The sequence below is a fragment of the Vibrio nigripulchritudo genome (assembly GCF_027924785.1).
Classification (GTDB): domain Bacteria; phylum Pseudomonadota; class Gammaproteobacteria; order Enterobacterales; family Vibrionaceae; genus Vibrio; species Vibrio nigripulchritudo.
In genome coordinates, this window is the sequence record NZ_AP027049.1 from 1 (window position 1) to 230,686 (window position 230,686).

Annotated in this window: 188 protein-coding genes, 20 tRNA genes, 9 rRNA genes, 1 pseudogene and 2 riboswitches (1 of these 220 cut by a window edge); of the genes and pseudogenes, 135 read left to right on the top strand and 83 right to left on the bottom strand. The window is 47.3% G+C overall.

What is annotated here, in order from left to right; translation table 11 throughout:
- From dnaA to QMG91_RS00030, 6 genes are all read left to right on the top strand, one after another.
- Nucleotides 1-1,401, top strand: coding sequence for a chromosomal replication initiator protein DnaA (gene dnaA, locus QMG91_RS00005; RefSeq protein WP_004400204.1), 1,401 nt, complete (start codon nt 1-3; stop codon nt 1,399-1,401).
- Between the two features lie 15 nt (nt 1,402-1,416).
- Entirely contained in the window at nt 1,417-2,517 is a 1,101-nt protein-coding gene (dnaN, locus tag QMG91_RS00010; protein ID WP_022591078.1) for a DNA polymerase III subunit beta, read from the top strand.
- A gap of 12 nt (nt 2,518-2,529) precedes the next feature.
- Nucleotides 2,530-3,609 (top strand): DNA replication/repair protein RecF, encoded by a 1,080-nt coding sequence (gene recF, locus QMG91_RS00015; RefSeq protein ID WP_022549473.1) that lies wholly within the window; start codon nt 2,530-2,532, stop codon nt 3,607-3,609.
- A 14-nt stretch (nt 3,610-3,623) separates the two neighbouring features.
- On the top strand, nt 3,624-6,041 hold the full coding sequence (gyrB, locus tag QMG91_RS00020; protein WP_004400201.1) for a DNA topoisomerase (ATP-hydrolyzing) subunit B: 2,418 nt from the start codon (nt 3,624-3,626) through the stop codon (nt 6,039-6,041).
- 448 nt (nt 6,042-6,489) lie between these two features.
- On the top strand, nt 6,490-6,924 hold the full coding sequence (locus QMG91_RS00025) for an Hsp20 family protein (RefSeq protein WP_281828097.1): 435 nt from the start codon (nt 6,490-6,492) through the stop codon (nt 6,922-6,924).
- A 281-nt stretch (nt 6,925-7,205) separates the two neighbouring features.
- The gene (locus QMG91_RS00030; protein WP_281828098.1) at nt 7,206-8,324 is read left to right on the top strand and encodes an LPS O-antigen chain length determinant protein WzzB; all 1,119 of its coding nucleotides are present in this window, start codon (nt 7,206-7,208) and stop codon (nt 8,322-8,324) included.
- A 76-nt stretch (nt 8,325-8,400) separates the two neighbouring features.
- Here QMG91_RS00030 and QMG91_RS00035 read toward each other — a convergent pair whose 3' ends face one another.
- On the bottom strand, nt 8,401-9,651 hold the full coding sequence (locus QMG91_RS00035; RefSeq protein ID WP_281828099.1) for a valine--pyruvate transaminase: 1,251 nt from the start codon (nt 9,649-9,651) through the stop codon (nt 8,401-8,403).
- Nucleotides 9,652-9,997: 346 nt separating this feature from the next.
- Here QMG91_RS00035 and QMG91_RS00040 point away from each other — a divergent pair, with 346 nt between their 5' ends.
- Together QMG91_RS00040 and QMG91_RS00045 are read left to right on the top strand one after the other, a co-directional pair.
- The gene (locus QMG91_RS00040; protein WP_281828100.1) at nt 9,998-10,360 is read left to right on the top strand and encodes a hypothetical protein; all 363 of its coding nucleotides are present in this window, start codon (nt 9,998-10,000) and stop codon (nt 10,358-10,360) included.
- A gap of 107 nt (nt 10,361-10,467) precedes the next feature.
- A complete protein-coding gene (locus QMG91_RS00045) occupies nt 10,468-10,833 on the top strand; it encodes a hypothetical protein (protein WP_045966220.1) in 366 nt (121 codons plus the stop codon).
- A 61-nt stretch (nt 10,834-10,894) separates the two neighbouring features.
- Here QMG91_RS00045 and glyS read toward each other — a convergent pair whose 3' ends face one another.
- Together glyS and glyQ are read right to left on the bottom strand one after the other, a co-directional pair.
- Nucleotides 10,895-12,961, bottom strand: coding sequence for a glycine--tRNA ligase subunit beta (glyS, locus tag QMG91_RS00050; protein ID WP_281828101.1), 2,067 nt, complete (start codon nt 12,959-12,961; stop codon nt 10,895-10,897).
- A 2-nt stretch (nt 12,962-12,963) separates the two neighbouring features.
- Nucleotides 12,964-13,896 carry a glycine--tRNA ligase subunit alpha gene (glyQ, locus tag QMG91_RS00055; RefSeq protein WP_281828102.1) on the bottom strand — a complete coding sequence of 311 codons (933 nt, stop codon included), beginning with the start codon at nt 13,894-13,896 and terminating at the stop codon, nt 12,964-12,966.
- A 207-nt stretch (nt 13,897-14,103) separates the two neighbouring features.
- A riboswitch (yybP-ykoY riboswitch) is annotated at nt 14,104-14,237 on the top strand.
- A gap of 91 nt (nt 14,238-14,328) precedes the next feature.
- Here glyQ and QMG91_RS00060 point away from each other — a divergent pair.
- The gene (locus QMG91_RS00060; protein WP_038123376.1) at nt 14,329-14,892 is read left to right on the top strand and encodes a TMEM165/GDT1 family protein; all 564 of its coding nucleotides are present in this window, start codon (nt 14,329-14,331) and stop codon (nt 14,890-14,892) included.
- Between the two features lie 87 nt (nt 14,893-14,979).
- Entirely contained in the window at nt 14,980-15,237 is a 258-nt protein-coding gene (locus QMG91_RS00065) for a hypothetical protein (protein WP_281828103.1), read from the top strand.
- 49 nt (nt 15,238-15,286) lie between these two features.
- Here QMG91_RS00065 and tusA read toward each other — a convergent pair whose 3' ends face one another.
- A complete protein-coding gene (gene tusA / locus QMG91_RS00070; protein WP_004400191.1) occupies nt 15,287-15,535 on the bottom strand; it encodes a sulfurtransferase TusA in 249 nt (82 codons plus the stop codon).
- 136 nt (nt 15,536-15,671) lie between these two features.
- Between tusA and QMG91_RS00075 the strand changes: the two genes are divergently transcribed.
- Nucleotides 15,672-15,854 carry a hypothetical protein gene (locus QMG91_RS00075; RefSeq protein WP_079655540.1) on the top strand — a complete coding sequence of 61 codons (183 nt, stop codon included), beginning with the start codon at nt 15,672-15,674 and terminating at the stop codon, nt 15,852-15,854.
- A gap of 186 nt (nt 15,855-16,040) precedes the next feature.
- Nucleotides 16,041-16,994, top strand: coding sequence for a LysR family transcriptional regulator (locus QMG91_RS00080; protein ID WP_281828104.1), 954 nt, complete (start codon nt 16,041-16,043; stop codon nt 16,992-16,994).
- Nucleotides 16,995-17,041: 47 nt separating this feature from the next.
- Here the strand turns inward: QMG91_RS00080 and acuI are convergent, their stop codons facing one another.
- The 17 genes from acuI to fadB form a co-directional block, all read right to left on the bottom strand.
- A complete protein-coding gene (acuI, locus tag QMG91_RS00085) occupies nt 17,042-18,022 on the bottom strand; it encodes an acrylyl-CoA reductase (NADPH) (protein WP_281828105.1) in 981 nt (326 codons plus the stop codon).
- Between the two features lie 129 nt (nt 18,023-18,151).
- Nucleotides 18,152-18,907, bottom strand: a complete 756-nt coding sequence (gene phnP, locus QMG91_RS00090) for a phosphonate metabolism protein PhnP (protein WP_281828106.1) — start codon at nt 18,905-18,907, stop codon at nt 18,152-18,154.
- Nucleotides 18,898-19,473: a ribose 1,5-bisphosphokinase gene (phnN, locus tag QMG91_RS00095; protein WP_004400187.1), complete on the bottom strand. Its 576-nt coding sequence runs from the start codon at nt 19,471-19,473 to the stop codon at nt 18,898-18,900. The genes phnP and phnN overlap by 10 nt, the downstream gene beginning before the upstream one ends.
- A 28-nt stretch (nt 19,474-19,501) precedes the next feature.
- A complete protein-coding gene (gene phnM / locus QMG91_RS00100) occupies nt 19,502-20,638 on the bottom strand; it encodes an alpha-D-ribose 1-methylphosphonate 5-triphosphate diphosphatase (protein WP_281828107.1) in 1,137 nt (378 codons plus the stop codon).
- 28 nt (nt 20,639-20,666) lie between these two features.
- Complete coding sequence (gene phnL, locus QMG91_RS00105; RefSeq protein WP_004400185.1) at nt 20,667-21,383, bottom strand: phosphonate C-P lyase system protein PhnL; 717 nt, start codon at nt 21,381-21,383, stop codon at nt 20,667-20,669.
- Nucleotides 21,384-21,387: 4 nt separating this feature from the next.
- On the bottom strand, nt 21,388-22,212 hold the full coding sequence (gene phnK / locus QMG91_RS00110) for a phosphonate C-P lyase system protein PhnK (protein ID WP_022591064.1): 825 nt from the start codon (nt 22,210-22,212) through the stop codon (nt 21,388-21,390).
- Nucleotides 22,206-23,120, bottom strand: coding sequence for an alpha-D-ribose 1-methylphosphonate 5-phosphate C-P-lyase PhnJ (locus QMG91_RS00115; protein ID WP_281828108.1), 915 nt, complete (start codon nt 23,118-23,120; stop codon nt 22,206-22,208). Before QMG91_RS00115 ends, phnK begins: the two co-directional genes overlap by 7 nt.
- A complete protein-coding gene (locus QMG91_RS00120) occupies nt 23,113-24,207 on the bottom strand; it encodes a carbon-phosphorus lyase complex subunit PhnI (protein WP_281828109.1) in 1,095 nt (364 codons plus the stop codon). Before QMG91_RS00120 ends, QMG91_RS00115 begins: the two co-directional genes overlap by 8 nt.
- Entirely contained in the window at nt 24,198-24,809 is a 612-nt protein-coding gene (gene phnH, locus QMG91_RS00125; RefSeq protein WP_022597413.1) for a phosphonate C-P lyase system protein PhnH, read from the bottom strand. Before phnH ends, QMG91_RS00120 begins: the two co-directional genes overlap by 10 nt.
- The gene (phnG, locus tag QMG91_RS00130) at nt 24,806-25,261 is read right to left on the bottom strand and encodes a phosphonate C-P lyase system protein PhnG (RefSeq protein WP_281828110.1); all 456 of its coding nucleotides are present in this window, start codon (nt 25,259-25,261) and stop codon (nt 24,806-24,808) included. Before phnG ends, phnH begins: the two co-directional genes overlap by 4 nt.
- Before the next feature lie 2 nt (nt 25,262-25,263).
- Nucleotides 25,264-25,959, bottom strand: a complete 696-nt coding sequence (gene phnF / locus QMG91_RS00135) for a phosphonate metabolism transcriptional regulator PhnF (protein ID WP_281828112.1) — start codon at nt 25,957-25,959, stop codon at nt 25,264-25,266.
- Nucleotides 25,960-26,015: 56 nt separating this feature from the next.
- A complete protein-coding gene (gene phnE, locus QMG91_RS00140; RefSeq protein WP_038124668.1) occupies nt 26,016-26,798 on the bottom strand; it encodes a phosphonate ABC transporter, permease protein PhnE in 783 nt (260 codons plus the stop codon).
- 78 nt (nt 26,799-26,876) lie between these two features.
- Nucleotides 26,877-27,872, bottom strand: coding sequence for a phosphonate ABC transporter substrate-binding protein (phnD, locus tag QMG91_RS00145; RefSeq protein WP_004400177.1), 996 nt, complete (start codon nt 27,870-27,872; stop codon nt 26,877-26,879).
- A gap of 2 nt (nt 27,873-27,874) precedes the next feature.
- A complete protein-coding gene (gene phnC, locus QMG91_RS00150) occupies nt 27,875-28,744 on the bottom strand; it encodes a phosphonate ABC transporter ATP-binding protein (protein ID WP_022549492.1) in 870 nt (289 codons plus the stop codon).
- 267 nt (nt 28,745-29,011) lie between these two features.
- Nucleotides 29,012-31,645 carry a leucine-rich repeat domain-containing protein gene (locus QMG91_RS00155; protein ID WP_281828113.1) on the bottom strand — a complete coding sequence of 878 codons (2,634 nt, stop codon included), beginning with the start codon at nt 31,643-31,645 and terminating at the stop codon, nt 29,012-29,014.
- A 346-nt stretch (nt 31,646-31,991) separates the two neighbouring features.
- On the bottom strand, nt 31,992-33,158 hold the full coding sequence (gene fadA / locus QMG91_RS00160) for an acetyl-CoA C-acyltransferase FadA (protein WP_281828114.1): 1,167 nt from the start codon (nt 33,156-33,158) through the stop codon (nt 31,992-31,994).
- 25 nt (nt 33,159-33,183) lie between these two features.
- Entirely contained in the window at nt 33,184-35,355 is a 2,172-nt protein-coding gene (gene fadB, locus QMG91_RS00165) for a fatty acid oxidation complex subunit alpha FadB (protein WP_281828115.1), read from the bottom strand.
- A 207-nt stretch (nt 35,356-35,562) separates the two neighbouring features.
- On the opposite strand from fadB, the gene QMG91_RS00170 reads away from it, so the two are divergent.
- The 11 genes from QMG91_RS00170 to QMG91_RS00220 all read left to right on the top strand — a co-directional run bounded on the left by QMG91_RS00170 (nt 35,563) and on the right by QMG91_RS00220 (nt 44,309).
- Complete coding sequence (locus QMG91_RS00170; RefSeq protein ID WP_045966233.1) at nt 35,563-36,183, top strand: YigZ family protein; 621 nt, start codon at nt 35,563-35,565, stop codon at nt 36,181-36,183.
- 51 nt (nt 36,184-36,234) lie between these two features.
- The gene (locus QMG91_RS00175) at nt 36,235-37,692 is read left to right on the top strand and encodes a TrkH family potassium uptake protein (protein WP_004400170.1); all 1,458 of its coding nucleotides are present in this window, start codon (nt 36,235-36,237) and stop codon (nt 37,690-37,692) included.
- 27 nt (nt 37,693-37,719) lie between these two features.
- Nucleotides 37,720-38,253 (top strand): menaquinone-dependent protoporphyrinogen IX dehydrogenase, encoded by a 534-nt coding sequence (hemG, locus tag QMG91_RS00180; RefSeq protein ID WP_004400169.1) that lies wholly within the window; start codon nt 37,720-37,722, stop codon nt 38,251-38,253.
- Between the two features lie 440 nt (nt 38,254-38,693).
- A 16S ribosomal RNA gene (locus tag QMG91_RS00185) occupies nt 38,694-40,236 on the top strand.
- Nucleotides 40,237-40,324: 88 nt separating this feature from the next.
- Nucleotides 40,325-40,400: transfer RNA gene (locus tag QMG91_RS00190), tRNA-Glu, on the top strand.
- A 2-nt stretch (nt 40,401-40,402) separates the two neighbouring features.
- Nucleotides 40,403-40,478, top strand: a tRNA-Lys gene (locus tag QMG91_RS00195).
- Between the two features lie 30 nt (nt 40,479-40,508).
- Nucleotides 40,509-40,584 (top strand) — tRNA-Val (locus QMG91_RS00200).
- Nucleotides 40,585-40,959: 375 nt separating this feature from the next.
- Nucleotides 40,960-43,841: ribosomal RNA gene (locus QMG91_RS00205) — 23S ribosomal RNA — on the top strand.
- Nucleotides 43,842-43,927: 86 nt separating this feature from the next.
- A 5S ribosomal RNA gene (rrf, locus tag QMG91_RS00210) occupies nt 43,928-44,043 on the top strand.
- The 16S, 23S and 5S rRNA genes sit together here with 5 tRNA genes alongside, the layout of an rRNA operon.
- A gap of 44 nt (nt 44,044-44,087) precedes the next feature.
- A tRNA-Asp gene (locus tag QMG91_RS00215) sits at nt 44,088-44,164 on the top strand.
- A 68-nt stretch (nt 44,165-44,232) separates the two neighbouring features.
- Nucleotides 44,233-44,309, top strand: a tRNA-Trp gene (locus QMG91_RS00220).
- A gap of 164 nt (nt 44,310-44,473) precedes the next feature.
- Here the strand turns inward: QMG91_RS00220 and ilvY are convergent.
- Entirely contained in the window at nt 44,474-45,358 is an 885-nt protein-coding gene (gene ilvY / locus QMG91_RS00225; RefSeq protein WP_022611780.1) for an HTH-type transcriptional activator IlvY, read from the bottom strand.
- Between the two features lie 160 nt (nt 45,359-45,518).
- Here ilvY and ilvC point away from each other — a divergent pair, with 160 nt between their 5' ends.
- Nucleotides 45,519-47,003 (top strand): ketol-acid reductoisomerase, encoded by a 1,485-nt coding sequence (gene ilvC, locus QMG91_RS00230; RefSeq protein ID WP_004399648.1) that lies wholly within the window; start codon nt 45,519-45,521, stop codon nt 47,001-47,003.
- A gap of 222 nt (nt 47,004-47,225) precedes the next feature.
- Here ilvC and ubiK read toward each other — a convergent pair whose 3' ends face one another.
- From ubiK to QMG91_RS00250, 4 genes are all read right to left on the bottom strand, one after another.
- Nucleotides 47,226-47,477 (bottom strand): ubiquinone biosynthesis accessory factor UbiK, encoded by a 252-nt coding sequence (gene ubiK, locus QMG91_RS00235; protein ID WP_004399649.1) that lies wholly within the window; start codon nt 47,475-47,477, stop codon nt 47,226-47,228.
- 116 nt (nt 47,478-47,593) lie between these two features.
- Entirely contained in the window at nt 47,594-50,719 is a 3,126-nt protein-coding gene (locus tag QMG91_RS00240) for a multidrug efflux RND transporter permease subunit (protein WP_281828116.1), read from the bottom strand.
- An 11-nt stretch (nt 50,720-50,730) separates the two neighbouring features.
- Nucleotides 50,731-51,837 (bottom strand): efflux RND transporter periplasmic adaptor subunit, encoded by a 1,107-nt coding sequence (locus QMG91_RS00245; RefSeq protein ID WP_281828117.1) that lies wholly within the window; start codon nt 51,835-51,837, stop codon nt 50,731-50,733.
- A gap of 18 nt (nt 51,838-51,855) precedes the next feature.
- Complete coding sequence (locus QMG91_RS00250; RefSeq protein ID WP_281828118.1) at nt 51,856-52,425, bottom strand: TetR/AcrR family transcriptional regulator; 570 nt, start codon at nt 52,423-52,425, stop codon at nt 51,856-51,858.
- Nucleotides 52,426-52,621: 196 nt separating this feature from the next.
- Between QMG91_RS00250 and rep the strand changes: the two genes are divergently transcribed.
- Nucleotides 52,622-54,637, top strand: a complete 2,016-nt coding sequence (gene rep / locus QMG91_RS00255) for a DNA helicase Rep (protein WP_004399653.1) — start codon at nt 52,622-52,624, stop codon at nt 54,635-54,637.
- A 71-nt stretch (nt 54,638-54,708) separates the two neighbouring features.
- On the opposite strand, the gene QMG91_RS00260 is transcribed toward rep, so the two are convergent.
- A complete protein-coding gene (locus QMG91_RS00260) occupies nt 54,709-55,122 on the bottom strand; it encodes a c-type cytochrome (RefSeq protein WP_004399654.1) in 414 nt (137 codons plus the stop codon).
- Nucleotides 55,123-55,486: 364 nt separating this feature from the next.
- Between QMG91_RS00260 and QMG91_RS00265 the strand changes: the two genes are divergently transcribed.
- From QMG91_RS00265 to QMG91_RS00310, 10 genes are all read left to right on the top strand, one after another.
- A tRNA-Arg gene (locus QMG91_RS00265) sits at nt 55,487-55,563 on the top strand.
- Nucleotides 55,564-55,598: 35 nt separating this feature from the next.
- A tRNA-His gene (locus tag QMG91_RS00270) sits at nt 55,599-55,674 on the top strand.
- Nucleotides 55,675-55,742: 68 nt separating this feature from the next.
- A tRNA-Pro gene (locus QMG91_RS00275) sits at nt 55,743-55,819 on the top strand.
- Between the two features lie 42 nt (nt 55,820-55,861).
- A tRNA-His gene (locus tag QMG91_RS00280) sits at nt 55,862-55,937 on the top strand.
- 47 nt (nt 55,938-55,984) lie between these two features.
- A tRNA-Pro gene (locus tag QMG91_RS00285) sits at nt 55,985-56,061 on the top strand.
- A gap of 1,226 nt (nt 56,062-57,287) precedes the next feature.
- On the top strand, nt 57,288-59,003 hold the full coding sequence (locus QMG91_RS00290) for a dipeptide ABC transporter ATP-binding protein (RefSeq protein ID WP_022591008.1): 1,716 nt from the start codon (nt 57,288-57,290) through the stop codon (nt 59,001-59,003).
- 73 nt (nt 59,004-59,076) lie between these two features.
- Nucleotides 59,077-60,630 (top strand): ABC transporter substrate-binding protein, encoded by a 1,554-nt coding sequence (locus QMG91_RS00295; protein WP_022591007.1) that lies wholly within the window; start codon nt 59,077-59,079, stop codon nt 60,628-60,630.
- A gap of 184 nt (nt 60,631-60,814) precedes the next feature.
- Entirely contained in the window at nt 60,815-61,792 is a 978-nt protein-coding gene (locus QMG91_RS00300) for an ABC transporter permease (RefSeq protein ID WP_004405615.1), read from the top strand.
- A 2-nt stretch (nt 61,793-61,794) separates the two neighbouring features.
- Complete coding sequence (locus QMG91_RS00305) at nt 61,795-62,733, top strand: ABC transporter permease (protein WP_281828119.1); 939 nt, start codon at nt 61,795-61,797, stop codon at nt 62,731-62,733.
- A 111-nt stretch (nt 62,734-62,844) separates the two neighbouring features.
- A complete protein-coding gene (locus QMG91_RS00310; RefSeq protein ID WP_281870115.1) occupies nt 62,845-63,765 on the top strand; it encodes an SPOR domain-containing protein in 921 nt (306 codons plus the stop codon).
- Here the strand turns inward: QMG91_RS00310 and QMG91_RS00315 are convergent.
- Nucleotides 63,762-64,292 (bottom strand): phosphatase PAP2 family protein, encoded by a 531-nt coding sequence (locus QMG91_RS00315; RefSeq protein WP_281828121.1) that lies wholly within the window; start codon nt 64,290-64,292, stop codon nt 63,762-63,764. The two genes, QMG91_RS00310 and QMG91_RS00315, sit on opposite strands and share 4 nt — an antisense overlap.
- A 98-nt stretch (nt 64,293-64,390) precedes the next feature.
- The gene (locus QMG91_RS00320) at nt 64,391-65,305 is read right to left on the bottom strand and encodes a LysR family transcriptional regulator (RefSeq protein WP_281828122.1); all 915 of its coding nucleotides are present in this window, start codon (nt 65,303-65,305) and stop codon (nt 64,391-64,393) included.
- Between the two features lie 142 nt (nt 65,306-65,447).
- Here QMG91_RS00320 and QMG91_RS00325 point away from each other — a divergent pair, with 142 nt between their 5' ends.
- Complete coding sequence (locus QMG91_RS00325; RefSeq protein ID WP_281828123.1) at nt 65,448-66,362, top strand: aldo/keto reductase; 915 nt, start codon at nt 65,448-65,450, stop codon at nt 66,360-66,362.
- Nucleotides 66,363-66,424: 62 nt separating this feature from the next.
- Here the strand turns inward: QMG91_RS00325 and add are convergent, their stop codons facing one another.
- The 6 genes from add to glnA form a co-directional block, all read right to left on the bottom strand.
- A complete protein-coding gene (gene add, locus QMG91_RS00330) occupies nt 66,425-67,426 on the bottom strand; it encodes an adenosine deaminase (RefSeq protein ID WP_281828124.1) in 1,002 nt (333 codons plus the stop codon).
- A gap of 86 nt (nt 67,427-67,512) precedes the next feature.
- On the bottom strand, nt 67,513-70,068 hold the full coding sequence (gepA, locus tag QMG91_RS00335) for a phosphodiesterase GepA (protein WP_022592337.1): 2,556 nt from the start codon (nt 70,066-70,068) through the stop codon (nt 67,513-67,515).
- A gap of 98 nt (nt 70,069-70,166) precedes the next feature.
- The gene (gene glnG, locus QMG91_RS00340; RefSeq protein WP_281828125.1) at nt 70,167-71,579 is read right to left on the bottom strand and encodes a nitrogen regulation protein NR(I); all 1,413 of its coding nucleotides are present in this window, start codon (nt 71,577-71,579) and stop codon (nt 70,167-70,169) included.
- A 30-nt stretch (nt 71,580-71,609) separates the two neighbouring features.
- Nucleotides 71,610-72,665 (bottom strand): nitrogen regulation protein NR(II), encoded by a 1,056-nt coding sequence (gene glnL / locus QMG91_RS00345; protein WP_281828126.1) that lies wholly within the window; start codon nt 72,663-72,665, stop codon nt 71,610-71,612.
- Between the two features lie 106 nt (nt 72,666-72,771).
- Nucleotides 72,772-73,365 (bottom strand): DUF4124 domain-containing protein, encoded by a 594-nt coding sequence (locus QMG91_RS00350; RefSeq protein ID WP_022606035.1) that lies wholly within the window; start codon nt 73,363-73,365, stop codon nt 72,772-72,774.
- 204 nt (nt 73,366-73,569) lie between these two features.
- Entirely contained in the window at nt 73,570-74,979 is a 1,410-nt protein-coding gene (gene glnA / locus QMG91_RS00355) for a glutamate--ammonia ligase (protein ID WP_004405631.1), read from the bottom strand.
- 515 nt (nt 74,980-75,494) lie between these two features.
- Here glnA and typA point away from each other — a divergent pair.
- Nucleotides 75,495-77,324 carry a translational GTPase TypA gene (gene typA / locus QMG91_RS00360; protein WP_281828127.1) on the top strand — a complete coding sequence of 610 codons (1,830 nt, stop codon included), beginning with the start codon at nt 75,495-75,497 and terminating at the stop codon, nt 77,322-77,324.
- Nucleotides 77,325-77,402: 78 nt separating this feature from the next.
- On the opposite strand, the gene QMG91_RS00365 is transcribed toward typA, so the two are convergent.
- Both QMG91_RS00365 and QMG91_RS00370 read right to left on the bottom strand, forming a co-directional pair.
- Nucleotides 77,403-77,882, bottom strand: a complete 480-nt coding sequence (locus QMG91_RS00365; RefSeq protein WP_281828128.1) for a phosphatidylglycerophosphatase A family protein — start codon at nt 77,880-77,882, stop codon at nt 77,403-77,405.
- A complete protein-coding gene (locus QMG91_RS00370) occupies nt 77,879-79,105 on the bottom strand; it encodes a lipopolysaccharide biosynthesis protein (protein ID WP_281828130.1) in 1,227 nt (408 codons plus the stop codon). The genes QMG91_RS00365 and QMG91_RS00370 overlap by 4 nt, the downstream gene beginning before the upstream one ends.
- A 276-nt stretch (nt 79,106-79,381) precedes the next feature.
- Here QMG91_RS00370 and QMG91_RS00375 point away from each other — a divergent pair, with 276 nt between their 5' ends.
- The 9 genes from QMG91_RS00375 to QMG91_RS00415 all read left to right on the top strand — a co-directional run bounded on the left by QMG91_RS00375 (nt 79,382) and on the right by QMG91_RS00415 (nt 89,441).
- Entirely contained in the window at nt 79,382-80,509 is a 1,128-nt protein-coding gene (locus QMG91_RS00375) for an inositol-3-phosphate synthase (RefSeq protein WP_022551895.1), read from the top strand.
- Between the two features lie 18 nt (nt 80,510-80,527).
- The gene (locus QMG91_RS00380; protein WP_281828134.1) at nt 80,528-81,145 is read left to right on the top strand and encodes a CDP-alcohol phosphatidyltransferase family protein; all 618 of its coding nucleotides are present in this window, start codon (nt 80,528-80,530) and stop codon (nt 81,143-81,145) included.
- Nucleotides 81,142-82,425, top strand: a complete 1,284-nt coding sequence (locus QMG91_RS00385; protein WP_281828135.1) for an FAD-binding oxidoreductase — start codon at nt 81,142-81,144, stop codon at nt 82,423-82,425. The genes QMG91_RS00380 and QMG91_RS00385 overlap by 4 nt, the downstream gene beginning before the upstream one ends.
- A gap of 42 nt (nt 82,426-82,467) precedes the next feature.
- The gene (locus QMG91_RS00390) at nt 82,468-82,908 is read left to right on the top strand and encodes an SRPBCC domain-containing protein (RefSeq protein WP_004405644.1); all 441 of its coding nucleotides are present in this window, start codon (nt 82,468-82,470) and stop codon (nt 82,906-82,908) included.
- The gene (locus QMG91_RS00395) at nt 82,905-83,765 is read left to right on the top strand and encodes a sulfotransferase (protein ID WP_281828137.1); all 861 of its coding nucleotides are present in this window, start codon (nt 82,905-82,907) and stop codon (nt 83,763-83,765) included. The genes QMG91_RS00390 and QMG91_RS00395 overlap by 4 nt, the downstream gene beginning before the upstream one ends.
- Nucleotides 83,766-83,778: 13 nt before the next feature.
- Nucleotides 83,779-85,014 carry a DegT/DnrJ/EryC1/StrS family aminotransferase gene (locus tag QMG91_RS00400; RefSeq protein ID WP_281828139.1) on the top strand — a complete coding sequence of 412 codons (1,236 nt, stop codon included), beginning with the start codon at nt 83,779-83,781 and terminating at the stop codon, nt 85,012-85,014.
- A complete protein-coding gene (locus tag QMG91_RS00405; protein ID WP_281828141.1) occupies nt 85,004-87,415 on the top strand; it encodes a phosphotransferase in 2,412 nt (803 codons plus the stop codon). Before QMG91_RS00400 ends, QMG91_RS00405 begins: the two co-directional genes overlap by 11 nt.
- Nucleotides 87,412-88,008 carry a CDP-archaeol synthase gene (locus QMG91_RS00410; RefSeq protein ID WP_281828143.1) on the top strand — a complete coding sequence of 199 codons (597 nt, stop codon included), beginning with the start codon at nt 87,412-87,414 and terminating at the stop codon, nt 88,006-88,008. Before QMG91_RS00405 ends, QMG91_RS00410 begins: the two co-directional genes overlap by 4 nt.
- A gap of 215 nt (nt 88,009-88,223) precedes the next feature.
- A complete protein-coding gene (locus QMG91_RS00415) occupies nt 88,224-89,441 on the top strand; it encodes a M20/M25/M40 family metallo-hydrolase (RefSeq protein WP_004405650.1) in 1,218 nt (405 codons plus the stop codon).
- A 62-nt stretch (nt 89,442-89,503) separates the two neighbouring features.
- Here the strand turns inward: QMG91_RS00415 and QMG91_RS00420 are convergent, their stop codons facing one another.
- The 5 genes from QMG91_RS00420 to QMG91_RS00440 all read right to left on the bottom strand — a co-directional run bounded on the left by QMG91_RS00420 (nt 89,504) and on the right by QMG91_RS00440 (nt 95,449).
- A complete protein-coding gene (locus QMG91_RS00420; protein WP_281828145.1) occupies nt 89,504-90,844 on the bottom strand; it encodes an MATE family efflux transporter in 1,341 nt (446 codons plus the stop codon).
- Nucleotides 90,807-91,514, bottom strand: a complete 708-nt coding sequence (locus tag QMG91_RS00425; RefSeq protein WP_281828147.1) for an acyltransferase — start codon at nt 91,512-91,514, stop codon at nt 90,807-90,809. Before QMG91_RS00425 ends, QMG91_RS00420 begins: the two co-directional genes overlap by 38 nt.
- A gap of 147 nt (nt 91,515-91,661) precedes the next feature.
- Nucleotides 91,662-92,570, bottom strand: a complete 909-nt coding sequence (locus tag QMG91_RS00430) for a glycosyltransferase (protein WP_281828149.1) — start codon at nt 92,568-92,570, stop codon at nt 91,662-91,664.
- A gap of 584 nt (nt 92,571-93,154) precedes the next feature.
- Nucleotides 93,155-94,510 carry a glutathione-disulfide reductase gene (gene gorA, locus QMG91_RS00435; RefSeq protein WP_281828151.1) on the bottom strand — a complete coding sequence of 452 codons (1,356 nt, stop codon included), beginning with the start codon at nt 94,508-94,510 and terminating at the stop codon, nt 93,155-93,157.
- 99 nt (nt 94,511-94,609) lie between these two features.
- Nucleotides 94,610-95,449: a 23S rRNA (adenine(2030)-N(6))-methyltransferase RlmJ gene (locus QMG91_RS00440; protein WP_281828153.1), complete on the bottom strand. Its 840-nt coding sequence runs from the start codon at nt 95,447-95,449 to the stop codon at nt 94,610-94,612.
- Between the two features lie 152 nt (nt 95,450-95,601).
- Here QMG91_RS00440 and prlC point away from each other — a divergent pair.
- Nucleotides 95,602-97,645: pseudogene (gene prlC / locus QMG91_RS00445) on the top strand (oligopeptidase A).
- A 47-nt stretch (nt 97,646-97,692) separates the two neighbouring features.
- On the opposite strand, the gene asnC reads toward prlC, so the two are convergent.
- Nucleotides 97,693-98,157, bottom strand: coding sequence for a transcriptional regulator AsnC (gene asnC / locus QMG91_RS00450; RefSeq protein ID WP_004404906.1), 465 nt, complete (start codon nt 98,155-98,157; stop codon nt 97,693-97,695).
- Nucleotides 98,158-98,312: 155 nt separating this feature from the next.
- Between asnC and QMG91_RS00455 the strand changes: the two genes are divergently transcribed.
- From QMG91_RS00455 to QMG91_RS00465, 3 genes are all read left to right on the top strand, one after another.
- Nucleotides 98,313-101,462, top strand: a complete 3,150-nt coding sequence (locus QMG91_RS00455) for an EAL domain-containing protein (protein WP_281828158.1) — start codon at nt 98,313-98,315, stop codon at nt 101,460-101,462.
- Nucleotides 101,463-101,543: 81 nt separating this feature from the next.
- On the top strand, nt 101,544-102,323 hold the full coding sequence (locus tag QMG91_RS00460) for a class I SAM-dependent methyltransferase (RefSeq protein WP_281828161.1): 780 nt from the start codon (nt 101,544-101,546) through the stop codon (nt 102,321-102,323).
- Between the two features lie 119 nt (nt 102,324-102,442).
- Entirely contained in the window at nt 102,443-102,931 is a 489-nt protein-coding gene (locus QMG91_RS00465) for a hypothetical protein (RefSeq protein ID WP_281828163.1), read from the top strand.
- 80 nt (nt 102,932-103,011) lie between these two features.
- On the opposite strand, the gene QMG91_RS00470 is transcribed toward QMG91_RS00465, so the two are convergent.
- Nucleotides 103,012-103,440, bottom strand: a complete 429-nt coding sequence (locus QMG91_RS00470) for a universal stress protein (protein WP_004404910.1) — start codon at nt 103,438-103,440, stop codon at nt 103,012-103,014.
- A gap of 259 nt (nt 103,441-103,699) precedes the next feature.
- Here QMG91_RS00470 and ftnA point away from each other — a divergent pair, with 259 nt between their 5' ends.
- From ftnA to QMG91_RS00485, 3 genes are all read left to right on the top strand, one after another.
- Entirely contained in the window at nt 103,700-104,230 is a 531-nt protein-coding gene (ftnA, locus tag QMG91_RS00475) for a non-heme ferritin (RefSeq protein ID WP_004404911.1), read from the top strand.
- Nucleotides 104,231-104,298: 68 nt separating this feature from the next.
- Complete coding sequence (uspB, locus tag QMG91_RS00480; RefSeq protein ID WP_004404915.1) at nt 104,299-104,622, top strand: universal stress protein UspB; 324 nt, start codon at nt 104,299-104,301, stop codon at nt 104,620-104,622.
- 148 nt (nt 104,623-104,770) lie between these two features.
- Nucleotides 104,771-105,958, top strand: a complete 1,188-nt coding sequence (locus tag QMG91_RS00485; RefSeq protein ID WP_281828167.1) for a BaiN/RdsA family NAD(P)/FAD-dependent oxidoreductase — start codon at nt 104,771-104,773, stop codon at nt 105,956-105,958.
- Between the two features lie 29 nt (nt 105,959-105,987).
- Here the strand turns inward: QMG91_RS00485 and QMG91_RS00490 are convergent, their stop codons facing one another.
- A complete protein-coding gene (locus QMG91_RS00490; RefSeq protein ID WP_281828169.1) occupies nt 105,988-106,389 on the bottom strand; it encodes an NUDIX hydrolase in 402 nt (133 codons plus the stop codon).
- Nucleotides 106,390-106,572: 183 nt separating this feature from the next.
- Between QMG91_RS00490 and QMG91_RS00495 the strand changes: the two genes are divergently transcribed.
- Nucleotides 106,573-107,583 carry a LacI family DNA-binding transcriptional regulator gene (locus QMG91_RS00495; RefSeq protein ID WP_281828171.1) on the top strand — a complete coding sequence of 337 codons (1,011 nt, stop codon included), beginning with the start codon at nt 106,573-106,575 and terminating at the stop codon, nt 107,581-107,583.
- A 67-nt stretch (nt 107,584-107,650) separates the two neighbouring features.
- On the opposite strand, the gene QMG91_RS00500 is transcribed toward QMG91_RS00495, so the two are convergent.
- Nucleotides 107,651-108,538, bottom strand: coding sequence for a LysR family transcriptional regulator (locus tag QMG91_RS00500; protein ID WP_281828173.1), 888 nt, complete (start codon nt 108,536-108,538; stop codon nt 107,651-107,653).
- Nucleotides 108,539-108,734: 196 nt separating this feature from the next.
- On the opposite strand from QMG91_RS00500, the gene QMG91_RS00505 reads away from it, so the two are divergent.
- Nucleotides 108,735-109,088: a MaoP family protein gene (locus QMG91_RS00505; protein WP_004404924.1), complete on the top strand. Its 354-nt coding sequence runs from the start codon at nt 108,735-108,737 to the stop codon at nt 109,086-109,088.
- 53 nt (nt 109,089-109,141) lie between these two features.
- On the opposite strand, the gene QMG91_RS00510 is transcribed toward QMG91_RS00505, so the two are convergent.
- Complete coding sequence (locus QMG91_RS00510; protein ID WP_281828175.1) at nt 109,142-110,026, bottom strand: DMT family transporter; 885 nt, start codon at nt 110,024-110,026, stop codon at nt 109,142-109,144.
- Nucleotides 110,027-110,167: 141 nt separating this feature from the next.
- Here QMG91_RS00510 and rmuC point away from each other — a divergent pair, with 141 nt between their 5' ends.
- From rmuC to tatC, 7 genes are read left to right on the top strand one after another with little or no spacing between them, the layout of a single operon-like run.
- Nucleotides 110,168-111,670, top strand: coding sequence for a DNA recombination protein RmuC (rmuC, locus tag QMG91_RS00515; RefSeq protein ID WP_281828177.1), 1,503 nt, complete (start codon nt 110,168-110,170; stop codon nt 111,668-111,670).
- A gap of 42 nt (nt 111,671-111,712) precedes the next feature.
- On the top strand, nt 111,713-112,495 hold the full coding sequence (gene ubiE, locus QMG91_RS00520) for a bifunctional demethylmenaquinone methyltransferase/2-methoxy-6-polyprenyl-1,4-benzoquinol methylase UbiE (protein WP_022551858.1): 783 nt from the start codon (nt 111,713-111,715) through the stop codon (nt 112,493-112,495).
- 7 nt (nt 112,496-112,502) lie between these two features.
- Complete coding sequence (locus QMG91_RS00525; protein WP_281828179.1) at nt 112,503-113,108, top strand: ubiquinone biosynthesis accessory factor UbiJ; 606 nt, start codon at nt 112,503-112,505, stop codon at nt 113,106-113,108.
- Nucleotides 113,105-114,739 carry a ubiquinone biosynthesis regulatory protein kinase UbiB gene (gene ubiB / locus QMG91_RS00530; protein ID WP_281828181.1) on the top strand — a complete coding sequence of 545 codons (1,635 nt, stop codon included), beginning with the start codon at nt 113,105-113,107 and terminating at the stop codon, nt 114,737-114,739. Before QMG91_RS00525 ends, ubiB begins: the two co-directional genes overlap by 4 nt.
- Before the next feature lie 58 nt (nt 114,740-114,797).
- Nucleotides 114,798-115,049 (top strand): Sec-independent protein translocase subunit TatA, encoded by a 252-nt coding sequence (tatA, locus tag QMG91_RS00535; protein ID WP_004404930.1) that lies wholly within the window; start codon nt 114,798-114,800, stop codon nt 115,047-115,049.
- A 3-nt stretch (nt 115,050-115,052) separates the two neighbouring features.
- Entirely contained in the window at nt 115,053-115,391 is a 339-nt protein-coding gene (gene tatB / locus QMG91_RS00540; protein WP_004404932.1) for a Sec-independent protein translocase protein TatB, read from the top strand.
- Nucleotides 115,392-115,444: 53 nt separating this feature from the next.
- Nucleotides 115,445-116,197 (top strand): twin-arginine translocase subunit TatC, encoded by a 753-nt coding sequence (gene tatC / locus QMG91_RS00545; RefSeq protein WP_004404935.1) that lies wholly within the window; start codon nt 115,445-115,447, stop codon nt 116,195-116,197.
- A 62-nt stretch (nt 116,198-116,259) separates the two neighbouring features.
- On the opposite strand, the gene QMG91_RS00550 is transcribed toward tatC, so the two are convergent.
- Nucleotides 116,260-117,024: a TatD family hydrolase gene (locus tag QMG91_RS00550; protein WP_022551855.1), complete on the bottom strand. Its 765-nt coding sequence runs from the start codon at nt 117,022-117,024 to the stop codon at nt 116,260-116,262.
- Between the two features lie 185 nt (nt 117,025-117,209).
- Between QMG91_RS00550 and hemB the strand changes: the two genes are divergently transcribed.
- The 4 genes from hemB to QMG91_RS29020 all read left to right on the top strand — a co-directional run bounded on the left by hemB (nt 117,210) and on the right by QMG91_RS29020 (nt 122,452).
- Entirely contained in the window at nt 117,210-118,256 is a 1,047-nt protein-coding gene (hemB, locus tag QMG91_RS00555) for a porphobilinogen synthase (RefSeq protein ID WP_004404944.1), read from the top strand.
- 67 nt (nt 118,257-118,323) lie between these two features.
- Nucleotides 118,324-118,752 (top strand): GNAT family N-acetyltransferase, encoded by a 429-nt coding sequence (locus QMG91_RS00560; RefSeq protein ID WP_281828186.1) that lies wholly within the window; start codon nt 118,324-118,326, stop codon nt 118,750-118,752.
- A 671-nt stretch (nt 118,753-119,423) separates the two neighbouring features.
- Entirely contained in the window at nt 119,424-122,213 is a 2,790-nt protein-coding gene (gene polA / locus QMG91_RS00565; RefSeq protein WP_281828188.1) for a DNA polymerase I, read from the top strand.
- A 191-nt stretch (nt 122,214-122,404) separates the two neighbouring features.
- Nucleotides 122,405-122,452 (top strand): hypothetical protein, encoded by a 48-nt coding sequence (locus QMG91_RS29020; RefSeq protein WP_438356636.1) that lies wholly within the window; start codon nt 122,405-122,407, stop codon nt 122,450-122,452.
- Nucleotides 122,453-122,965: 513 nt separating this feature from the next.
- Here the strand turns inward: QMG91_RS29020 and yihA are convergent.
- Nucleotides 122,966-123,619 carry a ribosome biogenesis GTP-binding protein YihA/YsxC gene (gene yihA, locus QMG91_RS00570; protein WP_004404958.1) on the bottom strand — a complete coding sequence of 218 codons (654 nt, stop codon included), beginning with the start codon at nt 123,617-123,619 and terminating at the stop codon, nt 122,966-122,968.
- Between the two features lie 150 nt (nt 123,620-123,769).
- Between yihA and QMG91_RS00575 the strand changes: the two genes are divergently transcribed.
- From QMG91_RS00575 to hemN, 5 genes are all read left to right on the top strand, one after another.
- Complete coding sequence (locus QMG91_RS00575; RefSeq protein WP_004404960.1) at nt 123,770-124,387, top strand: c-type cytochrome; 618 nt, start codon at nt 123,770-123,772, stop codon at nt 124,385-124,387.
- Nucleotides 124,388-124,602: 215 nt separating this feature from the next.
- A complete protein-coding gene (locus QMG91_RS00580) occupies nt 124,603-125,262 on the top strand; it encodes a class I SAM-dependent methyltransferase (RefSeq protein WP_004404962.1) in 660 nt (219 codons plus the stop codon).
- The gene (gene yihI / locus QMG91_RS00585) at nt 125,240-125,785 is read left to right on the top strand and encodes a Der GTPase-activating protein YihI (protein WP_004404963.1); all 546 of its coding nucleotides are present in this window, start codon (nt 125,240-125,242) and stop codon (nt 125,783-125,785) included. Before QMG91_RS00580 ends, yihI begins: the two co-directional genes overlap by 23 nt.
- Before the next feature lie 11 nt (nt 125,786-125,796).
- Entirely contained in the window at nt 125,797-126,291 is a 495-nt protein-coding gene (locus tag QMG91_RS00590; RefSeq protein WP_281828192.1) for a DUF2489 domain-containing protein, read from the top strand.
- A 193-nt stretch (nt 126,292-126,484) separates the two neighbouring features.
- Nucleotides 126,485-127,858 (top strand): oxygen-independent coproporphyrinogen III oxidase, encoded by a 1,374-nt coding sequence (hemN, locus tag QMG91_RS00595; RefSeq protein ID WP_281828194.1) that lies wholly within the window; start codon nt 126,485-126,487, stop codon nt 127,856-127,858.
- Nucleotides 127,859-127,901: 43 nt separating this feature from the next.
- Here the strand turns inward: hemN and QMG91_RS00600 are convergent, their stop codons facing one another.
- Complete coding sequence (locus QMG91_RS00600) at nt 127,902-128,537, bottom strand: DUF2959 domain-containing protein (RefSeq protein WP_022591514.1); 636 nt, start codon at nt 128,535-128,537, stop codon at nt 127,902-127,904.
- 34 nt (nt 128,538-128,571) lie between these two features.
- Between QMG91_RS00600 and QMG91_RS00605 the strand changes: the two genes are divergently transcribed.
- From QMG91_RS00605 to QMG91_RS00615, 3 genes are all read left to right on the top strand, one after another.
- Nucleotides 128,572-129,456, top strand: coding sequence for a virulence factor BrkB family protein (locus tag QMG91_RS00605; protein WP_045967030.1), 885 nt, complete (start codon nt 128,572-128,574; stop codon nt 129,454-129,456).
- An 11-nt stretch (nt 129,457-129,467) separates the two neighbouring features.
- Nucleotides 129,468-129,902 (top strand): D-aminoacyl-tRNA deacylase, encoded by a 435-nt coding sequence (gene dtd, locus QMG91_RS00610; protein ID WP_004404476.1) that lies wholly within the window; start codon nt 129,468-129,470, stop codon nt 129,900-129,902.
- A 62-nt stretch (nt 129,903-129,964) separates the two neighbouring features.
- A complete protein-coding gene (locus tag QMG91_RS00615) occupies nt 129,965-130,882 on the top strand; it encodes a bifunctional GNAT family N-acetyltransferase/hotdog fold thioesterase (protein ID WP_004404477.1) in 918 nt (305 codons plus the stop codon).
- Here QMG91_RS00615 and QMG91_RS00620 read toward each other — a convergent pair.
- The 4 genes from QMG91_RS00620 to hslR all read right to left on the bottom strand — a co-directional run bounded on the left by QMG91_RS00620 (nt 130,879) and on the right by hslR (nt 136,177).
- Nucleotides 130,879-132,807, bottom strand: a complete 1,929-nt coding sequence (locus QMG91_RS00620; protein WP_022603198.1) for an AsmA family protein — start codon at nt 132,805-132,807, stop codon at nt 130,879-130,881. The two genes, QMG91_RS00615 and QMG91_RS00620, sit on opposite strands and share 4 nt — an antisense overlap.
- Nucleotides 132,808-132,923: 116 nt before the next feature.
- Nucleotides 132,924-134,549 carry a phosphoenolpyruvate carboxykinase (ATP) gene (gene pckA, locus QMG91_RS00625; protein WP_004404482.1) on the bottom strand — a complete coding sequence of 542 codons (1,626 nt, stop codon included), beginning with the start codon at nt 134,547-134,549 and terminating at the stop codon, nt 132,924-132,926.
- 345 nt (nt 134,550-134,894) lie between these two features.
- Nucleotides 134,895-135,770: an Hsp33 family molecular chaperone HslO gene (hslO, locus tag QMG91_RS00630; protein ID WP_004404484.1), complete on the bottom strand. Its 876-nt coding sequence runs from the start codon at nt 135,768-135,770 to the stop codon at nt 134,895-134,897.
- 17 nt (nt 135,771-135,787) lie between these two features.
- On the bottom strand, nt 135,788-136,177 hold the full coding sequence (gene hslR / locus QMG91_RS00635; RefSeq protein ID WP_004404486.1) for a ribosome-associated heat shock protein Hsp15: 390 nt from the start codon (nt 136,175-136,177) through the stop codon (nt 135,788-135,790).
- 259 nt (nt 136,178-136,436) lie between these two features.
- On the opposite strand from hslR, the gene gspC reads away from it, so the two are divergent.
- From gspC to QMG91_RS00710, 15 genes are all read left to right on the top strand, one after another.
- Complete coding sequence (gene gspC / locus QMG91_RS00640) at nt 136,437-137,375, top strand: type II secretion system protein GspC (RefSeq protein WP_281828203.1); 939 nt, start codon at nt 136,437-136,439, stop codon at nt 137,373-137,375.
- Nucleotides 137,376-137,417: 42 nt separating this feature from the next.
- A complete protein-coding gene (gene gspD, locus QMG91_RS00645) occupies nt 137,418-139,451 on the top strand; it encodes a type II secretion system secretin GspD (RefSeq protein ID WP_281828205.1) in 2,034 nt (677 codons plus the stop codon).
- The gene (gene gspE / locus QMG91_RS00650) at nt 139,451-140,956 is read left to right on the top strand and encodes a type II secretion system ATPase GspE (protein ID WP_022551836.1); all 1,506 of its coding nucleotides are present in this window, start codon (nt 139,451-139,453) and stop codon (nt 140,954-140,956) included. The genes gspD and gspE overlap by 1 nt, the downstream gene beginning before the upstream one ends.
- Complete coding sequence (gene gspF, locus QMG91_RS00655; RefSeq protein ID WP_004404497.1) at nt 140,956-142,179, top strand: type II secretion system inner membrane protein GspF; 1,224 nt, start codon at nt 140,956-140,958, stop codon at nt 142,177-142,179. The genes gspE and gspF overlap by 1 nt, the downstream gene beginning before the upstream one ends.
- Before the next feature lie 191 nt (nt 142,180-142,370).
- On the top strand, nt 142,371-142,820 hold the full coding sequence (gspG, locus tag QMG91_RS00660; RefSeq protein WP_022551835.1) for a type II secretion system major pseudopilin GspG: 450 nt from the start codon (nt 142,371-142,373) through the stop codon (nt 142,818-142,820).
- Between the two features lie 33 nt (nt 142,821-142,853).
- A complete protein-coding gene (gspH, locus tag QMG91_RS00665; RefSeq protein ID WP_004404499.1) occupies nt 142,854-143,438 on the top strand; it encodes a type II secretion system minor pseudopilin GspH in 585 nt (194 codons plus the stop codon).
- Nucleotides 143,425-143,802 (top strand): type II secretion system minor pseudopilin GspI, encoded by a 378-nt coding sequence (gspI, locus tag QMG91_RS00670; protein ID WP_004404500.1) that lies wholly within the window; start codon nt 143,425-143,427, stop codon nt 143,800-143,802. The genes gspH and gspI overlap by 14 nt, the downstream gene beginning before the upstream one ends.
- Nucleotides 143,789-144,469, top strand: a complete 681-nt coding sequence (gene gspJ / locus QMG91_RS00675; protein WP_022551832.1) for a type II secretion system minor pseudopilin GspJ — start codon at nt 143,789-143,791, stop codon at nt 144,467-144,469. The genes gspI and gspJ overlap by 14 nt, the downstream gene beginning before the upstream one ends.
- Nucleotides 144,462-145,478 carry a type II secretion system minor pseudopilin GspK gene (gspK, locus tag QMG91_RS00680; RefSeq protein WP_200766488.1) on the top strand — a complete coding sequence of 339 codons (1,017 nt, stop codon included), beginning with the start codon at nt 144,462-144,464 and terminating at the stop codon, nt 145,476-145,478. The genes gspJ and gspK overlap by 8 nt, the downstream gene beginning before the upstream one ends.
- Nucleotides 145,447-146,694, top strand: a complete 1,248-nt coding sequence (gene gspL, locus QMG91_RS00685) for a type II secretion system protein GspL (RefSeq protein ID WP_223095262.1) — start codon at nt 145,447-145,449, stop codon at nt 146,692-146,694. Before gspK ends, gspL begins: the two co-directional genes overlap by 32 nt.
- Entirely contained in the window at nt 146,691-147,179 is a 489-nt protein-coding gene (locus QMG91_RS00690) for a type II secretion system protein M (protein WP_022611993.1), read from the top strand. Before gspL ends, QMG91_RS00690 begins: the two co-directional genes overlap by 4 nt.
- A 1-nt stretch (nt 147,180) precedes the next feature.
- Complete coding sequence (locus QMG91_RS00695) at nt 147,181-147,939, top strand: type II secretion system protein N (RefSeq protein WP_022591508.1); 759 nt, start codon at nt 147,181-147,183, stop codon at nt 147,937-147,939.
- Between the two features lie 159 nt (nt 147,940-148,098).
- Nucleotides 148,099-148,653 carry an ADP compounds hydrolase NudE gene (gene nudE, locus QMG91_RS00700; protein WP_022591507.1) on the top strand — a complete coding sequence of 185 codons (555 nt, stop codon included), beginning with the start codon at nt 148,099-148,101 and terminating at the stop codon, nt 148,651-148,653.
- An 11-nt stretch (nt 148,654-148,664) separates the two neighbouring features.
- On the top strand, nt 148,665-149,483 hold the full coding sequence (gene cysQ / locus QMG91_RS00705) for a 3'(2'),5'-bisphosphate nucleotidase CysQ (protein ID WP_022551827.1): 819 nt from the start codon (nt 148,665-148,667) through the stop codon (nt 149,481-149,483).
- 300 nt (nt 149,484-149,783) lie between these two features.
- Nucleotides 149,784-151,103: a trypsin-like serine protease gene (locus tag QMG91_RS00710; RefSeq protein WP_281828216.1), complete on the top strand. Its 1,320-nt coding sequence runs from the start codon at nt 149,784-149,786 to the stop codon at nt 151,101-151,103.
- Between the two features lie 89 nt (nt 151,104-151,192).
- Here QMG91_RS00710 and nfuA read toward each other — a convergent pair whose 3' ends face one another.
- Both nfuA and QMG91_RS00720 read right to left on the bottom strand, forming a co-directional pair.
- Nucleotides 151,193-151,780, bottom strand: a complete 588-nt coding sequence (gene nfuA, locus QMG91_RS00715; protein ID WP_004404517.1) for a Fe-S biogenesis protein NfuA — start codon at nt 151,778-151,780, stop codon at nt 151,193-151,195.
- A 90-nt stretch (nt 151,781-151,870) separates the two neighbouring features.
- A complete protein-coding gene (locus QMG91_RS00720; RefSeq protein ID WP_281828218.1) occupies nt 151,871-152,581 on the bottom strand; it encodes a ComF family protein in 711 nt (236 codons plus the stop codon).
- A gap of 76 nt (nt 152,582-152,657) precedes the next feature.
- Here QMG91_RS00720 and bioH point away from each other — a divergent pair, with 76 nt between their 5' ends.
- Together bioH and QMG91_RS00730 are read left to right on the top strand one after the other, a co-directional pair.
- The gene (bioH, locus tag QMG91_RS00725; RefSeq protein ID WP_281828220.1) at nt 152,658-153,422 is read left to right on the top strand and encodes a pimeloyl-ACP methyl ester esterase BioH; all 765 of its coding nucleotides are present in this window, start codon (nt 152,658-152,660) and stop codon (nt 153,420-153,422) included.
- Between the two features lie 140 nt (nt 153,423-153,562).
- Complete coding sequence (locus QMG91_RS00730; protein WP_004404522.1) at nt 153,563-154,027, top strand: hypothetical protein; 465 nt, start codon at nt 153,563-153,565, stop codon at nt 154,025-154,027.
- Between the two features lie 57 nt (nt 154,028-154,084).
- Here QMG91_RS00730 and plsB read toward each other — a convergent pair whose 3' ends face one another.
- Nucleotides 154,085-156,508 (bottom strand): glycerol-3-phosphate 1-O-acyltransferase PlsB, encoded by a 2,424-nt coding sequence (gene plsB / locus QMG91_RS00735; RefSeq protein WP_281828223.1) that lies wholly within the window; start codon nt 156,506-156,508, stop codon nt 154,085-154,087.
- A 329-nt stretch (nt 156,509-156,837) separates the two neighbouring features.
- Here plsB and lexA point away from each other — a divergent pair, with 329 nt between their 5' ends.
- The 3 genes from lexA (at nt 156,838) to dinF (ending at nt 159,733) form a co-directional block, all read left to right on the top strand.
- Nucleotides 156,838-157,455, top strand: a complete 618-nt coding sequence (gene lexA / locus QMG91_RS00740) for a transcriptional repressor LexA (RefSeq protein WP_004404532.1) — start codon at nt 156,838-156,840, stop codon at nt 157,453-157,455.
- Between the two features lie 63 nt (nt 157,456-157,518).
- Nucleotides 157,519-158,334 carry a class I SAM-dependent methyltransferase gene (locus QMG91_RS00745; RefSeq protein ID WP_022610870.1) on the top strand — a complete coding sequence of 272 codons (816 nt, stop codon included), beginning with the start codon at nt 157,519-157,521 and terminating at the stop codon, nt 158,332-158,334.
- A gap of 43 nt (nt 158,335-158,377) precedes the next feature.
- On the top strand, nt 158,378-159,733 hold the full coding sequence (gene dinF, locus QMG91_RS00750) for an MATE family efflux transporter DinF (RefSeq protein ID WP_281828227.1): 1,356 nt from the start codon (nt 158,378-158,380) through the stop codon (nt 159,731-159,733).
- A 45-nt stretch (nt 159,734-159,778) separates the two neighbouring features.
- On the opposite strand, the gene sthA is transcribed toward dinF, so the two are convergent.
- Nucleotides 159,779-161,176 (bottom strand): Si-specific NAD(P)(+) transhydrogenase, encoded by a 1,398-nt coding sequence (sthA, locus tag QMG91_RS00755; RefSeq protein WP_004404537.1) that lies wholly within the window; start codon nt 161,174-161,176, stop codon nt 159,779-159,781.
- Nucleotides 161,177-161,474: 298 nt separating this feature from the next.
- Between sthA and fabR the strand changes: the two genes are divergently transcribed.
- Together fabR and QMG91_RS00765 are read left to right on the top strand one after the other, a co-directional pair.
- Nucleotides 161,475-162,101: an HTH-type transcriptional repressor FabR gene (gene fabR, locus QMG91_RS00760; RefSeq protein WP_022551820.1), complete on the top strand. Its 627-nt coding sequence runs from the start codon at nt 161,475-161,477 to the stop codon at nt 162,099-162,101.
- Nucleotides 162,102-162,105: 4 nt separating this feature from the next.
- Complete coding sequence (locus QMG91_RS00765; protein WP_004404541.1) at nt 162,106-162,477, top strand: YijD family membrane protein; 372 nt, start codon at nt 162,106-162,108, stop codon at nt 162,475-162,477.
- Nucleotides 162,478-162,523: 46 nt separating this feature from the next.
- On the opposite strand, the gene trmA is transcribed toward QMG91_RS00765, so the two are convergent.
- On the bottom strand, nt 162,524-163,633 hold the full coding sequence (trmA, locus tag QMG91_RS00770; RefSeq protein WP_004404543.1) for a tRNA (uridine(54)-C5)-methyltransferase TrmA: 1,110 nt from the start codon (nt 163,631-163,633) through the stop codon (nt 162,524-162,526).
- Nucleotides 163,634-163,834: 201 nt separating this feature from the next.
- Nucleotides 163,835-164,041: riboswitch (cobalamin riboswitch) on the top strand.
- Nucleotides 164,042-164,107: 66 nt separating this feature from the next.
- Between trmA and btuB the strand changes: the two genes are divergently transcribed.
- Genes btuB through murI form a run of 3 tightly spaced genes read left to right on the top strand, consistent with a single transcriptional unit; the run spans nt 164,108 to nt 167,506 of the window.
- Nucleotides 164,108-165,946, top strand: coding sequence for a TonB-dependent vitamin B12 receptor (gene btuB, locus QMG91_RS00775; RefSeq protein ID WP_281828231.1), 1,839 nt, complete (start codon nt 164,108-164,110; stop codon nt 165,944-165,946).
- Nucleotides 165,947-165,980: 34 nt separating this feature from the next.
- On the top strand, nt 165,981-166,667 hold the full coding sequence (locus QMG91_RS00780) for an adenine nucleotide alpha hydrolase (protein ID WP_281828232.1): 687 nt from the start codon (nt 165,981-165,983) through the stop codon (nt 166,665-166,667).
- A 41-nt stretch (nt 166,668-166,708) separates the two neighbouring features.
- The gene (gene murI / locus QMG91_RS00785) at nt 166,709-167,506 is read left to right on the top strand and encodes a glutamate racemase (RefSeq protein WP_409351246.1); all 798 of its coding nucleotides are present in this window, start codon (nt 166,709-166,711) and stop codon (nt 167,504-167,506) included.
- On the opposite strand, the gene QMG91_RS00790 is transcribed toward murI, so the two are convergent.
- Nucleotides 167,478-167,921 (bottom strand): RNA recognition motif domain-containing protein, encoded by a 444-nt coding sequence (locus QMG91_RS00790; RefSeq protein WP_004404551.1) that lies wholly within the window; start codon nt 167,919-167,921, stop codon nt 167,478-167,480. The two genes, murI and QMG91_RS00790, sit on opposite strands and share 29 nt — an antisense overlap.
- A 606-nt stretch (nt 167,922-168,527) precedes the next feature.
- On the opposite strand from QMG91_RS00790, the gene QMG91_RS00795 reads away from it, so the two are divergent.
- The 12 genes from QMG91_RS00795 to QMG91_RS00850 all read left to right on the top strand — a co-directional run bounded on the left by QMG91_RS00795 (nt 168,528) and on the right by QMG91_RS00850 (nt 179,557).
- Nucleotides 168,528-170,069 (top strand): 16S ribosomal RNA (locus tag QMG91_RS00795).
- A gap of 88 nt (nt 170,070-170,157) precedes the next feature.
- A tRNA-Glu gene (locus QMG91_RS00800) sits at nt 170,158-170,233 on the top strand.
- Nucleotides 170,234-170,558: 325 nt separating this feature from the next.
- Nucleotides 170,559-173,443 (top strand): 23S ribosomal RNA (locus QMG91_RS00805).
- 91 nt (nt 173,444-173,534) lie between these two features.
- Nucleotides 173,535-173,650, top strand: a 5S ribosomal RNA gene (gene rrf, locus QMG91_RS00810).
- Between the two features lie 314 nt (nt 173,651-173,964).
- A 16S ribosomal RNA gene (locus QMG91_RS00815) occupies nt 173,965-175,513 on the top strand.
- 88 nt (nt 175,514-175,601) lie between these two features.
- A tRNA-Glu gene (locus tag QMG91_RS00820) sits at nt 175,602-175,677 on the top strand.
- Nucleotides 175,678-175,679: 2 nt separating this feature from the next.
- Nucleotides 175,680-175,755, top strand: a tRNA-Lys gene (locus QMG91_RS00825).
- Nucleotides 175,756-175,785: 30 nt separating this feature from the next.
- Nucleotides 175,786-175,861, top strand: a tRNA-Ala gene (locus QMG91_RS00830).
- Between the two features lie 34 nt (nt 175,862-175,895).
- Nucleotides 175,896-175,971 (top strand) — tRNA-Val (locus QMG91_RS00835).
- 326 nt (nt 175,972-176,297) lie between these two features.
- Nucleotides 176,298-179,184: ribosomal RNA gene (locus tag QMG91_RS00840) — 23S ribosomal RNA — on the top strand.
- Nucleotides 179,185-179,276: 92 nt separating this feature from the next.
- Nucleotides 179,277-179,392 (top strand): 5S ribosomal RNA (rrf, locus tag QMG91_RS00845).
- Nucleotides 179,393-179,466: 74 nt separating this feature from the next.
- A tRNA-Ser gene (locus tag QMG91_RS00850) sits at nt 179,467-179,557 on the top strand.
- Nucleotides 179,558-179,717: 160 nt separating this feature from the next.
- On the opposite strand, the gene pssA is transcribed toward QMG91_RS00850, so the two are convergent.
- A complete protein-coding gene (pssA, locus tag QMG91_RS00855) occupies nt 179,718-181,058 on the bottom strand; it encodes a CDP-diacylglycerol--serine O-phosphatidyltransferase (RefSeq protein WP_281828233.1) in 1,341 nt (446 codons plus the stop codon).
- A 101-nt stretch (nt 181,059-181,159) separates the two neighbouring features.
- Nucleotides 181,160-181,585, bottom strand: coding sequence for a GNAT family N-acetyltransferase (locus QMG91_RS00860; protein WP_022592383.1), 426 nt, complete (start codon nt 181,583-181,585; stop codon nt 181,160-181,162).
- A 66-nt stretch (nt 181,586-181,651) separates the two neighbouring features.
- Here QMG91_RS00860 and murB point away from each other — a divergent pair, with 66 nt between their 5' ends.
- Nucleotides 181,652-182,704 carry a UDP-N-acetylmuramate dehydrogenase gene (gene murB, locus QMG91_RS00865; protein WP_281828236.1) on the top strand — a complete coding sequence of 351 codons (1,053 nt, stop codon included), beginning with the start codon at nt 181,652-181,654 and terminating at the stop codon, nt 182,702-182,704.
- Entirely contained in the window at nt 182,694-183,656 is a 963-nt protein-coding gene (birA, locus tag QMG91_RS00870; protein WP_281828238.1) for a bifunctional biotin--[acetyl-CoA-carboxylase] ligase/biotin operon repressor BirA, read from the top strand. Before murB ends, birA begins: the two co-directional genes overlap by 11 nt.
- A gap of 1 nt (nt 183,657) precedes the next feature.
- Here the strand turns inward: birA and coaA are convergent, their stop codons facing one another.
- Entirely contained in the window at nt 183,658-184,581 is a 924-nt protein-coding gene (gene coaA, locus QMG91_RS00875; protein WP_281828239.1) for a type I pantothenate kinase, read from the bottom strand.
- A 211-nt stretch (nt 184,582-184,792) separates the two neighbouring features.
- Between coaA and QMG91_RS00880 the strand changes: the two genes are divergently transcribed.
- From QMG91_RS00880 to rpoC, 13 genes are all read left to right on the top strand, one after another.
- Nucleotides 184,793-184,868 (top strand) — tRNA-Thr (locus QMG91_RS00880).
- 44 nt (nt 184,869-184,912) lie between these two features.
- A tRNA-Tyr gene (locus QMG91_RS00885) sits at nt 184,913-184,997 on the top strand.
- A gap of 35 nt (nt 184,998-185,032) precedes the next feature.
- A tRNA-Gly gene (locus QMG91_RS00890) sits at nt 185,033-185,107 on the top strand.
- 13 nt (nt 185,108-185,120) lie between these two features.
- Nucleotides 185,121-185,196: transfer RNA gene (locus QMG91_RS00895), tRNA-Thr, on the top strand.
- Nucleotides 185,197-185,289: 93 nt separating this feature from the next.
- Nucleotides 185,290-186,474 (top strand): elongation factor Tu, encoded by a 1,185-nt coding sequence (gene tuf, locus QMG91_RS00900; protein ID WP_022551812.1) that lies wholly within the window; start codon nt 185,290-185,292, stop codon nt 186,472-186,474.
- A 224-nt stretch (nt 186,475-186,698) separates the two neighbouring features.
- Entirely contained in the window at nt 186,699-187,100 is a 402-nt protein-coding gene (gene secE / locus QMG91_RS00905; protein WP_004402071.1) for a preprotein translocase subunit SecE, read from the top strand.
- 12 nt (nt 187,101-187,112) lie between these two features.
- Nucleotides 187,113-187,661, top strand: coding sequence for a transcription termination/antitermination protein NusG (nusG, locus tag QMG91_RS00910; protein ID WP_004402070.1), 549 nt, complete (start codon nt 187,113-187,115; stop codon nt 187,659-187,661).
- Nucleotides 187,662-187,804: 143 nt separating this feature from the next.
- Nucleotides 187,805-188,233 (top strand): 50S ribosomal protein L11, encoded by a 429-nt coding sequence (gene rplK / locus QMG91_RS00915; RefSeq protein WP_004402069.1) that lies wholly within the window; start codon nt 187,805-187,807, stop codon nt 188,231-188,233.
- Between the two features lie 4 nt (nt 188,234-188,237).
- Complete coding sequence (gene rplA / locus QMG91_RS00920; RefSeq protein WP_004402068.1) at nt 188,238-188,942, top strand: 50S ribosomal protein L1; 705 nt, start codon at nt 188,238-188,240, stop codon at nt 188,940-188,942.
- Between the two features lie 268 nt (nt 188,943-189,210).
- Nucleotides 189,211-189,702: a 50S ribosomal protein L10 gene (gene rplJ / locus QMG91_RS00925; RefSeq protein ID WP_004402067.1), complete on the top strand. Its 492-nt coding sequence runs from the start codon at nt 189,211-189,213 to the stop codon at nt 189,700-189,702.
- 57 nt (nt 189,703-189,759) lie between these two features.
- A complete protein-coding gene (gene rplL / locus QMG91_RS00930) occupies nt 189,760-190,128 on the top strand; it encodes a 50S ribosomal protein L7/L12 (protein WP_004402066.1) in 369 nt (122 codons plus the stop codon).
- Between the two features lie 249 nt (nt 190,129-190,377).
- Nucleotides 190,378-194,406, top strand: coding sequence for a DNA-directed RNA polymerase subunit beta (gene rpoB, locus QMG91_RS00935; protein WP_004402065.1), 4,029 nt, complete (start codon nt 190,378-190,380; stop codon nt 194,404-194,406).
- Between the two features lie 73 nt (nt 194,407-194,479).
- Nucleotides 194,480-198,676 carry a DNA-directed RNA polymerase subunit beta' gene (gene rpoC, locus QMG91_RS00940; protein WP_022551811.1) on the top strand — a complete coding sequence of 1,399 codons (4,197 nt, stop codon included), beginning with the start codon at nt 194,480-194,482 and terminating at the stop codon, nt 198,674-198,676.
- A gap of 216 nt (nt 198,677-198,892) precedes the next feature.
- On the opposite strand, the gene QMG91_RS00945 is transcribed toward rpoC, so the two are convergent.
- Nucleotides 198,893-199,384, bottom strand: a complete 492-nt coding sequence (locus QMG91_RS00945) for an Rsd/AlgQ family anti-sigma factor (RefSeq protein ID WP_038142123.1) — start codon at nt 199,382-199,384, stop codon at nt 198,893-198,895.
- Nucleotides 199,385-199,566: 182 nt separating this feature from the next.
- Between QMG91_RS00945 and nudC the strand changes: the two genes are divergently transcribed.
- Together nudC and hemE are read left to right on the top strand one after the other, a co-directional pair.
- Complete coding sequence (gene nudC, locus QMG91_RS00950; RefSeq protein WP_281828244.1) at nt 199,567-200,334, top strand: NAD(+) diphosphatase; 768 nt, start codon at nt 199,567-199,569, stop codon at nt 200,332-200,334.
- Between the two features lie 296 nt (nt 200,335-200,630).
- Nucleotides 200,631-201,698 (top strand): uroporphyrinogen decarboxylase, encoded by a 1,068-nt coding sequence (gene hemE, locus QMG91_RS00955; protein WP_281828246.1) that lies wholly within the window; start codon nt 200,631-200,633, stop codon nt 201,696-201,698.
- Between the two features lie 211 nt (nt 201,699-201,909).
- Here the strand turns inward: hemE and QMG91_RS00960 are convergent, their stop codons facing one another.
- Nucleotides 201,910-202,488: a uracil-DNA glycosylase family protein gene (locus QMG91_RS00960; protein ID WP_281828247.1), complete on the bottom strand. Its 579-nt coding sequence runs from the start codon at nt 202,486-202,488 to the stop codon at nt 201,910-201,912.
- Complete coding sequence (locus QMG91_RS00965; RefSeq protein WP_281828249.1) at nt 202,488-203,414, bottom strand: D-2-hydroxyacid dehydrogenase; 927 nt, start codon at nt 203,412-203,414, stop codon at nt 202,488-202,490. The genes QMG91_RS00960 and QMG91_RS00965 overlap by 1 nt, the downstream gene beginning before the upstream one ends.
- 70 nt (nt 203,415-203,484) lie before the next feature.
- Here QMG91_RS00965 and QMG91_RS00970 point away from each other — a divergent pair, with 70 nt between their 5' ends.
- Nucleotides 203,485-204,072, top strand: coding sequence for a YjaG family protein (locus tag QMG91_RS00970; RefSeq protein WP_004402057.1), 588 nt, complete (start codon nt 203,485-203,487; stop codon nt 204,070-204,072).
- 50 nt (nt 204,073-204,122) lie between these two features.
- Here the strand turns inward: QMG91_RS00970 and QMG91_RS00975 are convergent, their stop codons facing one another.
- Nucleotides 204,123-204,449: a hypothetical protein gene (locus QMG91_RS00975; protein WP_004402056.1), complete on the bottom strand. Its 327-nt coding sequence runs from the start codon at nt 204,447-204,449 to the stop codon at nt 204,123-204,125.
- Between the two features lie 127 nt (nt 204,450-204,576).
- On the opposite strand from QMG91_RS00975, the gene QMG91_RS00980 reads away from it, so the two are divergent.
- On the top strand, nt 204,577-205,467 hold the full coding sequence (locus QMG91_RS00980) for a LysR family transcriptional regulator (RefSeq protein WP_281828250.1): 891 nt from the start codon (nt 204,577-204,579) through the stop codon (nt 205,465-205,467).
- Between the two features lie 27 nt (nt 205,468-205,494).
- Here the strand turns inward: QMG91_RS00980 and QMG91_RS00985 are convergent, their stop codons facing one another.
- A complete protein-coding gene (locus tag QMG91_RS00985) occupies nt 205,495-206,586 on the bottom strand; it encodes a CNNM domain-containing protein (RefSeq protein WP_200766511.1) in 1,092 nt (363 codons plus the stop codon).
- 262 nt (nt 206,587-206,848) lie between these two features.
- Between QMG91_RS00985 and hupA the strand changes: the two genes are divergently transcribed.
- Both hupA and QMG91_RS00995 read left to right on the top strand, forming a co-directional pair.
- Complete coding sequence (gene hupA / locus QMG91_RS00990; protein WP_004402053.1) at nt 206,849-207,121, top strand: nucleoid-associated protein HU-alpha; 273 nt, start codon at nt 206,849-206,851, stop codon at nt 207,119-207,121.
- 39 nt (nt 207,122-207,160) lie between these two features.
- Nucleotides 207,161-207,859 (top strand): DUF1481 domain-containing protein, encoded by a 699-nt coding sequence (locus QMG91_RS00995; RefSeq protein WP_281828254.1) that lies wholly within the window; start codon nt 207,161-207,163, stop codon nt 207,857-207,859.
- A 62-nt stretch (nt 207,860-207,921) separates the two neighbouring features.
- On the opposite strand, the gene purD is transcribed toward QMG91_RS00995, so the two are convergent.
- Together purD and purH are read right to left on the bottom strand one after the other, a co-directional pair.
- Complete coding sequence (gene purD, locus QMG91_RS01000; protein ID WP_281828256.1) at nt 207,922-209,211, bottom strand: phosphoribosylamine--glycine ligase; 1,290 nt, start codon at nt 209,209-209,211, stop codon at nt 207,922-207,924.
- A gap of 55 nt (nt 209,212-209,266) precedes the next feature.
- Nucleotides 209,267-210,859 carry a bifunctional phosphoribosylaminoimidazolecarboxamide formyltransferase/IMP cyclohydrolase gene (gene purH / locus QMG91_RS01005; RefSeq protein ID WP_022613912.1) on the bottom strand — a complete coding sequence of 531 codons (1,593 nt, stop codon included), beginning with the start codon at nt 210,857-210,859 and terminating at the stop codon, nt 209,267-209,269.
- A gap of 334 nt (nt 210,860-211,193) precedes the next feature.
- Between purH and zntR the strand changes: the two genes are divergently transcribed.
- The gene (gene zntR, locus QMG91_RS01010) at nt 211,194-211,634 is read left to right on the top strand and encodes a Zn(2+)-responsive transcriptional regulator (RefSeq protein ID WP_004402049.1); all 441 of its coding nucleotides are present in this window, start codon (nt 211,194-211,196) and stop codon (nt 211,632-211,634) included.
- A gap of 72 nt (nt 211,635-211,706) precedes the next feature.
- On the opposite strand, the gene adhP is transcribed toward zntR, so the two are convergent.
- The 12 genes from adhP to QMG91_RS01070 form a co-directional block, all read right to left on the bottom strand.
- Nucleotides 211,707-212,720: an alcohol dehydrogenase AdhP gene (adhP, locus tag QMG91_RS01015; protein ID WP_022551800.1), complete on the bottom strand. Its 1,014-nt coding sequence runs from the start codon at nt 212,718-212,720 to the stop codon at nt 211,707-211,709.
- A 165-nt stretch (nt 212,721-212,885) separates the two neighbouring features.
- The gene (locus QMG91_RS01020; protein WP_281828261.1) at nt 212,886-214,529 is read right to left on the bottom strand and encodes a methyl-accepting chemotaxis protein; all 1,644 of its coding nucleotides are present in this window, start codon (nt 214,527-214,529) and stop codon (nt 212,886-212,888) included.
- Between the two features lie 333 nt (nt 214,530-214,862).
- The gene (gene fis, locus QMG91_RS01025; RefSeq protein ID WP_002542007.1) at nt 214,863-215,159 is read right to left on the bottom strand and encodes a DNA-binding transcriptional regulator Fis; all 297 of its coding nucleotides are present in this window, start codon (nt 215,157-215,159) and stop codon (nt 214,863-214,865) included.
- A gap of 24 nt (nt 215,160-215,183) precedes the next feature.
- A complete protein-coding gene (dusB, locus tag QMG91_RS01030) occupies nt 215,184-216,152 on the bottom strand; it encodes a tRNA dihydrouridine synthase DusB (protein WP_281828265.1) in 969 nt (322 codons plus the stop codon).
- Nucleotides 216,153-216,302: 150 nt separating this feature from the next.
- Nucleotides 216,303-217,190 (bottom strand): 50S ribosomal protein L11 methyltransferase, encoded by an 888-nt coding sequence (gene prmA / locus QMG91_RS01035; RefSeq protein WP_022551797.1) that lies wholly within the window; start codon nt 217,188-217,190, stop codon nt 216,303-216,305.
- A gap of 124 nt (nt 217,191-217,314) precedes the next feature.
- Nucleotides 217,315-218,658: an acetyl-CoA carboxylase biotin carboxylase subunit gene (accC, locus tag QMG91_RS01040; protein WP_281828268.1), complete on the bottom strand. Its 1,344-nt coding sequence runs from the start codon at nt 218,656-218,658 to the stop codon at nt 217,315-217,317.
- A 14-nt stretch (nt 218,659-218,672) separates the two neighbouring features.
- Nucleotides 218,673-219,176 (bottom strand): acetyl-CoA carboxylase biotin carboxyl carrier protein, encoded by a 504-nt coding sequence (gene accB, locus QMG91_RS01045; protein ID WP_281870118.1) that lies wholly within the window; start codon nt 219,174-219,176, stop codon nt 218,673-218,675.
- Nucleotides 219,177-219,229: 53 nt separating this feature from the next.
- On the bottom strand, nt 219,230-219,688 hold the full coding sequence (aroQ, locus tag QMG91_RS01050; RefSeq protein WP_004402015.1) for a type II 3-dehydroquinate dehydratase: 459 nt from the start codon (nt 219,686-219,688) through the stop codon (nt 219,230-219,232).
- 255 nt (nt 219,689-219,943) lie between these two features.
- Complete coding sequence (locus tag QMG91_RS01055) at nt 219,944-220,849, bottom strand: DMT family transporter (protein ID WP_281828273.1); 906 nt, start codon at nt 220,847-220,849, stop codon at nt 219,944-219,946.
- A gap of 209 nt (nt 220,850-221,058) precedes the next feature.
- The gene (acs, locus tag QMG91_RS01060; RefSeq protein ID WP_281828274.1) at nt 221,059-223,008 is read right to left on the bottom strand and encodes an acetate--CoA ligase; all 1,950 of its coding nucleotides are present in this window, start codon (nt 223,006-223,008) and stop codon (nt 221,059-221,061) included.
- A 191-nt stretch (nt 223,009-223,199) separates the two neighbouring features.
- Complete coding sequence (locus QMG91_RS01065; RefSeq protein WP_281828275.1) at nt 223,200-223,835, bottom strand: 3'-5' exonuclease; 636 nt, start codon at nt 223,833-223,835, stop codon at nt 223,200-223,202.
- A gap of 7 nt (nt 223,836-223,842) precedes the next feature.
- Nucleotides 223,843-225,669, bottom strand: a complete 1,827-nt coding sequence (locus tag QMG91_RS01070; protein ID WP_281828277.1) for a DUF294 nucleotidyltransferase-like domain-containing protein — start codon at nt 225,667-225,669, stop codon at nt 223,843-223,845.
- A 256-nt stretch (nt 225,670-225,925) separates the two neighbouring features.
- Between QMG91_RS01070 and QMG91_RS01075 the strand changes: the two genes are divergently transcribed.
- Nucleotides 225,926-227,092, top strand: a complete 1,167-nt coding sequence (locus QMG91_RS01075; RefSeq protein ID WP_281828279.1) for a 3-phenylpropionate MFS transporter — start codon at nt 225,926-225,928, stop codon at nt 227,090-227,092.
- 82 nt (nt 227,093-227,174) lie between these two features.
- Entirely contained in the window at nt 227,175-230,606 is a 3,432-nt protein-coding gene (locus QMG91_RS01080) for a hybrid sensor histidine kinase/response regulator (RefSeq protein ID WP_281828282.1), read from the top strand.
- 33 nt (nt 230,607-230,639) lie between these two features.
- On the opposite strand, the gene QMG91_RS01085 is transcribed toward QMG91_RS01080, so the two are convergent.
- A protein-coding gene (locus QMG91_RS01085) for an outer membrane beta-barrel protein (RefSeq protein ID WP_162179400.1) crosses the window boundary here: on the bottom strand, nt 230,640-230,686 show its 3' portion. The gene runs 553 nt beyond the window's last position; only the last 47 of its 600 coding nucleotides appear in the window; its start codon lies beyond the right edge, outside the window; its stop codon occupies nt 230,640-230,642.

The following is a 230,686-nucleotide window of genomic DNA, read 5'->3' on the forward strand; positions in this document are numbered from 1 at the left end:
GTGTCATCTTCGCTTTGGTTGCAGTGTCTGCAACAGCTACAAGAAGAGCTACCATCGACTGAATTCAGCATGTGGGTAAGACCGCTTCAGGCGGAGCTCAATGACAATACCCTGACTTTATTCGCCCCAAACCGTTTTGTACTCGACTGGGTGCGCGATAAATACTTCGACAACATCAATCGCCTACTTCTGCAATTTTGTGGTAACGATGTACCTAGTCTTCGATTTGAAGTCGGCAGTCGACGTGTTTCCGCACCAGCTCAGGCGACCCGCTCTCAAGCAGATGTAGCCGCAGAAACCTCGGCCCCAGCGCAGCTTCAGGCGCGCAAGCCCGTGCACAAAACCTGGGAAAACGACAGCGAAGTGGTGGACATCAACCATCGCTCAAACGTCAACATTAAACATAAATTCAATAACTTCGTTGAAGGTAAGTCGAACCAGTTAGGTTTGGCAGCAGCCCGTCAGGTTGCTGATAATCCGGGCGCCGCATACAACCCGCTTTTCCTATACGGTGGCACAGGGTTAGGTAAAACCCACCTGTTGCATGCGGTTGGCAATGCCATTGTGGATAACAAGCCCAATGCGAAAGTGGTGTACATGCACTCTGAACGATTCGTTCAGGACATGGTAAAAGCCCTACAAAATAACGCCATTGAAGAGTTCAAACGCTATTACCGCAGCGTGGATGCATTGCTGATTGATGACATCCAATTCTTTGCCAATAAAGAGCGTTCTCAGGAAGAATTTTTCCATACCTTTAACGCATTGCTGGAAGGCAATCAGCAAATCATTCTGACTTCAGACCGCTACCCGAAAGAGATCAACGGCGTAGAAGATCGCCTTAAATCTCGTTTTGGCTGGGGTTTAACCGTTGCGATTGAGCCACCAGAGCTTGAAACTCGCGTGGCTATCTTGATGAAGAAAGCAGAAGATCACCAAATTCATCTTGCCGATGAAGTGGCGTTCTTCATTGCGAAGCGTTTGCGCTCAAATGTTCGAGAATTGGAAGGGGCGCTGAACCGTGTCATTGCCAACGCGAACTTTACCGGTCGCCCGATCACCATTGATTTCGTTCGTGAAGCGCTGCGCGATTTGCTTGCGCTTCAGGAAAAACTGGTCACCATCGACAATATTCAAAAAACTGTTGCCGAGTACTATAAAATTAAAGTGGCAGATCTTCTATCTAAGCGCCGCTCTCGCTCGGTTGCGCGTCCCCGCCAATTGGCTATGGCTTTGTCTAAGGAGCTCACCAACCACAGCTTGCCTGAAATTGGCGATGCATTTGGTGGTCGTGACCACACCACGGTACTGCACGCTTGCCGCAAGATAGAGCAGCTTCGTGAAGAGAGCCATGATATAAAAGAAGATTACTCAAACCTAATTAGAACCTTATCGTCATAAGGCAAAGAGATACCAATGAAATTTACCATCGAACGCAGCCATCTGATCAAACCATTACAACAAGTCTCTGGCGCTCTGGGTGGACGTCCCACGTTACCAATTCTGGGCAACCTTCTGCTGAAAGTAGAAAACGGTCAGCTGGCAATGACGGCGACTGATCTTGAAGTGGAGCTGGTGGCCAATGTCGCGTTGGAAGGGGAATTTGAAGCAGGCAGCACTACAGTGCCTTCCCGTAAATTCTTGGATATCTGCCGTGGTCTGCCAGACGATGCGATCATCACCGTGGTGATGGAAGCTGATCGCGTACAAGTACGCTCAGGTCGCAGCCGTTTCTCACTTTCTACTCTGCCAGCCAGTGATTTTCCAAACATTGAAGACTGGCAAAGCGAAGCGGATATTACGTTGTCGCAGCAAGAACTACGCAGCCTGATCGAGAAAACCCAATTTTCTATGGCGAACCAGGACGTTCGCTATTACCTCAACGGTATGCTGTTTGAAATCGAAGGCACGACACTGCGTTCGGTTGCCACAGACGGGCACCGTATGGCGGTGTCTCAAACCCAGCTTGCTTCGGAGCTGCCAAACCAGCAGATTATCTTGCCACGCAAAGGTGTTCAGGAGCTGGTGAAACTGCTCGATGCGCCCGAAGCGGAAGTGACGCTGCAAATTGGCAGCGCTAACCTGCGTGCCGCTGTGAATAACTTTACCTTCACGTCGAAGCTGGTGGACGGTCGATTCCCTGACTACCGACGTGTGATGCCACAGAGCAGTAACAAAACACTCGAAGCCCCGTGTGAAGAACTGAAAAGTGCCTTCTCACGTGCGGCGATTCTGTCAAATGAGAAATTCCGCGGCGTTCGTGTGAATTTTAATGGCAATGAAATGCGCATTACGGCCAATAACCCTGAGCAGGAAGAAGCGGAGGAGATGTTGGACGTCTCGTTCCAGGGGGATGACTTAGAAATCGGATTTAACGTGAGTTACGTGTTGGACGTATTGAACACATTGCGTTGCGAGCAAGTCCGTATTTCCATGTCTGACGCCAATGCCAGTGCGTTGATTGAGAATGCCGAAGACGACAGTGCCATGTACGTGGTCATGCCAATTCGTCTGTAATGGATTCGGCAAATGCCACTCACCAGACTGATTGTTCAGCAATTTCGTAATATTGAAGCCTGTGATGTCGAACTGTCACCAGGCTTTAATTTTCTTGTGGGACCGAACGGCAGTGGCAAAACCAGTGTGCTGGAAGCCATCTATCTGCTTGGTCATGGTCGTTCATTCAAGAGCTCACTCACGGGTCGAGTTATCCAAAACGAGTGCGATGAACTCTTTGTTCATGGGCGTTTTTTGAACCCGGATCAATTTGAGCTTCCGATTGGGATTAATAAGCAGCGCGATGGCTCTACAGAGGTTAAAATAGGCGGCGAGTCCGGACAAAAACTGGCGCAGCTAGCTCAGGTTTTGCCGTTGCAACTGATACACCCTGAAGGGTTTGAATTGCTCACAGACGGACCCAAGTTTCGACGTGCGTTTATCGACTGGGGCGTGTTTCACACTGAACCCCATTTTTACGATGCATGGGGGCGATTTAAAAGGCTCAACAAGCAGCGTAATGCGCTGTTAAAAACTGCTACACATTATCGGGAGCTCAGCTACTGGGATCAGCAGATGGCAACGTTGGCTGAAAATATCAGTCAGTGGCGCAAAGAATACGTTGAAAACATGGCAAAAGTGGCGGAGGAAATCTGTCGCACATTTTTGCCAGAATTTGATATCCAATTGAAGTATTATCGTGGGTGGGACAAAGATACCCCCTATCAGGATATCCTCGAAAACAACTTCGAACGCGATCAGTCACTCGGGTACACTTTTAGTGGACCCAACAAGGCAGATTTAAGAATCAAAGTGAATGGGACGCCTGTGGAAGACGTTCTGTCACGCGGTCAACTGAAACTCATGGTGTGTGCGCTAAGAGTCGCGCAGGGGCAGCATTTGACTGAAATGACCGGAAAGCAGTGTATCTACCTGATAGATGATTTTGCTTCTGAATTAGATAGCCAACGTCGCCAGCGGTTAGCCGACTGCTTAAAAGCGACGGGGGCACAAGTATTTGTAAGTTCTATTACTGAGAGTCAAATCGTTGATATGCTCGACGAAAATGGCAAAATGTTTCATGTGGAACACGGTACGATAGAGCAAGGATAAAAAGAGAGTAACTCATGTCTGAAAATTACGATTCATCGAGTATTAAGGTACTGAAGGGTCTGGATGCGGTACGTAAGCGTCCGGGTATGTACATCGGCGATACAGACGATGGCACCGGTTTGCACCACATGGTCTTTGAGGTGGTGGACAACTCCATTGATGAAGCGTTGGCGGGTCACTGTAAAGACATCATTGTGACGATTCATGAGGATAACTCGGTATCCGTTAGCGACGATGGTCGTGGTATCCCAACGGAAATGCACCCAGAAGAAAACGTATCCGCGGCTGAAGTGATCATGACGGTTCTTCACGCTGGTGGTAAGTTCGACGACAACTCATACAAAGTATCAGGCGGTCTTCACGGGGTAGGTGTTTCGGTAGTAAACGCCCTGTCTAAGCAGGTGACGCTCACCATTCATCGCGGCGGTCAAATTCATACTCAGACTTACCACCACGGTGAGCCACAAGCGCCATTGTCAGTGATTGGTGATACTGATAAAACCGGTACCCAAATCCGTTTCTGGCCAAGTGAAGACACCTTCTCTAATGTTGAATTCCACTACGACATCCTGGCGAAACGTCTGCGTGAGCTTTCTTTCCTGAACTCGGGTGTTTCCATCAAGCTGGTTGATGAGCGTGAAGAAGATAAAAATGACCACTTCATGTTTGAAGGGGGTATTCAAGCCTTTGTTGAGCATCTAAACACCAACAAAACGCCGATCATCCAAAAGATTTTCCATTTTGACTCTGAGCGCGAAGACGGCATCACCGTTGAAGTTGCGATGCAATGGAACGACGGTTTCCAGGAAAACATCTACTGTTTTACTAACAACATCCCTCAGCGCGATGGCGGTACTCACCTTGCAGGTTTCCGTGCGGCACTGACACGTACGCTAAATAGCTTCATGGATAAAGAAGGGTTCTCGAAGAAAGCCAAAGCAGCGACGTCCGGTGATGACGCTCGTGAAGGTTTGACGGCGGTTATTTCGGTGAAAGTGCCGGATCCTAAGTTCTCAAGCCAGACCAAAGACAAGCTGGTGTCTTCAGAAGTGAAGTCAGCGGTAGAATCTGCAATGGGCGAGAAACTGCAAGAGTTCCTCGTTGAAAACCCGAACGAAGCGAAAACCGTTTGTAGCAAAATTATTGATGCAGCTCGTGCCCGTGAAGCGGCACGTAAAGCACGTGAAATGACCCGTCGTAAAGGCGCACTCGACCTTGCGGGGCTTCCAGGTAAACTGGCGGATTGCCAAGAGAAAGACCCTGCGCTTTCTGAACTCTACATTGTGGAGGGTGACTCTGCGGGCGGTAGTGCCAAGCAGGGTCGTAACCGTAAGAACCAAGCCATCTTGCCACTGAAAGGTAAGATTCTGAACGTTGAAAAAGCGCGTTTCGACAAGATGCTGTCTTCACAAGAAGTCGCAACGCTGATCACCGCTCTAGGTTGTGGTATCGGCCGAGACGAGTACAACCCAGACAAACTGCGCTACCACAACATTATTATCATGACCGATGCCGACGTCGATGGTTCGCACATCCGTACGCTTCTTTTGACGTTCTTCTACCGTCAAATGCCAGAGCTTATTGAGCGTGGCTATGTGTACATTGCTCAGCCACCACTTTACAAAGTGAAGAAAGGCAAGCAAGAGCAGTACATTAAAGACGAAGATGCAATGAGCCAATACCAGGTGTCATTGGCATTGGATAACGCTGCACTACACGTTAATGCTGAAGCGCCAGCTCTGGCGGGCGAAGCACTAGAGAAGCTGGTCCAGCAATACAACGCGGGCATGAAGCTTGTGGAGCGTATGAGCCGCCGTTACCCACATTCGTTGATGCATGAGTTTATTTATGTACCTCGTATCACAGCTGAGCAGTGTCAAGACACCGCCGCGGTTGAAGCTTGGGGCAAACAGCTAGTTGACCAGTTGAATGCCAAAGAAGTAGGGGCAAGCCAGTACAGCCTGGAAATTGAGAAACACGAAGAGTTGGGTGTTAGCTTACCAAAAGTAGTGATCCGTACTCATGGTGTGACTCATGAACACGTATTGAGTGTTGATCTGTTCAACTCAAAAGAATACGGCAAACTAGCGGACCTATCTGAAGCGCTGGACGGTCTGATCGAAGACGGTGCCTACATCAAGCGTGGTGAGCGTACTCAGCCAATTTCGAACTTTGTTGAAGCGCTAGAATGGCTATTCAAAGAGTCTCGTCGTGGTTTGAGCCTACAGCGATACAAAGGTCTGGGAGAAATGAACCCTGATCAGCTTTGGGAAACCACCATGGACCCAGAAACTCGTCGTATGATGCAAGTAACTATTGAAGATGCCGTTGGTGCAGACCAGCTGTTCACCACACTGATGGGTGATCAGGTTGAGCCGCGTCGTAATTTCATTGAAGAGAATGCGCTAAAAGTAGCCAACCTGGACGTTTAGATTTATTTCTCTTCGCTGGATGAACTGATTTCTATGTCGAAGGTGCTCATTTATGTTTATAAACTCCGCACCTTCTCCTCAAACTAAGCTCATCCAGCTTTGATAAATATACGAAATCACTTTAAAGACTGCCTTCTTGGGCGGTCTTTTTGATTTTTAACACTATGAAAAATAATGCTTTTAAAATTATTTTGTCTTTTCTCTTGAAAGGTTAAGCGACTATCCACATATCTTGTTTTGAGAGGACGCCGTAAGGGTCTCTTAAAACGCTTGTCCAGTTTGTGTCTCGCCAAGAAGGCAAAAGAGAACAAACGAATACGGAAAGCACACAATTTAACTTTTGTTAGCGACCATGTCCCAGAGCATCCATTGCCCGTGGAATGGTAAGACTAACTCCTTGGCATCTATGAAAATAGCCAAGGCTATTGCTTATCATGAGGATAGTATTATGCGTAATGTAGATTTCACTCCCCTATATCGTAACGCCATTGGTTTTGATCGTCTGTTAAACCTGATGGAAGCCAACTCAGCGAAAAACTCTTCTGGCGGATACCCTCCGTACAACATCGAGCAAAAAGACGAAAACAACTACCGCATTACTATGGCAGTCGCCGGTTTTGCTGAAGAGCATCTAGAGCTGACTCAAAAAGAGAACATGCTGATTGTTCGTGGTGAAAGACAGGCTGAAGAAGGCAAGAACTACGTATACCAAGGCATTGCCGAGCGCAACTTTGAGCGCAAATTCCAACTTGCCGACTATGTAAAAGTCGTTGGAGCAACCATGGAAAATGGGCTACTGCACGTACACCTAGAGCGTGAGATTCCAGAAGCAATGAAGCCGCGCAAGATAGCTATCAATGGAAAGAACCTTATCGAAAGCTAATCATTGACGAAAGAATAATAAAACGCCCGCTGTTGCGGGCGTTTTTAGCTGCAGGAATAAAGAGTTGATTCAGAAAATACAAAAACACACCTTTTAGAAGGCTTATTCTTAATAAATCGTAAAATATGCACTCAAAATATCAATTGAACAGAGAAATGCATCGATACTTAACAGTATAAGCGTTGAGCAGAATTTTCGATGAGAATTCACTATTAGTGTATGATAAACTCCTGCTCTGACTTTGAACTCGTAGTATCAATATCAAAGTGTAAGGAATGCAAGTGCACAATCATAACAACCAAATAATAAGTGAACAAAATACCCAGATGAATAACAATTACCAACAGAATGACGAGATAGACTTACGCGAGCTATGTCAGTCTATATGGGCTGGGAAATGGGTTGTTTTAATATCAACTGCTTGCGTAGCTGTCGTTGCATTGATGTATGCGTTGTTTGCACAAGAATGGTGGACTTCAAAAGCCAAAGTTGCACTCCCACAGTTGTACAACCTAGCCGAATATGAAAAGCAAGTTAGACAGTTTCAACCTATTTTTGATATCTATCAAGAAGATGGAACTGTTTTGGTGAGTGAAAAACTAGACACTTTGACAGATCCAGAGATCTTGTTTGCACAATTCATACAAGCATTTAACTCTTCTAACAATAAAAAGCTATTTTTATCCTCAAACCCGGAATTTGTTGAGTATCTAAAGCCGTATGATGAAGAAGAAGATAAGGAGTTCCTTGAACGGTTTTATTCTCAATGGTTTGAGAATATATCGGTCGTCAAAGAGAGTAAAAAGGATGATGAATATGTCTATGAGTTGAGCTTTACTGCTAAAACACGGGAAGGTAGTGCGATCAACTTGAGAGATTATGTTCGGTTTATAAAGTCGAAGACACATGAGTCTGCTTTGCGAAATCTTCAGTCAATTGTAGATGCGAAGCAGGATGAACTTGATTTACAAAAAAGAATTTTGGTTGCTCAAGCTGAATCTATCTTAGCGATTGAAATTGAAAGCGCGGAATATGCATTAAGAATGGCAGTTGCTGCGAATGTCACTTCTCCAATTCAAACTAATAGTGATAGAGAGCGTTTCCGTATAGACCTTGGTGTCAAGGCGTTAAAGGAGAAGGTAGAGGTTCTACGTTCGATCAAAAATTTGGGAGTAATAGAACCTAGACTTCAGCAGGTACAAGCGAAGCTTGATTTGCTAGGTAAGCTAAAAATAAATAATGACATTCAGTTTGATAATTTCCGATTACTGGATGACATAACTAAACCTAATTCAAGAGACAAGCCTAAGCGAACTTTAATTGTATTACTTGGTATTATATTAGGTATGTTCTTGGGAATAGGCATTGTGCTAATACGGACAGCATTTAAACAGCCTTAGGTTTTGAATTTTATTATAGTGATCTAAGCCAACAGAACTAAACTGTTGGCTTTTTACGTTTTATCCACGTAGAAGCTTATATATTTGTATAAGCTCTTTTTATTTCTTCTGCGATTACTTTTATCCCTTTTTGCATGGCTTCGTCATCTTGAACATAGTTCATGCGTAAGCACTGATGTGCATGTTCCCATTCGTCTTCCTGACCGATAAAGAAGTATTCGCCTGGAACAATCAGAACACCACGGTCTTTTAAGCGTTGGTATAGCTCCATTGTCGTAATAGGCAGCTCATCAAACCATAGCCATAAGAAAATCGCCCCTTCAGGCTTGTGGATACGAAAGCGTGGATCATCAATCGTTTCTTGAAGAAGTTGAACCGCACGTTGTGATTTCTGCTGATAGAAAGGTTTTATGGTGTTTTGGCTCAGCTTGAGTAAATCACCGGATTCAATCATGTGCTTGCCGAGAGCTGGTCCCAAACTGCCCGGGGCTAAACTGATGATGCCGTTCATGTTGGCAAGCGCTTGGGTGACTTCTTCATTGGCTATTACGATGCCGCAGCGAAGCCCCGGTAAACCGAGTTTAGACATGCTCATACAAAGAATGGTGTTGTCATTCCAAAATGGCGTGACATCTTCAAAGATGATATTTGGGAACGGAGTGCCGTACGCGTTGTCGATGATCAGCGGGATATTATTGTCACGCGCCAGTTTATCCAGTTTACGGACTTCTTCATCCGTCAATACGTTACCTGTTGGGTTGGTTGGGCGGGAAGCACAGATCGCAGCAATGGACTCATCGACTTTTAGTTGTTCAAAGTCGACATGGTATTTGAACATTCGGTTGTCCAGCATTTCGATTTCTGGGTGATAAGACACAAATATGTCGTCATCGATACCAGCATCACCATAGCCAATGTATTCAGGTGCAAGTGGCAAAAGAATCTTTTTATGCGATCCATCTGCCTGCTGACCAGCCAGTAAGTTAAACAGATAGAAAAAGCCACTCTGGCTACCATTGGTCAGGCTGATATTTTTCTCAGATACATCCCATCCGTAAGCCTCTTTTAATAAAGATGCTAATGCCGTAATAAATGCGTTTTTACCTTGAGGACCATCGTAATTTGCCATAGAGGCAACCAGTTCGCCACTTTCCAGCATTTTTGCACTGGCTTGATGAAAATATTCGAGCATCGCAGGTATGGCGGCTGGGTTACCGCCCCCGAGCATGATGGCGCCTGGTGTACGAAGACCATCGTTTAAGTCGTCCATTAGCTGCGTAATACCTGAGTATCGATTGAATTTTTCACCAAATGTAGAGAACTGCATTACTTCTTTTCCTAGTTATATCTTGTTGTATCTGTCATATGTTTTTTTGTATCGAAGCTGCTCAGCTTTGAAGGACCATCCAGCGTTGATACAGATGTTGATAAAATGTTGTGCCAGACTGCTCAACATACCTGATCGAATCATCAAGTGAAAGGGCATAAGAAGCTTTGTTTTTATCTATATCATCACGAGTTCTCGTTCAAATGGTGTTTCCGATATTTCAAATAGATAGAGAGTAACGGGTAAAACTCTTTGTGCTTTACTGCTATTTCATTCAATGAATCTGCAAGAGCGTTCCAACTCGCTGAAATATACTCTCCGTCATTAATCAGCAATTGGAAATATCATGAACCGTCACATTCTTTTAGCGGCATTGACCGCTCTTTCTTTGACTGCGTGCAACATTACTAACTATGACGCCGTAAAGCCCACTGCGAGTAAACAGGATATCGCGGAGGCCAAAAGTAAACTGAGTGGCATAGAAGGTATGAAAGTTACAGACGAAGGCTATATCACTTACTTTGAAATGGTTCCGCATGGCTACATGTGGGATACCCAAGCCATAAAACAAGCCAGCTATGAAGGTGCATGTGAAAATTTATACGACTTCTTGGAGATGGGCTTTGTGGTAAAAATAGGCTTCAAGGGTGAAGGTGGGCGCGAAGAGCATTTTGACAAAGCACGTTGCGACGCTGAAGAGACTAACTAAAACTGTAGCTATTGATAAAAATGTTATAAATGTGTGCTTTACCTCCTTTAATGAATAGAAATTAAAGATAAAATGACGATTCATATAAAAAATTACTATGGATTGTTATGAAGTTTAAGTTAATAGCAGCAGCGTCTATGTTGTCAGTTTTGGCTGGCTGTAACCTCACCAATTATGAGCCAACCCCTCCAAATGTGACTCCTGAAAATATTGAGATAGCAAGGCAAGCATTCTCTGAAGTACCTGAGCTAAAAGTATCAGATGATGGGTATATCAGTTATGTTGCCTCTCTTCCTAGCTCTGGCTATAAGTGGCAGACCACTACGATTAAGAAAATCAGTTACGAATGGTCATGTGATAATTTGTATTCTTTCCTAGAAATGGGATTTGTCACCAAGATATTTTTTAAAGGGAAAGGTGGTCGTGAAGAGTATTTCGACAAAGCACGTTGTGATGCTGAAGAGACTAACTGATTGCTAGCCTGATAAACAAAAGGAAGCCATTTGGCTTCCTTTTACATTTTTATTCAGGCTTTTACTTCTGCAACAAAGAAATATCTGCGATTTGCAGGAACAAGTTACGCAGATTGTTTAGAAGCGTCAGACGGTTCTTCTTCAATGCTTCGTCATCTGCCATCACCATCACGTTGTCAAAGAAGGCGTCGACTGGTTCACGTAAGTCCGCAAGCTTGCTCAGCGCTTCTTGGTAGTTGCCAGTAGCGAATGCAGGTTCTAGTGCTTCGGTCATAACTTCAACGTTTTCAGCCAGCGCTTTTTCGGCATCTTCCTGAAGTAAAGACAGGTCGATGTCTGCTGCTAGCTCACCCTCAAACTTCGCGAGGATGTTACCTACACGCTTGTTGGCGGCAGCCAGTGCTTCAGCGGCTTCTAGGTCACGGAAGTGAGAAACGGCTTTCACGCGTTGGTCGAAATCCGCAGGTTTGGTTGGACGACGTGCCAGTACAGCCTGGATGATATCCACGCTGAAGCCTTCGTCTTTGTACCATGCGTTGAAGCGACCCAGCATAAACTCGATAACGTCTGCTTCCACATTCGCGTTGGTGAGTTTGTCGCCGAACAGAGATTTCGCTTTCGCGATAAGGTCTGTTAGGTCTAGGTTGTAGCCGTTTTCTACGAGGATACGAAGCACACCCAGAGACGCACGGCGAAGTGCGAATGGGTCAGAACCTTTTGGTGCTTGACCAATACCGAAAATACCAACGATGGTGTCCAGTTTGTCTGCCATCGCAACCGAAGAAGAGACGCCTGTGCTTGGCAGGTCATCACCAGCGAAACGAGGCATGTACTGCTCGTTCAGTGCCAGTGCGACTTGCTCGTCTTCACCGTCGTGGCGTGCGTAGTGCATGCCCATCACACCTTGCGTATCCGTAAATTCGAATACCATAGAGGTCATGAGGTCACATTTAGCCAACAGACCTGCACGTTTTGATTTTTCGACGTCTGCATCGATTTGCTCGGCAATGTAGCCAGCAAGTTCGGTGATGCGATCGGTTTTGTCTTTAATCGTTCCCAGCTGTTTTTGGAAGATTGCTTGCTCAAGTTCTGGCAGGCGATCAATCAGAGGACGTTTGCGGTCAGTATTAAAGAAGAATTCTGCATCCGCCAGACGAGGACGAACCACTTTCTCGTTGCCTTCGATAACGTAGCGAGGTTCTTTTGATTCGATATTGGATACAAAGATGAAGTTTGGAAGAAGCTTCTTATTGTCGTCATAGACAGGGAAGTACTTCTGATCGCCTTTCATGGTGTAAACCAAAGCTTCAGACGGTACTTTCAGGAACTCTTCTTCAAATTTCGCAGTCAGAACCACCGGCCACTCAACCAGAGAGGTGACTTCTTCAACCAAGTCGTCTTCCAGGTCGGCAACACCGCCAACCGCGGCAGCGGCCTTTTGAGAGTCGGCAAGGATAATGGCTTTACGTGCTTCGTAATCCGCCATCACTTTACCGCGCTCTTCCAGAATTGCAGGGTACTGATCTGCTGAGTCGATAGTGAATTCTTGCTCACCCATAAAGCGGTGACCGCGAATGGTGCGTGCTGAAGCAACGCCAAGGATTTCGCCTTCGATCAGCTCTTCACCAAGCAGAATGGTCAGTGTTTTTACTGGACGAATGAATTGAGTGTCTTTGTTACCCCAACGCATAGGCTTTGGAATCGGCAGGTTTGCCAACGCTTTAGCTGCGAGGTCTACCACCAACTCCTGAACAGGCTTGCCTTTGACTTCTTGTTTGAACAGTAGCCATTCACCTTTGTCGGTTTTTAGGCGTTCAGCTTGCTCTACAGTGATGCCGTTGCCGCGAGCCCAGCCTTGAGCGGCTTTGGTTGCGTTACCTTCTTCATCAAAGGCAACAGAAATTGCAGGTCCGCGTTTTTCTACCACTTTGTCTGCTTGACCTTCTGCAAGGCTTGCCACTTTCAATGCTAGGCGGCGAGGGGAGGCGAACCACTTCACGCCTTCGTGTGCCAGCTCCGCACTTTTTAGCTCCACTTCAAAGTTGGATGCAAAGGCTTCAGCTAGGGTACGCAGTGCCGTTGGTGGTAACTCTTCTGTACCCAGTTCAATTAGAAAATTCTTAGCCATGATTACTTTTCCTCGCCCTTTTGTTTTTGATTGCGACACATTGGGAAGCCCAAAGCTTCACGCGACGCGTAGTAGGCTTCCGCTACCCCTTTTGTGAGGTTACGGATTCGAAGGATGTAACGTTGACGCTCGGTAACCGAAATGGCTTTACGTGCATCAAGCAGGTTAAAGGCGTGAGCTGCTTTTAAAATGCGCTCATACGCTGGCAGCGGCAGGGGTTTTTCAAGCTCAAGCAGTTCTTTGGATTCTTTTTCGCATTGATCGAAGAAACTGAACAGGAAGTCGACATCGGCGTGCTCAAAGTTGTACGTCGATTGTTCCACCTCATTTTGGTGGAAAATGTCACCGTAAGTGACTGGCGTACCATCAGGACCGATATTCCAAACCAGATCGTAAACGGAGTCCACTTCTTGGATATACATAGCCAAACGCTCGATACCGTAAGTGATTTCGCCCGTTACCGGCTTACACTCCAGCCCACCAACTTGTTGGAAGTAGGTAAACTGAGTCACTTCCATGCCGTTAAGCCACACTTCCCAACCAAGACCCCAGGCTCCCAGAGTCGGGTTTTCCCAGTTGTCTTCTACAAAACGGATATCATGAACTTGTGGGTCAACGCCTAGCACTTCCAATGAACCCAAGTACAACTCCTGAATGTTGTCTGGAGATGGTTTTAGTGCCACTTGGAATTGGTAGTAATGCTGCAGACGGTTCGGGTTTTCACCGTAGCGACCGTCCGTTGGACGACGTGAAGGCTGCACGTAAGCGGTCGAGATTGGCTCGGGACCGAGTGCACGAAGACATGTCATTGGGTGAGAGGTACCTGCTCCCACTTCCATATCTAGCGGTTGAACAATGGTACAACCATTTTGAGCCCAATAATCCTGCAGCGCGAGGATCATTCCCTGGAAGGTTTTGATATCGTAATTTTGCATAATCAGGTTCGCGCAATTCTTCTGTATGTTTCAATGAAAATAACCATTGAGTATACCCAGATAATGCCTTGCCGAGTAGAGGAAATGTCGCCTAAATCATGCTCAAAAGTCGCTTTTCATACCAAACTCGGCACAACCCTCGAAAAAAAGACGTTTTTCGAATTTTGATGTCTGTAACTTGCCAATATCCAGCCTTGAAATTACACTTTAAAAGTCTTTGGGGAGTAGCTTGCTTGTTCTTGTTGGAAGCGGAACAAGTTTGTACGTCAACATAATTGATGGATACCCATCATGGCGTATGAGACTCAGTAGCCTATAAAAAATGAAATCAGGCTGAGTTTAGCGAGACCATAGACAAGAATCACAAACCAGGGGTGGGGCGTGGATCTTGTCTCTGGTTTTTTCTCGATGCCCTGCCCCATTGAGCATGTCGTGAGTGTATTAGCTATCTCTATTACCAGTGTCACACTGGCGGAAATTGGGGACAAAACCCAACTCCTTTCTCTTATCCTCGCCTCTCGGTATCGAAAGCCAGTGCCCATTGTTATGGCTATCTTTTTGGCCACGTTGCTCAACCATGCGCTTGCGGCTTGGTTAGGCGTTGTTGTAGCTGACCATTTATCCCAGGAAGTTCTGCGTTGGGTCGTGGTATTGAGCTTCTTAGCCATGGCACTTTGGGTGTTGATTCCCGACAATATGGAAGAAGAGGAATCGGTGTCTTTTCGCGGTCCGTTTATTGCCAGTTTCATTGCCTTTTTTATTGCGGAAATCGGAGACAAGACCCAGGTAGCGACATCTATTTTAGGAGCGCAGTTTTCAGAACACTTAATGATCGTGATTTTAGGGACAACCGTGGGGATGATGCTGGCTAACGTGCCCGTTGTGATTTTCGGTAAGCTGAGTGGAGATAAATTGCCTTTTGTCACCATCCGCCGTGCCGCCAGCGTGCTGTTTGTATTACTCGCCATTGGTGCTTTGATTTTTGGAACGGAATAAACGAACGTAATTGTGAAAACAGGCACATACTTGGTTTTCACGAGATGGTATTTTCCCATATAGAGTGTGGAGCAGGAGGGTAAAACCATGTTAACGCGCTATACGGGTATGACCCCTGAAAGTCAGAGCTATTTGTTTACGTTTGGCTTGGCATTAACGCTGCTGGGAATGGTGTTAACGGACATGTGGCTACCCATGGTTGTTGGTGCCATCATCATGACAGGGCTCGCCGTTGAATCCTGGATTCGCGTCCAGCACTTAATCCCGATTCGAAAAGAGTTAAGAGACTTGCATCACCAAATAGAGCAGATTCAAAAGCAGCAACGCAAGCAAGCAGAAGAATAGAAAAGGGCGACCATTGGGTCGCCCTTTTGCATTTGTATTGATTGAAATCTCAATCCAATCCCTTTTTGATCAGGTATTGATAAGGGAGAGATTCTGTCTGACTTCCTATCAGTTGGTGATCCATAAATCGACAGAAGCTCGGAATGTCGCGCGTGGTAGATGGATCATCGGCTTTAACCAGCAAAACATCCCCATCATTCATTGTTCTAATGGTTTTTCTTACCATCATCACTGGTTCTGGGCAACGCAGCCCTTCAGCTTCCAGTGTTTTCGTCGCGAGTGTCGGATCAAAAGTCATAGTTGTGCGTTCAATTAGATTTTGGAGGGCAAATCATACTGATGTCGAAAAAATATTCAATAACCTCTTGGCAAAGGCAAAAAATCCATGTAAGTTGGCTTTTAACAATTAAATAACATTTGAGCTAGGGGTGTGAATGCTAACGCAGTTAGACAGGCTAACAATTTACAGCGTACTGTGTTTTATTACATTTTGCGCACTGATACTTAGAAGCTCATCTGAAGTATCCCTTTTACCTCTAATTGGTTTATTTGCAACGATTTTTGGTATTTGGGTGGAAATGCATCGCTGGCAGAAACACGGCGAAAAACAGAATTAACACGACACTACTACACATTCCGACACTATCCCATTTTTCTTGGGCTTCCCCGCTGAAAGGCGGGATTTTTTTTACTTTTTATTTACAAGTTTGTTAATTTTTCACGTTAACTCACTTGATCTTGATTTGAATCTTATTTTGCTGCCTCTGGTATTATGAAGCTTTTACATAAGTCGAGTAAACGCTTTGGAACTGGAAGATATTTATCGCCGAGATTTAAATTTGCTGGTAGCACTTCGCGTGATCATTGAAGAAGGCAGTGTGAGTCGTGCTGCCGAACGGCTCAACTTGAGCCAATCCGCGATGAGTCGTGTACTGGGCCGATTGAGAGACATGGTGGGAGATCCACTGTTTATCCGGCAAGGTCAGCATCTGATGCCGACCGAAAAAGCCCTTACGCTGAATCAATCTCTTAACGAGCCACTTGAAGCGTTACGCTCACTTCTGACACCGGAAGAATTTGACCCAGAAACCTGCGATCAAACCTTTACCATCGCCACAACCGACTACGCCATGCAAACCATACTGCCGTTTGCACTGCCACGGATTTATCAAGAAGCCCCGCAAGTTAAGTTTGAATTCATTCCGTTACTTCATGATCAGTTGCCACAACAACTGACCCATCACGGAGCGGATTTGGCGATATGTCGCCCGATTGGTCCGGTGGAACCTTTAAACAGCGATGTGCTTGGTCGAGTGGGGGTGTCTTGCCTGGTTTCTAAGCATCATCCGATTGCAGACCAGAAAATGACGCTCACAGATTATCTTCAATATCCTCATGCGATGATTGCGATCAGCGATGGTGTGAAAGCGTTACTCGATCAGGCATTGGTGGACCAACCTTCTCGGAACATGGTTTTACGTGCCTATCATTTGGAAGCTGCTCTGGCGATTGTCGATACGTTACCACTGATCATCACAGTACCAGCCGATTTAGCCTATTTGGTTGCAGAGCGTTACGACCTAGTAGTGAAGCCACTGCCGTTTGAGTTTACGCCATTTGAATATTCAATGATCTGGCATCCCAGATGCGAACATTCTCCCGCGCAAGAATGGCTTCGTGCAGTGGTTAAACAAGAATGCAGCAAGCTGATTGCTAAGCGGGTGGAAGATTTAGGGTTGGACAATAAGAGTAACTAGAATAAAAACGCCAGCATAAATGCTGACGTTTCTTGAAGATTGAATTTTTATGGCTTGATCACCACTCGCCCCGTTACCTGACCGTTGGTAATGTCTTCCGCGTATTTCGCTGCATCATTCAAGGTGACTTCTGTACAAGCCTGTTCGTAGTAGCTTTCTGGCAGCAGTTCGGTCAGTTTCTCCCACGCAGCGACACGCTTTTCGTAAGGGCAGTACACCGAATCCACACCTTGAAGCCTAACGTTTCTCAAAATAAACGGCATTACAGTGGTTGGCAGATCAAAACCGCCCGCCAAGCCGCAAGCGGCAACGGTGCTGTTGTAATCCATCTGTGCCAGCACTTTTGCCAGCATTTTGCTGCCCACGGTGTCGATTGCGCCAGCCCAGATTTGTTTTTCAAGCGGGCGAGCAGGTTCTTCGAATTCGCTGCGTTCAATGACTCGGGCTGCGCCAAGCTTTTCGAGCAAAGGTCCATTTTCTTCGACGCGACCGCTGACCGCAGCCACTTTGTAGCCGAGCACGCTCAGTAAATTGGTAGCCACAGATCCGACACCACCGCTGGCACCAGTCACTAAAATCTCACCGTCTTCAGGTTTTACGCCACCGTCTAGAATAGCCTGAACACACAGCATAGAGGTTAATCCAGCAGTACCGACCATCATAGCTTGCTTGCTGCTTAAGCCTTTAGGTAGCGGAACCAGCCAGTCGGCTTTCAAACTGGCTTTTTGCGCCATGCCACCCCAGTGATTTTCGCCCACTCCCCAGCCGGTAAGGACCACCTGATCGCCATTTTGGTAGCGCTCGTCGGAAGAAGACAAGACCGTTCCTGCTAAATCGATCCCTGGCACCATAGGAAACTGACGGATGATTTTCCCTTTGCCTGTAATGGCGAGTCCGTCTTTGTAGTTTAAGGAAGAGTAATCGACCTCGATCACCACATCGCCTTCTGGCAACTGCGAATCGTCCAACGACTCAATGGTCGCAATGGTCTTTTTGTCTTCTTGGTTCAGTACGAGAGCTTGGAACATAGTCTTCTCCACAATAGTGAGGGTTGCTGGCAAAGCCATGCATGTATTGATAATCCCTAGTTTAAGCTCGGTTTATCTATGAAAAAAATGACACTTTAGCATTATAGGTATGCAAAAAGTGCATGCTCATCACAGATGAAAAGATTGGTTGTCTTTGGCGAGGAAAAAAGAAGAAGAGAACTGGTTTGAATTTTCCATTGCCCAGCAGTCCAGCTCGTGGCTGATATGAATTAGCCCCATTTTGGAAATGGTGAGCTGCTGTTTGATGGACTGTGCCAGCAGGATGTCATTGTGATTTCGGGGTGGAGAGTCCGGCATCGGTGGGTGGTTGCAATCCATCAGTACCAAATCCAGAGGTTTGTCTTTCAAAAATGCGTGTGTGTTTTTAGGCAGCCCGACCGTGTCAGTCAGATAGGCGAATGTTTTGCCTTGCCACTCGAAGAGATAACCAAAACAGGGTTTGGAATGTGAAAGCGGTACGGGTGTAATGGTGATGCCTTCCCACTCAAAAGGCTCAAACGCTTTCAGTGCCTGAAATTCTAATAGCCCAGGGTGTTTGTATAAATCATCACACCCGTATTTGTCCGGTGGCGACAGCACTGGAATGAGTTGCCCTTTCCCCCAGCGCAAATCAAACAGCGATTGCACGTGGTCCATATGGAAATGGGTCAGCAAGATGGTATCGATGCTGCCCGCAGGAAAACGCTCAAGCAGGTGAGGGTGGTTGGCATCCAGCAACAGGGTTTTGCCGTTATGTTCGATATAAGCGGAGGTTTTGCCCCGTCGGAAAGCGCGGTTTTCTTTCGCCCGCCCACAGGCAACGCAATCGCAGCCATAAACCGGAACATGCCCAGTATTACCCGTGCCCAATAGGGTTAGCTGCATAGACGTGTTTCCTTTTGCCATTGCTTTATATGTTTAAACTTGAGAATAAACTGTTCCACACTGCTTTGAAGTGTATCACTGTTGTCGATGACCAAGGCATTGGCAGGCATTTTTTGCTGATATTGAATGGCGCGATCGATTCTGGCATCAATTTCCGCCTCGCTTTCTCTTCCTCGCGCTTGCAGTCGCTGTTTCAACTGGTGAGTGTTAACATCAATCCACACAGGTTGGATACAGGTGGCAAATCGCTTTAGGGCTTCGGGGTAGTAGGCACGCGACCCATTCAGAAAGACGTCCTGACCTTGGCTTAACCAGTGTTCGATTTCTTTTCCTACCCCATAAAACAAGCCGTTGGCTTGCCAATGCATGGCGAACAACTCTGACTGGATGCGTTGCTGGAACTCCTCCGGTGTCAGTGCGACGTGGTTTTCATTTCCACTGTCTGCTCGCCTTGTGATGTATCGATGCGCTACTTGTGCTGAGAGCCTGGCATCCTCCCGAATCGCCTGAATCACGCTGTCTTTTCCGCTTCCCGATGCACCCATCACATAAAAGAGTGTCGCCATTGTTTTCTCCCACATTCATTGAATTAGCTTAGTACGCGGTCTGTCCTTTGCACCATGCACGCTTGACGTAGGCTTGCCCTGCAACCTGCTCAACCAGAATCAGATCGGCGCGTTTGCCTTCTCGGATTTCACCACGATCGTGCATGCCTAAAGCGTCCGCAGGGTTGGCTGTAGCGAGTTTCACCGCAGCAGGTAGATCCAGTGTGTTGCGTTCGTCTTCTGCCAGTTTGAATACGGAATCCAGCAGGCTTAACGGGAAATAGTCGGAAGAAAGCACATCCAGCACCCCCATGCTCGCCAGTTCGTGAGCGGCGACGTTACCAGAGTGCGACCCACCGCGAACCACGTTAGGTGCCCCCATCAGAACGTGTAACCCAAGCTGGTGGGAACGCGTTGCCGCTTCCACGGTAGTCGGAAACTCGGCCAGCACCAAGCCGAGATCGTGGGATTCTTCCACGTGCGCGTTGGTCGCATCGTCGTGGCTCGCCATCGGGATACCGCGTTCACGGCACAGTTCAGCAATGGCTTTGCGGTTGGTATCCGACCATTGCTCCGAAAGACGTCGCTGCTCGGCTTCGTAGGTTTGCATCTCGGCATCGTTTAAGCCGTATTTGCCTTGGTAATACTCGTAGTATTTTTGAAGATTGACGAACTGGCGCTGACCGGGCGAATGATCCATCAAAGAGACCATTTTCACCTGCGGTAACCCCAGATACCGCTCCGCCAGCCCATAAGTGGAAGAGTGGGGCAGCTCACAACGGATATGGAGGAAATGCTCCGCGCGATTCACGCCTCGACGCTCTGATTCCACCAAAGTGTCGATCATCTTGTCGAGATAATCCTGCCTTGTACCGCCATCGCGTACGTCGCCAACGGCAACAGCATCCAGTACAGTGGTGATGCCAGAGCCAATCAGCTGTGCATCGTGCGCCGCCATGGCAGAAAACTCTGGCCAACTCACTTTCGGGCGAGGGGTAAAATACTTTTCCAGATTATCGGTGTGAAGTTCAATCAACCCTGGCAGCAACCAATGACCTTGCCCGTTAAGGCAATTAGGATCGCTATCCAAGCCTTCTGAGACGGACGTTATGGTGTGATTATCGATTTCAACGGTGCCATAGACAACCGAGTCAGGCAGCACGATATTTACGTTAGTGATTTTCATGGTATGTCTCTTCTATTGCATTGCCTTTTTATTGCAATGTGGCGCAAGGCTGCGGGTTCAAATATGTAGTCGCGGTCTTCACATCAAAGAACTTATCGGCCACGCGCTGGCGAACGTATTCATCGTGGAAAATGCCGACGATCGTGGCACCGCGTGCTTTGGCTTCCAGAATCAGGTTGATCACCACATCGCGGTTTTTCTCATCCAGCGATGCTGTAGGCTCGTCAAGCAGAAGAATCGGAGCATCGACGATAAAGCCTCGCGCAATATTGACCCGTTGCTGCTCACCACCTGAGAAGGTCGCGGGGGCTAAGTGCCACAAGGTTTCTGGCACATTAAGGCGAGTGAGCATTGCAGCCGCTTTTTGCTGAGCTTGTTCTTCATCCACGCCGCGCTCCAGCAAAGGTTGCATCACCACCTCTAAGGCGGAAATACGGGGAATTACTCGCAGGAACTGGCTCACCCAGCCTAAACTGTGCTGGCGCACTTGGAGTATCTGCCTTGGAGAGGCGTTTGCGATGTCTACCCACTGTTCATTGCTGTAAACCCGAATCGACCCGCTGTTGACGATGTAGTTGGCGTACAACGCTCGAAGTAGAGTGGACTTACCCGAACCGGATTCGCCATGCAGGACCAAACATTCGCCTTGATCGACTTCAAAGCTGACCGAATTCATAACGGGTAAGGTGATGCCTTGCTGGTTGTGGAGCACAAAGCTTTTACTGATATTTTCGACTCTTAACATGGGGCTATCCTTGAAGCACAGAAGACACCAACAACTGGGTGTAAGGGTGTTGAGGATCGTCCAATACCTGATCGGTAATCCCGGTTTCGACAATGCGGCTTTCTTTCATCACGATCAGGCGGTCAGCCAGTAGCCTTGCGACGGCCAGATCGTGGGTGACAATAATCACGGACAGCCCAAGATTGGTGACCAGATTGCGAATCAGGTCGAGTAGCCTTGCCTGAACGGACACATCGAGCCCGCCAGTCGGTTCATCCATAAACACCAGTTTGGGGTGGGTGACCAAGTTGCGTGCGATTTGTAGCCGTTGCTGCATACCGCCGGAAAACGTAATTGGAGAGTCATCAATGCGATCAAGCGGTATCTCTACATCGTGCAGCCACTTTTCTGCCTGAGCACGGATCTGACCATAGTGGCGATCGCCAATCGCCATTAGCCTTTCTCCAATATTGCCCCCCGCAGACACGCGGGGTCTTAGCCCATCCATTGGATGCTGATGAACCACGCCCCACTCAGTACGCAGCAATCGGCGGCGTTCTCGGTCGGGTTGGTTGTACAGGTCAATCGCGGAGTCACCATTGTGGTAGCCCACATGACCAGCATCGGGCATTTCTCTTCCCGACAATACGCGTAGCAAGGTACTTTTCCCTGAGCCGGATTCGCCGACAATGCCCAATACCTCGCCCGGATACAGTTCCAGATTGATGCTCTGACAGCCTTTGCCCGGTGAGTAGAGTTTGGATAATTCCGTGACTTTCAAAAGAGGCGATTCATTTACTTGGCTCTCGACAACAGACGAAGGAGAGACACATTCTGCGTGATTTAACATGACAATTTCTCCTGTTGCTCAGCGCAATAATCAGTATCGGAACAAACGTACATTCGGCTGCCTTGGTCATCGGTCACTACTTCGTCAAGGAAGGTATGCGTTGCCCCACAAAGGGCACACGGCTCTTCCCAGCGTTGCACTTCAAATGGGTGGTCTTCGAAATCGAGGCTTTTTACGTCGGTAAATGGAGGGATGGCATAAATGCGCTTTTCCCGACCGGCTCCGAACAGTTGCAGCGCCGACATGCGATCCATTTTCGGGTTGTCGAATTTTGGAATCGGAGACGGGTCCATGATGTAGCGCTGGTTCACCTTGACTGGGTAGGCGTAAGAGGTCGAGATGTGCCCGTAACGGGCTATGTCTTCATAAAGTTTCACGTGCATGATCCCGTATTCACTTAGCGCGTGCATTTTGCGAGTTTCCGTGTCTCTCGGCTCTAAGAAGCGCAATGGCTCTGGAATCGGCACTTGATACACCAGAATTTGCCCTTCTTTGAGTGGCTTTTCTGGAATGCGGTGGCGCGTTTGGATAATGCTGGCGGCATCGGTTTTCTCTGTGGTATCGGCGTGAGCGACTTTTTCAAAGAATTTGCGAATCGATACTGCATTGGTGGTGTCGTCTGCTCCTTGGTCAATCACCTTGAGCGTGTCGTCGGTACCGATAATGGACGCAGTAATCTGTATACCGCCTGTGCCCCAACCATAAGGCATAGGCATCTCGCGACCGCCAAAAGGCACTTGATACCCCGGAATGGCAACGGCTTTTAAAATGGCTCGACGAATCATGCGTTTTGTCTGCTCATCGAGGTAGCCGTAGTTGTAGCCCTGTATTGCCTGAGTATTATCCGTCAGAGCAAGCTCAGGCGTGTCTTGTATTGATGCATGGCTTTGTTGTGTCGAATTACTCATGGTCTGATTCTTCCTGCTGGGTTTGGCGTAATTCATATTCCTTCTGAAGTTTGCGTATCAGCTCCAACTCCGACTGGAAGTCCACGTAGTGCGGCAGCTTGAGGTGGGAAACAAAGCCAGCGGCTTCGACATTGTCGCCATGAGACAACACAAACTCCTGATCTTGCGCGGGTCCTTGTACCTGTTCATCCAGCTCTTCCGCTTGCAAGGCACGATCAACCAGTGCCATCGACATGGCTTTGCGCTCTGCAGCGCCAAACGCCACGCCATAACCGCGGGTAAATTGAGGCCTGACGGTTTTTGAGCCGGCAAATCCATTGATCATCTGGCATTCCGTAAGTTCGATATCGCCAATGTCGATATCAAATCCCAGTTCTTCAGGGCAGAGAGATACCGTGACTTGCCCGGTGCGGATCTCGGCAGCGAAAGGGTGGTTTCGCCCGTAGCCTCGCTGAGTTGAGTAGCCCATCGACAGCAAGAAGCCTTCATCGCTACGCATCAACTGCTGCAATCGGGCGCTGCGGGTTGCCGGATACGTCGGAGGGTGCAGGGTAATGTCTTCTGCCGTTTCCCCTTCGTCGAGTTCTTGTTTGGCTAAGCCCTGATGCTCCAATATCGACATCACTTGCGGGCAGGCTTCCAGCTCGTTTGCGATGTCTTGGGTCTCTATTTCAGAAGTGTCGCTTTCAGCCAATAGCGAGAAGTCCAACAGGCGATGGGTGTAATCCAGCGTTGGACCTAAGACCTGCCCGCCGGGTAAATCTTTAAACGTGGCGGAAATACGGCGTTCGATTTCTATATTGCTGGTGTCAATTGGATTACTGGTGGCGAAGCGAGACAGCGTGGTGCGATAGGCGCGCAACAGAAAAATGGCTTCAATCATGTCGCCACTGGCTTGCTTGAGTGCCAGACCAGCCAGCTGGGTATCGTAGATGCCCCCTTCGGTCATCACGCGATCGACCGCGCCACTCAATTGTTCTTCGATTTGGCTGACGCTCAGCTCTGCTCCTGTTCCTCGACGCTTTTTGTCTTGGAGTTTGTGTGCCGACTCAATGGCTTTTTCGCCGCCTTTTACTGCTACGTACATGGCGAACTCTCCGTGTTTAATTGGGTGATTTGGGTTGTGCGAGGCAGTGCCATCAGTTCGCAACCGCAGGTAAGCAATACATCGATACCCAATGGTTGAGATGAGTGAATGGCTTGAATCTGTGCCAACAAATCCGGATGAATGCCTTCAACCTGAATGTTCTTGTGCCCATCAATGCCCGGACCTTGTAGAGACAAAGGTGTCCCTTTTTGTAAACTGCTGACCTGAATCAGTAGGGTGGTGCTGGTTTCTGGAAATTCAGCGCTGCCCCAGCAAAAGTCGTTTACGTTCATGGTTTGCTGATGATCCAATAGCGCGAAGCTGGCGCTTTCAGCAGGTGATGTCAGTGGTGCATTGGCGTGAAACTGCAGGTTCTGTGTTAGCTCTGTGTCTTCGAGAAAGTTTTCAGATAACCAAATCGGTGTGGTGCTGTCAGACAACGCCAATAAAATCTGTGTAGTTGCACTGTTCGCGCCGCCAAACGATAAATCGCTTGGCATGGTTTGAGTGCTACCAGGCATCGACACGGCATTTAATACCAGACGGAAAACGCATTGGGCATCGTGAATCGGGTCGTTAAAACCGGGTTTTACGAACTTCATTCGTCTTCTCCTCTCACCATGGTGAAGAATTCCACTTTGCTGGTGGCAATTTGCTGGCGTCTTGCGCGAACGTGTTCTTCCATCGTGGCCATTAAGGGTTCAATAATCTGTCGTTGCAAAGCAGTGCCGTAAGTTGGGGTTTGCATCAAGGCATCGATCAGCGCGGCAAGGTGCGCATGTTCTTTGTTGCGACCTTTGACGTAGCTGTAACCCATCTCACCTTCCGCCAGTTTGATTACACTGCGCGTGACGGTCATGTCGCCCATGTTGAATGGGTTTCCTGTGCTGCCCATCCGGGACTGAACCTGAACTAAGCCAGTTTCCGGAGCGCGAATTACCTGATGGTCGGGTGATAGATTTAGCGGCTCCCACAGTTTTTTAAGGTGCAAGAAGTCGGTCCGAGCGAGAACTGACATCCAGCTCTGTCGCTCCGACTGTGTCGTCGTGCTCATGGTTAATGCTCCAATACGATTTCAATCATGTCCGAGCGGGTGTAGGAGCAAGAATATTCCATGACCTGTTCAGTCTGGCTTGCCACATTCACCGTTCGGAAAATAATCAGCGGAATGTTCTCCGAGAGTTTGAGTTGCTTTCGTTCCTGCCGATTGGGCATGCGTGAACGAAGCTTGGTGGATTGACGGATAAGTTCCGTATCCAATTGCTGGTGGAGGTAGTTGTGCAGCGAACCACTCTCAAAATATTGCAACGGTCCCCACCAGTCGGTGTTAGGGAGATAATGCTCAATCAAGCTGCATGGCAATCCGTCAATCACTCTGAGTGTGGTGAGCTTGATGAGCTGAGCATCCAGCTCAATGTTCAGAACTTTGGCTAGGTGTTCACTGGCGGTGATCAATTGACGGCTCAATACTTCGCACCTTGGCATATAGCCTTGCTTGGTCAGGTTGTGCGTGAAGTACGCGCCCTGATTGAGCGGGTAGGCGTAAGGCTGACGAATGACCTGATTGCCTCTGCCTTGCTGTCGTTCAATCAACCCGCAAAAGACCAGCTCATCAATGGCGCGCCTGACGGTATGGCGGTTGACCTGAAACCGGTCTGCCAGACGCGACTCGGAAGGAAGAAAGTCGCCCACTTTAAACCGGCTGTGTACTTCCTGTTCGAGCTGTTTGGCGATGTCCATATAGAGTTGCATGGGGTTGTCCTCCAACCAACGCTGCCTAGTTGTCTAGACAAGTTCAGACAAATTTTTTAGATGTACGCCTTGCGAATGTGCTGAGAGGCGAAGTCAATCAGGCTCACTGTCACAATGATGACCAGCATGATGGCGGCGGTTTGCTGGAACTGGAATCCGCGAATGGCTTCCCAAAGCAGCACCCCGATACCCCCTGCGCCCACCATGCCGACAACGGTTGCCGAGCGAACGTTGGATTCAAACCGATACAAGGTAAATGAGATCCAGAGAGGCAATACTTGTGGAATTACGCCATAAATGACTTCTTCCAGCTTGTTGGCTCCGGTTGCACGCACCCCTTCAACAGGTCCCAAATCAATGGCTTCTACCGCCTCAGAAAACAGTTTGGCAAGCACACCAGTGGTGTGGACAAACAATGCTAAGACGCCAGCAAAAGGCCCCAGGCCCACCGCGACCACAAACAGCATGGCAAACACCATTTCATTGATGGCACGCGCCGCGTCCATCAAGCGACGAGTTGGTTGATAAACCCAAGCTGGCACAATGTTGTCGGCACACATCAGCCCAAGTGGGATAGAGAAAATAACCGAGAGGACGGTGCCCCAAATCGCTATCTGAATGGTGATTAAAGTTTCTTCCACATACAGGTCCCAATGTGAAAAATCGGGGGGAAAGAAATCACTGGCGAGTTCTGCCATGTTGCTGGAGTCGGCGATGAGTTGAACCGGGTTCATCTCCGCACCTTGCCACGCCCAAGCCAGTATCAGAGCGATGACCATCAGGCTCACTAGCTGTTTCAGCTTCTGACTGAGGCTCTGGTGGGTGTTTAAGGCATCCATTGAAATATTGGTGTCCATGTTTGTTCTCATTTTTCTTTGTTAGAAGTGGGGCAGGTTCGCCCCACTTGGGTTTGAGTGTTATTCCATGGCATCCAAAGCCGCCATTTGACGGTTCAGCGCAGCCAGTTCTGACTTCACGCTGTTGGCTTCTTCCATCTGAGATTTGTCCAACTTCTTATCGGTCGCGAGCTTGTTAAGCTGTTTAAACAGAGCCAGTTGGCGGATTGGGAGAAGTTGAAGATCTGAAGAGGCTTTGAACGGCGCCCAGTCAAGCTCTTTCAACACCGCTACTTCTTTTGCGTTGCCGGTTGTGCCATACGTCATAAAGAAATCGTAAACCGCGGTTTTGGTTGCTTCTGGCAGGTTCTTACGCCATACGATTGGGTCAGCTGGAATCAGTGGAGATTTCCAGATGACTTTGATGTTTTTGAATTTGTCTGGGTTGTTACGCTCGAAACGACGTAAGTTTTCAGTGTTGTTGGTCGCGACATCCACTTGCTTGTTGGCAACCGCAAACAGGTTTACTTCGTGGCTAGAATTCAAAGTACGCTTGAATTCAGTTGGCTGAACGTTGTTTTTTGCAAACACATAGTAAGACGGAACCAGGAAGCCAGATGTTGAGTTTGGATCACCATTACCAAACGCCAGGTTTGAGCGGTTTTTCAACATGTCTTCAACTGAGTTAATTGGGCTGTCTTTGTGTGTAACCAATAGGCTCCAGTACCCTGGGTTTCCTTCTACATCGACAGTCTGAGCAAAAATCTCTCCGCCCGCGCGGTCAACAGCTTCCATGGCAGACTTATTGCCATACCATGCGATATCGACCTTGTTGAAACGCATGCCTTGAATGATGCCTGCGTAATCGGGAGCGAAGTAAGCTTTCACTTCAACGCCCAGTTTTTTGCTCATATCATCCAAAAATGGTGTCCATGATGCTTTTAGGTTTTGCTGAGATTCGGTCGAGATGATGCCGAAGTTCAGAGTTTTCAGAGGGGCTTCCTCTGCCCATGCTGGCGCAAGCGCCGTTGCTGCTAAAGCGATACCCACTGAGATCTTACGAAGTACACGTAACATGTTCAGATTCCTTTTGACTGAATGTTGACTGTAGGTTGATTAAGTTCAATTGCTGGCGAAGGAGCCGGTGAACCTGCGAAGTTGCCTTCCACAATCACGCCCGCTTCTTCTGTTTTTCCGCGATACAGCGCTTCAAGCTGGCTCGATGTCAGCCCGTTGCTACTGCCTTGGTAAAAAATGTGCCCATCCCGCAGAGCGATAACATGCTCACAATAGTTAAGTGCATGCTCGACCTGATGAAGTGTCACAATGACAGGGATGTTTTCTTGTTGATTGATCTGCTGAAGTAATTCCATCACCACACGAGACGATTCGGGATCGAGTGAGGCAATAGGTTCATCGGCGAAGATGATTTTGGCGTCCTGCATCAGTGCTCTTGCAATGGCGACGCGTTGTTGCTGACCACCAGAAAGGGTAGAAACTCGCTGATGCGCAAAGCTTGCCATGCCGACGCGATCAAGTGCTTCCAGTGCCTTGCGTTTCTGTTCTATGGTGAATTGCCCGCTGACGGTTCTCCACCAAGGTGTTTCGCTAAGCGCCCCTATCAAAACGTTGGTCATGACAGACAGGCGATTGACCAGATTGAATTGCTGAAAGATAAAGCCAGCTTGCGAGCGAGTGGCGCGGATCTGCTTATTCACTTTGCCCGACTGTTGAACGGGCTGACCCATAATACGGATGTCACCCGACGCGTCGGTTTTGTCGCCAGCCATTAACCCGTTGAGGTGGCGCAGCAGAGTCGACTTTCCCGACCCCGAAGGACCCAATAGCGCCGTCATACCACGGTGCGTGAGATCCAGATTGATACTGTTCAGTGCACGGTTTTTGCCAAATGTTTTATTTAAATCCGTGACGGTAACGATGCTGTCCATAGAGCGAACCTTCTGTTTTGTTCGGCTCTATCCTGCTAGCGTGAAATGACGGTTTTATTGCAGCGAAATGTCAGAAAAATGCAGCGAAATATTGGTAATTCGCTTAAAAGTCTGTTGTTAAAAGGCTTGATAAGAGATGTCTAGACAAGTGTGGACAGTTGTCTAGATAGGTGTTTCATCAAAAGTTCATGGAATAGCGTGAAAAGCTTGAAGTGAGGCTGGTTTTGAAGATGCTACCTCCAACCGAAGTTGGAGGTAGCGATGTGACTAAGGGGTCGGAGTATAAGGGTCGTAACCACATTGCCCTTCGCTGGTGGCTTGGGTGTAGGTTATTGCATCGAGGTATTCAAATTCAGATGCGTATTGATCCAAAGTATCTTTCGTACTTTGGGTGAAGGGGTTGTCATAAACAGACACACACCTCAACCATTTGTTTTTACTGATATCTAGATTACTGATTGCATTGTCTCCCAGGTGCAAGGATATGAGTCGCTCAAGAGAGTTAATTTCTAAATCAGCAAGCTGGTTTCCTGCTGCATACAGGAATTTCAGGTTTGGATATTGTGTGATTGGCAAATCAGTTAACGTATTAAAGCTGACTCTCAGATCGCCCAGTACACTTTTTTCAGTTGGGAGTGTGAGTGAACTCAATTGACTGGCACTAGCATGCAGTAGGTATAAGTTTGAAGCACCAGTAACATCCAGCGAGCTGAGCTGTGTTTTGTTTAGCTTCAAAGTAGACAATTCCGGCATGGCGCTCAAATCAAAAGACGTTATTGGGTTATCGGATAAATCCAACGACTTCAATTTCGTGTGGTTATGTCCATTGAATGAGCTTAGGTTTTTTGAAGCCACAGACAGTGAAGTCAGTTCGGTTAGGTGGCTAAAGTCTATGTTTGCATTGCCTGAGTTGCTTATGTGCAGAGCGGTTAGTGTGGTATTTTGGCTTAAATCTGCTGAGGTCAATGGATTATCAGAAGCGTTTACGAATGTAAGTACACTATTGGATGACAAGTCTAGGTTGGTAAGCTGATTTTGACCAACGTTCAATGAAGTCAGTTTAGGGCTGTTAGAAACATCTAAGCTGGTTAGAGCGTTGCCCTGTAAGTCTAAGGTTGAAAGTTGAGTTTGTTTACTGAGATCTATTTGTGTCAGGCTACTTTTCGGTAGCTTTAGATTTGTAAGTGATGTTATTCCATCTAAGTCAATGCGCTGAAGTCGACCATAAACCTGGACAGACGTGAGTGTGTTGGTTTTTGGTAAAGTAATGGCATTGATAGTTGTCGTCTCTATATCAACAATTTCTAACGAAAGGCTTCTTGATAGATCAATGGATGATATGGAAGTGCCTACTACGCTCAACTCTTTTAGGTGTGTTAGAACTGTAGCATCGAGTTGAGATATTGCAGATGATAGCTTTAGCCTCAAGGTGTCTATTGCATTACTGTTTGTTAAATCGATACTTTTTATGTAGTTACTACGTTTTATTAAATCTACATGTTTAAGTTTAGGGTTATTGGATAGATCTACGTTATTGAAGTCGTATCCAGAAAATGTAGTGCTTACATTGGTTAGTTGTGGGTTGTTTGTAATATTTACTGTTCCCTGCCCGCGACCAAGAATTACGGTTTTTAATTCTGGGAGATTGGAAATAGTGACATCTCTGGTTCTGCTATATCTATCGGAAGTTAAGTTCAATGAATTCAACTTTGGATGTGCTCCAATTATAAATTCTCCTGATCCCATATATCGTAGATTAACGCGCAGAGAGGCTAGCTCTGTAAGCTTCTCGAATTCAGGCTCATACGAACTTCGACTACACCCATAATCAGTGACTTCATCGATGAACTTCCAATTATTTGTATTTGCTAAATAGTTCATGCAACTCTCGTTTATCGAGTTTTGGAAGTTGAGACTTTCTATTAAATTACCAGCGTTTTGGACTGTTACATCGACGGAACTTGACCCCGTCTCCCCTTCATTATCCGTCGCTGTAACTTTGAACGTCAGGGTTTCTTCTCTGTTTAGGGTTGGAGAAGTGAAGCTTAAGGATTGCGAATCCGGGTTAGCAATTGTGACGTTCGTTCCCGAGGTTTGCTCCCAGCGATAGGATTCGATGCTGCCATCTCTATCGTAGGCAGAAGCCGCAATAGTCACGGGTTGGTTAATATCTGTGGTCACATCACCAATAAACTGAAATGCAGGCGCTTGGTTAGGCTGTACAAGCACTCGTGCTGGCTGGCTGGTCGTTGCACCTTGGTTATCTGTGACGGTGAGCTGAAACTCTAGCCACTCAGCTTGAGTAATTGACGGCGCAGTAAAGGAAAGTTGCGCAGTGTCCGAGTTGGTCAATGTGACACTGGTACCAAATCGCTGTACCCACTGGTACTTCACTATATGACCGTCTAAGTCGTAAGCGTTGCCTGTAATACTGGCACTGACATTGGGTCTAAAGGTTTGAGTCGCAAAAGGAGCAATAGTTGGTGCACGGTTTGTGGAGATTGTTGCATTTACGGTGACAGTGACTGTTTCACTGCTTACTGCCCCTTGGGTATCTGTTACTGTCAGCTTGAATACTAGAGTCTGCTGTTGTGAGGTAGAGGGGGCGACAAAAGACACCATAGTGCCACTGATATCAGAAAGAGTGACGGCTGGACCTGAAACTTGTTCCCATTTGTATGATGCAATACCGCTATCTGAGTCGGAAATGTTAGCAGACAGAATGACAGTTTGAGCGCCTGACACCACTTTGTCGCCATTTGTGGTTATCACGGGAGCCACATTTGGTGTTGAAGGAGTATTAGGTGTAGAAGGGGTTGACGGTGTCGAGCTGTCTCCTCCTCCACAAGCTGCTAATAGCAATGGCGCCGCGATCAGTGTTGCGGTTTTAATAATGTTCATGGTACCTAGCCTTTGAATACTTAAGTATTTCTAAATTTTTGATACCCGCACTTTCAGTGCCCTGTACACATAACAGGGGTAAGTGAGGGTTCAAAGCCAACAAATGATTTAGTCGTTAGAATTATTATTAGACTGCCTAACGGTGTTTTGATGATATTGCGCTTGTAACTATTTGAATTTATATGGCAATGATCAATATAAGCGCAGTTTATAATCTCTGACAGTTAGAAACTATGTTCATATCAACGGGAATGATAAAAGCGTGAAGTGACTCTAATTCGTTGTTTGATAATAGAAAGCCAGCGTTTGAACGCTGGCTTTGTTGATTCTAGGAGGTAGGTGAACTTCAATCGACTCGTTCAAACACCGTTGCGATGCCCTGTCCGAGACCGATGCACATGGTCGCAAGACCGTATTTGGCGTCTTTTGCTTCCATTAAATTGATCAAGGTTGTCGAGATACGAGCGCCTGAACAACCCAGTGGGTGACCCAATGCAATAGCGCCTCCGTTAAGGTTCACTTTCTCGTCAACCACATCCAGTAAGCCTAAGTCTTTCGCACATGGTAACGATTGGGCTGCAAAGGCTTCGTTTAGCTCTACCACATCCATATCTTCGATAGAAAGACCAGCACGCTTAAGTGCTTTTTTGGTCGCAGGAACTGGACCGTAACCCATGATGGATGGATCACAGCCTGCAACCGCCATAGAGCGAATGCGCGCACGAATGTTCAATCCAAGTTCCTTGGCCTTGCTTTCACTCATCACCAGCATGGCTGAAGCACCATCCGACAGGGCAGATGATGTCCCTGCGGTTACCGTACCGTTTGCTGGGTCAAATACTGGGCGAAGCTGAGATAATCCGTCGACGGTTGTTTCTGGACGAATCACTTCATCGTAATCCAGCATCATCAACGAGCCATCGGGTGCATGACCTTCGGTCGGCAAGATTTCATTTTTGAACCTGCCTTCTTGCGTGGCAGCGTAGGCGCGAGCGTGAGAACGTGCTGCAAACTCATCTTGCTGCTCTCGGCTGATGCCATGAAGTTTACCCAGCATCTCAGCCGTTAAACCCATCATCCCCGCGGCTTTGGCCACATTTTTGGATAAGCCAGGGTGGAAGTCAACGCCGTGCGTCATAGGGACGTGCCCCATGTGCTCAACGCCGCCAATCAGGCAGATATCGGCATCGCCCACCATGATAGCGCGCGATGCATCGTGCAGTGCTTGCATGGAAGAGCCACACAAACGGTTCACCGTCACCGCGCCTACTTCAATAGGCAATCCAGCGAGCAGCGCGGCGTTTCTCGCGACGTTAAACCCTTGCTCTAGGGTTTGTTGAACACACCCCCAGTAAACGTCTTCAATTTCAGATGGGTTAACCTGAGGGTTACGCTCTAAGATTCCTTTCATCAGATGTGCAGAGAGATCCTCTGCACGGACATTGCGAAATGCCCCGCCTTTGGAGCGACCCATTGGGGTTCGAAGGCAATCAACGATCACTACATTGTTCATTTTAAGATTCCTTTTCCAAAGAGGGTTATAACGTGCCAGCTTGTTGAGTTTGGTAGAAGCTTTCGCCTCTTTCTGCCATGTCGATCAGCATTTGTGGTGGCTGATACATAGCACCAAGGTCCGCGTATGGTTTTGCCATTGCTACAAACTCGGCAATACCGATGCTGTCTAGGTAGCGGAAGACACCACCTCGGAATGGTGGGAAACCTAATCCGTACACCAATGCCATGTCGGCTTCTTGAGGAGAGGCGATAATACCTTCTTCTAAACACAACACGACTTCGTTAATCATAGGAATCATCATACGTTGCATGATGGTGTCTTCGTCAAAAGCTTGTTGATCAGCACAGACAGAGGAAATAACAGAGAGGATTTCATCGCTGAATGTTTTCTTTGGTCTGCCTTTTTTATCTAAGCTGTATTGGTAAAAACCTGTGCCGTTTTTCTGACCGTAGCGCTCCGATTCAAACAGCGCATCGATCACATCTTTGCCTTCTTTCCCCATTCGTTCCGGGAAGCCTTCTGCCATAACAGCCTGGGCGTGATGAGCGGTATCAATCCCGACCACATCAAGCAAATACGCCGGACCCATTGGCCAGCCGAATTTGCGCTCCATGACTTTGTCGACTTTGGTGAAGTCGGCACCATCGCGCAGCAATTGACTGAATCCGCCGAAGTACGGAAAGAGCACGCGGTTGACGAAGAATCCCGGGCAATCGTTGACTACGATCGGGGATTTACCCATTTTCGCAGCGTACGCCACAACGCGATTGATGGTCTCTTCTGAGGTGTGCTCACCTCGGATAATTTCGACGAGAGGCATGCGATGTACCGGATTGAAGAAGTGCATGCCACAGAAGTTCTCTGGTCGCTTCAGCGACTTTGCCAACAAGTTGATGGGGATGGTTGAGGTGTTGGAGGTGATCACCGTGTTGTCATCGACCAATGTTTCCACTTCGCTTAACACTGCCGCTTTGACTTTCGGGTTTTCTACGACTGCTTCTACGATGACATCGGAATTCTCAATGCCTGTATAGTGCAAGCTTGGGGTAATCGAAGCCAGAATTCCAGACATCTTAAACCCGTCGATGCGACCACGAGACAGACGCTTGTTCAGCAGTTTCGATGCTTCCGTCATACCTAGGTCGAGCGATGCCTGTGCGATGTCTTTCATCATCACTGGCACGCCTTTCAGAGCCGATTGGTAAGCGATGCCGCCCCCCATGATGCCAGCGCCGAGTACCGCGGCACGTGCTGTATCTTTCGATGCGGACTTGGCGGATTTCTTCGCCAGCCCTTTGATATATTGGTCATTCAGGAACAAACCAACCAAAGATTTGGCTTCTTCTGATTTGGCGAGCTTAACAAAGTGTTTGCGTTCAACATCAAGCGCTTCGTCTCTTGCGCTGCGAGCCGCTTCTTCAATCGCGACTACTGCTGTCATCGGTGCCGGGTAATGTGGTCCTGCTTTTTGCGCGACCAAGCCCTTAGCCATGGTAAAGCTCATCATGGCCTCCATTTTGCTCAAGGTGAGGGCTGATGTTTTCTGGTGACGGCGGCTTTGCCAGTCCAGTGTGCCGTCTGCGGCTTGGGAAACAGTCGTGATTGCCGATTGGCGAAGCGATTCGGTATCCACTACGGCGTCCAGAAGCCCAACTTTTAACGCTTCATCAGCTCGGCAAGCTTTACCCTGTGTGATGATTTCCATGGCGCTGTCTGCGCCGATAACACGAGGCAACCTGACGCAGCCACCAAAGCCTGGCATGATGCCTAACTTGGTTTCTGGTAGTCCAATGCTGGTAGTGGTATCACCAATACGAAAATCGGTAGCCAAAACGCATTCACAACCACCGCCCAGAGCGTGACCACTCATTGCTGATAGAGTCGGAACGGGCAAATCTTCCAACTTACTGAAAATACTGTTTGCAAACTGCACCCACTGGTCCAGTTCGTCTTCAGGTTTTGCAAACAAGCCAAGAAATTCGGTGATATCCGCACCCACAATAAAGCTGTCTTTATCCGAGGTGAGAATCAGCCCTCTCAAGCCTGAATGGTCTTTAAGTGCATCCAGCGCCTGATCGAGAGATTCTAAAGTAGCAAGGTCGAGCTTATTGACTGAGTCTGGAGAGCAAAAGCTAAGCTCGGCGATGCCGTCTTTCAGTTCCTTTACTTGTAGAGTATTTGATTGGTAAATCATGTCTAACTCCGCGATACGCAATCCAAGATTGCTTGAGAGAGTGAATGTTATAGTTATGTTGTCATATTGTTCGACTTTGTAAGTTTGCGCTGACTTTTGGCTAATTTCAATACATTTTCAAACGCGTGTTTGATTTTTGTCGAGTTGTACACTTTTTGTAATGTCACGTGATACACTTCGCCCCCCTTGAAAGCGGACCTATGTGCCATGAATTTGCTCCCATTTTTAATACCAGCCGAACCTGCGATATTCGAAGAAGAGATCAAAAAGAGTATTTTCATTACTCATCTGGCGCATACCCCTTCCATCGAACATGCCAAAGCGTTCATTGATTCAGTTAAAACAGAACACGCTTCTGCACGTCACAACTGCTGGGGTTTTGTCGCAGGCCGACCGGAAGACTCCATGAAATACGGGTTCAGTGATGATGGTGAACCGTCAGGAACGGCAGGGAAACCGATTCTGGCTCAGTTATCGGGTTCTGGTGTTGGCGAAATCAGTGCGGTGGTAACGCGTTATTCCGGCGGGATTAAGCTGGGAACTGGTGGCTTAGTGAAAGCATACGGTGGCGGTGTGCAGCAAGCCCTTAAGCTGCTTCAAACAATAGAGAAAAAAATAACCACAAATCTTAAGCTAAGGTTAGACTATTCGTTTATGCCCATAGCTCAGACTTTAATGGAAGCCTATCAAGCGGTTCAGGTTGATGCGCAATACGGTGAGGCCATTGAGGTCATCGTTGAAATTGAAGTGAGCCAAGTGGACGGGTTTACCCAGGCTGTTATAAATAAAAGTGGCGCTAAAGCATCTGTCACACCAATAGAAAATTAGGTCAACAGACCCTAGATTAGGAATCAAAGAAGCTCTGCTTCTGAAGCAAGAATGCAATTTCGTTCAATTATCCGTATCGTCGGCTTGTTACTCGCGTTGTTTAGCGTATCCATGCTGGCGCCCGCCTTTGTCGCACTTATCTATCGAGATGGTGCAGGTGTGCCTTTTGTGACCACCTTTTTCGTTCTGTTGATCGCGGGCGGATTTTTCTGGTTCCCTAATCGTCATCACAGACACGAACTCAAAGCCCGAGATGGCTTTCTTATTGTGGTGCTATTCTGGACGGTAATCGGCAGTGCGGGTGCGCTGCCTTTTCTCATCTCCGACACTCCGGACATCTCGGTGACCGACGCCTTTTTCGAATCCTTTTCTGCTCTAACTACCACGGGAGCAACAGTGCTGGTGGGGTTAGATGACTTACCCAAAGCGATACTCTTTTACCGACAGCTTCTTCAATGGTTTGGTGGAATGGGAATCATCGTATTAGCCGTCGCGATTCTTCCAGTACTGGGGATCGGTGGTATGCAGCTTTATCGTGCGGAGATTCCTGGTCCAGTCAAAGACAGTAAGATGACTCCGCGCATTGCCGAAACTGCCAAAGCGCTTTGGTACATCTATTTAAGTTTGACCATTGCCTGTGCCGCCGCATTCTGGCTGGCGGGAATGAGCTTGTTCGATGCAATCAGCCACAGCTTTTCAACTATTGCGATTGGTGGGTTTTCAACACATGATGCCAGTATCGGTTATTTCGATAGTACCGCCATTAATATGATCACCGTGGTGTTTCTTCTGATTTCGGCGTGTAACTATTCGCTTCACTTTGCGGCATTTGCGTCTGGTGGCGTGCATCCGAAATACTATTGGAAAGACCCTGAGTTTCGTGCCTTCTTCTTTATACAGGGCATACTCTTCTTAATCTGCTTCTTACTTTTGCTCAAACACCACAGTTATAACTCGGTGTTTGATGCCTTTGATCAGGCACTCTTCCAAACCGTCTCTATTTCGACCACTGCGGGCTTTACCACTACGGGGTTCTCCGAGTGGCCTCTTTTCTTGCCAGTGTTGCTTCTGTTTTCCTCTTTTATAGGAGGGTGCGCAGGGTCAACCGGAGGAGGAATGAAAGTTATCCGCATTCTCTTGCTAACGTTGCAAGGTGCGCGTGAATTAAAGCGCTTGGTTCACCCAAGAGCGGTGTACACCATCAAAGTGGGTGGAACCGCACTATCTCAACGGGTTGTGGATGCGGTGTGGGGCTTCTTCTCAGCATACGCGCTGGTCTTTGTAGTTTGTATGCTGGCACTTATTGCCACAGGTATGGATGAGCTGAGTGCTTTCTCTGCTGTTGCCGCTACACTAAATAACCTAGGTCCTGGTTTGGGTGATGTAGCATTGCACTTTGGCGACATCAACGACACGGCAAAGTGGGTACTTGTGGTTTCTATGCTGTTCGGGCGATTAGAAATATTTACTCTCCTAATTTTGCTGACACCAACTTTTTGGCGTAGCTAACTTCAAAAGAGCGATAAAGGGCATTCGATGGAAAAAGTACTGCTGTTGCATTCAAGCCGCGAAGGGCAAACCATCAAAATTCTACACTATATAGAAGAGAAGCTGGGTTCGGTCGATTGCACCATGATGGATCTCCATCAAATCGAAACGGTGGATTTATCTGGCTACGACAAAGTGGTCATTGGCGCTTCTATCCGATACGGGCATCTTAATAAAAAGCTTTATCAGTTTATTGATCGTCATCTTGAGGCTCTCAATCAGGCAAACGCAGCTTTCTTTTGTGTCAATCTGACGGCTCGAAAAGAAGCCGAAGGAAAAGACACTCCAGAAGGAAGTGCCTATATTAGAAAGTTCCTGACGAAGTCTCCGTGGAAACCTTCCTTGATTGGCGTGTTTGCCGGAGCACTCTATTATCCCCGTTATCGTTGGTTCGACCGTGTAATGATACGTTTTATTATGAAGATGACAGGTGGAGAGACCGATACGACAAAAGAAGTGGAATACACAAACTGGGAAAAGGTGTCTCTTTTCGTAGATTCCGTGAAGAATTTGAGTAAATAACCGTCATAAATCTCCTTTTTTGAATGCTTTTTGCCCGAACAACGAAAAAGGCGAAAAAAATAGGAAAAAAGGGTTGTCAAAGTGATGCCGATCTCTATAATGCACCCTCGCTGACACGGGATGGCTTCGAAAGAAACCAAGCGAGTCAGAGGTTAGATTAGAACGCTGAAAAGCGAACGAAATAAACTGAAAAAAGTGTTTGACACAAATGTTTATCTCGCTAAAATAGCCGTCCGATTTGAGCAGAGCTCAAATCAATGTTCTTTAACAATATAGACCTATCAATCTGTGTGGGCACTCGTTGATGATAATCCAAATAGATACTTCGGTATCAATTTAGGTTTCAATGAACTGAGTGACCAATCGGTAGCAATACCGGCACAGTCAATTCAACATTACTTTATGTAATGTTCAGTATTCATTGAGCCGACCAAAATCTTAAATTGAAGAGTTTGATCATGGCTCAGATTGAACGCTGGCGGCAGGCCTAACACATGCAAGTCGAGCGGAAACGAGTTGTCTGAACCTTCGGGGAACGACAACGGCGTCGAGCGGCGGACGGGTGAGTAATGCCTGGGAAATTGCCCTGATGTGGGGGATAACCATTGGAAACGATGGCTAATACCGCATAATAGCTTCGGCTCAAAGAGGGGGACCTTCGGCCTCTCGCGTCAGGATATGCCCAGGTGGGATTAGCTAGTTGGTGAGGTAAAGGCTCACCAAGGCGACGATCCCTAGCTGGTCTGAGAGGATGATCAGCCACACTGGAACTGAGACACGGTCCAGACTCCTACGGGAGGCAGCAGTGGGGAATATTGCACAATGGGCGCAAGCCTGATGCAGCCATGCCGCGTGTGTGAAGAAGGCCTTCGGGTTGTAAAGCACTTTCAGCAGTGAGGAAGGGTGTGTATTTAATAGATGCGCATTTTGACGTTAGCTGCAGAAGAAGCACCGGCTAACTCCGTGCCAGCAGCCGCGGTAATACGGAGGGTGCGAGCGTTAATCGGAATTACTGGGCGTAAAGCGCATGCAGGTGGTTTGTTAAGTCAGATGTGAAAGCCCGGGGCTCAACCTCGGAACTGCATTTGAAACTGGCAGGCTAGAGTACTGTAGAGGGGGTAGAATTTCAGGTGTAGCGGTGAAATGCGTAGAGATCTGAAGGAATACCGGTGGCGAAGGCGCCCCCTGGACAGATACTGACACTCAGATGCGAAAGCGTGGGGAGCAAACAGGATTAGATACCCTGGTAGTCCACGCCGTAAACGATGTCTACTTGGAGGTTGTGTACTTGAGCCGTGGCTTTCGGAGCTAACGCGTTAAGTAGACCGCCTGGGGAGTACGGTCGCAAGATTAAAACTCAAATGAATTGACGGGGGCCGCACAAGCGGTGGAGCATGTGGTTTAATTCGATGCAACGCGAAGAACCTTACCTACTCTTGACATCCATAGAACTTAGCAGAGATGCTTTGGTGCCTTCGGGAACTATGAGACAGGTGCTGCATGGCTGTCGTCAGCTCGTGTTGTGAAATGTTGGGTTAAGTCCCGCAACGAGCGCAACCCTTATCCTTGTTTGCCAGCACTTCGGGTGGGAACTCCAGGGAGACTGCCGGTGATAAACCGGAGGAAGGTGGGGACGACGTCAAGTCATCATACTTACGAGTAGGGCTACACACGTGCTACAATGGCGCATACAGAGGGGGCCAACTTGCGAGAGTGAGCGAATCCCAAAAAGTGCGTCGTAGTCCGGATTGGAGTCTGCAACTCGACTCCATGAAGTCGGAATCGCTAGTAATCGTGGATCAGAATGCCACGGTGAATACGTTCCCGGCCTTGTACACACCGCCCGTCACACCATGGGAGTGGGCTGCAAAAGAAGCAGGTAGTTTAACCTTCGGGAGGACGCTTGCCACTTTGTGGTTCATGACTGGGGTGAAGTCGTAACAAGGTAGCCCTAGGGGAACCTGGGGCTGGATCACCTCCTTATACGATGATTATTGCGATGAGTGTTCACACAGATTGATACGGTTTATAACGTAAGAGAGCAGAGTGTTCCCAAACACTCACAACTAGTGTCCCGTTCGTCTAGAGGCTTAGGACACCGCCCTTTCACGGCGGTAACAGGGGTTCGACTCCCCTACGGGATACCATTGGGTCGTTAGCTCAGTTGGTAGAGCAGTTGACTTTTAATCAATTGGTCGCAGGTTCGAATCCTGCACGACCCACCATTTCCTGCCACAGGAAATCAAAATATATGTGGGCGATTAGCTCAGTTGGGAGAGCACCTGCCTTACAAGCAGGGGGTCACTGGTTCGAGCCCGGTATCGCCCACCATTCTCTAAGTATTTTTGGATAATCTTTCCAAACCACTTCATTAAAACGTATGTGGTTGGAATTTTTGACGCCTATGCAGCGTAGCTGAAAGTCTTTAGAAAATGTGCTTCTTAGGAAGCGACATAGCTCTTTAACAATTTGGAAAGCTGACGAATAACAACCATCCCCTTATCTACGGATAAGCGTTGTTATTCAATTAAAAGTTCTCAAATCCTAAAACTTTGTTTTAGGTACCAACACACATTCAAGTGTTCTTGGAAACATCCATAGGATGTTTATATTTGAGTCCGGCAAAATCGAATGTCTCTCGCTCATTCAATAATGAGAGACACAAACCTTGGTTGTTTGAACATACAAGACCTCTTGGGGTTGTATGGTTAAGTGACTAAGCGTACACGGTGGATGCCTTGGCAGTCAGAGGCGATGAAGGACGTACTAACTTGCGATAAGCCCAGATAAGACAGTAAGAGTCATTTGAGTCTGGGATTTCCGAATGGGGAAACCCACTTACATAAGTAAGTATTGCTGAGTGAATACATAGCTCAGTGAAGCGAACTCGGGGAACTGAAACATCTAAGTACCCGAAGGAAGAGAAATCAACCGAGATTCCGAAAGTAGCGGCGAGCGAAATTGGACTAGCCCTTAAGCTTTTTATGCGTCAGGTGAAGCTTCTGGAAAGGAGCGCGATACAGGGTGATAGCCCCGTAACCGACAGCGGATTTAAAGTGAAATCGAGTAAGGCGGGACACGTGATATCCTGTCTGAATATGGGGGGACCATCCTCCAAGGCTAAATACTACTGACTGACCGATAGTGAACCAGTACCGTGAGGGAAAGGCGAAAAGAACCCCTGTGAGGGGAGTGAAATAGAACCTGAAACCGTGTACGTACAAGCAGTAGGAGCCCTTCGGGGTGACTGCGTACCTTTTGTATAATGGGTCAGCGACTTATATTCAGTGGCAAGGTTAACCATCTAGGGGAGCCGTAGGGAAACCGAGTCTTAACTGGGCGCTCAGTCTCTGGATATAGACCCGAAACCAGGTGATCTAGCCATGGGCAGGTTGAAGGTTGAGTAACATCAACTGGAGGACCGAACCGACTAATGTTGAAAAATTAGCGGATGACTTGTGGCTAGGGGTGAACCAATCAAACCTGGAGATAGCTGGTTCTCCCCGAAAGCTATTTAGGTAGCGCCTCGGACGAATACTACTGGGGGTAGAGCACTGTTAAGGCTAGGGGGTCATCCCGACTTACCAACCCTTTGCAAACTCCGAATACCAGTAAGTACTATCCGGGAGACACACGGCGGGTGCTAACGTCCGTCGTGGAGAGGGAAACAACCCAGACCGCCAGCTAAGGTCCCAAAGTATTGCTAAGTGGGAAAGATGTGGGAAGGCTCAGACAGCCAGGATGTTGGCTTAGAAGCAGCCATCATTTAAAGAAAGCGTAATAGCTCACTGGTCGAGTCTAGCCTGCGCGGAAGATGTAACGGGGCTAAGCAATACACCGAAGCTGCGGCTGCATACTTTGTATGCGGGGTAGGGGAGCGTTCTGTAAGCCGTTGAAGGTGGTCTGTAAGGGCTGCTGGAGGTATCAGAAGTGCGAATGCTGACATGAGTAACGATAAAGGGAGTGAAAAACTCCCTCGCCGGAAGACCAAGGGTTCCTGTCCAACGTTAATCGGGGCAGGGTAAGTCGACCCCTAAGGCGAGGCTGAAAAGCGTAGTCGATGGGAAACGGGTTAATATTCCCGTACTTCTTACAATTGCGATGGGGGGACGGAGAAGGCTAGGTGGCCTGGCGACGGTTGTCCAGGTTCAAGTGCGTAGGCTTGAGAGTTAGGTAAATCCGGCTCTCTTTAAGGCTGAGACACGATGTCGAGTCACTACGGTGATGAAGTCATTGATGCCATGCTTCCAGGAAAAGCCTCTAAGCTTCAGATTGTAAGGAATCGTACCCCAAACCGACACAGGTGGTCGGGTAGAGAATACCAAGGCGCTTGAGAGAACTCGGGTGAAGGAACTAGGCAAAATGGTACCGTAACTTCGGGAGAAGGTACGCTCTTATCGGTGAAGTCCCTCGCGGATGGAGCTGACGAGAGTCGCAGATACCAGGTGGCTGCAACTGTTTATTAAAAACACAGCACTGTGCAAAATCGTAAGATGACGTATACGGTGTGACGCCTGCCCGGTGCCGGAAGGTTAATTGATGGGGTTAGTCTTTGGACGAAGCTCTTGATCGAAGCCCCGGTAAACGGCGGCCGTAACTATAACGGTCCTAAGGTAGCGAAATTCCTTGTCGGGTAAGTTCCGACCTGCACGAATGGCGTAATGATACCACGCTGTCTCCACCCGAGACTCAGTGAAATTGAAATCGCTGTGAAGATGCAGTGTACCCGCGGCTAGACGGAAAGACCCCGTGAACCTTTACTACAGCTTGGCACTGAACATTGAACCTACATGTGTAGGATAGGTGGGAGGCTTTGAAACGCAGTCGCCAGATTGCGTGGAGCCGTCCTTGAAATACCACCCTTGTAGCTTTGATGTTCTAACTTGGCTCCCTTATCGGGAGTGAGGACAGTGCCTGGTGGGTAGTTTGACTGGGGCGGTCTCCTCCCAAAGAGTAACGGAGGAGCACGAAGGTGGGCTAAACACGGTTGGACATCGTGTGGTTAGTGCAATGGCATAAGCCCGCTTGACTGCGAGAATGACAATTCGAGCAGGTGCGAAAGCAGGTCATAGTGATCCGGTGGTTCTGAATGGAAGGTACCATCGCTCAACGGATAAAAGGTACTCCGGGGATAACAGGCTGATACCGCCCAAGAGTTCATATCGACGGCGGTGTTTGGCACCTCGATGTCGGCTCATCACATCCTGGGGCTGAAGTCGGTCCCAAGGGTATGGCTGTTCGCCATTTAAAGTGGTACGCGAGCTGGGTTTAGAACGTCGTGAGACAGTTCGGTCCCTATCTGCCGTGGGCGTTGGAAGATTGAAGGGGGCTGCTCCTAGTACGAGAGGACCGGAGTGGACGAACCTCTGGTGTTCGGGTTGTCATGCCAATGGCATTGCCCGGTAGCTAAGTTCGGAATCGATAACCGCTGAAAGCATCTAAGCGGGAAGCGAGCCCTGAGATGAGTCTTCCCTGATACTTTAAGTATCCTAAAGGGTTGTTCGAGACCAGAACGTTGATAGGCAGGGTGTGTAAGCGTTGTGAGGCGTTGAGCTAACCTGTACTAATTGCCCGTGAGGCTTAACCATACAACACCCAAGGGGTTTTGAGTGGACTCAGACAGAACATTGAATGTGTAAGAACTAAAAAAACAGCTTTCCGAATTAAGAATTTGCTTGGCGACCATAGCGTTGTGGACCCACCTGATTCCATGCCGAACTCAGAAGTGAAACGCAATAGCGCCGATGGTAGTGTGGGGTTTCCCCATGTGAGAGTAGGACATCGCCAGGCTTTAGATTTGAACATCTGCTTATGATAAGCAGGTATTCCACTGCGGAGTGGTAGTTCAGTTGGTTAGAATACCGGCCTGTCACGCCGGGGGTCGCGGGTTCGAGTCCCGTCCACTCCGCCATTTATTTAAGAAGCCTCGCTTAGTGCGAGGTTTTTTTGAATCTGACATTTAAAGATTCAATACAGTTTAGGGGTGTAGCTCCAATTGGCAGAGCAGCGGATTCCAAATCCGCGTGTTGGGAGTTCGAATCTCTCCACCCCTGCCATATAGAAAGCCTCAGCAGAAATGCTGGGGCTTTTTTGCATTTATTGCTTTTGAAAAGCAGGGGTTGGAAGCAGGAGCGCCAGCCCGGTCGAATCTCCGGAGTGCCGGCTAAATCCCCCCTGCTATATAGAAAGCCTCGGTAGAAATACCGGGACCTTTTGTTATCTATACAAACTTTCCTTCAACCAGCTCCCATAGCGCTTTGATCATCGGGTTGGAGATCTGTGCTTGTTGGCAACATACACCTAATTGTAATGGTTTAAGAGGTTGCACCTTTAAGCGCTCCACTTTGTCTCGTACCGGGCTGTTGTTAATAACTACGTCAGGGGCAAAGCCAACACCACATCCTAGAGCGACCATGCTTACAATGGCTTCATGCCCTGCCACTTGAGCGTAAACATTGGGCTTAAGCTTCATTTTTTTAAACCAGTGATTGGCTCTGTCTCTTGCTGTTCCTGCCTCTGGAACGATAAATGGAATTTGAGACCAGGTTGGGTTTTCTTGATTGAGTAATGGAGCAAAGCTGCTGTTGCCCGTTGGCGCTATTACCGACAAAGGGATATCGCTGATGGTTTCAAACATCAATTTGGCTGGCATGTTGTCGGGTTTGGCTGAAATTGCGATATCTGCTTCGTCATTGAGGATCTTATCTATCGCCTGAGCAGGGTCGCCTGTAGACAGCTTTAGCTCGATGTTGGGGTACTGAATTCGAAAGTCATTGAGCAAGTCTGGAAGGTGAGAATAACTGGCGGTAACGGAACAAAATAGCCTTAGTTCACCAGTTAAAGCTTCGGTTTCTCCCGATACCGAAGAGCGAAACTGATTCCACTCACCAATCATCTGGATTGCAACAGGGAGCAACTTCTTACCTGCCGGTGTCACATCCACACTGCGATTATCACGAAGAAATAAGGTCTGCTGAATTTCGTCTTCGAGCTTTTGTATTTGCCTGCTGAGCGCTGAAGGACTGATGTGCATTGCCGTCGAGGTTTTACTAAAACTTCGACTGTCGCAAAGATGGACAAAGTATTGAAGGCTTTTGATGTTCATAATGGTGTCATTTTGAGCAATAAAAAGATTGGTTGTTGCGATTATCGCAATTACTAATTGTGAATATATCACTTTGAGCAACTTAATGTCTGAATTAGTATGAGGGTATTCGACATTGAGCTGTCGACCTTATGGAAAAATTAAACAGGAGTTCCAGAAAATGGCTAACTACTTCAACACCTTAAACTTGCGTGAGCAACTAGACCAACTAGGTCGCTGTCGCTTTATGGATCGCAGCGAATTCGCAACAGAAGCTGATTACCTGAAAGGTAAGAAAGTGGTCATCGTAGGTTGTGGTGCGCAAGGTCTTAACCAAGGTCTGAACATGCGTGACTCTGGTCTGGACGTATCTTATGCGCTACGTCAGGCTGCGATTGATGAGCAACGCCAGTCGTTCAAAAACGCAAAAGACAATGGCTTTGAAGTAGGGAGCTACGAGACTCTTATCCCTCAAGCGGATCTTGTGATGAACCTTACGCCGGACAAACAACACACTAATGTGGTTGAAACGGTAATGCCTCTAATGAAAGAAGGCGCTGCTCTGGGCTACTCTCATGGCTTCAACGTGGTTGAAGAAGGGATTCAGATCCGTAAAGACCTAACGGTTGTAATGGTTGCACCTAAGTGTCCGGGTACGGAAGTTCGTGAAGAATACAAACGTGGCTTCGGTGTTCCTACACTCATCGCGGTTCACCCTGAGAACGATCCAAAAGGTGAAGGCTGGGATATCGCGAAAGCTTGGGCAGCGGCAACAGGCGGTCATCGTGCTGGTTGTTTAGAGTCTTCTTTTGTTGCTGAGGTTAAGTCTGACCTAATGGGTGAGCAAACCATCCTTTGTGGCATGCTTCAAGCGGGCTCTATCGTATGTTACGAGAAGATGATTGCTGACGGTGTTGATGCTGGCTACGCAGGTAAACTTCTGCAATACGGTTGGGAAACAGTGACTGAGGCACTAAAGTTCGGTGGTATCACTCACATGATGGATCGCCTGTCTAACCCAGCGAAAATCAAAGCATTTGAGCTGTCTGAAGAGCTAAAAGATCTGATGCGTCCTCTGTACAACAAGCATATGGATGACATCGTTACGGGTCACTTCTCAAGCACTATGATGGCTGACTGGGCAAACGACGATGTGAACCTACTTGGCTGGCGTGCAGAAACGGGTGAAACTGCTTTTGAAAACTACCCCGAAACTGACGTAGAAATCTCAGAGCAAGAGTACTTCGATAACGGTATCCTAATGATCGCTATGGTTCGTGCGGGTGTTGAACTGGCTTTCGAAGCTATGACGGCATCTGGCATCATTGATGAGTCTGCATACTACGAGTCTCTGCACGAGCTTCCACTGATTGCAAATACTATCGCTCGTAAGCGTCTGTACGAAATGAATGTAGTTATCTCTGATACTGCAGAATACGGTAACTACCTGTTTGCTAACGTTGCTACTCCACTGCTACGCGAGAAGTTCATGCCTTCAGTAGGCACAGACGTTATCGGTAAAGGACTGGGTGAGTCTTCTAACCAAGTAGACAATGCTCGCCTAATCGAAGTAAACGAAGCGATTCGTAACCACCCAGTTGAGTACATCGGTGAAGAGCTTCGCGGTTACATGACTGACATGAAACGTATCGCGGTAGGCGGCTAATTCCGACTACTGAGAAGCCAGGTATTCACTTACGTTCAAAGTGAGTGCCTTCTTCTAAAACTGAATATTTGTTCCAGCGTTGTCGAGTAAATCGACTACGCTTATAAAGCAAAAGAACTCCAGCAGACTGGGGTCGATAATACAAATAGTAAACACAACATAAATAAAAAAAGGCTTGTTCCATTTGGAGCAAGCCTTTCTTTTTGTATCAACTTCTTGAGTCTACTTGTCTGCAAGCTTCTCTTCGAGCTCTGCCAGCTTTTGCTCCATTTCTGTCAGCTTTTGACGAGTGCGAAGCAGTACTTGAGTCTGTACATCAAACTCTTCTCGGCTAACAACATCCAGCTTGTTTAGCTGGCCTTGAATGACCTGGCGTACTTTATGTTCTACATCGCTGCCAAGTTCTTTTACAGGTTGTGGCATCGATTCATGAATCTGTTTGGCAATTTGTTCGAGTTTCTTCGGATCAAACATGGGTAACTCCTTTCTATTTGGTTCCATTTTATGTAATTCCACGTACAAAGTCGTTAGCTACAGATAAGAAAAAGGCTACCTGAGTAGCCTTTTTACGAACCAAAGTTCTCGTTGGTTTAGACCGATTCGTTACGAATCTCTCGCTGCGCTGCTTTCGCTTCGTCAACGCGAGCCAGTTTATCCAGTTCCTTGTCTTCAACAAAGACTGGCAATGGCTTGTGGTCTTCTGCCAGGTAACTGTATATCACCGGAAGTACGAACAGAGTAAACAGAGTACCGATTGCCAGACCCGCCACGATAACAATACCGATACTGAATCGCTGAGCGGCACCCGCACCTGTTGCGTACATCAGAGGAATCAGACCTGCGATCATCGCAGCGGTGGTCATCAGGATTGGGCGAAGACGAACCTTTGCGGCTTCCATAACGGCCTGCATCTTGTTCTTCTTATTATGAAGCTGCTCTTCTTTGGCAACCTCACAAATCAAGATACCGTGCTTGGTGATAAGCCCGACAAGGGTAATCAGACCAACCTGCGAGTAGATGTTCATTGATGCTGCACCCCACGCAAGGGCAATCAAAGCACCACATATTGCGAGAGGTACCGATACCATAATAACCAGTGGATCTTTCACGGATTCAAACTGAATCGCCAGTACCAAGAAGATAATTGCCAATGCCAATCCGAAAGTTGCGTAAAGCGCGCTTCCTTCAGTAACAAACTGGCGAGAGGCACCCATGTAATCATGGTTGTAACCCGCAGGCAGTTTGGTCTCAGCAATGTTCTCAAACCAATTGATGGCTTCACCCATGGCAATACCTGGAGAAGGAACTGCGCCTACAGTGGCAGAGTTTAACTGGTTAAAGTGAGGCAATGAGCGAGGCTCTGCTACCACTTCAATCGAGATTAAACTGCCCAGAGGAATGGCTTTGCCATCTGCTGCGCGAACATAGTAGTTGTTCATCGATTCCGGGTTCAGGCGGTACTTACGTTCTACCTGAGGAATAACTTCATACGAACGACCATTCAAATCGATTCGGTTAACGTAACCATCTGCCATCATGGTGCTTAGAGTGATACCTATGTCTTGCATGGTCACGCCGTACACACCCGCCTTATCTTTATCGATATGGATTTTCATGGTGGCTGAGTCGTAGTTCAGATCCAGATCTGAGTATACGAACAACGGGCTGCCATTCACTTCAGTTAATACATCCGTTGCTACCTGGAACAGACTTTCAAAGCTGTTTGGCGTTGTCATAACGAACTGGATAGGCAGACCAGAACCTGCACCAGGAAGTTCTGGCATCTCGAATGCCGTGACTGCCATACCCGGTATGTCCTGTACCAACTGACCTACGCGGTTTTTCACGTCAGCCTGACTGGCTTCACGCTCACTCCAAGGCACCATTGAAGCAATACCAAATGCCTGATTGGAGTTAGGTACACCAGTGAAGACCTGTGCAAACGCCACTTCTGGCTGATCTGACAGAATCTTGTTCACGTCGTTCATGGTGTTTTGCATGAAGTCCAGGTTGGCGTTGGACGGTGCTGTACCCATCAGCATGACCACACCTTTATCTTCTGCTGGGGCCAGTTCACTTGGAATGAACTTAAACAACATTGGAAGGCTGGCAAATACGATGATGGCAAACGCGATAATGACCGGGCGACGCTGCATCACAGCCGCAAGCATGCCTTCGTATTTGTCCGACATGCGGTCCAGGAAGTTATGAACGGTCTGCTCAAATTTGCTTGGCTTTTCGTTTGCCTTAAGCATTTTTGAGCACATCATCGGCGAAAGCGTCAGTGCCACGATACCAGAGACAAATACCGAACCTGCAAGCGTTAACGCGAACTCCTTGAAGAGCGACCCGGTGATACCACCCATCATTGCGATTGGTGCGTACACTGCACCCAACGTCAATGTCATTGCGATAACTGGAACCGCGATTTCACGGGTACCAATGATGGCTGCGCGGAATGGAGACTCACCCAGCTTGACGTGGCGGTCAACGTTTTCTAATACGACGATGGCGTCATCTACTACCAGACCGATGGCGAGTACCATTGCCAGCAGTGTCATCAGGTTCCACGAGAAGCCCATTGCCTGCATCACCATCGCCACACCAATCAATGAAAGTGGAATAGTAACGATCGGAATAAGCACCGCACGGAAAGAGCCCAGGAAGAGTGTGATCACCACCAATACAATCAGCGCTGCTTCCAGAATGGTTTTAATCACCTCCTGAATAGACTCATTAATTGCGATCGTGGAGTCATACATGACTTCCATTTTGATGTTACTTGGCAGGTTCTTTTCGAGCGTTGGTAATAACTCCAGCACGTCTGCGGCAATGTTGATCGGGTTTGCACTTGGTGCAGCGTTGATCGCTGCGACTACGGCTTCCTGACCATTGGCACTTGCTCGGTAAACGTCATGGCTTTTTTCCAGAGATACTTTCGCTATGTCGCCAAGGCGGATCACCAAACCTTCGCCAGTTTTCACCACCAATCGACGCAGTTCTTCCACGTTGGAGATTTGTGTGTCGGCACTGCCGTTGTACAGCACAAACTCACCGGTAGACTGACCTGTTGCAGACTGGTAGTTGTTGGCGTTCAATACACCCATTACGTCGGTTGCAGTCAGGTTCAGTGCGCCCATTTTCGCCGGATCCAGCCACACACGCAGTGCGTATTTCAAACCGCCGTAAAGGTCGATCTTGGATACGCCATTCACGGTGAATAGCTGAGGATTGATCACTCGCTCAAGATAGTCTGTTAGCTGACTAGACACCAATTCATCACTGGTGAAACCAATGTAGAGAACCGCGGTGGTTGAGCCTGTCGACATAGTCACGGTTGGGTCTTCGGCTTCTTTTGGAAGCTGTGAACGCACCGAGTTGGTTTTCGCCAGAATGTCAGCCAAAGCAGCGTTGGGATCGGTATTGAGTTTCATGGTTACCGTAATGGTGGACTTACCCAAAACGGATTGAGATGTCATAAAGTCAATATTGTCTGCCTGTGCAACGGCTTGTTCCAAGGGCTGTGTAATAAAGCCCTGAATCAGATCGGCACTGGCTCCGTAGTAACTGGTTGAAACGGTTACTACTGTATTCGTCATTTCAGGGTATTCACGAACCTGCATTTTGAACACCGCTTGCAAACCAAGCAAAGCAATCAAAAAGCTGATTGATACCGCTAAAACAGGACGTTTAATAAAAACATCAGTAAAGCGCATGCTTCCTCCGATTACAGCATTGGTGTTTCAGCAGGTGGGTTGATTGCATCGCTTTCAACAATGCGCACCTTCGCTTCATTACTCAGGCGAACCTGACCTGAAGTAACAACCACATCACCTGGATTCACGCCTTCCAGAATATGAGCAATGTGACCCGTACGTTCACCCACTTTGATAACTTGCTGTTTTACGCGCTGTTCACCATTTTCATCCGACAGGATATAAACGTTGTCGCCATATAGAGTAAACGTAATCGCTGTTTGCGGCAGGGTTACCTGATTCTCGATGGTTGGCAGGATAATGTTTGCGCGGGCAAACATACCGCTGCGCAAGCGACCGTCATTGTTAGGAATATCAGCCTGAACCTGTACCAAACCACTTTGCACGCTGACTGCTGGTTCAATGGCACTGATGGAACCTTCGAATGAACCTTCTGGGTACGCATCAACTTTAATGTCGACTTGCTGTCCGATGTTGATGCGAGAAATATCGGTTTGAGGAACCGTAAAACGCAGACGCATAACACTGGTGTCTTCTAGGCGAACGATGTCGGTGCCTGGTTGCAGGTACTGACCAAGGTAAACGTTACGAATACCGACTACGCCAGCAAATGGAGCTTTGATTTCTCGGCGCTCAATGGACGCTTTCAGGCTTTCAATGTCTGCAGAAAGCGATAAGTATGCCGCTTGTGCATCGTCGTAAGCTTCTTTCGAGACAGAGCCTTTTTTGTAAAGACCAGCGTAGCGTTTGAATTTTGCTTGAGCGGCAGGAAGTTTTGCCTGAGTACTTTTCAGGTTTGCGCGCTCAACCTCAGAATCCAGAGTGAGCAGAGTCTGGTCATTTTTCACTGTGGCACCAGATTCAAACTGAATTTTATCGATCACACCGCTGGTTTCAGTGGTCAGGGTGACGCCTTGGTTAGGTTCGATAAAACCGATGGCTTCAATGGTAGGCACCCAGTCTACGGCTTCCACCTTTGTTACCGTCACAGGAAACTCAGGCTCTGGACGGTTTGCCAGATACTCAGCGATCTTTTGTTGCTTAAACAAATTGAAACCTATCACGCTGCCGAACAGCAAAACCGCGATAAGTAACATAAAGAAAGTCCACTTTTTCATTCTCTTCAGAACTCCAAGTTAGTGTTGAACAATGGCATCCCAGCTGGCTTCAATCGCCGCTTCTAATGCGTCATCATCGAGTTGAAAGATCCCTAAGGCATGTTTTCGAGCAAGAGTAACTCCCACTTCCAAACTAAGACCAGACAAAATTGGGTTATCTAAAGGTTTTAGAACACCTTGTTGTTTACCTTCCGTGAACATTTGATCCACTTTGGCAAACATTTCCCGCTCTAGTTCCCTGACATTCATGTACGTTGGCGTGGGTAGCGACTCATACTGGAGTTGATTGCACAGTGTTCGCCCTTCCGTTCGGGCTAAGTGCCAGATGTTAAGCCACATAACGCGAAAACGTTGTTTTAAAGGCATTTCATCATCGACGTTAGCCTGTACAACATCGGCAATTCGCTGCGAGACCATTTTCCGGACTTCTATCAGCAAATCATCTTTGTCGCTGAAATAACGATAAATAGTGCCTGCCGCTACATTAGCGGATTGCGCAACCTTTTGCATTGATATGCCATGGAACCCTTCCTCTGCAAGTAATTTTTCTGTCGCTTGCAATATTTTCAACCGCTTATCATTACTCATCGGGGTTTGATCCTTATAGTTTGCGTTACCCAAGCAAAAGTGAATGAACGTTCATTCATTATACTTCTAACCCTATAGGACTATGCAACAGTTAATTTGCATGAATCTTAGATTTGAAGAGGTAATTCTTCTTGGAATAAATCCGAAGAGGCAATTACACTATGCCTCCAAAAGTTCGAAACCGCAGAGACATCAAATGAAGCTGAACCCCAGACAAGATGAAGCCGTGAAATACGTGTCTGGTCCGTGCCTGGTTCTGGCAGGAGCAGGGTCGGGTAAAACTCGTGTTATTACCAATAAGATCGCTTATCTGGTTCAGCAGTGTGACTACAAGGCACGTAATATTGCGGCGGTTACCTTTACCAACAAAGCTGCCCGGGAAATGAAAGAGCGAGTCGGGCAAACCCTTGGTAAACAGGAATCCAAAGGTCTGATGGTATCGACGTTTCACACCTTAGGTCTGAACATTATCCGGCGCGAATACAAGGCACTTGGCTTAAAAGCAGGGTTCTCGCTGTTTGATGACCAAGACCAGATGGCGCTGTTGAAAGAACTGACCGAAAAAGAGCTCGATGGTGATAAAGACTTACTGCGCTCATTGCTCAGCCATATTTCGAACTGGAAAAATGACATGTGGTCACCAGCACAAGCCATTGAACGTGCACGTGGTGAGCAAGAAAAACTGTTTGGTCATTGCTTTGAGATGTACCAAAAGCAGATGAAAGCCTACAACGCACTGGATTTTGATGATCTGATTGCTTTGCCTGTAATGCTACTCAAGTCCAATGAAGATGTACGCCAACGCTGGCGAAATCGCATTCGCTATTTGTTGGTCGATGAATATCAGGATACCAACACCAGTCAATACGAATTGGTGAAACTGATTGTTGGTGAGCGCGGGCGTCTGACCGTTGTGGGAGACGATGATCAGTCTATTTATTCCTGGCGTGGAGCCAAGCCACAAAACTTGGTTTTGCTAGGGCAAGATTATCCTAATCTAAGGCTGATTAAACTAGAGCAAAATTATCGCTCTACCAGCCGAATCCTTCGCAGTGCGAATATCTTGATTGCCAACAACCCTCACGTGTATGAAAAGACACTTTTTTCAGAAATTCCTGATGGGGAAATGCTGAAAGTACTTACTTCTAAAAATGAGGATCATGAAGCGGAGCGTGTGACAGGAGAACTGATTGCCCACAAATTCTTAAATCGCACTGACTATAAAGACTACGCGATTTTGTACCGAGGTAACCATCAGTCGCGTCTGATTGAAAAATCTCTGATGCAAAACCGCATCCCTTATAAGATTTCCGGTGGAACCTCATTTTTTGCGCGCGCTGAAATCAAAGACATCATGGCGTACTTAAGAGTGTTGGTGAATCCGGACGACGACAACGCGTTTCTTCGGATTGTGAATACGCCGCGCCGTGAAATTGGTCCGGTGACTCTGGAAAAGCTGGGCAGCTACGCCAACATGCGTGGCAAAAGTCTGTTTGAAGCGAGCTTTGAGCTTGGGTTGGAGCAGCACTTGTCTGGGCGTGGATTGGAGAACCTTCGGAAGTTTGTCCAATGGGTCGTGGCGATTTCCGACAATGCAGAACGAGGGAATACGGTAGAAGCTGTACGCTCTTTGGTGCGGGATATTAACTACGAAGACTGGCTCTACGAAACCTCTTCTAGCCCGAAAGCGGCTGAGATGCGGATGAAAAATGTCTCTGATCTTTACAGCTGGATTGTGGCTGATCTTGAAGGCGACAACTACGATAACGAAGAAAAAACGTTAAAAGAGGTAGTACAGCGCCTGACGCTTCGCGACATGATGGAACGAGGTGAAGATGACGATGATGCGGATCAGGTTCAGTTGATGACGTTGCATGCATCGAAAGGTCTGGAGTTTCCATACGTCTATCTGATTGGGGCAGAAGAAGGAATATTGCCTCACCAAACCAGTATCGATGAAGAGAATGTCGATGAAGAACGCCGCTTAATGTACGTGGGGATTACCCGAGCACAAAAAGAGCTGACTTTTACCTTGTGTAAAGAGAGACGACAGTTTGGTGAATTAATCAAACCTCAGCACAGCCGTTTTCTCGATGAATTACCATTTGACGATGTGGAATGGGAGCAAGTGAAAAAACCTGTTTCTCAGGAAGAACGCATGCAAAAAGGGCAAGCTCACATTGCCAACTTAAAAGCCATGTTTAAGAAGTAGAAAAGAAACAAAAAGAGCAACGACATTCGTTGCTCTTCCTTTATATAAGCTTTCTGTTTCTGAAGGCTAGGTTACAACCCTTCGATCATATGCTCGATAGCAGCAATGATTTCTTCATCAGAACAATCCATACAAGCCCCTTTCGCAGGCATCGCATTGAAGCCGTTAATGGCATGATCGGTCATCACGTCCATTCCCTGAGCAATACGCGGAGCCCATTGAGCAGCATCTCCTTTAATTGGCGCACCACTCACTCCAGTACCATGACAGGCAGTACAGAAAACATTGTAGACGGTAGCGCCATCGCGTGGACCAGCAGGCTCAGCGGAAGCAGGTTCACTGCCAGCCAGGTAAACTTGACCGACAGGTTTAATGCGCTCAGCGATCGCATCATATTCTTCTTGGCTGACTTTGGCTGCAAAAGAGAAACTAGAAAAGGTTATTGTAGCTGCCAAAAGGCCAATTACTCGACGTGACATATCCATTACTCGCTATACATTTCCAGGCTTTGATAAATACGATGTTTATCTTTATTTAGTTTGTTATTTACCTAAGTTGGTGGCGGCGAGCTCTCACTCATATGCGACTTCTAACAACTCTGAAACTTCGCGTCACATCCCGTCGAAACCTAGGGTTTTTGATCGTAAAGGTGTAATACACCTGTTAAATCATTATAAATAATAGGTGATTATAGCGACTCAGGTTGTTGCAATAAACAACAACTTGTTCGCGACATGGGTTTAATCACATCCCAATTGCCGAAAAAGGCAACAATCAATAAAAAAACTGCAAAAAACACTAGACGGCACTTTGTGATATACGTATTATTCCACTCCGCCGATAGGGCATGCGCCCGTAGCTCAGCTGGATAGAGCGTTGGCCTCCGGAGCCAAAGGTCGAAGGTTCGAATCCTTTCGGGCGCGCCATTTCGCCGGAAGGAGTTAAATCGGTAAATTCAGTGGTGGCTATAGCTCAGTTGGTAGAGCCCCGGATTGTGATTCCGGTTGTCGCGAGTTCAAGTCTCGTTAGCCACCCCATTTATTCTTTTTCTTGCTTTATGGTGATCCATAAAGGGGGAATGCCAGTAAAAGTGCTGGGACATTGTCGGTGAATAGCGCAGTTTGGTAGCGCATCTGGTTTGGGACCAGAGGGTCGGGGGTTCGAATCCCTCTTCACCGACCACCATTTCAATAATCGCATAAGCGGTTATACAAAAAGTTAGCGGTGGCTATAGCTCAGTTGGTAGAGCCCCGGATTGTGATTCCGGTTGTCGCGAGTTCAAGTCTCGTTAGCCACCCCATTATTTGGTAAGTGATTACCAGTTTCGATAAGAAACGAATACATTGTCGGTGAATAGCGCAGTTTGGTAGCGCATCTGGTTTGGGACCAGAGGGTCGGGGGTTCGAATCCCTCTTCACCGACCACTATTAGAAAGCCCCGTTAGAAATAACGGGGCTTTTTTCATTTTGATGGCTAATGTTTCATAGCATAGGGTCGTGGGCTGGAATGCCAGTCCAATCGAATCCCTCTTCACCGACCACTATTAGAAAGCCCCGTTAGAAATAATGGGGCTTTTTTCATTTTGATGGCTAAATGTTTCATAGCATAGGGTCGTGGGCTGGAATGCCAGCCCAATCGAATCCCTCTTCACCGACCATCATTAGAAAGCCTCGTTAGAAATAACGAGGCTTTTTTCGTTTTGATGATTGCTGGTTTATAGCATAGAGTCGTGAGTTGGAGCGCCAGTCCGCAGGAAGCCCTGTCACATCGAATCCCTCTTCACCAACCATTATTAGAAAGCCTTGTTAGAAATAATGAGGTTTTGATCGTTTATATTTCAGAGTCTAACTGGAGAAAGCCAGTAGCTTTTCGTTAAACGGTGGCTGTCAAATTTACAGTTGATGTGATGCTACCTGTCAGATCTTTTGGGCTGGATAACGCCATTTTTTGTCTATTACACGACATTTACCGCCTAGATTGCAGTGAGTTTTAAGTTTTTACATGTTTCTTTATGTGGGAACTTATTTTTCTTTGCATACCAATAGTGTGCGGCCATCAACCTGAGTTCTTACTGAAAAACCGAGCACTTTTCTACATTAATGGGTTTTTCTACGTTTATTACTAGTTTAATTCGCTGTAATTGACTGTCATTGCAATGAAAAATGCTTTTGATTTTTTATGATTAAAAACTTTGACGGTTGAAAATTTTGCTTATTGTTTCAAATTTAATTCTAAATATTGCTATTTGTGAATTTGTATAGATAAAGATCTCGCAAAATCACCACTGTGCGGGATATGTTTTTTATTTGTTAAAAGTGCGGGCGAATAAAAATTCTTAAATGTGAATTGCGAATATTGTGTTAATTAACATGTTGCTACGCTATTTATCTTTCTATTCCTATGAAAGTTAAATGATAATTTTGTTTTTTTAGCATATTTGTTTAGACTTAATAGTTTGTTTTTGTGAATTAATATGCATTAATTCTGCTTTGAACGATGTGTTTTGTGCGCATTTATGCTTTGTTTGTTGCTTTTGTGTGAATTATTTGCCAAATTGTTTGCCTGTTAAAAGCCGGATGTAAAGCCGGATAGAGAATGGAATCAACTTGCAGACAGGGCAGAAAGCTGCCAAAGCAGTAGAGGTCTGGTGATGTCACTACTAGAAGTTAAAAATCTTCGAATTGAATACCCATCGCGGCATGGGGTACATGCAGCCGTTAAATCGCTTTCTTTTAATATAGAGAGAGGCGAAATCGTGGGTGTGGTTGGCGAATCCGGCGCAGGTAAATCGACCGTGGGTAATGCGGTTATCGATTTGCTGAGCCCTCCGGGTTTGATCGCTAATGGTGATGTTTACCTTGATGGAGAAAAAATCTCCGGATTGACCCCAGAAGAGATGCGCCAGGTGCGCGGCTCTAAAATCGGGTTTATCTTTCAAGATCCGATGACGTCGCTTAATCCACTGTTCACGGTGGAACAACAACTAAAAGAAACCATTCATGCCAACATGAATGTGTCAGACAGCGAAGCGTACGATCGCGCTTTGTCTCTCATGAAACAGGTGGGCATTCCTCAGCCTGAAAACCGTTTAAAACAATATCCTCACCAATTTTCTGGTGGTATGCGTCAGCGTGTGGTTATCGCCATAGCTTTGGCTGGTGAGCCAGATCTTATTATTGCAGACGAACCAACCACAGCACTGGATGTGTCCATTCAGGACCAAATTCTGAACTTGATTCGCGAATTGTGTATCGAGAAAAACGTTGGTTGTATGTTGGTAACGCACGATATGGGTGTGGTTTCCAATGTGACTGACCGCGTGGCGGTTATGTATCGTGGTGACTTAGTCGAATTTGGCGCAACCAAAAAAGTATTGGGTGATCCTGACCACTCCTACACACGCAGCCTCATCTCTGCGGTTCCTCGTTCCGATGTGAAGCTTGATCGCTTTCCGCTGGTTAGCTACATCGAAGAAGCGCATGAAATGGAACCGTTGGATGTTAAGAATCACTGGTTGGGTCAAAGCCAGGATCACCGTGATTACACGGGTCCGTTGCTTAACGTAGAAAACGTTAACCTTCGCTTTGTGACTAAAGATTCGTTCTTCGAAAGCCGCCGTGAATACGTGCAGGCATCAAATAACGTCAGCTTTGAAGTATTTGAAGGGGAAACTTTTGGTCTGGTGGGCGAGTCCGGTTCAGGTAAATCGACCATTGCGCGTGTGATTGCCGGTCTTTACGCACCTAACTCGGGTAAGGTGACCTTTGAAGGCATCGACTTAACGTCTCTGAAATCTGAAAACGAGCGCCGTCCTTTGCGCCGTCAGATGCAGATGGTATTCCAGAACCCATACACGTCGATGAACCCTCGAATGAAAATTTTCGACATCATTGCGGAGCCGATTCGTTTCCACAAATTGACACGCAATGAATCCGAAACCAGGCAGATTGTTGAAGATCTGCTTGAGCACGTTGGTTTGGGCAAAATGGCGGGAGTGAAATACCCCCATGAGTTCTCCGGCGGACAAAGACAACGTATTTCCATCGCACGTGCACTGGCGACACGACCTCGCCTGCTGATTTGTGATGAACCTACTTCAGCACTGGATGTTTCAGTGCAGGCACAGATTCTCAACCTCCTCAAAGATCTTCAGGACGAACTGAACTTGACTATGCTGTTTATTAGTCACGACCTTCCGGTAATTCGACAGATGTGTGACCGAATTGGCGTGATGCAGATGGGTACTTTGCTTGAAGTTGCCCCGACGGAACAGCTCTTTACTGATCCGCAGCATGAGTACAGTAAACAACTGATTTCTTTGATGCCTGAGTTCACAGGCTTAAGAGAAGACATCAAGATCGCCTAGCGACTTGGTGGCAATGCAATAACACAACACAGACAACAACTAGGGATTGGATTCCCGCATAAGGAGTTATGCAATGAAAACCATAAAGACCAAATTAGCGATGGCGCTGATGGCTGCAGGCTTGAGTTTCAGCGTTGCAGCTGCAGACATCACAGTTGCTTACGATGCTGACCCAGTATCACTGGACCCACATGAGCAGCTGTCTGGTGGCACACTGCAAATGTCTCACATGGTATTTGATCCTCTTATCCGCTTTAACCAGAAAATGGAATTCGAACCTCGTTTGGCTGAATCTTGGGAACGTATTGATGGTCAAACAATGCATTTCAATATTCGTCAGGGCGTTAAATTCCACTCAGGCAACACGTTGACTGCAGACGATGTCGTTTGGACATTCAATCGTCTGAAAAACTCTCCGGACTTTAAAGGTATCTTTGGTCCAATCGCTTCTATTACCAAAGCAGGCGATTACAAAGTTGAAATTAAAACTGACGGCGTTTACCCACTTGTTGAAAACGTAATGACTTACCTGTTCCCAATGGACAGCAAGTTCTACTCAGGTAATACGGCAGAAGGTAAAGCGAAAGACGAGCTAGTGAAGCACGGTAACTCGTACGCATCGACTAACGTTTCTGGTACGGGTCCATTCGTTATCACGCAGCGTGAGCAAGGCGTAAAAGTGACGTTTGAGCGTTTCGATGGCTACTGGGACAGTAGCTCGAAAGGTAACGTTGATAAGCTAACACTGGTTCCAATCAAAGAAGATGCGACTCGTGTTGCTGCACTGCTTGCTGGTGACGTAGACATGATTGCTCCTGTTGCACCAAACGACTACAAGCGTATTCAGAAAGCAGACAGCGTTGACCTATATACCATGCCTGGTACTCGTGTTATCACGTTCCAGATGAACCAGAACAGCAACCCTGCACTGAAAGATGCTCGCGTTCGTCAGGCGATTGTTTACGCAATCAACAACGAAGGTATCACTAAGAAAGTAATGAAAGGTGCGGCAACGGCTGCAGGTCAGCAAAGCCCAGTTGGTTTTGTTGGTCACAACCCAGACCTTAAGCCTCGTTACGATCTTAAGAAAGCGAAGCAGCTAATGAAAGAAGCGGGTTACGAGAACGGCTTCAATCTAAGCATGATGGCGCCAAACAACCGTTACGTGAACGACGACAAGATCGCTCAGGCAACGGCGGCAATGCTGTCTAAGATCGGTATCAAGGTTGATCTGAAGACTATGCCTAAAGCGCAGTACTGGCCAGAGTTTGATAAGTGTGCGGCTGACATGCTGATGATCGGATGGCACCCAGATACAGAGGATTCTGGTAACTTCACTGAGTTCCTGGCGATGTCGCGTAATGCAGACACTGGTAAAGGTCAGTACAACTGTGGTCACTACTCAAATGCAGAAGTCGACAAGTTGATCGAAGAGACCAACAAGATGACGGATCTTGGGAAGCGTAGTGCGGCTCTGAAGAAAGTAGAAGAAATTCTATACAATGAAGCAGCGTTCGTTCCTCTGCATTGGCAAGACCCTTCTTGGGCTGCAAAAGGCAATGTGGAAATTGGTCCAATCATCAACGGTATGAACTTCCCTTACTTTGGCGACTTGGTTGTTAAGTAAGCGAAGCTTTCACCACTTGCGCCAGACCTGAATGCAGGTCTGGCGTATCAATAAAACAACCAACAGTCGGTGATTGATAGATTCGTCTATTTTGGTGCTTGGCTTTTTCTTTCAGTCGAGCCAGGTACCACTTTTGAGGCTGAAGGGTATTACATGAAAGTCATGGAAAGTTAAGGGGCAAGGAATGTTTACGTTTCTCGTCAAGCGCCTGTTTCAGGCACTGATAGTGATGTTTGTGATCAGCTTGGTGGCGTTTGCCATTCAGGATAATCTTGGCGACCCATTACGGGAACTGGTAGGTCAGTCGGTTTCGGAAGCAGAGCGACAAGCCTTGCGTGATGAGCTGGGGCTCAACGATCCATTCATTACCAAATATTCACGCTTTGTAGGCAATGCACTACAAGGTGATCTAGGGACATCTTATTTCTTCAAACGCCCTGCGGTTGAAGTCATTCTGGATAAGCTGGTGGCGACGCTGGAACTGGTGTTTGGGGCAACCCTCATCATCATAGTGTGTTCGATACCACTCGGCGTATATTCCGCCATTCATCCAAAAAGCATCTTTACCAAAATTGTTATGGCAGGAAGCAGCATCGGTATCTCGATTCCGGTTTTCCTTACCGCCATTATGCTGATGTACGTTTTCTCCATTGAGCTCGGCTGGCTGCCTTCCTATGGGCGGGGTGATACCGCGAACGTGCTCGGATGGGAGTCTGGCTTCTTTACGCTAGATGGTTTATCACACTTGATTTTGCCGTGTGTGGCACTGTCATCCATTATGCTGCCATTGTTTATTCGTTTAGTACGTTCTGAAATGCTGGAAGTGCTGAGCTCTGAATACATCAAGTTTGGCAAGGCAAAAGGTCTGGCACTGAACAAGATTTACTACCAGCACGCACTGAAAAATACCATGCTACCCGTTCTTACTGTAGGTGGTGTTCAGATTGGTACTATGGTGGCCTATACCATTCTGACTGAAACGGTCTTCCAGTGGCCAGGTACTGGTTTCCTTTTCCTTGAAGCAATTAACCGCGTAGACACACCGTTGATTACAGCGTACGTGATTTTTGTTGGGCTGATTTTCGTGGTGACCAACACCATTGTTGACTTGCTGTACGGCATCATCAACCCAACCGTGAACCTGACAGGTAAAGGAGCATAACCATGAATAACACAAATGCTGCTCCATCAAGTTGGGAGCGCTTTAAACAATCCGACTTTTTGTACTACTTCCTGAAAGACAAAGTCGCCATGTTCAGCTTTACCGTGTTTATGCTGTTTTTGGTGATGGCGTTGGCGGCACCGATCATTGCGCCGTCTGACCCATACGATTTGTCTTCGATTGATATCATGGACTCTGAACTTCCGCCTTCGTGGATGGAAGACGGAGACGATCGATTCCTTCTTGGAACCGATGAGCAAGGTCGTGACATTTTTTCCACCATTTTGTACGGTTCTCGCTTGTCGCTGACGATTGGTTTCCTGGCGGTAGGTTTACAGCTTTTCTTGGGCATCATCATTGGTTTGTCTGCGGGTTATTTCGGTGGTCGTATTGATAGCTTCCTGATGCGTTTTGCTGATGTTCAGCTGTCATTCTCAACTATGATGGTGGCAATCATCGTTTCGGCGATTTTCAAAGCCAGTTTCGGTAGTGACTTCTACGCTCAATATGCGGTAGTGATGCTGGTGGTGATCATTGGTGTGGCGGAATGGCCGCAGTATGCACGTACCATTCGAGCATCAGTATTGGCTGAGAAGAAGAAAGAATACGTGGAAGCGGCGCGCGTGATGGGCTTTAAATCGCCTCGTATCATGTTCCGCCATATTCTTCCTAACTGCCTGTCACCTATTCTGGTTATCTCTACCGTACAGGTGGCGAATGCCATCATGTCTGAAGCGGCACTGTCATTCCTGGGTTTGGGTTTGCCCGTTGATCAGCCGTCACTAGGTGCGCTGATTAGTATCGGATTTAACTACATATTCTCTGGTGCATGGTGGATTACTGCCTTCCCAGGTCTGGTCCTGGTGACCTTGGTACTGGTGATCAACCTGTTGGGTGACTGGTTACGAGATGTATTTAACCCGAAAATCTATAAAGGGTGATCCAATACCATTGATTTCCCATCGGAAATATTCATAAACTTAAGAGCCGGCATTATGCAGGCTCTTTTTTTGCATTCACATAGCTATGGAGGCAATGTGTTGGGGAAGGTTATGGACACGAATTCAACAATGAAATGGGTGATCGCCATTGCGGCGACGCTGCTTGTTGGGGTGAGTGCAGTCAAACCCGCCTTGGCAGATGAATACTTGTGTGATGCAACACAGGCATCCACTAACGAGCTTCCTGTCCTCAAGAACGATTGTCCTATTGGCGACGGTTTGTGGGGAAAACGCGGGCCTTCCCGAAGTGCGGAATTGTTCTGGATTCAATGCGGCATTTTAGATAAGCCCCTTGCCCTGAGAAAAGCCAAAACCGTTTATCAGCGAATTTCGACCGATGTCTGGATGATGCGCTACGGCAAAGAATATCGTTGTTTGATTGGTCCGTACGATGATTATGCGACTGCACTGAAAGAATGGCGGCAGATCCGTAAGCTTCCAAAATACAGCGATGCCTTTATCCGAGAGATAAGGAATCAACCCTCTCAAACGGCGGCGACACAGACCGCAAAAAGTGCTCCGGCAAAAGCACCATCTGCTGTAACCTCTCCTGCTCCTGCTCCTGCTCCTGCTCCTGCTCCTGCTCCAGAAATGGTTGTTACACCACCTGAGCAATCAACGGCATCAAAAGCGGCAGAGATGGATATTCTGGTTCGTAGGCAAGCTAAATTGGGCGAGAAGACCTACGCGATCCCGTTTATCCGGGATTACGAGCATTTCTATATGGAGTACGACAAGCCATGGAATCGTATGGATTATGACTCGGCTACAGAAGTGTGTGGGTTGCTAGGTATGCGCCTTGCCACCCAGAAAGAGTGGCAAGGCATACTTGATTCTGGAGAGCTTTCGAGAGAGAAGTGGCCTTTGCACTTGCCCTATTGGGGCATCAGTCAGCAGGGCTTCTTTACTAGCGGGAAAGTCACTCAGCTCAAGGGCACGTCATTGCTTAACGTGCTTTGTATTCAGGCTTAAAAACGTACTTGAGCCGTTACTCCGGTTTCTTCTCCAGTAAAATAAGGCAGCACAGTGACCGAGTAGCCTAATTCGGTTACTGCATACTGAACGCCGGTTGCTAATGCCATTCCGGCAATCACATCACGCCAGTAATGGTGATTGGCATCTACACGAGAATACCCCACCAAAGCTGCTGCTCCGTACGCTGGAATGCCGTAGGCAGAACCATAGCGAAACTGCAAATACGCCGCCCCCTGTGTAGCAGCCGAAGTATGCCCTGATGGAAACGAATGGTTACCGCCATTTGGGCGCTCAGCGTTGACGGCAAACTTTATCGCATGTGTGGCTAATGCGTTGTAGAGCGCCCCTTCAGTTAATTGAATCAGACCTTCAGTATCGTCCTTGTACCAGGAAATCATTGCCGCAGTCAGCGGAATGCCAATCTGGGCAATATCGCCATAAGTCTCTAGGGCTTCGTTTTTTGCGTGGGATGGTAATGAGGTCAGTGAAGCGGCTATCGCAGCCAAAGGAATAATTTTTTTCATGTTCATACAGCTCAATTGACGTAGGCACTATTCTACTGGAAAACGTCGTTGGTGTGACGGGATATTGCCGAAATGAAACACTATTTTGAGTTTTCTGTTTAATTGATGCTGCTGGACGTAACCCAATTCTGTAAGAACTGAGCAAAAGCGAGTAACGCCTCACTTTGTTTGAGTTGTTGTGGAAAGATCAAATAGATGCCACGAGTCTGGGTAAAGTAACTGGTAAGAATCGGTGTTAGCTGCCCTTTTTGAATGGCAGGCTGCACCAAATAATCAGGCAGTTTAATGATGCCTTCTCCCTGAACAGCGGCTTCATAGAGTAAAAAATTATCGTTGGCGTAAAACTGTCCTTTAGTCTCAACCTCTCGCTCGAATCCCTGATGTTGATAGCGCCATGTGGTGAGATGCGGGTCTGACAGGCAGTTATGCCGAGCCAGTTCTTCAGGTGTCTGTGGGGTGCCATAGAGATTGAGATAATCCGGAGACGCGCAGCATAAATGCTGATAATCCATCAGATGCTTGGCAATCATATTGGCGGGCGGCGTGTTAGTTGCCCGAATAGCAAGGTCAAATGGCTGTTGGGTGAGGTCTTGATTGGTATAGCCAATGTCGATGTCGAACTCGATGTCCGGGTGCAGTTTACGAAAGGCTCTGCACGCAGGCGTTAAGTAGCGTTGTCCAAAAATCGCGGCGCAGGTAATGGTCAGTTTGCCTTCAATTGCAGAAGCAGATTTCCGAATCTCCTTTTCCATGGTCTGCACCGAAGAGTTAACCCCTTGCATCTGCGATAATACCTTTTGACCTGCTTGTGTCAGGCGAACACTTCGGGTGGTGCGGATCAGCAAGGTGACGTCCAGATCGCGTTCCAGAGCATTGATTTGGGTAGAAAGATAACTGCGTGAGATGCCTAGCTTATCTGCCGCCTGCCCGAAGTTAAGGCACTCTGCCACCACGCTAAACAGATAGTAGCGTTCGAACCTTTTGTGCAGTCTCATCTCTTGCGGCAGTTTCATTAGTACTCCTTTTAATGACATTATCCCTTATATCACATTTTATTGTTCACTATAGAGAATAGTTAATTCAGAGAATAGGGTTCAATAGACTAAAAGTGCCGTCTACTATTTAAGAAATGAGAAGCGTCTTATAGGTGGAATTATGTCTTCAAATCAAAAAGATAAAAGCAACTACAATGGTGACCCTCTTTCAGATATTGAAATGATTCAAGGGTACTGGCGTATGGGTGAATGGGGAATGTCTCCTGCCGAGCGTTTGGACTTTGTAAAGCAGCATGTGGAACTGGGTATTACAACCGTCGACCACGCAGCAATCTACGGAAGTGACGTTCCATGTGAAACCCTGTTTGGAGAAGCACTAGCGTTAGAGCCTTCACTGCGTGAGCAGCTCCATATCATCACAAAGCTGGGCATTATTGCACCTCAGTCTGAGGGTGGAATCGCTTACTACGACAGTGGACGCGAGGAAATCATTTCCTCAGTGGAACGTTCGCTAAAGCAGCTAGGCGTTGACCATGTGGACACACTCTTACTTCACCGCCCGGATATTTTGCTTCAACCTGAAGAAGTCTCGAAAGCGTTTGAAGTGTTGAGAAGTTCTGGCAAGGTGCTGAACTTTGGTGTGTCTAATTTCTCGACTCACGAATTTGCATCTCTGCAATCTTATCTCGACATCAAACTGGTCACCAATCAGGTTGAAATTAACCCAATCAATATGCAAAGCCTGGAAGACGGAACATTGCATCAGTTGCAGTTGCAGCGCCGTCGCCCTATGGCGTGGTCTTGTTTAGCTGGTGGCAATCTCTTTAATCCAACCACAGATCAGCACCAACGAGTACTGAAAGTATTGGAAGAAATCAAAGAAGAGGTATCGGCTGAGTCAATTGATCAGGTGGTGTTTGCCTGGGTAATGGCGTTACCGTCTCGTCCTATCCCAATCATTGGGAGCGGCAAGATTGAACGTGTGAAAATGGCAGTTGCAGCGAAAGACATCACTCTCACTCGCGAGCAATGGTATCGAGTCTGGACTGCATCAAAAGGGCACGGCGTGGCTTGATTTTGCGGTCCATATAAAAACAAAGGAGGCGATTGCCTCCTTTGTTATTTAACACTCTACTTTTAGCGATTTTTCGCCATTTCGCGCAGCGCTTCTTTTTCGGCTTCCGATAGGAACGCAATGTCCAAACCGTTGATTTGTGCTTGACGAATCTGCTCCTGGCTCAAGCCTGCTGCTGGGGCTGCAACCTCAAATTCGTAGGGTTGCTCAATGCCTTCTACCGCAGGGTCATCGGTGTTGATACACGCTTTGATGCCATGCTCAAGGAAAGTTTTCAGTGGGTGAGCAGCCAGTGATTCAACAGTGCTGGTCTGAACGTTGGATGTTAAGCAAGACTCAATACCGATGCCGTGCTCAGCCAGATAATCCATCAGCTTAGGATCGTGAACCGCTTTCACACCATGACCGATACGAACAGCGCCAAGCTCTTGGATTGCCTGCCACATGCTCTTTGCACCTGCAGCTTCACCTGCGTGAATGGTCACTTGCAGACCCGCGTCTTTTACCTGATTAAAGTGTTTAACGAAACGGTCACCCGGCTGACCCAGTTCGTCACCCGCTAGGTCAATCGCGACTAAATGGTCTTTGTGTGCAAGAAGACCATCAAGCTCTTGCTGACAGGCATCCTGACCAAAAGTACGGCTCATAATTCCGATAAGATTGGTTTTCACACCAAAGTCACGAACGCCCGCCTGAATACCATCGACTACCGCTTCCACCACACCGGCAACCGGAAGCTTGTGCTTCATTGCCATGTAGTAAGGAGAGAAACGTAGCTCTGCGTAGTCGATTTGCGCGTTCATCGCATCTTCTACGTTTTCATAAGCCACACGACGACACGCGTCTAGGTCGCCCAGTACCGCAACACCCCAATCCAGCTTTGAAAGAAAAGCCACTAGGGAAGGCTCGGCTTCAACAATCTGAACGTGTGGACGAAGCGACTCTATGTCGTACGCTGGAAGTGCCACGCCAAATTTTTTGCCCAGATCTAAGATAGTCTGGCTGCGAATGTTACCGTCCAAATGGCGGTGTATGTCAGTTAACGGCAGGTTCTTGGTGATCATGTTGACTTCCTAAATGCGACTAATTTGGCTAAGTATAAAAACCATTTAGTAACCTGTCAGTAGGAGAACAGCAGTTTATTGTTTGATCAGGACTGCTTTTCTTTTATGTTCACCAAATCTGTTGGCCATTCCGAAAATGGGACAGGTCGGCTGAACAGGAATCCTTGAGCTTGAGGACAATCGAGCATGCGCAGTAGTTCAGCTTGCTCGGTGGTTTCAACACCTTCTGCCACGAGGTTGACCTTAAAGCCTTTGGTGATGTTAACGATGGCTGCGACGACCGAAGTGTCTATCTGCTCTCGCTCCATCTGAACGATGAAAGAGCGATCAATCTTAAGGCAGTCAAATGGCAGCTTATGCAGGTAGGCGAGCGAAGAATAACCCGTACCAAAATCATCAATCGCAATTTTCACATTCAAGTCTTTGATGGCTTGCATGTTTTTCAAGATGATAGGGTCATTATCGACAATCTTGGACTCGGTAATTTCCAGTGTCAGGTTTTGTGCGCTAAGGCGAGTGTACTTGAGCACCATTTCCAGCTCTTCAGTGAAACCGGGTTGCGATAGCTGATTGACCGATAGATTCACATGCAAACTGAAATCGGGATGCCACTGACCATTTTGAATAGCTGTCGCGGTATCGGTACATGCTTTAAGCAAAACCTGAGAGCCAATATCGCCAATTAGACCACTTTCTTCCGCCACAGGAATGAAATCGAGCGGTGGTATGACACCATTTTCTTCTGAAACCCACCTCGCCAGAGCTTCTGCACCCACAATTTCCCCACTTTCTAAATCAATAATAGGTTGATAGAAAGGAACAAATTCACTGGCGGCAATGGCTTCATTCAGGCTTGCCAGAGTCTGAGTTTTCTTACGAGAAACGTCTGCCATTTCAGGACGATAGTAAACGACTCTTAGTGCATCCTGCTTGGCGTGACTGAGTGCAATACTGCCGTTTCTTAACCATGTACTCATGTCGTTTTGGTCGCAGGAAAGCACGATACCAATGGAAACATTCACCACTACAGTTTCTGTACCCATGTTAAAAGGGGCACTGAAGGATTGTTTAATACGAGTTACTAGGTGCTCAACCGCCGTTTCAGAACCGTTGCTCGGGTCGTAAATGGCGAACTCATCTCCGGCAACTCTCGCCAGCAGCGCCCGATCACTGCACAGATTTTTGAGGCGCTGAGCGATGATGGTCAGCAACTGGTCGCCACTGTAATGCCCTAGGCTGTCATTGATGTCGCGAAAACGATCGATTCCGATAAGAATCAAAGAACCAGGGCGAGAGTTGTTCAAATTACTGCTGGTTTCAATCAGCCCCTGTCGGCTGTAGAGCTGAGTTAAAGAGTCGTAAACCAGTTGCGTTCGCAGTGCTTCAAAAGAGGACTTAAGATTATGGGTCATGTTGTTGAAGGCTGACACCAACATGCTGGTTTCGAAAATTTTCCCCGGCTCCGGCATCGGGCTGTCCCAGTCACCTTTGGCAATTTCTCTGGCGGCGTTTGCCGTGGTTGTGATCGGGTGAGTAATCCGGTTGAACACCAGCACGCCAAGCAAAAATCCAACAAGGCTAACGGTTAAGCCTATCAGCCAGCCGCGCTGTTGCTGCTGAGGTAAGTCTCCAAGCAAATCATGCTCGGCAATGGTCACCACGATGTACCATTCTAAGCCGTAAGGGTTGGCGTAACGAGATAGCTTGTTGAAGTAGCGTTCTCCATTGGTAACGAAGTAGAACATTTCGGGTCTGGCTTGTCTGGCGATAAGCTGGTTATCCAGAATGTATTGTGCGCTCGCCTGAATGACAGGGTTTGGGCTTTCCTGTGCTTGTAGCCGCTGACCTTTCACCGTGTTCGGTGTGCCTTTAGAAACCACGCTTGAGTTATCGGAATGAGCAACCAGCCGACTATCCTGATCGAAGATGAATATGGAAGCCGCGGTACGCTTCTTTTGATAAATCAGAAAATTGTTGAAGGTGTCGATCTTAATGTCTGCCACCATCACACCGATCAATTCGTCGTCCACAATCACCGGGTTGGTGGCACTTAGAGTGATTTCCTGACGCTCGTCCGCGTTGGTGTAAATATTTGACCATCCGGGCATGCGCGATTCTGCTGCAGGTACATACCACGGGCGAATTCTTGGGTCGTACCCCTGAAAGGAAGACTTCACACCAGACTCGATTTTACGCCCAGCGAAAATCACCAGATCGTCTTCCGTTCGGTTATCTTTGAGCATTAGAGTGAAATCGGACGCGGGCTCGCGTCGAAAGCCGACAAATTCCCCCTCTTTGCCACCAAAAGCCACCACATCCAGATGAGGAATATTTTTATAGAGGTGGTTAAAACTCACTGAGAGGTAATCTTCAATGCGAGTCAGATCACCGCGTTCATACAAACCGTTAAATTCGAGAGATTTACTCAGTGTAATGTTGGCTTGATAAGGTTCATCAAGAAAGATAGAAAGGCGACTTTTGACGTTCTCAGTAAAGGCAATAAGCTGCTTATGGCTCAGGTTAGACACCATGTTTTCGAAGCTGCTCTTCTGAACAAACGCAATGACACCGAAAGTGAACATAAATACGATCACAAAAGGTAAAATCACTGCAGTACGTAATGTAATCTTGTTGCTCGCCATTGCCCTAGATAAAGTTAGTGGACGCCATTCTGTATTTGGTCGGAGTGGCGCTATTGTATAGGCTAGAAAACAAGCTAGCGAGTCTTTTTTAAACAATTCTACTGAATGTTTAACTCTTTTAGTTTTCTAGTGAGTGTATTACGACCCCAACCCAGGACTTTAGCCGCATCCTGCTTATGACCATTCGTATGGTTTAGCGCTGTCTTTAAGAGTATACGTTCAAATTCTGGCAGTGCATAAGAAAGGATCTCAGTTTCACCAGAAGTAAGTGCTTCTTTTGCCCATTCTTCTAGTTGAGACTGCCAGCCGCCATTTTCATGCGAAGTGGGCATGGTTTTTGTGTCTTCAAAGAGCTCTCGTGGCAAGTCAGAGGGAAGAACTTCGTTTCCGCTCGCCATTACGGTGAGCCACCGACAGATGTTCTCTAGCTGACGAACGTTTCCTGGCCAGGGAAGTTGATTCAGGTTGGCGATGGTGTCTGTGTGCAGGGTTTTCATCTCGACGCCCAACTCTTCAGCCGCAAGGCTTAAGAAATGCTGCGCCAGCTTTTCGATGTCCTGCTTACGTTCTCGCAGAGCGGGGATATGAACCCGAATTACGTTCAGGCGGTGGAAAAGATCTTCACGAAAATCCCCTTCATGCACCAGTTTTTCCAGATTCTGGTGAGTCGCTGCGATGATGCGAACATCCACGTTAATAGGGGAGTGTCCACCTACTCGGTAGAACTGCCCGTCTGCCAGAACACGCAACAGGCGCGTCTGGATATCCAGTGGCATGTCACCAATTTCATCCAAAAACAGTGTGCCGCCATTGGCTTGCTCGAAACGTCCCTGACGAACGGTGTTGGCACCAGTAAACGCGCCTTTTTCATGACCAAACAGCTCAGATTCAATCAGATCTTTCGGTATCGCGGCCATGTTCAGGGCAATGAAAGGGTTTTTAGCACGAGGGCTGTGGCGATGAAGGGCGTGCGCGACCAGTTCTTTACCTGTTCCAGATTCTCCATTGATCAACACTGAGATGGAAGAACGAGACAGGCGACCAATGGCGCGAAACACTTCCTGCATCGCCGGTGCTTCACCAATGATTTCCGGAGCGTTACTGGTGAACGCGTCAGTCGTTGACTGGTGTTTTCGTTGTTCGTAACTGTGGGCGATCGCGCGTTCGACAAGCGTCAAGGTTTCATCAATATCAAACGGTTTAGGCAGATATTCAAATGCCCCTTTCTGATAGGCATTCACTGCCGCGTCGAGGTCGGAGTGCGCCGTCATAATAATCACGGGCAGGTCAGGGTATTGCTGGTGGACTTCTTTGAGTAAGTCGAGCCCGTCTATACCAGGCATTCGAATGTCAGACACCAGGACGTCTGGAACCTGGCGTTCAAAAGCCATCAGGACGCTTTCAGCATCAGCAAAGGTTTCGCACTGGATTTGTGCAGAGGACAAGGTTTTTTCCATTACCCAGCGGATGGAGCTGTCGTCATCGACGACCCATACATACCCTTTACTCATGATTCTTCTCTCCTAACAGCAATGCGTATTTCACTTAATCGGTAAAATAATGGTGAATGTGGTTTTCCCCGGCCAGCTTTCTACGTCGATTTTTCCTTGGTGCTGGTCAATTAAATTTTGTGATATCGACAACCCAAGCCCAGTGCCGCCCTCGCGACCACTGACCATGGGATAAAATAAGGTGTCTTGCAGCTCACTCGGTATGCCCGGACCGTTGTCGATGATGTCCAGTTTGGCAGCCAGCTTATAGCGCTGACCGTGGATATTCGCCTGATGCACCGTTCTGGTGCGAAGAGTGATCTGCCCGCTTTCCTGTTCCGCTAATATCTGTGCAGCGTTACTGACAATGTTCAGTAAGGCTTGCTCAATCTGATCAGAATCCATCATCAGCGACGGCAGGCTCGGGTCGTAATCCCGATGAATCTGGATAGATTGGCTGGATTCCAGTTCCACAAGCTGGCGCACTTTTTCTAATGCAACGTGCAGGTTGGCTTCTCGTTTTTCTCCCGGTTTCTGAGGACCTAACAGCCTGTCGACCAGTGCTCTCAGGCGATCTGCCTGTTCAATGATGATTTGGGTGTACTCTTTCAGGCTTGGGTCTGGCAGCATTTTCGATAATAGCTGCGCGGCGCCGCGAAGACCGCCGAGTGGGTTTTTGATTTCGTGTGCTAACCCACGAACAAGGACTTTTGCAGCCTGTTGCTGCGCGTGCTGGTTGAGCTCCTGACTTAAACGTCTTTGTTGCCCAATCTTGCGCAACTCAACAAGAAGTAAGAGTTGTTTTTCCCAGGTAAAGGGGCTGACTGTCACTTCCACCATCACTGGCTTTCCGTCTATCACAAAGGTGACATCACTGTCGGTAATGCTCTGACCCGTTTGGAGCGGCTGGGTCAGCATGCTCAAATCCATGGACGCGTGCTGGATCAAGTCTGCCAACATGCTGGATTGTAAGCGCTTTGCACTTTGAGAAAACAAAAGCTCTGCCGCGGGGTTGGCATATTGGACGGCTAACTGCTCATTAAGCAGCATGGTTGCCGTCACAACATTATCGAGAATCGCGGTAGAGCGCAGATCGTGGGTGGTCATGTCCTTACCTTTTAGTTTGCACCAAAATGGTGCGATGCTTATTTAGTATGGGGCATGAACCTAAAAAGAAAAAGTTAACGAATCGAATAAAGTCCGTTATTCCTTGCTATCCCGCAGATTTCACCCTCGCCCGATGCAAATGCACCGTTACTGGAGAGGTAGATGCAATAAGCTTGCCGCCTATAACTGCTTGTACTGCAAGTACATGTGTGCCTCTATCGACATTAATGAGTTGCCATAATGGCTTGGTTTGCGGAGCGCCATAAGGTTTTCCGTCTAGCATGAGCTGGAGTTGCTCACCGATACCAAGTTTTCTGTTTTGTTCAACCTGAATATTAATGATGCCCCGGTTGCTACGAAGCGTCTGATCTTGTTGCAGATTACTGATGGATATCGAAAGTGGCGCCGTCTTTTCTGGCTTTTTGCTTTTTTGTGTTTCCGTAGCGTTGGCTTTTTCTGCAGCCTTAGCTTTGGCCGTTTTTTTGTCTTTCAATGATTTTGCAGGAGCGAAGACTGGCGCGGGTGCGCTGGCGTTGCTGTCTGGCAGCACAAAGGAATCTTTTTGTTTGGCAGCGCCATCTGGCGGCGTATCGCTAATATGGAGGATGCCGTCGTCATCGACCCAAGAGTAGACCGTTTGGCTAATGGCGGCAGGGGCAATCATCAAACTAAGCACAGAGAGTAGGGTGATCAGTTTCATTTTAAGCACCAGTGTAGAGTCACGTTAAAGGATACGTCGCGCCTCTGTTATAAGGGTCTGTTGACCTGATTTTAAATGGTGGGTGCGACACGCTAAATTGCTGGAGATTTAACCTAATGCTAAGGGGTTGTTAACTAAAGTGAAATATAAAAAAGGCCCGCCTGCGAGGCGAGCCTAATAATTATGTAAATAATTACATCAATATTACACAGAGTAGTAAAGTTCGAACTCAACTGGGTGAGTTGTCATGTTCACTTTCTCTACGTCCTGACCTTTCAGATCGATGTAAGAATCGATGAAGTCGTCAGAGAATACACCGCCAGCTGTTAGGAACTCACGGTCAGCATCTAGAGCTTCTAGTGCTTCTTTCAGAGAGTATGCAACAGTTGGGATTTCTGCCGCTTCTTCAGCTGGTAGGTCGTACAAGTCTTTATCCATTGCTTCACCTGGGTGGATCTTGTTCTTAATACCGTCAAGACCAGCCATAAGCATAGATGCGAAGCATAGGTACGGGTTAGCTGTTGGATCACCGAAACGAATTTCGATACGACGTGCTTTCGGGCTTGGTACCACTGGGATACGGATAGAAGCAGAACGGTTACGAGCAGAGTAAGCTAGCATAACTGGTGCTTCGAAGCCTGGAACAAGACGCTTGTATGAGTTTGTAGATGCGTTCGCGAATGCGTTGATTGCGCGAGCGTGCTTGATGATACCACCAATGTAGTAAAGAGCTGTTTCAGACAGACCGCCGTACTTGTCACCTGCGAATAAGTTAACGCCATCTTTAGCCAGAGACTGGTGAACGTGCATACCAGAACCGTTGTCACCTACAAGTGGCTTAGGCATGAAGGTTGCTGTTTTACCGAATGCGTGTGCAACGTTGTGTACAACGTATTTGTAAACCTGGATTTCGTCCGCTTTTTCAGTCAGTGTGTTGAAACGCGTAGCGATTTCGTTCTGACCAGCTGTCGCAACTTCGTGGTGGTGTGCTTCAACAACCTGACCCATTTCTTCAAGGATCAGACACATTGCGCTACGGATATCTTGAGAAGAATCCACAGGTGCTACTGGGAAGTAACCGCCTTTAACACCTGGACGGTGACCTTTGTTACCGCCTTCGATTTCTGCGCCTGTGTTCCATGCTGCTTCGATGTCGTCAATCTTGAAGAAAGAACCAGACATGTCTGTATTGAACTTGACGTCATCAAATAGGAAGAACTCTGGCTCTGGACCAACAAGAACGGTGTCAGCGATGCCAGTAGAACGCATGAACTCTTCAGCGCGCTTAGCGATAGAGCGTGGGTCACGATCGTAGCCTTGCATTGTTGCAGGCTCTAGGATGTCACAACGTACGTTTAGAGTTGCGTCTTCCGTGAATGGGTCTAGAACTGCAGATGATGCATCCGGCATCATCACCATGTCTGACTCGTTGATGCCTTTCCAGCCAGCAACAGAAGAACCATCGAACATCTTACCTTCTTCGAAGAAGTCTGCATCGACTTGGTGAGCAGGAATAGAAATATGCTGTTCTTTACCTTTAGTATCGGTAAAGCGTAGGTCTACAAACTTTACTTCGTTTTCTTGGATTAACGATAGAACGTTTTCTACAGACATCTTGGATAACCTCCAGTGTTATTAAAGCGGTGGTGCACAAGTTTAGTTAAACCGGCATTGATTAATATAAACATTCAACAGTATTAATCGATGACAGTTTTGTGAAAGCTAAAACTGTGCCAATAATTTGAATCCTTTAATATCATGCATTTAGCTAAAATATTACTGATGAGCAATACCGTTTTGCACCATAATGATCTTTGAGTGCACTAAGTTGGTGCAAAACTTATTTGAAGTGCTAAATGATGATGCAACGCTTATTTCAGCAATCAATTTGTGGGTTTGTCAATCGACTTTTTACGGTGCGCAAATCAAGTTGTAGACCAGTTATTGGCATTTGCCGAGCCATTTGTTACATCTATGATTACTTTTCGCCGTTTGAGATCACATATTCCTAGGCTTTTTTCTAAAATCTGGTACATTATTGACCGTTTTTTTAATCAAGTAAGCGGCTATTCTTCATTGCGGTATCTAAGATGAGGGAGGCGGCTTCTTTTATAAGTGAATCTAGATCCATGGCTACCCCACAGATTGAAAAATTGAGAAACATCGCGATCATCGCGCACGTTGACCACGGTAAAACGACTCTGGTTGATAAACTGCTACAGCAATCAGGCACCCTTGAGTCACGCGGCGAAGCGGAAGAGCGAGTCATGGACTCGAACGACATCGAGAAAGAACGTGGCATCACCATCCTGGCGAAAAACACCGCGATCAACTGGAATGATTACCACATCAACATCGTAGATACTCCGGGACACGCCGACTTCGGTGGTGAAGTAGAGCGTATTATGTCGATGGTAGATTCGGTTCTGCTTATCGTTGATGCGGTTGATGGCCCTATGCCTCAAACGCGTTTCGTAACGCAAAAAGCATTCGCACATGGCTTGAAGCCAATTGTGGTTATCAACAAAATCGACCGCCCGGGTGCACGCCCTGACTGGGTAATGGATCAGGTATTTGACCTGTTCGACAACCTGGGTGCGACCGATGAGCAATTAGACTTCCAAGTAGTTTACGCATCAGCGCTAAACGGCTGGGCATCGCTGGAAGAAGGCGAAACTGGCGACAGCATGGAACCACTATTCCAAGCCATCGTTGACAACGTAGAAGCGCCACAGGTTGACCAAGACGGTCCGCTGCAAATGCAGATCTCTCAGCTAGATTACAGCTCTTACGTGGGTGTTATCGGCGTAGGTCGTGTGACTCGCGGTACGGTGAAACCGAATCAGCAAATCACAGTTATCGGCTCAGACGGTAAAACGCGCAACGGCAAAGTGGGTACGGTTCTGGGTTACCTTGGTCTTGAGCGCCACGAAGTGGAGCAAGCAACAGCGGGTGACATCATTGCCATCACAGGTCTGGGTGAACTGAAGATTTCTGACACCATCTGTGCACAGAATGAAGTGGAAGCGCTACCAGCTCTGTCTGTTGACGAGCCAACGGTAACCATGACGTTCCAGGTGAACACCTCTCCATTTGCAGGTAAAGAAGGTAAGTTCGTGACTTCACGTAACATCCTTGAGCGCCTGGAGAAAGAACTGGTTCACAACGTAGCACTGCGTGTTGAACAAACCGACAACCCAGACAAGTTCCGTGTATCGGGTCGTGGTGAACTTCACCTGTCTATCCTGATTGAAAACATGCGCCGTGAAGGCTTCGAGCTGGCGGTATCTCGCCCTGAAGTAATCATCAAAGAAGAAGATGGTCAGAAGCTAGAGCCGTTTGAGACAGTTACCATTGATGTACTGGAAGAGAACCAGGGCAGTATCATGGAAAAAATTGGTCTGCGTAAAGGTGAGCTGACAGACATGTCTCCAGATGGCAAAGGTCGCATACGTATGGACTTCATGATGCCTTCTCGTGGTCTGATTGGTTTCCAGACAGAATTCATGACGCTGACTTCTGGTTCGGGTCTGATGTACCACACGTTCGATCACTACGGTCCGCACAAAGGTGGCGAAATCGGTCAGCGTGTTAACGGCGTACTGATTTCAAACGGCGCAGGTAAAGCACTGACTAACGCCCTGTTTAACCTTCAGGAGCGTGGTCGTATGTTCATTGGTCACGGTGTTGAAGTGTACGAAGGTATGGTCATTGGTATCCACAGCCGTGATAACGACCTGACAGTAAACCCACTGAAAGGTAAGCAGCTGACCAACGTTCGTGCTTCTGGTACCGATGATGCGCAGGTTCTTACGCCGCCAATCATCATGACTCTTGAGCAAGCACTTGAGTTCATCGACGATGATGAACTAGTAGAAGTAACACCAGAAAGCATTCGTATCCGTAAGAAGTTCCTGTCGGAAAGCGATCGTAAACGCGCATCACGTGGTGCAATCTAAAACGTTGCCTCGCTTACGAATCTAGTTACAAGCCCTGCTTCTGCGGGGCTTTTTAATGCGTTAAAACCAGAATTCAGTTTATAGAAGACCTAACGTGCTGAATCCCAGCACGCACAACCAGGCTGCGATACCCGCCAGAATGTCATCCATCATGATCCCTAGCCCGCCTTTGAGCTTTTTATCTGCCCAGCTAATTGGGTAAGGTTTTAGAATGTCGAATGCGCGGAACAGGAAAAAAGCCGCCAGTAAATAGCTCCACTGAAATGGAAACGCGATCATCGCAATATAGAACCCTGCCACTTCATCCCAAACAATCACTTGCGGGTCTTTCTGACCTATCTCTTTGGCTGTTCTGTCGCAGCAGAGTACACCGTAGATACAGATGAACAGCCCCAATATAAGTTGCCCGATCAGGCTCATTTGGCTTGCCGCATAAATAAAAGGCAATGCCGCCAATGCCCCTACGGTTCCCGGCAGTTTTGGCGACAATCCTAAACCAAATCCGAGCGCAAAAAACTGATGCGGTCTGGTTAGGTTAATTTTCCCTGTTGTGTTCATGCAAAATCCCTTTGTAAAAGTCGATATCCTAAGCGTTGTCGGACGGCTCTCATTGCCAGTCCGTTTTGAATAATAAGCGAGAGCGCACAGCCGATCGCCGCACCGTATATCCCAAGTTGCCAGCTCAGCGCGATCACTATCATCGCGTTGAGAAGGCAGCTCTGGATGAGCACCCAACTGAAGCTTTTTTCGTTGTGGGTCATCATCAGGATGATGCCTACAGAGCCAGACCAAACATTAAACAGCTGACCCAGAATCAGTATAAAGAAGAAAGGCATAGCGGATGTGTAAGGCTCGCCAAGCACAAAGAAAGCGGTGGTACCCACTATGCATATAAAAGCTGAGTAAGGCGCTAACCACTGGCGTAAAACTCGTACTGACAGCCCGGTCAGGCTTCTTAGTTCATCGGTGTGATCGCTAAGGTATGCGGCTGCCAGCTTAGGGGCGATGACATAGTTCATTGCGAACAGCAAAATAGCCAACACAATCGACAGCTTCTGTGCGAGTGAAAGCAGAGCGAATTCGGTATCGTTTAAGAAAGGTCCTGCCAGTAATAACCCTCCCCACATTAACCATTGTTGCATTAGCGCGTTCAAGGCAAATGTTGTCCAGCTTCTGTGGCTTGGGTCCTGAGGTGGTGATTGCTTCACAGGTGCAGGATGGGAAGTCAGCCAAACCATGAATGCGAAAAGCATGACCGTGGCACAACTTGTTAAATAATGCTCAATAAGCAAGGTGTGGCTGAATATTTCTTTCTTCTCGAACAGAAGCAAAACACCCATTACGACCGGAATGGCAAAAAATTGAAGCAAACTCGCAAAAATAGGGCGGTTTCTGCCCTGTAAAAGCCCGCACCAAAGAAACAAAAATGTCGTGCTTGCAATGCAAGCTGCGACGCAAATCATGACTTTGGTCAGATAATCACGATTTAGCCAACTGGCCAAATCTGCTGAAAACTGGATGCACAAGACACAAAAAACAGCAGTAACCGCTGCAACAATCAAAAACAGCTTGCTCATTTCCTGTGTCCATTTTTTACCGTTGAGCGTTTGGCTCATTCTGACTAAAAGGGGGGGAATGCCCAAAGTCAGCATGCTGGAAAAAAGCTGAATAAAAGTCATACCAAACAAAAACTTACCGATTTCCTCCGCCGTCCCTCGTGCGGTAATTGCCGATAGCATAGAGAATTCAACCGCTGCGCTGGCAAGGATAATATTTCCCACAAAGAAAACTTGTTTTTTTATTGGTCTTGTTTGATTTATCAATAGTAATCCCTGTTTTGTGATTAATTTGTTAGTGATTGTTGGCTAATTTCAGCATGTTTACAGTGAATTTTCATCATATTAATATTTTGTTTCACGTTGGTTAAGTAACAAAATTATCTATAAAACAGTTGTTTATAAATCTTCTGGTGATTTATTTGTCATTAATTTTGATAAATGAAGCTTATCGGGTGATTTCTGTTTATACGGATGTTTATTGATGTTTAAGGATGATTAATGGGAAAGATAAAAGTCGCCATTGCTGGAGTGGGTAACTGTGCAAGCTCTTTGATTCAGGGCATTCATCACTATGGAAAACCAGAGAACCAAAACGTTGCTAATGGTCTGATGCAAGACAAGATAGGTCCATGGCGCTGCTCTGATATTGATGTGGTTGCTGCATTTGATATCGATGCCAGGAAGGTCAACCAACCTCTGCATAAAGCCATTTTTGCCAAGCCCAACTGCACACAGGTATTTGCACCTGACGTACCGGCTTCTGATGTCATTGTTCAGATGGCTCCGGTTCTGGATGGCTACAGCAGCCACATGCAGGAATACCCTCAGGATAATGCGTTTCAGGTCGCGGATCAGGAAGCGGTTGATGTTATTCAGGTGCTTCGTGAAAGCAAAGCGGAAGTACTAGTGTGCTACTTACCAGTGGGCTCAGAAAAAGCAGTGAAGCATTTTGCTGAAGCGTGTCTGGCTGCCAAGGTTGCCATGGTGAACTGTGTTCCGGTATTCATTGCATCTAACCCCGAATGGGCAGAGCGATTCCGTCAGGCAGGGGTGCCCATTGTTGGTGATGATATTAAGAGTCAGGTGGGTGCCACCATTGTGCACCGCGCACTGACAAAGCTTTTTGATAACCGTGGTGTGTCACTGAAACGTACCTATCAACTGAATACAGGCGGAAACACGGACTTCCTCAATATGCTGGCGCATGAGCGCTTGAAGTCTAAAAAAATCTCTAAAACTCAGTCTGTAAACTCTCAGCTAGACACTCCGCTGGATGCTCGTGATATTCACATTGGTCCATCTGATTACGTGCCTTGGCAGGAAGACAACAAACTGTGCTTTATCCGCATGGAAGGAGAAGGGTTTGGCGGTCAGCCGCTAGAACTGGAACTGCGTTTATCCGTGCAGGATTCACCAAACAGTGCCGGTGTGGTTGTTGATGCGATTCGCAGCGCAGGTCTTGCCGTACAACGTGGGCTGGGTGGTCCTATAGAGTCGGTCAGCGCTTACTTTATGAAGAGTCCGCCGGTTCAGATTCCTGATCCTCAAGCTCACGATCAGGTTGAAGCTTTCTTCCGCGCACATTCTGAAGCAGAACAAGCCGTGAAAGAGCTGGAAACCTGTTAATCGGGGTCAGAGGAAGTAATGATGATCACCAGCTACAAACAATTCTTCAGTGCGACATTTAAAGCCCCTATCCATTTGAGCGCGAGGCTGACACTCAAATGCGGGTTCAATGCCAATACCGTCACCTTACTTGCATTGCTGCTGGCTATTGCGGCCAGCGCCATGTTGACGGTGACCGAGAACTTTCTCTGGTTTGCCTATGCGGTTGCCGGAATTGGCTATCTGGATCTGCTGGATGGTGCGGTTGCCCGGGCTTCCAATACGTGCAGTCGCTTTGGGGCCTATTTCGATGCCATGTGTGACCGCATTGTGGATGCAGTGACGGTATTTGCCATCGCATGGGTGAGCGGGCTATGGCCACTGTGTTTCGCCTATGTCATTGGTTCGTTGCTGGTGAGTTACGCCAAATCTCGTGCTGCGATGGAGGTGTCTGTCAGTAACACGTCCTGGCCAGACTTAATGGAGCGCACAGAGCGCTTCATTTTGTTCACCGCAATCTTGCTCGCGTATGGGCTATTCCCCGATTTTCTGATCGCCGGTTATAGCATCTTGGTGTGGGGATTAGTGGTGAGCTGTGCGCTTATCTACCTAACTTTGGTTCAGCGTTGGCACCGTGCGTGGAGATTACTGCAATGAGTGTGTTAGAGCCTATCGCAAGCTGGACACATACCTGCGCTACCCAAACTCGTATTTGTGAACCAGAAAAAACGGATCTGACCCAACCCTTTATTGCCAGAGGGGGTGGTTGCAGCTTTGGTGATGCCTCTTTCCTGACTGATGGTCAGACGGTGGTACAAACTCTGGAGCCTGTGATTGTAATCGATTCCGAAAACATGACGTGCCGGGTGTCTGCCAATATCGAAATGGGGGAACTGCATCGCTCGCTGATCCCCAATGGATACCAGTTCTCTGTTTATGGCGGCACTCAATGGGCAACGGTGGGCGGTGCTACCGCGAGCGACATTCACGGCAAAAACCATCATCGGGTGGGAAGCTTTGGTCGGCATGTGAAAGCCATCAAATTAAAAATCCCGAGTGGAGATGTGTTGGTATGCAGCGCCGAAGAAAATGCCGATCTTTTCTCTGCCACTATTGGTGGGATGGGATTAACGGGGATGATTCTGGAGGTGGAACTCAGGATCCAGCCACTTGATTTTACTAGCGTGACTGAAAGCAAAACCCCGTTTTTCAGTTTTGAGGAAATGCTGGCTCTACTCCGCGAAGACCCCGCTTTTCACTACGCCTGTCTTTACGTTGCCAAACAGCCCGTCAACGGCTGGTATGTGAGTGCAGACTACGCGGAAGAGAAGCGTCCATTTCCTGATAAAGCGAAAGACTGGGCGTGGTTGCCTCATCTGCCTATCGTACGTGACGGTACATTGCAATTCGCCAACCAACTGGCAAAACAACGACATAGAAGTAAGCAAAACACCAAACATGTGTTTGCCTACAACTATGGTGGTCCTCACCAAATGGTGAAGCAGGCGAATCGGTTCTTACCGAAAAGTGGTGTGATTGAATTTCACTACCATCTCAGTGATGAACATTTTTCGCACTCTCTCGACGTCATGTTGGCGATGGCGGAAAAAGCCCGTTTGCCTCTGACTCATTTGGTGATTAAGCGAATGGGCGACTTTTCTTCACCGGGCATGCTGGCATTCACCGCTCCGGGTTGGGCAATCAATTTTCAGGTGCAGGACAACAGTTTGTCGCGTGATTTTCTTAGTGCGTTCGCCAATGAAATTGCACCGCTTAATCCTCGTTTTTATCTCGCGAAAGATGCCTGTTTAAGTGCGGAGCATTACCACGCTTCAGCGCCAGAACTGGAAAATTGGCAACGTATCGTCAAACACATAGACCCACTCAATCTGATTCGCTCAGATCTGTCTCAAAGGCTCAGTTTAAAACCCTGGTAATCAGAAAAGTCACGTCTGATTGACCTGGAAAAAGGATTTGCCATGAAAGTTTTGGAAACGGAAATTACCATTGATTCGAATATCGAGCACATCTGGAATGTGCTGACTGATTTCGAAAAATACCCAGAGTGGAACCCATTCTTAACTCAGGTAGAAGGACCACTGAACCCGGGAGAAACCCTCACAGTGACGGCGCATCCAAGTTCGTCCGTTGCACGCACCTTCTTCCCAAAAATGATTTCAGTGGATGAAGGAACAGAATTTAGCTGGCTAGGTCAGTTCCATTACCCCAAGTTGCTCGATGGTCACCATATCTTTCGTTTAGAAAAAATCGATGAGAACCGCACTCGCTTTGTACATAACGAAGTGTTCAAAGGAGCGTTGCTTTTTGCTCACCTGCTCCTTCGCTGGAAGCACACAGAGCTTGGGTTCAATGAGATGAATCAGGCGCTCAAAGAACGTTGTGAGGAGGCGCTGGCATGACGGCGAAAACCGATTTAGATAATGATGTCTGGCTATGGTTTAGTGTGCGCTGGCAACGCTTTGTCGATCAAACGCGCTTCTCCCTTCAGAAAGAGCGCATCGCGACAGAATTTGAGCAATTGAAAACCTGTGCGCTTTTTATTGGTTATCCACGCAGTGGTCACAGTATCTACGGCTCCATACTGGATGCTCATCCCGATATGCTGGTGGCGCATCGCCTTGATGCACTGGCGTGTGTAGGCAAAAAGCCGGACATGAAAAAGCTCGGTTATCTAATCAAGCGCAACTCCGAGCGCTTTGCTCAAAACAGCCGAATGCTGACGGGGTATGCCTACGATATCGATACTGGCTGGCAGGGAAAACATCGTAATCTGGTAGCGGTGGCCGATCAGGAAGGCAAACGCACCACATTGAAGTTGGGTGAAAATCCAGAGCTGATTGAAACCCTACTCGGGCAAGACAAGCCGATGGTGAAATTCATTCATATCACCCGCAACCCGTTTGACAACATCGCGACCTGGTCGCGTCGCATGGGACGATCTTTGGAGTACACCACGGATAAATTTCTTGAACTGTGCCGTTACAACAAAGAGATCATCAGCCGATTGCCGGAAAACCGGGTCGTGACTCTTCGCCATGAAGATTTGATAGATGATTTTGATAATACAGTCGCGACGTTACTGGATTATCTGGATCTGGAAAAAGACCCGCACATCATCGCGAAATGTCGGGAAAGTGTGTATTCCAGCCCAAATCAGTCACGCAACAAAGTGAACTGGTCGCCCGATCTGGTCCACCGGGTCGAGACGGAAATTCAGGCGTTCGATTTTATGCGCCATTACCACTTCGGAAACTGATGAGGAACTGATTATGATGATTCCCCGTCATTCTGTCGGCATGAAGTATTCGGATTATTGGCCGTATTTCGCTTCGCGCTTTGTTCCGGGGCTGTACCGCGATCGTGATATTAACGCTGTGACTGAACCCCTGATGCCCCACGCCAAAACTCTGGGCACGCCAACGGGTCGGCATGCGCTGTGGTATTTTCTGGACCTGAAAGATTACCCATTAGGTAGCGAAGTGCTGATTTCCGCCTACAACTATTATGTGGTGGTTCGTCTGGTTGTACAGGCAGGATTAACGCCTGTTTTTGTGGATATCGAGCCTGACACATTATGTATTGACCCGGAAGATGTCGCGAGAAAGGTGACGCCCAATACCAAGCTTATTATTGCCACGCATATGTTTGGCAATCCGACCAACATGCCAGAAATCTGCGCTATTGCCGAACGGCATGAGTTAGACATTTTTGAAGACTGCGCCCATGCGGTGGGTAGCTACATTGGCGACACTCATATGGGACAATTTGGTTCAGGAGCACTATTTAGCTTCGGGGTGGCCAAAATCGTCAATTGCTTTGGTGGAGGAATGCTGGCTTTGAACGGTCAGACCGCTGAGAACTATCAGCCGCCAAAGCATGGTGCGGGATTTCGTCACTCGATGATTGATACCTTCTCTCGTTGCCTTTTGACCACCATTTACAACCCAAAAATCTATAAATTCACGATGTTGCCACTGGTGAGGTGGGGGAACGCACTCAGTCGGCGTGGCAGACATTGGCTCAGAAACCTGATTGCACCATCAAAAAATGATGCCGCTTGGTATTTCGAACCTGATCAGCGTGCGGAATTTAAACCTTTTATGGTGAGCATGCTGGATCGTCAGTTATCCAGAATTGAAAGTAACGTACGCGAACGTCGAAAAAATGTAGCGAAAATCAAAGCCGAACTGGCTTATCACCCCGATATAAAACTGCTCAATGAAGACAAACATGGAATGTCGAACGGGTCGTATTTTGGGGTTTATTGCGAGGATAAACAGAGGCTTTCTGAGTATCTGCTGGCGCATAACGTGGATAACAACCCGCAGGAATTTTTTGACTGCTCCGTGCTGGCGCAGTTTGAAGAGTTTAAAGCCGACTGCCCGAATGCCCAATATGCCTCCCAACATTTGATTCGCTTGCCGAGCCAGCCAACGCTGAAAGACAACCAACTGGACTCGATCATTCGTTTATTAAAAGGATTTAGCTTAGAACATGCCAGCTAGTGAAAAAATGAAACGCCGACTTCCAACGGCTCCCGGCTACGCACAATACAAAGAAGACGCCATTCAAAGCCGTCTGGACTGGTGTGAACAGGTGTCTGAAACCACGCTCTCCAACGTCAGTCGAAGTCATCTCGACCCTCAGACCTTAGCCGGAAACATAGAAAACTACATTGGTGCGGTTCACGTCCCTATCGGGCTGGCGGGACCGGTCAAAATCAATGGTGAGTACATAAATGGGTACGTGCCCGTGCCTATCGCCACGACAGAAGGGTGTTTGGTGAGCTCTATTTGCCGAGGTGCCAAAGCGTGTGAACTGGGTGGTGGAATAGATGTTCACGTGATTGCCCAAAATATGGTACGCGCGCCTGCATTCATTTGTGACGACATGGCGTCCGCGGTGGCACTGCAAAAATGGGTCGAAGCGAATCATTCTGCCATTGCCGAAAAAGCAGAAAGCGTATCGTCGGTGGCTAAGCTGACTCGCATTGAACCTCAAGTTTTTGGCGACAGCCTTCATCTGCGTTTTTGCTACGAAACCGCTGACGCGGCGGGACAAAATATGACTTCTGCCACCACCTGGATTGCCTGTGAGTGGATCATGGAGCAACTAAAACAACTTCCCCATATCGGAGTAAAGCAGTACCTGATTGAAGGCAATATGGCGGGTGACAAAAAGGTGAATGCTCTGAGCCTGACGCGAGGTCGCGGGGTCAGTGTGACCGCTCACTGCCGAATTCCAGATTCCGTGCTGAAGCGCATTTTGCGGGTGACTTCCGATCAACTGGTTGAAAGCTGGCATCAAGGAGAAATTGGTGCAGCCTGCGCGGGTATGGTCAGCACCAACCTTAACTTTGCCAATGTTGTAGCGGGGATTTTCACCGCCACAGGGCAAGATATTGCGTGTGTTCATGAATCGTCGCTAGGGACTCTTAAAGCCCGAAAAGACGGCGACGCCATTGTGATTAGCGTGTACATGCCTTCTCTGGTGATTGGTACGGTTGGGGGTGGAACAGGGTTGCCGACTCAAAATGAGTGTTTGTCACTGATGGGCTGTGCGGGCAAAGACAAGGTGAAGCGTCTGGCGGAAATCATTGCAGCGACGTGTTTGTGCTTGGATTTATCAACGGGGGCAGCCATTGTTTCCAATGAATTTGTGCAGGCGCATGAGCGATTGGGTCGAAACCGACCAAAACCAGAACAAACCCTGTCAGCCGAGTACTTCAATCAGGTGCTTTACCCAGACTATGCATGGCTGGGGGAAGTGCGCAAGGTAGAACTGGACACCAATAATGGGGTTATCAATACTTTGGTGTCTAATACGGAATCTGTGTATGGAATTCACCGTTTAGCGGTAGATAACTCGGCAGCCGAGAAAATTGGCTTTGAGACGTTTATTGCTAAGATCAAACCACACAGTGACGAGATAAAACTGTTAGGCGCTCAACTGGCGCATATCTCTGGCGACGATACCTTATCTGGTTTGTATCAGGCACAAGCCAAAGTACTGGGTTTTGACAATGCGCATCGCAGAGAAATCGCCCTGTTTTCCCACCTCAATGCCCTCGGAGACACCGAACTGCTGGCACTGTGCCCGCAAGTGTATGGCAGTCACGCAGATGATAAATCTCAGCTGTACACTTTGCTGATGGAAGATCTCAGCCATTGCTCTCATCTGGACACCATTAACATGCCAACCTTATGGCAGGAAAAGGAAATCAAAACCGCATTACGTGGTTTGGCGAAAATACACGCCAGTTACTTCGATAACTTAGATGCGTTGGAACCTTTGGTTATAAGCGGTTGTTTAGATAAGTTTTGTGCCGATTCATTGCTGGAATCCAAAACGCTATTGAATCGAATTACCGAGTACAACCATCAGCGATACCCTGAATTGGTGCCGGAGTCGATAGTTTCGCGAGTCAGCGCATTCATCGATTCAGATTCAACGCTATTAAAAGCGATGTCTGAATTTCCGCTTTGCCTAAGCCATAACGATTTCAATATTCGAAATCTCGCCCTGCGGCATACAGAAGCAGGAACTCAGCTTGTTGCGTACGATTGGGAATTAGCCTGTATTCAAAACCCGCAACGAGACGTAATTGAATTTCTCATTAGCGTGATTGATCAGGTTGCAGGCAATCAGTCTTTGCAAGAGTACATTGAGTATTACCGCGGTGAATTACAGGCACTGACAGGTTACAAATGTGAGTCAGAGTCTTTCTATAAGGTATTGTTGGGTAATGCGATTTATCTGTTCGCGACTCGGTTTAATGCGTACCTGATGACCAACAACGTGTTCAAGCTAGAGTTCATTGATAGACTGACGACCAACTTACTGAGCTTTATCGATTTGTTAGAAGGGCAGCAGTCCGAAAGCCAGTTGGAAAACCTTGTGTCATGAACTTCTTGGAGACGTTAAATTCGGTATTGTACCTGCTGCTACCAATCGTAGTGGCAGGGCTGTTGAACATGGTTTTTCTCAAACTTCCGTTACTAAAAGCGATCCATGTTCCCATGGATGGGGGCAGAACTTACCGAGACGGCAAAGCGTGGTTTGGCAAGAACAAGACTTGGAAAGGCTTTGTCGGGATGGTGGTGTTTTCCGCTTTGAGCTTTTACTTTATTGGTGCTTGGACAGCGCAATCTGAGCACTTACTGGCGCTATCCGTCATCCCCTATGATCAGTTCTCCCAGCTTGAACTTCTGTTATTGGGCGCGAGCTGCGGGTTGGGTTATGTGCTGTTCGAGCTCCCCAACAGCTTCATCAAACGTCGTTGCGATGTGCCGCCCGGCGGTAATATTCGCGGTGTTAAAGGTATGCTGTTTAATTTCTTCGACCAATCTGACTCTGTAATTGGCTGTCTGTTGTTTCTGATGTTGTTTTATCGACTGGATGCCACCATCTGGATTGCCACTTTCATCACCGCCACGCTTGTACACTACATGATGAATATCATCCTTTATGCATTGAAACTCAAGTCGAGCCCTTGGTAGAGGTATTTGCTACATAATTGAAACAAATTGAATCAAAATACATTAAAACTTGGCGGATGAATCGTAATTATTCGTAACAAGTCTTGATAAGATAGTAGAAAGCTCTTAGCTTGGAGAGTTAGCTTCGACCAGTTCGAAATTGACTCTTTTCAGAGCATCACCTGGCAGGACGCCAGGTGCTACCAGTATTCACTAATCATTCGACGAGTTTTTCAATGAGTTCTGATAACAACACCAACGCATGGCAAGCACCTATGCCATCTTCCCAGTTTGAATTTATGGCTGACGTTCTAGATTCTCCATCACCAATCGGTTTTGAAGCAGCAATGAGCTACGGTGTAATCAAACCTGAGTTCGAATCTTTCATGCCGAAGGAGTGGGGCATTCACCAGTTCAAAGGTAATGCAGGATTAGTATTCGATTCGCATCCGGGACGTGATGATCTTGTTAGCGTTATGATTGTCGGTCACGCTGATAAAATTCGCATGCAAGTTCGTAAGATCGACAGCGATGGCAAAGTGTGGATCAACACAGATTCTTTCTTGCCGACTACGCTAATCGGCCATGAAGTAAAAGTATTCTGCCAGGATCCAGAGCAACCAGGTCAGTACAAGACGATTGAAGGTTGCACGGTTGAAGCACTGGGTGCTATCCACTTCTCTACTCCAGGTCAGCGTTCTGGCGACCAAGGCATCAAGCCTGAATCTATTTACCTGGAACTGCATACTCACGGTGAAGATCGTAAGAAGCAGGTTGAAGCACTAGGTTTACGTGCAGGTGACCCAATTCTTCTGGACCGTCGCATCAAGCGCGGTGTATCTCCAGACACGTTCTACGGCGCATACCTGGATAACGGCTTGGGCTGTTTCTCTGTAACTGAAATCGCACGTATTCTGGCGAAAGAAGGCCTAGACAACGTTCGCGTTCTTTACACTATCGCGACGCATGAAGAGATCGGTCGTTTCGGTTCAACGGCAGTTGTTGGTGAGCTTAAGCCTGACGTGCTGATTGCTACTGACGTAAACCACGACTACGAAGCGGCACCGGGTATCGGTGCGAAGAAGATGAACCCGCTGAAAATGGGTGATGGTTTCACCATCGGTCGCGGTTCAGTAGTGTCTGAGTACCTGGTACAAGCACTTGAGAAAGTGTGTAAAGAAAAAGACATCCCGTACCAGCTAGACTTCAGTGGTCGTGACATGGGTACAGACGGTATGGCAGCGGTACTCGCTGGTGTAGACAGCGCAGCAATCACTGTGGGTTACCCAATCCGCAACATGCACACAGCGTCTGAATCTGCTCACACAGGTGACTTGCTGGCATCTATTCACGGTCTGACTGAGCTGCTTCGTCACTTCAACAGCCTGAATGACGGCAAAGGCATCACGCGTGATGACCTGTGCAATGGTCACATTCGCCTAGATAACGCCTAAGCGAACTCAATCTGCTCCTCCCTATGAATTTTCAGGGTGGAGCAGATTTATCGGACGCTTTATTAAGCCTGCACTCGATCCGAGTGAACTTTAACCCAACGACCTGACATCAAACGCTGTATACACAAGCCAATCTTGATCACCTCTTCAACGATCATCAGCAGTAAGATCTGAACGGGTTCAATTCCTGTGGTAAGGAAGTAATAGGTCAAAGGCAGCAACACCACCCACTGACAGAATACATCCACTCCAAGGCAATATTTCGCATCTCCTCCCGCACGCAAAATGCCGATCATAAACATCATTGATAGGCCTTTTAACGCCATTGCTGCAATCAAAATTTGATAAGCAAAACGAGCCGTCTCTTGTAACGCTGAATTGTCACTGGCGATAAATTCGAGCACCAGAGGCTGACAAAAATAAAGCAGTAACGAGAGGAACAAACCCGAGATCAGGCTCAGGCTCAGATAACGCGGCAGTAGATACCGGATATCGTCCATTGCTCTTTGCCCTGAGTGATTGCCAATGACCACGGAAGCGGCACTGGCAAACCCAATCAGAAGGGCGGCGGCGATCGACTCTATCGGTGCTAAAGCGCCAAGAATGATCAGTACGTCATTGCTTTGTTTACCAAGCAATGAATGGAAAACATACAAACCTAACGACCAGATAACACTGTTCAGTGCTGCTACGGATGATAGCTGGATGACTACCGTCGCATCACTAAGTCGGGTTGTTCCCCATACCTGTTTGATCTGCTTAAACGAGAACCAACGTTTGTAAATCACAAAACCAATCAGTAATAAGGTTTCGACACAAGCCGCAATCAAGGTACCGATAGCAACACCTGTAATGCCCCATTTGGGAATAAAATTGATGTTCAGCGCAATATTCAGTGCGACCCCAATTAGGCTAACCACAGTAGCAGCTATGGGTTTGAACATGGTGCGGAGCACGGTAGCCAAAGAGAGTGTGATGGCAAACAACACAAAAGTGGGTGCAATGATTTGAAGATACAGGCTGCCTTGCTCAATGATGACGTAGTCGCTGCTGCCAAATGCCATGATGGCATCGCTGCCAACGAATACCAATCCAGCGCAGCCAAGTGCAATGACTGCCGCTAACGCCAGCATGATCAGGCAGACACGAACAAATTTATCATTGACCTTGTCACCATAACATTGAGCGGCGACCTGCCCCCCTCCGATTGCCACGCCAATAATGCAAAAACTCAGCACCATGTGAGCCTTGGTTGCCAGCCCCATTGCGGCCATATCTAGCGGATTGAGGCTGCCAAGCATCACGGTATCGATCATGCTTTTGCTGGAAAAGAGAGCAGTCTGAAAAGCGATCGGCAGCGCTAGGCTAAGCAGTGCCAGCAGCCAATGCTTTTGCGTCTTCATTATCGCTTCCTTGTTCCAGATATTTTACTACCACTGCTGGGTTGCCGAGGGCGATGGCGTTATCGGGAATGTCTTTGTACACCACACTGTTGGCACCCACGACGGCATTGCGACCAATGGTCACGCCTTTCAAAATAGTGGCTCCTATCCCAATCCAGGCTCCGGAACGCACCGTGACTGGCGCTGTAGGAGTACGTTCTACTTCATCCGCTTCACCTCGACCAGTAACCGGATGACCGCTGCAATCCATGATGGTGACACGTGGACCAAAACTGACGTGGTCTTCAATGGTTACCTTCTCATAACTGATGATATTGGTTCCCTGCATTACCACGTGATTGCCAATGTCGATTTGACCAGCCGGGCGATGATTCGCTTTAACCAGAGTCAGTCGTACTGGTGTATTTTCAAAGGCTACATCGTTTTGCGAATAGATTTGGTTGTGCTGACCAATAGTAATACGACCCACAAAATCGTCGCTATTAATATGTCCTGTCTCGTTAGGCGATGCGCCATAACTTTCGTCGCGTACAAAAGTGAAGGCGACATGTGGTCGACCGATAAGTGAGGATGTCTCCCCTACGGTTAGGTGAGACTGAAACTCAGGTAATACCTGTGGTGTTTCTGAGTTTGGATCCATGGGGTAGAGATTTTCATAAAAACAGGTCATGTCATTAATCCTTTATGGCAGCTGACTTTATTGCGGGAGCGCCAGTAAGCGTCGAAACACTGATATTCATCAGGTGCCAATACAGCTCAGTCCTGGCTGGTTATCATTGGCACCTTAATATTGGAATTGCGTAGGTGAGGGGCGAAGTTAACCCATGTCCATAAACTGGAATGTCTTAAATGCCGGGATTTCCTGAGGGCGATGCAATTGGATGATGCGGTTAAGTGGTACACCATCTTCGCGATGATCAATGTTATAGAAGCTGGTTTGCCAGATATTGTACTTTTCGTGAATTCGGCGAGCGGCGCTATTTGAGTGTTCGTCGCTATCAGACACTTCTTTAGGGTGTGGCCAGTGTAGGGAGCAAATCGCTTTGTCCATGACGTATTCGTTTTTGTTAAGGAATAGTCGGATACCCAAATCGACGTCTTCTCCACCCCAAGTATTGAAAGATTCATCGAACAAGCCTGCTTTGAGCAACTCTTCTCTTTCGGCAGACACATGGCAAGTCCAGAACAGATCAAATGGTGCAGGCCATTTGCTCAGATCTTCGCCCATTATCTTGTATTGAGCTTGGCGAATATCATAAGCACCGCTTTGCTTTAAGTGCATCAGTGTCTTGTCGACATCCTTGCTGTCCAGGTGAGGTTCGAGCTCTTTTAATGCTTCTGCATCCACATCAAACCCGTATACGTAGCCAACAATGGTGATTGGTTTTTTTGCTGCTTCGTGGGCTTTTAAATGTTCTTCCAAAGTTATACTTGAAAGCAAAACCCCCGTATCGATATAAACAATATATTGTCCATCTGCGATCATTGTGCCGACATTACGCGCTTTACCCGCACGAAAGCCTTTATCTGGTTGCCAGAAATATTGTAAATCAAGATCGGAACGATATTTGTTAATGACTTTCTCTGTATTATCTTTTCCGCCATCATCAACAACAATGACTTCAAATAAATTTTTATCCAGCGTTTGTGCAACTAACGAATCAAGCGTGTAAGACAATAAGTCTTCGCGGTTATAGGTTGGGATAACCACACTAATCTTTTTCATTTTTCTATCCCTTGAGTATTAAAAATTCCTTTCTGTGACCAGTTTATATCTCTACAAAAAAATATGTGCAAGGTCTCATAGTTAATATTTTTTTTATTGAAAATGAGTGATTTTCTATTTTTGCAATTAAAAACAATGGGTTATGCTAAGTGATTTGCATTCCAAATAAATGATGTAAATTTCATTTCTTACATTTAAGAAAGAGGTTTTTAGCAAGGAAAGATGATACTTTTTATTGATTTAAATGTTATTTAAGATTTGTTGATAATTAATTTCAATAATTTAAATTGTTTTATAAACTATTTGATATGAGTGGTTTGTATTAAATATCTAATCTTTTTTATTTAAATAATATAAATTTAGATTTGATGATCTTTGGTTTTTTAATTGGTTCTCACTACCTCTGACTTTTATTTGTTGTTTTACAGTGGTATTAATAAATGTTTTTTTCCGTGCCAATGAATGGAAACTTATATTGTGTATCATTTAGATACCCATATAAAAAACCGACTATGCATTCACATAGTCGGTCAATTATTGTTAAAGATTAATTTGGGAGGGTAATAAAACCTATCCCAAGTAACTTATCTCATCGTCACGAATTCTTCTGATCCCGTTGGGTGAATCGCTACAACGCTGTCGAAGTCTTCTTTGGTCGCGCCCATCTTCATTGCGACGCCGAAACCCTGAATCATTTCGTCTACCGCGAAACCGATACCATGCAAGCCGACCACTTTCTCGTCTTCACCTGCGCAAATCAGCTTCATCTGACATGGCTGGCGGTGCTTAGTGACGGCTGTGTACATCGCAGTAAAGCCAGATTTGTATACTTTCACGTTTTCTTCGCCATATTGCGCAATCGCTTCTGGCTCGGTTAAGCCAATGGTGCCGATTGGTGGGTGGCTGAATACCACGGTTGGTACCAGGCTGTAATCCATCTTCGCGTTTGGCTTGTTGTTGAACAGGCGTTCAGAAAGTTGGCGACCCGCTTTAACGGCAACAGGCGTCAGCTCAATGCCGCCATCCATGATGTCACCCACACAGTAAATGCCTTCCACGTTAGTTTGTTGGTACTCATCTACTTTGATGTAACCGTAATCGTTGGTTTCAACGCCAGTTGATGCAAGGTTGATAGCGTCTGTCGCTGGGTGACGACCGATCGCCCAAATCAGCGTATCCACGTTTTGGCTGCGACCACTTTCGAAGTGGATAGTCAGGCTGCCATCGTCTTCTTTCACCACTTCTTTAGGTACTGAGTTGGTGTGAAGAGTTGGACCTTCTGCTTCCATTACGCTCATCAGAGTTTCAACAATCAGAGGGTCGAAGCTACGCAAAGGTGATTCTTTACGAACGAATAGGTGCGTTTCAGTACCTAGTGCATTCAGAACGCCTGCAATTTCTACGGCGATGTAACCAGCACCAATAACCGCAACGCGTTTTGGTTGTTCATTCAGCTCGAAGAAACCATTTGAGTCGATACCGTGCTCTGCACCTGGAATGTTAGGAATAGTCGGGCGACCACCCACAGCGATAAGGATGTGATCGGCAGTGTAGTGCTCACCGTTGACTTCAACCGTTTTCGCATCAACAAACTTAGCGAATCCTTTAATGACGTTCACTTTGTTGTTGCCAAGTACACGGTCGTAAGACTGGTGGATACGACCAATATACGCCTGGCGGCTCTCAACCAGTTTGTTCCAGTCGAAGCCTTTTACATCGACATCAAAACCGTAGTCTTCAGCGTACAGATTCATTGCCTCGGCAACCTGAGCACCGTGCCACATCACCTTCTTAGGAACACAGCCTACGTTTACACACGTACCGCCAAGATCCTGAGCTTCGATGAGGGCGACTTTGGCACCGTACATCGCTGCGCGGTTTGCAGACGCGATACCGCCACTACCACCACCGATGCAAATATAATCAAAATGTGTTGCCATGACTTTCTCCGATTATTGTTTCGTATTATTTGGTTATGCGCTGATACATGGGTTCAGGGCTTAATATCTATTCTGTTGCGATCATTCAGTCTGTCGCGATTATTCAGGTACGACCCACTCCACTTTGAAGTGACCGGATACCGGCGCAATTGCTTCCTTTAGTATGGGAAGAATTTCGTTCATCTGGCTTTCCAGTTTCCATGGAGGGTTGATAACGATCATTCCTGAGGAAGTCATACCACGCTCGTTGGTATCGGCAGATACGCCCAGCTCTATTTGTAATATCTTTCTTATTCCGAGTTTTTCAAGCCCAGTCAGCATGTCATCTATATCGTGTCGGTTCACAACTGGGTACCAGATCGCGTAAATGCCCGTTGCCCAGCGTTTATGAGCCTGCGCAATGGCATTCACCACATCGCGGTATTCATGAGATAACTCGTAAGGAGGATCGATAAGTACCAATCCACGGCGTTCTTTTGGTGGAAGGCTGGCTTTCAGACGTTTGAAGCCATCTTCTTTGAAGATACTGACCTGGCGATCGCGATGAAATTCCTGCTCAAGCAAAGGATGATCGCTTGGATGAAGCTCAGTCAGCACCATTCTGTCTTGTGAGCGGATGTGTGCCCGCGCAACGCGAGGCGAACCCGGGTAATAGCGCAAAGTGTTATCCTGATTCAGAGACTGAATCGCTTCAAGATACGATTGAATTTCTTCCGGCAGGTTATCTGCTTGCCATAAACGGGCAATGCCTTGTTTGTATTCGCCGGTTTTTTCTGACCATTCGTGAGTGAGGTCGTAGCGCCCGACGCCAGAATGCGTATCGTGGTAAACGTAAGGTTTTTCTTTCTGATTCAGAGCGTTCAGGATCAAAGACTGAACAATGTGTTTAACCACATCGGCATGGTTGCCTGCATGGAAGCTGTGACGATAACTAAGCAAAATAATCTCTTACATGAATGATTGGCGAGCACAAAGAGGCTCATTATATCAAAGGCAAGGTTCACTGTGTGAGCCCTGCTGACGTTGGCTATTGAAAATACGAATCCTGAACCACACTTAGTACAGGACAAAATGATAAAAGGAATGAAAAAATGTCTAATCCATTACTGACGTTTACCGATCTTCCCCCGTTTTCCGAAATTAAACCAGAGCATGTAAAGCCTGCTGTAGAACAAGCCATTGCGGCATGTCGTGAGAAAGTGGAAGAAGTGGTGGCAAACAACGAAGCACCGAGCTGGGAGAATGTTTGTGCGCCGTTGGCGGAAGTGGACGACAAGCTAAGCCGCTTGTGGTCACCAGTCAGCCATCTGAACTCGGTAAAAAACAGCAACGAACTGCGCGAGGCTTACGAAAGCTGCCTGCCTTTGCTGTCCGAGTACGGTACTTGGGTTGGTCAACACAAAGGCTTGTACGACGCTTACAAAGCAATCAAAGCGTCTGACGAGTTTGCATCCCTTTCTCAGGCACAAAAGAAAAGCATCACAGATGCATTGCGTGATTTTGACCTGTCGGGCATTGGCTTGCCAGCCGACCAACAGCATCGCTACGGTGAAATCAGCAAGCGTATGTCTGAGCTAAGCTCCCAGTTTTCTAACAATGTGTTGGATTCCACCATGGGCTGGACCAAACACATCACAGATGAAAAAGAGCTGGTTGGCATGCCAGAATCAGCAATGGCAGCTGCCAAAGCCGCGGCTGAAGGCAAAGAGCTGGATGGCTGGTTAACTGACACTGGACATTCCTTCATACCTCCCAGTTCTGACTTACTGTGACAACCAATCACTTCGTAAAGAGATGTACGAAGCGTACGTAACGCGTGCTTCTGATCGCGGTCCAAACGCAGGAAAGTGGGATAACACCGATTTGATTGCCGAGCAGCTAAAACTGCGTCATGAAATTGCGCGCCTGTTGGGCTTTAGCTCGTTCAGTGAAAAATCGCTGGCGACCAAAATGGCAGAGAACCCACAGCAAGTGCTTGGTTTCTTGAACGAACTGGCGGTGAAAGCGAAGCCTCAGGGCGAACGTGAAGTGCAAGAGCTGCGCGACTTTGCCCAGCAAGAGTTTGGCGTATCAGAGCTAAACCTTTGGGACATCGCTTACTACAGCGAAAAACAAAAGCAGCACCTATTCCAGATTTCTGATGAAGAACTGCGCCCATATTTCCCAGAAGACAAAGCCATATCGGGTCTGTTTGAGGTACTAAAACGTGTCTTCGGAATGACAGTGACAGAGCGTGAAGGCGTGGACGTATGGCACGAGTCAGTGAAGTTTTACGACATCGTAGACAGCAATGGCACATTGCGCGGCAGCTTCTACCTCGACTTGTATGCGCGTGAGCACAAGCGCGGTGGTGCCTGGATGGATGAGTGCCGTGTGCGCCGCACCAATGCAGACGGTGAGCTACAAACTCCGGTTGCCTACCTGGTGTGTAACTTCAACAAACCTGTGGGCGATAAGCCTGCGCTGTTTACTCACGACGAAGTGGTTACCTTATTCCACGAAACTGGTCACGGTATCCATCATATGCTGACGCAAATTGATGTGTCTGCGGTTTCGGGCATCAACGGCGTACCTTGGGATGCAGTAGAACTGCCAAGCCAGTTCCTGGAGAACTGGTGCTGGGAAGAAGAGGCGCTGGCGTTCATCTCTGGTCACTACGAAAGTGGTGAAGCGTTACCAAAAGAGATGCTGGACAAAATGCTGGCGGCGAAGAACTTCCAGTCGGCGATGTTCATTCTGCGTCAATTGGAATTCGGTTTGTTCGATTTCACTCTTCATACCGAATACGATCCAGACATCGGCGCTCGTGTATTAGAAACTCTGGCGCAGGTGAAAGAGAAAGTAGCGGTATTGCCAAGCCTTGAGTGGAATCGATTCTCACACAGCTTCAGCCACATATTTGCTGGTGGTTACAGCGCGGGTTACTACAGCTACCTGTGGGCAGAAGTATTGTCATCCGATGCGTATTCACGCTTTGAAGAAGACGGCATCTTCAACGAAGAAACAGGTCGTTCTTTCTTGAACAACATCCTGGAAATGGGTGGCAGTGAGGAGCCAATGGAGCTGTTCAAACGCTTCCGCGGTCGTGAGCCAGAAATTGATGCCTTGCTGCGTCATTCTGGTATTACTGCCTAGTCGGTCGAACCCGATATAAAGAGAAAAACCACCTTCGGGTGGTTTTTTTATGGGTTGACGTTGCGGTTGATTGGGTTTTGCAGAGAAATCAGCGTTTCAGTGGACTGCACTTCATCAATTGCCTGCAATTTGTCTATCAACACGTATTGCAGTTCTTCAATCGATTTACACATCAGTTTAACGAAGATGTTGTACGCTCCGGTGGTGTAGTAGGCTTCAACCACTTCATCCAGTGCGTTGAGTTTTTCCAGCGCCGAATGGTAATCACGAGCTGCGTTCAGGTTAATACCAATAAAACAACACACATCGTAGCCAAGCTTTTTGGTGTTGACGATCACCTCGGTGCCTTCAATTACGTCCGCAGCTTTCATTTTCTCAATGCGAACGTGAATGGTCGCCGGGCTGACATTAAACTGCTTCGCCATTTCCGCGTAAGGCGTGCGGGCATCTTCCATCAGCGCTTTCAGAATTTCGCGGTCCAGATCATCAAGACGAGCGGTGGCAGTTTGCATAGTCGTATCCTTGGAAAGTTACCTCATTACTGAAACAGAGTGACAGTCTGATTTAATCGCTACATCCTATAGTGCAAACCTGAGCTTCACAACAACTCAAAAAGGCATCATCTGGTATACTCACGAAAACGAAACGTTGATAGAGAGTTTGGCGGGTGCGATTCATTGGGGTAGTTCTGGCATGTTTGCTGAGCTTTGTAGCGCAGGCGAGCGAAAATGTTTTGGTGGTTCACTCTTACCATCAGGGTTTTTTCTGGACGGACAATTTCCAGAGAGGGCTTTCTGAAAGCCTGGACTCTCATCAAATCCCAAATCGCGTGATGTATCTGGATACCAAGCGATTACAAACTTCTGAATACCTCAGCCAGCTTGAAAGCCTGTTCAAAACCAAACTAGAGCAAGAGCGGTTTCGAGCCATCGTCGTCAGCGATAACAACGCCCTGAATCTGATGCAGAATCTGCACGAATACGTGGGTGACACACCGGTTATTTTTGGCGGAATCAATAACTATTCTCCCAACCTCCATCGAGATCTCAATGCGACGGGTGTGTCTGAAAACATCGATCTGGATAACAACATCCGCCTGATCAAAAAGCTCCAGCCTAAAGTGAATCGCATCATTGTGCTCACGGACTACTCGGTAACGGGGACAGCAGCAAGAAGCCAGATCGCAGAATATCTTGAGAAAAACCCCGGCGATCGCAAACTCATCGACAGTATCGTGCCAGAGAGTTTTGATGACCTGCTTCATCTGGCCGAAAACCTGAATGATGAGAATAGCATTCTGTTCTGGGTGTACTTTAGAGACAAGCAAGGGCGAGTGATTGAAGAGGTGGCGTGGCAGACGCTTAATGAGCGCACCAATGCCCCCGTGTACATGGCGTACAATGCTGGCTTGGGGCTTGGCAGTGTCGGCGGCTTTATGCAGGACGGTTTTGCTAACGGTTCTCTGGTGGGTGAGATTTTAGTTGAAGTCATCAGCCAGCCAGAAGGCACGCCTCTTCCCGAGCCCAGACCCATCAGGACTCACCTCAAGCTGGATTATCACGCCCTGCAAAAGTGGGGAATGGAAGACAGCTTTGTGCTTGCCGATACCGTCCTTAACAAACCCAAACCTTACTTTGTCGAGTACGCGCAGGAAATTCGCCTGCTACTGCTTACCGTGTTCATTTTGTTGGCGGTTATCGGTTCACTTCTTTACTACATGAAGCGTCTCAAGCGCAGTGAAATTCAGGCCAAACAAAGCCAGCTACTGCTGGAATCGGTATTTGATCAAAGCTACCAATTTATCGGCATTGTGGATCGGTTTGGTACTTTGGTATCGAGCAACAGCAAACTGCAAGACCTGCTTTATGTTAAAGGCGGCGCGTACGGGCGACCTTTATGGCAATACCGCGGATGGAGCGATGAAGCCAAAGCGACATTCAAATCTTATCTGGAGAAACCGGGTCAGGACGGTGTTGCGCGGTTTGAAGCCGAGCTGGTGAGACAACACCACGGCTTGAGCGTTTTGGATGTAGCGATGAAGCCTTTACCCCACGAAATCGGCGAGGCGTGCCATTTTCTTCTTGAAGCACAGGACATCACTGCCCGAAAGGCAACCGAACACAAATTACTGACCAGTGAAGCGGATTTTCGTCACTACTACGAAAAACAGCCTGTAATGATGATGACACTGGACGAAAACAACCGCATTCAGGCGGTGAACCGCTTCGCTCAGGAACTGCTGAGTTATTCCTCCACTCAGATGCTGGGAAGAAAACTGGAAGATTTTTACGCAGGTTCGGAAGAGCTCAATGCAAGGCAAGTCCTATTGCAGCCTAAGCCGCATCATTTGTCCGTGTGGCGACGTGAAATCGAATACACCACAGCCAACGGATTTACCATCTGGGTTCGTGAAAATATTCGCCCGCTGACTGAAACGCATCAGCTTTTGATTGTGGGTGAAGACATCAGTGAAACTCAAGATCTCGCGCGTCAGTTGGCGTACCAAGCGCAACACGACCTGCTGACTGGCACCTACAACCGAAACTTCTTCGAACAGCAACTGCAAAAAGCCATGGTGGAAGTGGAGGGGCATTTCCGCACTCATGCCATGCTGTTTCTGGATTTGGATCAGTTGAAAGTCATCAACGACACCGTGGGTCACGAAGCGGGTGATGAAGCGATCGCATTCTGTGCCAAGCTGATTCAGCAAGTACTGCCGAATAACGCCATTTTGTCCCGCATGGGAGGGGATGAGTTCGCGCTACTACTCAGAGACTGTAAGAAGAGCGACGCCACTGAAGTGGCTCAGTCGATCATCGACCAGCTCAACCTTCATCCGTTTATCCGTGATGATCTGACTCTGAATATCAGTTGTTCCATTGGTATCCGATTGATTGACCACACCGCACATTCACCTCAGATGGTACACGCTCAGGCTGATACTGCTTGTCACGCTGCCAAAGAAGAAGGTCGGAATCGTTATCAGCTTTACCGCCTTGATGATGAAGAAATCAAGCAGCGCGAAAGAGAAATGGAAAGCGTCAATCTGGTGCATGAAGCCTTGGCTAATCAGCGATTGCAGTTGTTTGCCCAGCGAATTAAAGGTCTAGAAGACGAGAACGAACATCAGTGTTATTTCGAGATTCTGGTTCGACTGCAAGATGCCAACGGCAACTATGTTTCTCCGGGTGTGTTTATGCCAGCGACCGAACGCTACAACATTGCCCATCTGGTTGATCGATACGTGATTAAACAGACGTTACTTTGGCTCGACCAGCATCCAGAGCAGGCAGAGCATCTGGACAGAGTGTCCATCAATGTGTCTGGGCAATCTATCGGAAACCGAGAGTTCATTGCTGCGATGAAACAGGCACTGCAGGACAGCCAGTTCCCAAATGAGAAAATTTGTCTGGAAATTACCGAAACTGCCGCTATTCACAGTATTAAACAAGCGAGTCAGGTGTTTGATGAACTTAAGTCCCTCGGGTGTCTGATTGCTTTGGACGATTTTGGTTCGGGTCTTTCTTCATTTGGATACCTGAAAACTCTGCCTGTCGATATCGTTAAGATCGACGGCATTTTTGTTCGGGATATCGACCAGAATGAAAGTGATTACATCATGGTTCGCTCCATCAACGACCTGGCTCAGCAAATGGGCAAAGTGACCGTCGCAGAATTTGTCGAATCACCCGCTGTAATTGAGCGCTTGTGCGAACTCGGGGTCAACTACGGTCAGGGTTACAACATTGGAATGCCAAAGCCGCTGGGTGAACTGGTCAACGATTTGGTTTCTGAGAAAATCGCCTGTATCACTTAGATTCGCGCTTTGAATATTTCTCATAGGATTTGCCTGATATTCAGGTAAACTGGCGCAAAATTTTCCCCCTTGGAGTCCCTCGTGCAGCTCAATTTAATCTGCGAAGCCCCTCATAGACAATCAGAACTCGACACCATAGCAAAGCAGTGGAGTCTCACGCATTCTGAGAGCAGCGTGTTCGCGTTGGTGCTAACAGAGGAACGATTAGAGCTACGTAAACTGGACGAACCCAAACTCGGTGCCATATTTGTCGACCTTGTAGGCGGCGCTGTGGGGCATCGCCGCAAGTTTGGGGGTGGAAAAGGGCAGGCTATTGCCAAAGCTGCTGGGCTGAACAAAGGTGCAACGCCTACGGTTGTGGATGGAACGGCGGGATTAGGTCGTGACGCTTTTGTACTGGCATCTTTAGGATGCAAAGTTCAGATGGTAGAACGTAACCCAGTGGTTGCTGCGCTTCTGGACGATGGATTGGCGCGAGCCAAACACGATCCGGAAATTGGTGTCTGGGTTGAAGAGCGTATGTCCCTGCTGCACGCATCGAGCCTGGATGCACTCAATGAGCTGGCAGAGACAGACAGCTTCACGCCACCAGATGTGGTTTACCTTGATCCCATGTACCCGCACCCTGAAAACAAAAAGAAGTCCGCACTGGTCAAGAAAGAGATGCGTGTTTTCCAGTCCTTGGTTGGGGCAGATAACGACGCAGATGGGCTACTTGCTCCCGCTTTGGCGCTTGCTTCTAAGCGGGTTGTAGTGAAAAGACCAGATTACGCAGAATGGCTTGATAACGCGAAACCTTCCATGGCAATTGAAACCAAAAAAAACCGATTCGATGTTTATGTAAAGGCATCAATGACATAACAAAACGGTGTAAATTATCGCTTGCTTCGATGAAAACCTGACGGTATATCTAACTAAGAATGATTCTTATAGTTAATTCCAATCACCGATAAACGGTGTCAGGAAGCCGGAGCAGTAAAATGGCAGAGCGATTTTGTAAACTTAACCGTCGGGACATCAATGCCAGTCTTGGCGAAATTCATGCCCTCGTCGCCGCGCCGAAATTTCTTTGCCGCTCCTGTGCACGATCTTCTTCTGACAAAAAAAACTTATGCAAACCAGCCGCTATTCCACCAGCATCTTGCATGAAAAAAGCGACTCATAAATTGTCTAACTGTGGGCTAGTAGCGGAATCGCTCGCCGCAGATAAAGCCTTGGCATCGGTATCTGAGAGCCCTGAGATTGCAGCGCAAAGTATTCAGTCATCAGAGATCCCTGCGCCTTCTTTGGTGCTGACCAAGAAAGCATTGAAGAAACAGAAAAAATATCAGAAGAAGCTGAAAAAAATGCTGAAAAAGCAGAAGAAGCTGCTTAAAAAACACAAGAAGTTAGAAAAGCGTTTCAGCCGAATCAATCAAGGCGTCGTGGCGATTCAGGCGCAAATGCCGCAAAACGATCAGATTCACTGAGACAATCAGATCCACTAGGTCAACAGACTCTAACCGAATCCGAAACGTAAAAATGGCGAGCTCAGGGCTCGCCATTTTCGTTAATCGTCTTGCAACGGCACTACCAGCATATCTACGGGTGTGCAGTTGATGAGCTGGCGCGTAGAAGACAGCAGCTTGCTCCAGAAGTCTTGGTGGTGACCGCAAATCACCAAATCCACTTTCAATTCATTGATGGCTTCACAAAGTTCACCACTCAGATCCCCCGTTCCTACCAATGTATGCCGGATAGGGTAGCTGGCGTGATCGGCTAATAGCTGAAGCTGCTTCTTAGATGCCTCCATATTGTGGTGTTGCGTATCAGCCAGATTGATGTCTATCAGCCCGGTGTAGAGCTCGGCATAATTCACATCAATATGGATAAAAGAGACATCAGCGTTCAAAGGCTCAGCGAGTTTCACTGCCTTATCAATAAGTACCTTACTGTCGTCCGACAGATCTACGGTCACGAGAATATGTTGATAACTCATATCGCACCTCCGCTTTACGGAATTTTTTTGGCATTAGGTTATTAATAAGACTAGCATTTCATTCAACAGGGTTTTGAAGCCTTGATCCCATATCAAATCTATACGTATCAATTCATATCGATTTACGGTAGATTTTTGTACACAGGTTGCGGGTTTTCTAGTCTAATTGTTAAACATCTCAGTGAAAAATTAGCACGACTAGGCTCCCCGATACCGTGTTATAGTGGTAACAATTACAAGCAGTTAACAGGAGCAATTCATGCTGTCTCAGACTATGGTCGACCAACTGAATGAGCAAATAAACCTCGAATTCTTCTCATCCAATCTATACTTACAAATGAGTGCTTGGTGTGAAGACAAAGGATTCGAAGGTGCGGCGGAGTTTTTACGCGCACACGCAGTAGAAGAAATGGAGCATATGCAACGTCTCTTTACTTACGTGAGTGAAACTGGAGCAATGCCAATCTTAGGTGCAATTGATGCACCCAAGCACGAGTTTGAGAGCCTTGGCGAAGTGTTCCGCGAAACTTACGAACATGAGCAGATGATTACTCAGAAAATCAACAAGCTGGCTCACGTTGCATTTACCAGTCAAGACTACTCAACCTTTAATTTCCTTCAGTGGTACGTTGCTGAGCAGCACGAGGAAGAGAAACTGTTTAAAGGGATTTTAGATAAGCTGGATCTGGTTGGCGAAGATGGCAAAGCGCTGTTCTTCATCGACAAAGACCTGGCTACCATGGCAAAAGAAGGTTCATCTTCTATCATGGACGCCCCCGCTGCAGAATAAGTAGCGAGTTAAAGTCAATTCTGATTGTCTTTTCCTTTTGGTGTCTAAGAAGATGTAGGGAGGAAAAGATGATCAGTGGAGACACGATTCTATTCACGCTAATGCTCGTCAGCTGTGTCAACATGGCGAGGTATCTCACCGCGCTCCGTGCCCTCATTCACATCATGCGCGAGGCACACCCGTTGCTCTATCAGCAAGTAGACGGCGGTGGTTTTTTCACAACCCACGGTAACGTCACCAAACAAGTCCGGTTATTCCACTATTTAAAAAGCCGTGAGTACCTACATCATCACGACCCCATTTTTACCGGTAAATGCAACAAAGTCAGAGAGTTGTTTGTACTCACTACAGCATTACTTGGTGTCACATTACTGGCTGCCATCATGTTGTAAACAGAGGCTCAGCAAGACGAGGTAGAAACCCAGCGTAACTCTGGGTAAAATACCCACCAGATTTGCAAGGATGCGCGATAATTCGCGCATCCTTTTTATTTGATTGAGAGCAGCAAACCCAAAAGCTCAAGTCGTTGTGGAAGAAGTAATGAGTTCAGAATTTGATGTCATAGTCATTGGTGCTGGTGCGGCAGGCTTAATGTGCGCAGCCGAAGCGGGCAAGCGTGGTCGCCGGGTATTGGTGGTGGATCATGCCAAAAAGCCGGGGCGAAAAATTCTGATCTCGGGTGGTGGTCGTTGTAACTTCACTAACTACGACGTGACGGCAAATAACTTCTTGTGTCAGAACCCCCATTTCGTGAAATCCGCCTTGTCGCAGTACACCAACTGGGATTTCATCTCGCTGGTTTCCAAATATGGCGTCGATTTTGAAGAACGCGATCACGGACAACTGTTCTGTCTGGACTCAGCGAAAGACATCGTTGATGTGCTGCTTAAAGAATGCGACCAACCGAACATCACTCAACGCTATCGCGCCGACATCCATAACATCCAAAAAACGGACAGCGGATTTTCACTCCACATAGATACCGATGAAATGACCTGTGAATCCTTGGTTGTTGCGACAGGCGGCTTATCAATGCCGAAACTCGGTGCCACGCCGTTTGGCTATCAAATCGCAGAGCAATTTGGTCTGGATGTGATTTCGACTACCGCAGGTCTGGTGCCGTTTACTCTGCACAAAGAAGACAAAGAAGCGTTTGAACCACTTTCAGGTGTTGCCGTGCCTTCTGAAATCACCGCCGAAGATGGCACCATGTTCAAAGAAGCATTGTTGTTCACACACCGCGGTCTGTCCGGTCCAGCGGTATTGCAGATTTCCTCATTCTGGCAAGCTGGTCAGAAGGTGACGATTAACTTAGTCCCTGAAACCGATGTAATGGATCTGCTGGTCGCTTCTCGCGAAAAGCACCCAAATCAAAGCTTAAAGAATACGCTTTCCAAAGTGCTACCTAAGCGCTTAGTCGAGACTCTTATCGACCGCAAAGAGCTGGTGGATAAACCCCTCAAGCAATTCAACGACAAAGAACTGCAAGCCATCGAGACGCACCTGGAAAACTGGCAAATCCTGCCGAATGGCACTGAAGGGTATCGCACCGCAGAGGTCACGTTGGGCGGAGTGAATACTGATCATCTATCTTCTAAAACCATGGAGTGTAAGAACATCCAAGGTTTGTACTTTATCGGTGAAGTAGTGGATGTGACGGGCTGGCTCGGTGGTTACAATTTCCAATGGGCATGGTCGAGCGGTTTTGTTGCCGGGCAGTGGGCGTAGGTACAACCTTTCATTCCGGAAAGGGCTCATCAATTGATTAGCCCTTTTGTCATTAAACTGTCCATTGTGTTCTGAACGAGCAAAGAACATCGCTTCATGTCCTGTATCCCAAGCCACTGCATTTCTTCAATCTCGGACGAAGGGTGAGGCTCCGAATAGTAATCCGCGAAATAACAATGACAAGTCACGAAGGTGTCTTTTGATTTTCCAGCCGCCACAGTGCGGTAGGTGTCGAAATACGTCAGCGAATCGCGTTTTAGATGGATACTCAGTTCTTCTCTCAGCTCTCTGATCAATGTGTCTTCGTGAGTTTCATCAGATTCAGGCTTTCCACCGGGTAGATAAAACAGATCTTCCCCTTTCGATCTGACACAAAGTAATTTCTGCTGCTGAATATCTAACATCGCTAACTTAGTTATTTCTTTGGTCATGCTACGATCCTTTCGAGTTGCATCTTGATCATTTTCAATTTAGTGTAACGTTTCACCTTTTAATGATCAAAAGATCATTTTCATTATTTACTATAAATAAAATAATTAGGATTAACGTTTAACCTTGAGGGGTGATCAGGATTACTTTAGACTGGCATACATGTGATTGGAGCTGGGTAAACCATGGCAACCTTAAAAGACGTCGCGAAACACGCTGGAGTGTCGGTGACGACAGTGTCGTACTTCTTGAATAACAAGAAACCATTAAAAGAAGAAACCAAGGAACGGATTCAGGCTGCAATGTCGGAGCTGAACTACCAGTACAATCTGGGGGCGGCACAGCTCAAGCGAGGTCAAAGAGACCTGAAAACAATTGGTGTGGTTTCCATAAGTAACAACAACCCATTCTTTTTGGAACTCTTTCTGGCAATTCAAAAAGAGGCGAAAGAGCGAAAACTGGCATTGTTATCAAGCTTTGTCGATGGCACCGAATCTAGCCTCGACTCGCACGTTGAAATCATGCGACCCCAAATTGATGCTCTGATCGTGATTTCAAAAAATACCCTTGTCTCTCAGGAGTTTTGTGACTCTTCTTTAGGTATTCCCATTGTCTGCATTGCATTTGATGTGGGGACAATTCAGTCTTCCTGTGGTGGGACGAAGCTGGATATTCAAAATGAGATGGGGGGCTACATTGTTGGGAAATATCTGATTTCGAAGGGGCACAAAAATGTCACTTGTGTAACTGGCGAAGCAAGCACTGATGCGACCACTGGTCGTATTCGAGGCTTCAAGAAAGCCTATGCAGATCTACTCGGTCAAGATGAAATGAAGCAGGTGACCAGCGACTTCTCTTATCAGGGAGGTGTTGATGCCATGTTTGAGATTTATTCCCAGCCGACGCTGCCCTCTGCTGTATTTTGTTTCAATGACATGATGGGGCTGGGAGTGCTGAATACCGCTCACGAGCTCGGAATCAAAATTCCTCAAGATCTGTCGATTATCGGGTATGACAATATCTATCAGTCAGAGTTGAGTTATCCCAAACTCACGACCGTCGACATCCCACTGAACACTTTTGCTGCGCAGGCACTGGATGGCATTCAAAGAAAATTTGATGAAAAAGACGCCCTGTGCAAAATCAAAATCATGCCTCGCTTAGTAATTCGAGGATCGGTGTCTGATTTAAACTAACGTCATTGATAATGAATCAAAACAGAAACGGCGCTCTGATGGCACCGTTTTCGTTAACTCAATTAAGCTAAACCGTTGCTTCCCCCGCTTGCTGCAAACTGAATGCAGTCAGCGGGTCTATATCTTTCACCATGGCTTCGATGCGTTGAACGGCTTCTATAGCGGAGGTGTCTTTGCGATAGCTAAGATAAATTGGTCTGTACCAAGGTTCTATGTCTTTGATCTGAAAAAGCTGACCGGATGCAATGAAGGGCTCTACGATAGATGCGGGCAAGTACGCAGCCCCCCCTTTGTCCAGAATAAAGTCCAGTGCGATACGCGCCGTAGAAGTTCTTAGTAGAGGTGGCGCTAGCTTACGGTGGCGATCCGCATGTTCAGAGGCGAATCGCGTTCCCCAGTCCACGTAAACATAGCGGTTGTTCAATGCACCATGTGCGTCGGTCTGCTCTGTTGACACCATCAGCAGCACTAAATCCGCCACTTTTTTGCACGCCAGTTCGTCCGATTTTAACGGATCGAAGGCAAATGCCATGTCTAATGTTTTTTCAACTAACCGACGGTTTAATGATTCTCGCGCCAGTGCTTCCGCCTGAAATGCGTATCCACTGAAAGTATCGGCAATCACGCTCAGGCAGTTTTGTAGGTAGGCATCCCAAATGTTCGGTGTGCCTGCCAGCGTCAACTGGATGGATTTATCTTCTGCCAGTGACAGCTCGGTTTTCGCCTGTTGCAGAGTGTTGACCATGATCTCTGCGTAAGAAATCAGCTTTTCACCAGAGTTGGTGAGCTTGATGCTGTTGCGATCCCGAATGAATAAGCTGGTATCAAAGTAGCTTTCTAACTGCTTAATGCGTGCACTGACAGCGGCTTGCGTGATGTAGAGGTTCTCTGCTGCTCTGCCAAAATGGCGAACACGAGCAACTTCAAGAAAGGTGCGGAATACTTTTACGTCCATAATGGGTCCACAAAGTTCTCATAACCTATTGGATGAGGTTTTTCGGCTATATGCATAATCAGGTATTTAGAATGCACTAACCAATAACAATTTTTTGTTTTAACGATAAAAAAGTTTTGTTTTTCTTTTGTCAGTTTAGATCCTAATTTTCACCTCAGGCGATATCTTTATACCTGTATCAATATCTGAGGCAACTATGTCAGACATCGAAGTTCGTGTTGGGCAAAAACGTTTTTTTGATAACAAGAAATTTCCACGTGGATTCGGTAAATCCGGAGATTTCACTCTTGTGGAAGCGGATCTTCTTACGACTTACGGCGAAACACTGAATTCGCTACAGCATGGTGAGCTTGAACCGGAAAACAGTGAAGAAAAACATTTTCTTAAGGTGCTGGAAAACCCGGGCAAAGCAAAGACTAAACTTGAGAAAGTGTGGCTAAAATATCACAAAATTGCTTATGGTCGTCGCACATTTCACACGCTGCATACGATGAGTAAGCAGAGTGAAGATGAAGAGTCCGATGATGTGGTAACTATCGACGACGAATGATTCAGTCAACAACGGCACCTTTTCGGTGCCGTTTTGAGTAATGCCAGCAGACGTTAAGATTTGCGTTTGATTTGCTGAATCAGTAAGCCCACCACAATCATGACCAAACCGACAAAGGTGGACGGGTGGATCTCTTCGCCGATAATTGTCGCAAGCAGCATCAGCGAGATAAACGGTGATGTGAAAATCAGGTTGCTGATTCTCGCGGTATTGCTGGTGAGTTTCATGGCGCTGAGCCAGAGTACAAACGTCACGCCCATCTCGAACAGTCCAACGTAGGTGACTGCTGTCCATCCTTTCCACGAAATCTGTGCCCAACTGGCTCCTTCGTACGCACAAATCAACGCAGCAAATGGCAGTGCGACCAAAAAGCCGAGCAACACGCCCAACACGGGATCGGCTTTGTTTTTGGTGTTCAGAATCCAATAACCCGCCCACAATAGGGTGGAGAGCAGCGCCAGCCCAACGCCGACAGGGTTTTCGAACTCCAATGCCAATACATTGCCTTTGGTGGCTATCACCACCACACCCGCATACCCAAACAGACAGGCAATCCAGTCCTGTTTACGGATTTTCTGCCCTAAAAACAGAGCCGCCATCAGAGTAAGAGTAATCGCCCAGCTGTAATTCAGAGGCTGAGCCTGCGAAGCAGGCAATAAGTCGTACGCTTTAAAGAGAATCAGATAATAGAACAGCGGGTTAATCAGGCCGAGTGCCAGATAAAACCAAGGGTTAGCGGCAAAGGTGTCCTTCAACTGATCGAGTTTTCCCTGTACACCACAAATCACTAAGAGCGCCATCGCCGATACCAGGCTGGCTATGGTCAGCATCTGAATGGGGGTAAATTCCGCTAATGTCAGCTTAAATGCGGTGGCAACCGTCGACCAAAGTAAAACAGCACTGATTCCGTACAGCAAAGCTTGACGCTCATTCTTCATCTCGCGCATTTCCTTAGAGTAAAAACTGAAAGTGTTGACCGGACGAATCACTATATACTGGCGAATTCAGGCTGCAAAACTGGACATTTATCCAGTGCCTGAATACTATCATTTTGAGAGTCAAAAACTTAGGCGAACATTATGCAGTGGATAGTCGAGAATCAGCCGCTTTTATTAGCCGCGCTCGGTGGGGTGTGCTCCGGCGCACTGGTTGTGGGTTGGTGGATAAAGCAGAAAATGCAGCTGGAACTTCAACAACAAATTCAATCGCTTGAAACCGAGAGACAGCTTCATGAAAAAACGGCGGAGCAGCTTAACGAAGCCCAGAAAGATTTGGATGAACTGGACAACGCTCGTGATCAAGCCGCCTTCGAGCTGAAACAGACCCACGGTAAGATGCTGGTGGCGATGGAAAAGCTTCGTCACATGGACGCACTTCGTCAGGAAAAAGCAGAACTGACCAGTCAAACAGAAGCTTTGCGCGCAGAACTGGCAGAATCACAAGCCAGCCTTCGGGAACAGGAAGCCCGTCACCAACAGGCACAGCAAGCCAGCGAAGAGAAACTCGCTCTACTGGAAAATGCAGAAGCCCGCCTCAAGCAACAATTTGAACACCTTGCTAACCAGTTGTTTGAAAACAAAACCGCCAAAGTGGATCAGCAGAACCGTCAAAGTTTAGAAGGGTTACTTAATCCGCTGAAAGATCAAATTGAAGGGTTTAAAAAGCAGGTCACCGACAGTTTCAGCTTTGAAGCCAAAGAGCGTCATACTCTGGTGCATGAGCTGAAAAACTTACAAAAACTCAATGAGCAAATGTCTCGTGAGGCGTTGAATCTGACGCAGGCGCTCAAAGGCGACAACAAACAGCAGGGTAACTGGGGCGAAGTGGTTCTGGCTCGCGTGTTGGCGGAATCGGGTTTACGTGAAGGGCACGAATACCAAACCCAGGTGAGCCTGCAAGATGAAGCAGGAAAGCGTTATCAGCCCGATGTGATTGTTCACTTACCTCACGATAAGCAAGTGGTGGTGGATTCAAAAATGGCATTGGTGGCGTATGAGCGCTATTTCCACGCAGACACCGATGCAGAGCGCGATGTGGCGTTAAGTGACCACTTACTTGCTTTGCGAAATCACATCAAAGGACTGAGCCAGAAGGATTACCACAAACTCAAAGGCATCCAGAGCTTAGATTATGTTCTGATGTTTATTCCCGTCGAACCGGCATTCCAAGTGGCCATTCAGGCAGACCCGAGCTTGGTCAAAGATGCGATGAAGCACAACATCATTCTTGTCAGCCCGACAACGTTGCTGGTGGCACTGCGCACCATAGATAATCTGTGGCGAAATGAGCGCCAGAATCAAAATGCACAAATCATTGCCGAGCGAGCGTCTAAGCTGTACGACAAGCTCAGACTGTTCTTAACCGATATGGAAAATCTGGGCGGTGCACTTGATAAAGCCAACCAGAATTTCCAGGGGGCAATGAACAAACTGGCGACGGGGCGGGGCAACGTCGTGAGGCAAGCGGAGAGTTTTAAAGATCTTGGGGTCGAAGTAAAACGTAGTATTCCAGACAGCCTGCTGGAAATTGCTCAAAATGACACTTTAGTGGAAAGACAACCGCTTGAGGATAAAGTAGACTAGGCGCTCGCAATGCCACAAGGGATTGTTTACGAGGAAAAATTGATGACAGATACAAACGTGCAAGATACCCCAATCTCAAATGTTGATGACACGACTCATTTTGGTTTCCAGACCGTAGCCAAAGAGCAAAAAGCCGAGAAAGTTGCTGAAGTCTTCCACTCGGTGGCAGCTAAATACGACATCATGAACGATCTGATGTCTGGTGGTATCCATCGCTTGTGGAAACGCTTCACAATTGATTGCAGCGGCGCACGTCCTGGGCAACGCATCCTCGACCTTGGTGGTGGTACGGGCGATCTGACCGCGAAATTCTCTCGCATTGTCGGTGAAAAAGGTCACGTCATTCTGGCTGACATCAACAATTCCATGCTCAATGTAGGTCGCGATAAGCTTCGTGATAAAGGCATTGTGGGTAACGTGAATTACGTTCAGGCGAACGCCGAAGAACTGCCTTTCCCAGACAACCACTTCGATTGCATCACTATCAGTTTCTGCCTTCGTAACGTGACAGACAAAGACAAAGCGTTGCGCTCTATGTACCGCGTGCTTAAACCGGGTGGGCGTTTGCTGGTACTGGAGTTTTCTAAACCCGTTCTTGAGCCTCTTTCCAAAGTGTACGACGCGTATTCGTTCCATCTTCTGCCAAAAATGGGCGAGTGGATTGCTAACGACGGCGACAGCTACCGTTACCTAGCGGAGTCCATTCGTATGCACCCAGATCAGGAAACTCTGGAAGGCATGATGAAAGAAGCGGGCTTCGAGCAAACGAAATACTACAACCTAACCGGTGGTATTGTTGCGTTGCACCGCGGATACAAATTCTGAGGTCACTATGCCATTTGAGCCATTGGTTACCGCTGTTGTCGAGACCACTCTGAACACCCTGATTCAGGATGATCCAGCGTTGGTGAAACGCATGTCCCGTTTAAAAGGACAGACGATTCAGGTGCACATTAAAGAAATCGACAAGACGTTAACTTTTGTATTCAGCCAGCAAATTGACGTGCTGGCGAGTTACGAAGGTCAACCGGATTGTTACTTGTCCCTGAGTTTGAGTGTTCTTCCAGAACTGCGTGAGCAAGCCAACATCACCCAGTTGATTAAGCAAGACAAGCTGGTGCTGGAAGGGGATACCCAACTGGCGCAGAAATTCTCGCAGCTACTGACCGATGCCAAACCAGATATTGAAGAGTGGTTATCCCGTCTTACTGGTGATGTGGTGGCACACACTCTGGTTTCTGGTGCCAAGCAAAGTGTCGACTGGGTGAAAAAGAACGCCGAAAAGAAGCAGAACCATATCGCACAAATACTGACTGAAGAATGGCGCATTGCTCCAGCACCACTGGAAATCGCACATTTTTGTGATCAGGTGGATGATATTGCCAGTGCTGTGGCACGAGCCGAATCTCGCTTAAAAACGTTGCTGGAGAAAGCATGACACCAGCAGAACTTCGTCGTTTATATCGAATTATCAAAGTTCAGCTCGAATACGGGCTGGACGAGCTCCTTCCAGAACATCAGTTAACCCGCATTCCTCGCTTTGCTCGAAAAAGCCTGTTTTGGCTGAGAAATAAACACAAAGACAAAGAGTTAGGGCATCGTATTCGACTCGCATTGCAAGAGCTGGGTCCCGTGTGGATCAAGTTCGGGCAGATGATGTCGACCAGACGAGACTTGTTTCCGCCACACATCGCCGATCAGCTCGCTTTGTTGCAAGATCAGGTTGCCTCTTTTGACGGGCAACTAGCCAAAGAACAGATGGAAAAAGCGCTTGGTGGCAGTCTGGATAACTGGTTTACCGATTTCGACATCATACCGCTGGCTTCTGCGTCGATTGCGCAGGTGCACACGGCTAAGCTCAAAGAATCTGGTCGTGAAGTGGTTCTGAAAATCATCCGCCCAGACATCAAGCCTGTTATCGATGCCGATTTAAAGCTGATGTATCGCATGGCAAAAATCGTTGCCAAAGTCTTGCCTGAAGCGCGTCGTCTTAAGCCGGTTGAAGTGGTTCGCGAGTATGAAAAAACACTGCTTGATGAACTGGATTTGCGCCGTGAAGCGGCAAACGCAATCCAGCTAAGACGCAACTTTGAAGGCAGCAAAGAGCTGTATGTGCCAGAAGTGATCTCGGATTTAAGCAGTGAAACACTGATGGTATCTGAAAGAATTTACGGCATTCAGGTGTCTGATATAGAAGGACTGCACGCCAACGGGACCAATATGAGCCTGTTGGCCGAGCGCGCGGTTAGCGTTTTCTTCACTCAGGTATTCCGCGACAGCTTCTTCCATGCCGATATGCATCCGGGCAACGTCTTTGTAAAACCAGAACACCCAGACGACCCCATGTGGATCGGCTTGGATTGCGGCATTGTCGGTACATTGAACAGTGAAGATAAGCGTTATCTGGCCGAAAACCTGCTGGCGTTTTTTAATCGCGATTACCGGAAAGTCGCTGAATTGCACGTCGACTCAGGCTGGGTACCGCATGATACTAACGTTCAGGAGTTTGAGTTTGCGATTCGCATGGTGTGTGAGCCAATCTTTGCCAAACCACTAGGCGAAATTTCGTTTGGTCATGTGCTTTTGAATCTGTTTAACACAGCGCGACGCTTTAATATGGAAGTACAGCCACAATTGGTACTTCTGCAGAAAACGCTCCTTTATGTCGAAGGGCTGGGGCGTCAGTTATACCCACAGCTCGACTTGTGGAAAACCGCCAAACCATTCCTGGAAACCTGGATGGCAAATCAGGTGGGACCGCAGGCTGTGATCAATGCAGTGAAAGATAAAGCGCCATTTTGGGCAGAAAAGCTGCCAGAATTGCCAGAGCTGTTGTACGATAGCCTTAAACAAGGTAAGGCTTTAGACCAACGTATGGAAAAGCTTTATCAAGGTTATTGTCAATCCAAGCGCCAGCAAGGAACCGGACGGTTTTTATTTGGCATTGGGGCAACCTTAATTGTGTGCGGTGCCATTTTATTGGACAGTCGATACGAGCCAGTCGCAATTGGTAGCGGTATCGCAGGCATCACATTTTGGTTGTTTAGTTGGCGTACATACCGCAAATAGACGGTAGACTTTCATTAAAAGATTACATTATTTCAAAATAACCCGAGGGTAGAAGCAAATGGGTGGTATTAGCATCTGGCAACTATTGATTATTGCCGTTATCGTGATTTTGCTGTTTGGAACGAAAAAGCTTCGCAACATTGGCGGCGACTTAGGCAGCGCAGTGAAAGGCTTTAAAAAAGCCATGAGCGACGAAGAAAAAGCCGCAGCGGATAAAAAAGACGCCGACTTTGAGCCACAAAACATTGAGCAAAAGACATCGTCAGAAGAAGCAACTTCTGACTCGTCTAAAAACAAAGAGCAGGCGTAACACGTGTTTGATATCGGTTTTTGGGAACTGGTATTGATCTCTGTCGTCGGGCTGGTGGTTTTAGGTCCCGAGCGCTTGCCTGTTGCCATTCGTAGCGTTTCCCGCTTTATCGGCGCGGCGAAAAGCATGGCAAATAATGTCAAAGATGAATTGTCGCACGAGCTAAAAGTGCAAGAGCTGCAAGACAACCTGCGTAAAGCTGAAAAAATGGGGATGGAAGATCTCTCACCCGATTTGAAAGCATCTGTTGATGAACTCAAACAGGCAGCGCAAGATGTTCAGCGACCTTATGCAAACAAGGACGATGCCAAAGCATCCTCTGATAAAAAAGCCGATGAGTAACGTGAAGAGCTGCTTCAGGCAGCTCTTTTTTGATCCCGTTGTTGAGGTTCGATATGTCTTCTGTTGAGCAAACGCAACCATTGATCAGCCATTTAATTGAATTGCGTAACCGACTGCTGAAAGCCATAGTTTCAGTGATTGTCGTGTTTATTGGCTTGGTCTGGTTTGCCAACGATATCTATGAATTTATTTCAGCTCCATTAATAGAAAGGTTGCCTGAAGGGGCGACCATGATCGCGACCGATGTGGCATCGCCTTTCTTTACGCCTTTGAAACTGACCTTAGTTGCGTCGATATTTGTCGCGGTGCCGCTGATTCTCTATCAGATTTGGGCATTTGTTGCGCCCGGGCTCTACAAACATGAGCGCAGGCTCATCATGCCGCTATTGTTTTCCAGCTCCATTCTTTTCTACTGCGGTGTGGCATTTGCCTATTTCGTAGTATTCCCGCTGGTGTTTGGTTTCTTTACCGCGATATCACTGGGTGGCGTGGAGTTTGCGACTGACATCGCCAGCTATTTGGATTTTGTACTGGCCTTGTTCATGGCGTTTGGTATCGCTTTTGAAGTGCCTGTTGCCATCATCTTATTGTGCTGGACAGGTGCGACCGACGCCAAAAGCCTAAGTCAGAAGCGACCATACATTATTGTCGGGGCGTTTGTGGTCGGGATGATGCTGACCCCGCCAGACATGATTTCGCAAACCTTATTGGCAATACCCATGTGTTTGCTGTTTGAAGTGGGCTTATTCTTCGCAAGATTCTACGTTCGCAGAGAGCCTCAGGAAATCGGGCAACCGGAAGAGTAAAAGTAATAAATTAACTAAAAACGGCACCTTGATAGGTGCCGTTTTTTTAATGCGTTATTTTCTTAAGAAAGCTTAAAGAGCTTTAACGCGTTGTCGGTTGTCAGTTGGTCGACTTGTTCCAATGTCATTTCTCTCAGATCCGCCACACGTTGTCCAACCAAGTGCGTGTAAGCTGGCTCATTGCGCTTGCCTCGGTGTGGCACTGGGGCAAGGTATGGGCAGTCTGTTTCTAAAATGACGTAATTAAGATTCAGGTGCGGAATGACTTTATCCATTCCCCCATTTTTGAAGGTTGATACTCCACCTAAGCCAAGGTGGAAACCAAGATCGTTGATGGCTTTGGCTTCGTCGATGCTGCCCCCAAAGCAGTGAAAGACACCGGTTAGGCTACCATCTTGCTCTTTTCTCAGTAGTTCCATCGTCTCCTGAATTGAATCACGAGTATGGATAACTACCGGCAAATCTAGCTCCTTTGCCCAGTTCAACTGGGTGACAAAGGCTTGTTCTTGCTGAGCTTTGTAGGTTTTGTCCCAGTAGAGATCAATGCCGATTTCCCCTACCGCGATAAATTCGTGTTTGTCGAACCAAGCTCGGATCGTACTCAGTGTGCTATCGACATCCGCTTTCACGTAGCAAGGGTGAAGCCCCATCATAGGTCTGCAAATATCGGGAAACTGTGCCTGAGTGTTCAGCATAGGTTCAATAGAATCCAAATCGATATTTGGCATAAATATCTGGCGGATGTTTTGTTCTAAAGCACGCGCAATAACGGCTTCTCTGTCTTCGTCGAATTCTGCGGCGTAAATGTGTGCGTGAGTATCTATCATTAATCTAGGGTCAGTCTGATTCAATTCTCGCCACAGTATACTCAAGTCGCTGGCTTTTAGGATAGTCAATTAAGTGGCTGAACCAGTTTTCAAAACCATGAGTTCTGGGGCATTTTTGAGGTAGTTTGGGTATCCCGTAAAGTGATATAGTTTCTGCCAGAATTTTTCCAGACAAGGAGAAGAGCGTGTCTGTTTCAATCCAAGGTCAATTTCCTGGTCGCCGAATGCGACGTATGCGCAAACATGACTTCAGCCGCCGACTGATGGCGGAAAATCAAGTCACGGTAAACGACTTGATTTACCCAATGTTCATCCTGATGGGCAAAAACCGTCGAGAGCCAGTGGAATCCATGCCGGGCATCGAACGTTTGTCTATCGACCTGATGCTGGAAGAGGCGGAATACCTGTCGAAATTAGGGGTACCCGCTATCGCGTTATTCCCGGTGGTAACGCAAGACGCGAAAAGCCTTTGTGCCACAGAAGCTTATAACCCGGATGGTTTGGTGCAACGCGCGGTTAAGCTTTTGAAAGAACACATCCCGAATATCGGTGTGATTACGGATGTGGCGCTGGATCCATTCACGACACACGGGCAAGACGGCATCATCGATGATGACGGCTACGTGATGAATGACGAAACCACCGAAGTCTTGATCAAGCAAGCTTTGTCTCACGCTGAAGCGGGCGCTGATGTGGTTGCACCGTCTGACATGATGGATGGTCGAATCGGTGCGATTCGCGATGCACTTGAAGAAGCAGGTCATGTTCATACCCAAATCATGGCTTACTCGGCGAAATATGCTTCTCACTATTACGGTCCTTTCCGTGATGCGGTCGGTTCTGCTTCTAACCTAAAAGGTGGGGACAAAAAGAACTATCAGATGGACCCAGCCAATACTGATGAAGCCTTGCAAGAAGTCGCAATGGACATCAACGAAGGCGCGGATATGGTGATGGTGAAACCCGGTATGCCATACCTCGATGTGGTGCGCCGAGTGAAAAGCGAATTGCAGGTGCCGACTTTTGCTTATCAAGTCTCAGGTGAGTATGCGATGCACAAAGCCGCGATTCAGAACGGCTGGCTAAAAGAGCGAGAAACTGTGCTTGAATCCCTGTTGTGCTTTAAACGTGCAGGAGCCGATGGGATTTTGACCTACTTTGCTAAAGACGTAGCCGAGTGGTTAGCTGAGGAAGGGGCAAAAGCCAAAGAAAGCATTCAGCCTGAAGAGTAAATCACTCGCATATTGTTTTTGAATAAGCTGAACCGATTGGTTCAGCTTTTTTGTTAGAGGAATATACATGCAGATCAGAATTGGAACCCTTGAAGAGTGTGTCGAAGTGGCTAATGCCATTCCCGAGTTTGTAGAGAAAGAGACCGTAGAAAATCTAAGAAATAGGTTGAATGGAAAAACGCATTTGATCTTAGTTGCTGTAAAAGAGGAGCAGTTGCTCGGGTTTAAAATCGGGTATGAATTGACCGAAAAAACGTTTTACAGCTGGTTTGGCGGTGTGACACCAGCAGGAAGAAAAAGTGGAATTGCCCAGCTTTTAATGGATGAACAGGAGGACTGGGTGGCTAAAAACGGCTATCAACAGGTAAAAGTGAAGTCTCGCAATGCCTTCCCAGCGATGCTTAGATTGCTACTGAGAAATGGTTATCTAGTTGATATGTATGAAAAATATCCTAACAATCTGGATTCTAGAATTCACTTTTTAAAGGATCTATAAAAAATAAATGAGAAAATTTCTCATTTAGGTGTTGACGTGTAAATGAGAATCATTATTATTGGAGTCGTCTTAGGGAATGAGGAACAGTTCAAAAGGAATTGATTTCAGTTTCAAGCGAACTTGCACTGATTCTTGAATGACACGACATTGCTCACATTGCTTCCAGTGTAATTTAGCTTTACGGCAAAGTGATATTTTTCATCATTTTGGCCACTTATGCTAGGCGACATCATTCGATGTCGCTTTCTTTTATCTGAAATTCACAGATTAACCACATTTCTCGAAATTTCTACACTTTCTGTTGATTAAATCATCAAATTTTTTCTTTGATTTTTTTAGATTCTTTATCTGCTCCCAAATTATTTTCCACAAGGCATGATCATTATAAGATCCATGATCTGAGGATCTTTTTTGTGATAACTTATTGTTATTAAACAAGTAAAATGAAAAAAGACTCTATTTTTAGCTCTGTTAGTCAGCTGTTGATAACTTTTACCAACAGAGTTATCCACAAGCGGTTGCAAGTTTTGTTGCGCAACAAAACTACGGAGGCTAGGAATGTTGAGAAAATGCGCTCCAGCTTAAATTTGGTATAGCGAACATGGCATCCCCAAGCGAGTCGTGGCATTCTAAGCCCATTATTTTTTGCACTGTATTTTGGACAGCAGACTATGGCAACCATACCTGACAACCCTTTGATTCTCATCGATGGCTCTTCTTATCTTTACCGGGCATTTCATGCATACCCCGGCACCATGAGCAATGGCGATATCCCAACCAATGCGGTTTATGGCGTGGTGAACATGCTGCGCAGCATGATGCGTCAGTTCAGCTCTGAACGAATCGCGGTTGTTTTTGATGCGAAAGGCAAAACCTTCCGTGATGATATGTACCCAGAGTACAAAGCCAACCGCCCTCCAATGCCTGACGACCTGCGTTGTCAGATTGAGCCTTTGTACGAGGTAATCAAAGCCATGGGGCTTCCACTTATCTGTGTACCGGGCGTTGAAGCGGACGATGTCATTGGTACGCTTGCCGCTCAGGCTTCAAAAGCGGGTATGCCAGTGCTGATCAGTACCGGTGATAAAGACATGGCTCAGCTAGTGGATGAAAATGTCACTCTGATCAACACCATGACCAACGTCGTTATGGATAGAGAAGGCGTTGTGGACAAGTTTGGTATCCCACCAGAGCTGATCATCGACTACCTTGCGCTTATGGGTGACAAAGTGGATAACATTCCAGGTGTACCTGGAGTGGGCGATAAAACCGCGACCGCGCTGCTTCAAGGTGTGGGTGGTTTAGATAAGCTTTATGACAATCTCGACGACATTGCACCACTTGGTTTCCGTGGTTCGAAAACCATGGCGAAGAAGCTGATCGATAATAAAGACAATGCTTACCTTTCTTACGAGCTGGCAACCATCAAGTTAGATGTAGAATTGGACGTCACAGCGGAAGGTCTGAAAAAAGAAACCCCAAATAAAGACGAACTAATCAAGCTTTACGGTCAACTGGTGTTTAAATCTTGGCTGAATGAGTTGCTAGAAGGCGGCACTGGTGAAGTTGAAGCTATCGGATCTGCGAGTTCTAATGCGGCATCCGGCACTACCGCAGCAGAAGTGGACACCAGTGTAGTAAAAATCGATCGCAGCCAATATGACACCGTTCTCACTAAAGAAAGCTTTAATGAGTGGCTGGAAAAGCTGAAAGTTTCGGACTTATTTGCGTTTGATACCGAGACGGACAGTCTGGACTACATGGTCGCAAACCTTGTCGGCCTGTCTTTTGCGACCGAAGAAGGTGTCGCGGCTTATGTACCTGTCGCGCATGACTATCTCGATGCGCCAGAACAGCTGGACAGAGATTGGGTGCTGGAGCAACTCAAACCGATTCTGGAAGACGTGAATCAAGCTAAAGTTGGTCAGAATCTTAAGTACGATGCCAGCATTCTTGCGCGTTATAACATTGAACTGCGAGGTATCAAACACGACACCATGCTGGCTTCCTATGTTTTCAATAGCGTAGGCGGCAAGCACGATATGGACAGTTTGGCGCTGCGATTCCTTCAGCACAGCTGCATGTCCTTTGAATCGATCGCAGGTAAAGGCAAAAACCAGCTTACCTTCAATCAAATTGATCTGGCGGAAGCGTCACCATATGCCGCAGAAGATGCCGATGTCACACTGCGTTTGCATAACCGTATTTACGCCAATATCGAGCAGGACGAAAAACTTAGCCACATCTACAATGACGTGGAAGTGCCTCTGGTACCTGTACTTTCTCGTATCGAACGCACTGGTGTCATCATCGATGACATGTTGCTGGGTGCGCAATCTCAAGAAATTGCAGCACGCCTCGACGAGCTTGAACAAAAAGCGTATGACATTGCAGAACAAGAGTTCAACCTGAGTTCTCCTAAACAACTTCAAGCCATTTTGTTTGAAAAGATGGGATTACCAGTACTGAAGAAAACGCCTTCAGGTGCACCTTCGACCAATGAAGAAGTGTTGCAGGATCTCGCATTGGACTACCCATTACCCAAGGTGATTCTGGAATACCGTGGACTGGCAAAACTGAAATCGACTTACACCGATAAGCTGCCGAAGATGATTAACCCGACTACAGGTCGTGTGCATACGTCTTATCATCAGGCAGTTACTGCAACAGGTCGCTTCTCGTCCACTGATCCAAACCTACAGAACATTCCAATTCGTAACGACGAAGGTCGTCGTATTCGTCAGGCATTTGTTGCGCCGCACGGCTGGAAGATTCTGGCGGTCGATTACTCTCAAATCGAGCTTCGTATTATGGCGCACCTGTCTGGTGATAAAGCCTTATTAGACGCGTTCAGCCAAGGTAAGGACATTCACTCAGCGACCGCTGCGGAAGTTATGGGTGTGAATATTGAAGATGTGACCACTGAACAACGCCGTCGTGCGAAAGCGGTTAACTTCGGTTTGATCTACGGTATGAGTGCGTTTGGTTTAGCGAAGCAGTTAGGTATTCCTCGTGGCGAAGCTCAGGGCTACATGGATAAATATTTCGAGCGCTACCCAGGTGTGATGCAGTATATGGAAGACACACGCAGCGCGGCGTCCGAGCAAGGTTATGTAGAGACCATATTTGGTCGTCGACTGCATCTTCCAGAAATCAAGTCGCGAAATGGCATGCGTCGTAAGGCGGCCGAACGTGCGGCAATCAATGCGCCTATGCAGGGGACGGCGGCTGACATCATTAAGAAAGCTATGCTGCTGGTCGATGAGTGGATTCAGGCAGAAGGCGAGGGCAAAGTGAAACTGCTGATGCAGGTGCACGATGAACTGGTTTTTGAAGTCGAGGAGTCAGTCCTTTCCGAAGTTGAAAGTAAAGTACAAAAACTGATGGAATCTGCCGCAGAGCTAAATGTGCCTTTGGTTGCCGAAGCCGGGCATGGCGACAACTGGGATCAAGCCCACTAGCCACTTTTTGCTCTAATCACACAAATAACTATGAGCCAGCGCACATGCTGGCTTTTTTTTGATCTAAATAAAGTCGTGTAAAATAAAGTGTTAATGTAGTTTTACAAAAAGTTAATGAAAAAAAACTACAAAAATTGTTTTCATTTCTGAGTAAATGTTGTACATTATCTCTCGTAGGGTACAGAGGTAAGATGTTCTATCTTTCAGACCTTTTGTTTCACGTTATTGGATTAGGCTGATTCAGCCGCCCCAGTCAGTTTTTGACTGGGGCGTTTTTTATTGTAATAAAAACAACATATTGGCTAAATAATCTTCATTTTTTGCTTCATTTATTTCTTCTGCGTGTCCTTTCTCTTCTTCTCATTACGCGAATCAATGCATTCTGCCGCAGCCAGACAAGTGATAGATCTGGTAATAAATCCTCAAATCTTAGCCTGTTCAGTGCCTGACTTTAGAATTTATTCTGGAGAGCGTTGTAGTAAAAAACCGTGTTATCAATAAGATATTTTTTATCAAAAAAGAAGATTGATTGAGAATCGCGTGTGGAAGGTATAAAACAGTAGGTTTATGCAAATAAGCCCTGATGCGAAAAGGTGTCTGGAGGCAAGGTTTTGAAAAAAAGTAGAGAAATATCTTGAGTTTTTGTAGGAGATGATGAATGCTTTTTAACCATAATAATAATACCTCCTATTTCTCTCCCGTTGCCCCACCAAAAAGGTGGGGACTTTTGTATCTGGGAGTATAGAAAAACCTTATTCTTCAGGCACTTCTCCATTGTCTTCTTCCAGCACTTCTTCAATAAGTGCTGGGGCAAACCACTCATCAAGACGCGAGCGTAACTGGTCTACGCCAATGCCTTTAAGGGATGAAAACGCGTCGACTTTAACATCGCCACCAAACGCCAATGCAGCTTCTCGAATTTTCAGCAATGTGGACTTTCGTGCCCCACTTTTTAGCTTATCGGCTTTAGTCAGTAGCACCTGCACCGGAATTCCTGAGTCTACCGCCCAGTAAATAAGCTGTTGATCCAAATCTTTCATGGGATGGCGAATATCCATTAACACCACAAGCCCTTTCAGAGACTCGCGTCGTTGCAGGTACTCACCCAGTGATTTCTGCCATTTCTGCTTCATCTCTAACGGGACTTGAGCAAATCCGTACCCAGGAAGATCAACTATGTGGCAATTGTCGTACACTTTAAAAAGGTTAATTAATTGCGTACGACCTGGAGTTTTACTGGTTTTTGCTAAACTTTTCTGGTTAGTCAGTCGATTTAAGGCACTGGACTTACCGGCGTTAGAGCGACCAGCAAACGCAACTTCTATTCCCACATCCTCTGGCATGTGACGTATGTCAGGGGCGCTGGTAATAAAATGTGTGTTCTGATAATGAATTTTTGCGCTCACTGTTAACTCCATCTCGTCTTTGTGTAGTCGATTGATTACTTTTTTGTGAATTTGTGTAAAATACCCTTGCTCGGCATAAGGTCGTTTAGGCGAACAAATAGCCAACCACTTCATGTGGTACTGGAAGCTTGATAATTATAATGGAATGTCATGAAAAAATTAGTGCTAATCTTGAGTTTATTAGCCAGCTGCTCTGTATGGGCCCAAGGTAGTATTGAAGCTGGTAAAGCAAAATCTGTCACTTGTTCTGCCTGTCATGGTGCAGACGGTAACAGTTTAATTCCGATTAATCCAAACTTGGCGGGTCAGCATGCCAAATATCTTGAGAAGCAGTTGAAAGATCTCAAGCTTGGCGGACAGACTGGCGGTAAGCAAGGTCGTTATGATCCTGCAATGAGTGCCATGGCGGTGCCGCTGTCTGATGAAGACATTGCCGACTTATCTGCTTACTTTTCATCCCTCCCTATCGCAGAAAGTTCGACACCTGAAGACGTCGTTGACCGTGGTCGCGTACTTTACGCAGCCGGTGACTTAGAGCGTGGCATCACGGCGTGTATCGCCTGTCATGGTCCTCGAGGTAACGGTACTGAGCTCTCCGGGTTTCCTAAAATCTCCGGGCAGCACGCTGACTACATCAAAGGGCAGCTGGTTAAATTCCGCTCTGGCGATCGCAATAACGATATGAATGCCATGATGCGAGATATCTCCAAAAAGCTGACCGACGACGACATTGAAATTTTGTCTAAGTATGTGGGTGGCTTGCACTAACTAACGAGCAATGCATTTGAAAAGAAAAGCGGCGGACTACCTGCCGCTTTTTTGTATACCCAAATAACCCTAGAATTCGCCTTTCTGGGAGTACTCTGGGTTATTCACTAAGGGTATTGGCGCTTTTTGTCGCGAATAAGCAGAAAGTGCTCAATAAAACTCCACTCTAACCTCACTTTCTGGTATGTTTCGCATCCCTAACTGAGGAACCCAATATGCACGCTTGTCCGCTCTGCGAATCAACGCAGACCAAAGACTACTTTGAAGACCGTCGTCGACGTTATCATCAATGCCTGCAGTGTGAATTGGTGTTTGTGGACCCTGCCCAACGGCTGACCGCTGAAGAAGAAAAGTCGATGTATGACTGGCATGAAAACGATCCGGCTGATGAAGGCTATCGTCGATTTCTAAGCCGAATGTCTACACCAATTCTGGAAAGAGTCGCCCCTGAGTCCAGCGGTCTGGATTTTGGTTGTGGACCCGGTCCAACACTATCCCTTATGTTAGAAGAGCACGGGCATACCGTCTCCCTATACGATATCTATTACTACCCTGATAAAAGGGTACTTGAGAACACGTATGATTTTGTGACTGCCACCGAAGTGATTGAGCATTTGTATCAACCCGATACCGTGTGGCAGCAATGGTTGAGTTTAGTCAAACCAGGTGGATGGCTAGGGGTGATGACCAAAATGGTGATTAACCTTGAAGCCTTCGCCGGATGGCACTATAAAAATGATCTTACTCATGTGATCTTTTTTAGTCGGGCTACGTTTCAATATTTAGCGCGACGGGACGGACTCCAACTCGAATTTATTGGCAATGATGTAATTTTACTGAGGAAACCCAGTAATGAGTCGTACAAAGAAATCTAGAAAACCGGGTGCTTCTGGTGCACCGGAAATAATCGTTACCCGTAACCGCAGCGAATCGGATGTAGAAGGTCGTCTGCGCAAAAAGCACAAAAAGCGCAAAGGTCTGAAATCGGGCAGCCGCCATTCTGAAGGTACGCAGGCGAACAGCGCCGGCAATAGCCAGAAGCGCGACCCGCGTTTAGGCAGCAAGAAGAAAATTCCTCTGATCATCGAGCCTGTGAAAAAGCCGACCAAGCAAGAGCGCCGCCTGTCAGCAGAGCAAGAATTGGAGATGCTGGAAAACGACGCTCAGTTGATGGTGCTTCTTGACCGTATCGATGCGGGCGAAAGCTTAGGTAAAGGCTTGCAGCAATACGTAGATGAGAAACTGGACCGCATCGAAGTACTGATGAACCAACTGGGTCTGATGGAGCCAGAAGGTGAAGAGCAGGACGAGCAAGTTGATGAACCAGCTAAAGCGAAAACCGACGACGATCTGCTTTCGCAGTTCGAAGATATGGATTTAGATAACCTGAAAGGATAAGCGAGAAAGTTATGTCAGTAACCGTATTAGCTGTCATCGGCGCACTTATTATCTTAGGGCTGGCGTCGTACGCAGGCTATCTTTTACTGCAACTTAAAAAGCAGAAGGAATTGCAGGCGAAGCATCAAGCGCTGGCGATTGACAAACGCAATTCGAATATTTTCGAAAACGTAGACACTCTATGTGCTGCGGCGATTCAGGGTCAGTGTGACCTGGCGGAAATCAGCATTCGTGTGTATTGCATTCTGGACTACGTACAGGGTGAAGATCGCATCGACGTAGATGCAGAGTATCCAGCCACGGCAGAGCTATACCACGTTGTGAAAGACATGGCTCGTGGTGAAGACAGACAAAATCTACCGAAGAAAGAGCGTATGCAGCAAACGCTGGATCGCCAGAAAGCAGAAGCACGTTTGACTGACGACATCATCGAAGAGCTCAAATCGCTTCGAGAAAAGATCAAACCTCTGAACAATCAGATCAACATCAATATGGTCGCATCTTAATTCGCCTATCATCTAGTTAGTCTTTTCGACATCAAGATCATCCCGGATCCATAATCTGGGATGACTTTTAGGTGCGAGTGATCTCACTAGCACTTCTGAACATTTCTATTATTAAATCCATCAGGGTATGCCATCACAGACAGGGTGATATGGCAAAATATGCCCCTAAGCACTAACTGGAAGCACAACAAAAATGTCTAGTGAGCAAATTGTTTGGGATCAAGCTGTATTAGATAAATACAATTACTCAGGGCCGAGATACACCTCTTATCCAACCGCGTTGGAGTTTCACGAAGCGTATACGATTGCTGAGTTTGATATGGCTTGCGCGCAATACCCAGAGCGCCCGCTGTCGCTGTACGTGCACATTCCTTTTTGTCACAAGCTTTGCTACTACTGCGGCTGCAATAAAGTCATTACCCGTCACCAGCACAAGGCCGATGATTACCTTGATATTCTGGAGCACGAAATTCGCCAGAGAGCGTCTTTGCTTCAGCAACGTCGTGTCACTCAACTGCACTTTGGTGGTGGCACACCAACTTTTCTCAGCAAACCTCAAATTTCTCGTTTAATGGCGTTGTTACGCCAGGAATTTCACTTTGAAAACGATGCCGAAATCAGCATTGAAGTGGATCCACGTGAGATTGAGATGGATATGCTGGATCACCTGCGAAACGAAGGCTTTAACCGCCTGAGTATCGGTGTTCAGGACTTTGACAAAGACGTTCAGAAACTGGTGAACCGCGAGCAGGACGAGCAGTTCATTATCGATATGGTCGAACGCGCCAAAGAGCTGGGTTTTCGTTCTACCAATCTGGATCTGATTTATGGTTTGCCAAGGCAGACTCAGGAAACGTTCGCCAAAACGTTAAAACAGGTTCTGAAAATGCAGCCGGGGCGTTTGTCGGTGTTTAATTACGCCCACATGCCACAGCTTTTCGCCGCTCAGCGTAAAATCAAAGATGCCGATTTACCTGAATCAACGGAGAAAATGGCAATTTTGCAGCAAACCATCGCGACCTTAACCGGAGCTGGTTATCAGTTTATTGGTATGGATCACTTCGCACAGCCAGACGATGAACTGGCGGTTGCTCAGCGCAATGGCGTGTTGCACCGTAATTTCCAGGGCTATACCACACAAGGTGAGTGTGATTTGGTTGGTTTTGGGGTTTCTGCGATTTCCATGATTGGTGACAGCTACGCTCAAAACCAAAAAGAGCTGAAGAAGTACTACGCTCAGGTGAATGAAATGCGTCATGCGTTGTGGAAAGGCGTCTCACTGGATGCGGACGACTTGCTTCGCCGTGAAGTCATCAAACAGCTGATCTGTAACTTCAAACTGGACAAGCGTTTTATCGAAAACGAATTCAATGTGAATTTTAAGCAGTACTTCAAAGAAGACATGGACCTGCTGCAAACGTTCATTAATGACGGGTTAGTGGAAGTGGATGACAATGAAATTCGTGTAACACTGCGTGGTCGATTGTTGATTCGAAACATCTGTATGTGCTTCGACAAGTACCTGAGAGATAAAGCGCGACAACAGCAATTCTCGCGAGTGATATAAAAAAAGGGGCTTCACGCCCCTTTTTTGCGTCTGAACTTAACCGTTACTTCAGTTTCGCCAAGAACTTATCGGATTCCGTAATAGCGGATTTCATTTCCTTGATTGCCAGTTCGATGTCTTTTTCCAAACTCATGAACTCGCCCTGAAGAGAGCCAATGGCACTGGCATTGAGGTTGTGTTTTAGGTTTAGTGTGTTATCACGCAAAGTATTCAGCACGGGTGTCATTTTCTTCTCTGCGCGTTTCATGGCGCGGAGCATGGTTTTGTATGATGCCTTGGTCTGCTTTAACTTGGTCTCACTGTCGCGGCGAAGTTTGCTGCTGGTGTAAAGATCCAGTTCCTGCTCCCATTCTTCAAATAGGGCATCTGAAACCTCTTCTATGGCGCCGATGCGTTTGGATACGGTTTCTGCTGCATCCACGCTGTCCTCGTACTTATCGTTGATTTTCTCGTACATGGACTCCAGATCGCCACCGTCAAACTGGGTGAGTGCAGAGAGCACTTCTAACGCACTGGAAAATTCTTCCTGCGCTTCCTGCTGGGCACTTTGAGCATCTTCTACCCGGTCAACCATGATGTCCCGCTTGTGAATACCCACCTTTTCCATTGCAGAATAATAGGTCGATTCACAGCCCGTCATCAGAAACAAAGACATTGCCATAGCAAAAACAAAACGCATTTGAATTTCCTTTTCGTATAGAATTGAAAGCACTATGGAACACTTAACAGGGAGATACAAGTTGAAGTTCGACGAGATAGCCGTTCATTCTCAACATTTTTTCCGCTACTTGCTTGGGCGTATGAATCATGACCGCCTGACCGTCAGTGCAGGCTACATGGCTTACATCACGTTATTGTCTTTGGTGCCCATGTTGACGGTGCTGCTGTCGGTGCTTTCCAAGTTCCCCGTGTTTGCCAATGCAGGCGATGTGCTCCAGGAGTTCGTCATTACCAATTTTGTCCCGGCAGCAGGCGCGGCAGTGAAATCGGCGCTCAATGATTTTGTTGCCAATACGGGCAAAATGACTGCAGTTGGTGGTGGTTTCCTGTTTGTTGCAGCTCTGATGCTGATTTCTAACATCGATAAAAACCTTAACTACATCTGGCGAGTGCAGCAAAAACGTCGCCGCGTGTATTCGTTTTCCATGTACTGGATGGTACTGACACTTGGTCCTATTCTTGTTGGAACCTCCATTGCTGCTACCTCATACGTGACCTCGCTAAACTTAATTGAAAGCGAGACCATTTCTTCGGTGTACTCCATGCTGCTCGGCTGGCTGCCTTTTATTCTGTCTTTTCTGGCATTCATGGGGCTTTACATGCTGGTGCCCAACAAAAAAATTCTACTGCGTGATGCGGCAATCGGTGCGCTAGTGGCTGCTATCCTGTTTGAAATGAGTAAAAAAGGTTTTGCCATGTACATTACTCAGTTCCCTTCATACCAGTTGATTTATGGTGCGCTGGCGGCAATTCCTATCCTGTTTGTCTGGGTTTATCTGTGTTGGTTAATTGTGCTGGTTGGAGCAGAAGTGACCGCGAGCCTCGGTGAACGGGAAATGTGGTACAGTAGTGAGCCTGAAATAAAAGAAGAACAATAAGGAAGCGATACATGATCGCCTTAATTCAAAGAGTCAGTGAAGCCGCCGTTCGCGTAGAAGGCGAGGTGGTTGGCGAAATCAATCAAGGGTTACTTATCTTGCTCGGCGTCGAAAAAGAAGACGACGAAGCCAAAGCAAAACGCCTGATGGAGCGGGTACTCACGTACCGAGTTTTTGAAGATGATCAGGGAAAAATGAATCTAAACGTACAAGATGTGAACGGAAGCGTTTTGGTTGTGTCTCAATTTACATTACCCGCAGATACAAAAAAAGGAACGCGACCAGGTTTCTCTAAAGGCGCCCACCCTGCGGATGCAGAGCGTCTGTACGATTATTTTTCTGATCTTTGTGAAGAGAAAATCGGTACACAGCGAGGAAGGTTCGGCGCAGATATGAAAGTGTCGCTGGTCAATGACGGACCGGTTACCTTCTGGTTGCAGGTATAAGAAGCAGGTAATGCGTTTGGGGCGCATTGCTGCCACTCGCTTCGCTAGAGCAAAGGATTCTCATGTTTAAATTAATCACGCCTAAGACAGCGAATCAGCTGAACAAATATTATCATTTTCGATGGCAAATGCTGCGCGAACCATGGCGTTTGCCTGTGGGCTCTGAGCGCGACGAATACGACGAAATGAGCCACCACAGAATGATCGTGGACAGCAAAGGCAGACCCATGGCCATTGGTCGCCTGTACATCACTCCGGATAATGAAGGTCAGATTCGCTATATGGCGGTGAAGCCTAATCGCCGTAGCAAAGGCATCGGATCGTTGGTGTTGGTGGCATTAGAATCGTTTGCTCGTCAGGAAGGCGTGAAGCGCCTGGTGTGTAATGCCCGTGAAGATGCCATCGCATTTTACCAAAAGAACGGTTTTGAAAATCAGGGCGAATTGAGTGACGAACGTGGTCCGGTGCGTCACCAGCAAATGGTGAAATCGCTCGATCCGTTAGCGAATGTTCTCCGAAGACCAGACTGGTGTGCCGACTTGCAAGACCGCTGGGAAAGCCAGATTCCGATCAGCGACAAAATGGGCATCAAAATCAATCAGTATACTGGATACCGGTTTGAGTGCAGTGCTCAGTTGAACCCTAACCTCAACCCTCATAACACCATGTTCGCAGGCTCTGCATTTACGCTGGCAACATTAACGGGGTGGGGGATGACCTGGCTCTTAATGAAAGAACGTGGTTTAGAAGCCGATATCGTGTTGGTCGATAGCCAGATTCGTTACCGACATGCGGTAGAGCAGAACCCGATTGCCGCCACGTCTCTGGATGGCATCAGTGGGGACTTAGACAGGTTAGCGGCAGGCAGAAAAGCTCGTGTGGTCATTAACGTGTCGATCTACAGCGGCGAGCATGCAGCTGTGGAGTTTATTGGTACCTACATGCTGCTGCCAAATTACCAACAAATGCTGGGACGTTAGTCCTCAGTATTGTTATTACAGACTTCTCGCGTAATTGGGGCACTGGAAAGCGGTTCGTAACGCCAGTGCCCGCACTCTCCACTAAGTTGTAACCTTAATTCCCCATCTTCCGGGTGCACCAGATCCAGTTTCCCTTGCAAGCTTCCAGTAAAGTCGCTGCCCGCGATGTTGGATTCGCGGATATCAATTCGACCTCTGTCTACATCAATCAGCAAGTCTGAAACCAAAACGTCGGATGGTGCTTTCTTAGACAGCTCAAGTGGCACGGTCGGATCCATCAGTGCAGCGAAGTGAGAAGAGGTCAAAAGGTCACGAAACTGAGTTGAAACGAACCCTGAAATGCTGTGATTGAACGAAGTCTGGTCACCAGACAAACCTGAGAGCTCAAATTGGGTATCAGTCAGCCCAGACAAATCAAATGGAAGAGGATGAAGGTATCGCCAGGTTTCGATTGGAATGCCGTCTCCCTGAAATTTCAGTTTCCATGGGCGGCTGTATTGACGGAAATCCCATTGACCTTGAGCGCGAATTAATCCGTCGGTAACCGGAATAATGACTTTGTCGAGAAAACTGATGCCACCTTCTGAATGCGCTTCGATCAACAACTGAGAGCCGATGAGTTTGCCAAAGTTCGCACTGTTCGCGGTCAGTGCCAGATTCCCCTGCCACAGCCCCATCTGGCCATTTCTCAGAATGTCCAGTTGCTTACCCTGAACGTTTAGACCTGATATCTGGCGACGTGGCTCAGACTGTAAATCAATGTATTGCGCACGTTTAATGGCGAGTGAATCGATAGTCAGGTTGGCTAAGCGGTCGGTCTGTTCTTTAAAGGGTTGTAACGTCAGCTCGCTATCGGTGTGCCATTCAACCCCAGTAAGGTTTAACTGCGAAAGGTGCCAGGTGTCGGGAGTAAATTCTCCGTTGAGCTGAATATAGCCTTGCCCCATACCCACGTTGGCGCTGTTCACCACAATAAGATCAGGAGATAAAGTCGCTTCAATGACGGGCTCCAGCCAGAGTTGGTTAGCGAAATCAAGGCTCTCCGCGTCCAGAGACACGCTGCCAGATGGCTGTTTCCAAAGCTCGAACGGGAAGCGAATGTCCTCCAGCGTCATATCCGCCTGTACCATGGCGAAAGACGGAAACTCTAAGTCACTGCGAAGCACATCCACACGCTCAATGAAAATTTCATTGCTGTCTGCGTTTGCCCACTTAAACTTTTTCAGGGTTTTCCAGTCATCTTTGGTGACAGTCAGTTCATTGAGGGAAGCGCTCACCACGCGCCAGCGGTTTTCTTTCCATTCTGCCTGCCCGGACAGCGAGCCTCCACGCCAGTTGAAGGACAAACCATAAATTTTCTTGGTTTCAGCGAAAATATCTGCATCCAGCAGCGCGTTATTAAAGGCTTCATTCTGCCAGTAGATTTGGTCGGCACTGAGTTGAATCTCGCCGTACCAACGCCAGATGGGATGATCACTGACCACTGGATCTTTAATCTGGAATTTTAAGCCTCGTACGATCCACTCTGGGTTGGAAAAGTCTAAGTTATCGATCGCAAACTGATGAACACGAACGAAAGAGAGCGGGCGAATATTAGGCACACCTTTTTGCAGCTGCATACCACTGAGTTGCAGGCTGGCGATGCTCAGTTTGGTACCGCTGAGAATAGCCGGATCGAGCCAGATGTTCGCGGTTTCGATGAACATCGGTTCAGGTTCGGTAGAAAGTTCAACCCCATGCAAGGTGAGCTGATAGGGTGAAGTGTATTCAACTTGATCGATTTGGATGGACAAATTGCTTATCTGGTTTGCCACGAAATTGACCACAGGCGTGGCATAACGCGTGTACAAACTGGCATAGAGTGCCAAGGCTGAAACGACGATCAGCAGCAAGATCAAAACCACAAACGTGGAGGCTTTTCTCATGTCCCTTGTTCCAAATTCCTTAATCCAGCTTTCAGATTGGCTCAATTATCGATTGGATTCAATAAAAAGCCCCTCAAAAGAGGGGCTTGGTAATGGATTTGATAACTCAATCCGGTTTAATCAAGCTGTGGACCTGCTGCAACCAGAGACTTGCCCTCGTCGTTATCCGTGTACTGAGCAAAGTTATTGATGAAGCGTTGTGCTAAATCAGTTGCCTTGCTGTCCCACTGTAGTGGGTCTGTGTAGGTATCACGAGGGTCAAGGATTTCAGGATCCACTCCGTGAAGTGCCGTCGGAACTTCCAGGTTGAACACTGGAATCACTTTGGTATCAGCATGGTCAATCGAACCATCCAGAATCGCGTCGATGATGCCACGGGTATCCTGAATGGAGATACGCTTGCCTGTACCATTCCAACCGGTATTGACCAGGTAAGCTTCCGCGCCTGCTGCTTCCATACGTTTTACCAGTACTTCTGCGTACTGCGTTGGGTGTAGCGTCAGGAAGGCTGCGCCAAATGCCGCTGAAAACGTAGGTGTTGGCTCAGTAATGCCACGCTCAGTACCTGCCAGTTTGGCGGTAAAGCCAGACAGGAAGTGGTACTTAGTCTGCTCTGGTGTCAGTTTCGATACCGGAGGTAGCACACCAAACGCATCAGCTGTCAGGAAGATCACTTTCTGAGCGTGACCCGCTTTCGATACTGGTTTTACGATGTTTTCGATGTGATGGATAGGGTAAGAAACTCGGGTGTTCTCGGTTTTCGAACCGTCTTCAAAGTCGATAGAGCCATCAGCGCGAACGGTAACATTCTCTAGCAGTGCATCGCGGCGGATGGCATTGTAGATGTCGGGTTCCGCTTCTTTAGACAGGCGAATGGTCTTCGCGTAGCAACCGCCTTCGAAGTTAAAGATGCCATCGTCATCCCAACCGTGCTCATCATCACCAATCAACTGGCGTTTAGGGTCGGTTGAAAGTGTCGTTTTACCTGTGCCAGACAAGCCGAAGAATACAGCGACATCGCCGTCTTCACCGACATTGGCACTACAGTGCATGGATGCAATGCCTTTCAGAGGCAGCAAGTAGTTCATAACGGCAAACATGCCTTTCTTCATTTCGCCACCGTACCAAGTGCCGCCAATGATCTGGACGCGCTCAGTTAGGTTAAAGGCAATGAAGTTTTCTGAATTGAGACCTTGGGCTTCCCAGTTAGGGTTGGTCACTTTTGCACCGTTCATGACAACAAAGTCAGGTTCGAACGTTGCTAATTCTTCTTCTGTCGGGCGGATAAACATGTTTTTCACGAAGTGAGCCTGCCATGCGACTTCTGTGATGATGCGAACACTCAGGCGAGTGTCTGGGTTTGCACCACAGAAACCATCGATGACGAACAGACGTTTTCCTGAAAGCTGGTTGGTCACCAGATCACGCAATTCTGTCCACACTTCCTGATTAATGGGTTTGTTATCGTTTTTACCTTGATCAGACCACCACAGAGTGTCCTTGGTGGTGTCGTCCTTAACGATGTACTTATCCTTAGGGGAGCGACCAGTAAAAATACCAGTGTCTACAGCAACAGCACCAAGCTCGGTGACGGTGCCTTTTTCGTAGCCTTCCAGCTCTGGGCGAGTTTCTTCTTCGAACAACTGCTCATAACTAGGGTTACGTAAAACCTCAGTCACGCCAGTGATTCCGTGTTGGGTAAGATCAATGTGTGCAGCCTTTGTATGTTCCATAACGGTCATAGGTGCTCCTTGTAGGGTATAAATTGTAGGGATTTTGTAATTATTTATAGTTTTGTGCTCACCAATTTAGCAACTTTGAGCAAACTCAAATCAGGTCTTTTAATCATATATTATCCCCGAGGTGAGTGAGGTTTTTTTGCTCTTGTCACAGATTTGGTAGGGCTATTTTATCGCTCGCGCAATCCTTTGCGCTAGATCAAAAGAATTATTAATTTGACAAAAATAAGTATAGCGTACGGTGATATAAATGCGTGTTTTAGTAGCGAAAAAGCATAAAAAAAGCCGACATATTGTCGGCTTTCTAGTGATATTTTTGACGCTTATTAAAGTGTGAAAAATAATCAATTAATGAATGGTGTCGTTTCCATTACTGGCTTGCTCATAGAGCTCAGATACTTGTGATTCGTCGAACGAATAATTCGTGCCGCAGTAATCACAATGTAAAGAAACGGATCCTTCTGTCGCCAAAATGTCATTAATTTCATCTCGGGAAACTGTAATGATGGCAGCACCACTTCGCTCTCGTGAACAACCACAATGGAATTCAACAGGTTGGGGCTCAAACAATTGCACCTTTTCCTGATTGTATAAGCGATACAGCACTTCGTTTGCAGGCAGGCTGAACAGCTCTTCATTTTTAACCGTGTTGGTCAGTTGCTCAAGGTGCTCGAAGTCGTCAGGTGTGCCTGTGCCGTCTGGCATGATCTGAAGAAGCATACCTGCTGCATGCGGCTTGCCTTCAAATTCACCCAGGCGGAACCACAAACGAGTCTGAAGTTGCTCGGAACGTTCAAAGTAAGCTTCAAGCACTTCAGACAATGTTTCACCTTCCAGACCAACTACACCTTGATAGCGTTCGCCTTGTTTAGGTGCAATGGTAATCACTAAGTGACCTTTACCCATTAGCTGATGAAGGGTTGCATCTTCTGCTATGTCACCATCCCAACGTGCGACACCACGAACTTTCTGATCATGATCGCCATTAATTACCGCCAGAGACACAGGACCATCGCCCTGAAGCTGAAGGGTAATAGAGCCTTCAAATTTCAGTGTTGCGGTAAGCAGAGTCGTGGCGACGAGTAGCTCACCCAACAGGTTTTGTACCGGTGCTGGGTATTCCTTGCTTGAAATGATCTGTTGGTAGGTTTCGTCCAGTTGTACCAACTCGCCACGTACCGAAAGGTCTTCAAATAGGTAGCGATTCAAAAGGTTGTTTGACATGCGTGGAGCTCCAGCATTTATTGATTCTTAAACTTAATAATGTCACGACGCTGTTTTTTGTCCGGGCGTCTTTCCGGGCTTGGACTATAAAGTGCGTTAAGCTTTCTCTTCTGCGTGTTTTCTTCACGCTTTAGAATGCTCTCTTCAGTTTCGCGGTATAGCGTCTGAGCTTCTGGAGCGCCACGGCGTTGATCGGAAATCTTCTCAATCACTACCGTTTTTTCTTCATGCCCCTGTCTCAAAACGATCGTAGCACCAAGCTCTACAATCTTGCTCGGCTTTGAGCGTTGCCCATTATAATGGACTTTGCCGCCATCAACCATATTCCGTGCTATGGATCGCGTTTTGTAGAAACGGGCTGCCCAGAGCCACTTATCGAGCCGGACTGTGGCAGTATTTGAACTCATAGTAAATTCACGCCTCTAATGATTGACTTAACTAATGATTTACACAATGGTGACGATAACGGGGGTTTTCAACCTAAAATGGGATGAAACGTAAGCAGTCTGGAACCTGTTATTGTGAATTGTTGCTAATCTTTATAAGAACGATATTTGGTAACAATCAATTTATATGACAATGTGCAAACCTTTGTGTAGGCTTTGGCTTTTATTTATCAGACTGCCTAACCATTTCTGAAGTTTTAATACAGGGAGCGCATGATACATGTCATCGTCGTTGGTGCAAAAATATCAATTGGATCAGAAGTTCAGTGCTTTTCTTGCGCTTGCTGTAAAGCAGCAGGGAAAGTTGAGCGCTTGGGTGACATTATTACTGATCGCCATTTCTGCCTGGATTCTCGGGCAACTTAGCTGGCAGCTGATTCCACAAGACTCTGAAGTAGCGCGCTGGTCTCCAAACGCGGTGATTACTCAGCCTGGTCAGGGTTCGAGTAATGCGAATTCTGGCGATGCTGTTGCTTCACTGCTCGATGCCCATCTTTTTGGTCGCTATTCCGACAAACCCGCCGCGAAACCCAAACCAAAACCAGTAGTAAAAGACGCACCTAAAACGCGCTTGAGTTTAGTGCTGGTTGGCGTGGTGGCAAGTTCGGTTGAAGAAAGCAGCCTTGCCGTCATTGCTAACCGTGGTCAGCAGCAAACTTACGGTATTGGTGAGCAAATCGAAGGAACAAGAGCTTCGTTGAAAAATGTGCTAGTGGATCGCGTTATTATCGATAATCAGGGTCAAGATGAAACTTTGATGCTTGAAGGTGTCGAATACAGCAAGTTGGCACAGGAAAGTCAGCCACTGGCTCCACCACCACCTGATTCAAATGTTGGCGATTTGCCTGATGTGAACGAAATTGAGCAAATTCGACGCGAAATTTCGCAAAATCCACAGCAAATTATGCAATATATCCGTTTGTCACAAGTTCGCCGAGACGGAAATATTGTCGGCTATCGTGTGGGACCCGGCAGCCAGAGAGAACTGTTTGATGCCGTGGGCCTAAAAGATGGTGACATTGCTACACAATTGAACGGTGCTGACTTGAGCGACCCATCTGCGATGGGCAAAGTGTGGCAGACCATATCTGATATGACGGAATTGAACCTGACGGTCGAGCGTGACGGTCAGAGGCACGAAATCTTTATTGAGTTTTAAGACTGGCGCTGGAACGCGTCAGGATATAAGTGGGAGAATCACGTGAAACAGTGGTTAAACAAAGGAACCTGGTTGCTGGCTGGTAGCCTCGCTTGGTCACCAGCTTTGGTGGCAAACGAGTTTAGTGCCAGTTTCAAAGGGACCGACATCAAAGAGTTCATCAATATTGTTGGACGCAATCTTGAAAAGACCATCATCGTCGACCCAGCCATCCGCGGAAAAATTGATGTCCGCAGCTACGATGTGCTGAATGAAGAGCAGTACTACCACTTTTTCCTTAACGTTTTGGAAGTGTACGGCTTCGCAGCAGTGGAAATGGAAAACGGTGTCCTGAAAATTGTCCGTGATAAAGATGCCAAAACGGCAGCCATTCCTGTAGTTGGGGATGAAACACGTGTACAGGGCGATGCGGTAATCACGCGAGTGGTAGCGGTACGAAATGTATCAGTGAGAGAGCTGTCCCCATTGCTTCGTCAACTGAATGACAATGCAGGTGCGGGTAACGTCGTTCACTACGATCCAGCGAACATCATTTTGATCACTGGACGTGCGGCTGTGGTTAACCGCCTGGCAGAAATTATTGAGCGCGTTGACCGTGCCGGTGACAAAGAAATTGAAGTCGTTGAGCTGAAAAATGCCTCAGCGGCAGAAATGGTACGAATTGTTGAAGCGTTGAACAAATCAACAGCACAGAAAAACACTCCCGCGTTTCTCGAACCAAAACTGGTCGCGGATGAGCGTACCAACTCCATCCTTATTTCAGGCGATCCGCAGGTACGTAAGCGTCTGCGTAAGTTGATCATGCAATTGGATGTCGAAATGGCAACCAAAGGCAACAACCGCGTCGTTTATCTGAAATATGCCAAAGCAGAAGACTTGGTCGATGTACTGAAAGGTGTGTCTGATAATCTGCAAGCTGAGAAACAAGGTGGCGCTCAGGGCGCTGCATCAGCGAAAAGCCGAAATGAAGTCATGATTTCTGCGCACCCTGGTACCAATGCATTGGTCGTGACTGCGCCGCCAGACATCATGCGTGCGATAGAAGATGTTATTGCTCAATTGGATATTCGCCGCGCTCAAGTACTTATTGAAGCTATGATCGTTGAGTTGGCAGAAGGCGATGGCGCGAACCTGGGTGTTCAATGGGGTAACCTAAACACAGGTGCGGTCATTCAGTACTCAAACTCCGGCGCATCCATTGGCAGCGTAATGGTGGGCTTGGAAGAAGCCAAAGACACCACAGAGAAAAAAACGATTCGTGACAGCGATACGGGTGCCATCAAATACTACGAAGAAACCACCACCAAAGGTGATTATTCAACGCTTGCAAAAGCATTGGGTGGGGTAAACGGTGCGGCACTTAGCCTGATGGCAGGTGACTGGACTGCTCTTGTTAGCGCAGTGGCTAGTGATACCAGCTCCAACATTCTTTCATCACCAAGCATTACGGTAATGGATAACGGTGAAGCATCGTTTATCGTTGGTGAAGAAGTCCCTGTTTTGACAGGCTCTGCGGCCGGTTCAAACAATGACAACCCATTCAGTACCGTTGAACGTAAAGAAGTGGGTATCAAGCTGAAAGTTGTCCCTCAAATTAACGAAGGCGACTCAGTTCAGCTAACCATCGAACAAGAAGTGTCTAACGTACTCGGTGCAAACGGTGCGGTAGATGTTCGATTTGCTAAGCGTCAGCTCAACACCTCGGTAATGATCCAAGATGGTCAGATGCTGGTTCTAGGCGGTCTTATCGACGAGCGTGCTTTGGAAAGTGAAGCGAAAGTTCCGCTACTTGGTGACATCCCAGTCCTTGGTCACTTGTTCAAGTCGACCAGTACACAGGTTGAAAAGAAAAACCTGATGGTCTTCATCAAGCCAACCATCATTCGAGATGGCGTTACAGCAGACGGCATCAGCCAGCGCAAGTACAACTACATTCGCGCCGAGCAACTGCTTAAAGCGGAAGAAGGTCTGAAACTACTGAGTGATGAATTTGTTCCTGTACTTCCTAAGTACGGAGAAGACATTCGTCATCCTGAAGAGCTTAGAGCGTTCATCGAGCAGTTGGAGGCGAAATAATGGCGGATACGCTGGTCGTTTCTGAAGGCTTTGTGCGACTGCCCTTTGCCTTCGCTAACCGACATAAAGTGGCGATGGAAGTCGCCGCTCAGCCAGACGGATTGCCAAGCCTCTATTACGTAGAGCCGTTGGCTCTGGAAGTGTTAACTGAAGTGCGCCGAGTGGTGCGTAATTCTTTCACACCTGTAGCGCTTAAAGCGGAAGATTTCGAAAGCAAACTGACCGAGCTGTATCAGCGCGATTCCTCGGAAGCGCGTCAGTTGATGGAAGACATCGGTGCCGATAATGACGACTTCTTCTCTCTTGCAGAAGAACTGCCGCAAAACGAAGACCTTCTGGAATCGGAAGACGATGCACCGATTATCAAACTGATCAACGCCATGCTGGGTGAAGCGATCAAAGAAGGGGCGTCGGATATTCATATCGAGACCTTCGAGAAATCCCTTTCTATTCGTTTCCGTGTGGATGGTGTTTTGCGTGAAGTTCTCGCACCAAGCCGCAAACTGGCTCCGCTACTCGTATCTCGTGTAAAAGTTATGGCGAAGCTGGATATCGCAGAAAAGCGCGTCCCGCAGGATGGTCGTATCTCTCTGAGAATTGGTGGTCGAGCGGTCGATGTCCGTGTTTCCACCATGCCGTCATCGCACGGTGAGCGAGTGGTAATGCGTCTTCTGGACAAAAACGCCACTCGATTGGATTTACACAGCCTTGGCATGACGCCGCGCAATCACGATGGCTTTCAAACGCTGATCAAACGCCCACACGGTATTATCTTGGTTACCGGTCCTACTGGTTCTGGTAAATCCACCACCTTGTACGCAGGGCTTCAGGAGCTCAACAGCACAGAAAGCAATATTCTGACGGTTGAAGATCCGATTGAATTCGATATTGACGGTATCGGGCAAACTCAGGTTAACCCGAAAGTGGACATGACCTTTGCCCGAGGGTTACGTGCGATTCTTCGTCAGGACCCAGATGTGGTAATGGTTGGTGAGATCCGTGACTTAGAAACCGCGCAAATTGCCGTTCAGGCGTCCTTAACCGGTCACTTGGTGATGTCTACCTTACACACCAATACCGCTGTGGGTGCAATCACGCGTCTTCGTGACATGGGAATCGAGCCTTTCCTAATATCCTCTTCTTTACTGGGTGTGCTTGCGCAACGTCTGGTGCGTACCTTGTGCCCGGATTGTAAACAGCCTTATGAAGCCGACAAAGAACAGAAGAAACTGTTCAATCTGACCGAAGACCAACCGCTGACGTTATATAAAGCGTGTGGTTGTGAAGCGTGTAACTTCAAGGGTTACCGAGGTCGAACGGGTATTCATGAATTGCTGATTGTCGATGAAGATGTCCAGGAACTGATTCATAGCGAAGCTGGCGAACAGGCGATCGACAAACACGTTCGAAGCACTACGCCAAGTATTCGTGATGATGGTCTGACTAAAGTAAGGGAAGGCGTTACCACGCTTGAAGAGGTCATGCGAGTGACCAAGGAAGCGTAATGGCAGCATTTGAATACAAAGCTCTGGATGCCAAAGGCAAACAGAAAAAAGGTGTCATCGAAGGGGATAACGCACGTCAGGTTCGTCAGAAGCTTAAAGAGCAAGGGCTGATACCTGTCGAAGTGATTGAAACTAAAGCCAAAGAAGCCAAAGCCTCTTCCGCTGGTTTGTCTTTCAAGCGCGGCATCAGTACCAACGATCTGGCTTTGTTGACTCGCCAGTTATCCACTCTGGTTCAGGCTGGTATGCCGCTGGAAGAGTGTATCCGTGCGGTTGCTGAACAGACGGAAAAAGCTCGTATTCGAACCATGCTGGTTGCAGTACGTTCCCGAGTCGTTGAGGGTTATACCCTGGCAGAGAGTTTCGGGGATTACCCACATGTGTTCGATGACTTGTTCTGTGCCATGGTGGCTGCTGGTGAAAAATCTGGTCACTTAGATAAAGTCTTAGACCGACTGGCGGATTACGCCGAAAATCGCCAGAAAATGCGCTCTAAAATGCAGCAGGCTATGGTGTACCCGGTAATGCTGACGCTGATTGCTATTTCAGTTGTGGCATTCTTGCTGGCGACAGTGGTACCCAAGATCGTGGATCAGTTTGTTCAGATGGGGCAAACGCTTCCTGCGTCTACCGAATTTCTATTACTTGCCAGTAACTTCGTCCAGAACTGGGGCGCCGTTTTGCTGGTGGTGATTCTGGTTGGTATCGTTCTGTTCCAGGCAGCACTTCGCAAGCCGTCTTTCCGTCTTAAATGGGATCGCTGGATACTGGGTTTACCTGTCATTGGTAAAGTTGCCCGCGGTCTGAATACGTCCCGTTTTGCCCGAACACTTTCAATCTGTACATCCAGTGCTATTCCACTGCTTGATGGTATGAAGGTTGCCGCTGATGTAATGAGTAATCAGTTCGTAAAAGAACAGGTTCTGTTGGCTGCGGATCGCGTTCGTGAAGGGGCGAGCTTAAGAAAATCTCTAGAGCAGACTCGCCTTTTTCCACCAATGATGTTGCATATGATTGCCAGTGGTGAGCAAAGTGGCGAACTGGAACAAATGCTGACCCGAGCGGCAGACAACCAGGACCGGGATTTTGAATCTTTGGTCAACATGGCTTTGGGTATCTTTGAACCATTGCTTATTGTCTGTATGGCCGGAATCGTGCTGTTTATCGTGGTCGCAACCTTGATGCCACTGCTCGAACTGAATAACTTGGTTTCGGGCAAGTAACTTAGTTTCGGTTAAGTAACTTAGTCTCGATTAAGTAATATAGCCTCGATGTGAGCGACAAGCTCACATCGCAAAAAAGATTGTTGTTTTAGCTTGTTAAGATATTCAAAGAATTGAAACTGCATCTATGCAGATTGAATATCGGAATGTAACTTTGCATGTTGGTAACCAGCGTGCGTTTCGGAGGAAATATGTATAACAAAAAGAGTAAGAAGCAGTCAGGTTTTACGCTTCTTGAAGTCATGGTTGTTGTGGTTATTTTGGGGATCTTAGCGAGCTTCGTTGTGCCTAACCTTTTGGGTAACAAAGAAACAGCGGATCAACAAAAAGCGATTACCGATATTGTGGCGTTAGAAAATGCGCTGGATATGTACAAGCTGGACAACAGTGTGTACCCGTCCACCGACCAAGGTCTGGATGCGTTGGTTTCTAAACCTTCCGCTAGCCCAGAGCCTCGTAACTACCGTGATGGCGGTTACATTAAGCGTCTTCCAAAAGACCCTTGGGGCAATGAATACCAATACCTGAGCCCTGGTGACAATGGCACTATCGACGTGTTCACACTTGGTGCGGATGGTCAGGAAGGCGGTGAAGGTGTGCAGGCTGACATCGGTAACTGGAACATGCAGGACTTCCAGTAAATCCTTGCGGGTTGAAGTTGTAAGCATACGCGTATGAAAAAGCAGTCTGGGTTTACGCTGATAGAAATCATGCTGGTGCTCGTGCTGTTGTCACTGAGTGCGGTTGCGGTGATTACCACATTGCCTTCCTCCAGTGATGATCGGCTAAAAGAGCATGCTCAGCGCTTTATGCAACGCTTACAACTGCTGAACGAAGACGCCATGTTAAACGGTAAAGATTATGGCGTCCGGTTCAATGAAGACAAAGGACAATACCGATTTGTGGAGCTCAGTGAAGAAGGCTGGCAAAACATGGAAGAGAATCGGTATTACTCTGAATCAGAATTAGAAGCGGAGTTTGCCATTCGCCTGCAATTGGGTAGCGATGAGTGGGGAGATGATGACCGCCTCTTCGAACCCGGCAGTCTGTTTGATGAAGAAATGTTTGCCGATGAAGAGAAGAAAAAGCAGTCGCCACCGCCTCAGGTAATGGTGCTGTCTAGCGGTGAAATAACCCCTTTTCAGGTGTCTTTCTTTCCTAACGTCGGCGATGAATTTCGTGACGGCTGGCGAATTAAAACTGCCGATAATGGTTTGATTAACCTATTGAAGCCCGGAGAACGCGATGAAGATGAATAGGCGAAATGCCCGCCGTTCTCGCGGGATGACGTTAATCGAAGTGTTGGTGGCATTGGCTATTTTCGCTACCGCTGCAATCAGCGTGGTTCGTGCTGTGAGTCAGCACATTAATACGCTGAGTTTTTTAGAAGAGAAGATGTTTGCTTCGATGGTTGCTGACAACCAAATGGCAAAAGTGCTGCTTGGCAAAGCACCTAAGAAAGAGCTGAAAGGCAAAGAGGAACTGGCCGGGCAAACCTGGTATTGGTTAGTAAAGCCTGTGCCGACCGACAATAGCGTTATCAGCGCTTTTGATGTGTCAGTTTCTCGTGATTCGGAGCATAAAAGCTCCATTGTTACGGTGAGAAGTTATGCATCTCCGTAAAGTGTCAGGTTTTACGCTCATTGAAGTGCTGGTGGCTATCGCCGTATTCGCCAGCCTGAGCATCGCCGCTTATCAGGTCGTGAATCAGGTCCAGCTGAGCAATGCTCAGTCACTGGAGAAGACCGAGCGCTTACAAACCATGCAGCGCGCTTTGATTTGGATGGATAATGATTTCCGCCAGATGGCGTTACGCCAGATGCGAACTAATGGCGAAGCCCCTTCACAAACATTATTGAGTTACGGCGACTATATTTTGGAGTCGGATGACAAAGGAATAGTGTTTAGTCGGTTAGGATGGCAAAACCCACAAAACGTATTCCCGCGTGGAGACGTGACCAAAGTTGGGTATCGCATCAGAGAGGAAAACTTAGAAAGAGTCTGGTGGCGTTATTCCGATACACCATCAGGGCAAGAGCCGTTAACTCGACCAATTCTGAGTGATGTAGAAAGTTTTACAGTCACGTTTTACGAAAACGGTGAATGGAAAGAAGAGTGGACAAAGCCCAAGGCGTTGCCTGCCGCCATTGCCATCACTCTTACTTTGAAAGATTACGGTGACATTGAGCGCGTTTATCTGACGCCAGGTGGTGAACTGACGGTGACGACCCCACAAGAGGGAAATAACCAGGAAGGCGGCTCGGGTCAAGAGGGAAGCAACAATGGCTAAACGCTTTTCTCAATCTGGTGTGGCTTTGATCGTGGTTCTACTGCTACTGGCAGTCATGACCGCTATCGCTGCGACCATGTCAGAACGCCTGTTTATCAATTTCCATCGAGCTGGGAATCAGGTGAATCACCAGCAGGCATACTGGTATAGCTTAGGGGTCGAAGCACTGGCAAAAGTGGGTATCGAACAGAGTTATAAAGACAACGAGACCATTAATTTAAGCCAGCCCTGGGCACTTAAAGAACAGACGTATCCTTTGGATTACGGCACAGCAAAGGGCAAGCTGCTGGATATGCAGGCTTGCTTCAATTTAAACGTGTTAACCAGTGTAAAAGCCAAGGTGGAGTCTACGCAGAAGCCATTTCTTGTCAGAGTATGGCAGAACCTGATCGAACAGCAGGATATTGAGCCTTACACCGCCGAAGTGATCGCGGATTCGACCTGGGATTTCGTCGATAATGACGCCAGTGTGTTAACCAGTTACGGTGCTGAAGACAGTACTTATGAAGGTTTTCAGCCCGCGTATCTGACGGCAAATGGATTTATTGCGGATCGCTCTGAATTGAGAGCAATTCAGCAAGTGACCGCTCCGATTATGGAGAAGCTAACGCCACTAATATGTGCGTTGCCAACCAACGAGTGGAAACTGAATGTAAATACGATTTCAGAAGACCAAGCAGATATTTTGGCTGCCTTATTTCAGCCGCATTTGAGTAACAGCAACGCCAAAGATCTGATTGCGAATCGTAAGTTTGATGGTTGGGACAGTGTCGAAAGTTTCATGTCTGAACCCATCATCAGCGGAATCGAAGAAAAAGTGCGTAAGGAAGCTCAGGCGTACATTGCAGTCGACAGTCGATACTTTGAGCTGGACGCTCAGGTCATGGTCGATGAATCAAGGGTCAGGATACGAAGCCTGCTCTACAGTAAGGACAGAAAACAAGCGACGGTTGTACGTCGTAGTTTTGGAGGAATCAGTGAGCGAGTTTCTGACCGTAAGAATAAGTAGTCAGGCAGACGCCCCAATACAGTGGCTGGTGTGGTCTCCAGGTCAGCAAGAGGTGATCGCCAGCGGTGAATTAAGTCATCGCAACCAGTTAGGCGAGATCGCATCTTATGCTCATCAACGCCCAACCATTGTGTTGCTAGCAAGTAGCGATGTGCTGCTTAAAGAGGTAGACATTCCAGCGGGTGGAGCACGTCAGCTCAATACCATGCTGCCGTTTTTGGTTGAAGACGATGTCGCGCAGGATGTGGATGATCTGCATTTTACTGTGCTGAACAAACGTGGTGCAAAAGCCGACGTAGCTGCCGTCGACAGCGGATTTTTGGAAACGTTACTGGATGAGCTAAAAGCGCATCAGATAAACGTGCGTCAGGTGTTGCCTGACTGTTTAGCTATGCCATGGCAGAAAGATGAAATCAGTGCGCTTGAAATTGACGGTCAATGGGTATTTCGTCAAGAGCAATACTCAGGCTTCTCCGTTCAGTCTGATTGGTTAAGTTTGCTTCCGGCAGAAGTGTTCCAACTGCACACTGAAGAGAGCGAAAGCGAAGAGCAGTCAGACGCTGTAGAGAAGCGTGTTGCCACCTTTACGCCATTGCCTCAGAACCATGAGTCGCTTCCGGGGCGTTGGCAGAATGGTAAAGCAGAGTTAGTGATGTCATTGCTGACACAGGGAGCGATTGCTTCGAAAGCTAACCTGCTGACGGGAACATTCAAACCGTCTTCTTCTCTGACCAAATACTGGAAAGTCTGGCAGAAAGCCGCGGTCGCTGCGGTTTTACTTCTGGTTGTCCTGACAACGCAAAACGTACTGCAAGTGAATGCGTTTGAAGCTCAGGCAGCGCAATATCGAGCCGAAAGTGAACGCATTTTCCGAGAAGTGTTCCCAGACAAACGCAAAATTCCAACCGTGAGTTACCTCAAGCGCCAGATGCGCAATGAAGAAGCAAGATTATCTGGCGGTGGCAGTGACGAGTCGATGTTAATTTGGCTTTCAAAGCTTCCTGAAGCGTTGAAGAAAAATGGCGCGATCGACGTACTAAGCGTGAAGTATGATGGCTCTCGTGACGAAATTCGAATTCAGGCAAAAAGCAAAGACTTCCAAACCTTTGAATCGGCGCGTGCAGAACTTGCACAGCTGTTTGATGTCGAGCAGGGGCAGTTGAACCGTAGCGGTACAGAAGTGTTTGGCAGTTACGTGATAAGGAGAAAACCATGAATAGAGTGACCGCATGGTGGCAGTCGATATCACAACGCGAGCAACGCCTGATGGGTGGATGTGCTGTTTTGTTTACGGCGTTTATCATTTATTGGGGTGGGATCGTACCGCTTAATGAACGAGCCGACGCCGCGCAAGCACGAATCACCACAGAAAAGCAGCTTCTGGACTGGGTAACCAACAGTGCAAATACCATTACTTCCCTAAGAGGGGCTTCTGGTAGCAGTGCGAATGTATCTGGTCAGCCACTTAATCAGGTGGTGTCATCCACCACCAGGCGTTATCGTATCGAACTGATTCGTATGCAGCCGCGTAGCGACAGCCTTCAGGTCTGGGTTCAGCCTGTACCTTTTAATCAATTAGTCTCTTGGTTGGCGGATTTGCGTGAACAGCACGGTATTGATGTAGAGTTTCTGGATATTACCCGCACAGAGGTGACCGGGCAGGTTGAAGTCAACCGATTACAACTAAAAAGAGGCAGTTAACTTGAAGCGTTTTTTAGGGTATGTGTCTGTATTTGTTCTAGTGCTTATTGTTAGCCTGGTTGTGCACATGCCAGTGTCATTTGTTTATCAGTATGCTCCGAAAGTTCGAGGCTTAGAGCTTGGTCATTTAACCGGGTCCGTATGGCGTGGTCAGGCTTCCAACGTAGCTTGGCAGGGGCAGAACTTTGGTCAGCTAAGCTGGAATTTTCAGCCTTCTGCTCTGGTTAGCGGAAAAGCCGAATTTTTAGTTCGTTTTGGGCGAGGCAGTGAGCTTCAACTTCACGGCAAAGGAGCAGTTGGCTTTGGTTTTGGTGGTCTGTATGGCGAGAATATTTTTGCGTCTATGCCTGCTGAAAACGTATTGAGGTTTGCTCAGGTTCCGGCACCTGTGGATGTTCAAGGGCAACTGGAACTGGCGATTAAAGACTTTCAGTACGGTCAGCCATGGTGTCAGAGCGCAACCGGAAACTTGGCATGGAACGGTGGCAAGTTAGGCACCCCTTTGGGTGAACTGGTACTTGGTGAAGTGACATCAGACATCGTCTGTGAAGACAATACGCTTACTGCAAAAGGTGAGCAGAAACATGCACAGGTGACCAGTGCCTTTGATGCAAACTTGTCTCCAAACCAACAGTACAATGTGACAGCTTGGTTTAAACCCGGTGCAGAATTTCCCCCTTCAATGTCTAGCCAGCTAAACTGGCTGGGCAATCCAAACAATCAAGGTCAGTACCCATTCCAATACTCTGGACGTCTTTGATATCTCGAACGGCTCAGTCTCACTGAGCCGTAACTCCCTGCCTTAGAAAACTAAATGTCTCAATACGAACAAAAATCAATCTTGAAAGCTCAACAGAACGGTTTTTTTGATGATATATTGGTCGTGTTAAAAAGTTGGGTCGAATCTTAAGGGAAAGTTATGGCAGAAGAAAAAAAGCCACAAATTTTGGCTACAAAAACGGTCGCCCAATCTAAACTGTTTACTATAGAGTCGCTCGACTTACGTTTCTCTAATGGGGAAGAGCGCGTCTATGAAAGAATGAAACCCAGCGGTCGCTCAGCTGTAATGATAGTGCCAGTGACTGAACAGGGTGATTTGCTGTTAGTACGCGAGTATGCCGCAGGTACCGAGCGCTACGAGTTGGGGTTCCCGAAAGGTTTGGTAGACCCGGGGGAAACTCCAGACGAAGCAGCAAACCGAGAATTAAAAGAAGAAATTGGATACGGCGCAAAAGAACTGACACCGCTCAAACAGGTGGTGCTCGCACCGTCTTACTTCTCAAGTAAGATGACGCTTTTTCTGGCGCGAGATTTGTATCCTGAATCACTGGAAGGGGATGAGCCTGAGCCTTTAGAGTTGGTTCGGTGGCCTCTGCAGCAAGCCGATGAGCTGCTGACCCATCTGGATTTTTGTGAAGCCCGCAGTATTACTGCACTGATGTTAGCTCAGCGGTATTTAAACCCGTCTGAGTAAGGAAATGCCCTATGGCGGAAGATCTTTCTCACCTTATCCCTTCAGTTATCACCGTTGCCCGCAGTGCCGGGCAACTTATCCATGATATCTACGAAAATAAACAATACGAAGAATACACTAAGTCCGATGAGACACCGGTCACCAGCGCTGACATTGCCGCTCATAAGCTGATTGTCGAACAGTTGAGTGAGTTAACACCGGATATCCCAGTGCTTTCAGAAGAAGCAGCGGACATTAGCCTTGAAAAGCGTTCTCAGTGGAGTCGCTACTGGCTGGTCGACCCGCTGGACGGAACTCAGGAGTTCATCGCTCGAAGTGGTGACTTTGCCACTATCATTGCGTTGGTAGAAGACAACGAACCTGTGATGGGGGTGGTGTATGCCCCGGTGTCTGGCGTGACCTACTATGCATACAAAGGCAAAGGTGCGTGGAAAATTCCGGACATGGACGAAAGCGTTGCCATCGAAACACACCGTCATCATGGCGACAGCCAGTCTTTAGCGATTGCAATCAGTCGCCGCCAGGACATTAACAGCATTACCAGTAAGCTGTGTCCTTCGTGGAATTTTGAGTTAGTACCGTTAGGTTCGGCAGCTTTGAAAGCATGCTTGGTGGCTGAAGGAGCAGTGGACTGCTACCTGCGATTAGGACCAACAGGAGAATGGGACACCGCTGCGACTCAGTGCATTGTGAGTGAAGCAGGAGGGCGGATCCTCAGTACCAAGCTGGAACCGCTTTCTTATAATGAACGCGAAACATTAGAAAATCCTAATTTTATTGTTTTGGGTGACGAAGAACTCCCTTGGGATTCCATTCTGTTAACTCGATAGAAGTCGATTTCTCCCTTCTTCTAGCAGGGATCTGCTTGGCTGCAGATCCCATTTATCCTGCTTGATTCTTCCTGTGATTACAGAGTCTTATTCTGTAATTGAAGGCTTCTCAATCAAAAAAAATCTGTTGATAAACAGGTCAATTACTTTTTTATAAAATTACGCTCACAGGCTAAAATTTTTCCTTCCCCGGCACCTTGGATTTTTCAAAAAACATGCTTGTTTATATAGACCGTTCGGCACCTGTCGACGGCTTAATATAAAAAATATGAGGATAATATTTTGAAAATAACAAGGAATATGGCCCTAGTCACAGCCATGCTAGCACCTATGGTAACCATTGGTGCGGAAATACCAGGAGCTGGGTTTGAAGTAACACCACGTATTGTTGGTGGTGGCGATGCCAACACTGCAAACTGGGGTTTCTTCAGCCACCTGCAGATCAAGATAGGCAACAAAACTTATTCTTGTGGCGGTAGTAATCTGGGTGACGGTTACGTATTGACTGCTGCACACTGTGTGGATGGCGCTCTAGCCTCGGGGGTATCTGTACGAGTTGGTGCTAAGACGCGTCGTGGAAACGACGGACAGCACGCTAACGTTACTCAGATCCACATGCATCCTAACTACAATTCTAGTACCTACAAAAACGACATCGCTGTACTTAAGCTGGATCGAGTGCTTCCAACGGCGACCACTGTTGAAATTGCAGCAGGTTCTCTAAGCCAGTACGCTGGCATTGGTGATCTTCTATCTGTAGCTGGTTTAGGTCGACTTTCTTCGGGAGGCGCATCTCCTTCTCGCTTACAAGAAGTAGACGTACCACTAGTTTCTGACGCAACTTGTCGTGCAGCGGGTGGACCATACAACAATGTTGGTAGTGTAGAGTTCTGTGCTGGTCTTCCGCAGGGCGGAAAGGACTCCTGTCAGGGTGACAGCGGTGGTCCGATCGTTGTGAACCGTTCAGGAACAATTACACAGCTTGGTGTTGTAAGTTGGGGTATTGGTTGTGCTGCCGCTGGTAACTATGGTGTTTATAGCGACATAGCAGCACTTCGTGGCTGGTTAGACACGGTAATCTCTGCTCCAGGTGGTAACTACTCCGTCGGTTACACTAAAGATCAATCGCTGACTTCATTCAAAGTGGGTGAAACCAAGTCTCATACCTTTAGCATTAAAAACACAGGTACCGAAGCCTTCACATTGAACACAGTATCTGTTGCTGGTTCTGGTGTGGCATCTTCCCCTGTTATTGGTGCTGACAACTGTTCACAATCTACTTTGACTGCGAACCAAAGCTGTCAGGTATCAGTTGAGTTTGGTGCAAGTGCTGCGGGCACCGCGAAAGCTCAGCTGTCCTTCTCTACAGACAAAGGCACGTCAGTGTACACTGCGAACGTAAGTGCAGAAGCGACAACGACAGGCGGTGGTAATGGCGGTACCTACGACTTTGTTTACCCAGAAGGCATCTCAAACTACACGTTTGGTACGGTTGTTCTAGCTGAAGACGGTAACCGTTATCAGTGCTTAGGCTTCCCAGGTGGTCTTTGGTGTTCAGCTGGTGGTGCATACGCACCAGGTACTGGTTGGGCATGGGACTCAGCTTGGAGCAAGCTGTAATCATAGTTCTGGCTTAATCCTGATTCAAGCCAATGAAAAAGCCGGGTATGTTTACCCGGCTTTCTTGTATCTGTCTTGCTGAAGCGATATTAGTAGTAAGAGTGCTCACCACGATCGTGTTCAGTAGAATCTCGTACTGCTGTCAGTTCACCTTCAAACTGAGCCAGAAGCTCTTTCTCGATACCTTCCTTAAGCGTTACGTCGACCATTGAGCAGCCGTTACAACCGCCACCAAACTGAACCAATGCAATACCATCGTCAGTAATTTCAATTAGGCTGACGTGACCACCGTGACCAGCAAGCTGAGGGTTAACCTGAGTTTGGATCGCGTATTCAACACGCTCCATCAGAGGAGCATCATCAGACACTTTACGCATTTTTGCGTTAGGTGCTTTCAGAGTCAGTTGCGAGCCCATTTTATCAGTGACAAAGTCGATTTCTGCGTCTTCAAGAAAAGGCATACTCAGCTCGTCGACAAACGCAGAGAAATATTCATATTCCAGCTCAGTGTCGCTGGCTTCTACGGCTTCTGGTGGGCAATAAGACACACCACATTCTGCGTTTTGAGTGCCTGGGTTAACCACGAAAACACGAATGTTCGTGCCTTCTGGCTGCTGTTCCAGCAATTTCGCAAAGTGAGACTGTGCATTTTCTGTAATAGTAATTGTATTCGACACGACCAATACCCAAGTAATTTAGTAAACTATTTGACCATTTTACCCCCGTGAGTAAATCGATCCAGCTTTTTAAGTCATAACTTATTTTAGCTATTTCGGCTCAGGGGTTCGGCATATGCAGTAAATATCGATGGTTTCTACGCCAACATCAAGCAGTAAATTACACATTTGTCGGATAGTGCTGCCCGTTGTCACCACATCGTCGACGATTGCTACGTGCTTTGCAGCTGGAGGCGCAATTAACCGAAAAGCACCATAAAGGTTTCTATGCCTCGCCTTTTTATCCTGACCGAGTTGAGGTGCAGTATATTTCACCCGCTTGAACAGATTCGGATTAAATCGTTCGGGCATATTGAGATGCTGACACAATGCTCTTGCCAGATGGTCACTCTGGTTGTAGCCGCGTATCAGTTCTCTGCGCCAGTGAAGCGGGACAGAAGTAATCACGTCGGCAGGCTCTGTAATTTTCTGCGCAAGTAAGTAGCTGAGGTCAGGGGCTAGCCGAAACTGATGCTGAAATTTCAGGCTGTGGATATAATGCGAAAGCGGTGGACGATAGTCGTTCACACAATACAGACGGTGCCAGGGAGGTGGGTTACTTATGCACTCACCACAGAATTCAACGGGTTCCAAAGTAGGCAGCCCGCAGCATTGGCAACGGCAAGGATCGCTCATGCTGTTCAGGCAATGTTTGCACCATCGTGTCTCTGGTGTGGGCTCTTCAATGTTCAGACCACATAGCGGGCATTGCAGATTAAAATAACGGTGTAATTTGAGCTTTAGCCAGCTGGAAATCACCATAACGTATTCAAATAGTTAAAGTTAATGGGCATGGTATCCCATTAAATGTTCGAAAAACGGTTTAAGAGAGAAAAGCATGACGACGTCGTTGTATTGGCAGTCTTTCGGGCAAGGACCCGACTTGGTTTTGTTACATGGATGGGGAATGAACGGCGCTGTCTGGCAGCAAACGGCTGAAAACCTGTCTGAACATTTTTCTGTACATGTGGTGGATTTACCCGGATACGGGCACAGCAATGCGGTATCAGCGTTGAATTTAGAATCTATAGTTGAAGAAGTGCTTAAAGGCGCGCCGAAACAAGCGATCTGGCTCGGGTGGTCATTAGGTGGCTTAGTTGCGACTCACGCTGCTCTGAATCACAAAGAACGCGTATCTAAGTTAGTGACCGTTGCAAGCTCACCAAAGTTTGCGGCAGCAAAACCCTGGCGTGGCATACAGCCAAATGTGTTAACCATGTTTACACAGCAGTTGGTAGAAGATTTCCAGTTAACGGTAGAACGTTTTATGGCGCTTCAGGCGATGGGCAGCCCCTCTGCTCGTCAGGATGTGAAACAGCTAAAACAAGCCGTTTTGTCGCGCCCGTTACCGAATCAAGAAGTGTTGCTTGCTGGCTTAGACATTCTTGCTGACGTGGATTTGAGGGAGCAACTTGCAAACATCGATATCCCCTTTCTGCGAGTTTATGGTCGCCTGGACGGACTGGTACCAATCAAGGTTTCGAAAGACATGGCACACTGGTCTCCCGCTAGTATTTCTCATACGTTCGAGCAGTCATCGCACGCTCCATTTATGACAGAGCTCGATGAGTTTTGCGAAAAGATCACCGAGTTCTGTAAATAAATTGAGCAACCTGCCGTTAAAGTGATTAGCAGGCTAAACTGTATACAGATTAGTTTTGTGATTGCCCGTATGGGCGGAACGCCACAACACCATGGTTTTATGGGGTTTGTGGCAATCATTACCTTTGTGGGAGGTTTGTTATGTTAGTCAACCCGACCAGTGCCAGCGTTCCGCTGATTGCCCCGTCGGTCAATATACAAACCGAACAAGTTGCACGCGACAACAAGGTCAGGGAACCCGTGGCTCCGCCAGCGGAACTGAACAAGTCGAGTGCGGAACGAAGGGCAACGCTAGAGGAGAAGCGTCGAAGACGTGCGGCCTGGAATGCGGAAGACCACCCAGACTATGAGCTGGATTCAGACGCAGAGACCGAGTATCACGAAGAGCCAGTCGACAAGCTTGAGCGGTTGTTTGATTTGATCGCACTGCAAACATACAGTGCCCGACAAGGAAAGGGATACACCATTCGTTTCCGGCTGCCAGCCAGCGTGCTGAACGCAGCGATTAATGAAGGGAAAATGGCCAAGCGCCGTACCATCATTAAATACCATTATGGGCACTCCGTAGCGCCTCATACGCCATCGGAAGTGATTGCAGTGACTTAAATCGCTAACAAAAAAAGACCACCCTTGGGTGGTCTTTTTTCTATCTGAGAAATGGCATCAACCCTCTGACTGACGGCTTTCCTGAATGGTCAGTTTGACCTCGGTTGGCAGCAACTTCGACAAGGTGCAAGCCAGATCCTTTGTTTTGGACAGGTCGCACTGACCATCTAAATCCAGATATTCCTGATCTTTTAGGGTACTGAATAGTGCCGCAAACACCCCTTTGTCAAAAAACTCAGGCGCATTGATGCCATGCAGTCGACCAAGGCGCTGAGCGACTTGCTGGCTGCGCTGCTCCAGCTCTGCTCTGCCTAACTCAGGGGCATCTGCCAGTTGAGTAATAGCAATAGAGTAGCGCTGCAACGTTTCCTGAATTGTCCGAGCGTACAAAATCAGTGACTGAATGCGCTTCTGGCTAATGGACACGGTATCGCCATCCAGATAAACAATCTCCTGTCTCGCGAACTCAGCAACGGTTTTTCCCACAACGTCAGCGATGTCGCCTTCATCGTAATGTAAGAAAAGCTCTTTCTTTAAGAACGGATACAAAGTCGTGACGATTTCCGTCAATTTGGACACCGACAGGCTTTCGTGCTGAACCACTGACTGAGCAATCAGTGATGGAATGGCGAACAGGTGAATGATGTTATTGCGGTAATAGGTCATCAAAATTGACTGCTGGCGATCCAGCGACACGATATCGCCCATGGTATCGGGCTCTATCACAAATTTGTCCAGCCCGACGGCATGTTTAACCAGCGCTTCAGCATCCGTATCGGGTGTGGTGCTGGTACTGGAATACGGCACGTGGCGTAAAAGCGCTAAATAGCTGTCAATTTGCTGAATAAGTGTGTCGTGCGACAGCGCACGCTGACGAGAAGCCAGCAAAGCCAGAGCACACAGCGTCAAAGCATTGGTTGCTGCTGCATCGTTGATGTGCGTCATCATCTTTTCAGCAAGCTGATTCACGACCGGTGTCATCCATTGAGGTTTCGGGCTATCTACCGGGTCGATGTCGTTTGTCCATTCAGGCACGTGCTCATTCAGATACTGATTGAGCGGAATGGGTTCACCAAAATTCACATAACCCCGACCAAAGTTACGAAGCTTACGCAGGGTTTTCAGAACCAGACCCGCATTCTCTTTCTCTTTGCGTTTACCTCGAAGCTCTTTGGCATAGGTCGAAACTTCCATTACGTGTTCATAACCGATGTACACAGGAACCAGAGTCACAGGGCGGTTTAGGCCTCGGAGCATAGCTTGAATGGTCATTGCCAGCATGCCGGTTTTCGCCTGAAGTAAGCGACCGGTACGAGAGCGACCACCTTCACTGAAATATTCCACTGAGTAACCTTTGGCAAACAGTTCTGCCAGATATTCACGGAAGATAGTGGAGTAAAGCTTATTGCCTTTAAAGCTGCGACGAATAAAGAACGCACCACCACGACGGAAAATCGGACCTGCTGGGAAGAAATTCAGATTGATGCCAGCGGCAATATGAGGTGGCACCATTCCTTCCTGATAAAGAACATAAGACAGCAGCAGATAGTCCATATGGCTGCGGTGGCAGGGCACATAAACAATCTCGTGACCATCCTGAGCGAGCTTTCGCACCATAGATGCATTGTTGATGTTCAAGCCTTGATAAAGCTTATTCCACAACCACCCCAAGAAGCGGTCGCCTTTCTTTATTAAGGAGTAAGAGAAGTCCGCGGCCACTTCATCCATGATGGCTCTGGCTTCTTTTTCTGCCTTCTCAATGGTGATGCCTTTGCTTTTGGCTTCATCCTCGACGGCTTTCTTTATCGCTTCTGAGCGCAACAACCGTTGAAACAGAGCCTGACGTTCAGGCAAGTTTGGTCCTGAAGCGGCGAGCTTCTGACGAGAAAAGTGAATACGGGCAACGCGTGTTAACTTATGCGCAATTTCTTTGTCGGTGCCGTGACTGTCTGCCATGAATCGAAGAGACACAACGGGGCTGAATCGGACCAGACAATCGCGACCAGAAAGCAAAAGTGCTTTTGCTTTCTGTGGACCATTCATACTTTCCAGATAAGGCTTCTGACGGTCTTCTTTACCGGGTTTTCTTCCCCACATCACACTGACAGGAATCACTTGAACATCCAAATCGCTGTCATCGGTGTGCAGTTTTAGCAGTTCCGTAAACAGGTCAACCGACTCTGATGGCGCGTCATGATCATCCTGAATCAAGGTTGGGCGTGATGAGGTAAACACAAACCGACCAAATGGCTGACCATTTATCTCCAGCGCAGATAACGGATCTGGGAGACCGAGTTCAATGGCGTATCGCTGAAATGTCAGCAAATCGACGTTGGAGCGAAATGGGAGTGCGTAAACAATGGGCTTAGTGATATCAATGCCCAAATCTTCCACTGGATTTGATGGGATGGTCGTGCCTTTCACCAATACGGAAAGCGGCAGTTTCATCAAAGTTCGAGAAAGCGTTTGTCCAGAAGACATAGTGAATGTTTGCCTCAGCATGTGTGTGACGGTGGTTATGTGTTTAAAACATGACCGCCTGAATAATTGCGCAGCAAGGATAGCAGAAACTGGTCTAACCTTTTATCCCATTTTTGTAATATCTCATCTGCACAACGGTGGATCCCGCTTTTAATACCCATTGCACAGATGGTGATAGTTAAGATGCCAATTCTGAAAAGTGTAGCGGATAAAATGGCATGAGAAGTGAAGGTAAAAAGACAAATCCGTTAAAAAATAAACAATTGTCTTTGAAATCGTTCAGTTACTGGATATACTCACAGTTAACTGTATAAAAAGACAGGTGAGACATGAAGCCACTAACGCCGCGCCAACAACAAGTCTTCGATCTGATTAAAGATAAGATTGATGCATCAGGTATGCCCCCGACTCGTGCTGAAATCGCACGTGAACTGGGGTTTCGTTCTGCAAATGCCGCTGAAGAACACCTTAAAGCGCTTGCCAGAAAAGAAGCTATCGAGATTATTCCCGGCGCTTCACGAGGCATCCGAATTCTGCTTGAAGATGATCCGGAAGAAGAAGGTTTGCCTTTGATCGGTCAGGTTGCGGCAGGTGAGCCTATCCTGGCACAAGAGCACGTAGAAACGCATTACCAGGTCGACCCTGCGATGTTTAAGCCTCAAGCGGATTTCTTACTTCGTGTTAACGGGATGAGTATGAAGGACATCGGCATCATGGATGGCGATTTGCTGGCTGTTCATAAAACTCAAGATGTACGCGATGGTCAGGTTGTCGTGGCTCGTGTCGATGAAGACGTAACGGTGAAACGCCTTGAACGTAAAGGATCAACCGTTCTTCTGCACGCTGAGAATGAAGAGTTTGAACCGATCAAAGTGGATCTGACTGCTCAGCACCTGGCAATAGAAGGAATTGCTGTTGGCGTCATCAGAAATGCAGATTGGATGTAATTAAATTTTGCATTATTAAATGATAGTCATTATCATCTAGCTATTATTGTAGGGAAGATGATAATGACTCAGCCACACTTCAAGCGACCTAAATCGCACTATCGCATACCAGCGAATCTGCTTCAGCCAATGTGGCTGAGAAGCAGAGAGAGCCTAGTTGACGATGGTTTGGTTTATGATCCTATTGCTGCCAGTGCATGCCAGCGATGTGAGCTTGCGCCTGAATGTTTGGCTGGAGATGTCGATCAGAAGCAGTTACTAAACGCAACACTCACACAGTTGTGTGATGAACGAGTGAAAAACTTCTTAATCGACAACCCAGAAGCCTGGGTACTGAACGTAGGTGCTGGCTTGGATACCCGCTTTTATCGTTTAGACAACGGTCGATGCCACTGGCTTGAGCTGGACATCAGTGAAAACCTGTTATGGCGTCAAAAACTCTTTCACCCTAGCGAACGTTATCAACTGAGATGCGGCAGTGTTGTTGATACTAATTGGTTAGGTGATTTACCTGTCCCCGACTCCTCTCCTGTATTGATTGTTTGTGAGCACGCTTTGCTTGATTGCGAAGAAGAGCAAGTCGCTAAGTTTATTCAAACCTTAGGTCGGCGTTTTATACATGCTCAAGCGTGTATTGTTGTGGCGGGCGATCTTGCCAATTCACATTGGGGGAAAAAGTTGGGCGGTGGTGGCTACAAGCACGCCATAAGACAGCCTAAGGAAAAACTCTTGAGCTGGCTCCCCTGGTATCAATGGGCAACTGTTCATTCTCCAATGGATAAAAACTGTAGCCGCTGGAAACGCTGGCAGCGTTTATTGTCAAAAATGTCCTTCTTCAAACACCGAATGACACCAGTCTTACTCCACATGCGATGGTGATTGATTAATCAACCACTAACCGCTAACCTCGTCGGCATAAACGATGAGGTCATCTGTGTTTAAATCCCAACTTTCATTCTTATCTAACTGGTCACTGCACAGACAAGTGCTCTGGCTTGCTATTCCAATGGTGCTCTCAAACATCACTATCCCATTACTAGGGCTGGTGGATGCGGCGGTGATCGGTCACCTCGAACACGCCTGGTATTTAGGTGGCGTCGCACTAGGTAGCACGATGATCAGTGTTGCTTTCTGGTTGCTTGGCTTTTTGCGAATGGCGACGACCGGGTTAACCGCCCAGGCGAGTGGGGCGAAAAACGGGGAAGAGCTTTGTCGAGTGCTGATGCAGGGGCTGACGATGGCAGGGCTGTTTGCATTTGGCTTTTTGCTTTTGCATCCGTGGATTTCTGATTGGGTATTTACTTTCAGTGACGCCAGCGAACAGGTGAAGCACTATGGTCAGCAGTATTTTGCAATCCGTGCTTGGAGTGCACCGGCTGCGTTGGCTAACTTCGTTATCCTAGGCTGGCTTTTGGGAACGCAAAATGCCAAGGCACCAATGTGGATAGTGATTGTTTCCAACCTGACCAATATCATTCTGGATGTGATATTTGTGATTGGTTTAGGCTGGAAAGTCGAGGGAGCGGCATTGGCTTCTGTATTAGCCGATTACTCTGGTATGACACTGGGTTTGTTTTTTGTTTTGAAAACCTGGTCTCGCCTTACATTGCCATCCCCCTTGTCTCAGCTTCCATTCTTAAAGCATGGGATGGGCAAATTTGTCCGCCTAAATCGCGATATCTTTCTGCGATCTTTATGTTTGCAAGCCACATTCAGCTTTATGACCTTCCAAGGGGCAAGCTTTGGCGATGATGTAGTCGCAGCTAATGCCGTTCTGATGAGTTTTCTTATGATGATTTCCTATGGCATGGACGGTTTTGCGTATGCGATGGAAGCCATGGTCGGTAAGGCAATTGGTGCAAAAGACGAAAGACAGCTCAAACAATCCTTGGTAGGCACATTTTTCTGGAGCCTGATCATCTGTATCGGTCTAACGTTTGCTTTCGCGTTGGCGGGATCAGGGTTGATCAGTCTGATCACTGACATTCCAATTGTTCGGCAGCACGCTAATATTTATCTGCCTTGGCTGATAGCCATGCCATTGGTCTCCATGTGGTGCTTTCTACTCGACGGCATATTTATTGGTGCTACGAAAGGAAAAGAGATGCGCAACAGTATGTTTGTCGCAACGTGCAGCTTTTTCTTGGTGTTCTACGCGTTTTCTGGTTTTGGAAACCACGCCCTTTGGATGGCCATGTTGAGTTTTATGGGGATGCGTGGACTAGGGCTCGCCGTCGTTTTCGCGTGGCAGTGGCGAAGAAATGCATTCCTTGCCTAAAAGAAAGGGTCAGCAAGTAGCTGACCCTTATCGATTTAAATCCAATTAAAATAAACGGTTAAGACCATTCAATGCTGCCACGCGATACGCTTCTGCCATCGTTGGGTAGTTAAAAGTCGTATTCACGAAGTATTCAATCGTATTGGCTTCACCTTTCTGTTCCATGATGGCTTGCCCGATGTGAATGATTTCAGCAGCGCGCTCTCCAAAGCAGTGTATACCGAGGATTTCTTTGGTTTCGCGGTGGAAGAGAATCTTCAGTGAGCCAATGTCCTTGCCTGCTATCTGTGCGCGAGCCAGGTGCTTGAAGGAGGAACGTCCCACTTCGTAAGGTATTTTTGCCGCCGTCAGCTCTTGCTCTGTTTTTCCTACAGAACTGATTTCCGGAATGGTGTAAATACCTGTTGGGATGTCTTCAATCAGGTGGTTGTCGGCTTGCCCTTTGGTAATGGCTTGTGCAACAAATCGTCCCTGGTCATAAGCCGCACTGGCAAGGCTTGGGTAACCGATGACATCGCCAACGGCATAGATATTCTCTACCGAAGTCTGGTAATTGGAGTTAACGGCAAGTTGACCACGTGAGTCGGGCTTCAGACCAACAGCTTCGAGGTTCAGTTTATCTGTGTTACCCGTTCGACCATTTGCATAAAGCAAGCAGTCAGCACGCATCTTTTTACCGGACTCAAGGTGAATGATCACTCCCTCATCTGTACCTTCAATTCGCTCATAAGTTTCATCATTGCGAATAATGACGCCACTGTTCCAGAAGTGATAAGAAAGGGCATCGGAGGTTTCATTATCCAGAAAAGAAAGTAAGCGATCTCGAGTGTTGATTAGGTCTGTTTTTACGCCTAACCCGCGGAATATAGACGCATACTCACAACCTATGACGCCAGCGCCATAGATGATGATATGACGAGGGTCGTGCTCCAGTGACAATATCGAATCGCTGTCATAGATACGATCGTGACCAAAGTCGACATCTGCCGGACGGTATGGTCTAGAGCCCGTGGCAATTACGAATTTGTCTGCGGTGTAGTGCTCGACGGTGCCATCCGGTTGGGTGACAGCGACGGTGTTGCCGTCTGTAAATGTCGCTTCGCCGAAAATAAGGGAACATTCGTTACGGTCGTAAAAGCCTTGTCTCAAACGAGTTTGCTTGTCGATAACGGTTTTTGCATGCCCTAAGATATTGGAAAATGTAGAGTGTAGGCTGGAATTATTGTGGCAAAAGAGAGGGTTACTGTTGAATTCGATTATACGGCTTACCGCATGTCTCAAAGCTTTGGACGGGATGGTACCCCAGTGAGTACAACCGCCGCCAACACTGCTCTCTCGCTCAATGATTGCAACATTTAACCCCGCCTTTGTTAAGCCCATTGCTGCCCCTTCACCACCAGGACCGCTGCCTATTACTATTGCATCAAAGTGCGTTGAGGTCATATATTTGCCTTTTGTTATGATTGTTAACATTGCTATAGCGATATTTTAACGCTTTCATTTTACAGGTAAATGCTCTGACCAATAGACAGTGGAGAGGATCACGTTGTGTTTCACTCTGAAACTGTGAACTGATTAGTAACTTCGAGTAGCGAGCAAGCAATTCACTTAAAAATCCGTAAAGTAACAACCTTTGTCTCATAGACTATGCTGGCATTCGAGGTATAGTAAGGCTTGCCTTTTCGGTCAGTGTCTTTATTAAGCGTAGTTAAGAATGACAAACGAGAAAAATAAAAAGAGCATGGGTGTCCGTGCTCAACAAAAAGAGAAAACCCGGCGCTCATTGATAGATGCGGCTTTTAGCCAGTTGAGTGCCGATCGCAGTTTTTCTAATCTAAGCTTACGTGAAGTGGCGAGAGAGGCGGGCATTGCGCCAACGTCTTTTTATCGTCATTTTAAAGATATGGATGAACTGGGTTTAACCATGGTTGATGAAGGTGGATTGCTGCTTCGTCAACTGATGCGTCAGGCAAGACAGCGCATTGCCAAAGAAGGCAGTGTGATTAAAACCTCGGTCGATACTTTTATGGAATTTATCGAGAGCAGCCCAAACGTATTCCGTTTGTTGTTGCGTGAACGCTCTGGCACGTCATCTGAATTTCGTGCAGCAGTTGCCAGAGAAATCCAGCATTTTGTTGCTGAGCTGACGGAATATCTGGTGGGTAATGGTGTCACAAGAGAAGAAGCCTTTACTCAGGCAGAGGCGTCGGTAACCCTGGTATTCAGTTCCGGAGCAGAAGCATTGGATCTGGAAGGGGATGAACGCGATGAGTTGGCCAATCGTCTGATTACCCAGCTCCGCATGATTGCAAAAGGTGCCCATGTGTACCGTAAAGAACGTGAACTAAAAAAGAATAAGGCAGGATAAAGCAATGTCTACTGAAGCTCCAACGGCCGACAAAGGCTCAGAAAAGAAAACGCTCATTTTGGCTCTGATTGCTGGTATGTGTGGTAACGCTTTGCTATCAGCTCTAACGGTTAGCGAAGTCGCTTTCTCTATTTTCCCAGTGATCGCACTGGTGCTTGCTGTACAAAACCTATACCAAGAATATTTACGTCACCCAGTATCTGAAGACATCCCGCTCGTGGCGCTGGCGTGTTTCTTTGTGGGAGCATTTGGCTATTCAGCTTTTGTTGGTGCTCAGCACCCCGAAGCTGGTTCCAATTTCTTCTCTATCATGGTGACCTTAATACTCATGGTCTGGGTAGGGAAAAAGCTAGGCTACATCGCCAAGCCTCAATAAATCGACCAGATATAAAAAACCGCTCAGCTGAGCGGTTTTTTTTGCATTAAGCTTTTCTTTCCAGGAAAACACCCGCTTCCATATGGTGTGTATATGGGAACTGATCGAACAAGGCAAAGCGAGTGATATTGTGTGTTTCACTCAGGATATCCAGATTCTCTTTAAGCGTATCTGGGTTACAAGAGATGTACATAATTCGCTCGTACCCCTGAACCATTTTACAAGTGTCTACGTCCATGCCTGCGCGTGGAGGATCAACAAAGATGGTGTTGCAGTTGTAGCTTTTCAGGTCAACGTTTTGCTGTTTCAGGCGGCGGAATTCTCGCTTACCTTCCATGGCTTCAGTAAACTCTTCGGCAGACATGCGAACGATTTGTACGTTGTCGATCTTATTGGCGGCAATATTGTATTGCGCTGATTCAACTGACGGCTTGGCCAGTTCGGTCGCCAGTACTCGCTCAAAATTCTGAGCAAGTGCTAATGAGAAGTTGCCGTTTCCGCAGTACAGTTCCAACAAATCGCCAGTGCTCTCTTGTGTACAGTCGACTGCCCACTCCAGCATCTTCTGCGCAACGATACCATTGGGCTGAGTAAAGCTATTTTCGACTTGCTGGTAAATGTAGGTATCACCATTCACATTAAGCTTCTCAACGACGTAGTCTTGGTCGAGCACGATTTTCATTTTACGGGCGCGTCCAATCAGGTTCAGATTAAACCCTTCATCATTCAGTCGTTGTTTGAGCGCTTTTGCTTCTTCAACCCATGCTTCATCTAGCTGACGATGGTAAAGCAAAGACACCAGAATCTCGCCACTCAAAGTAGAAAGGAAGTCCACCTGGAATAGTTTACGGCGCAAGGTGTCGTTGTGTTTCATTGCATCGACAAGCAAAGGCATCAAGTCATTGATCAATCGGCTGGCAGCAGGAAATTGGTCAACGCGGTATTTCTCGCGCGTTTCCTGATTAAACATGATGTAGTAAAGCTCTTCACCTTCGTGCCAAACGCGAAACTCTGCGCGCATTCGATAGTGTTGCTCTGGCGATTCAAACACCTCAAGTTCAGGGGCGTTAAACGGAGCAAACATCTCAGTCAGGCGCTGAGTCTTTTCTTCCAGTTGCGCTTGGTAGTGCTCTGGGTTTACATCAAGTGTCGCCATGAAGTCATGCCTTTTTTGCTAGAAACAGGGAGCGCAGATTTTATTCAATCCACTTTATTTGTCCAGCACAGAGTTGTAAGTCGTCGGTGGGACAAATTCAGAATGCGGCTTTTGGCTCTCTTGTGGTGGAAAAGTGTCCTAGTGATGAACTGCATAATAGCTTAGATGAAATACGTCTAGACATCTATTTGAAAGCAAACTAGTATCCTCGACCATGCTGGTGGTTGATATTTCAACTGAAAAGGGAATCTGGTGAAAATCCAGAACTGACGCGCAGCGGTAACAGAGAACGAACGCCCCGGAGAAATCCAAACACTGTTTTTCACATAAAAACGGGAAGTGGGGCGCTAGGTACCCAATTGAGGTGTGCTCTTGAGTCCGAATACCTGCCAGCAGTAAGAACCAAGTGGATAAGCAGTGTGTATAAACATGAAGCTTGGTCTTAGAAGGATTCTCGCGATTTAGGAAATGACAATGAAAAAAACTCTTCTAGCGACCACAGTAGCGTCGCTGCTTACTCACGCCTCCATTTCTGTCGCTCAAGAAGCAGCAGAAACCGAAACTCTTGTTGTAACAGCTAACCGTTTTGAGCAAAGTACTCAATCAGTACTTGCTCCAGTAAATGTAGTGACTCGACAAGATATCATTCAGACTCAGGCTAAAAGCCTTCCTGAAGTGTTACGAAAGCTTCCTGGTGTAGAGATTGCCCAAAACGGTGGGCGAGGTCAGCTTGCGAGTGTGTACGTACGTGGTACTGGCTCAGATCAGGTGCTTGTGCTAATCGATGGCGTGCGTATGGCTAAATCTTCAACAGGCAGTGTGGACTTTAACCAAGTGCCTGTTTCACAGATAGAGCGAATTGAATACGTCCGTGGTGCTCGTGCTGCAATGTATGGCTCTGAAGCGATTGGTGGTGTCATTAATATCATCACTTATTCGAATACTAAGAACCAAGCTATATCTAACTTATCTGTTGGTGTCGGTAGTCACAGTCAAGAAGCAAACTTTGATTCAGTTATTTCTACGTCTGAATCTGGCAAGCTTGCAGTGACTGCGGGCTATGAAAAAGATGAAGGCTATAATGTAAAACCAGTACCAGGTGTAAACGATGGTGAAAAGCATGGCTTTTCTTCCATCAATGGTTCATTAGGTTACAGACATAATTTTAACGACGTAATAGAAGCATCTGTTTTTGCGCGCGTTTACGATAATACGTATCAATATGACAACAGTAGCTCTAGCTCTCGTAAAACATCTGAGTCACATGTTTCAAGTCAAGTAATTGGCGGCTCTATTGGTTATACAAAAGATCAGCTTGCATCTACATTTTCGTACTCGAATGAGTTTGGACGTTCTAATACATCAAATCCATATGATCTAAGTGCTAGTGATCAATATCGAAATGTTTATAAGCAAGATAATGTCAGTTGGATCTCTAGCTATGAAATTAATGAGTCAACTCAGGTCTCAGGTGGTTTGGATTGGAGAAAAGACTTTTATAAAGACGATAAAGCAGATTCTACGCAAGATCGTTCAAACACAGGTGTGTTTGGTGTGCTATCGACCAAACAAGAAATTGTGACAGTCGAACTATCTATTCGTAGTGATGACAACCAAGATTACGGTAGAAATACCACATATAATGCAGGATTAGGTTTCGACATTACTGAAAGTATTCAAGTCTTTGGTTCTTATGGCACGGCTTTTAAAGCCCCAACGTTATCACAACAAAATGGTTCTGCTTGGGTCGGGGAAAATAAAAGTTTAAAACCTGAATCTTCGAAAAACATAGATATTGGTGTTAAAGGAACGGTCAAGGATATTGATTGGGCTGTAACGGGATACGATATCAAGATTGATGACTTGATTGATTATGACGGTAATAAGCGACAATACGTAAATGTTGAAGGACAAACCCGAATCAAAGGTGTTGAATTAGAAGCTGCCTTTGAAACAGGTTCGATATTCCATGCGTTCTCTATTGACTTGAAAGATCCAAAAAATGATGAAGGCGAAATGTTGGCTCGTCGCTCAAAGGGCGCATTTAAATGGAATGTGAGTACTTCGTTTGACGATGTAGATCTATCATTGAGCTATCAGTATTACACAAAACGAAGAAATAGTGATTATGACGCAACTCCGATTTATCTGAAGCCGTATGATTTGCTAGATGCAGCAGCGACTTATTGGGTTGAGCCTAATGTTGCGATTCGTGGGCGTGTTGATAATCTACTAAATGAAAAGTACGAGACTGCTAACGGGTATCCGGCACCAGAACGTACTATCTACTTAAGCATCGCTTACCAATTCTAATTAATAGCCGCCTTCGGGCGGCTTTTTAATACCTATGAAGAAACAACCCAAAAAAGTCGTCATCAGTTGGTCGTCAGGCAAGGACTCAACGTTAACCTTAATACGTCTGCTTGAAGATCCTAATTATGAAGTTGTGGGGCTTTACACAACCTATGTCGGTGAAGAAGTCCCATTTCAAGTCACACCTATTGAAGTCGTTAAAATGCAGGCTGAATTGGTAAATTTGCCATTGGTACTGATTCAACTGCCTGAAGTTTTTCCTCCCAACGACATATATCAAAATGCCATTGTTCAGGGGTTAGAAGAATCAGACTTAGAAATCGATGCTGTTGCATTTGGCGATATGTTTTGCAACGGCATTATTGAGTATCGCAAAAGCTATATAGAAAAAGCGGGATGGGAATGTGTTTTTCCTTTGATGGAAACACCAAGCATAGATCTAGCCAATGAGATACTTGCTCGGAGCATTAAAACCATAACCGTAACAATCGATGGTCACCGATTGCCTAAAGCATTATGTGGAAAATGGTACAACACAGAGTTCATTGATAACTTACCTGAAGGGATAGACCCTTGTGGAGAAAATGGAGAATTTCACACATTGGTGACATCGGCTTCATGTTTCAAAGGTAGTTTGTCGATTAAAGCTGAACAAATAGAAAGTGACGAACGCTTTCATCATTTAAGATATAAAGCGAAGATTGGCGAGCGTACACTTTAACAGTAAGATACGCTCAACTTATTGGTAGAGTGCAATCTGTTGTGGACATGAAATCAGAGAAAACAGTCTTAATTTTTGATTCAGGGGTAGGAGGTCTTTCTGTATACCAAGAACTTCAAACCCTACTTCCTCAATTAGACTACCTCTATTTGTTTGATAACGCCGCATACCCATATGGAGAGCTCGATGGCGACGTATTGATTCAAAGGGTTCAATCATTAATCTCTGAATATTGCCAACGGTATCGCATCGACTTAATCGTCATCGCCTGTAATACGGCAAGCACACTTGTTCTTCCTCACCTTCGTGCAAAACTAGCCATACCCGTTGTCGGAGTGGTTCCTGCAATCAAACCTGCCTCTCTGATTTCTGAAAAAGGAGTCGGGCTCATTGCAACACCAGCGACCGTCACTCGCCAATATACTCAAGAACTCATCAAAGATTTTGCAAACGGTAAAGAAGTGAAGTTGCTAGGCTCAACAAAATTAGTAGATATGGCGGAAAGAAAGCTAAGAGGTATCCCTGTCGATTCAAAAGAGCTGGCTCAGGTATTGGCTCCAATCAATGGGGAAGTAGATACCGCTGTACTTGGGTGTACGCATTTCCCTCTGCTAAAAGAAGAAATCCAAGTCATTATGCCAGAAGTGACGTTGATAGATTCAGGGCAAGCGATAGCCAAGCGAGTGTCTTATCTTTTACAGGAAGAGTCTGGTGAGAGAAGTGACAGGAAACATCGAATTTTTTGCAGTGCACCTCCTTTTGAAAGAGATGCACTGAACGAAACATTAAACCAACTCGGTTTCTCTGATCTTATTGTTCAGCCGAGTCAGGATGTTTAGGGTCATTAGCAACCCTAACTTTAAGCGTTCTCTCCATATAATCTTGCTCATTCAAGCCTTGAATAACTTTGTCGGCATCCTCACGGGATACCACTACAAAACCAAAGCCTCTTCTTTTTCCTGTCCTTTTATCCTTCATTAACCTTACAGCGAACACTTGACCATGTTTTGAAAACAGTTGGCGGACATGTGTTTCATTTGCTTTATAAGGAAGGTTTCCCACATATAGAGTGGTTGTTGCGGATTTGTCGTTACTTGACTGCTCTGAAGATGGGTTAGAAAGGGAAAGGAGAAGCGCGCAAGTAAAAACACCAATAATAAAAGCGGTAGCGGGAGGGACTGCAATTTGTGAAAAGGCTGCAGCACCCAAAACTGCCAGTGCAATAACTAATAAATAAGATTTTTTTGAGTTCATATCTGAATACTACATTGAAATTGTGAAGTAATAAGATGCAATGCGCTATTAACAAAATAGACACACGGATCTTACGTTTAAGCATGATGAAATTCCAACCAATTGCTGTGATAGCCTTCAAATGTTGAAATTTTATTCGATAAACAGGCTTTTGGATGAAAAGTAGTCGCTTGGAAAATAAATTTCAAAAAAGACTTGTCATCGAAACTCATCTCCCTATAATGCCGCCTCACCGACACGGAGTGAGACGAACATCACAAACCGAGCCGGGTAGAGAGGAAAAGAAAATTTCAAAAAAATCTTGACTCTCAAAATTCGGAGCGTATTATACGCACCCCTAACGGCAAGACGCAGAGCGGCTTAGTCAGTTAGAAAAAGCTCTTTAAAAATATAGACCTATCAATCTGTGTGGGCACTCGTTGATGATAATCCAAATAGATACTTCGGTATCAATTTAGGTTTCAATGAACTGAGTGACCATTCGAATTGGGAAGCAGCCTTGAGCTGTTTTATTTCACTTTTTCAAAGTGAAAACCAATAAGAGCACAGTCAATTCAACATTACTTTATGTAATGTAATCAGTATTCATTGAGCCGACCAAATCTTAAATTGAAGAGTTTGATCATGGCTCAGATTGAACGCTGGCGGCAGAGACTAACACATGCAAGTCGAGCGGAAACGAGTTGTCTGAACCTTCGGGGAACGACAACGGCGTCGAGCGGCGGACGGGTGAGTAATGCCTGGGAAATTGCCCTGATGTGGGGGATAACCATTGGAAACGATGGCTAATACCGCATAATAGCTTCGGCTCAAAGAGGGGGACCTTCGGCCTCTCGCGTCAGGATATGCCCAGGTGGGATTAGCTAGTTGGTGAGGTAAAGGCTCACCAAGGCGACGATCCCTAGCTGGTCTGAGAGGATGATCAGCCACACTGGAACTGAGACACGGTCCACTCCTACGGGAGGCAGCAGTGGGGAATATTGCACAATGGGCGCAAGCCTGATGCAGCCATGCCGCGTGTGTGAAGAAGGCCTTCGGGTTGTAAAGCACTTTCAGCAGTGAGGAAGGGTGTGTATTTAATAGATGCGCATTTTGACGTTAGCTGCAGAAGAAGCACCGGCTAACTCCGTGCCAGCAGCCGCGGTAATACGGAGGGTGCGAGCGTTAATCGGAATTACTGGGCGTAAAGCGCATGCAGGTGGTTTGTTAAGTCAGATGTGAAAGCCCGGGGCTCAACCTCGGAACTGCATTTGAAACTGGCAGGCTAGAGTACTGTAGAGGGGGTAGAATTTCAGGTGTAGCGGTGAAATGCGTAGAGATCTGAAGGAATACCGGTGGCGAAGGCGCCCTGGACAGATACTGACACTCAGATGCGAAAGCGTGGGGAGCAAACAGGATTAGATACCCTGGTAGTCCACGCCGTAAACGATGTCTACTTGGAGGTTGTGGTACTTGAGCCGTGGCTTTCGGAGCTAACGCGTTAAGTAGACCGCCTGGGGAGTACGGTCGCAAGATTAAAACTCAAATGAATTGACGGGGCCGCACAAGCGGTGGAGCATGTGGTTTAATTCGATGCAACGCGAAGAACCTTACCTACTCTTGACATCCATAGAACTTAGCAGAGATGCTTTGGTGCCTTCGGGAACTATGAGACAGGTGCTGCATGGCTGTCGTCAGCTCGTGTTGTGAAATGTTGGGTTAAGTCCCGCAACGAGCGCAACCCTTATCCTTGTTTGCCAGCACTTCGGGTGGGAACTCCAGGGAGACTGCCGGTGATAAACCGGAGGAAGGTGGGGACGACGTCAAGTCATCATACCCTTACGAGTAGGGCTACACACGTGCTACAATGGCGCATACAGAGGGCGACCAACTTGCGAGAGTGAGCGAATCCCAAAAAGTGCGTCGTAGTCCGGATTGGAGTCTGCAACTCGACTCCATGAAGTCGGAATCGCTAGTAATCGTGGATCAGAATGCCACGGTGAATACGTTCCCGGCTTGTACACACCGCCCGTCACACCATGGGAGTGGGCTGCAAAAGAAGCAGGTAGTTTAACCTTCGGGAGGACGCTTGCCACTTTGTGGTTCATGACTGGGGTGAAGTCGTAACAAGGTAGCCCTAGGGGAACCTGGGGCTGGATCACCTCCTTATACGATGATTATTGCGATGAGTGTTCACACAGATTGGTACGGTTTATAACGTAAGAGAGCAGAGTGTTCCCAAACACTCACAACTAGTGTCCCGTTCGTCTAGAGGCTTAGGACACCGCCCTTTCACGGCGGTAACAGGGGTTCGACTCCCCTACGGGATACCATCTTTAAGCGCATTTCTTTTGAAACAGAAAGACTTAAGTGCCTTTAAAAATGGTTACTTCCTTGAGAAGTGATTAGCTCTTTAACAATTTGGAAAGCTGACGAATAACAACCATCCCCTTATCTACGGATAAGCGTTGTTATTCAATTAAAAGTTCTCAAATCCTAAAACTGTGTTTTAGGTACCAACACACATTCAAGTGTTCTTGGAAACATCCTTGTGATGTTTATATTTGAGTCCGGCAAAATCGAATGTCTCTCGCTCATTCAATAATGAGAGACACAAACCTTGGTTGTTTGAACATACGAAACCTCTTGGGGTTGTATGGTTAAGTGACTAAGCGTACACGGTGGATGCCTTGGCAGTCAGAGGCGATGAAGGACGTACTAACTTGCGATAAGCCCAGATAAGACAGTAAGAGTCATTTGAGTCTGGGATTTCCGAATGGGGAAACCCACTTACATAAGTAAGTATTGCTGAGTGAATACATAGCTCAGTGAAGCGAACTCGGGGAACTGAAACATCTAAGTACCCGAAGGAAGAGAAATCAACCGAGATTCCGAAAGTAGCGGCGAGCGAAATTGGACTAGCCCTTAAGCTTTTTATGCGTCAGGTGAAGCTTCTGGAAAGGAGCGCGATACAGGGTGATAGCCCCGTAACCGACAGCGGATTTAAAGTGAAATCGAGTAAGGCGGGACACGTGATATCCTGTCTGAATATGGGGGGACCATCCTCCAAGGCTAAATACTACTGACTGACCGATAGTGAACCAGTACCGTGAGGGAAAGGCGAAAAGAACCCCTGTGAGGGGAGTGAAATAGAACCTGAAACCGTGTACGTACAAGCAGTAGGAGCCCTTCGGGGTGACTGCGTACCTTTTGTATAATGGGTCAGCGACTTATATTCAGTGGCAAGGTTAACCATCTAGGGGAGCCGTAGGGAAACCGAGTCTTAACTGGGCGCTCAGTCTCTGGATATAGACCCGAAACCAGGTGATCTAGCCATGGGCAGGTTGAAGGTTGAGTAACATCAACTGGAGGACCGAACCGACTAATGTTGAAAAATTAGCGGATGACTTGTGGCTAGGGGTGAAAGTACCAATCAAACCTGGAGATAGCTGGTTCTCCCCGAAAGCTATTTAGGTAGCGCCTCGGACGAATACTACTGGGGGTAGAGCACTGTTAAGGCTAGGGGGTCATCCCGACTTACCAACCCTTTGCAAACTCCGAATACCAGTAAGTACTATCCGGGAGACACACGGCGGGTGCTAACGTCCGTCGTGGAGAGGGAAACAACCCAGACCGCCAGCTAAGGTCCCAAAGTATTGCTAAGTGGGAAACGATGTGGGAAGGCTCAGACAGCCAGGATGTTGGCTTAGAAGCAGCCATCATTTAAAGAAAGCGTAATAGCTCACTGGTCGAGTCGGCCTGCGCGGAAGATGTAACGGGGCTAAGCAATACACCGAAGCTGCGGCTGCATACTTTGTATGCGGGGTAGGGGAGCGTTCTGTAAGCCGTTGAAGGTGGTCTGTAAGGGCTGCTGGAGGTATCAGAAGTGCGAATGCTGACATGAGTAACGATAAAGGGAGTGAAAAACTCCCTCGCCGGAAGACCAAGGGTTCCTGTCCAACGTTAATCGGGGCAGGGTAAGTCGACCCCTAAGGCGAGGCTGAAAAGCGTAGTCGATGGGAAACGGGTTAATATTCCCGTACTTCTTACAATTGCGATGGGGGGACGGAGAAGGCTAGGTGGGCCTGGCGACGGTTGTCCAGGTTCAAGTGCGTAGGCTTGAGAGTTAGGTAAATCCGGCTCTCTTTAAGGCTGAGACACGATGTCGAGTCACTACGGTGATGAAGTCATTGATGCCATGCTTCCAGGAAAAGCCTCTAAGCTTCAGATTGTAAGGAATCGTACCCCAAACCGACACAGGTGGTCGGGTAGAGAATACCAAGGCGCTTGAGAGAACTCGGGTGAAGGAACTAGGCAAAATGGTACCGTAACTTCGGGAGAAGGTACGCTCTTATCGGTGAAGTCCCTCGCGGATGGAGCTGACGAGAGTCGCAGATACCAGGTGGCTGCAACTGTTTATTAAAAACACAGCACTGTGCAAAATCGTAAGATGACGTATACGGTGTGACGCCTGCCCGGTGCCGGAAGGTTAATTGATGGGGTTAGTCTTTGGACGAAGCTCTTGATCGAAGCCCCGGTAAACGGCGGCCGTAACTATAACGGTCCTAAGGTAGCGAAATTCCTTGTCGGGTAAGTTCCGACCTGCACGAATGGCGTAATGATACCACGCTGTCTCCACCCGAGACTCAGTGAAATTGAAATCGCTGTGAAGATGCAGTGTACCCGCGGCTAGACGGAAAGACCCCGTGAACCTTTACTACAGCTTGGCACTGAACATTGAACCTACATGTGTAGGATAGGTGGGAGGCTTTGAAACGCAGTCGCCAGATTGCGTGGAGCCGTCCTTGAAATACCACCCTTGTAGCTTTGATGTTCTAACTTGGCTCCCTTATCGGGAGTGAGGACAGTGCCTGGTGGGTAGTTTGACTGGGGCGGTCTCCTCCCAAAGAGTAACGGAGGAGCACGAAGGTGGGCTAAACACGGTTGGACATCGTGTGGTTAGTGCAATGGCATAAGCCCGCTTGACTGCGAGAATGACAATTCGAGCAGGTGCGAAAGCAGGTCATAGTGATCCGGTGGTTCTGAATGGAAGGACATCGCTCAACGGATAAAAGGTACTCCGGGGATAACAGGCTGATACCGCCCAAGAGTTCATATCGACGGCGGTGTTTGGCACCTCGATGTCGGCTCATCACATCCTGGGGCTGAAGTCGGTCCCAAGGGTATGGCTGTTCGCCATTTAAAGTGGTACGCGAGCTGGGTTTAGAACGTCGTGAGACAGTTCGGTCCCTATCTGCCGTGGGCGTTGGAAGATTGAAGGGGGCTGCTCCTAGTACGAGAGGACCGGAGTGGACGAACCTCTGGTGTTCGGGTTGTCATGCCAATGGCATTGCCCGGTAGCTAAGTTCGGAATCGATAACCGCTGAAAGCATCTAAGCGGGAAGCGAGCCCTGAGATGAGTCTTCCCTGATACTTTAAGTATCCTAAAGGGTTGTTCGAGACCAGAACGTTGATAGGCAGGGTGTGTAAGCGTTGTGAGGCGTTGAGCTAACCTGTACTAATTGCCCGTGAGGCTTAACCATACAACACCCAAGGGGTTTTGTGGGCTCAGATAAGAACATTGAATGTGTAAGAATCAGAACTAAAAAAACAGCTTTCCGAATTAAGAATTTGCTTGGCGACCATAGCGTTGTGGACCCACCTGATTCCATGCCGAACTCAGAAGTGAAACGCAATAGCGCCGATGGTAGTGTGGGGCTTCCCCATGTGAGAGTAGGACATCGCCAGGCTTTGATTCTGATTGAACTCGACAGAGTTCAGTCACCATAAGGTTTTAAACAAAAGTTTAGAATTTTATGTTGACTTACAGAGTCAATCGCGTAATATACGCGTCCTGCCTAAGTGCTAACGCACTGAAAGCAAAGCTCTTTAACAATATAGACCTATCAATCTGTGTGGGCACTCGTTGATGATAATCCAAATAGATACTTCGGTATCAATTTAGGTTTCAATGAACTGAGTGACCAATCGGTAGCAATACCGGCACAGTCAATTCAACATTACTATGTAATGTAATCAGTATTCATTGAGCCGACCAAATCTTAAATTGAAGAGTTTGATCATGGCTCAGATTGAACGCTGGCGGCAGTACTAACACATGCAAGTCGAGCGGAAACGAGTTGTCTGAACCTTCGGGGAACGACAACGGCGTCGAGCGGCGGACGGGTGAGTAATGCCTGGGAAATTGCCCTGATGTGGGGGATAACCATTGGAAACGATGGCTAATACCGCATAATAGCTTCGGCTCAAAGAGGGGGACCTTCGGCCTCTCGCGTCAGGATATGCCCAGGTGGGATTAGCTAGTTGGTGAGGTAAAGGCTCACCAAGGCGACGATCCCTAGCTGGTCTGAGAGGATGATCAGCCACACTGGAACTGAGACACGGTCCAGACTCCTACGGGAGGCAGCAGTGGGGAATATTGCACAATGGGCGCAAGCCTGATGCAGCCATGCCGCGTGTGTGAAGAAGGCCTTCGGGTTGTAAACACTTTCAGCAGTGAGGAAGGGTGTGTATTTAATAGATGCGCATTTTGACGTTAGCTGCAGAAGAAGCACCGGCTAACTCCGTGCCAGCAGCCGCGGTAATACGGAGGGTGCGAGCGTTAATCGGAATTACTGGGCGTAAAGCGCATGCAGGTGGTTTGTTAAGTCAGATGTGAAAGCCCGGGGCTCAACCTCGGAACTGCATTTGAAACTGGCAGGCTAGAGTACTGTAGAGGGGGTAGAATTTCAGGTGTAGCGGTGAAATGCGTAGAGATCTGAAGGAATACCGGTGGCGAAGGCGGTCCCCTGGACAGATACTGACACTCAGATGCGAAAGCGTGGGGAGCAAACAGGATTAGATACCCTGGTAGTCCACGCCGTAAACGATGTCTACTTGGAGGTTGTGGCCTTGAGCCGTGGCTTTCGGAGCTAACGCGTTAAGTAGACCGCCTGGGGAGTACGGTCGCAAGATTAAAACTCAAATGAATTGACGGGGGCCCGCACAAGCGGTGGAGCATGTGGTTTAATTCGATGCAACGCGAAGAACCTTACCTACTCTTGACATCCATAGAACTTAGCAGAGATGCTTTGGTGCCTTCGGGAACTATGAGACAGGTGCTGCATGGCTGTCGTCAGCTCGTGTTGTGAAATGTTGGGTTAAGTCCCGCAACGAGCGCAACCCTTATCCTTGTTTGCCAGCACTTCGGGTGGGAACTCCAGGGAGACTGCCGGTGATAAACCGGAGGAAGGTGGGGACGACGTCAAGTCATCATGGCCCTTACGAGTAGGGCTACACACGTGCTACAATGGCGCATACAGAGGGCGGCCAACTTGCGAGAGTGAGCGAATCCCAAAAAGTGCGTCGTAGTCCGGATTGGAGTCTGCAACTCGACTCCATGAAGTCGGAATCGCTAGTAATCGTGGATCAGAATGCCACGGTGAATACGTTCCCGGGCCTTGTACACACCGCCCGTCACACCATGGGAGTGGGCTGCAAAAGAAGCAGGTAGTTTAACCTTCGGGAGGACGCTTGCCACTTTGTGGTTCATGACTGGGGTGAAGTCGTAACAAGGTAGCCCTAGGGGAACCTGGGGCTGGATCACCTCCTTATACGATGATTATTGCGATGAGTGTTCACACAGATTGATACGGTTTATAACGTAAGAGAGCAGAGTGTTCCCAAACACTCACAACTAGTGTCCCGTTCGTCTAGAGGCCTAGGACACCGCCCTTTCACGGCGGTAACAGGGGTTCGACTCCCCTACGGGATACCATTGGGTCGTTAGCTCAGTTGGTAGAGCAGTTGACTTTTAATCAATTGGTCGCAGGTTCGAATCCTGCACGACCCACCATTCTTTATCTAAAGAATAACTCTCAAGTATGGGGCTATAGCTCAGCTGGGAGAGCGCCTGCCTTGCACGCAGGAGGTCAGCAGTTCGATCCTGCTTAGCTCCACCATCTTGACGTCTACCACTAGACGTAAAACTAATGTGGGCGATTAGCTCAGTTGGGAGAGCACCTGCCTTACAAGCAGGGGGTCACTGGTTCGAGCCCGGTATCGCCCACCATCTTTAAGCGCATTTCTTTTGAAACAGAAAGACTTAAGTGCCTTTAAAAATGGTTACTTCCTTGAGAAGTGATTCGCTCTTTAACAATTTGGAAAGCTGACGAATAACAACCATCCCCTTATCTACGGATAAGCGTTGTTATTCAAATTAAAAGTTCTCAAATCCTAATTCTATGAATTAGGTACCAATACACATTCAAGTGTTCTTGGAAACATCCTTGTGATGTTTATATTTGAGTCCGGCAAAATCGAATGTCTCTCGCTCATTCAATAATGAGAGACACAAACCTTGGTTGTTTGAACATACGAAACCTCTTGGGGTTGTATGGTTAAGTGACTAAGCGTACACGGTGGATGCCTTGGCAGTCAGAGGCGATGAAGGACGTACTAACTTGCGATAAGCCCAGATAAGACAGTAAGAGTCATTTGAGTCTGGGATTTCCGAATGGGGAAACCCACTTACATAAGTAAGTATTGCTGAGTGAATACATAGCTCAGTGAAGCGAACTCGGGGAACTGAAACATCTAAGTACCCGAAGGAAGAGAAATCAACCGAGATTCCGAAAGTAGCGGCGAGCGAAATTGGACTAGCCCTTAAGCTTTTTATGCGTCAGGTGAAGCTTCTGGAAAGGAGCGCGATACAGGGTGATAGCCCCGTAACCGACAGCGGATTTAAAGTGAAATCGAGTAAGGCGGGACACGTGATATCCTGTCTGAATATGGGGGGACCATCCTCCAAGGCTAAATACTACTGACTGACCGATAGTGAACCAGTACCGTGAGGGAAAGGCGAAAAGAACCCCTGTGAGGGGAGTGAAATAGAACCTGAAACCGTGTACGTACAAGCAGTAGGAGCCCTTCGGGGTGACTGCGTACCTTTTGTATAATGGGTCAGCGACTTATATTCAGTGGCAAGGTTAACCATCTAGGGGAGCCGTAGGGAAACCGAGTCTTAACTGGGCGCTCAGTCTCTGGATATAGACCCGAAACCAGGTGATCTAGCCATGGGCAGGTTGAAGGTTGAGTAACATCAACTGGAGGACCGAACCGACTAATGTTGAAAAATTAGCGGATGACTTGTGGCTAGGGGTGAAAGTACCAATCAAACCTGGAGATAGCTGGTTCTCCCCGAAAGCTATTTAGGTAGCGCCTCGGACGAATACTACTGGGGGTAGAGCACTGTTAAGGCTAGGGGGTCATCCCGACTTACCAACCCTTTGCAAACTCCGAATACCAGTAAGTACTATCCGGGAGACACACGGCGGGTGCTAACGTCCGTCGTGGAGAGGGAAACAACCCAGACCGCCAGCTAAGGTCCCAAAGTATTGCTAAGTGGGAAACGATGTGGGAAGGCTCAGACAGCCAGGATGTTGGCTTAGAAGCAGCCATCATTTAAAGAAAGCGTAATAGCTCACTGGTCGAGTCTAGCCTGCGCGGAAGATGTAACGGGGCTAAGCAATACACCGAAGCTGCGGCTGCATACTTTGTATGCGGGGTAGGGGAGCGTTCTGTAAGCCGTTGAAGGTGGTCTGTAAGGGCTGCTGGAGGTATCAGAAGTGCGAATGCTGACATGAGTAACGATAAAGGGAGTGAAAAACTCCCTCGCCGGAAGACCAAGGGTTCCTGTCCAACGTTAATCGGGGCAGGGTAAGTCGACCCCTAAGGCGAGGCTGAAAAGCGTAGTCGATGGGAAACGGGTTAATATTCCCGTACTTCTTACAATTGCGATGGGGGGCGGAGAAGGCTAGGTGGGCCTGGCGACGGTTGTCCAGGTTCAAGTGCGTAGGCTTGAGAGTTAGGTAAATCCGGCTCTCTTTAAGGCTGAGACACGATGTCGAGTCACTACGGTGATGAAGTCATTGATGCCATGCTTCCAGGAAAAGCCTCTAAGCTTCAGATTGTAAGGAATCGTACCCCAAACCGACACAGGTGGTCGGGTAGAGAATACCAAGGCGCTTGAGAGAACTCGGGTGAAGGAACTAGGCAAAATGGTACCGTAACTTCGGGAGAAGGTACGCTCTTATCGGTGAAGTCCCTCGCGGATGGAGCTGACGAGAGTCGCAGATACCAGGTGGCTGCAACTGTTTATTAAAAACACAGCACTGTGCAAAATCGTAAGATGACGTATACGGTGTGACGCCTGCCCGGTGCCGGAAGGTTAATTGATGGGGTTAGTCTTTGGACGAAGCTCTTGATCGAAGCCCCGGTAAACGGCGGCCGTAACTATAACGGTCCTAAGGTAGCGAAATTCCTTGTCGGGTAAGTTCCGACCTGCACGAATGGCGTAATGATACCACGCTGTCTCCACCCGAGACTCAGTGAAATTGAAATCGCTGTGAAGATGCAGTGTACCCGCGGCGGAGACGGAAAGACCCCGTGAACCTTTACTACAGCTTGGCACTGAACATTGAACCTACATGTGTAGGATAGGTGGGAGGCTTTGAAACGCAGTCGCCAGATTGCGTGGAGCCGTCCTTGAAATACCACCCTTGTAGCTTTGATGTTCTAACTTGGCTCCATTATCGGGAGTGAGGACAGTGCCTGGTGGGTAGTTTGACTGGGGCGGTCTCCTCCCAAAGCGTAACGGAGGAGCACGAAGGTGGGCTAAACACGGTTGGACATCGTGTGGTTAGTGCAATGGCATAAGCCCGCTTGACTGCGAGAATGACAATTCGAGCAGGTGCGAAAGCAGGTCATAGTGATCCGGTGGTTCTGAATGGAAGGGCCATCGCTCAACGGATAAAAGGTACTCCGGGGATAACAGGCTGATACCGCCCAAGAGTTCATATCGACGGCGGTGTTTGGCACCTCGATGTCGGCTCATCACATCCTGGGGCTGAAGTCGGTCCCAAGGGTATGGCTGTTCGCCATTTAAAGTGGTACGCGAGCTGGGTTTAGAACGTCGTGAGACAGTTCGGTCCCTATCTGCCGTGGGCGTTGGAAGATTGAAGGGGGCTGCTCCTAGTACGAGAGGACCGGAGTGGACGAACCTCTGGTGTTCGGGTTGTCATGCCAATGGCATTGCCCGGTAGCTAAGTTCGGAATCGATAACCGCTGAAAGCATCTAAGCGGGAAGCGAGCCCTGAGATGAGTCTTCCCTGATACTTTAAGTATCCTAAAGGGTTGTTCGAGACCAGAACGTTGATAGGCAGGGTGTGTAAGCGTTGTGAGGCGTTGAGCTAATCTGTACTAATTGCCCGTGAGGCTTAACCATACAACACCCAAGGGGTTTTGTGGGCTCAGATAAGAACATTGAATGTGTAGAAATAGAACTTAAAAAAACAGCTTTCCAGATTAAAGAATTTGCTTGGCGACCATAGCGTTGTGGACCCACCTGATTCCATGCCGAACTCAGAAGTGAAACGCAATAGCGCCGATGGTAGTGTGGGGTTTCCCCATGTGAGAGTAGGACATCGCCAGGCTTGATTTCTTGCCTTAGAAGGCAAAACTAAAAATTAGCATCGTAATATAAGACTAAGTTTTAGTAACAATTTGTGGAGAGATGGCTGAGTGGTTGAAAGCACCGGTCTTGAAAACCGGCATACGTTAATAGCGTATCTAGGGTTCAAATCCCTATCTCTCCGCCACTATAAAGAAGCCCGCTGATTTCAGCGGGCTTTCTTGTTTTTACGTAAGTTTAAATTACCTCTTTTGGTACTTTTGCTAGGTAGCCGTAATTATTGAAGGTTGCTGGAGCGCAGACAGATTCAGGTATAAAAAAGCCCAGCTTCACGCTGGGCTTTTTTATTAAAGGATTTGTTTGAGTATCTTATCTGCACTAACTCTCGTGATTTTACGGATAAGCTTCTGCACTTCGGAAGGGTAATTTTCTATCTTGTCCAATTGACGATAAGTACAAATCAATTCTGTGTGTTCAAGAATGTTTTCCACTTCCTGATCAAATTTAGCGGTTAAGTGGCTAAAGTGATCCTGAATCAAAATGGCATTCTCTAGATCCAGTTTCCAAGCTCTTGGGTTTAAGTTGTTGCCAGTGATAAGCATATAGCGCTTGTCTACCCAGATGCCTTTCAAGTGATAGCTGTTGGAATCGTGTTTCCAAACTCGAATGTTCAGCTTTCGGCTTGCTATATGAGCTTCGTTTACCTTAGCAAAGCGGCGCAAGTTCATTTCATAAAGGTAAGGAAGACCTGCTATGGTCTTAAACTCTTCTTCCGGCGGAATATAGAAATCATTTGCTGTCTTATCACCAACAACTATGGTGACCTTTACTCCACGCTTAATCGCTTTCTTTATCTGCCTTGCTAGGCTTTTAGGGAAGTTAAAGTAAGGAGTACAAATAAAGACTTCATCTTTCGCCTGAGCGACCAGATGGTTAATACACTGGTTGAGTTTGTTACGACGCTTACCCACTCCGACTAGCGGTGTCACAGCAACATGTTCAGAATCAACATTTTGATGGCTGAACTCGTACTGGCTCTGTGCAAGAGACGAACGCAGTTGACGAATGGCTGGCTTTATATCTTTCGTTGTTGGCTTTTGGGTACAAGCCAGGTTGTTGACGGCTGGGTGTTGAATCATCGAATTTTCGATGTAGCTCACCATACAGTTTGCTAGATATTCGTTATTGAGAACGTGGTAGCGGTCAAATCGATATCTGTCTTTAAAGTTGAGATAGATATTGTTGAGGCTAGCTCCGCTGTAGATGACAGAGTTATCTATGATGAATCCTTTCAAGTGAAGGACACCAAATACTTCTCTACCGCGAACAGGGACTCCGTATACAGGAATGGTTTCTTCGAATTGTTCCGCAAACTTTTTATAAAGGGCGGCGTTGCCTTCAGAGGCTTCGGCACCAATAAGCCCTCTTTGAGCGCGGTGCCAGTCAACACATATCTTGACGTCTAGCTCGGGGTTCTTTTGTTTGGCTTTATATAAAGCCGTCAGAATTTCTCTACCCGCGTCATCATCTTCTAGGTAGAGAGCGACAATATAGATACGCTGCGTCGCTTGTTCAATCGCACTTAACAGGTGTTCACGAAACGCTTTTGCTGAATACAGAACATCAAAAGAATCTGGATCTTGCGCAATGGTTGGAAGTGTCTTAATTAGATTCCTAGTTGCGATCATGTGAGAGGTATTACCTTCTGTAAATGATTGATGGCTAATCGTCCATTTTACCAAAAGTCGGACCACCTTGACCAGACAACCTGGTGATCTGGTAAATAATGTTACACGTTATATTTCATAGCTTTGAGTTTTTTACCGCTATTACTATAACGAGTAAACAAACTTTTTAGTGAACCGGGAAGTGCTTCTGTTGAAACCGTAACGAATCCGTGACTTTGGTAGAAGTTTTCCAAATGCTCGTAAGCAAAGCAGTAGTCACTTGGTTCCAATACATTATTTCTACAATGTTCCATGAGCATACTACCGAAGCCCTTCTTGCGATGCTCTGTGGCGATGACCATCCCAGTTAATAACCGAAAATCCTCGATGGTTCTAAACCGAACAGCCGCTATCATATTTCCACTTAAGTACCCGACTAGCGTGAGTTCGTCGGATTTAGGCTTAGCTGAAGAATAATGTTGCTTGTATAGGCGCTTAACCAAAGGTAATTGAATCGGGTCCAGAATTTTGACTTCTAGCTCACTCATTCGTCACTGCGCTCTCTGAATAGTTAAGGTAAAATGCGAAACAGCCGAATTTTACCTCTAAATACTATGCAGATATACCAAAACCAAAGCCTTAAACCGTTTCATACTTTTGGTCTGGAAGTACATTGCCAGCATATGGTCAAAATTACTTCTCTTAGTGATCTTCGAAACTCGCTTAACCACCCGGAATTGAAACCATTATCCAAGCTAATGCTGGGAAAAGGCAGCAATGTCTTGTTTACCGAAGATTTCAGCGGCGTTGTTCTTCTTAACCAGCTAATGGGGAAATCTGTTACTGAAAGCGAAGAGTACTTTCACCTACACGTTAGTGGTGGAGAAGATTGGCCACAATTTGTCGAGTGGACGCTGGAGCAAGGCTATTCAGGTCTGGAAAATCTGGCGTTGATCCCTGGTTGTGTTGGTTCTGCACCTATTCAAAACATAGGTGCTTATGGTGTCGAATTGAAAGATGTCTGCGAGTATGTGGATTACTACTGTCACGAGTCTGGCTCGGTTATCCGCCTAAGTAACGAAGAATGTCAGTTTGGTTATCGGGATTCCGTGTTTAAGAAAAACTTGAAAGATAAAGCGACGGTGGTTGCTGTAGGGTTTCTCTTAAAAAAGGATTGGAAACCTAATGTGGAATACGGTCCTTTGAAAGCGCTTGATACCGGAAGTAGAACAGCAAGAAAGATATTTGAACGAGTGTGCGATATTCGTCGCTCCAAATTGCCAGACCCTGCTTTGTTGGGTAATGCTGGGAGTTTCTTTAAAAATCCTGTGATCTCTAAAGATCAGTTTGATCAGCTGCAAGCACTGTACCCAGAGATGGTGGGGTATAACGTCGGTGAACAAGTAAAAGTAGCGGCTGGCTGGTTAATCGATCAAGCCGGATTAAAGGGAACTAAGGTTGGTGGAGCTCAGGTTCACCCAGATCAAGCGCTGGTATTGGTCAACACCAATAGCGCCACACCCGTTGATATTCTTAAGCTCGCCGCTTTGGTCAGAGACAAAGTTCAAGAGAAGTATCAAATTCGTCTGGAGCATGAAGTCCGATTTATTGGTAGTCATAAAGAAACCAACTTAACAGAGTGTCTGGAGAAGCTGCATGAAAGTTGATTCCGTGAAATACAACATCATCAAGCAATTGGCTGATGGCGAGTTTCATTCTGGTGAAGCTCTGGGCGAGAAGTTTGGTATTTCAAGAGCGGCGATAAGTAAACATATCAAGAGCATCCAAGAGCTTGGGTTAGACGTTTACAGCGTTCAGAGGAAAGGCTATCGGCTGCCTTCACCTCTATCATTGCTGGATGAAGCATTGCTCAGCAGTGGTTCCCAGCGCTCGCTGAAAGTATTCCCAGTTATTGGGTCGACAAACCAATATCTGCTTGAACGAACACATGAACTTAATAGTGGTGATGCTTGTCTGGCTGAATATCAAAGTCAGGGGAGAGGTCGAAGAGGTCGTCAGTGGGTCTCTCCTTTTGGCAGTAACCTTTATGTCTCTATGTTCTGGCGGCTGGAAGCGGGCATGGCTGCAGCCATGGGGCTGAGCTTAGTGGTTGGCGTTTCTGTGGTGGAGGCTTTTGAGTCATTGGGCATTCATGGCGTGAAGCTCAAGTGGCCGAATGATCTTTACTATCAGGACAAAAAGCTCGCGGGTATTCTGGTCGAAATTTCGGGTCAGGCTGGTGCCGCTGCAAACCTGGTGATTGGCATGGGGCTTAATATTGCAATGCCAGATTCTACAGAAAATATCACTCAACCGTGGACCTCTCTTGGTCAGATTCTCCCGAATGACCACATAGATAGGAATGCTCTTGCATCGGCCATTCTTATCGCCTGGGAGCGATCGCTCAATGACTATGAAGTGAATGGGATGAAAGGCTTTGTTGAACGATGGAACCGATTAGATAACTTTCTGGATCGTCCGGTTAAACTGATAATGGGACCAAGAGAGTTAAAAGGTATCGCCAAAGGTATTGATGAGCAAGGTGGCATTCTTATTGAAACTGAAAACGGTGTAGAAACTTTTATTGGCGGAGAAATCTCATTGAGAGGCGCGGGATAAGCTATTTTCGAAGCAGAACTTTTTCCACCATGTGATTTTCACCTTTTTGCAAAATGAGCTGGGCACGTTCACGGGTAGGTAAAATGTTCTGCTCTAGGTTTTTACCATTGATGGTTTGCCAGATACTCTTGGCTTTATCAAGAGCTTCATCTTGAGACAACTTGGTGTAGTGTCCGAAGTAAGAGCCAGGCTTGGTGAAAGCACCCTGGCGGAATTTCATAAAGCGCTCAACATACCAGGTCTGAATCATCTCAGGTGTAGCATCTACAAATAGAGAAAAATCCAAAAAGTCTGAGATAAACACTCGATGCGGGTCGTGAGGGTAATCCATGCCGCTTTGCAGCACGTTAAGCCCTTCAATGATCAACACGTCGGGTAGGTCGACTACTTTCTCTTCTTTAGTAATGTCATAAGTGAGGTGTGAATATACCGGTGCTTTGACATTGCGCTTGCAAGCTTTTACATCAGAAACAAACTGAACCAGCTTCTTCATATCATAAGATTCTGGAAACCCTTTCTTCTGCATTAACCCACTTTCATTTAACACCTTATTTGGGTAAAGAAACCCATCAGTGGTGATCAGCTCAACTTTAGGGTGGTTTTCCCAACGGGAGAGAAGTGCTTTGAGAAGTCTGGCCGTGGTGCTTTTCCCTACTGCAACACTCCCAGCAATACCAATGACAAATGGTGGCGCGTGCTCTTTTTGATGAAGAAAGCGATGCAATACTGAGTTGCGGCTTTGTCTTGCCTCAACATAAAGATTCAGCAAGCGAGACAGGGGTAAGTAGATTTCTACCGCCTCTTTCATTGTCAGGCTTTCATTAATACCCTGAAGCTCCTTCAAATCTTCTTCCGATAACGTCATTGGCACAGAGTTGCGCAACTCTGACCATTGTTGACGATTAAAAGACATGTAAGGGCTCATAACGTATTCAGAATCCATAAAAATCTGGGAGAGTGACAATACACTATGCTAGGCGAGATGCAAACGATTTGGATGCCAATAATTGAGCGTCAGTCATGAAAATCTGACGAATTTGTGCGCAATTAACCTCAAGTTAAGGGAAATTTGCATTTTTTTTCAATTTTCTATTGCAAGGTACAAAATCATTCAATAGAATTCGCTCCACTCGTGTGCCGACTTAGCTCAGTAGGTAGAGCAACTGACTTGTAATCAGTAGGTCACCAGTTCGATTCCGGTAGTCGGCACCACTTTCTCCCTCTTGATTAGAGCGAGAGAAAGTTTTTAAAAATTTGGAGGGGTTCCCGAGTGGCCAAAGGGAGCAGACTGTAAATCTGCCGGCACTGCCTTCGATGGTTCGAATCCGTCCCCCTCCACCATATTCCTAAGGAAATAGCTCACAGAGTTACGTGTTGCGGGCATCGTATAATGGCTATTACCTCAGCCTTCCAAGCTGATGATGCGGGTTCGATTCCCGCTGCCCGCTCCAACTCATATAAAGTGCTGATATAGCTCAGTCGGTAGAGCGCACCCTTGGTAAGGGTGAGGTCGGCGGTTCAAATCCGCCTATCAGCACCAGCTCTGAAGCCATTTCCTTTTGTAATACAATCACCATTATTTTGGTTGCGTGGTCATCAAAGCCACCTAAATCCGTACCTTGAGGGACACTCCATGTCTAAAGAAAAATTTGAACGTACGAAACCGCACGTAAACGTTGGTACTATCGGCCACGTTGACCACGGTAAAACAACTCTAACTGCTGCAATCTGTACTACTCTAGCTAAAGTGTACGGCGGTGAAGCGAAAGACTTCGCATCTATCGATAACGCTCCAGAAGAGCGTGAGCGTGGTATCACAATCGCAACGTCTCACGTTGAGTACGACACTCCATCACGTCACTACGCACACGTAGACTGCCCAGGACACGCTGACTATGTTAAAAACATGATCACAGGTGCTGCGCAAATGGACGGTGGTATCCTAGTTGTAGCTGCGACTGATGGCCCAATGCCTCAAACTCGTGAGCACATCCTACTAGGCCGTCAGGTTGGTATCCCATACATCATCGTATTCATGAACAAGTGTGACATGGTTGACGATGAAGAGCTTCTAGAGCTAGTAGAAATGGAAGTTCGTGAACTTCTTTCTGAGTACGAATTCCCAGGTGATGACCTACCAGTAATCCAAGGTTCAGCTCTTGGCGCTCTAAACGGCGAGAAGCAGTGGGAAGACAAGATTGTTGAGCTTGCAGAAGCACTAGATTCTTACATCCCAGAGCCAGAGCGTGCTGTAGACCAGCCGTTCCTACTACCGATTGAAGACGTATTCTCAATCCAGGGTCGTGGTACAGTAGTAACAGGTCGTATCGAGCGTGGTATCCTAACAGTAGGTGACGACGTAGAGATCGTAGGTATCAAAGAAACGACAACTACTACATGTACTGGTGTAGAGATGTTCCGTAAGCTTCTAGACGAAGGTCGTGCGGGTGAGAACGTTGGTGCACTTCTACGTGGTACTAAGCGTGATGAAGTAGAGCGTGGTCAAGTACTGGCTGCACCTGGTTCAATCAACCCACACACTAAGTTCGAATCAGAAGTATACGTACTGTCTAAAGATGAAGGTGGTCGTCACACTCCATTCTTCAAAGGTTACCGTCCACAGTTCTACTTCCGTACAACTGACGTAACTGGTGACATCCAGCTTCCAGAAGGCGTTGAAATGGTAATGCCTGGCGACAACGTACAAATGACTGTTACTCTAATCGCTCCAATCGCGATGGACGAAGGTCTACGTTTCGCAATCCGTGAAGGTGGCCGTACAGTAGGTGCTGGTGTTGTTGCGAAAATCTTTGATTAAGATTTGACGAACCACTAGTAAAAAGGGCATCATTTGATGCCCTTTTTCTGCGCTAAAAAAAGAGATGAATGACAAGGCTTGTCATTTATTGCTCAAAGCAAAGAATTTTGTGAAAAAGATCTCATCTTTTTCCTTGTATGCGTTGGGTTCCAATGCGATGGAATGTGCCCTGCAACAGCGGGGTTGTTGTCGTCTATATTTAAGACTTGTCACAGGTTGGTTTTATGAAAGCAAACGCTGAAACTCCTGATAGCTCCAATGCAGCAGATACATTTAAGTGGATTGTCGCTGTTATTCTGCTTGCCGCTGCTGTTGTAGGAAATGCTGTTCTGGGTGGTGGTAAAGAGTTCACAGTTTATGAGCTAAACGTAGTGTTCCGTGCAGCAGGTGCCATTGTGCTTGTGGGTGCTGCACTGGCAATTGCCGCTACTACAGGTAAAGGTAAAGCAGCAATCACTTTTGCAAACGAAGCAAAAGTAGAAGTTCGCAAGGTAGTTTGGCCTACTCGCCAAGAGACCATGCAGACAACATTGATTGTGTTAGCAGTTAGTATAGTTATGGCTCTAGCGCTTTGGGGTATCGACGGCATTATGGTTCGTCTGGTTGCTCTAGCGACTGGGGTGTGAGGGTTTTAATACATGAGTGAAGCTCCTAAAAAACGCTGGTATGTGGTTCAAGCCTTCTCTGGATTTGAAGGTCGTGTGGCTCAGTCTCTTCGTGAGCACATCAAAATGCACGACATGGAAGAACTTTTTGGTGAAGTTCTTGTTCCAACAGAAGAAGTTGTTGAAATGCGTGCAGGTCAACGCCGCAAGAGCGAGCGTAAATTCTTCCCAGGCTATGTTCTGGTTCAGATGATCATGAACGATGAATCATGGCACCTAGTGCGCAGTGTGCCGCGTGTCATGGGCTTCATTGGTGGTACCTCTGATCGTCCTGCTCCGATTTCTGACAAAGAAGCGGATGCAATTCTTAACCGTCTAGAGAAAGCGAGCGAAGCTCCACGTCCTAAGACAATGTTTGAAGCGGGTGAAGTGGTTCGTGTTAACGAAGGACCATTTGCTGACTTCAACGGTACGGTTGAGGAAGTGGACTACGAGAAGAGCCGTATAAAAGTGTCTGTATCGATCTTTGGTCGTGCAACACCGGTTGAACTCGAGTTCGGTCAAGTGGATAAGCTTGATTAAAAAAACACCTTCTCTAGGGTTGTGAAAGGCGCGAATTATGATTATAATTTCGCGCCTTTTTACTTCTATGGAAGTGAAAAGTTTGTATCTAACGGGGAGCTTACCAGCAGGTTGGCGTTTGTACCCAAAACTTAGGAAATATCATGGCTAAGAAAGTTGAAGCTTATATCAAGCTGCAAGTTGCAGCGGGTATGGCAAACCCAAGTCCACCAGTTGGTCCTGCTCTAGGTCAACACGGTGTGAACATCATGGAATTCTGTAAAGCGTTCAACGCGAAAACAGAATCTGTAGAAAAAGGTCTACCGATCCCAGTTGTTATCACAGTATACAACGACCGTTCTTTCACTTTTGAAACTAAGACTCCGCCAGCGGCAGTTCTTCTTAAGAAGGCAGCAGGTGTTAAGTCTGGTTCTGGTCGTCCAAACACTGAAAAAGTGGGTACTGTTACTGACGCTCAGCTGCAAGAGATCGCAGAAACTAAAGCTGCAGACATGACTGGCGCTGACATCGAAGCGATGAAGCGTTCTATCGCAGGTACTGCTCGTTCAATGGGCCTAGTGGTAGAGGGTTAATATCATGGCAAAACTTACTAAGCGTATGCGCGTAATCCGCGAAAAAGTTGACGTAACTAAAGAATACGAAATCAACGAAGCTGTTGCTCTTCTTCAAGAACTAGCGACTGCTAAATTCGTTGAGTCTGTAGATGTTGCTGTTAACCTAGGCATCGATGCTCGTAAATCTGACCAGAACGTACGTGGTGCAACTGTACTACCTCACGGTACTGGCCGCGAAATCCGCGTTGCAGTGTTCACTCAAGGTGCAAACGCTGAAGCAGCTAAAGAAGCTGGCGCAGACATCGTAGGTATGGAAGATCTTGCTGAGCAAGTTAAGAAAGGCGAAATGAACTTCGACGTAGTTGTTGCTTCTCCAGATGCAATGCGTGTTGTTGGTCAACTAGGTACTATCCTAGGTCCTCGTGGTCTTATGCCAAACCCGAAAGTTGGTACTGTAACTCCTAACGTTGCTGAAGCGGTTAAGAACGCTAAAGCTGGCCAGGTTCGTTACCGTAACGACAAGAACGGTATCATCCACACTACTATCGGCAAAGCTAACTTCTCTGCTGAGCAAATCAAAGAGAACCTAGAGTCTCTTCTAATTGCTCTTAAGAAAGCTAAGCCATCTTCAGCGAAAGGTACTTTCCTGAAGAAAGTAAGCATCTCTACTACAATGGGTGCTGGTGTTTCTGTTGATCAGGCTAGCCTGAACACTCAAACAGCATAATAAATTTGATTAGGCGTGAAATTTGTGTATAATTTCGCGCCTAATATTTGTGGTTGGGACTAAGTTTCTCCTTTCGAGAAGATACTCAGTCTCCGTCCAAGACCGTAGGCGTCTGCATTAGTAGACTTAATGAAACCTACGTAGACGGTGTCCGAACCTAAAGAAAGCTGACTTATTAATAGATAGCCTTTCTTCTGGAACTGCACCGTTTTAACTCTCACATTATTTTAGTGTGAGTGGTGTAACGACAACCAGGAGTTAATCCAAGATGGCTTTAAATCTTCAAGACAAAAAAGCAATTGTTGCTGAAGTCAACGAAGCTGCCAGTGGTGCACTTTCTGCAGTTGTAGCTGATTCTCGTGGCGTTAATGTTGGCGCGATGACTTCTCTACGTAAACAAGCTCGTGAAGCTGGCGTTTACATGAAAGTCGTGCGTAACACACTAGCACGCCGTGCGGTTCAGGGTACTGATTACGAGTGTCTAACTGACACTTTCACTGGTCCTACTCTGATCGCGTTCTCTAACGAGCACCCAGGTGCTGCAGCGCGTCTTTTCAAAGACTTCGCTAAAGAGAACGACAACTTCGAGATCAAAGCTGCTGCATTTGAAGGCGCAGTAACTGACGCTGAAGTACTAGCAACACTACCAACTTACGACGAAGCAATTGCACGCCTAATGATGTGCATGAAAGAAGCTTCTGCTGGCAAGCTGGTACGTACTATCGCTGCTATCCGCGATCAAAAAGAAGAAGCAGCTTAAGGCTTGCTTTTTACTGGTTGCAAAATAAACTTATTGTTGACTTAAAAGAGAATTGTTATGTCTATTACTAACGAGCAAATCCTAGACGCAGTTGCAGAAATGTCTGTAATGCAAGTTGTTGAGCTTATCGAAGCTATGGAAGAAAAATTCGGCGTATCTGCTGCAGCTGCTGTTGTAGCTGGCGGTGCTGCTGGTGGCGAAGCTGCTGCTGAGCAAACTGAATTTGACGTAATCCTAACTGCTGCTGGCGGTAACAAAGTTGCTGTAATCAAAGCAGTACGTGGCGCTACAGGTCTAGGTCTGAAAGAAGCTAAAGCTCTAGTTGACGGCGCTCCAGCACCTCTGAAAGAAGGTATCGAGAAAGACGAAGCTGAAGCTCTTAAAGCTCAACTAGAAGAAGCTGGTGCTTCTGTTGAAGTTAAGTAATTATTACTTAATTTCTTAGCCGACAGGCTAATGGCTGGTGGTTTAATAACCACCGGCCTTTTTGCGCTGTAGGGTATAGGCGAATTTTCCTGCTGTTTAAGCGCCTCTATCCATGCAAAAAAACGAATCAGCAACCTTGCTGCTTCGTTCTACAGTAAACAGTTGTTTAGTCACTGTCCCTTACCCCTCCTTAAGTAACTAGGAACGGGCGGACAGTTTGGGTCACTTATCAGCGAGCTGAGGAACCCCATGGTTTACTCTTATACCGAGAAAAAGCGCATCCGTAAGGACTTTGGTACTCGTCCACAAGTTTTGGACATTCCATACCTGCTGTCGATCCAGCTCGATTCGTTCGACAAATTCATCGAACAGGATCCGGAAGGGCAATACGGTCTTGAAGCGGCTTTTCGTTCTGTATTTCCTATTCAGAGCTACAACGGCAACTCTGAGCTGCAATACGTTAGCTACCGTCTTGGTGAGCCAGTTTTTGACGTTAAAGAATGTCAAATCCGCGGTGTCACATACTCAAAACCTCTACGCGTAAAACTGCGCCTGGTTGTTTTTGATAAAGACGCACCGGCAGGTACTGTAAAAGACATTAAAGAACAAGAAGTCTACATGGGTGAAATTCCACTCATGACAGACAATGGTACCTTCGTAATTAATGGTACCGAGAGGGTTATCGTATCCCAGCTGCACCGAAGCCCAGGCGTGTTCTTCGACAGCGATAAGGGTAAGACCCACTCATCAGGTAAAGTTTTATACAACGCACGTGTTATTCCTTACCGTGGCTCATGGCTAGACTTTGAGTTCGACCCTAAGGATAACCTGTACGTACGTATCGACCGTCGTCGTAAGCTACCTGCTTCAATCATCCTTCGTGCACTAAACAAAACGACAGAAGAAATCCTAGATCTCTTCTTCGAGAAAGTGAACTTCGAAGTGAAAGATCAGACTCTACTTATGGAGCTGGTTCCAGATCGTCTGCGTGGTGAAACTGCGTCATTCGACATTGAAGCGAACGGTAAGACTTACGTTGAGACTGGTCGTCGTGTGACTGCACGTCACATCCGTCAACTTGAAAAAGACGGCGTTGAATTCATCGAAGTGCCAATCGAATACATCGTAGGCAAAGTTTCTTCGAAAGATTACATCAACGAAGCTACTGGCGAAATCATCGTTGGTGCTAACCAGGAAATCAGCCTGGAAGCACTGGCTAACCTGTCTCAAGCTGGTCATAAGAAGCTTGAAGTGCTGTTTACGAACGACCTGGATCACGGCCCGTTCATGTCTGATACTTTGCGTATCGACAGCACCACTGACCGTATCTCTGCGCTAGTAGAAATCTACCGCATGATGCGCCCAGGTGAGCCACCAACAAAAGAAGCTGCAGAAGCACTATTCGAAAGCCTATTCTTCGCTGAAGAACGTTACGACTTATCAACAGTTGGTCGTATGAAGTTCAACAGCTCTATCGAGCGCGAAGACGCTCTAGAGCAAGGCACACTTGATGAACTAGACATCATCGAAGTGATGAAGAAGCTTATCGCGATCCGTAACGGTAAAGGCGAAGTGGACGACATCGACCACCTTGGCAACCGTCGTATCCGTAGCGTAGGCGAAATGGCAGAAAACCAATTCCGTGTTGGTCTGGTACGTGTTGAGCGTGCGGTTAAAGAGCGCCTAAGCCTTGGCGACCTTGATGCAATCATGCCTCAAGACCTAATCAACGCGAAGCCAATTTCTGCAGCGGTTAAAGAATTCTTTGGTTCTTCACAGCTTTCACAATTCATGGACCAGAACAACCCACTTTCAGAAGTTACGCACAAGCGTCGTATTTCTGCATTAGGTCCAGGTGGTCTGACTCGTGAACGTGCTGGCTTCGAAGTACGTGACGTACACGTAACGCACTACGGTCGTCTATGTCCTATCGAAACGCCTGAAGGTCCAAACATCGGTCTGATCAACTCCCTGTCTGCGTTTGCGCGTTGTAACGAGTACGGTTTCCTAGAAACTCCGTACCGTCGTGTAGTAGATGGTGTTGTTACTGACGAAGTTGATTACCTATCTGCTATTCAAGAAGGTCAGTTCATCATCGCTCAGGCTAACTCTGGTCTAACAGAGGAAGGCACGTTCGTAGAAGAACTGGTTACTGCTCGTCAGAAAGGTGAATCTGGTCTGCACCCACGTGATCAAGTTGATTACATGGACGTTGCAACAAACCAGGTTGTATCTGTGGCAGCATCGCTTATCCCATTCCTAGAGCACGATGATGCGAACCGTGCATTGATGGGTGCGAACATGCAACGTCAGGCAGTTCCGACTCTGCGTGCTGACAAGCCTCTTGTAGGTACTGGTATCGAGCGTAACGTTGCAGTTGACTCCGGTGTAACAGCGGTTGCTAAACGCGGCGGTGTTATCCAGTCTGTTGACGCATCGCGTATCGTTGTAAAAGTAAATGAAGACGAGCTGGTTCCAGGTGAAGCAGGCATCGACATTTACAACCTGACTAAGTACACGCGTTCTAACCAGAACACATGTATTAACCAGCGTCCAACTGTACTACCTGGTGAGCCAGTAGCACGTGGTGACGTTCTTGCTGATGGTCCTTCAACCGACCTTGGTGAGCTGGCACTTGGTCAGAACATGCGTATCGCGTTCATGCCTTGGAACGGTTACAACTTTGAGGATTCCATCCTTGTTTCTGAGCGTGTTGTTCAGGAAGACCGTTTCACGACTATCCACATCCAAGAGCTTTCTTGTGTGGCGCGTGACACTAAGCTGGGCTCTGAAGAGATCACAGCGGATATTCCAAACGTAGGTGAGTCTGCTCTGTCTAAACTGGACGAGTCAGGTATCGTTTACATCGGTGCTGAAGTGAAGGGTGGCGACATCCTTGTTGGTAAAGTTACGCCTAAGGGTGAAACTCAGCTAACGCCTGAAGAGAAGCTACTACGCGCTATCTTCGGTGAAAAAGCATCAGATGTTAAAGATACATCACTGCGTGTACCAAACTCTGTTTCGGGTACCATCATCGACGTTCAAGTCTTCACTCGCGATGGCGTAGAGAAAGACAAACGTGCGCTTGAAATCGAGCAAATGCAGCTGAAAGAAGCGAAGAAAGACCTAACTGAAGAATTCCAGATTCTGGAAGGTGGTCTACTTGCTCGTGTGAAAGCGGTATTGATTTCAGGTGGTTACTCTGAAGCGAAACTAGACACTATTGATCGTAAGAAGTGGCTAGAACAGTCTCTTGACGATGAGTCTCTACAAGGGCAGCTAGAGCAGCTAGCTGAGCAGTGGGACGAGCTGAAAGCAGACTTCGATAAGAAGTTTGAAACTAAGCGTCGTAAGATCACTCAAGGCGATGACCTTGCACCAGGTGTTCTGAAGATCGTTAAGGTTTACCTAGCAGTTAAGCGTCGCATCCAGCCGGGTGATAAGATGGCGGGTCGTCACGGTAACAAGGGTGTAATCTCTAAGATCAACCCTGTTGAAGACATGCCATACGATGAGAAGGGTGAACCTGTCGACATCGTACTTAACCCACTGGGTGTACCATCACGTATGAACATCGGTCAGATCCTAGAAGTACACATGGGTCTGGCAGCGAAAGGTGTGGGTGACAAGATCAACCAGATGCTGAAAGAACAGCAAGAACTGCACAAGTTCCGTAACTTCCTACAAGAAGTGTACGATCTGGGTGACACCCGTCAGAAAGTTGATGTTGCAGCACTGAGCGATGAAGAAGTTCGCACTTTGGTACAAAACCTACGTGGTGGTCTACCAATCGCGACACCTATCTTCGACGGTGCGCCAGAATCTTCCATCAAGGCTCTATTGAAACTAGGCGACCTACCAGAATCTGGTCAGCTACGTCTGTTTGATGGCCGTACTGGTGACGAGTTTGAGCGTCCTGTAACTGTTGGTTACATGTACATGCTGAAACTGAACCACCTAGTTGATGACAAGATGCACGCACGTTCAACCGGTTCTTACAGCCTGGTAACTCAGCAGCCACTTGGTGGTAAAGCTCAGTTCGGTGGTCAGCGTTTCGGTGAGATGGAAGTATGGGCACTGGAAGCATACGGTGCCGCTTACACTCTACAAGAAATGCTAACGGTGAAATCGGATGACGTGAACGGTCGTACTAAGATGTATAAAAACATCGTGGACGGCAACCACAGCATGGAACCTGGCATGCCAGAATCCTTCAACGTATTGTTGAAAGAGATCCGCTCGCTAGGTATCAACATCGAGCTAGAAGACGAAGAGTAATCCCACGGGATTATTGGTAGAAGGTGCTCACTTTTGCGGGTGAGCCCCTTTTAACTCCTTACAGGAGCTGATTGTGAAAGACTTATTAAACTTTCTAAAAGCACAGCATAAGACCGAAGAATTTGATGCAATCAAAATCGGTCTATCTTCACCAGACATGATCCGTTCATGGTCTTTTGGTGAAGTGAAAAAACCTGAAACTATCAACTATCGTACGTTCAAACCTGAGCGCGATGGTCTGTTCTGTGCGCGTATTTTTGGTCCAGTTAAAGACTACGAATGTCTTTGTGGCAAATACAAGCGCCTGAAGCACCGTGGTGTAATCTGTGAGAAGTGTGGCGTTGAAGTTACACAAACTAAAGTTCGTCGTGATCGCATGGGTCACATTGAGCTAGCTTCTCCAGTTGCTCACATCTGGTTCCTAAAATCTCTACCGTCTCGTATCGGTCTGTTGATGGATATCCCACTGCGTGATATCGAACGCGTACTTTACTTTGAAATGTACGTTGTTACAGAGCCAGGCATGACTGACCTAGAAAAAGGTCAAATGCTGACGGAAGAAGAATACCTAGACCGCTTGGAAGAGTGGGGCGACGAATTCACAGCGAAGATGGGTGCAGAAGCGATCAAAGATCTGCTAAGCACTATGGATCTTCAGCGTGAAGCGGAGCAAATGCGCGAAGAGCTAGAAACCACTAACTCTGAAACTAAGCGTAAGAAGGTAACTAAGCGTCTGAAAATCGTTGAAGCGTTCATTCAATCTGGTAACAACCCAGAGTGGATGATCCTGACGGTTCTTCCAGTCCTTCCACCAGATTTACGTCCTCTGGTTCCACTAGATGGCGGTCGTTTTGCGACTTCTGATCTGAACGACCTATACCGTCGTGTGATCAACCGTAACAACCGTTTGAAGCGTCTACTAGAGCTTGCTGCTCCGGACATCATCGTACGTAACGAAAAGCGTATGTTGCAAGAGTCTGTTGATGCGCTTCTTGATAACGGTCGTCGTGGTCGTGCGATAACCGGTTCGAACAAGCGTCCTCTGAAATCTCTTGCTGATATGATCAAGGGTAAACAAGGTCGTTTCCGTCAGAACCTTCTAGGTAAACGTGTAGACTACTCTGGTCGTTCTGTAATCACAGTAGGTCCATACCTTCGTCTGCACCAGTGTGGTCTTCCTAAGAAGATGGCACTTGAGCTATTCAAACCATTTATCTACAGCAAGCTAGAAACTCGTGGCATGGCGACGACAATCAAAGCTGCTAAGAAGATGGTAGAGCGTGAAGAAGCGATCGTTTGGGATATCCTGGACGAAGTTATCCGCGAACACCCAGTACTGCTTAACCGTGCACCAACACTTCACCGTCTTGGTATTCAGGCGTTCGAACCAGTACTTATCGAAGGTAAAGCGATTCAGCTACACCCACTAGTGTGTGCGGCGTACAACGCCGACTTCGATGGTGACCAAATGGCGGTACACGTGCCTCTAACTCTAGAAGCACAGCTTGAAGCTCGTACTCTGATGATGTCGACAAACAACATTCTGTCGCCAGCATCAGGTGATCCGATTATCGTACCTTCTCAGGACGTTGTATTGGGTCTTTACTACATGACTCGTGACAAGATCAACGCCAAAGGCGAAGGCATGTACCTATCTGGTCCTGCTGAAGCTGAGAAAGCGTACCGCACTCAGTCTGTAGAGCTTCACACTCGCGTTAAAGTTCGTATTACTGAAACGGTTGTTGACGAAGACGGCAACAGCGTGACGGAAACTAAGCTGGTTGATACGACTATCGGTCGTGCAATGCTATGGCAAATCGTGCCATCGGGTCTTCCGTTTAGCCTGGTAAACCAGAAACTTGGTAAGAAGCAAATTTCTACGCTTCTTAACGAGGCATACCGTAAGCTTGGTCTGAAAGACACAGTCATCTTCGCTGACCAAATCATGTACACAGGTTTTGCTTACGCGGCAATGTCTGGTGTATCTGTTGGTATCGACGACATGGTTGTGCCAGACGCGAAGTACACTGAAATCGCGGAAGCAGAAGAAGAAGTACGTGAAATCCAGGAGCAGTTCCAGTCTGGTCTTGTTACTGCTGGTGAGCGTTACAACAAAGTTATCGATATTTGGGCGTCTACCAACGACCGTGTTGCGAAAGCAATGATGGATAACCTGTCTTCTGAAGCTGTTATCAACCGTGATGGTGAAGAAGAACAGCAAGAGTCGTTCAACAGCATCTACATGATGGCCGACTCCGGTGCTCGTGGTTCTGCTGCTCAGATTCGTCAGCTAGCAGGTATGCGTGGTCTGATGGCTCGTCCGGATGGTTCGATCATCGAAACGCCGATCACCGCGAACTTTAAAGAAGGTCTGAACGTACTTCAGTACTTTATCTCAACCCACGGTGCTCGTAAGGGTCTTGCGGATACCGCACTTAAGACAGCGAACTCCGGTTACCTAACTCGTCGTCTAGTAGACGTTGCTCAGGACGTAGTAGTCCACGAGCACGACTGTGGCACGCACGATGGTATCGATATGATGCCTCATATCGAAGGTGGTGACGTTAAAGTAGCACTGACTGAGCTTGCTCTTGGTCGTGTGGTTGCAGAAGACATTCTTAAGCCAGGTACTGAAGACGTACTGATTCCACGTAACACACTTATCGACGAGAAATGGTGTCAGATCATCGACGAAAACTCTGTTGATAAGATGAAAGTACGTTCGGTTGTAACCTGTGACTCTGACTTCGGTTGTTGTGCACAATGTTACGGTCGTGACCTAGCTCGTGGTCACCTAGTGAACCAAGGTGAAGCAGTCGGTGTAATCGCTGCTCAGTCTATCGGTGAGCCGGGTACACAGCTTACGATGCGTACGTTCCACATCGGTGGTGCGGCATCGACAGCAGCGGCTGAGAACAGCATTCAAGCGAAGAACACAGGTTCTGTGAAGCTTCACAATGCTAAGTTCGTAACCAACAAAGACGGCAAGCTTGTTATCACTTCTCGTGCATCTGAACTGACCATCATCGATGAGTTCGGTCGTACGAAAGAGAAACACAAACTGCCTTACGGTTCTATCCTGAGCAAAGGTGACAACGACGCAGTTGAAGCTGGTGAAACAGTGGCTAACTGGGAAGCGCACACCATGCCAATCATCACTGAAGTGGCAGGTCGCATCCAATTCGTTGACATGATCGACGGCGTAACAGTTTCTCGCCAGACAGATGACCTAACCGGTCTGTCTTCAAGCGAAGTAACTGATGCAGCGGCTCGTCCTTCAGCAGGTAAAGACATGCGTCCAGCGGTTAAGCTGATTGACGCAGCGGGTAACGATGTAATGATTCCTGGTACTGATATGCCGGCTCACTACTTCCTGCCTGGTAAAGCAATCGTACAGCTAGAAGACGGCGCGGAAGTAGGTGTGGGTGACACGCTTGCACGTATTCCTCAGAAGTCTGGTGGTAACAAAGATATCACCGGTGGTCTTCCACGAGTTGCTGACCTGTTCGAAGCACGTAAGCCAAAAGAGCCTGCTATCCTAGCTGAGCACACTGGTACAGTGAGCTTCGGTAAAGAGACGAAAGGTAAGCGTCGCCTGGTAATCACTCGCGAGGGTGGTGAGACTTATGAAGAAATGATTCCTAAGCATCGCCAGCTAAACGTGTTTGAAGGTGAGAAGATCGAACGTGGCGACGTTATCGCTGACGGTCCAGAAGCACCGCACGATATCCTACGTCTGCGTGGCATCCGTGCAGTAACGGAATACATCTCGAACGAAGTTCAGGAAGTATACCGACTGCAAGGTGTAAAGATTAACGATAAGCACATCGAAACTATCGTTCGTCAAATGCTACGTAAGTGTACGATCACTCACGCTGGTGATTCTGAGTTCCTACCTGGTGAGCAGGTGGAATACTCTCAGGTTAAGATTGCTAACCGTCAACTAGAAGCTGAAGGCAAAGAGCTTGTACGCTTTGAGCGTGAGCTTCTAGGTATCACGAAGGCATCTCTAGCGACAGAATCGTTCATCTCTGCGGCATCGTTCCAGGAGACAACACGCGTACTAACAGAAGCTGCGGTTTCTGGTAAACGTGATGACCTGCGCGGTCTGAAAGAGAACGTAATCGTTGGTCGTCTAATCCCGGCTGGTACAGGTTTCGCCTACCACCAGGATCGTCAAAAGCAACGCGAAGAACAAGGTCCTTCTGCAGAGCAAGCGACAGACAACCTGGCAGCGCTTCTGAACGCAGGTTTCTCTACTGAAGAGTAATCGACGTTAAGATGTTAAAAAGGCACCGAAAGGTGCCTTTTTTGTGTCTGCTGATCGCTAAACTGATTTGGTATAGCAAATTGTGCGTATTCGAAGGGATCCGATACCTTCATACTTTGAGTGCAGAAAAGTAAGCCGAGTGTTCCGGAGAAACGATTTTTTAGATGTGATAAAGCAGGAGTGCGATTAACACCCCTGCAAGAGTAAAGCAGTGAGTTAAGCGCCCGGTGGAACGGCTAAACTGTCTGCTATCAACCTGATGAGCTGGTCTTCCACTTCGAATCGAGTTTCCAAGATTTCACCAATCAATGACAGCTCGCTTTCAAGTTTGCTCAGCGGATCTTCTTCGTCGATGGTGGCGTACTTATCGGTAAAGTTCAGCAATGGATCGGTTGTGAGTACGATCTTTCCATAAGTGTCATTGATTTCATCGGTTGGTGAGTAGCCAGTCGATTTCCAGCGATCCATCACCATATCGTAGATTTTGAAGTGACCTTCAGAGATGTAATCAACGAGATGTTGGCAGAAGCGTTGTAGTTCTTGGGGAGAGGGCAGACCTGAAACGGCAGCCGCTTTAACGGTTTGTGGTTTTGCAAGCTCACAATATTCCACAACCAGCGATTGACGTGTATCGAGCCAATGATCGATGACTTCGCTGGAGCCACCCCACTGTTCTTGTACTTGTTTGAATTTATTCAGCATGACCATGTCCTCATGATCTGATTACTAGCCAATCAGCAATCTAAGCCTCTGAAACCAGAGGAGTCCATTTAAAATGCAATCTCTTGCTCTATATAGAATTTATAGATCGGATCTTACTGAGCTACAAACTCTGGTAAGAAATTAGATTGCCAGTAAAATGGTTGAACTTCAAGCAAAGAGGGTATGGCATGTTCAAAAATGAAGAGCCAGTTTATTGGTGTGTTGTCGAGGGGAGCGAAGTTTGGATCGAGAACGGCTCACTACCACTAGGAAGTGCCAGCTCTTTGAATTTAAACGCAGAAAATGCGCAGGTCATTGGCAACTACCAAAGTAAAAAAGTGGTTTGGCTGAATCATGTGGAAGTGGAGCAAGTCTTACCTATGACTCCTCTTCGCAGCTTGTTGCATTACCCGGAAGAATTATTTTTGATGATCAGTCGTGCCATTCAATTTGGGCATATGAGCCAAACACTGCGCTTTTGCCCTCAATGCGGTGGAAGAAACCATCTCAACTTCAATCAACTGGCTATGCAGTGTGGTGACTGTCGTACGCTCCATTATCCAAGAATCTTCCCCTGTATCATCGTTGCTATTCGTAAAGAGAATCAGATCTTACTGGCACAGCACAACCGTCATCGTGGTGGCATGTATACGGTGATTGCAGGGTTTGTTGAAGTGGGGGAAACACTGGAACAATGCGTCGCTCGGGAAGTGAAAGAAGAAACTGGGATAGAGGTTTCCAATATTACTTACTTTGGCAGTCAACCCTGGGCATTTCCTTCCAGTTTGATGATGGGGTTTATTGCTGATTATCGTAGCGGTGAGATTAAGCTAGACAAGACAGAGCTGGTGGATGCACAGTGGTTTGGTTTTGATGAATTACCAGAGGTTGCCCCAGAGGGTACAATTGCCCGAGCACTGATTCGGGAAGTGACGGAAAAAAGTATTCCCAATTAATTCTTGCTGAACCTAGTATCTTGAGATTATTGAGGGATGGAGATGAGCTTTTAAATAAAAAAAACCTCCGGTGATACCGGAGGGGTAAGTAAGATGTCGTTATGAGATGCTGGGTATTCATATACCCAGATATTATAGTTTTCGCTAGCGATCAAATTTGTAACATGCGCTTTCTAATGAATCAATTTCACATTGATTTTTATCGCTAATAACATGATCCAGGTTGCAAAGCCCAGATTTCCATAATGGAGATAAGTGGTAGAATAGCGACTTTACAATCGATTGAAGAAGCCAGAATGACTGAACTAAAGAACGATCGTTACCTAAGAGCTCTATTGAAAGAGCCAGTAGATTACACCCCAGTCTGGATGATGCGCCAGGCAGGTCGTTACCTGCCAGAGTATCGCGAAACCCGTGGGCAGGCAGGAGACTTCATGTCTCTATGTAAAAACGCAGAACTGGCTTCGGAAGTGACTCTTCAGCCGCTACGTCGTTTTCCTCTTGATGCAGCTATTCTGTTTTCAGATATTCTGACCATCCCAGATGCAATGGGGCTTGGTCTGTACTTCGAAACTGGCGAAGGTCCGAAATTTACCAACCCAGTCACCTGCAAAGCGGACGTTGATAAAATTGGCATTCCAGATCCTGAAGGCGAACTTCAGTACGTGATGAATGCGGTGCGTCAGATCCGTAAAGATCTGAATGGTGATGTTCCCCTGATTGGTTTCTCTGGCAGCCCGTGGACGCTTGCGACTTACATGGTCGAGGGTGGAAGTTCAAAAGCCTTCACTAAAATCAAGAAGATGATGTATGCCGAGCCTCAAACGTTGCATGCGTTGTTGGATAAGCTTGCAGACAGTGTAATCGAGTACCTGAATGCACAAATCAAAGCTGGTGCACAATCGGTAATGGTGTTTGATACCTGGGGTGGTGTATTAACCCCTCGTGATTACAACCTGTTCTCGTTGCAGTACATGCATAAGATTGTCGATGGCTTGATCCGTGAAAACGATGGTCGTCGCGTGCCAGTAACTCTGTTCACCAAAAATGGCGGCATGTGGCTGGAGCAAATCGCAGCAACTGGGTGTGATGCAGTAGGGCTCGACTGGACGATCAATATTGCAGATGCGAAGGCTCGTGTAGGCGATAAAGTTGCGCTGCAGGGCAATATGGACCCGTCTATGCTTTATGCACCTCATGAACGTATTCGTGAAGAAGTCGCAACCATTTTAGAAGGTTTTGGTGAAGGTGGAACGGGGCATGTCTTCAACCTGGGACATGGTATCCATCTTGATGTGCCACCTGAGAATGCAGGCGTGTTCGTGGAAGCGGTACACGAGCTTTCTAAGCCTTATCACAAGTAACACTCTTAATGTCTTCTCAAAGCGCGCTTTGCATTGCAGGCGCGCTTTTTTGTGCAGGTCAAAAAGCATTTGGATCATCATAGGTCAAATAGTGTTTTCGCTGTACAAAAAGAAAAAATGCTATAAATTTCATAATATTACATTAGGAATGCCACCTAAAGTAAGTGGCGTGTACAGCTTTTGCCCTATTAAGATCATAATGATCCAAAAGCTATAAAACTCGAGAAATGATCCCCCGAATGTAAGGTACGGTCTCCGACTCAAACCAAGGGTTCTTTTTCAGCCAAAGTGTGTTTCTTGGAGAAGGGTGAGGCAATGGGAGAAACTCTGGTGCCCAACGCTGCCACTGCTCGACGGTTTGAGTCAGGGTCTTGGGGCGATTCTGCAGATAGTACTGCTGAGCATATTGACCAATCAGCAGTGTCATTTCGATATTGGGCAGCAAATCGAGAACCGATGCATGCCAAAGCGGCGCACATTCCTTCCTTGGTGGTAAATCGCCACTTTTCCCTTTTCCCGGATAGCACAGACCCATTGGCATAATGGCGATCTTAGTTGGGTTGTAAAACACTTCTTTGTCGATATCCAGCCATGTTCGCAGTCGATCGCCGCTTGGGTCGTTCCAGGGAATAGAGGTTTTATGGACTCTGGTTCCGGGCGCTTGCCCGATGATCAGCAAACGCGCTTCCTCCGAAGCCTGAATCACAGGGTTAGCACCCAATGGCAACTCAGGTTCGCAAACTTTGCACTGACGAATGTCCGACAGTAAAGAAGGCAGAGCCGACAACATCAATAACCTTTCTTGAAGTCGACGCGATTTTGCAATTTAAATCCGTCATACCATCTGAGATAGTTTTCTTTGAACTGCTCAAAAACTTGGTGTGGAAAGCTCACCGCGGCAATGTGCGGGGTGACTGAAACCTTGTCGTGCGACCAGAATGGAGACGATTTTGGCAAAGGTTCCTGTTCAAACACATCCAGAAAAGCATGAGCGATGTTGCCATTTTCGATGGCAGGGATCAGGTCGTCTTCAACCAGCACATCGCCGCGTCCGACACTGAACAATAACGCGTTGTCTGCATGAGCTAAGCGCGCGGCATTGAGATAGCCTCGGGTATCGGGCGTGGAAGGTAAAGTACTGACGATGATGTCCGCGTCTTTTACCGCTGATTTGAACTCCCCAATATGGAAAGTGTATTTGAATGGAGATGCTTTTGCTGGAATCCCCGTTCGGTTGACTCCGCCCGTTTTCATTCCAAGTGCATTGCAAACTTTGGCCACATGGCAGCCGATGTCGCCCGTACCGAGTACCAAAATCGATTTATCCGCTAAGGATTGGTAAGGGTGAGGCTGCCACTGAGATTTAAGCTGTTGCTGCCGGTATGTAGAAAAGTGGCGAAAATACTCAATTGTGTTGCCAACCACGTATTCGGAAATCTGCTGACCAAATATGCCTTTTACATTGGTCAGTTCGTAGTCCTGACGAAGTCCACTGACGACCAGTGCATCCACACCTGCAAACGTTGACTGTAACCATTCCAGTTTAGGCAGGTTTGGGAGGTCGTTAACAATGAGTGGAGGATCGGCCAGAACGATGTTGGCAAGGCTTTTATCCTGAGTGATGACCAAGTCTTCTAGCTGAGCATTGTTGATTAGCGATGCGTATTCCGCTTGGTCTTTCGAAGCGATATAGACTTTGTTGGTGAAATTATTCATAGGCTTGCTTTTTTCCCTCTGGCGAATCAAGTACACTTCCGCTGTCTTTTTCTACAACCGTTGGATCACCATGTTACAGAATCCTCTCCAAATTCGCCTCGAAAAGTTCGAGCCTTGGCAGCAAATAACGTTTATGGCGTCTCTTTGTGAGCGAATGTACCCCAACTATGCGGTTTTTTGCCAGAACACAGAGTTTGCAGAATCACGTGTCTACAAAGATATCTTAGACAGTGTTTGGGAGTTACTCACGGTTAAAAATGCGAAAGTAAACTTCGAGCGTCAGCTAGAAAAACTGGAAGAATTGATCCCTTCTGCGGATGATTTTGATTTCTATGGCGTTTACCCGGCGATTGACGCGTGCGTGGCGCTTTCCACTCTGCTGCATGGCTTGCTAGACAGAGACACTCTGTTTGAATCCATGCTGAAAATCAGCGAGCAGTCTGTCAATACGGTTGCGCACTTGGAAGAAGCGCAGTCTGGGGAAGAAGTGACCAACGACAACCAGAAAGAAAATGAAGCCGTGTGCGCTGAATGGGATGTGCAATGGGCGATTTTCCGACCTTTGAAAGACGCAGTCGAGCGCGATGTGGAACTGATTAAAGAGCTGCGACAAGAGCTCCGTGATGACCCGGTCAGCAATATTGGGTTGGCAGTTTAATCGCACTAAGGCTCCTTTCGGAGCCTTTTTCTTGTCTAGGGCAACAGTTTTTAGTCAAAACTGATGGCAGAGGAAGCATGGATACAGCCATAAACTTGAATATCTACCGAATCAGGCTGAATCAGAGCGATCAACTTGGCGAAGGAGGGCTTATCTGCCATTAGTTGATTGGAGTTATGTGCGTCTTCGGCGGTTTCCCAGTAATAGAGTTGTAGCCACTGTCCCGTCTCATTCACAGATAAGGTTTCATGAATAAAGCCAGGTAGGTTTTTTAAATCCAGTAACATGAGCTCCACGGCACTTTTCATCTCTTCTTCGCTCACGCCTTCATTTGCACGCCAGGTAACGGTCTCAATCACACTATTCGCATTTTTCATTGATGGTTGCTCCTTAAATTAAGGGTTATCTTCTCGAGTTTGTTAAGACTTACGCATTCTATTTGTTGTTAATTTGAAAATAATTACTGAAGATAGAAAGCATCAGTTTCCATTTTGGAATGAAAGGATGGCTAATTTTAAGCACGCATCGATATACAGGCAGGTGGTCGAATTTGGCTCAATGGCGGAGGCAGCAAAAGCGTTGGCAGTAACACCTTCTGTCGTCACTAAGAAAATTGCAGAGCTGGAATCCAGCCTCGGAGTACAATTGCTGATTAGAACGACCAGAAAGCTGGAAGTCACTGAAGCTGGTGAGTACTTCTATCAGACCTTTTGTCGGATAGATTCTGAATGGAATGAGCTCCTTTCCGAGGTTGCGCGCCTCAATGACAAACCCGCTGGCGTATTAACGATTGCTGCCCCAACCTTGGTAAATTCACGTGTGTTGATGAAAGATCTGGAGCGCTTTACGGATCAATACCCAGATATCGAGTTTGATTTACGCAGTGTCGATTACGACGCGATACCAGCAAGTTTTGCGGACATTTCATTAGCGCGGGACATTGAGTTGTTCAACTCGTCCATGTTTGTGCGAGTGCCTTTGTATCGCTATGTGAACCAGTTATTTGCATCACCTGCTTATCTCGAAAAACACGGCATTCCAGATAACATTGAAGCGCTTTCCCAGCACTCCTGCCTTGCTTACGGCAAACAGGTCAACAGAACCAGATGGGAGTTTGCTGGTGGAGAACAGGTACAAGTTCAGCCGAAACTTTGGTCTGATAATACGGAAATTCTGATTCAGGCAGCATTGCAGGGGAGGGGGATTATTTACGTGCCTGCTCTGATCCTGACTAAGGAGCTGGAAAACAACTTATTGGTGCCTGTTGATGTTACCAATACCCAAAGCCGGGAGTTTGAGTTTGTTGCGTATTACCGTAAGCAGCAGTACTTACCGCGAAAGTGTCGGGTATTATTGGATTTCCTGAAAACCCGTGGACCGGAATTACCCCAATAAAAAGGCTCCTGTTAAGGAGCCTTAGATTCAGTCTTTCTTAGCGGTGTCTTCCGAAGGTTGTTCTTCGTCTTCATCCCGGCTTTCAATTACGCCGTGGGTTTCTTTCCACTTTTCCCAGCGCTTGTTTGCCAGGAACTGCATGTCACTGGCTTTATCAGCTTCATCGACAATCTCTTCACCAAGCAGGTATTCAAAGATGTCTTCCAGTGTCACGATACCCTGAATTGTGCCGTACTCATCCACAATCAGAGCTAGCTGCACACGCTGAGCCATCATCTGATCAAAGGCCTTTGGCAGCGCCATCTTGTTAAGGATGACGTGAATGGGGCGCATGACGGCTCCAAGCTGTTTGCTGCCATGACCAGACTGCTGAAGTTTAAACAGCTCTAAGCGATGGACGAATCCCAAAATATTGTCCGTCTGCTGGCTGTAAACCAGAGGTCTGGAGAATGGTGTGTCTTTGTGCTCAGACAAAAACGCGTCAATCGTCATTTCTGCATCCACACGGAAAACAACCGGGCGAGGGGTCATTACCTGTGTTACTGGCACATCCTGAATGTTCAGCAAGTTATGCAGAATGCGCGACTCGCCTTCTGCGAATTCGCCTGACTCTTTTGCCAGTATAGCCATAGCGGATAACTCATCACGCATTTTCGGCGCCTGATGACCGTGCGCAAGGCGCTTAGTGATTTGTTCAGAGAACCAAACGAACGGAGTTAACGCCCATACCATCCAGCGCAAAGTGGTTGCAGCCATTGGAGACAACTGACGCCAGTATGTCGCACCGATGGTTTTAGGCACGATCTCAGAAAAGACTAAAATACCGAAAGTCAGCACCGCAGAGAACACACCAAGCCATTGGCTGCCAAACACCACAGTGGCTTGTGCACCGGCCGTTGCGGCACCAATCGTATGTGCAATGGTGTTCAATGTCAGGATAGAAGCAAGAGGTCGGTCGATGTCTTCTTTTAATTCCGACAGCTTTTGTGCTGATGGATGACCTTGCTGGCGAAGCTGAGCAATGTAACTTGGGGTAATACTCAACAACACCGCTTCCAGAACGGAGCAGATGAACGAGACTCCAATCGCGATGGAGACATAGAAAGCGAGCAGTAACATAGTTTCCTACAGTCAATAATTGTCGTTGATATCAATAGGCTCCCAATAGAGGCTAACTATCAACTAGCCTATAAATCGGTTCTGAAAGCCGGAAAAACAAGCTTAATAGTGAGAAAAGTCGTAACAAATTGTGAGGTAAAGCTCATAATCTGGTTAAAAACTCGGCAGAAGAGCGAAAGTGAGGCGACAAACCTTTGCCACAACAGGTATTTATGGATTACAGTGAATTAGATTTCGAAAAACATACAAGAAGGGAAACCTAATGAACAAGACCCAACTCATCGACTTCATCGCAGAAAAAGCTGATCTATCTAAAGCACAAGCAAAAGCAGCTCTTGAAGCGACTCTAGGCGGAGTGACTGAAGCTCTTAAAGAGGGTGACCAGGTTCAACTTATCGGTTTTGGTACATTCAAAGTAAACCATCGTGCAGCTCGCACTGGTCGCAACCCTAAGACTGGCGCCGAGATTCAAATCGCAGCAGCAAATGTTCCAGCATTTGTCGCTGGTAAAGCACTGAAAGAATCAGTGAACTAATCTATACTACGCCGAGTTTTTACTCGGCGTAGTTATTTTATGAAGCGATTTTTTTACGCACCTCTATTGCTAGCGGCGTTAGTCGGCTGTTCTTCCAGTTCCAACGTACCTCAAGCTAACCAGTATGCATACTATTCTGGCGGGCAATCTATTGGGGATTCTACAAGCTTTTATTGGTTTACCAAACGACTAGGCAGTGCCTATTCGGCGGCGGATTACGTGTCATCGGGAGACTATGGCTACTACCATACGGACTACGCATGGCAAGGCGATACTCTGCGTGAGTTGATTCGAAAAGGTTACCGCACCAATGACGAGCTAGAGCTCGTGCCTTATCGTGTCCATTTACGTTTCAGTGCCTCTGGTGAGGCTGTCTATCAGCAATATCGAGTTGATGGAAAAGTACTTCCGGTGCCTGAAAAGCAAATTCAGCGCTATCAGGAAGAAGCGGCGTTTGTGGTAGAGACGACGGAATCGCAGGAAAAAGATAGCCTTGAACTTATTCAGGGTTACTGGGATGGCGAAACATTCGAAACCTGTGATGACAGAGAATTCGAAAAGCTTTCTTTTAACCAGACACTTCCAAGCTTTGTGGTCAACCGCTTGTCATCAGTCGACAGTTATGTCGCGTTCATAGGTCGCAAGGATTTGAATACGCTGTCCGTTAACGATCTGCTGATGTTGGCGGAAGATAGTCAGGATTGCATTAAGCGACCATCCTTTATCGAGCAAAACTGATTAAAAATATCGAATACAAAAAAGGCGCTCACTGAGCGCCTTTTCACATCTGAGCCCTGAGATTATTTCTCTTGCTCACGAGCAATAGCACGGTAGCCAATGTCATTACGATGGAACATGCCTTCCCAGCTGATTTGTTTCGCCAGTTCGTACGCACGTTGCTGAGCTTCAGAAACCGTATTGCCAAGTGCTGTTGCACAAAGCACACGACCGCCGTTAGTCACGATGTCGCCATCTTTGTTGTCTGTGCCTGCGTGGAATACTTTCTCTCCGCTCACTTCTTGTTGAGGAAGACCAGAGATAACGTCGCCTTTGTTGTAAGACGCAGGGTAACCACCTGCTGCCAGAACAATACCGATTGACGCACGTGGATCCCATTTGGATTCCACTTGGTCTAGTTTCTCATCGATCGCAGCCAGACAAAGTTCAACCAGATCCGATTCCATGCGCATCATGATTGGCTGAGTTTCTGGATCACCGAAGCGGCAGTTGTATTCGATCACTTTCGGTGTGCCGTCTTTGTCGATCATCAAGCCCGCGTACAGGAAGCCTGTATATGGGTGACCTTCAGAAGCCATGCCGTTCACGGTAGGGTAGATCACCTCTTCCATGATGCGGTTATGAATTTCTTGTGTAACGACAGGAGCCGGAGAGTAGGCACCCATACCGCCGGTGTTAGGACCTGTGTCTTTATCGCCAACACGTTTGTGGTCCTGGCTGGTGGCCATTGGCAGAACGTTCTTGCCATCGACCATTACGATGAAGCTGGCTTCTTCGCCATCCAGGAACTCTTCAATCACCACACGACTGCCTGCTTCGCCAAACGCGTTGCCTGCCAGCATATCTTTGATGGCGTCTTCTGCTTCCTGTAGGGTCATCGCAACGATAACGCCTTTACCTGCTGCAAGACCGTCAGCCTTAACAACGATTGGTGCGCCTTGTTCGCGAACGTAAGCCAGTGCTGGCTCAATTTCCGTGAAGTTAGCGTAAGCCGCTGTAGGAATATTGTGGCGAGCCAGGAAGTCTTTAGTGAAGGCTTTTGAGCCTTCTAGCTGCGCGGCAGCTTCGCTAGGACCAAAGATAGGCAAGTTTGCTGCGCGGAATGCATCCACCACACCAATAACTAAAGGAGCTTCAGGGCCAACAATCGTCAGCTCGATCGCTTTTTCTTTCGCGAAGGCAACCAATGCTTCGATGTCTTCTACACCGATCGCTACGTTTTCTAGCTTAGGTTCAAGAGCTGTACCCGCATTACCAGGCGCAACGAAAACTGTCTCAACATTTGGGTTCTGAGCCGCTTTCCATGCCAACGCGTGTTCACGACCGCCGGCACCGATTACTAATACATTCATCTTATAATCCTTAAATCATGTAGAAAGAGGCACTCTGGAGTGCCTCTTAGCGAAATTAGTGACGGAAGTGACGCATGCCCGTAAAGATCATCGCCATGCCGTGTTCGTCAGCGGCGGCGATAACTTCGTCATCACGCATTGAGCCACCTGGTTGAATCACACACTTAATGCCCGCTTCTGCAGCCGCATCGATGCCATCGCGGAATGGGAAGAATGCGTCAGATGCCATAACACTGCCAGCGACTTCCAAACCTTCGTCTGCTGCTTTGATGCCCGCAATCTTCGCTGAGTAAACGCGGCTCATTTGACCTGCGCCCACACCAATCGTCATGTCGCCTTTTGCGTATACGATAGCGTTGGATTTAACGAACTTAGCTACTTTCCAGCAGAATAGTGCGTCTTTTAGTTCTTCATCGGTTGGCTGACGCTTGGAGACGACTTTCAAATCATCCAGCGTCACCATACCTTGGTCACGGTCTTGAACCAGAAGACCGCCATTGACGCGTTTCACGTCGAAGCCCGTTGTCTTAGCAGTCCATTCACCACACTCAAGAAGGCGAACGTTTTTCTTCGCTGCAACCACTTCAACTGCTGCTGCAGAAACTTTTGGAGCGATGATTACTTCAACAAACTGACGCTCAACGATGGCAGATGCCGTTTCTGCGTCCAGTTCTTTGTTGAATGCGATGATGCCGCCGAATGCAGACGTTGGGTCAGTCTGGTACGCGCGGTTGTACGCTTCTAAGATGTTTTCGCCTAGCGCAACACCACATGGGTTAGCGTGCTTAACAATCACACATGCTGGCTCGTCGAACTCTTTCACACACTCAAGTGCTGCGTCTGTGTCTGCAATGTTGTTGTAAGAAAGCGCTTTACCTTGAATTTGACGAGCAGTAGAAACAGACGCTTCTTCTGGGTTCGCTTCAACGTAGAAAGCTGCCGCTTGGTGACTGTTCTCACCGTAGCGCATGTCTTGTTTCTTCTCGAACTGCTGATTGAAAGTGCGAGGGAATTTGCTCTCTTCGTCACCTTCTTTGTTCTCTCCATAAGATGGAACCATAGTGCCGAAGTAGTTAGCGATCATGCCGTCGTAAGAAGCTGTGTGTTCGAATGCTGCGATAGCCAGATCAAAACGCGTTTCCAGAGTCAGAGACTTGTCGTTTGCGTCCATTTCTGCAATTACGCGGTCGTAATCGCCAGCGTTAACAACGATAGTGACGTCTTTGTGGTTTTTCGCCGCAGAACGCACCATAGTTGGACCACCGATATCGATGTTTTCTACTGCATCTTCCAGCGTACAACCTTCTTTTGCTACGGTTTCAGCAAATGGATATAGGTTTACTACCACCATGTCGATTGGGTTGATACCGTGTGTCGCCATGACGTCGTCGTCTTGACCGCGACGACCAAGCACACCACCGTGAACTTTTGGATGAAGAGTTTTTACGCGACCGTCCATCATCTCAGGGAAGCCAGTGTAGTCTGATACTTCAGTTACAGAGATGCCTTGTTCGGCAAGCAGGCGAGCAGTACCGCCAGTAGAAAGGATATCGACACCACGGTCGGCAAGAGATTTTGCAAACTCAACGATACCAGTTTTGTCTGATACGCTGATAAGAGCGCGGCGAATTGGACGAGCGTTATTCATTGCTTCCATCTTCCTCAAATTCACAGAGTTAATGTGTAAAAAATAAACTAAAGATATTTGCCAAAAATGAACAGGTTTGTGCGCTCAATCCAGAAAAATAATCGTATCATCCAAGATGCTATCCCCTTACTATGAAAGGGAAGCAGAGCGACAAATTTGGCCAGTTTTGGTAAAGACCTTTGGCTGGTCAGTGCTTTAATTTCAACTCGAAATTTGATGGCGCGTATTCTAACTAAATTATTACAAAAAAGCTCGCGCAATCGTTTGGCGTCACAAAAATAATTGTGAAAATCGGATTTTGACGCCGATTTCGTAAAGATAAGGTTAAAAAAACATGTTTCAGATTGGTGAGTTAGCCAAAAGATGTGGCGTGAGTACGGATACACTTCGCTTCTATGAGAAGAACCAGCTGATTGCGCCTGCAGGACGAAGTGAATCGGGTTATCGGCTTTATGATGATAAGAACCAGCAACAGGTGCTCTTCATTCTGAAATCTAAGTCTCTGGGGTTAAGTCTTGATGAGATCAAAGAACTTCTAGAGATAAAGCTGGAAGCCACTGAACACAGTTGTGCGGAAGTCAAATCGATAACCACGGCGAAACTTGAACTCATCGATGAGAAAATCCATGAGCTTACCCGCATTCGAAGCGCATTAGAAAAAATCAACGATGCCTGTTGTGGTGAAGTGGATGACGATGCCAGTCATTGTTCCATTCTCGAAGCACTCGCTGGCGAAGAAGTGCACGGTGGAGAAAAGTGCTGTGAAGATAGGTAACGAGTGATTTTTTAAATTGAAAAGAAAAGGGCAGCCATGGCTGCCCTTACTGTTTTTTATGCTTAACGCGAACTATGCCAGTTCCATTACGATTCGCCCATTAATTTCACCTTTCTCCATATCTGCAAAGATGTCGTTAATGTCTTCGAGGTGTTTCACTTCGGTAATGGCTTTGACTTTGCCTTCGGCAGCAAATTGCAGGCATTCCTGAAGGTCCTTACGGGTTCCGACAATAGAACCAATTACTTTGACGCCGTTCAGCACCGTATCAAAAATTGGGATGGGCATTTCTTCTGGTGGAAGACCGACGAGGACACAAGCTCCTCCGCGGCGAATGGCTTTGTATGCTTCCTGGAACGCAGGTTTTGAAACAGCAGTACACACGACACCGTGTACGCCACCAACCAGTTCATGAATCACTTCTGAAGGCTTTTGCTGCATAAAGTCGATGCAGTGTGTTGCCCCGAGTTCTTTGGCTAATGCCAGCTTCTCCTCACCGGTGTCCACCGCTATGACGTTCATACCCATAGCTGCAGCGTATTGAATGGCTAAATGACCCAGCCCGCCAGCTCCGACAATCGCTACCCATTGACCAGGCTTAACGTCTGTGACTTTAAGGGCTTTGTATGTGGTCACGCCAGCACAGAAGAGAGGCGCGGCATCGACGTAGCTGATTCCGTCTGGGATTTTTACGGCATATTCGCCATGTGCCAGACAGTATTCAGCGTAACCGCCATCCACAGAGTAGCCTGCGTTGTGTTGATCTAAACATAGGGTTTCTTGCCCTTCTAAGCAGTAGTCACAATGCCCACAGGCACTGTACAACCAAGGGATACCCACTCGGTCTCCCACTTTCAGGTGTTTGATTTCACTGCCGACTTCGACAATTTCCCCCACACCCTCATGACCGGGAACCAGAGGCATTTTAGGCTTCACTGGCCAGTCGCCATGACAGGCATGTAAATCGGTATGACACACGCCACACGCGTGTATTTTGACGAGAACATCACGCGCTTTTACATTCGGAAGCGGGATGTCTTTGATAACTAAAGGTCCTTTAAACTCATTCACCACAGCGGCTTTCATGGGATTCTCCATCAGTGACTAAATGTATTCGATAATCATTCTCATTAAATTGATATGAAATTAAATTGATACAAGTCACGAACAGTGTGAAAAACGAAAAGCAAGTTTCAGCTTGTGAGCAATAACAAAAAACGCCGCATTTCACGGCGTTTGAGGGAAGTTAAATCAGACTTTGAAATTCCTGATGATGTTTTGTAGTTCCTGTCCATTGCTTAACAGGGCTTCGCTGGCTTGTGCTACCTGTGTTGCTTGCGCAGCCGACTGGTCACTGTTTTCAGAAATGAGGACCAGATTTTTGCTGATTTCTTCTGTTGCGAGTGTCTGTTGGGCACTCGAATCCGCAATCTGCTGGTTCAACTCCAGAATATGAGTAATTTGCTGACCAATATCGGCTAAGGTAGCTCGGGCATGCTGCGCTTGTTCATGCGTCGCGCTCGACTGGGTTTGAGTTTTCTCCATTGCTGAGGTGACGGTCTTCGCCCTTGCCTGAAGGTTTGACACAATTTGCTCAATCTCATCGGTACTTGCCTGGGTGCGGGTTGCCAATGTACGCACCTCATCGGCTACGACAGCAAAGCCACGTCCTTGTTCACCTGCACGAGCCGCTTCGATTGCGGCATTCAATGCCAATAAATTGGTTTGTTCGGCAATGCCGCGGATAACATCCAGAACGGTGCTGACGGTTTCTGAGTCTTGCGCTAGTTGCTGCGTACTTTGCTCTGTTTCTGTCAGAAGCTCAGTCAGTGACGTCATATGGTTGGTGGCACTATCGATGACTTGCACACCCTGTTGACCCAGCTTGGCTGCCTGCTCTGCTGCATCGGCAGCTGAAGATGCCGAGGTCGCGACTTCCTGATTGCTTACATGCAGTTCATCCATAGCAGAAGCAACGGTATCCACCGATTGGTGCTGTTCTCCTGCTTTGATCGATGCGTCAGACGCAACCTGATTCAGTTGGGTAGCGGCACTGGTGATGCCGTCTCCCACCGGAACCATATCGGTCACTATGGTGCGAATTTTCTGAGTGAAAAGGTTAAAAGCCGCGGCAATGTGGCTTAGCTCATCTTTGCCTTTAGCGGGTAAGGCTTTGGTGAGGTCACCGTCTCCCTCTGCAATATCATTAAGAGCGTATTCTGTCTCTTCACATGGCTTGGTGATGCTGAGTCCAAACCAAGTCGCTATAAATCCCATTCCGACAATACAGGCGATAATGATCAAAAGCGTCGATTTGGCTCGCTCCCAGAAAAGGGCATCTATGTCATCGATATACACACCACTGCCCACTATCCAGCCCCAAGGCTGGTGGAGTTTCACGTAAGAGAGCTTTTCGATGTCGACATCTGATCCCGGTTTTGGCCACATGTAGTTTACGAAACCCCCTCCGTTGTTGCGTTTGACTTCGTTGACAAACTCAACAAATAAAACTTTGCCAGTCGGGTCTTTCACGCCGGATAAATCTTTACCGTTCAACTGTGGCTTTATGGGGTGATTCACCATATAAGGGCGAGTATCGTTAACCCAAAAGTAGTCGTTCTCTTCATATCGGAGTTTATTTAGTGCAGCCTTAGCTTGTTCCTGAGCCTCAGATCGGCTGAGAGCGCCGTCAGTTTCAAGTTGGTAGAAGTGGCTGATAAGGCTATGAGCGGATTCGACCAGATGCCGGGTTTTGACCTGTTTCGCTTCAATCAGATCGCCGTAATACGCGTATTTAATGTAGGCAAGTGGCGCCAACATTAACACCGCGATACTTAAGGTCATGATGTAAAGCCGAGCTTTAATGGATACGTTGCGCAAGCTAAATCTATTCATAACGACAGTCCTTTCGTCGATGAGTGCGTCTTGGTGGTGGTGTTGTAGTTATTCGTTCAACAGCCTAAGTTCCGTATGCTTAGATTGTTAAAAATACGTTAACGTTTTAATTCAGTATAGTGGATGAGCCGAAGTTATAAATTCGACCAAAGACGCATAAATCCACAATGATGGGCAGTTCTGAAGAGATGGGTGAAAAAAGCTGGCGTGATGCGAAATGTATTGAGCTAATTGGAAATGTTTTTGTGTAAGTTCAAAGGATTCAAAAAGAAATAAAAAAGCCCTGACCAGAAGGTTAGGGCTTTAAAAATTCGATTTAAACCAATCGGTTGATTAGTTCATGCCGTATTTTTTCAGTTTCTTACGAAGCGTACCGCGGTTGATACCCATCATGGTTGCTGCGCGAGTTTGGTTACCGCGAGTGTACTGCATGATAGTGTCTAGTAGTGGCTGTTCAACTTCTGCCAATACTAATTCGTACAGGTCATTGACTTCCTGGCCATTAAGTTGAGCAAGGTAGTTTTTAAGAGACGCTTTTACAGAGTCACGTAATGGCTTTTGAGTGATCTGGTCTTGAGAGGTCACTGTAGTTACTGTCAATGCTTCGGAAGTCAGATTTTGTTCGAACATATTCGGTCTAGCTCTTTTCTGTAATTATGATGCAACGTTATCAAAATAACCTTCTAGCGCTTCAAGTTGCAGCTTGGCTGCTTCTATCGCGTTGAAGGTACGGCGAAACTCACTCGCCTGCTCATGTTCTTTCAGATACCAGCCTACGTGTTTACGCGCAATGCGGGGACCCAAAAACTCGCCATAAAATTCATGAAGAGCGTTCACATGACCAAGCATAATGTCTTTCACTTCCTCGGTTGGAAGCATAGGCATAGTGCTGCCGTTTTCCAAATAGTGGCGGATTTCCTGAAAAATCCACGGACGTCCCTGGGCAGGGCGTCCAATCATCAAAGCGTCTGCACCGGTGTACTCCAGTACGTATTTGGCTTTTTCTGGGCTATCGATATCACCGTTAGCGATAACCGGTATTGAAACCGCCGCCTTAGCCGCTTTGATGCTGTCGTATTCTGCCTCGCCTTTGTACATACAAGCCCGTGTACGCCCGTGTAGGGCTAGTGCCTGGATGCCGCAGTCTTCGGCCATTTTAGCGATTTGAACACAGTTTTTATTGTCTGTGTTCCAGCCTGTACGGGTTTTTAGTGTCACAGGGACATCTACAGCGTTCACTACAGCGGTCAGAATCTTTTCGATTATGTCCGGGTGTTGCAGCAACGCCGATCCGGCAAGCTTTTTGTTCACTTTCTTAGCAGGGCAGCCCATATTGATGTCGATGATCTGTGCACCGTTCTCGACATTATATTGTGCGGCGTCTGCCATTTGCTGGGGATCTGCCCCGGCAATCTGTACAGAGCGAATGCCCGATTCGCCCTCATGTACCATGCGCTGTTGGGATTTCGCTGTTTTCCAGACCTTTGGATTAGACGACATCATTTCACTGACGGCTAATCCAGCTCCGTATCGAAGACACAACTCTCTGAATGGTCTATCGGTGACACCTGCCATAGGCGCGACGATCAGATTGTTCTCAAGTTGATAGTTTCCGATTTTCAAAACAACGACACAGTTCTATACCAGCAAGGGCGCGCATTTTACGCATTTTTTCGCAAAGAGAAAAGCTTAATTTTTGAGCATTTACAATTTGTTTTTGAAAATGCCCAAATTTCAGTCAATTAGCGTTGAAGCGCTTACTTTCACTTGCTTTTATGCTTTTTTCTTACCCGAGATTCGGCACCATTCTGATTGTTCTACAATCGGATCGATGTTCAGTTCATCGCGGTAATAGTTTGCGACGTCTTCTGCCTGTGTATCTAACACACCAGACATCGCGAGCATACCTTCAGGTTTGATCAGCCCTTTAATGACACCCGAGAGCTCACGAAGTGGACCTGCGAGAATATTGGCGACGACAACATCGGCGACAAGGTTATCTGGCTGGTCTTGTGGCAGGAACAATTCTAGTTGTTCAGCAACGCCATTTCGTTCAGCGTTTGCTCTGGATGCCTGAATGGCTTGTGGATCGATGTCAATACCGATGACCTTGCTTGCTCCCAGTTTGATTGCAGCGATCGCTAAGATGCCGGAACCGCAGCCAAAGTCGATGACGGTTTTGCCTTCAAGATCCAATCCATCCAGCCATTCTAAGCACAGTGAAGTGGTAGGGTGCGTTCCTGTACCAAATGCCAGACCTGGATCCAACATCACGTTAACCGCAGTCGGGTCAGGAATGTCGCGCCAGCTTGGGCAAATCCACAGGCGTTTACCAAATTGCATTGGGTGGAAGTTTTCCATCCACTCTCGTTCCCAGTCTTTGTCTTCCAACTGTTCCACTTTGTGGGCGAAGCCTTCTTCCAGTAAGCCACTAGCACTGATTTGCGCCAGAACCTGCTTAGCGTCGATTTCCGCGTCGTAAAGGGCAACGATGTCCGTTTCCCCCCAAAGGCGCGTCTCGCCCGGCAGAGGCTCAAATATCGGGGTATCTTTAGCATCCAAAAAGGTTACAGACAGTGCGCCTGTTTCTTCCATCAGCATGTCGCTGATCTGTTCGGCGTTCTTGTCACTCGCATTGAGCTTGATTTGAATCCAAGGCATTGGAATGCACCTTTTTCGTCGTATTGATTTTGGTGGGGGAGTCTAGCCGATTTGCACAAAAAAAACACTCCCCGCACCGATTAAGCGCGGGGAGTGGTTCTTATACAGTTCAGCGATTCAGTGTTTACTGAAGACCGAGTTTCTTCTCTAGGTAGTGGATGTTAGCTCCACCGTGCTGGAAGTTCTCGTCATTCATGATCATTTCTTGTAGCGGTACGTTGGTTTTGATGCCTTCTACGATCATTTCGCCCAATGCGTTCTTCATACGAGCAATCGCCACGTCACGGTTTTCACCGAAGGTGATCAGCTTACCAATCATTGAATCGTAATGAGGTGGTACTGAGTAACCGGTGTAGATGTGCGATTCCCAACGTACGCCCATGCCGCCAGGTGCGTGGAAACGCTCGATCTTACCTGGTGATGGTAGGAAGCGCTCTGGGTCTTCTGCGTTGATACGACACTCAACGGCGTGACCGCTGATCTTGATGTCATCCTGTGTGTAAGACAAAGGCTGACCCGCAGCAACACGAAGCTGCTCTTTGATGAGGTCTACGCCAGTCACCATTTCAGTTACCGGGTGCTCTACCTGAATACGGGTGTTCATTTCGATAAAGTAGAACTCGCCGTTTTCGTACAAGAATTCGAATGTACCTGCACCGCGATAGCCGATTTCCAGACATGCACGTGTACAACGCTCACCAATGTACTTACGCATTTCAGCAGTAATACCCGGTGCTGGCGCTTCTTCCACCACTTTCTGGTGACGACGTTGCATTGAACAGTCACGCTCACCAAGGTGGATTGCACCGCCTTGACCGTCAGCAATAACCTGAACTTCAACGTGACGTGGGTTTTCCAGGAATTTCTCCATGTAAACCATGTCGTTGTTGAATGCCGCTTTTGCTTCCGCACGAGTCATGGCAATCGCTTCGATAAGCTCGCCTTCGTTGCGAACCACACGCATACCACGACCACCACCGCCGCCAGACGCTTTGATGATTACTGGGTAACCAATGCGTTTTGCGTGTGCTTTGTTCTTAGACTCGTCGTCGTCCAGTGGACCGTCAGAACCCGGTACACAAGGTACGCCTGCTTTTTTCATTGCTGTGATAGCCGATACTTTGTCGCCCATCATGCGGATAGTTTCCGCTTTAGGACCAACAAAAATGAAGCCGCTGCGTTCTACTTGTTCAGCAAAATCTGCGTTTTCAGACAGGAAACCGTAGCCAGGGTGAATGGCGATAGCCCCTGTTACTTCCGCCGCAGAAATGATGCGGGGAATGTTCAGGTAGCTGTCGATACCGCGAGCAGGACCGATACAGATGGATTCGTCGGCCAACAAGACGTGTTTCAAATCGCGGTCAGCTGTAGAGTGAACCGCAACCGTTTTAATACCTAGCTCTTTACATGCGCGAAGGATACGAAGTGCAATTTCACCTCGGTTCGCGATGACTAATTTATCTAGCATAAAGTCAGCCTCTGTTATTCGATAACAACTAGCGGTTGGTCAAATTCAACAGGTTGACCGTCTTCCACTAGGATTGCTGTAACTACGCCAGATTTATCTGCTTCGATTTGGTTCATCATTTTCATTGCTTCAACAATGCAAAGCGTGTCGCCAGCGTTTACGCTCTGACCGACTTCAACGAATGATTTAGCGTCTGGGCTTGGAGAACGGTAGAAAGTACCTACCATTGGAGAAAGAACTTGGTGACCTGCTGGTACGCTGGCTTCTGGTGCTTCTGCTGCCGCCGCTGCCGCCGCTGCCGCCGCTGCCGCTGCTGCCGCTGCTGGAGCAGGTGCTGCTGCCGGAGCCGCCGCAGCAACTGGAGCTGGCGCCGCTGCGTATTGAATTGGAGCCGCAGCAACTGGTGCCGGACCTGAGCGACTGATGCGTACTGACTCTTCACCTTCAGAGATTTCAAGCTCTGCGATGCCAGATTCTTCCACTAACTCAATCAGCTTCTTAATTTTACGAATATCCATCTTATCTTCTCTTTCTCAAATTAGGTGACTCTCACTGGAGAGAGTTTTCTGTGTCATTTACTACTGTTTGACTGCAGATGATTCACCGCAGCAGCCAATGCGAATTGGTAACCCTGAGCGCCCAGTCCACAAATCACCCCTACTGCTTTGTCGGCAAGATAAGAATGATGACGGAAAGGTTCACGAGCGTGAACGTTGGACAGGTGCACTTCAATGAATGGAATGTCGACTCCCAGTAATGCGTCGCGCAATGCCACACTGGTGTGGGTAAAGGCGGCTGGATTGATCACGATAAAATCCACATTTCCCATGGCTGCGTGGATGGCTTCAATCAGTTCGTATTCACGATTGGATTGCAGGTGAGTGAGCTCGACATCGAGTGACTTCGCCTGAGATTCAAGATCCTGAATGATCTGCGCCAGAGTTTTGGAGCCATAATGTGCCGGTTCACGTAGACCTAACAAATTAATATTAGGACCGTTCAGAACCAGAATGCGTGATTTTGTTGCCATCGTGAGGTTATCTTCCTTTAACTGGGGCTTAAAATTCGCCATTCCAAATTTTGTGAGCCAGTGATGAAATTTAGAGGCTAAATTTTCCACCTTGCTCAAATTAACTGTCGATTATAGACAATTCAGCGCAATTCGCAGCAAAATACTGGTCAAACCTCGCCAAATTTGTGTCAAGGATAAGAAAATTTGTGAGGAAGATAAAGAAACCGGACTCGTCGAGAGAGGAGACAATTTGAATGACGAGCCCGGGAAAGGTTATTTACTGGTGCGAGACATAAGCCATTCAGGAAGTTGCGGCATTTTTGCGATCACAATTCCAACTAAAAGTGGCAACAGAAGTTGCTGAGAAAGTTCAGACAGATGGTTATCGTTTACCCATGCATCCAGCAATAGCGCAACAACGGGAAATATCAGGAAGCAAAGAGAAGCCGTAAATGGTGAAGTCATCTGGTTCAGTGAAAAGTAGGCGACAATGCCAATCACACTTGCCACCAGCCCAAGATATACAACAGCGTAAACCGATTCATCGGAAATGTGGTGCAAGTCAGGCTGTTCCAGAAATGAACCTGTCACCAACAGCAGAACCGAAGCGATGCCGGAAGGCAAAGCATTGTAGGTCAGTACGTGGATACCCTGTGCGTGTTTTTGAGTTAATACGTACATTACGGCATGAATCAAAACCGCGACGACCAAAGCGACAATACCAGCATTGTCATTACCCGTCCCCATATCCAACTCACCCGACAGAATCAGGCATAACGCAATCACCGCCATTCCCAATCCAAATAGCTGATGTGCCGCCAAACGAAGTGACAAACTGATCATAGAGACAACCAGAACGGCAATGGGCATATTGGCGAAAATAATCGAAGCAAGCCCGGATGAGATGTATTGCTCACCCACAATCATCAGGGTGAACGGAATAGCAAAGTAGAATACCGCGACCGACAACATAAACTTACGTTTCCTTTTTGGGAAAAGCAGAGGTTGCTTCATCATGCACGCGATGACCATCAGTAAGGGTGCTGAAATGAGAAAACGGATTCCCGTAGCGGTGATGGGCGGAATGGATTCTACGGCAACTTCCATTGCCATCCATGTGGTCCCCCAGATCAAACATACGGTTGCAAAAGTAATAGAGCTCAATAACTGCTTAGACATGATTTCTGATGACTGCGAAAAATTGAAGGCTATTTTATGCAAGCAGTTGGAGTGAAGGTTTCTCTATGTAGCACGAATTGTTTGCGTGAGTGGCAAATAATTTTCTAATCTAATTCTTTGATGGAAAATCTTTTTCTTACGTGTGGAAAGTAAAAAAAAGCCAGACCGGAAACCGGTCTGGCAAGTGATAAAGAGATGGAATTAAATTATTAAGATAGGTTTTGGTTTTCTTCTATCAGTTTATTCACCACACTTGGGTCTGCCAGCGTAGAGGTATCACCCAGATTGCCTGTGTCGCCTGTGGCAATCTTACGAAGAATACGACGCATAATCTTACCAGAGCGCGTTTTAGGCAGAGAGTCCGTCCAGTGCAATACGTCTGGCGTGGCAATTGGGCCAATTTCTTTACGTACCCAGTTCTTCACTTCTTTATGAAGTTCAGCACTTGGAATTTCACCGTCGTTCAGAGTGATGTAGGCGTAAATCGCCTGACCTTTAATATCATGCGGAACACCGACAATCGCGGCTTCTGCAATCTTGTCGAAAGCAACCAGCGCAGATTCAATCTCTGCCGTACCCATACGGTGACCAGATACGTTCAGTACGTCATCCACACGACCTGTGATCCAGTAGTAGCCGTCTTCGTCGCGACGTGCGCCATCACCAGTGAAGTACATGCCTTTAAAGGTAGAGAAGTAAGTCTGCTCGAAGCGCTCATGGTCGCCATAGACCGTACGCATCTGACCTGGCCAGGAATCCAGAATAACCAGATTACCTTCCGTCGCGCCGTCCACAATCTCGCCCATGTTGTCTACAAGAGCTGGCTGAACTCCGAAGAATGGACGCGTTGCCGAGCCTGGTTTCAGTTCCGTTGCGCCTGGTAGAGGCGTGATTAAGATGCCGCCTGTCTCCGTTTGCCACCAAGTATCGACAATTGGAGATTTCTCGTCGCCGATGGTCTTGTAGTACCACTCCCATGCTTCTGGGTTAATTGGTTCGCCAACGGAACCCATAATGCGAAGGCTGTTTCGGTGAGTACCTGCAACCGCTTCATTGCCTTTCGCCATCAATGCGCGAATGGCAGTCGGAGCGGTGTATAGAATGTTGACGTCATGCTTGTCGACGACCTCGCTCATACGAGCGGTACTTGGGTAGTTAGGTACGCCTTCAAACAGAATGGTTTTGGCACCGTTGGAAAGCGGCCCGTAAATCAGGTAAGTGTGACCAGTAATCCAGCCCACATCAGCGGTACACCAGAAGGTTTCACCTTGCTGGTAATCGAATACGTACTTAAATGTCATTGTCGCGTAAACCAAGTAGCCACCTGTGGTGTGCAATACGCCTTTTGGTTTACCTGTTGAACCGGAAGTGTACAGGATGAACAGTGGGTCTTCAGCGCTCATCTCTTCTGGTGGGCAGTCGTCAGATACTGAAGCAGTAGCTTCGTGCCACCAGACATCGCGTTTCTCATGCCATTCAACATCGCCACCCGTACGTTTCAGCACCAGAACTTTGGAGATGGTTTTCACATCAGGGTTAGTCAGTGCTTCATCAACATTTTTCTTCAGAGGCACTGCGCGACCACCGCGAACGCCTTCGTCTGCGGTTACCACCACTTTTGCGTCGGAGTCGATAATACGTCCGGCTAGTGCTTCTGGAGAGAAGCCACCAAATACCACGGTGTGAACCGCACCAATACGGGTACATGCCAGCATAGCAACGGCTGCTTCAGGCACCATCGGCATATACAGGCAGACCACATCGCCCTTGCGTACGCCTTGTTCTTTCAGCGCGTTAGAGAAACGGCACACTTCTTTGTGCAGTTCATTGAAAGTAAGTGTTTTGTCGTCGGCTGGGTCGTCGCCTTCCCAGATAATGGCAACATCGTCACCGCGATCAGCAAGGTGGCGGTCAATACAGTTGGCTGAAACGTTGAGAGTCCCGTCTTCGAACCAGCGGATATCGACATGACCTGTATCGAAAGAGGTTTGTTTTACTTTGGTGAATGGTTTGATCCAATCTACGATTTTTCCATGCTCGCCCCAAAAGCCCTCTGGGTCGGTCACAGACTGTTGGTACATTGCCAGATAAGTGTCGTTATCGGCATGGGTCCTAGCTTTAATATTTTCTTTGACCGGATAAACGTGGGCTTCACTCATTGCTCTCTCCTTGTGAATTCAGCAAGTTCCATTATTTCCGAAATGATATGGAAATCGGTTGGTATTAACTCTCAGCTACCCCCAGTTTTTCTACAATTAGACTTTAGGATGAGAAATGTGGTTTTGCCTTTATAAGCAGCCGGTTACTTAGAGAACTGAGAGGTGGATCTAGGCTTTAATTGCAGAGCAAATTAACGCACATAAGCAGAGGTAAAGGCGGGTAAATCGCCGTATCTGAGCCGTACATAAACTAATGCAGCGGAAATGGCATCTTGTAGGGCGTCGTGCTTATTGTCTTGTAATGGCAAGCCTAAGTGCTTACAAATGGCATCCAGACTTAAGTCGAAGTAGGCGTTTGGAAGATGCCTCTCAAGCTTCTCATGATAGATCTGGCTCACTTCTATAAGCGGGTTGGGTAATGGGAATCCCAAATGCTTTCGACATGCGAGATCGAGAATCGTCTTGTCGTATCGAATGTGATACCCCACAACCGGGCGATTGCCGATGAACTCAATAAGTGCCTCTATTGCCTGTTTTTCGCTTATGCCACCTTCCAGATCAGAATGGCGAATCTTGTGCACACACACGGAATTGGCATCTAACGATTGGGGGGCTCTTAATCGAACGTAAAACGGCTGGCTGGTGATAATCCGGTTTTCGATGATTTTGGTCGCCGCAATGGTCACCAGTTCGGCGCGGTTGGGATCCAGGCTGGTGGTCTCGCAATCCAGCGACACGTATTCGGTCTTGTTGGGCGCTTCGAAGAGCTGTTGGTATGGGTTTCCCTTCAGTTTTCTATGCCACCACCAGCGTATTAGTCTGTTCATTTAGCTCCTAATCTCTGATTTGGTAGTGGTAGCCTAACCACTGTTTAAACTTCTTCACCACGTGCAGGCTGTGCCGTAGCAAATCCCGTTCTGAGCGGTCTAACAATTGTAGTTCGATATTGTTGCCACTGTGGTGCTCCGACAATTGCTGGCTCAGGCGTAATTTGAAAAAGAGCTTGAGAGCTTCACTAAGGTTGTCGGCAGTATCCGGTTCCAGAATCTTTTTACATTGCAGCGCTTCAATTCGGTCAAAGGTGTTTTTCTCTTCCAGTGCGTATTCCAGCGTCAGAGCTCGTATCCCATGCACTATGGGGAAAATACCGCCCCGTTTTATATCCAGACCGTCTTTGCTCTTCTTAACGTTGCCAAACAAAGTCAAAGGTAGGGAAAACTGCAAAGCAGGTCGGGTAAAGTCGAGCAGCACCAGCATATTGTTTTTCATGGTTTGAGAAATGTGCGAAGCAATGGGGGTAAGCAGTTCCTGGTTACCGGCAACGGCATGGGCATCTGCCATGATCGCCAGTTTCATCACATGCTCTGGAGTGCCTTTTTTAATCCACTGAGAAATCACCTGTTGCCACCCGCTTTGGCTGTTCACCCATTCTGGGTTGTTGACCATTACGTTCCCCGGACAGAGCGGGTAACCAAGCTGCTGTAAGGTGTGAGTGAGCTTATCCATGATGCGCTGGCTGTCTGACCATTCGACGTCATCTTTGATGATTAGCGCGTTGTCCTGATCGGTTTTAAGAACCTGTTCTCCTCGTCCTTCGGAGCCGAGAACAATCAGGCAGCACTGCTCGTGTCTTTCTTCTGGCACCACAAGGTGAAACGCTTTTTCGATGATTTGTTCATTGACGGCTGAGATCAGCTCCATAACGAATCGTGTGCGTATGCCGTTGCTGATCAAGCTTTCCACCAGGTTTCGCTGGCGGTTTGCGGCTATGGCCAGTTCATCAATACTCTGAGCCCGTGCGATGCTGAGGGACAACACATGAGAGTGAGTAGAAAAACTCGATAGAATCTGAGTCATGTCCAGCATGCCGACGGGCTGTTCGCCGTTACACACCATCACGCGTTTCATGCGGTTGCGCGTCATGGTGATCATGGCATTGAACAGGAAGTCATCTTCTTCAACGTAAAAAACCGGATAGGTGGCAATATCGCCAACTTGGGTATTCAGAGCACAGCCATCAAGCATGACAGCATGCAGCATATTGGTTCGTGTGATAATGCCGTAGGGGTAAGGCGAAGGCTTGGCATCAAGCCTAGGGTCTTCTTGATTAAGCTGAACGAGCGCACTGTCAATGGATTGCTCTTTCATCAAGCGCGTCACCGCATTAAGAGGTTCATCTGGTGAAAGCACCAGCACCGGATGATAAATGCTGTCATCGACTTTAGTCAGAATGAATTCACCCAGATTTTGCTGCTTTTGTGCCGCTTCCAATAGGGCTTGTCTTTTGGATAAATTGGAGTCGAAATACGCAGAAAACTGGTTGTTAGTTTGATAAAGCTGGGTGAATACAGATTTGGGCAGTAAATAACTTAAGGTGTCTTCCAGCGCGACGTATTTGTGTTTGACGTTTCCTTCTAGCTGGGAGCGTACATCGAATAAGTCGTCATTCGCGTAGTGAGCGAAAATCTCTTCATCGTCGCCCGAACGTTCTTCCACCGCGCCTTTGATCAAAATATGCAAAGACGTATTCTGCTGACCGGGTTTGAGGATCACCTCATTCTTCCGGTAGTAAGCAACATCCAGTGATGATCTCAGGGACTCTTGTTCCTGTAGAGACAGCCGATCAAAAGGGGCTGCGTGCATATTGAATTTATCGGGCATGGCGGGCAGCTCTAACACAATGACGTACACTTAGTGTTGGTAAAAAGCGTGCTTAGCTCCAGACGACTTTGGTCTAATGAGTGTTCGGAAATTGGGTTTGGTTCCAATTTTATTCCGGTAAGTGATTGATTCTATGACGCTCAAAATTGAGGAAATGAATGTTAAACAGGGAAGAAAATTCTCCTAAACTTTTCTCTTTTAGTTTGAGGTGAAACTGCGATAATAGCCCGCCTTTTCCGACTCTTTTAGGTTTTTCATGCTCCACAGTTCCCCTTATGGCTGGATCTCCCAGTATTTTGTTGGCTTTTTCTTTTCCTATGGTGTGCATTTGCCTTTCTGGGCAATCTGGTTTGCATCGCAGGATATTTCAGCCTCGGACATTGGAGTATTGATAGGTCTGGGCTTGGCTAGCCGCTGTTTTTCAAACCTTGTGGTGACACCTCGCATACACAAAGTGGAATATCTGATTCCGGCACTGCGCTGGCTCACTTTCGCCTCCATGCTAGCCATTATTGCTCACCTGTTTGTTGGCGGGAATTTCTGGCTTATTGCTGGCGCAACCGTGCTTTTTAATGTGTGTTGTGGTCCTGTTATTCCGCTTACTGATGCGATGGCGAACTATTATTCAAGATTAAAACTTTTAGATTACGGGAGAACCCGTCTGTGGGGGTCGATTGCCTTTGTTGCCGGTTCCACCGTTGTAGGGTATCTGGTGGCAATTTATGGTCCAAGCGCCATTCTTTATACCGCATTAGCGGGGATTGCGGTTTCTATGTTGCTCGTCATGAGAAACCCAAACGTACTGCCTGTTTCGGATACCGAAGAGAGCAAAGTTCGCCCTAAGTTAACGTTATTGCTTAAAGATGCCACTGTTGTTCGTTTCCTGATTCTGGCTTCACTGATTCAGGGCAGCCATGCCGCGTATTACGCGTTTAGCTCGCTGCATTGGAAATCTTCCGGCATTTCGGCTGACATCATCGGCTACCTCTGGAGTTTGGGTGTTATCGCTGAAATTTCCGTGTTTGCATTCAGTAAACGCATGTTCATTGGCTGGACATTGAGAATGCTGTTTGTCGCAGCGTCGATAGGGGTCTTTGCCCGCTGGGGTCTGACGGCTTCCACAACGGAAATCTGGGCACTGATCATGGTGCAGTTGCTGCACGGAGTGACATTTGCGATGGCACATATCGCCGCCATCCAGTTTATTCAGAAGCAGGACCAAAACAAAATGGTGCCACTTCAGGCGCTTTATAACGCGATTCCTCTGGGGGCTTTCATTGCTTTAATGACCACATTCAGTGGTTGGGGATACGAGAATTGGGGAGCCAACGTATTCTGGGTTATGGCGTCGATGGGTGTGTTGGCGTTTTTCATTCGAGTGGATGCTAAGAAATCGGTGCCTGTAGCACAAATTCAAAGCTAACCGTTTGAGATTAAAAATGAGACAACGTTAAATGAAAACCAGAGCATAGCTCTGGTTTTTTGCGTTACAAGGAAAGTAATTGATGCAAGGCTGGATTGTCATCCCCGTTTCTCTGACCTACTTGGGTCTGTTGTTTTTTATCGCCTGGTATGGCGATCGCCGCTTGCAGTGGCTTTCTCGCTGGCGTCCATGGATCTATAGTCTGTCTATTGCCGTGTATTGTACGTCCTGGACGTTTTATGGAACGGTGGGTCAGGCCAGCAGCAACCCTTGGTCGTTTATCCCCATTTATGTCGCGCCCATACTGGTGTTTACGGTTGGCTGGCGCTTACTGGCGCGGCTGATTCTGATTGCCAAGCGTGAGCACATTACCTCTATCGCTGACTTTATTGCCGCGCGTTATGGAAAATCTCAGGGGCTGGCTGTCACGATTACTATCATCGCGGTGATCGGGATTCTACCGTATATCGCGTTGCAGCTTCGTGGCATTACCATGGGGCTGGAACTGGTCGCTCCGAGTCTGACGCAAGATCTGGGCTATCAGGATGCCAACATATCCTGGTTTGTGGTACTGGCACTCGCCATGTTCACCATGCTATTCGGTACCCGACACATTGATAATACCGAGCATCACCGTGGCATGATGATGGCGGTGGCTTTCGAGTCGATTGTTAAGCTGGTGGCATTTCTTACGGTTGGCTGCTTTATTGTGTATGTCGCCATGCACACACCTGACCTAGATTTAACGGCAATCGCCAGCGAAACTTACGAATCTCCTAACGTTCCGACGCTTATCATTCATACCATTTTGACCATGGCAGCGATCATCTGTCTGCCCCGTCAGTTTCATACCATGGTGGTCGAGAACGAAAAGCCGAAAGACTTGTACACTGCACGCTGGCTGTTCCCGTTATACCTGACTTTGATGGGGCTGTTTGTCTTGCCAATCGCGTGGGCAGGTCAGGGTTTACTGACAGGTGTTCCCGCTGATTCTTACGTGATCAGCCTGCCGCTTTCTATGGGAGCGGAGAACATCGCCTTGTTGGCGTTTTTAGGTGGTACTTCAGCGGCATCGGGGATGGTGATTGTATCCACCATTGCGCTTGCCATTATGGTTTCTAACGACTTGGTTCTTCCGTTACTGCTTCGCCGAATGCGTCTGGCTGATCGCACCCATACCCATTTCTCAGGCATGCTTCTGAACATTCGTCGCGGGCTGATTTTACTGCTGCTTGCTGGTGCATGGGCGTTCTATCAGGTACTGGGCAGCATCAGTTCTCTTTCTGTCATCGGATTGCTCTCTTTCGCGGCGATAGCGCAGTTTGCGCCTTCCTTGGTCGGGGGAATGTACTGGCGTGAAGGCAACCGAAAAGGTGTATACGTTGGTTTATTCGCTGGCTTTACCGTTTGGCTGATTACGCTAATGAGCCAGACCGATATGCTGGCTGGGTCGGCAGACAGCAACTTCCTATTGTGGGTTGTGACGCCGCCTGAACTGTTGTCAGACTTATCGCTGTCGATGTCTGACTGGGGGATGATTTTAAGCGTATTGCTCAACACCTTCTTCTATATCGCCGTCTCGCTAATTACCCGCTCTAGCTTAAGTGAACGCTTACAATCAGCGGCTTTTGTTGGTACGCCATTACCAGAAAGTGAAAACGTCAGCTTGTATCAAAGCCGGGTAACGGTTTCTGAACTTGAAATGCTGGCATCTCGATTTGTGGGAAGAAGCCGGGCGCGCGCTGCGTTTCGAAACTTTTGGAATCAGCATGGCGGCGAATTAATGCCTAACCAGCAAGCTACCTCTGCACTGATTCGTCATACGGAACGAGTTCTGGCTGGGGTATTTGGAGCCTCTTCTGCCAAGTTAGTACTTACTTCTGCCTTACAGGGTAGAAATATGCAGTTAGAAGAAGTGGCGACCATTGTTGATGAAGCTTCTGAACTGTATGACTTTAGCCGAGGGTTGCTTCAGGGAGCGATTGAGCACATCAGTCAGGGAATCACGGTAGTCGATAAACAACTCAGGTTGGTGGCATGGAATCAGCGGTATCTGGAGCTGTTCGACTTCCCTCCGGGGCTGATACAGGTGGGCAGACCGATTGCGGATGTGATTCGCCACAATGCCCAGCAAGGTTTGTGTGGACCGGGTGACCCAGAAGATCATGTAAGAAGACGGGTAGAGCACTTAGAAAGAGGAACGCGCCACACCTCGTCGCGCATTCGCCCGGACGGTCGTTTTATTGAGGTGCAGGGTAATCCTATGCCCGGTGGCGGCTTTGTCATGAGTTTTACTGATATCACCGTATTCCACGAAGCCGAAAAAGCGCTAAAAGAAGCGAATGAAAATCTAGAGAGCCGGGTTCATGAGCGAACCAAAGAGCTGGAATTACTAAACAAACGACTGGTCGCGGCAACGCAAAGTGCAGAATCTGAATCGCACTCAAAAAGCCGTTTTCTGGCTGCGGTCAGCCATGATTTAATGCAGCCACTTAACGCGGCAAGGTTGTTTGCGTCATCACTTTCCGAAACCGCCAAAGACGGTGAAACCCGTAAGTTTTCCCATCACATAGAAAGTGCGTTGGGAGCGGCGGAAGAGCTTATCGGCGATCTTCTTGATATCTCGCGTCTGGAATCTGGCAAATTAGAAACCAATGTCCATGCGTTTTCGCTTAACGATGTTCTCGACAACTTAAACGCCGAATTCAGCGCCCTTGCTAAACAACAAGGCATTGATTTCACCATGGTGCCTTCAAACCTGTTGGCGCAGTCTGACCCCAAACTGCTTCGCCGTGTTCTGCAAAACTTCCTGACCAATGCATTTCGCTACAACCCGAAAGGCAAAGTGCTTCTGGGGGCAAGACGTGTGGGGAATCAAGTACGCATCGAAGTTTGGGACAACGGAATCGGGATCCCAGAAGACAAGCAGGCTGCCATTTTTGAAGAGTTCACGCGAGTCGAAGTGGGGCACAGCGATCAAGGATTAGGTCTGGGACTGGCAATTGCCAAGGGTATTGCCCGTGTGCTCGGGCACGAAATATCCCTTCGCTCATGGCCAGATAAAGGCACAGTGTTCTCCGTTGCCTTAGATCGCAGTGCAGCGATTCAACCACAAGCAGTAGCGCCTGCGCCGACCAATGGCAGTGATGTAGCAGGAATGAAAGTACTGTGCGTGGATAACGAAGCCGATATTCTGGTTGGTATGCAAGGTTTATTAGAACGTTGGGGCTGTGAGGTCAAAGTGGCAGAAGACCTGGTGCAAAGCCTAAAAGCGTTGGAAAACGACTGGGCTCCGGAAGTGATTTTCTCAGACTACCGACTTAACCACGGTAGAACAGGGTTGGAAGTGCTTCAGCAATGTCGACTCCGATTGGGTGACAGTTTCGAAGGTGTGATCATCAGTGCAGACAGAACCGATGATATGCTCGAAGCAATTCAGTCCAATGGATTCAGCTTTATCGCGAAACCAGTGAAACCATTGAAGTTAAGGGCGGTGTTGAACAGAATCAGTTAAAAGAAAAGAGCGCCATCTGGCGCTCTTTCGTTTTTAGAATTTGTAGCCGATGCCAGCGTAGAAAGAATTCAGATCAATAG

What these genes read in the sequence shown, in the direction of transcription:
- fadB (WP_281828115.1), bottom strand. Translation starts at nt 35,355, where the DNA reads ATGATTTACCAATCAAATACTCTACAAGTAAAGGAACTGAAAGACGGC.
- glnA (WP_004405631.1), bottom strand. Translation starts at nt 74,979, where the DNA reads ATGTCTGTAGAAAACGTTCTATCGTTAATCCAAGAAAACGAAGTAAAG.
- QMG91_RS00400 (WP_281828139.1), top strand. Translation starts at nt 83,779, where the DNA reads ATGATGATTCCCCGTCATTCTGTCGGCATGAAGTATTCGGATTATTGG.
- QMG91_RS00745 (WP_022610870.1), top strand. Translation starts at nt 157,519, where the DNA reads ATGACTCAGCCACACTTCAAGCGACCTAAATCGCACTATCGCATACCA.
- QMG91_RS00115 (WP_281828108.1), bottom strand. Translation starts at nt 23,120, where the DNA reads ATGAGTAATTCGACACAACAAAGCCATGCATCAATACAAGACACGCCT.
- QMG91_RS00325 (WP_281828123.1), top strand. Translation starts at nt 65,448, where the DNA reads ATGTCTTCAAATCAAAAAGATAAAAGCAACTACAATGGTGACCCTCTT.
- QMG91_RS00560 (WP_281828186.1), top strand. Translation starts at nt 118,324, where the DNA reads ATGCAGATCAGAATTGGAACCCTTGAAGAGTGTGTCGAAGTGGCTAAT.
- pssA (WP_281828233.1), bottom strand. Translation starts at nt 181,058, where the DNA reads ATGATCGCAACTAGGAATCTAATTAAGACACTTCCAACCATTGCGCAA.
- accB (WP_281870118.1), bottom strand. Translation starts at nt 219,176, where the DNA reads ATGGATATTCGTAAAATTAAGAAGCTGATTGAGTTAGTGGAAGAATCT.
- QMG91_RS00490 (WP_281828169.1), bottom strand. Translation starts at nt 106,389, where the DNA reads ATGACCAAAGAAATAACTAAGTTAGCGATGTTAGATATTCAGCAGCAG.
- hslO (WP_004404484.1), bottom strand. Translation starts at nt 135,770, where the DNA reads ATGTCAAACAACCTTTTGAATCGCTACCTATTTGAAGACCTTTCGGTA.
- phnL (WP_004400185.1), bottom strand. Translation starts at nt 21,383, where the DNA reads ATGTTAAGAGTCGAAAATATCAGTAAAAGCTTTGTGCTCCACAACCAG.
- tatA (WP_004404930.1), top strand. Translation starts at nt 114,798, where the DNA reads ATGGGTGGTATTAGCATCTGGCAACTATTGATTATTGCCGTTATCGTG.
- QMG91_RS00405 (WP_281828141.1), top strand. Translation starts at nt 85,004, where the DNA reads ATGCCAGCTAGTGAAAAAATGAAACGCCGACTTCCAACGGCTCCCGGC.
- QMG91_RS00250 (WP_281828118.1), bottom strand. Translation starts at nt 52,425, where the DNA reads ATGAGTAATGATAAGCGGTTGAAAATATTGCAAGCGACAGAAAAATTA.
- cysQ (WP_022551827.1), top strand. Translation starts at nt 148,665, where the DNA reads ATGGCGGAAGATCTTTCTCACCTTATCCCTTCAGTTATCACCGTTGCC.
- hemN (WP_281828194.1), top strand. Translation starts at nt 126,485, where the DNA reads ATGTCTAGTGAGCAAATTGTTTGGGATCAAGCTGTATTAGATAAATAC.
- phnH (WP_022597413.1), bottom strand. Translation starts at nt 24,809, where the DNA reads ATGAAGTTCGTAAAACCCGGTTTTAACGACCCGATTCACGATGCCCAA.
- gspG (WP_022551835.1), top strand. Translation starts at nt 142,371, where the DNA reads ATGTATAACAAAAAGAGTAAGAAGCAGTCAGGTTTTACGCTTCTTGAA.
- gepA (WP_022592337.1), bottom strand. Translation starts at nt 70,068, where the DNA reads ATGGCGAGCAACAAGATTACATTACGTACTGCAGTGATTTTACCTTTT.
- QMG91_RS00465 (WP_281828163.1), top strand. Translation starts at nt 102,443, where the DNA reads ATGGCAGAGCGATTTTGTAAACTTAACCGTCGGGACATCAATGCCAGT.
- murB (WP_281828236.1), top strand. Translation starts at nt 181,652, where the DNA reads ATGCAGATATACCAAAACCAAAGCCTTAAACCGTTTCATACTTTTGGT.
- sthA (WP_004404537.1), bottom strand. Translation starts at nt 161,176, where the DNA reads ATGACCTCAACGCACTTTGATGCAATAGTAATAGGCAGCGGTCCTGGT.
- QMG91_RS00065 (WP_281828103.1), top strand. Translation starts at nt 14,980, where the DNA reads ATGTTAACGCGCTATACGGGTATGACCCCTGAAAGTCAGAGCTATTTG.
- glnL (WP_281828126.1), bottom strand. Translation starts at nt 72,665, where the DNA reads ATGACCACCCACGATCTGCGCTCTACCGCGATTCTCGATAATGTTGTG.
- trmA (WP_004404543.1), bottom strand. Translation starts at nt 163,633, where the DNA reads ATGGCGACACTTGATGTAAACCCAGAGCACTACCAAGCGCAACTGGAA.
- typA (WP_281828127.1), top strand. Translation starts at nt 75,495, where the DNA reads ATGGCTACCCCACAGATTGAAAAATTGAGAAACATCGCGATCATCGCG.
- QMG91_RS00980 (WP_281828250.1), top strand. Translation starts at nt 204,577, where the DNA reads ATGGCTAATTTTAAGCACGCATCGATATACAGGCAGGTGGTCGAATTT.
- tuf (WP_022551812.1), top strand. Translation starts at nt 185,290, where the DNA reads ATGTCTAAAGAAAAATTTGAACGTACGAAACCGCACGTAAACGTTGGT.
- QMG91_RS00485 (WP_281828167.1), top strand. Translation starts at nt 104,771, where the DNA reads ATGAGTTCAGAATTTGATGTCATAGTCATTGGTGCTGGTGCGGCAGGC.
- QMG91_RS00575 (WP_004404960.1), top strand. Translation starts at nt 123,770, where the DNA reads ATGAAAAAATTAGTGCTAATCTTGAGTTTATTAGCCAGCTGCTCTGTA.
- acs (WP_281828274.1), bottom strand. Translation starts at nt 223,008, where the DNA reads ATGAGTGAAGCCCACGTTTATCCGGTCAAAGAAAATATTAAAGCTAGG.
- plsB (WP_281828223.1), bottom strand. Translation starts at nt 156,508, where the DNA reads ATGTCTTCTGGACAAACGCTTTCTCGAACTTTGATGAAACTGCCGCTT.
- QMG91_RS00620 (WP_022603198.1), bottom strand. Translation starts at nt 132,807, where the DNA reads ATGAGAAAAGCCTCCACGTTTGTGGTTTTGATCTTGCTGCTGATCGTC.
- phnF (WP_281828112.1), bottom strand. Translation starts at nt 25,959, where the DNA reads ATGCAACTCTATATGGACATCGCCAAACAGCTCGAACAGGAAGTACAC.
- yihI (WP_004404963.1), top strand. Translation starts at nt 125,240, where the DNA reads ATGAGTCGTACAAAGAAATCTAGAAAACCGGGTGCTTCTGGTGCACCG.
- zntR (WP_004402049.1), top strand. Translation starts at nt 211,194, where the DNA reads ATGTTTCAGATTGGTGAGTTAGCCAAAAGATGTGGCGTGAGTACGGAT.
- QMG91_RS00730 (WP_004404522.1), top strand. Translation starts at nt 153,563, where the DNA reads ATGTTAGTCAACCCGACCAGTGCCAGCGTTCCGCTGATTGCCCCGTCG.
- recF (WP_022549473.1), top strand. Translation starts at nt 2,530, where the DNA reads ATGCCACTCACCAGACTGATTGTTCAGCAATTTCGTAATATTGAAGCC.
- rplL (WP_004402066.1), top strand. Translation starts at nt 189,760, where the DNA reads ATGTCTATTACTAACGAGCAAATCCTAGACGCAGTTGCAGAAATGTCT.
- uspB (WP_004404915.1), top strand. Translation starts at nt 104,299, where the DNA reads ATGATCAGTGGAGACACGATTCTATTCACGCTAATGCTCGTCAGCTGT.
- QMG91_RS00965 (WP_281828249.1), bottom strand. Translation starts at nt 203,414, where the DNA reads ATGAATAATTTCACCAACAAAGTCTATATCGCTTCGAAAGACCAAGCG.
- QMG91_RS00260 (WP_004399654.1), bottom strand. Translation starts at nt 55,122, where the DNA reads ATGGATATGTCACGTCGAGTAATTGGCCTTTTGGCAGCTACAATAACC.
- QMG91_RS01055 (WP_281828273.1), bottom strand. Translation starts at nt 220,849, where the DNA reads ATGTCTAAGCAGTTATTGAGCTCTATTACTTTTGCAACCGTATGTTTG.
- coaA (WP_281828239.1), bottom strand. Translation starts at nt 184,581, where the DNA reads ATGAGCCCTTACATGTCTTTTAATCGTCAACAATGGTCAGAGTTGCGC.
- QMG91_RS00985 (WP_200766511.1), bottom strand. Translation starts at nt 206,586, where the DNA reads ATGTTACTGCTCGCTTTCTATGTCTCCATCGCGATTGGAGTCTCGTTC.
- QMG91_RS00975 (WP_004402056.1), bottom strand. Translation starts at nt 204,449, where the DNA reads ATGAAAAATGCGAATAGTGTGATTGAGACCGTTACCTGGCGTGCAAAT.
- QMG91_RS00120 (WP_281828109.1), bottom strand. Translation starts at nt 24,207, where the DNA reads ATGTACGTAGCAGTAAAAGGCGGCGAAAAAGCCATTGAGTCGGCACAC.
- phnN (WP_004400187.1), bottom strand. Translation starts at nt 19,473, where the DNA reads ATGGCGACACTCTTTTATGTGATGGGTGCATCGGGAAGCGGAAAAGAC.
- gspJ (WP_022551832.1), top strand. Translation starts at nt 143,789, where the DNA reads ATGCATCTCCGTAAAGTGTCAGGTTTTACGCTCATTGAAGTGCTGGTG.
- acuI (WP_281828105.1), bottom strand. Translation starts at nt 18,022, where the DNA reads ATGTTCCAAGCTCTCGTACTGAACCAAGAAGACAAAAAGACCATTGCG.
- nudC (WP_281828244.1), top strand. Translation starts at nt 199,567, where the DNA reads ATGTTCAAAAATGAAGAGCCAGTTTATTGGTGTGTTGTCGAGGGGAGC.
- QMG91_RS00580 (WP_004404962.1), top strand. Translation starts at nt 124,603, where the DNA reads ATGCACGCTTGTCCGCTCTGCGAATCAACGCAGACCAAAGACTACTTT.
- btuB (WP_281828231.1), top strand. Translation starts at nt 164,108, where the DNA reads ATGAAAAAAACTCTTCTAGCGACCACAGTAGCGTCGCTGCTTACTCAC.
- pckA (WP_004404482.1), bottom strand. Translation starts at nt 134,549, where the DNA reads ATGACCGTTATGGAACATACAAAGGCTGCACACATTGATCTTACCCAA.
- QMG91_RS00550 (WP_022551855.1), bottom strand. Translation starts at nt 117,024, where the DNA reads ATGATAGATACTCACGCACACATTTACGCCGCAGAATTCGACGAAGAC.
- nusG (WP_004402070.1), top strand. Translation starts at nt 187,113, where the DNA reads ATGAGTGAAGCTCCTAAAAAACGCTGGTATGTGGTTCAAGCCTTCTCT.
- birA (WP_281828238.1), top strand. Translation starts at nt 182,694, where the DNA reads ATGAAAGTTGATTCCGTGAAATACAACATCATCAAGCAATTGGCTGAT.
- add (WP_281828124.1), bottom strand. Translation starts at nt 67,426, where the DNA reads ATGATCACCAAGAACCTGCCGTTAACTGACATACACCGCCATTTGGAC.
- QMG91_RS00380 (WP_281828134.1), top strand. Translation starts at nt 80,528, where the DNA reads ATGATGATCACCAGCTACAAACAATTCTTCAGTGCGACATTTAAAGCC.
- adhP (WP_022551800.1), bottom strand. Translation starts at nt 212,720, where the DNA reads ATGAAAGCCGCTGTGGTGAATGAGTTTAAAGGACCTTTAGTTATCAAA.
- QMG91_RS00035 (WP_281828099.1), bottom strand. Translation starts at nt 9,651, where the DNA reads ATGCAGTTCTCTACATTTGGTGAAAAATTCAATCGATACTCAGGTATT.
- phnD (WP_004400177.1), bottom strand. Translation starts at nt 27,872, where the DNA reads ATGTTACGTGTACTTCGTAAGATCTCAGTGGGTATCGCTTTAGCAGCA.
- QMG91_RS00410 (WP_281828143.1), top strand. Translation starts at nt 87,412, where the DNA reads ATGAACTTCTTGGAGACGTTAAATTCGGTATTGTACCTGCTGCTACCA.
- QMG91_RS00510 (WP_281828175.1), bottom strand. Translation starts at nt 110,026, where the DNA reads ATGAAGAATGAGCGTCAAGCTTTGCTGTACGGAATCAGTGCTGTTTTA.
- QMG91_RS00300 (WP_004405615.1), top strand. Translation starts at nt 60,815, where the DNA reads ATGTTTACGTTTCTCGTCAAGCGCCTGTTTCAGGCACTGATAGTGATG.
- hslR (WP_004404486.1), bottom strand. Translation starts at nt 136,177, where the DNA reads ATGAGTTCAAATACTGCCACAGTCCGGCTCGATAAGTGGCTCTGGGCA.
- phnK (WP_022591064.1), bottom strand. Translation starts at nt 22,212, where the DNA reads ATGTTAAATCACGCAGAATGTGTCTCTCCTTCGTCTGTTGTCGAGAGC.
- QMG91_RS01075 (WP_281828279.1), top strand. Translation starts at nt 225,926, where the DNA reads ATGCTCCACAGTTCCCCTTATGGCTGGATCTCCCAGTATTTTGTTGGC.
- QMG91_RS01020 (WP_281828261.1), bottom strand. Translation starts at nt 214,529, where the DNA reads ATGAATAGATTTAGCTTGCGCAACGTATCCATTAAAGCTCGGCTTTAC.
- QMG91_RS00960 (WP_281828247.1), bottom strand. Translation starts at nt 202,488, where the DNA reads ATGTTGTCGGCTCTGCCTTCTTTACTGTCGGACATTCGTCAGTGCAAA.
- QMG91_RS00430 (WP_281828149.1), bottom strand. Translation starts at nt 92,570, where the DNA reads ATGAAAAAGATTAGTGTGGTTATCCCAACCTATAACCGCGAAGACTTA.
- ubiB (WP_281828181.1), top strand. Translation starts at nt 113,105, where the DNA reads ATGACACCAGCAGAACTTCGTCGTTTATATCGAATTATCAAAGTTCAG.
- QMG91_RS00375 (WP_022551895.1), top strand. Translation starts at nt 79,382, where the DNA reads ATGGGAAAGATAAAAGTCGCCATTGCTGGAGTGGGTAACTGTGCAAGC.
- glyQ (WP_281828102.1), bottom strand. Translation starts at nt 13,896, where the DNA reads ATGCAAAATTACGATATCAAAACCTTCCAGGGAATGATCCTCGCGCTG.
- rpoB (WP_004402065.1), top strand. Translation starts at nt 190,378, where the DNA reads ATGGTTTACTCTTATACCGAGAAAAAGCGCATCCGTAAGGACTTTGGT.
- QMG91_RS00495 (WP_281828171.1), top strand. Translation starts at nt 106,573, where the DNA reads ATGGCAACCTTAAAAGACGTCGCGAAACACGCTGGAGTGTCGGTGACG.
- QMG91_RS00500 (WP_281828173.1), bottom strand. Translation starts at nt 108,538, where the DNA reads ATGGACGTAAAAGTATTCCGCACCTTTCTTGAAGTTGCTCGTGTTCGC.
- QMG91_RS00385 (WP_281828135.1), top strand. Translation starts at nt 81,142, where the DNA reads ATGAGTGTGTTAGAGCCTATCGCAAGCTGGACACATACCTGCGCTACC.
- QMG91_RS00970 (WP_004402057.1), top strand. Translation starts at nt 203,485, where the DNA reads ATGTTACAGAATCCTCTCCAAATTCGCCTCGAAAAGTTCGAGCCTTGG.
- hemG (WP_004400169.1), top strand. Translation starts at nt 37,720, where the DNA reads ATGGAAAAAGTACTGCTGTTGCATTCAAGCCGCGAAGGGCAAACCATC.
- rplK (WP_004402069.1), top strand. Translation starts at nt 187,805, where the DNA reads ATGGCTAAGAAAGTTGAAGCTTATATCAAGCTGCAAGTTGCAGCGGGT.
- fabR (WP_022551820.1), top strand. Translation starts at nt 161,475, where the DNA reads ATGGGTGTCCGTGCTCAACAAAAAGAGAAAACCCGGCGCTCATTGATA.
- QMG91_RS00600 (WP_022591514.1), bottom strand. Translation starts at nt 128,537, where the DNA reads ATGCGTTTTGTTTTTGCTATGGCAATGTCTTTGTTTCTGATGACGGGC.
- prmA (WP_022551797.1), bottom strand. Translation starts at nt 217,190, where the DNA reads ATGCCTTGGATTCAAATCAAGCTCAATGCGAGTGACAAGAACGCCGAA.
- gorA (WP_281828151.1), bottom strand. Translation starts at nt 94,510, where the DNA reads ATGGCAACACATTTTGATTATATTTGCATCGGTGGTGGTAGTGGCGGT.
- QMG91_RS00860 (WP_022592383.1), bottom strand. Translation starts at nt 181,585, where the DNA reads ATGAGTGAGCTAGAAGTCAAAATTCTGGACCCGATTCAATTACCTTTG.
- ubiE (WP_022551858.1), top strand. Translation starts at nt 111,713, where the DNA reads ATGACAGATACAAACGTGCAAGATACCCCAATCTCAAATGTTGATGAC.
- hupA (WP_004402053.1), top strand. Translation starts at nt 206,849, where the DNA reads ATGAACAAGACCCAACTCATCGACTTCATCGCAGAAAAAGCTGATCTA.
- fis (WP_002542007.1), bottom strand. Translation starts at nt 215,159, where the DNA reads ATGTTCGAACAAAATCTGACTTCCGAAGCATTGACAGTAACTACAGTG.
- bioH (WP_281828220.1), top strand. Translation starts at nt 152,658, where the DNA reads ATGACGACGTCGTTGTATTGGCAGTCTTTCGGGCAAGGACCCGACTTG.
- QMG91_RS00155 (WP_281828113.1), bottom strand. Translation starts at nt 31,645, where the DNA reads ATGAACATTATTAAAACCGCAACACTGATCGCGGCGCCATTGCTATTA.
- QMG91_RS01080 (WP_281828282.1), top strand. Translation starts at nt 227,175, where the DNA reads ATGCAAGGCTGGATTGTCATCCCCGTTTCTCTGACCTACTTGGGTCTG.
- QMG91_RS00365 (WP_281828128.1), bottom strand. Translation starts at nt 77,882, where the DNA reads ATGAACACAACAGGGAAAATTAACCTAACCAGACCGCATCAGTTTTTT.
- nudE (WP_022591507.1), top strand. Translation starts at nt 148,099, where the DNA reads ATGGCAGAAGAAAAAAAGCCACAAATTTTGGCTACAAAAACGGTCGCC.
- QMG91_RS00945 (WP_038142123.1), bottom strand. Translation starts at nt 199,384, where the DNA reads ATGGTCATGCTGAATAAATTCAAACAAGTACAAGAACAGTGGGGTGGC.
- phnG (WP_281828110.1), bottom strand. Translation starts at nt 25,261, where the DNA reads ATGAGCACGACGACACAGTCGGAGCGACAGAGCTGGATGTCAGTTCTC.
- hemE (WP_281828246.1), top strand. Translation starts at nt 200,631, where the DNA reads ATGACTGAACTAAAGAACGATCGTTACCTAAGAGCTCTATTGAAAGAG.
- QMG91_RS00040 (WP_281828100.1), top strand. Translation starts at nt 9,998, where the DNA reads ATGAACCGTCACATTCTTTTAGCGGCATTGACCGCTCTTTCTTTGACT.
- QMG91_RS00320 (WP_281828122.1), bottom strand. Translation starts at nt 65,305, where the DNA reads ATGAAACTGCCGCAAGAGATGAGACTGCACAAAAGGTTCGAACGCTAC.
- fadA (WP_281828114.1), bottom strand. Translation starts at nt 33,158, where the DNA reads ATGAACAATGTAGTGATCGTTGATTGCCTTCGAACCCCAATGGGTCGC.
- QMG91_RS00025 (WP_281828097.1), top strand. Translation starts at nt 6,490, where the DNA reads ATGCGTAATGTAGATTTCACTCCCCTATATCGTAACGCCATTGGTTTT.
- QMG91_RS00780 (WP_281828232.1), top strand. Translation starts at nt 165,981, where the DNA reads ATGAAGAAACAACCCAAAAAAGTCGTCATCAGTTGGTCGTCAGGCAAG.
- QMG91_RS00350 (WP_022606035.1), bottom strand. Translation starts at nt 73,365, where the DNA reads ATGAAACTGATCACCCTACTCTCTGTGCTTAGTTTGATGATTGCCCCT.
- QMG91_RS00290 (WP_022591008.1), top strand. Translation starts at nt 57,288, where the DNA reads ATGTCACTACTAGAAGTTAAAAATCTTCGAATTGAATACCCATCGCGG.
- asnC (WP_004404906.1), bottom strand. Translation starts at nt 98,157, where the DNA reads ATGCAAACTGCCACCGCTCGTCTTGATGATCTGGACCGCGAAATTCTG.
- QMG91_RS00170 (WP_045966233.1), top strand. Translation starts at nt 35,563, where the DNA reads ATGAATTTGCTCCCATTTTTAATACCAGCCGAACCTGCGATATTCGAA.
- QMG91_RS00590 (WP_281828192.1), top strand. Translation starts at nt 125,797, where the DNA reads ATGTCAGTAACCGTATTAGCTGTCATCGGCGCACTTATTATCTTAGGG.
- QMG91_RS01065 (WP_281828275.1), bottom strand. Translation starts at nt 223,835, where the DNA reads ATGAACAGACTAATACGCTGGTGGTGGCATAGAAAACTGAAGGGAAAC.
- ubiK (WP_004399649.1), bottom strand. Translation starts at nt 47,477, where the DNA reads ATGTTTGATCCGAAGAAACTCGAACAAATTGCCAAACAGATTCATGAA.
- QMG91_RS00415 (WP_004405650.1), top strand. Translation starts at nt 88,224, where the DNA reads ATGAGTTCTGATAACAACACCAACGCATGGCAAGCACCTATGCCATCT.
- accC (WP_281828268.1), bottom strand. Translation starts at nt 218,658, where the DNA reads ATGCTAGATAAATTAGTCATCGCGAACCGAGGTGAAATTGCACTTCGT.
- QMG91_RS00305 (WP_281828119.1), top strand. Translation starts at nt 61,795, where the DNA reads ATGAATAACACAAATGCTGCTCCATCAAGTTGGGAGCGCTTTAAACAA.
- QMG91_RS00720 (WP_281828218.1), bottom strand. Translation starts at nt 152,581, where the DNA reads ATGGTGATTTCCAGCTGGCTAAAGCTCAAATTACACCGTTATTTTAAT.
- dinF (WP_281828227.1), top strand. Translation starts at nt 158,378, where the DNA reads ATGAGGTCATCTGTGTTTAAATCCCAACTTTCATTCTTATCTAACTGG.
- QMG91_RS00420 (WP_281828145.1), bottom strand. Translation starts at nt 90,844, where the DNA reads ATGAAGACGCAAAAGCATTGGCTGCTGGCACTGCTTAGCCTAGCGCTG.
- glnG (WP_281828125.1), bottom strand. Translation starts at nt 71,579, where the DNA reads ATGAGTAAAGGGTATGTATGGGTCGTCGATGACGACAGCTCCATCCGC.
- gspE (WP_022551836.1), top strand. Translation starts at nt 139,451, where the DNA reads ATGGCGGATACGCTGGTCGTTTCTGAAGGCTTTGTGCGACTGCCCTTT.
- QMG91_RS00045 (WP_045966220.1), top strand. Translation starts at nt 10,468, where the DNA reads ATGAAGTTTAAGTTAATAGCAGCAGCGTCTATGTTGTCAGTTTTGGCT.
- polA (WP_281828188.1), top strand. Translation starts at nt 119,424, where the DNA reads ATGGCAACCATACCTGACAACCCTTTGATTCTCATCGATGGCTCTTCT.
- gyrB (WP_004400201.1), top strand. Translation starts at nt 3,624, where the DNA reads ATGTCTGAAAATTACGATTCATCGAGTATTAAGGTACTGAAGGGTCTG.
- ftnA (WP_004404911.1), top strand. Translation starts at nt 103,700, where the DNA reads ATGCTGTCTCAGACTATGGTCGACCAACTGAATGAGCAAATAAACCTC.
- dnaN (WP_022591078.1), top strand. Translation starts at nt 1,417, where the DNA reads ATGAAATTTACCATCGAACGCAGCCATCTGATCAAACCATTACAACAA.
- phnP (WP_281828106.1), bottom strand. Translation starts at nt 18,907, where the DNA reads ATGCAGCTAACCCTATTGGGCACGGGTAATACTGGGCATGTTCCGGTT.
- QMG91_RS00605 (WP_045967030.1), top strand. Translation starts at nt 128,572, where the DNA reads ATGGAACACTTAACAGGGAGATACAAGTTGAAGTTCGACGAGATAGCC.
- QMG91_RS01070 (WP_281828277.1), bottom strand. Translation starts at nt 225,669, where the DNA reads ATGCCCGATAAATTCAATATGCACGCAGCCCCTTTTGATCGGCTGTCT.
- QMG91_RS00505 (WP_004404924.1), top strand. Translation starts at nt 108,735, where the DNA reads ATGTCAGACATCGAAGTTCGTGTTGGGCAAAAACGTTTTTTTGATAAC.
- QMG91_RS00245 (WP_281828117.1), bottom strand. Translation starts at nt 51,837, where the DNA reads ATGAAAAAGTGGACTTTCTTTATGTTACTTATCGCGGTTTTGCTGTTC.
- rplA (WP_004402068.1), top strand. Translation starts at nt 188,238, where the DNA reads ATGGCAAAACTTACTAAGCGTATGCGCGTAATCCGCGAAAAAGTTGAC.
- dtd (WP_004404476.1), top strand. Translation starts at nt 129,468, where the DNA reads ATGATCGCCTTAATTCAAAGAGTCAGTGAAGCCGCCGTTCGCGTAGAA.
- QMG91_RS00310 (WP_281870115.1), top strand. Translation starts at nt 62,845, where the DNA reads ATGGACACGAATTCAACAATGAAATGGGTGATCGCCATTGCGGCGACG.
- QMG91_RS00175 (WP_004400170.1), top strand. Translation starts at nt 36,235, where the DNA reads ATGCAATTTCGTTCAATTATCCGTATCGTCGGCTTGTTACTCGCGTTG.
- QMG91_RS00315 (WP_281828121.1), bottom strand. Translation starts at nt 64,292, where the DNA reads ATGAAAAAAATTATTCCTTTGGCTGCGATAGCCGCTTCACTGACCTCA.
- gspI (WP_004404500.1), top strand. Translation starts at nt 143,425, where the DNA reads ATGAAGATGAATAGGCGAAATGCCCGCCGTTCTCGCGGGATGACGTTA.
- rep (WP_004399653.1), top strand. Translation starts at nt 52,622, where the DNA reads ATGAAGCTGAACCCCAGACAAGATGAAGCCGTGAAATACGTGTCTGGT.
- QMG91_RS00295 (WP_022591007.1), top strand. Translation starts at nt 59,077, where the DNA reads ATGAAAACCATAAAGACCAAATTAGCGATGGCGCTGATGGCTGCAGGC.
- QMG91_RS00790 (WP_004404551.1), bottom strand. Translation starts at nt 167,921, where the DNA reads ATGAACTCAAAAAAATCTTATTTATTAGTTATTGCACTGGCAGTTTTG.
- phnM (WP_281828107.1), bottom strand. Translation starts at nt 20,638, where the DNA reads ATGAAAATCACTAACGTAAATATCGTGCTGCCTGACTCGGTTGTCTAT.
- QMG91_RS00240 (WP_281828116.1), bottom strand. Translation starts at nt 50,719, where the DNA reads ATGCGCTTTACTGATGTTTTTATTAAACGTCCTGTTTTAGCGGTATCA.
- phnC (WP_022549492.1), bottom strand. Translation starts at nt 28,744, where the DNA reads ATGGACAGCATCGTTACCGTCACGGATTTAAATAAAACATTTGGCAAA.
- phnE (WP_038124668.1), bottom strand. Translation starts at nt 26,798, where the DNA reads ATGGATGCCTTAAACACCCACCAGAGCCTCAGTCAGAAGCTGAAACAG.
- QMG91_RS00995 (WP_281828254.1), top strand. Translation starts at nt 207,161, where the DNA reads ATGAAGCGATTTTTTTACGCACCTCTATTGCTAGCGGCGTTAGTCGGC.
- gspF (WP_004404497.1), top strand. Translation starts at nt 140,956, where the DNA reads ATGGCAGCATTTGAATACAAAGCTCTGGATGCCAAAGGCAAACAGAAA.
- QMG91_RS00425 (WP_281828147.1), bottom strand. Translation starts at nt 91,514, where the DNA reads ATGACCTGTTTTTATGAAAATCTCTACCCCATGGATCCAAACTCAGAA.
- QMG91_RS00390 (WP_004405644.1), top strand. Translation starts at nt 82,468, where the DNA reads ATGAAAGTTTTGGAAACGGAAATTACCATTGATTCGAATATCGAGCAC.
- QMG91_RS00075 (WP_079655540.1), top strand. Translation starts at nt 15,672, where the DNA reads ATGCTAACGCAGTTAGACAGGCTAACAATTTACAGCGTACTGTGTTTT.
- rmuC (WP_281828177.1), top strand. Translation starts at nt 110,168, where the DNA reads ATGCAGTGGATAGTCGAGAATCAGCCGCTTTTATTAGCCGCGCTCGGT.
- gspC (WP_281828203.1), top strand. Translation starts at nt 136,437, where the DNA reads ATGTCATCGTCGTTGGTGCAAAAATATCAATTGGATCAGAAGTTCAGT.
- ilvY (WP_022611780.1), bottom strand. Translation starts at nt 45,358, where the DNA reads ATGAACATCAAAAGCCTTCAATACTTTGTCCATCTTTGCGACAGTCGA.
- gspH (WP_004404499.1), top strand. Translation starts at nt 142,854, where the DNA reads ATGAAAAAGCAGTCTGGGTTTACGCTGATAGAAATCATGCTGGTGCTC.
- rplJ (WP_004402067.1), top strand. Translation starts at nt 189,211, where the DNA reads ATGGCTTTAAATCTTCAAGACAAAAAAGCAATTGTTGCTGAAGTCAAC.
- lexA (WP_004404532.1), top strand. Translation starts at nt 156,838, where the DNA reads ATGAAGCCACTAACGCCGCGCCAACAACAAGTCTTCGATCTGATTAAA.
- QMG91_RS00395 (WP_281828137.1), top strand. Translation starts at nt 82,905, where the DNA reads ATGACGGCGAAAACCGATTTAGATAATGATGTCTGGCTATGGTTTAGT.
- QMG91_RS00765 (WP_004404541.1), top strand. Translation starts at nt 162,106, where the DNA reads ATGTCTACTGAAGCTCCAACGGCCGACAAAGGCTCAGAAAAGAAAACG.
- tatC (WP_004404935.1), top strand. Translation starts at nt 115,445, where the DNA reads ATGTCTTCTGTTGAGCAAACGCAACCATTGATCAGCCATTTAATTGAA.
- ilvC (WP_004399648.1), top strand. Translation starts at nt 45,519, where the DNA reads ATGGCTAACTACTTCAACACCTTAAACTTGCGTGAGCAACTAGACCAA.
- QMG91_RS00525 (WP_281828179.1), top strand. Translation starts at nt 112,503, where the DNA reads ATGCCATTTGAGCCATTGGTTACCGCTGTTGTCGAGACCACTCTGAAC.
- purD (WP_281828256.1), bottom strand. Translation starts at nt 209,211, where the DNA reads ATGAATGTATTAGTAATCGGTGCCGGCGGTCGTGAACACGCGTTGGCA.
- secE (WP_004402071.1), top strand. Translation starts at nt 186,699, where the DNA reads ATGAAAGCAAACGCTGAAACTCCTGATAGCTCCAATGCAGCAGATACA.
- QMG91_RS00615 (WP_004404477.1), top strand. Translation starts at nt 129,965, where the DNA reads ATGTTTAAATTAATCACGCCTAAGACAGCGAATCAGCTGAACAAATAT.
- QMG91_RS00710 (WP_281828216.1), top strand. Translation starts at nt 149,784, where the DNA reads ATGGCCCTAGTCACAGCCATGCTAGCACCTATGGTAACCATTGGTGCG.
- glyS (WP_281828101.1), bottom strand. Translation starts at nt 12,961, where the DNA reads ATGGCTAAGAATTTTCTAATTGAACTGGGTACAGAAGAGTTACCACCA.
- QMG91_RS00690 (WP_022611993.1), top strand. Translation starts at nt 146,691, where the DNA reads ATGAATAGAGTGACCGCATGGTGGCAGTCGATATCACAACGCGAGCAA.
- tusA (WP_004400191.1), bottom strand. Translation starts at nt 15,535, where the DNA reads ATGACTTTTGATCCGACACTCGCGACGAAAACACTGGAAGCTGAAGGG.
- aroQ (WP_004402015.1), bottom strand. Translation starts at nt 219,688, where the DNA reads ATGGCAACAAAATCACGCATTCTGGTTCTGAACGGTCCTAATATTAAT.
- gspK (WP_200766488.1), top strand. Translation starts at nt 144,462, where the DNA reads ATGGCTAAACGCTTTTCTCAATCTGGTGTGGCTTTGATCGTGGTTCTA.
- purH (WP_022613912.1), bottom strand. Translation starts at nt 210,859, where the DNA reads ATGAATAACGCTCGTCCAATTCGCCGCGCTCTTATCAGCGTATCAGAC.
- QMG91_RS00470 (WP_004404910.1), bottom strand. Translation starts at nt 103,440, where the DNA reads ATGAGTTATCAACATATTCTCGTGACCGTAGATCTGTCGGACGACAGT.